The organism is Streptomyces formicae (assembly GCF_002556545.1).
Lineage (GTDB): Bacteria > Actinomycetota > Actinomycetes > Streptomycetales > Streptomycetaceae > Streptomyces > Streptomyces formicae_A.
Genome location: NZ_CP022685.1, coordinates 5,297,544 through 5,526,131, shown reverse-complemented (window position 1 = coordinate 5,526,131; position 228,588 = coordinate 5,297,544). Strand labels below are relative to the sequence as shown.

The following is a 228,588-nucleotide window of genomic DNA, read 5'->3' as shown; positions in this document are numbered from 1 at the left end:
CCGGGAGCAGACGCTTTGTCCCGTACTACGGCCGAGTACGAGCCGCCCGCAGAGCCGCCGACGGATCCGCCGCCGGGCGACGACCACGCCTTCTTCGGGCAGCCGCGCGGTCTGCTCACCCTCTCCGGCCTGGAGGTCTGGGAGCGGTTCTCGTTCCTCGGGATGCAGGCCATCCTCGTCCTCTACTTCGCCGACTCCGTGGCGAACGACGGCATGGGCATGGACGCGGGCACGGCCGCGTCGGTCTCCGCGGCGTACGGAACGCTGGTCTACCTGGTCTCCGTGGCGGGCGGCTGGCTCGCCGACCGCATCCTCGGCTCGTACCGCGCGGTCCTGTGGGGCGGCGTCCTCATCGCCTGCGGCCACTACTCGATGGCCGTGCCGACCCCGACGATGACGTGGGTGGGCCTCGGCCTGATCAGCGCGGGCACCGGACTGCTCAAGCCGAACGTCGCCTCGATGGTCGGCAAGCTCTACCGCACCGAGGACGAGCGCCGCGACGCCGGTTTCGCGCTCTACTACATGGCGATCAACGTCGGCGCCTTCGCGGGACCGCTGATCACCGGCTGGCTCGGTGACCACAAGGGCTGGCACTGGGGCTTCTCGGCGGCCGCGATCGGCATGACCTTCGGCCTCATCCAGTACGTCGCGGGGCGGCGCCACCTCGCGGGGCGCAAGGCGTCCGCCGAGTTCGCGCTGCCCCGGGACGCGATGCGGCGGGCGGTCCTGATGATCGTCGCGGGCCTTGTCGCCCTCGCGGCGGTCGCGGGTCTCCTCGCCGCCGTCGGCTGGCTGACCATGGACCGCTTCGTCGACCTGCTCACCCTCATCTCGGTGATCGCGCCGGTCGTCTACTTCGCGGTGATGTTCCGCAGCCCGCGCGTCACCGGCGAGGAGCGGCGCAGGCTGCGCCCCTACGTCGTGCTCTTCCTCGCCTCGGTCGTTTTCAACTTCATCCTCTTCCAGGCGTACTCGACGATGATGCTGCTCGCGTCGACCAACGCGGAGACGTCGATCCTCGGCTTCCACTTCCCCGCCAGCTGGTACGCCTCCGCGCTCGGCGCCTTCGAGGTCGCGCTCGCCCCCGTCGTCGCCACCCTGTGGGCGCGGATGGGCCCCCGCCAGCCGCACGCCTCCAACAAGATCGCGTTCGGCGTGGTCCTGGGCGGTCTCTCGTTCCTGCTGATGGTCCTTCCGACCTCGGGGCACAGCGGCGACACCTACAAGATGGCCGCCTGGTGGATCGTCGGCTCGTACCTGCTGCTGGGGCTCGGCGACGTCCTCCTGGAGACCTCGGGCATGTCGGCCACCACGAAGCTCGCCCCGAAGGCGTTCGCCAGCCAGACCATGGCGCTCTGGTTCCTGTCCCTCGCGCTCGCCAACGGCATCCAGGCACAGGTCGTGAAGCTCTACGGAGAGGTCTCCAACCCCGCGTACTTCGGCGTGAACGGCGGCATCGCGGTCCTCGCGGGCATCGCCGTCATCGCGCTCGCCCCCTGGCTGCGCCGCACCATGCACCCCGTCCACTGAGGACGTCCCGTCCACCGAGGTTCCTCCCATGTCGCACACACCGAAGATCCGGACCGACTTCCCGTACGAGACCACCCACGAGGACATCCGCGTACCCCTCCCCGACGGGACGAAGCTCTACGCACGCGTGTGGCGCCCCGTCACGGACGAGCCCGTCCCCGTGCTCCTGGAGTACCTCCCCTACCGGCTGAGCGACTGGACGGCGCCCCGCGACTGGCAGCGCCACCCCTGGTACGCGGGCCACGGCTACGCCTCCGTGCGCGTCGACGTCCGCGGCCACGGCAACAGCGAGGGCCTGCCCACCGACGAGTACTCGGCACAGGAGCTCGCGGACGGCGTCGAGGTGGTGAACTGGCTCGCCGCTCAGCCCTGGTCGAGCGGCAAGGTCGGCATGTTCGGCATCTCCTGGGGCGGCTTCAACTCCCTCCAGATCGCGGCCCTCGCGCCCGAGCCGCTCAAGGCGATCGTCACGGTCTGCTCGGCGGACGACCGCTATGACAACGACGTGCACTACATGGGCGGTTCCGTCCTCGCGGTGGACATGCACGCCTGGGCGGCGACGATGCTCGCCTTCGTGTCGCGCCCGCCGGACCCGCTGTGCGTCGGCGACGCCTGGCGCGAGATGTGGCTGACCCGCCTCGAAGCCGTCGAGCCCTTCATCCACACCTGGCTGGAGCACCAGACCCGCGACGACTACTGGCGGCACGGCAGCGTCTGCGAGGACTACGCGGCGATCGGTGCCGCGGTCCTCGCGGTCGGCGGCTGGCACGACCCCTACCGGGACACCGTCCTGCGTCTGGTCGAACACCTGCCCGGCGACGTACGCGGGCTCATCGGCCCCTGGTCGCACCAGTACCCGGACCGCGGCCTGCCGCCGGGGCCCGCGATCGGCTTCCTCCAGGAGACGCTGCGCTGGTGGGACCACCATCTCAAGGGCATCGACACCGGGGTGATGGCCGAGCCGAAGCTCCGCTCCTGGATCAGCGAATCGCACCCGCCCGCCACCGTCTACGAAGAGCTGCCCGGCGGCTGGACCGGCGAGCCCGCCTGGCCGTCGCCGAACGTCACCCCCCTCTCGTACGCCCTCCAGGGCAACCCCGTCGTCGTCGACTCCCCGCAGCACACCGGCCTCGACGCGGGCCGCTTCTTCCCCTTCGGCAACGACGCGGACCTGCCGCCCGACCAGCGGGACGAGGACGCGAAGTCGGCGTGCTTCGAGTTCGAGGTGCCCGCGCGGGTGCGCGTCCTCGGCCGTCCGAAGGTGACGCTGCGGCTGCGCATGGACGTCCCCCACGGGCAGGCGATCGCCCGCGTCTGCGACGTGGCACCGGACGGCTCCTCCACGCTGGTCACCCGCGGCGTGCTCAACCTCTCCGCGCGCCACGGCAGGGACCGCGCCGACGCCTGGCCCGTCGGCGCCACCGAGGACGTCACGTTCGAGCTCAACGGCATCGGCCACACGTTCCCGCCGGGACACCGCATCCGCCTCGCCGTCTCCTCCGCGTACTGGCCCTGGATCTGGCCGCGGGCGGACTCCGCGGGCTTCACGCTCGACCCGGTCGGCAGCTCGCTCGAACTCCCCGTGCGCGAGGGCGACCTGGACCCGGCGATCACCTTCGAGGCCCCTGAACAGTCGGAGCCGCTCGGCGTCGTCCACCCCGCCACCCTCGACGAGCAGCGCCCCGAGCGTCTGGTCGTACGCGATGTCGCCGAGGGCGAGTGGCGCCTGGAGGTCGACCCGCGCTACGGCGGCACGCGCGTGTACCCCGACGGCCTCGAATTCACCGAGGACGCCCTGGAGACGTACACGATCAACGAGTCCGACCCGCTGAGCGCCCGCACCCGCTCCGACTGGACGATCCGCCTGCACCGGCCCGAACTCGGCTGGGACGTGCGCGTCGAGACGCACTCGGAGATCACCTGTGACGCGGCGGACTTCCTCACCGCGAACGAGGTCGTGTGCAAGGACGGCGACGAGGTCGTCTTCCACCGGACCTGGGAGCGGCGGATCCCCAGGACGGCCGGCTAGGGGCCCTCCGCCGGGCAGTCCCTAGCCGCGTCCGAGCAGGCCCTCCAGGACGACGGCGATCCCGTCGTCCTCGTTCGACAGGGTCAACTCATCGGCGACGGCCTTGAGTTCGTGATGGGCGTTGGCCATGGCCACGCCGTGCGCCGCCCACACGAACATCGGGATGTCATTGGGCATGTCACCGAAGGCGAGCGTGTCGTCCGCCGTCAGGCCGAGCCGCTCGGCGGCGAGGGCGAGCCCGGTCGCCTTGGTCACCCCGCACGGCTGGAGCTCCACGGTGCCGGGGCCCGACATCGTCACCGTGGCGAGCGAGCCGACCGCGGCCCTGGCCACCGCGGCCAACTCGTCGTCCGCGAGCGTCGGATGGCGCAGCAGGACCTTGCTGATGGGCTCCTCCCACAGCACGCCGCGCCCCGGCACCCGCACCGCGGGGAGCGTGGGGTGCGGCATCTCGTACCCGGGTTCGATGAGCGTGAGCCCCTCGACCCCGTCCTGGTCCACGGCCGCGTACACCTGTCCGACCTCGGCCTCGATCTTCCCGAGCGCGGCCTCGGCGAGCTCGCGGTCGAGCGTCACCGACCACTCCATGCGGTCCGCGCGGGCGTCGTACAGCTGCGCGCCCTGACCGCAGACGGCGAGGCCGTCGTACCCCAGGTCGTCGAGGAGCGGCTTCACTCTCGGTGCGGGCCGCCCTGTCACCACCAGGTGCCGGGCCCCCGCGCCCGCCATCCGCGCGAGCGCTGTCCGCGACCGGTCCGAGACCGTGTCGTCGCCGCGCAGCAGCGTTCCGTCCAGGTCGGTGGCGATGAGGGCATATGCGATCCGAGCGGCCATGATCGAGAGAATACGGACCCTGAGCCCTGGCGTATGCGGCTTGACAGGGCTCATGTGAGGCCGGATGCGGCCGAGCAGCCCACGGTTCACCAGAAAGTGGAAGCTGGCATTCCGGAAAGTGTCCGCCCGGTCCGAAAAGCCCGATTCAGCCGTACGCCTGCGCCACGTGCCGCGCGAGCCGCGGCGACGCGAACTCCGTGCCGCACACGAACCGCATCACGGGCCCGTACGACGAGCCGCCCAGCATCCCGGTGAAGTACAGGCCCGGTATGGACGACGCGTACCCCGCGCCGAGCCTCGGGGTGCCGCGGCTGACCGCGAGACGGGCCCGCAGCCCGTGGCCGAGGAAGTCCATCGCCTCGATGTCGACGCGGTAGCCCGTCGCGGCCACCACGTGGTCCGCCGCGAGGTCCTCCACGCGGCCCGCGTGCGTCTCGACGGTCAGCACGGGCTGTCCGTCCCGCACCTGCGCGGCTCTGATGCGGCGCACCTCGCGGGTCTGGACCGTGCCGTCGTAGCGGTCGCGCAGCCACCAGGCGCCCAGCGGGCCCAGGATGCGCCGGACCAGGAAGTGCCGTGCCGACGGCGGCAGATGGCGGTAGGGGTCGGCGTGGTAGCTCAGCACGTACAGGGACCAGGCCCTGCCGAAGGGGGACTCCGGGCGGAACTTCGGCTGCCGCCACGGCGGTGCGCCGAACGCCACCGCGCCCTTGCCCCTGGCCACCACCCGCACCCGCGCGCCCGCCTCCGCGGCGAGCACGGCCGTCTCCAGGGCGGACTGCCCCGCGCCCACCACGATCAGGTCGCGCCCCGAGAAGCGGGACAGGTCGTGCAGCTGCGAGCTGTGCGAGACGGGGCCCGTGGGGGTGGGCCCGTCCGGCACGGCGGCGGCCAGCTCGCCCGGCATCCTGGCCAGGCCCGAGAGACCGGTGGCGACGACGACCGCGCGCGCCGTGAACTGCTCTCCGGAGTCCAGCTTCAGCTCGAAGCCCCCACCGCCGCGCCGGTCCACGGAGACGACCTTGACCCGCTCCAGATCGGGCACGAGCTTCTGCTGGAACCACTCCCCGTACGCGGCGAAGGTCTCGACCGGGATGATGTCCTCGTCGGTGACCAGGCGCCGTATGCCCGCCGCGTCGCAGTAGTCCACGAGGGTGTGCCCGCGCTGCGGCGCGTCGATGCTCGACGCCACCGGGGTCGACTTCAACAGCATCCCCTCGGGCATGCCCGCCCGCCAACTCACCATCGGCTCACCGAACACCCGCACCGGAATGCCGCGCGCCCGCAGATGGGCGGCGGTGGACAGGCCGTAGGGCCCGGCCCCGATGACTGCTACCGGTTGAATCACGAAGTCCCTCCCCAGGACGTCACTTCACGCGTGCGTGTGCTTCACGCGTGTGCCTACTTCGTGGTCGTGCTGCCCCGGCGGTTGGTCCGCCACAGCTGGTACAGATGCTTCGCCCCCGGCCGTACGAAGCGGGCGAGCATGGTGAAGAACGGCCGCATGTCGTCCGCGGCCAGCCAGGCGAGCTCCGTGCCGCTCGCGCGGGTGGGCGCGTGCGGCGTCGTGTATCCGCTGCGGCGGTACGCGAGCAGGGCGGGCAGGTCGATGTTCTCCACCACGTACCGATGACCGGCGCGCTGCTCCCCCTCCGGGACGGCGCGGCCCGTCAGGTCCAGGTGCATCGCACGGACGACGTCCACGCCCGACTCGCTCTCGAAGAGCCGGAACTGGGCGCCCATGCGCGGGTTGAAGTCGAGCAGCTTGTACTGACCGTCGCGCCGGTCGAAGCGCAGGTCCAGGTCGATGATGCCGGTGAAGCCGATCTGCTTGATGAAACGCGCGGCGAGGTCGGCGAGTTCCGGGTTGTCGACGACGTACGCGTTCGCCGTCATGCCCGCGTGCGGTGGCCAGGAGCGGACCTTGACGCCCGTGAACATCGCGCGCGGCATCGAGTCGGCGTCGAAGTACGCGTGCACGATCCAGTCCTCCGCCTGCTCGCGCGGCAGGTACTCCTGCAGTATCACGCCGGGCCGCTCGCCCCAGTCACGGGCCAGTTCGAGCAGGCCCTGCGGGGTCTCTATCCGCGTCGTGCCGTTCACCGCCGGGCTCTTGCGCCGGGTGAACGCCTCGCGATTCTTGGCCACCACGGGGAAGCTCGCCGTGGCGGCGAACTCCGCTATGTCCGACCGGCTTTCGGGGAACGAGGCGGCGGGCGACGTGATGCCGTGCTCCTCGCACAGCTCGTGCAGACCCTGCTTGCTCGCGAGGCGGCGGGGTAATTCCGCTTCCACCCTCGGGAAGAGGAATCCGCCGAATCCCGTGCCGGTGCCCGCCAGCTCGTCCTGGTGCTCGGCGATGAGGACGGCCGCCTCCTCGTCGGTGGGGATGAGGACGGTCGGCCTGCCTATCCTGCGCCCTATCCTGAGCAGCCCGTCGACCAGGCGGGCCGGCTCTTCCGTCCCGGTGGTCGGCCAGGGGAAGGCGCGGGTGAGATGACGGGAGACGGCGGCCGGCGTGTAGCGGTCCTCGGTGATCGCGTACATGGGCACGCCCAGGCGGCCGAGGGTGCGGATGGCGGCCACGCCGCCGTGGTGCAGCGGGTAGCCACCGAACTTGACGATCAATCCCGGAACGTTCCGGTCCGGTGTGAGTCGCGCGCTGTCGGACATCCTGGCCACGGGTCCCCCCACGTATGCCCCCTACCGACCCGGACCCACCCCGTCCGCGTCCCCCACCAAAGGACGCTAAGCCGGAATTGACCACTCCAGCAAGGCTTATTCGGACATTGCGAACTCTTTAGGCACTGCCGAAACAGGGGACTCCACACGTAACGTGTGGCACACACCTATGGAAAGCGAGGCAGGTACGCATGTCCGAGCAGACCCCGCTCGACCCGGCCGCCGACGACTCCCGCGGCCTCCCCGACGGTGACCCCTTCGGCCTGCCCGAGGGCGACCCCTTCGGCCCGCACAACCTCCCCTACGGAGTGTTCTCCCTGGCCGGGGAGGGCGACGCCCTGCGCAGGGTCGGGGTACGGCTCGGCTCGTACGTCCTGGACGCGGGCGCCGCGGCCGCCGCGCTCGGCTCCCCCTACGTCTCGCTGCTCGCGCGGCCGACGCTCAACCCGCTGCTCGCCGCGGGCCGCACGGCCTGGTCCGACGTCCGGCGCGCCCTGACGGCGTGGGTGACCGTCCCGGCCCACCGCGATGCCGTACGCCCCTTGCTGCACCCCCTCTCCGACGTGACGCTGCACCTCCCCTTCGAGGTCGCGGACTACGTCGACTTCTACGCCTCGGAGCACCACGCGACCCACCTGGGCCAGATCTTCCGGCCCGACGCGCCGACTCCGCTGACCCCCAACTGGAAGCACCTGCCCATCGGTTACCACGGCCGGTCGGGCACCGTCGTGGTCTCGGGGACGGAGGTGGTGCGCCCGACGGGCCAGCGCAAGGCACCCGCCGACAGCGCCCCCGTCTTCGGGCCCTCGGTGCGGCTCGACATCGAGGCGGAGGTCGGCTTCGTCGTCGGCGCCCCCTCCGCGCACGGCACCCCCGTACCGCTCGCGGACTTCCGGGAGCACGTCTTCGGCCTCTGCCTCCTCAACGACTGGTCGGCGCGCGACATCCAGGCCTGGGAGTACGTCCCGCTCGGCCCCTTCCTCGGCAAGTCCTTCGCCACCTCGGTGTCGGCGTGGATCACCCCCCTCGAGGCGCTGGACACGGCCCGGGTCTCGCCTCCGGAGCGCACCCACCAGCTGCTGCCCTACCTGGACGACTCCGCGGAGTCGGTGGCGGACGAGCCCGGCGGCTACGACCTGCGCATGACCGTGACCCTCAACGGCCAGGTGATCTCTGAGCCGCCGTTCTCCACCGTGTACTGGACGGCCGCCCAGCAGCTCGCGCACATGACGGTCAACGGCGCGTCCCTGCGCACCGGCGACCTGTACGGCTCGGGCACGGTCAGCGGCCCCTCGGCCGGTCAGTACGGCTCCCTGATCGAGATCACCTGGAACGGCCGCGACCCCCTCGAACTCCCGGACGGCAAGCGGACGTTCCTGGAGGACGGCGACGAGGTCACGCTCTCCGCGTGGGCACCGGGCCCGGACGGGACCAGGGTGGGCCTCGGCGAGGTGACGGGACGGATCACGGCGGCTCGGTGAGACAGCCCCGGGCGACAGCCGTCTGACGCCCGCTGGACAGCCCCCCCTGGGCAGCAGCCCCTTCTGGTCGGCACCGGTGTCCTCCGGTGCCGACCGGGAGCGCGTCGGGCCTACGCGTGGGCCTACCTGCCGGGCCTGCGCGTCGGGCCCGCGCTCACCAGTCCGGCTCCTCCTCCGCCCAGTCCGGCTCCACGTCATCGCTCAGCGGCGGCTCGGACGCGGCGGACGCGCCTTGTGCGGCCGACGCGGTGCCCACCGCGGCGGGCGCCCCGCCGAGGAACTCCGCGACGACCCCGACCACACCCTCTCCGTACGTCGCCCGCTTCTTCTCGCCCACGCCGCTGATGCCCGCCAGATCCGCGACCGCCGTGGGGCGCAGCGTGGCGATCTCGCGGAGTGTGGCGTCGTGGAAGATGACGTACGCCGGGACGCCCTGCTCCTTGGCCTGGGCGCCGCGCCAGGTGCGCAGCGCCTCGAAGAGCGGGACCGCCTCCTGGGGCAGCTCGGCGACCGCCGCCGCCGACTTCGCCTTGCGCTCGCCCTTGGACGCCCGCGCCGCCGGGGCCCGCTTCGGCTCCTTGCGCAGCCGCACCTCGCGCTCCCTGCCGAGGACGGAACCGCTCGTCTCGGTGAGCACCAGCGTGCCGTACTCCCCCTCGACCGCGAGCAGCCCCTGGGCCAGCAACTGCCGGACCACGCCCCGCCATTCGGCCTCCGCCAGCTCCTCGCCGATGCCGAAGACGGAGAGCTGGTCGTGGTCGAACTGGATGACCTTGGCGGTCCGCTTGCCGAGCAGGATGTCGATGATCTGGCCCGTGCCGAACTTCTGGCCGCGCTCGCGCTGCAGGCGCACGACGGCGGAGAGCACCTTCTGCGCCGCCACCGTGCCGTCCCAGGTCTCGGGCGGGGTGAGGCAGGTGTCGCAGTTGCCGCAGGAGCGCGCGCCCGCTTCCTGGCCGAAGTAGGTCAGGAGCTGGGCACGACGGCACTCGGCGGTCTCGCACAGCGCCAGCATCGAGTCCAGGTGCGAGGCGGCCCGCCGCCGGAACGCCTCGTCGCCCTCGCCGCCCTGGATCAGCTTCCGCTGCTGGACCACGTCCTGCAGGCCGTACGCCATCCAGGCCGTCGACGGCGCCCCGTCGCGGCCCGCGCGGCCCGTCTCCTGGTAGTACCCCTCGACGGACTTCGGCAGGTCGAGGTGGGCGACGAAGCGGACGTCCGGCTTGTCGATGCCCATGCCGAAGGCGATCGTGGCGCAGACGACGAGGCCCTCCTCCCGCAGGAAGCGGGACTGGTGCCGCGCACGCGTCCCGCCGTCCAGACCCGCGTGGTACGGGACGGCCTCGATGCCGTTCTTGCAGAGGAACTCGGCGGTCTTCTTGACCGAGTTCCGCGAGAGGCAGTAGACGATGCCCGCGTCGCCCGCGTGCTCCTCCTTCAGGAAGGACAGGAGCTGCTTCTTCGGCTCGGCCTTGGGCACGATGCGGTACTGGATGTTGGGCCGGTCGAAGCTCGCCACGAAGTGCTTGGCGTCGGGCATGCCGAGCCGCTCGGTGATCTCCCGGTGCGTGGCGTGCGTGGCCGTCGCCGTGAGCGCGATGCGGGGCACGTCGGGCCAGCGCTGGCCGAGCACGGAGAGCGCCAGGTAGTCCGGCCGGAAGTCGTGGCCCCACTGCGCGACGCAGTGCGCCTCGTCGATCGCGAAGACGGAGATCCTGCCCCGCGAGAGCAGGTCCAGGGTGGCGTCCAGGCGCAGCCGCTCCGGTGCCAGATACAGCACGTCGAGCTCGCCCGCGAGGAACTCCGCCTCCATCACGCGCCGCTCGTCGAAGTCCTGCGTGGAGTTGATGAACCCCGCCCGCACGCCGAGCGCCCGCAGCGCGTCCACCTGGTCCTGCATGAGCGCGATGAGCGGCGAGACCACGACTCCCGTGCCCGGTCTGACCAGGGCCGGGATCTGGTAGCAGAGGGACTTTCCGCCGCCCGTGGGCATCAGGACGACGGCGTCCCCGCCGCCCACCACGTGCTCGATGATCCCTTCCTGCTCGCCACGGAACGCGTCGTACCCGAAGACGCGATGGAGCGTCCGCAGCGCGTCGCTCTGCGTCACCGAACCCGCCACCGGGTCCGGTGCCGTCACCTCGCTCATGCCACTGATCCCATCCATCGCCCTGTCCCCCGCCGTACCGGTCGTCCCCGTCGCACGTCCTGCCTCGACCACTGCCCTCCACGATAGGGCTCCGCACCGACAGCCAGGAAAGTTATCCACAGGCTCGCCCCCACCACACGCCACCGCCCGGCACCCCAGTCGAACGGGGTGCCGGGCGGCGACGCACGGAAGAGCGGGGCTACCGGACGAAGACTCCCGCCTGACCCGCCAGATCCAGGAAGTACTGCGGGGCCACACCGAGCACCAGCGTCACCGCGACGCCCACGCCGATCGCCGTCATCGTCAGCGGCGAGGGCACCGCGACGGTGGGTCCCTCCGGCTTCGGCTCGCTGAAGAACATCAGCACGATCACGCGGATGTAGAAGAACGCGGCGATCGCCGACGACAGCACACCGACCACGACAAGCGCGCCCGCGCCGCCCTCCGCCGCCGCCTTGAACACCGCGAACTTCCCGGAGAACCCGGAGGTCAGCGGGATGCCCGCGAAGGCGAGGAGGAAGACCGCGAAGACCGCGGCGACCAGCGGGGACCTGCGACCGAGCCCCGCCCACTTGGACAGGTGCGTGGCCTCGCCGCCCGCGTCGCGCACCAGCGTGACGACGGCGAAGGCGCCGATGGTCACGAAGGAGTACGCGGCCAGGTAGAAGAGCACCGAGGAGACGCCCTCCGGAGTCGTCGCGATGACACCGGCGAGGATGAATCCCGCGTGCGCGATCGACGAGTACGCCAGGAGCCGCTTGATGTCGGTCTGGGTGATCGCGACGATCGCGCCGCCCAGCATCGTGATGATCGCGACGCCGTACATGACCGGGCGCCAGTCCCAGCGCAGTCCCGGCAGGACCACGTAGAGGAGCCGCAGGAGCGCGCCGAACGCGGCCACCTTCGTCGCCGCCGCCATGAAGCCGGTGACGGGCGTCGGGGCGCCCTGGTAGACGTCCGGCGTCCACATGTGGAACGGCACGGCGCCCACCTTGAAGAGCAGCCCCATCACGATCATCGCGGCGCCGATCAGGAGCAGCGCGTCGTTGCCCATGGTGTCGGCGAGCGCCGGGTCCACGGTCTTCACGTTGCCCTCGACGACGTTCGCGATCGTCGCGTACGACACCGAGCCCGCGTACCCGTACAGGAGCGCGATGCCGAAGAGCGTGAACGCCGAGGCGAAGGCGCCGAGCAGGAAGTACTTGACGGCGGCTTCCTGCGACATCAGGCGCTTGCGGCGGGCGAGCGCGCAGAGCAGGTAGAGCGGCAGGGAGAAGACTTCCAGCGCGATGAAGAGCGTCAGGAGGTCGTTGGCCGCGGGGAAGACGAGCATGCCGCCGACGGCGAAGAGTGCGAGGGGGAACACCTCGGTGGTGGTGAACCCGGCCTTCGTGGCGGCCTGTTCGCCCTCGCTGCCCGGCACGGCGCCCGCCTGCGCCACGAACGAGTCGACGCGGTTGCCGTGGGCCACCGGGTCGAGGCGCCGCTCGGCGAAGGTGAAGATCGCGACGATTCCGGCCAGCAGGATCGTGCCTTGCAGGAAGAGCGCGGGTCCGTCGACGGCGATCGCGCCCATCGCCGCGATGTGCGCCTTCGTCGTACCGAAGCCGCGGGCGGCGAGCCCGACGACCGCGGCGAAGGCGGCCGCGAGCGCGACCACGGACACGAACAGCTGAACGTAGTAACGGGACTTGCGCGGGACGAAGGCTTCGATGAGCACTCCGATGACGGCCGCGCCGATGACGATCAACACCGGCGACAGCTGCCCATACTCGATCTTAGGCGCGTCGATCTTGTCGATCGGTCCTGCCGCCGCCGTTGTCCACAGGCTGTGGACGGCTGATGCGCTCACTTGGCCGCCTCCACCTCGGGCTTGGGGTCCTTCTTCTGTACGTCGGACATCGTGTGCTTGACCGCCGGGTTCACCAGCTCGGTGAGCGGCTTCGGGTAGACCCCGAGGCCGATCAGGAGCGCGATCAGCGGGGCGACGACGACCAGTTCCCGCACCCGCAGGTCCGGCATGGCGGAGACCTCCGCCTTCACGGGGCCCGTCATCGTCCGCTGGTAGAGGACGAGGGTGTAGAGCGCGGCGAGCACGATGCCGACCGTCGCGATGATCCCGACCACCGGGTAGCGCGCGAACGCGCCGACCAGGACCAGGAATTCACTGACGAACGGCGCGAGCCCGGGAAGCGAGAGCGTCGCGAGGCCACCGATCAGGAAGGTGCCCGCGAGCACGGGCGCCACCTTCTGCACGCCTCCGTAGTCGGCGATGAGCCGCGAACCGCGCCGCGAGATCAGGAAGCCCGCCACCAGCATCAGGGCGGCCGTCGAGATGCCGTGGTTGACCATGTAGAGCGTCGCGCCGGACTGCCCCTGCGAGGTCATCGCGAAGATGCCGAGGACGATGAACCCGAAGTGCGAGATCGACGCGTACGCCACCAGGCGCTTGATGTCGCGCTGGCCGACCGCGAGCAGCGCTCCGTAGATGATGCTGATCAGGGCGAGGACGAGGATGACCGGCGTCGCCCACTTGCTCGCCTCGGGGAAGAGTCCGAGGCAGAAGCGCAGCATCGCGAACGTGCCGACCTTGTCGACGACCGCCGTGATCAGTACGGCGACCGGGGCGGTGGACTCCCCCATCGCGTTCGGCAGCCAGGTGTGCAGCGGCCACAGCGGCGCCTTCACCGCGAAGGCGAAGAAGAAGCCGAGGAAGAGCCACCGCTCGGTGTTGGTCGCCATGTCCAGCGTGCCGTTGGCGCGGGCCTCGGCGATCTCCTGGAGCGAGAAGTTCCCCGCCACCACGTAGAGCCCGATGACCGCGGCCAGCATGATCAGGCCGCCGACGAGGTTGTAGAGGAGGAACTTGACCGCCGCATACGAGCGTTGGGCCGCTGCCTTCTCGTCGCTGCCCGAGTGGGCGCGGTCCCCGAAGCCACCGATGAGGAAGTACATCGGGATGAGCATGGCTTCGAAGAAGATGTAGAAGAGGAAGACGTCGGTGGCCTCGAAGGAGATGATCACCATCGCCTCGACGGCCAGGATCAGGGCGAAGAAGCCCTGAGTCGGCCGCCACCGGGACGACTTCGTCTCCAGGGGGTCGGCGTCGTGCCAGCCCGCCAGGATGATGAAGGGCATCAGGAGCGCGGTGAGCGCGATGAGGGCGACACCGATGCCGTCGACCCCGAGCTCGTAGCGCACCCCGAAGTCCGCGATCCAGGAACGCGATTCGGTGAGCTGATAGCGGTCGCCGTTCGGGTCGAACCGCACGAGCACGGTCACGGCGAGCGCGAGCGTCGCGAGCGAGACGAGCAGCGCGAGCCACTTGGCGGCGCTCCGCCGGGCGGCCGGGACGGCCGCCGTGGCGATCGCGCCGACCGCGGGCAGGGCCGCCGTCGCTGTCAGGAGAGGAAAGGACATCGGTATCAGACCGCCCTCATCAGCAGGGTCGCGGCGATGAGTACCGCAGCGCCGCCGAACATCGAGACCGCGTAGGAGCGGGCGTAGCCGTTCTGCAGTTTGCGCAGCCGTCCGGAGAGGCCGCCGACCGAGGCCGCGGTGCCGTTGACGACTCCGTCGACCAGGGTGTGGTCGACGTAGACCAGGGACCGCGTGAGGTGCTCGCCGCCGCGCACCAGGACGACGTGGTTGAAGTCGTCCTGGAGGAGGTCGCGGCGGGCGGCCCTGGTGACGAAGGAGCCGCGCGGTGCGGTGACCGGGACGGGCCTGCGGCCGTACTGGACGTAGGCCAGGGCCACACCGATGACCAGGACCACCATGGTGGCGCCCGTGACCGTCGCGGCGCTCAGCGGCGAGTCCCCGTGGGAGTGCTGGGTGACCGGCTCCAGCCAGTGCATGAAGCGGTCTCCGATGGAGAAGAAGCCACCCGCGAAGACCGACCCGAAGGCGAGCACGATCATCGGGATCGTCATGGACTTCGGCGACTCGTGCGGGTGCGGCTCGTTGCCGGACCCCGCGGCGGAGCCGCTATCAGACGCTGTGGGCTGCCAGCGCTTCTCTCCGAAGAAGGTCATGATCATCACGCGCGTCATGTAGTACGCGGTGATGGCCGCGCCCAAAAGCGCCACCGAGCCGAGGATCCAGCCCTCCGTGCCGCCCTTGGCGAACGCCGCCTCGATGATCTTGTCCTTGGAGAAGAAGCCGGAGAGCCCCGGGAAGCCGATGATCGCGAGATAACCGAGCCCGAAGGTCACGAAGGTGACCGGCATGTACTTCCTGAGGCCGCCGTACTTCCTCATGTCGACCTCGTCGTTCATGCCGTGCATGACCGAACCGGCGCCGAGGAAGAGCCCGGCCTTGAAGAAGCCGTGCGTCACCAGGTGCATGATCGCGAAGACGTAGCCGATGGGGCCGAGGCCCGCGGCCAGGATCATGTAGCCGATCTGGGACATCGTCGACCCGGCGAGGGCCTTCTTGATGTCGTCCTTCGCGCAACCGACGATCGCACCGAACAGGAGCGTGACCGCGCCGACCACCGTGACGACGAGCTGCGCGTCGGGCGCCCCGTTGAAGATCGCGCCGGAACGGACGATCAAGTAGACGCCCGCGGTCACCATGGTGGCGGCGTGGATCAGGGCCGAGACCGGGGTCGGGCCCTCCATCGCGTCACCGAGCCAGGACTGCAGCGGCACCTGCGCGGACTTGCCGCACGCGGCGAGCAGCAGCATCAGGCCGATGGCCGTGAGCTTGCCCTCCGATGTGTCACCCGTGGACTCCAGGACGGGCCCGAAGGCGAACGTCCCGAAGGTGGTGAACATCAGCATGATGGCGATCGAGAGGCCCATGTCGCCGACCCGGTTGACCAGGAAGGCCTTCTTCGCGGCGGTGGCCGCGCTGGGCTTGTGCTGCCAGAAGCCGATCAGGAGGTACGAGGCGAGGCCGACGCCCTCCCATCCGACGTACAGGAGCAGGTAGTTGTCGGCGAGGACCAGGAGGAGCATCGCCGCGAGGAACAGGTTCAGGTAGCCGAAGAAGCGGCGGCGCCGCTCGTCGTGCTCCATGTACCCGACGGAGTAGATGTGGATCAGGGTGCCCACACCGGAGATCAGCAGGACGAACGTCATCGACAACTGGTCGAGCTGGAAGGCGACGTCCGCCTGGAACCCCTCCACGGGGATCCAGCTGAACAGGTGCTGCGACAGCGAGCGCTCCTCGGCGCCCTTGCCCAGCATGTCGGTGAACAGCACGACGGCGATGACGAAGGAGGCGGCCGCGAGCAGCGTGCCGAGCCAGTGGCCCACGCGGTCCAACGCCCGCCCGCCGCACAGCAGTACGGCCGCTCCGAGCAGAGGCGCCGCGACGAGCAGCGCAATCAGGTTCTCCACTTTTCAGCGACCCCTTACAGCTTCATCAGGCTGGCGTCGTCGACCGAGGCCGAGTGGCGGGAACGGAACAGCGACACGATGATCGCGAGCCCGACCACGACCTCCGCGGCGGCGACGACCATCGTGAAGAAGGCGATGATCTGGCCGTCGAGGTTGCCGTGCATGCGGGAGAACGTGACGAACGCGAGGTTGCAGGCATTGAGCATCAGCTCGATGCACATGAACACCACGATCGCGTTCCGCCTGATGAGCACGCCGGTCGCGCCGATCGCGAACAACAGGGCGGAGAGATAGAGGTAGTTGACCGGATTCACTTCGACGCCTCCTCGGTCCGCCCGATGTCGGTCTCCCGCAGGTCGGGCCGCTCGAGCCGGTCGGTGGAGCGCTGCTCGAGCGCCCGCAGGTCCTCGATCGCCTCACTCGACACGTCGCGGATCTGGCCGCGCTCACGCAGGGTCTTCATGACCGTGAGCTCGGAGGGGGTGCCGTCGGGGAGCAGGCCCGCGATGTCCACCGCGTTGTGCCGTGCGTAGACGCCGGGGGCGGGCAGCGGCGGCAGGTGCTTGCCCTCGCGCACGCGCTCCTCGGCCCGCTCGCGCTGGGTCTTGGCGCGCTCCGTGCGCTCGCGGTGGGTCATCACCATCGCGCCGACCGTGGCCGTGATGAGCAGGGCGCCGGTGATCTCGAAGGCGAAGACGTACTTCGTGAAGATGAGCCCCGCGAGGCCCTCCACGTTGCCGCCCGCGTTCGCCTTGCCGAGGCCGTTGAACTCCTTCACCGAGGCGTTCCCGATGCCCGCGAAGAGCAGCACCGCGAAGCCGAACCCGCACAGGGCGGCCAGCCAGCGCTGCCCCTTGATGGTCTCCTTCAGGGAGTCGGCGGCGGTGACGCCGACGAGCATGACCACGAAGAGGAACAGCATCATGATCGCGCCGGTGTAGACGACGATCTGGACGATGCCCAGGAAGTACGCCCCGTTGGCGAGGTAGAAGACGGCCAGGATGATCATGGTCCCGGCGAGGCAGAGCGCGCTGTGCACGGCCTTCTTCATGAGGATGGTGCACAGGGCGCCGATCACCGCGACCGTGCCGAGCACCCAGAACTGGAAGGCCTCGCCGGTGGAGGTGGAGTAGGCGGCGATCTGCGTCATCGGCCGATCACCTTCTCCGACGCCGGTTCGGAATCACCGAAGTCCGCGGCCGCCTCCTGGGGCGTCTCCCCCTTGGAGAGGGCGACTTGGGGGACCGTGCCCGGCGCCGCCTCGGTCACCAGACCCCGGTAGTAGTCCTGCTCGTCCATGCCGGGGAAGATCGAGTGCGGGCTCTCGACCATGCCCTCCTCCAGCCCGGCGAGCAGCTGCTCCTTGGTGTAGATGAGGTTCTCGCGGCTGCTGTCGGCCAGCTCGAACTCGTTCGTCATCGTCAGCGCGCGCGTGGGGCACGCCTCGATGCACAGTCCGCACAGGATGCAGCGGGCGTAGTTGATCTGGTAGACGCGGCCGTAGCGCTCACCGGGTGAGTAGCGCTCCTCCTCGGTGTTGTCCGCGCCCTCCACGTAGATGGCGTCCGCCGGACAGGCCCAGGCGCAGAGCTCACAGCCGACGCACTTCTCCAGGCCGTCCGGATGGCGGTTGAGCTGGTGCCGGCCGTGGAACCGGGGAGCGGTGGTCTTCTGCTGCTCCGGATACTGCTCGGTCAGCCGCTTCTTGAACATGGCCTTGAAGGTCACGCCGAAGCCCGCCACGGGGTTCTGGAACCCCTGCTTCGATTGATTCGACTGGTTCGGTTCAGCCGACTGCTGCGGCTGCGCCGGCAGCTTCGACTTGCCCGACCGGTCCGGCTGGTTCGACTGCTCAGCCATCGGACGCCTCCTTTCCGTCATTGCGGGTTCCGTCACTTTGAGTATCGGGGCCACCACTGACAATCAGCTCCCGCTCCTGGCGCGAGCGGCGGCGTGGCACGGGTGGCAGGCTCTGTCCCGGCAGCGGTGGCACGGGGAATCCGCCCGCCATCGGGTCGAAGGCGACCGGCTCCTCCTGCTCGACGAGCGCCGCCTCGCCCTTCTCGCGCTTGTCGCGGAAGATGTCGACGACCACGGAGAGCAACAGCAGTGCGATGACGCCGCCGCCCACATAGAGCGCGATCGAGGTGAAGTCGTAGTTCTCGTTCCGCATCGCCCTGACCGTGGCCACGAGCATCAGCCAGACCACCGAGATCGGGATCAGGACCTTCCAGCCGAGCTTCATCAACTGGTCGTAGCGGACGCGTGGCAGCGTGCCGCGCAGCCAGATGAAGAAGAACAGCAGCAACTGGACCTTGATGACGAACCAGAGCATCGGCCACCAGCCGTGGTTCGCACCCTCCCAGAAGGTGCTGACCGGGTACGGGGCCCGCCAGCCGCCCAGGAAGAGCGTGACCGAGACCGCCGAGACGGTGACCATGTTGACGTACTCGGCGAGCATGAACAGCGCGAACTTGATGGAGGAGTACTCGGTGTTGAAGCCACCGACGAGGTCGCCCTCGGACTCCGGCATGTCGAACGGCGCGCGGTTGGTCTCACCGATCATCGTCACGATGTAGATCAGGAACGAGACGGGCAGCAGCAGCACGTACCAGCGGTCGGCCTGCGCCTCCACGATCGCCGAGGTCGACATCGACCCGGAGTAGAGGAAGACGGAGGCGAAGGCCGCGCCCATCGCGATCTCGTAGGAGATCATCTGCGCGCAGGAGCGCAGACCGCCGAGCAGCGGATACGTGGATCCGGAACTCCAGCCCGCGAGCACGATGCCGTAGATGCCGACGGAGGCGACCGCGAGGATGTAGAGCATCGCGATCGGCAGGTCGGTGAGCTGCATCGTGGTGCGCTGGCCGAAGATCGAGATCTCGTTGCCCGCGGGACCGAAGGGGATCACGGCGATCGCCATGAAGGCCGGGATCGCGGCGACGACCGGCGCGAGGATGTAGACCACCTTGTCCGCGCGCTTGACGATCAGGTCTTCCTTCAGCATCAGCTTGATGCCGTCCGCGAGGGACTGCAGCATGCCCCAGGGGCCGTGCCGGTTGGGGCCGATGCGCAACTGCATCCAGGCGACGACCTTGCGCTCCCACACGATGGAGAAGAGCACCGTCACCATCAGGAACGCGAAGCAGAAGACCGCCTTGAGGGCGACCAGCCACCAGGGGTCACGGCCGAACATGGACAGGTCTTCCGCCGCAAGCGGCACCACGGTGTGCATCACGACGTCACCTCCGGGGCCTCAGAGGGCTCCGGCAGGACCGCCGGGCCGATGCGGACGAGGTCGCCGGGGTGCGCACCGGTGTCCGAAGTGACGCCTCCCCCGGCGGAGTTCAGCGGCAGCCAGACCACCCGGTCGGGCATCTCCGTGATCTGGAGCGGGAGTTCGCTCGTCCCTGCCGGGCCGCTGACGGCGAGCACGTCGCCGTCCTTGACGCCCGCCTCGGCGGCCGTGGCGGGCGACACGCGCGCGTGGGCGGCGTGCCGCGTCCCCGCGAGCGCTTCGTCGCCCTCCTGGAGGCGGCCCCGGTCGAGCAGCAGCCGGTGACCGGCGAGAACGGCCTCTCCGGAGGCGGGCCTCGGCGGCTGGGCGCCGGTCTCCAGGGGCTCCGTCGCGTGCGGGCCGTCCCAGGCGCCGAGCCGGTCCAGCTCGCGCCGGATGGTCAGCAGGTCCGGGAGGCCCAGGTGGACGTCACCGGCGTCGGCCAGCATGTGCAGGACGCGGGCGTCGGTGGGCGCCAGCCTGCGCGTCATCTGGTCCGGCTTGAGCGCGGCGTCGAACATCCGCGCCCGGCCCTCCCAGTTGAGGAACGTGCCGGGCTTCTCCGCGACCGCGGCCACGGGGAGCACCACGTCGGCGTGGTCGGTGACCTCGCTGGGCCGCAGCTCCAGGGAGACCAGGAAACCGACCTCGTGCAGCGCCTGACGCGCGCGCGTCGGGTCGGGCAGGTCGGCGACCTCGACGCCCGCCACCAGGAGGGCGCCTAGCTCACCGGTCGCGGCGGCCTCGACGATCTGGCCGGTGTCGCGGCCGTAGCGGTGCGGGAGTTCGGCGACGCCCCAGGCGGACGCGACCTCGTCCCGCGCGCGCGGGTCGGTGGCCGGACGCCCGCCGGGCAGCAGCGAGGGCAGCGCGCCCACCTCGATGGCGGCCCGCTCCCCCGCCCTGCGCGGGATCCACACCAGCTGAGCGCCGGTGGCGGAGGCGGCCCGCACGGCGGCGGTGAGCCCGCCGGGCACGGCCGCGAGCCGCTCGCCGACGACGATGACGGCTCCTTCGCCGCGCAGCGCCTCGGCGGCCTTGGCCCCGTCGTCCGCGAGGCTCACCCCGGCGGCGAGCGCGTCGAGCCACTCCGTCTCGGTGCCGGGCGCCGCGGGCAGCAGCGTGCCGCCCGCCTTCTCCAGGCCCCGGGTCGCGAACGTCGCGAGGGAGAAGGTGCGCTGGCCGTGCTTGCGCCAGGCCTTGCGCAGCCTCAGGAAGACGCCGGGCGCCTCCTCCTCCGCCTCGAATCCGACGAGCAGGACGGCGGGGGCCTTCTCCAGGGCGGCGTAGGTGACGCCAGCGCCGTCCAGGTCCCTGCCGCGCCCCGCCACCCGGGCCGCCAGGAAGTCGGCCTCCTCACTGCTGTGCACGCGCGCGCGGAAGTCGATGTCGTTCGTGTCGAGCGCCACGCGCGCGTACTTGCTGTACGCGTAGGCGTCCTCCACGGTGAGGCGGCCGCCGGTCAGGACACCGGCGCGGCCGCGCGCGGCGGCCAGCCCACGGGCGGCGACGTCCAGGGCCTCGGGCCAGCTCGCGGGCTCCAGTTCGCCCGTCGACGCGTTGCGCACCAGGGGGGTGGTGAGCCGGTCCGGCTTCTGCGCGTAACGGAAGCCGAAGCGCCCCTTGTCGCAGATCCACTCCTCGTTGACCTCGGGGTCGTCCTGCGCGAGACGCCGCATGACCTTGCCGCGCCGGTGGTCGGTGCGGGTCGCGCAGCCGCCGGAGCAGTGCTCGCACACCGAGGGCGACGAGACCAGGTCGAAGGGGCGCGAGCGGAAGCGATACGCCGCCGAGGTCAGCGCGCCGACCGGGCAGATCTGGATGGTGTTCCCGGAGAAGTACGACTCGAAGGGGTCGCCCTCGCCCGTGCCGACCTGCTGGAGCGCGCCGCGCTCGATCAGCTCGATCATCGGGTCGCCCGCGATCTGGTTCGAGAAGCGGGTGCAGCGCGCGCAGAGCACGCACCGCTCACGGTCGAGAAGCACCTGCGTGGAGATCGGCACCGGCTTCTCGTACGTCCGCTTCTTGCCTTCGAAGCGGGAGTCCGGGTCGCCGACCTGCATCGCCTGGTTCTGCAGCGGGCACTCGCCGCCCTTGTCGCAGACCGGGCAGTCCAGCGGGTGGTTGATGAGCAGCAGCTCCATCACACCGCGCTGCGACTTCTCCGCGACGGGCGAGGTCAGCTGCGACTTCACGACCATGCCGTCGGTGCACGTGATCGTGCAGGACGCCATCGGCTTGCGCTGGCCCTCGACCTCGACGATGCACTGGCGGCAGGCGCCCGCGGGGTCGAGGAGCGGGTGGTCGCAGAACCGGGGGATCTCGATGCCGAGCAGTTCGGCGGCCCGGATCACCAGGGTCCCCTTGGGGACGCTGATGTCGATGCCGTCGATGGTCAACGAGACGAGGTCCTCGGGCGGAACCGCCGCCTCACCGCCCCCGGAGGGAGCGCTATTAGTGGTCACTGTCATGCGTTCACCTCCGTGGTGCGGGCGGGCTTGTCGGCCCAGAGCGTCGACTTGGCCGGGTCGAAGGGGCAGCCCCTGCCGGTGATGTGCTGCTCGTACTCCTCGCGGAAGTACTTCAGCGAGGAGAAGATCGGCGAGGCGGCGCCGTCGCCGAGGGCGCAGAACGACTTGCCGTTGATGTTGTCGGCGATGTCGTTCAGCTTGTCGAGGTCGGCCATGACGCCCTTGCCCGCCTCGATGTCGCGGAGCAACTGCACCAGCCAGTACGTCCCTTCGCGGCAGGGCGTGCACTTGCCGCAGGACTCATGGGCGTAGAACTCGGTCCAGCGGGTCACGGCCCGCACGACGCACGTCGTCTCGTCGAAGCACTGCAGCGCCTTGGTGCCGAGCATCGATCCGGCGGCGCCCACGCCCTCGTAGTCGAGGGGTACGTCCAGGTGCTCGTCGGTGAACATCGGGGTCGAGGAGCCGCCGGGCGTCCAGAACTTGAGCCGGTGCCCGGCCCGCATGCCGCCGCTCATGTCGAGCAGCTGGCGCAGCGTGATGCCGAGCGGCGCCTCGTACTGCCCCGGGCTCGTGACGTGCCCGCTGAGCGAATAGAGCGTGAAGCCGGGCGACTTCTCGCTCCCCATCGACTTGAACCAGTCTTTTCCTCGGTTGAGGATCGCGGGAACGGATGCGATGGACTCGACGTTGTTCACGACAGTGGGGCATGCGTAAAGGCCCGCGACCGCAGGGAAAGGGGGACGCAGTCGCGGTTGGCCTCGACGGCCTTCGAGCGAGTCGAGCAGCGCGGTCTCCTCACCGCAGATGTACGCGCCCGCGCCCGCGTGCACGGTGAGTTCGAGGTCGAGTCCGCTGCCCAGGACGTTCTTGCCGAGGTAGCCCGCCGCATAGGCCTCGCGGACGGCCTCGTGCAGCCTGCGCAGCACGGGGACGACCTCGCCCCGCAGATAGATGAAGGCATGCGACGAACGGATCGCGTAGCACGCGATCACGATCCCCTCGATGAGGGAATGCGGGTTCGCGAAGAGGAGCGGGATGTCCTTGCAGGTCCCCGGCTCCGACTCGTCGGCGTTGACAACTAGATAGTGCGGCTTGCCATCGCCCTGCGGAATGAACTGCCACTTCATTCCGGTGGGGAAGCCCGCGCCGCCCCTGCCCCGCAGGCCCGAGTCCTTCACGTAGGCGATGAGGTCGTCCGGGTCCATGGCGAGGGCCTTGCGCAGCCCTTCGTACCCGTCGTGACGGCGGTAGGTCTCCAGCGTCCAGGACTTGTCCTCGTCCCAGAACGCCGAAAGGACCGGTGCGAGCAGCTTCTCGGGGCTGGTCTCGTTGTCGATCTCGGCTGCCAAGGTCATCACTCCCCCTCCTCGGCGGTCGGTCCGGCCGGGTGGGCCGGGTCGGATGCCGAGGTCTGCTGCGGTGCGTCGTGCGAGCTGAGGTGCTCGGCGGGCGCCTCGTCCGCGGGCCCGCCCGCGCGCGGGTGCACCACGCGGGGCTGCGGCAACTCGCCCTTGGCCAGGCGCAGTCCGATCAGCGAGGCGGGGCCCGCGCCGCCGCTCGCCTCGACGGCACCGGGCCGCTCGTCGGGGAAGCCCGCCAGGATCCGGGCGGTCTCCTTGTACGTGCAGATCGACGCGCCGCGCGTGGGCTCCACCGGCACGCCCGCGCGCAGGTCGTCGACGAGCCGCTTGGCGGAGTCGGGCGTCTGGTTGTCGAAGAACTCCCAGTTGACCATCACCACGGGGGCGAAGTCGCAGGCGGCGTTGCACTCGATGTGTTCGAGCGTGATCTTGCCGTCCTCGGTCGTCTCGTCGTTGCCGACGCCGAGGTGCTGCTTGAGCTCGTCGAAGATCGCGTCGCCGCCCATCACCGCGCACAACGTGTTGGTGCAGACGCCGACTTGGTAGTCGCCCGACGGCTTGCGCCGGTACATGGTGTAGAAGGTCGCGACCGCGGTGACCTCGGCCGTGGTCAGGCCGAGCGCCTCGGCGCAGAACCGCATGCCCGTGCGCGTGACGTGCCCCTCTTCGGACTGCACCAGGTGCAGCAGGGGAAGGAGGGCGGAGCGCGAGTCCGGGTAGCGGGCGATGACCTCCTTGGCGTCCGCGTCGAGCCTGGCGCGCACGTCGGCCGGGTAGTCGGGGGCGGGGAGTTGGGGCATGCCCAGGCTGACGCCCGCGCCCTGCTCGGAGGGGGTGGTGGTCACCGGTCGACGCCTCCCATCACGGGGTCGATGGACGCGACGGCGACGATGACGTCGGCGACCTGGCCGCCCTCGCACATCGCCGCCATGGCCTGAAGGTTGGTGAAGGACGGGTCGCGGAAGTGGACCCGGTAGGGGCGGGTGCCCCCGTCGGAGACGACGTGCACGCCGAGTTCGCCCTTGGGCGACTCGACCGCCGTGTACGCCTGCCCCGGCGGGACCCTGAAGCCCTCGGTCACCAGCTTGAAGTGGTGGATGAGGGCCTCCATGGAGGTGCCCATGATCTTCTTGATGTGGTCGAGCGAGTTGCCCAACCCGTCCGGGCCGAGCGCCAGTTGCGCGGGCCAGGCGATCTTCTTGTCCTCGACCATGACGGGACCGGGGGCGAGCCGGTCCAGGCACTGCTCGACGATCCGCAGCGACTGGCGCATCTCTTCCAGGCGGATCAGGAAGCGCCCGTAGGAGTCGCAGGTGTCGGCGGTCGGGACGTCGAAGTCGTAGGTCTCGTAGCCGCAGTAGGGGTCCGTCTTGCGCAGGTCGTGCGGGAGGCCCGCGGAGCGCAGGACGGGGCCCGTGGCGCCGAGCGCCATGCAGCCGGAGAGGTCCAGGTAGCCGACGTCCTGCATGCGGGCCTTGAAGATGGGGTTCCCGGTGGCGAGCTTGTCGTACTCCGGGAGGTTCTTCTTCATCTTCTTCACGAACTCGCGGACCTGGTCCACGGCGCCCGGGGGCAGGTCCTGGGCGAGTCCGCCGGGCCGGATGTACGCGTGGTTCATCCGCAGGCCGGTGATCAACTCGTAGATGTCGAGAATGAGTTCACGATCACGGAAGCCGTAGATCATGATCGTCGTCGCGCCGAGCTCCATGCCGCCGGTGGCGATGCACACCAGGTGCGAGGAGAGCCGGTTGAGCTCCATCAGGAGCACGCGGATGATCGAGGCACGGTCCGGGATCTGGTCCTCGATGCCGAGGAGCTTCTCGACACCGAGGCAGTACGCCGTCTCGTTGAAGAACGGCGTCAGGTAGTCCATGCGCGTGACGAACGTCGTGCCCTGCGTCCACGTGCGGTATTCGAGGTTCTTCTCGATGCCCGTGTGCAGATAGCCGATGCCGCAGCGGGCCTCGGTGACGGTCTCGCCGTCGATCTCCAGGATCAGCCGGAGCACACCGTGCGTGGAGGGGTGCTGGGGACCCATGTTGACGATGATGCGCTCGTCGTCGGTCTTGGCCGCCGACTGGACGACCTCGTCCCAGTCGCCGCCGGTGACCGTATATACGGTCCCCTCGGTCGTCTCGCGAGCGGAAGCGGGGGAAGTTCCCTGAGTGGCAGACATCAGCTGTACGACCTCCGCTGGTCCGGAGCCGGGATCTGGGCGCCCTTGTACTCGACGGGGATGCCGCCGAGGGGGTAGTCCTTGCGCTGCGGGAAGCCCTGCCAGTCGTCCGGCATCATGATCCGCGTCAACGCCGGGTGACCGTCGAAGATCAGGCCGAAGAAGTCGTACGTCTCGCGCTCGTGCCAGTCGTTGGTCGGATAGACCGTGACGAGGGAGGGGACGTGCGGGTCGGCGTCGGGGGCACTGACCTCGACGCGGATCAGTCGGCCGTGGGTGAGCGAGCGCAGGTGGTAGACGGCGTGCAGCTCGCGGCCCTTGTCGCCCTCGAAGTGCACGCCACTGACGCCGGTGCAGAGCTCGAAGCGCAGCGCCGGGTCGTCGCGCAGGGTCTGGGCGACGCGCAGGAGGTGCTCGCGCGCGATGTGGAAGGTGAGTTCGCCCCGGTCGACGACCGTCTTCTCGATCGCGTTCTCCGGGACGAGGCCCTGTTCCTCCAGGGCCCCCTCCAACTCGTCGGCGACCTCGTCGAACCAGCCGCCGTAGGGGCGCGAGGAGGCGCCGGGCAGCGTGATCGTGCGGACGAGTCCGCCGTAGCCGGAGGTGTCGCCGCCGCTGTCGGCGCCGAACATGCCCTTGCGTACGCCGATGACCCTGCCGGCCTCGTCGCGCGGCGCCGGGACGCCGTTGCCGTTCAGGTGCTCGTCGTGCGAGCCGTGCGCGTCGCTCACCGCAGCAGCCCCTTCATCTCGATGGTGGGGAGCGCCTTGAGGGCCGCCTCCTCCGCCTCACGGGCCGCTTCTTCCGCGTTCACGCCGAGCTTGGAGCCCTGGATCTTCTGGTGGAGCTTGAGAATCGCGTCCATCAGCATCTCGGGGCGCGGCGGACAACCGGGCAAATAGATGTCAACAGGGACAACATGGTCCACACCCTGCACAATCGCGTAATTGTTGAACATCCCACCCGATGAGGCGCAAACCCCCATGGAAATGACCCACTTGGGGTTGGGCATCTGGTCATAGACCTGCCGCAGCACGGGCGCCATCTTCTGGCTCACCCGTCCGGCCACGATCATCAGGTCCGCCTGGCGCGGCGAACCGCGGAAGACCTCCATGCCGAAGCGCGCCAGGTCGTAGCGCCCCGCGCCCGTCGTCATCATCTCGATGGCGCAGCACGCGAGACCGAACGTGGCGGGGAAGACGGATGACTTGCGCACCCAGCCCGCGGCCTGTTCGACGGTGGTCAGCAGAAATCCGCTCGGCAGTTTCTCTTCGAGTCCCATGCTCTTTGCCCCTCAGACCTTTAGTCCCATTCCAGGCCGCCGCGCCGCCATACGTACGCGTACGCGACGAAGACGGTGAGCACGAAGAGCAGCATCTCCACGAGCCCGAAAATCCCGAGGGCGTCGAAGGTGACGGCCCAGGGGTAAAGGAAGACGATCTCGATGTCGAAGACGATGAAGAGCATCGCCGTCAGGTAGTACTTGATGGGAAATCGCCCACCACCGGCCGGCGTCGGCGTCGGCTCGATGCCGCACTCGTACGCCTCGAGCTTGGCTCGGTTGTACCGCTTTGGACCGATAAGCGTGGCCATGACCACGGAGAAGATCGCAAAGCCTGCCCCGAGGGCTCCCAGCACGAGGATGGGCGCATAGGCGTTCACGCTCCTCGCTCCTCTCAGTCGGCACTGACTGTTGGCGGTTGCGTCGGACCGCGCCCCGAATCCCATCGAAGATCGCGCACATGTGAAGCAGGTCACAAGCCCAACTGCCCCGCATCTTATGCCCGGCGGTCTGTGATCTGCGACACGGGGTGCGACAACGGCTTTGTGATCTCCACCACCTGACGAAGGATCATGAAGTCGGATGAGCGGTGATCTTCGTACGCGAAGCGCCTGAGTGATCACTAGAGGTGACATCTTGGCGAGTTGCCCCTGGTCGAGAGCCTGCCGCTCTATCAAGACAGGTGACTCCGGCGCAAATTGGTGCTGGACGGCATCGCTTGATAGTGGAGCCGCGTTCACACTTTGGCGGGAGAGGTGTGGACGGATGTGGACGCGTGCACCGATTCACGAACGGTCGGGCGACGAGTGATCCAGGGGTGAGCGGGCACCCGAAAACTCCGGGAGATCTCAGGGAGGTCTCAGCCAGGTCTCAGGGAGACCCCCGAGAGGGTGCCCGTGTGACCTGTGCCACAGGGGCCCGTGCGGCGAATAAACCGGGCTTGGCCAACCGGCTCAACCGGTGGTAGACCAAGGGCAATTCGGACGTATCACAGAAAACCCATGATCACAGGCGTGATCGGCCGTGTCCGCATTGCCCGTTACGGCGTCAATAAGAAGCGACACGCCCGGGATTCGGCCGCGCCACGGGCAACTGTGGCGCAGGACACGTTTCTTGAAGGGAACCCTGAGTCCCTGATAGCGGTTGGTCTCATGTCCCACACCGCTCACATACCCAGCCACCGGAAGCCCCGTCGCAGCGCCACGAAGGTCGCCCTGCGCGCCGGAGTTGCCGGTGGCGTCCTCAGCACCCTGGCAGTGGCCGCGGCGGCCGGTACGGCGAACGCGGCCGAGCCGGTGACCGAGACCATCGAGATGCCCACGCTCACCGCCGATCTGTCCGCCCAGATCGCGCACTCCGCCGACGTCACCCAGCAGGCCGCCGACTCCTACGAGTCGCGCGCCGAGCAGGACGCCGCCGCCTCCAAGGCCGCCAAGCAGGCCAAGGAAGACCAGGCGCAGGCCGAGAAGAAGGCCGAGGCCAAGCGCAAGGCCGAGGCCGCCGCCAAGAAGAAGGCGGAGCAGGAGCGCGCCTCGCGCTCGGCCGAGCGCACCAACCTGACCACGCAGTCCGGCGGCGGCTCCTCCGCGAGCTCCTCCGACTCGGTCGCTCCCCCGGCCAGCGGCAGCGTCGGCTCGGTCATCAGCTTCCTCAAGTCGCAGCTCGGCGACGCCTACGTGATGGGTGCCTCGGGCCCCAACGCCTGGGACTGCTCCAGCCTCGTGCAGGCCGCGTTCAAGCAGGCGGGCGTGGACCTCCCGCGCGTCTCGCAGGACCAGTCGACGATGGGCACCGAGGTCGGCACCTCGAACCTCCAGGTCGGCGACATCCTGTACTGGGGCGGCAAGGGCTCCGCGTACCACGTCGGTGTGTACATCGGTAACGGCCAGTACCTGGACGCCGCCAACCCCAGCAAGGGCGTTGTCATCCAGGACCTGTCGGGTTACCCGGCCTCGGGCGCCGTGCGCGTCCTCTGACGGCCTCTTAGAGACACGACCGAGGGCCGGAACCCCCCTGGGGGGTTCCGGCCCTCGGCATGCCCTGAGACGGCCTCTCAGCCGCCCCGCGAGCGTTTCCCTCAGTCGTTCTTCGGCGAGAGCTCCGCCATCGCGGACCAACCGCTGCCCTCGATCTCGGTGTTCACGATCTGCGGCACCGAGGCGATGAGCTCGCCCATCGTCTCCAAACCGGCCTTGAAGTGGTCGGAGCCGACGTGCGCGGCGCCCGCGTCCCCGTCGGCGAACGCCTCCAGGAGCACGAACTGGTTCGGGTCCTCGACGGAGCGGGACCACTCGAAGAAGACGTTGCCCGGCTCGGCACGGGTGGCGGCGGTGAACGCGGCGGTCCGCTCGATCCAGCTGTCGCTGTGCTCGGGGCGGACGGTGAACTTGACGGCGATGAAAATCATGCGGCCAGCGTCCGCCCGCACCGCCGCGTCGGCAAGCGCGACGGGCCGCTATTCCGACGCTGCCGGAATGCCCCGCCGCGCGGCCCGCGTCAGGACGCCGGTCAACTCCCGCCGCCGCCCGCGGAACTCCGCGGTCGGCAGGGACACCGACAGGGCCCGGACCCCGTCGCCGAGCGGTACGGCCACACAGGTGTACGCCGGATCCGTCTCCCCCACCGACACCGCGACACCCGCCGCCCGCACCCGGCGCAGCTCGGCCTCGAACCGGTCGGGGCTCGTGATGGTGTGCTCGGTCAGCCTCGGCAGGCCGTGCTCGTCCAGATAGCGCCGCCTGGCCGCCCTGCCGAGCGAGGCGAGCAGCACCTTGCCGTGCGCGGTGGCGTGCGCGCCCTGGTCGACACCGACCTCGAACGGGTCGCCACCGTCGGCCAGTACGGCCGTGGTGCTGTCGACGACGGCGATCCGGCCGCCCCTGCGGGCGCTGAGGTAGGCGTGGGCACCGGCCGTCCTGCGTACGCCGAGCAGCAGCTTGCGGGTGCCCGCGTCGACCCCCGCGTGCCGCTGGAAGGAGCGGTACAGGGCGGGTACGCGCGGGCCGAGCGCGAAGCCGTCCGGGGTGCGCGCCACGTGCCCGCGCGCGGTGAGCGGGGCGAGCAGGTGGTACACGGTCGAGAGGGCGCAGCCCAGTTCACCGGCGAGCGCCTTGGCGCCGACCGGTTCGGGGGCCCGGGCCACCGCCTCCAGGAGGTCGAGCGCCCGGTCCACCGAAGCGGGGCCGCCGTGCTCCTGGGTCACGCCTTCGGAGCCACCTTGCTCAGCCCGTTGATGATCCGGTCCATCGCGTCGCCGCCCGTCGGGTCGGTCAGGTTGGCGAGCATCTTCAGCGTGAACTTCATCAGGACCGGGTGGGTCAGACCGCGCTGGGTCGCGATCTTCATGACCTTCGGGTTGCCGATGAGCTTCACGAAGGCGCGGCCCAGCGTGTAGTAGCCGCCGTAGACGTCCTTGAGGGTCTGCGGGTAGTTCAGGAGCGCCAGTTCGCGCTGGGCGGGGGTGGCACGCGCGTGTGCCTGCACGATGACGTCCGCCGCGATCTGGCCCGACTCCATGGCGTACGCGATGCCCTCGCCGTTGAACGGGTTCACCAGGCCGCCCGCGTCGCCGACCAGGAGCAGGCCCTTGGTGTAGTGCGGCTGGCGGTTGAAGGCCATCGGCAGGGCGGCGCCGCGGATCGGCATCGTCATGTTCTCCGGGGTGTAGCCCCAGTCCTCGGGCATCGAGGCGCACCACGCCTTGAGGACCTCGCGCCAGTCCAGCTCGCGGAAGGCCTTGGAGGAGTTGAGGATGCCGAGGCCCACGTTGGAGGTGCCGTCGCCCATGCCGAAGATCCAGCCGTAGCCGGGCAGCAGCCGGTCCTCGCCCGGTCCGCGCCGGTCCCACAGCTCCAGCCACGACTCCAGGTAGTCGTCGTCGTGGCGGGGCGAGGTGAAGTACGTCCGTACGGCGACGCCCATCGGGCGGTCCTCGCGCCTGTGCAGGCCCATGGCGAGGGAGATCCGCGAGGAGTTGCCGTCGGCGGCGACGACGAGCGGGGCGTGGAAGGTGACCGGAGTCTTCTCCTCGCCGAGCTTGGCGTGCACGCCGGTGACGCGGCCCGTGCGGTCGTCGATGATCGGCTCGCCCACGTTGCACCGCTCGTGCAGGCGGGCGCCCGCCTTCTGCGCCTGCCTGGCGAGCTGCTCGTCGAAGTCGTCGCGCTTGCGGACCAGGCCGTAGTCCGGGTAGGAGGCGAGATCCGGCCAATCCAGCTGGAGGCGCATGCCGCCGCCGATGATGCGCAGGCCCTTGTTCCTGAGCCAGCCCGCCTCTTCGGAGATGTCGATTCCCATGGACACGAGCTGCTTCGTGGCGCGGGGGGTGAGGCCGTCGCCGCAGACCTTCTCCCTCGGGAACGCGGTCTTCTCCAGGAGCAGGACGTCGAGCCCGGCCTTGGCCAGGTAGTACGCCGTCGTCGACCCTGCGGGCCCGGCGCCGACGACGATGACGTCCGCTGAGTGTTCGGAGAGGGGCTCGGTCACGGCGGGTTCTCCCCAAGGCTCGAAATCATTGTGCCGACGGGCACGGGATATGGGCAGTCTATGAGGCGGTACCGATCAGCCAGCCGAAGGGCCACACGTGAGCGACCAGACAGCGACCCTGCCCGCCGTGCACCTGCGGGTTCCCACCCATGAGGACGCCTTCGCCTGGCACCGGCTCTTCGACGACCCCGAGGTCATGGAGTTCTTCGGCGGCACGTCGGCCGAGCTCTCCATGTACGAGGAGCTGACCGCGCGCCAGCGCAGACACGACGCCGAACTGGGCTACTGCCTGTGGACGTTGCTCGACGCGGACGGCGAGCCGATCGGCTTCACCGGCGCCCAGCCCTGGCCCCGAGACTGGGGCCCCACCGGCGAGATCGAGATCGGCTGGCGCCTCGCCCGCCCGGCCTGGGGCAAGGGGTACGCGACCGCGGCGGCGGTGGCCACGGTCGAACGGCTGCGCGCCGTGGGCGTACCGAGCGTGGTGGCGATGATCCGTTCGGGGAACGAGCGCTCCATCGCGGTCACCCGGCGGCTCGGCATGGAGCTCGCCGAGACGTTCACCACCCCGTGGGCGCCCGGCGACCCGGAGCCCCGGCGCGTGGCCCACTGCTTCCGGCTCGCCCTGTAGCGGGTCTACCCTGCCGGTACCGCAGCGGGTCCGGTACCGCAGGGGGTGACGTCTGTGCGCAATCCGCCCGAGCCGCACGAGCTGCCCGAGGCGCGCGTGCCACGCCTGATCGGCCTGATGGCGGTGGACGCGCGCGAGGCCGCAGCGCGGCACGGCGTACGGCTCGCGGCGCCCGACCGGCCCGGCTTCCACGACGTCGTCGTCGAACACGTCGTGCGCCAGTACCCGCCGCCCGGTGCGGAGGTGCCGCGCGGCGCGGCGGTCACCGTCTGGTTCGACCTGGGCCCCGGCGAGGGCGAGGGCGGCGCGGGGGTGCGCGAGCCGCGCCGCCCGGGGCCGCCTGGCGGCGGCGAACTGCGCGGGGAGCTGGACGAGCCGGGGCCCGAGGTGACGGCCGCGCCGTGAGCGGGGCCGGGACCCGGCCGCCCCGGGCCCCGGCCCTCCGGCGGCTCAGTCGCTGATGAGCCGCCAGGTGTCCAGGGCCGTCCGATGCGTCTTCGCGCCCTCACCGGCAGGCAGGAAGTCCTCGCGCCAGGAGAACTGGATCGCGTACTCCGTGCCGTTCTCCGCGATGTAGCTCTGGTCGATGGCGTGGATCGTGCGGTCCGCCTCGTCGGTGTAGGTGTACTCCCAGATCGCGCCGGACCGCCCCTGGAAGGTGTTCCGCTCCAGTCGGACGCGCTGGTAGTCGGACTTGTCCGGGGCCGACTTGGTGTGCTTCTCGATGTTGAGGAAGTTCTCGTACGAGGTGTAGGGCGCGTCCGTGACGACGCCGACGAGGAACTCCTCGCGCCCGGTCGAACCTGCGTACGTGATCTGCCCGGGGCGCTGCGGGTCCACGGGCTCCCTGCGCCAGCCCGTCGGCGCCGCGAAGGAGAACCCTTCGGGGTCCGTCATGATCTCGGAGCCTTCCGGGACGTTCACCACACCGAGGTCCCCCGAGTCCGCGCTGGCGCTCGGCTCCGGGCTCTCCGTCGCCTCGGACGCCACCGGGCTCGGGTCCTGGGGCCCCGACCGGCTCGCCGACGCGCTGGCGCCCTTGGCCGCGCCGTCCGTCTTGTCGTCGCCGCCGCCGTCCTGCCAGAAGAGGATCCCGGCCGCCGCACCGCCACCGATGACGAGCGCCCCGGCGATCGTGGCCACCCAGATGCCCGCGCTGCCGCGGGGCTTGGGGGCGGGGGCGTACGGCGGGGTGACTTCCATGGTGGGCACGTACGAAGGGGCAGGGGAATGCGAAGGGGCGGGTGAGTGTGGAAGGGCGGGCGAGTGTGTGGGAGTCGGCACCGAGCCCGGCACGGCGGGCGCCCCCGGCACGGCAGGCGCCCCCGGCACGGGAGCTGTCATCGGCGCGCCCGCAACCCCCCGCTGCCCCACCATCTGCAACAGGAACGGCGCGAGGAACGTCGCCGCCCCGATCCACAGCAGCCCGAACAGCAGGACTTCGGGGATGCCGATCCCCGTCTCCACCGTGCCGTTGCCGCTGGCCCTGCCGAACTCCGAACCCCCGCCGCTGCCACCGACCCCGGACACCTCGACGCCGAACCCGCTGAAGGCGGCGAGCAGCAGGACGAGCCCGAAGAAGATGCCCGCGGCGAGGAACTGCTCGCCGCGGCGGCCCGCGAGGCGCCGGGCCGCGAGCACGCCGATGGTCAGCGCGCAGACGAGACCGAGCGCCAACGCGCCCACGACCGCCCAGTCGTTGGTGACGTCCCCCAGTTCGGAGAGGCCGAAGGAGCCGCTCTGCCGACTCCCGCCGTACGTCGAACTGGCGCCGCTCGCCGACGCCTCGGCCGACGCGCCCCAGCCGATGCCGAGCGCGGTGACCGCGAGGTTCGGCAGGAGCAGCAGCGCGACCAGGAGCGGCGAGACGTCCGCCTCGTCGAGGTCGGCGAGTTCGGCCAGGTCGTCGACCTGGGTGAGGCTGATGAAGGCGACGAGCGAGCAGAGCACGAGGACGACGACGAGGGCGCGCAGCGCGGTACCGGCGGCGCGGACGACGGCCTGTGCGCCGGGGCGTGCGGCCATCCGGTGGGCGAGGTCCTCGCGGTGCAACACCCCGCAGGAGACGGCGAGTCCGAGCAGCAGCGCGCCGAGCGCGGCGAGCACCGGGGACGACGAGACCTCGACGCCCTCGATCTCGGGCTGCGCGAAGAGCGCCAGCGCGAGCACGCCCGCGGTCACCAGGAGCGAGACGCGGACGGCGGCCTCGAACCCCGCCGTGCCGCCGTGCACACCGCCCGGCGCGGCGGCGGCACGCAGCCGGATCCGGTTGCGCAGGACGCGTACGCCGATGAGGAGCGCCACGATCCACAGCACGGTCACGGTCAGCGGGACGAAGTGCAGCGACGCGGTGCCCTGGAGCACCTGGTCAGAGGATTCCGAGCCGAGGTCGCTCGTACCGCCGAAGACCGGACGCCGCTCGTGGCCCGACAACTCGAAGCCGCCGCCGACGGATTGGAGCAGCAGCGCGAGGCTGACCCGCAGCCGGTCGACGAAGCCGACGACCACCTCGTCGTCCTGCCCGTACGAAGGACCGGCCAGCGCGACCGCCCCGACGAGCAGCAGCACGAGCGGCCAGAGTGCGGCCTGCACGGCACCGGCCCAGTCCCCGCGGAACGTACGACCGAAGAAGGCGCCGACGGGCGAGGGGGTGACGGGGCGCGGCAGGTACGCGGGCGGCGGAGGCGTCCCTGGCATCCCGGGAGCCTCAAGCACCCCGGGAGTCTCGGGCTCAGGGGTGCGTTCGCGGCCGCACTTCATGCAGAAGCGGGCCTCGTCAGGAGCGGGAGCCCCGCAGTGTGGGCAGTACGACGCCATCGGAACGCTCCGTCAGTCCAGGAGATCAGCAGATCACCGGCGAGAATGACCGACCCGTAAGCACCACATAAGGAAACGGCCGGGTCGCTACAACGGACACATCTTGCCCGGTGGCCGGTTCCCATGGGCGCGGGATCCCCAGTCTCAACTGGAGCGTTACGAAACCCCTTTGATCAGACCTCGATCAGGCCCTGATCAGACCTGCTTGAACCCCCGGTGCAGCGCCACCACGCCGCCGGTGAGGTTGCGCCACGCCACCTTCGCCCAGCCCGCGTCCTGGAGCAGCGCGGCCAGCGCGGGCTGGTCGGGCCAGCTGCGGATCGACTCGGCGAGATAGACGTACGCGTCCGGGTTCGAGGACACCGCGCGCGCGACCGGCGGCAGCGCCCGCATCAGGTACTCCTCGTAGACCGTCCGGAAGGGACCCCATGTCGCGTGCGAGAACTCGCAGATCACGACCCGGCCGCCCGGCTTCGTCACGCGGTACAGCTCGCGCAGCGCGGCGCCCGTGTCCTGGATGTTGCGCAGCCCGAAGGAGATGGTCACGGCGTCGAAGGTGTCGTCCTTGAACGGCAGCTTCGTCCCGTCGCCCGCGGTGAACGGCATCCAGGGGTGACGCTTCTTGCCGACCGCGAGCATGCCGAGCGAAAAGTCGCACGGCACGACGTACGCGCCCGCCTGCGCGAACGGCTGCGAGGAGGTGGCGGTGCCCGCGGCGAGGTCGAGGACCTTCTGCGCGGGGCGGGCGTCGACCGCCTTGGCGACCGCCTTGCGCCAGAGGCGGGCCTGGCCGAGGGAGAGCACGTCGTTGGTGAGGTCGTAGCGTTCCGCCACGTCGTCGAACATGGTGGCGACTTCGTGGGGCTGCTTTTCCAGGGAGGCGCGGGTCACTTGCCCATTGTGGCAGGCCCGGGTTCTTTCGCCTGCGGCGGGCGTTCCGCCATCGCGTGTGGCGTGTTCCGCCGCCGGCGGGTGCGGGTCGTGTCGTGGTTGCCCGCGCAGTTCCCCGCGCCCCTTACGGGGCAACCCCTTGCCGGGGCTCTCAGCGGGCGCGGTACACCAGGCGGCCCGCGATCACCGTTGCCACGCACGTTTCCGCGCCGCGTGCCACCAGCTCGGCCCTGTTCTGTACGTCGAAGATCGCGAACCTCGCCGGGGCGCCCTCCGCCAGGGGCGGGAGCAGGACCAGCGGGGTCGGTGACAGGGACGGGGGGCCCGGCAGGCGCGGTGGGCGCTGGCCCACCGCGAGGCCCGCTCTGCCCACGGCGTCCATCACGGGGCGGGCCCGCAGTTCGCCCGCGACCGCCACCGTGCCGTGCGCCAGCATCCGCTGCACGCCGCGACGGGCGCTGGCGCCCAGGCGGGACGGGTCGGCGCGGAAGATCGCCACCGCGCGCTCGCCGCCGATGGGGTCGGTGCCGAGCTCGTCGGCCTCCCGCGGGTCCGGGTGGTACGTGGCTTCCAGGAGCTCGGGGGCGTACGGATTGAGCAGCCCGGGCGTCAGGATGCCGGGCCAGCGCCGGACGCGGGCCGTGGGGTGCGCGGCGGCCAGCTCCTCGTGGGGGCCGACGGCGGCGATGCTCCCGCCGTCGGCCAGGACCGCCGTCTCCGGAGAGTGCTCGGCGACGTGAAGTGTCAGCAACGGGGCCTCAGTTGGTGGCGAGGAGCTTCAGCTCCGGGTGGGCCGTGCCGCCCTCGATCGCCGTGGAGGAGATGTGCGAGGCGACGCGGTCGTCGACGGGGTCGTTCGCCGGGTCGTCGTGCACGACGAGGTGCTCGTACGTCGTGGCGCGCTGGGCCGGGACGCGGTCCGCCGTGCGGATCATGTCGATCATGTCGCGCAGGTTGTTGCGGTGCTTGGCACCGGCCGAGGAGACCACGTTCTCCTCCAGCATCACCGAGCCGAGGTCGTCCGCTCCGTAGTGCAGCGTGAGCTGGCCCGCCTCCTTGCCGGTGGTCAGCCAGGAGCCCTGGATGTGCGCCACGTTGTCGAGGAAGATCCGGGCGATCGCGATCATGCGGATGTACTCGAAGATCGTCGCCTGCGTGCGGCCCTTGAGGTGGTTGTTCTCGGGCTGGTACGTGTACGGGATGAAGGCCCGGAAGCCGCCCGTCCGGTCCTGCACGTCGCGGATCATGCGCAGGTGCTCGATGCGCTCGGCGTTGGTCTCGCCGGTACCCATCAGCATGGTGGAGGTGGACTCCACGCCCAGGTTGTGCGAGATCTCCATGATCTCCAGCCAGCGCTCGCCGGACTCCTTGAGCGGGGCGATGGCCTTGCGCGGCCGCTCCGGGAGCAGCTCGGCGCCCGCGCCCGCGAAGGAGTCGAGGCCCGCGGCGTGGATCCGCTGGATCGCCTCCTCCACCGACACCTTGGAGATCCGGGCCATGTGCTCGACCTCGGACGCGCCGAGGGAGTGGATGACCAGCTGCGGGAAGTCCTTCTTGATCGCGGCGAAGTGCTTCTCGTAGTACTCCACGCCGTAGTCCGGGTGGTGGCCGCCCTGGAACATGACCTGGGTGCCGCCCAGCTCGACGGTCTCCGCGCAGCGGCGCAGGATGTCGTCGAGGTCGCGGCTCCAGCCCTTCTTGGTGTCCTTCGGAGCGGCGTAGAAGGCGCAGAACTTGCACGCCGTCACGCAGACGTTCGTGTAGTTGATGTTCCGCTCGATGATGTACGTCGCGATGTGCTCCGTACCGGCGTAGCGGCGGCGACGCACGGCGTCGGCGGCGGCACCGAGCGCGTGCAGCGGGGCGTCACGGTAGAGGACCAGCGCCTCTTCCGGGGTGATCCGCCCACCTGCGGCGGCACGGTCGAGGACGGACTGGAGGTCGGCCTTCTCGGTCACCGGGGCGTCCCTTTCGTAAGGGTTGTGGACGGACCAAGCCAGCGTACGCCAGCACGATCCGCCGCCCGACGTGGGCTCAGGCCGCGTACGACCCGATGAGCAGGCCCACGAACGCGCCGCCGAGCAGGAAGGGCCCGAAGGGGATCGCCGTCTTGCGTGAGGCGCGGCGGGCGACGACCAGCGCCCCGCCGTACAGCGCGGCCAGCAGGAACCCGGCGAAGGTGCCGAGCAGCAGCACGCCCCAGCCGTACCAGCCGAGCACCGCGCCCAGACAGAGCGCGAGCTTCACGTCGCCGAAGCCCATGCCGTTGGGGTTGATGAGGAAGAGCACGAAGTACGCGCCCGAGAGCGCGAGCGCCCCGTACAGCGCGCCCGTCCACGACCCCCCGTGCTCGGGCAGCAGCGCGGCGCCCCCGAGCAGCAGGGGCGCGGCGCCCGCGAACGGCAGCGTCAGGACGTCGGGGAGCCGGTGCACCGTGAAGTCGACGATGGTGAGCAGCACGCCGAGGGGCGCGAGCAGCAGCCAGACGCCGAGCTCGGGCCGCGCGCCCGTGGTCAGGGCGAGCGCGGCGCAGACGAGGGCGGTGGCGGGGGCGACGACAGCGGTGCGGGGGCCGTACCAGTCGCCCTTCGGGCACCGGGCGAGCCCCACCCACGAGGCGAGCGGCTGCCCGGTCGGCGTCTCGGCCCGCCACGCCTCCTCCGGCGGCACGGAGAGCCGGTAGGCGGCGCGCGGCACGAACATCCCGACGAGGGTGCCCCAGAGGGCGCCGCCGAGGGCGAGGATCAGCTCCAAGGGATTCCGTCTCCCGTCAGCTGACTGCCGTCAGACCAGTGCGCCACGTCGGCAGCAGCTCGTCCAGCAACGCCTCCGTCCGAGGCGGCAGCCCCCGCGCCCCGCTCCGGGCGACCAGGTCGGCCGCGACCTGCCGCAAGCGGGCCGGGTCCGCCAAGGCGTGCGTGGCACGGAGCAGCTCGTTCCAGAGCCGCTCATCGCCCGGCGCGGAGCCGAGCGCGGCGTTGAGCGCCTCGATCGCCTTCTCCGCGCGCCCCTTCTCCAGGTGGAACTCGGAGAGCGCGAGACCGATGTCGGCGACGAGCAGCGGCAGCTGCGCGTCGATGATCTCGTGCGTGAGCCAGGCGTACCGCCCCTGCGGCCGGTCGGCGAGCAGCGGCCCGCGCACCAGGACGAGCGCGTCGGTGAGCATCCGCCCGCGCACGGCACGGTTGTTGGCACCGCGCCCCTGCGTGCCCTCGTGGTAGAGCGAGCGCAGCACGTCCAGGTCGGAGACGACGGACTTGGCGAGCGTGAGCCTGCCGGTCTGATCGGCCCGCAGGCGGGGCGATCCGTCGGGCTCGGTGCCGAGCCACTCACGCAGCCGGTCCACGAGCGCGTCCCGCACGTCGTCGGTGACGCCGCGCGGCCACAGCGCGGAGGCGAGCACGCGCGGGTGCACGCCTTCGCGGTGCAGCAGCAGAAGCGCCAGGGCTTCGTGCATCAACGGGCTGCGCTCGCCGTCCGGCGTCTCCAGGCCGATGATCTCGTACGTACCGACGAGGCGGGCGTAGACCGCGGGCCGCCCCTGCTCGGTGACGTCGACGAGGAACGGCGGGGCCGCGGCGGGCGCGCCGCCGTCGGGGCCCGCGGGGCTGCCCGCGCTCTCCGGGTCGGCCTCGCTGAACAGGCGTACGACGGCGCGCTGCTGGGCCTCCGGCAGCGCCTGCGCCTCCAGTTCGAGCCCGAGCAGCGGGGCGAGCAGCTTGCCCGCGCGGGTGATCTCCATCTCCCAGGCGGCACCGGGCAGGTCGCCGGACTCGGTGCCGACCAGGTAGCCGATGCCGAGCCTGCCCGCGTCGGCGGCGAGCTCGGCGAGCTTGATCGCGTCGTCCGCGCTCGGCTCGGCGGCGAGCAGCACGAGGTGCGGGGCCCAACGGGTGTGCTGGGCCGGGCCCGTACGCCCGGTGAGCACCGAGTCGTGTCCCGCGGCGCCGAGCGCGCCGCGGCGCTGCCGGGTCTCGGCCTCCATGGTCTCGATGAGCGCTTCCACGTCTTCCAGGTGACGGAGACGGTTGGGCGCGAGCGGGGTGAGGTCCTGGCCGAAGCCGACGACGGTGATGGTCATCCGGTCCGACCAGCCGTTGGTGGCCAGCTCGGCGGCGACCGAGGCGAAGACGGCGGCGCGGTCGGCCTCGCTGCCGCTCAGCGAGACGATGCCGGGCACGGACTCCAGGTTGAGCAGGAGCCGCGAGTCGTCACGGGTACCGAGGCTGACGAGCCCCGGGTAGGGCGCAGCGGTGTCGACGTCCTCGTACTGCTCGGCGTCGGCGCGGGCCAGCATCCAGAACGTCTGGTCCTGCCCCAACTGCCAAGGAGCGGGCGGCCGTCCGGCGGGCTGCGCGAGCTGCAGGTGCAGATCGCCGTTGCTCAGCCACGCGGCGTAGACGGTCGGCAGGGGACGGTTCTCCTCGGCGAGCGCGGCGGCGAGGCCGCGCAGCGACAGGTCGAGCAGGCGTACGCCCTCGGGGTCGGCGCCCACGAGCAGCGCGTCCTGCACGTCGGCGGCGTCACCGGTCGGCGTCGGCGGCTGCATGCCGCGACGCCCGCCCGCGGCACCCATGGCGGACTGCCACAGGGCGTGCCGCCTGCGCCTGCCGAGCGCGAGGAGCAGACCCGCGGCGAGGAGGGGCGCGCCGAGGAGGGCCTCGGGAAGTCCGAAGGAGGAGGAGTCGTCGTCGGAGGCGCCGGTAGCAGCGGGCACCTGCTGCCGCGCCCCCTCGCCCTGCCCCTGTCCCTGTCCCTGTCCCTGCCCATCGCCCGCGGGCCGCTGCTCGGGCAGGGAGATGTGCGCGGTATCCCGATCGACGGACCCGCCGCCCCCCTGCTGCCCACTGCCGCCCTGCTCCGCGCCCTGCTCGCCGCCGCCCTGCTGGTGGCCGCTGTCCCCGGACTTGGAGTAGTCGGAGATCTGCTCCTGGACGTCCTTGGAGACCTCGGGCGCCTCGTCGGGCATCTCGACGATCTCGCCGCCGTGCGCGTCCGCGGGCATCTCCATGATCCAGCCGGGCCTGATGAGGCTCGCCTCGGAGAGACGCGAACCGTCGGGCTGCTCACGGTCCTTGTTGAGCTGGTAGATCTCCTTGTACCGGCGCCCGTCGCCCAGGTGCCGCTCCGCGACCTCCCACAGGGAGTCGTGGTGGCGCCCCTCAGGGGGCTGGATCCGGTAGTACTTCGTGTCCCCCGCCTTGGCACCGCTGCCACCGTCGGCGTGCGCGGCGGCCTGGTCGGCCTGCGCGGCGAGGGCGTCGGCGGCGCTCGCGGCCTGCTGTTGCTCCTGCCCGAAGAGCCCGGGCGTCTGGTGGGCGGACGCGGCGGACGCGGGCTTCTGGTTCCCCTCCAGGGACTGCCCGAACTGCGAGAGCCCCGGCGCGAAGCTGGCGGCCGTGGCACCCACGAGGAGCAGGGCGGCGACCAGTTGGCGCGCGAGCAGCTGACTGCCGCCCGCGCCCGGCACCCGGCCGGGAATGCCGACGCCGGAGAAGGCGGCCTTTATCTCCACGAGCACACAGGCGGTGAACTGCGCCCAGGCGAGCCAGACGACGACGGTCAGCACGTTGATGAACGTGCTGGCGGTGATCTCCTGCTGCAACCAGTCGAGCGAGGGCGCGCCCCCCGGCAGCGGCCACCCCACGAAGTACGCGAGCGCTCCGGGCACGCCGACGAGAAGCACGGTCAACGCGACGAAGGCGAAGAACGCCTTGACGAAGTCCCCGAAGGAACGACGGCGCCCCGGCAGGGGCTGTGGCGTCCTGTTCCGCGGAGACTGCGGATTCGACGGGCCGCCGCCCGTCGAACGTGAAGTGCTGCGCGCCATGGCGGGTTTCCTGAAGTCGTGATGGGTACGAGCCGTGACCGAAGGCCTGAGCCTCCTGAGGTACTACCGCGTTGATGTTACGGAAGCCCACTGACACCGGACAGGGAGACGCCGCAAGCGCCTGCCCGATTCCTCACCAGGCGTACCTTTGCGCCGACTTTCTCCGCCACTTCCAGAACCCGCTCGCCCCGAGGGAACTCGCCCAGCGACGCCCCCGGAAAGCCCCGCGTCACAGTTCCGGCACAATTCCCCCGCGCAACCTCACCACTTGCCTACCACCGGGCTCTCCCCACCCCACGCGATACAGTTTTCCGCGTATGCCGAGGTAGTCGTTGCGGGCGTTACGAGGGGGCAGCGGGCAGCATGGCACACAGGCCTACGGACTGGCACATACTCGACCTGGACAAGGATCCGACTCCCGGCGATCCGCACCGCATCCGCAAACTGGCCGGTGTCCTGCACGACTTCGCAGACGACGTGGCCGATGCCTTGCGCGACATCAAAGGTATTGCGACTGAGGACGAAATCCTCTCCTGGGCGGGCAAAACAGCGGACTCGTTCGCCGAGGAGTTCGAAGACGCTCCGAAGAAGCTCAAGAAACTCAAGAAGTCCTACGCCCTCGCCGGAGATGCGCTCTCCTCTTTCTGGCCCGACCTCGAGGATGCCCAGGAGAAGGCGGACAAGGCGCTCCGCGACGGCCGCAAGGCCCACGACGAACTCACCACGGCCCGGTCGGCCCTCGCCGGCGCGGACGACTGGGTCAGAGCGGCGTCTGCCAAGGCCGACTCCTACGACCCGGCAAAGAACAAAGGCAAGGACGTCCCCAAGCCCGACGAGGCCGACGTCCGCCGCGCCACCCGTGACGCCCAGCACGCCAAGTCCGGCCAGGCAGCAGCCCAACACGACGCCGAAAGCGCCCAGAACGCACTCGACGCCGCCAAGAAGCTCGCAGCCCAGGCCAAGGGCCTGCGCGAGGACGCTGCCGGCCGCACGGTCAAGAAGCTCCATGAGGCGTCCGACGCGGGCATCCCCAATCGCCACTGGTGGGAAGAGATCGGCGACTGGGTCTCCGACCACTGGGACGAGATCGTCACCATCTGCAAATGGGTCGTCACCGTCGTCGGCATCATCGTGATGATCGTCGGTGGTCCCCTCGGCTGGCTCGTCTTCGCCGCGGCGCTCGTCGTCCTCGGCGACACCTTAAGGAGGGTCCTCAACGGCGAAGCGGGCTGGGGAGACCTCGTCTGGGCCGCCCTGGACTGCATACCCGCGACAAAGGGCTTCACCAGCATGGCCAAGCTGGGGAAACTCTGGAAGGCGGGCGGCCTCAGAGGGCTCGGCGCAGGGGCGATGAAGGGAATCGGCGGCGGGCTGCTCAAGCGGTTCAGGTCGGGAGAGGGCCTGCGTGGCATCTACCGCCCCTTCAAGGGATCCAGCCGTCTGTTCGGCGGCACCATCCCGTACCGCGCCCTTTCCCCGAAGGCCCGTCAACTCGCACGAGACCTCACCAGGGGGCCGGTACGCATCTCACCGAACGAAGTAAGCATCACGCACATGGCGGATCTCCAGAAGTTCCACGGCGTCGAGCACGCGGTGGCGCAGAACCCGGCAGGAGAAATGCGCCTGTTCCAAGGGGACGAAGTGACCACGATCATTCCCAAGGAACTGAGAGACGAAGGCTACAAGTTCACGGTGCACACCCATCCCGAAGACCGCATACCCGGCCCACCCGACGACATGGAAGCAGCCCGGAACATCAGGAACAGCATGAACCGCGACCTGGACAACAAGAGGACGCCACACATGGAGGCGGTGATCAGCCGTGATGGAAACGTTCGGTTCTTCGACAACAACGGCGTACTCGATCTGCCCCAGGGGACCTATCCGCCGAACGGCCCGATCGGCGAACGCGGCGGAATCGTGCCCGTACCGGGCCTATGATTGATTGATCCGCCACCTCTGCCCCCGCAAGGAAAATCGATAGGCGAGCCAACATGCCAGACTTGAATGAATGCCAGATCTGCGGGCGCCCCGCCCCGCCCGTCCCTGGCCAGTGCGACGGAGTTGCCGGATATCGTCTGATCCGGGACCCCTGGGCTGCCGCTCCCGCCTTCCTCGACGGCTACTTGCACTTTTCCTGCCTGGCGGATTCCGAAAAGACACCTGATTTCCTTGCCGAATTCACAAGGATGCTGCAGGCAGGGCACGAGGAAGTCGAGAGTTTGAACGGGACCCCGCCGCCCCACACCAGGATGGGTCTCGGCATGACGGAGATCTTCTCCGGCGCCGAATGCAGCGTTTTCCAGAGCGGTATCGCCGACCATTGGATGGTGGTCAGCAGGACTGGGGCCTGGGTTCGGCTGCGCCTCGACGATCTCGCGGACATCTCGCGTGGTGTCGTCCCTCGCTCGCCCGCCGGCGCCTTCCCCTACCGCTTGCCCGCGGATCCGCACGGCAAGGTCGACGAGTACACCTTTACCGAACTGCTCGCCTTCATGGGGGTGGCCGACCGTTACCCTTCCCTGAACGACATGATGGACATCGAGTACGAATTCATCGACTACTACCCGCCGAAGCGTCTCCTCGAATACTCGGTCAGAGCCCCGCTGCACATCCCCGCCGAAGCCTCCGCTTTTCTCGCGCGGCACGCGGAGAGTTACACGCCGGTCAGCTTCGAGGAGGACGCATGACCTCGGCCGGGACCCGAGCCGATGGCATGGCTCTGTCCGTCCCCGACTCGTGGTGGGAATTCGACATCCGCCCGGAGGGCAGAGAGGCCACCATCCGCGCCCTCGTGGCCGACCGGGTGCGCGGCACACCGGAACTCGCGCCCTACCGAGCCGACTTGACCAGCATGCTCCGCAAGATGGCCAAGGAGGCCCACGACTCCGGCGCGGTCTATCTGGGCTGCATGGCCGAGAATCTCGAGGCCGTCCCGCTGACCGCGACCGTGACCGTGTCCGTGATCGGCGCCAAGGACAAGCAGGGCGCGACGCTCTCCACCGACCCGCGTGCCATCGCCGAGAGCCTGCGCACCCTCACGCCGCGGCGTGAGGGCGACTCCTGGCGCACGGTCACGACCGTCGAGCTCCCCGAAGCAGGCCTCGCCGCACGGACCGTCGGCGTCGAGGACGTCCCTGTCGCGCCGGGCGACAGCCGCACCCTGCGCATGGCGCTGACCCAGACCTACATCCCTGTACCGGGGACGAAGGACCAGGTCGTCCTCGTCGCGGGAGCCAGCCCGGTACTCGACCTGGCAGAGGCGTTCCACGACATCTTCGACGCCGTGACCAGCACCTTCCGCTTCGTCTGACACAGGACGTCTCCGTCGTCCGCCCCAACCGCCGAGGAAGAGGACACATGGGCAAAGGCAAGAGTGATCTCTCGCTCCCTCTCACCGACCTCGAGGGCTACGGCAGCCGGCTGCGCTCCCTCAAGACCCGCCTCAACCACACGCAGAAGCTGTTCGACTCCTACAAGGACGACATCGGCGACAGCAGCGTCAATGACGCGCTCGGCGATTTCGAGTCCAACTGGGAGGACGGCCGCGAGGACATCACGCAGCAGATCGACGCCCTCGCAGACATGTCCGACGCCGTCGTACGCGAATTCAAGAAGCTGGATGACGAGCTGGCCAAGAAGGTCCGCGAGGCAGTGAAGGTGAAGAAGGACGGAAAGGGCGGGGGCGGCGGAAAAGACGGGAAGGGCAGGCAAAGCAAGGACTCCGCGAAGTAGGGACGAAAGCCCCCCGCCCTCACATTCCGCTCACCCTCCGCGCCCTGCCCACGTGGCAGCCACTCGGCTCTGCCCAGCCTCACACATCACAGTTGCGGCACGGAATCGCTGCGTCGGCGTAGCACTTCCCGCTGTTCACTTCCGCCACCGGGCAACGCCACGGAATGCTTCTCTCAGCGCTCTGCTGCCACCCGAGCCCACTTGATAGCTTCGTTCTCTCCTGCACACCTGCACACGCCCGCGTGTATGCCGAAACTCTGGGGGACCGTGATCGTGGCCCGTCGCACCTTGCCCACCGCTGCCGCTCTCGTCATCGGAACGATGCTGCTCCTGACCGCCTGTGGTGGTGGGAGCGGCGACTCCAGCGACAAGATCGAGGGAGCGGGCGGGAGTTCGGACAAGCCGTCGGCGTCCGCGTCAGCGTCGGCGCCGACCGGCGCCGACCGCCCGGAAATCAAGCTCCCGAAGAACTTCGACCTGTCCTTCGACAACTGGACCAGCAGCGACCCCGACGAACAGGCCATCCTCAACGACGGCAAGGAGCATCTGCGGGCGGGATACTCCGCGATCATCGAGAATGACCCCGGCGCCAAGCCTCTCGCCTTCTACGACACCAAGGCGGGCCTTTCACAGGACCAACGGTGGGTCGAGACATACACCAGCAAGGACCTCACGGTCATCGGCAAGCTGCCGGTCTTCGCCCCCAAGGTGACTCTCCTGGGCGACAAGAAGATGAAGGCCTCGCTGAGCTACTGCACGGACGAGAGCAAGGCCTTCTCGAAGGACCGCAAGTCGGGCAAGACCGAAGGGAACCCCGCAGGCACTGCCCCGGAGGTGTTCTACACCGTCACGCTGTACAAGAGCGCCGACGGTGTCTGGCAGACCGTTTCCACCCACTCGAAGAGGGGCGGTTGCTCACGATGACGTCACGGCGCACTTGGGCGGCCCTGGCCGCCACTTCACTCGCCGCGATCACGTTCGCGTCCACTCCGGCTCGCGCGGTGGGCGGAGGGGGAACGGTCGGCGAAGTCGACGAACGCACACTGGCCTCCACCGCGCATTCGCAGATCCAGATCACCTACGAAACTGGCGGCAAGGGCAAGGGCAAGAAGGGCAACCTCGCGCCAATCGACCCCAACTGGAAGCCCCCGGCCTGCTGGTACGAACCGCTCTTCACGCCCGAGCAGCTCAAGGCCTTCGTGGAGAAGACGGACGGCGCGGGCATGGTCGGCATCCACCAGGGCTGGTACGGCCGGAGCCTGTGGGAGAACCACTACGCCAAGGGCAAGCAGGAGCCCAACCTCGACGAGGAGAACACCACAGCCGAGGGCTACGACAACTACAACATCGGCAAGAAGGGCTACTTCTGGCGCAGCGTGGCCCCCGACGACTCTGACCCGCGCTCCTCCGCGTGCGACAAGGTCATGTTCTGGCAGGACGCCGGGGACATCCCGAACGTCCCCAACACGCCTACCCCGAAGACCCTCGCCGAGTACGCCTACGACAAGGTCGAGATCCCCGAGACCGAGATCGAGTTGAAGCCCCAGAACAAGTCAACGGTCAATCTGCCCACTTGGGTCTGGCTCGACAAGGGCACCTTCAAAGACGTGAAGGTCCGCGCCGCGCTGCCCAAGACGGGCCTGTGGGCCGAAACCACCGCCAAGCCCAAGAGCCTCCACCTGGAGCCCGGCACGGACGACGCGGAGACGTTCCCCGCGTCAGGCGAGTGCGCGATCAACGACGACGGCAGCATCGGGACGCCCTACAAGAAGGGCAGCTCCAAGGAGGAGCCCCCGTGCGGCATCAAGTACCTGCGGGCGACGGATGGTGAGCCGTTCCAGCTCAAGGCGTCGGTCACCTGGGAGATCAGTTGGGAGGGCTCGGACGACGACGGCGTACACCCGCTGCCGAATGGCACCTTCGAGACCACCCAGGAGATGAACGTCCAGGAGGTCCAGTCCATCAACCGCTAGCGGAGATCTCGCTGTCAGGACGTAGCCACCGGCACCCCTGAGCCCGCGAGGGCAGCCGTGATGTCTTTGGCCTGAGGCGATCTGAGTTCGATGCCCGCTCCTGAGCTCAGGAGCAGATCGACGCTGGGGTGGAGCCAGGCGACGGTGGACGGCAGGAAGACGACGCCCGTGAGGTCGGCGAGTGGCACCTCAAGGGCACTGCCGTCCGTGCCGCGCAGCTGCAGGGTCCCGGACTGGACGGCCAGAGCGCCGGTGCGCGACGGTCCGTCGTCCCAGTCGGAGGGTGCGGCAGCGATGTTGTGCCGGGGGTGCTCCGGCTGTTCGTTGAGGCCGTAGCGCACGGGGTGGACAACGGTCCCAGCGGCGAACGACGGCAGAAGAGCGTTCGCTGCTTCGGCGAGCAGCGCGCGCTCGCGGCGCCGCCTGAGCTGAACCAACGGCGCTCCGAGCGCCAGGAAGGACACCGCCAGGAGTCCGAGAACGGTCAGTGCGGCGGCGTTCCTCGGACGGTCGACCACGAAGATGATTCCGATGACGACCGTCGGCGCGAGCGTGGCGAGGTAGAGCGGGGCCGCCGGGTGGATGCCGGATCGCGAAATCGGCGCCGTTCCCGCCAGTTGGTCACGGTGCCGGTGGCGCATGCGCGCGCGGGCTCGGACGACCCGCTCGCGTGCGGCCCAGCCGTAGCGTGCGGCGTACTTCTTGATCGGAGCCCAGGCGAACAGTCCCGCCACCACCGTGCCGGGCAACGCCGCGGCCGCCTGTGGGTCGGTCGCGGATGCGATGAGGATTCCCGCGAGAGTGACGACCAGGAGGAGAGCCACCCCCGCGTTGAAGAACCGTGCGTGAGGTGCCTGTGCGCCGTAGGCCGTGGGGAACAGCGAGTCGCGCCCTCGGTGCACCGCGGCCCACTCGCGCAACAGGTGCCAACGCCGAGTCGTCCTGGTGTGCAACTTACGCAGGACCAGCAGCGCCGGCACGGTGACGACCACGAGCAGGAAAGCGGACAGGACCACGGACGCGGCCACGTCCACACCGTCCCTCGTGTCGGAGGTGAGGGTGTTGGCCATCCCTGCCGGTACGAACATGACCGTGCAGGAGACCGCCAGCGCGCACAGGAGAAAGGCCCCCGCCCGTGCCCGCGATAGGTCCTCACGGACCAGCGTGTCGAGGGCCTGCTCCTGGGAGCGGAGAAGTTCGGAGCGATCGGGCCAGGACTCGGCCGCGCCGGGCGGGTCGGGAAGTGGTGCGGCGCGTAGGGGCGAGCGTCTCGCCGTGGGACGGTCGCCGGTGGTGTCGGTCATCTGCGCTCCTCTGTCGCCCTGTTGGTCACGTCAGCCGCTGTCCACAGTGACGAAGACCGAGTGTCCGGCCATGACGGCCACCAGGCCTGCCAGGTCCCTGACCTGACCGGGATCGAGGCACGTTCCCATCACCAGGAGCCCCTTGCCTCCGGCCGAAGGACAGCTCAGCACACCCGCCAGCCCCGCCGGATGGGGTGGCACACCGGCCTCCCGACTCACCGGTACCTCCACCGGAGACTGCGCCATGAACCCGATGCCGATTCCCATGTCCGTGGTGAAGCGCTCTACGTAGGCCATGCCGTCCAGGAACGCCTCGTCGAACACGCGGGACAGGAGCGCCCCGAGGTCGAGTTCGGGCGGTCCCGGCGGGACGGCTACGACGCCCGCGTAAACCTGCCAGAGCACCTTTCCGTCTGTGCTGGGCAAAGCGGCTGTGACCACTCCGTTCATCAACACGCCGTTGGCGAAGAGGTGGTCGTAGCGGAACATCAGGACGTCGATGAACTCCTCCCGGCGCTCGGCCGGGGTGTCCGGATAGCTGAGGCGAATGAGTTCGGCACAGCGCCCTCGGGTTGCTTCCCTGTCGTCCCCGTCGGCCATGAGATCGAACCAGTCCGACGGCACAGCCAGCTTGACGGACCCGGGTTCGATGGCGGGCGGCGTCGCCGCGCGGCCGCTCACCCGATCACCTTCGGCTGCTGCGTGGTCGGGCCGAAGTCCCATGCGGCGATCTTGCCCACTGTCTCCAGGGTGTCGCCGCCACCTTCGGCAGTCATGACGTTGCCTGTCCAGGTCATGAAGAATCCCGCAGTGCGTGAAGACATTTCGCTCTGGCTCATGGCATAGCCACGGGTACCGGCACCTACGGACCCTTCCATGGCCAAGTGGAAGAATCCGTGCGGCACTTCCTTGTCAGGGCCGATGAACTGGCGCGCCACACGTGTCGGCGCCCCCGACGACCGGACGGTGGCCAGCACGTCGTCGCCGATCTTGCTGCCCACCTTGGCCAGACCGAATCCGGCAGCGTCCATGATGACGTCCTTGGTCAGCGCGGCCTTGCCGAAGCTGCCCGTGGTACCGACTGCCGAGAGATAGTGCGCGGCGAGCGCCGTTCCCGACAGAAAGAGGGAAGCTGCCGCAAGGAACTGGAGACCCGGCACAAAGGCCATCAGCCCGGTGAGGGCACTGAGCAGACCGGCGATGTCCCCGATCAGGTCCAGCAGCGGCGCGAGTCTGCCCAGATACTCGATGGTCAAGTCGTGCAATGTGGCCAGGAAGTCACCGAAACCGTCAAGCCAGTCGCCGATCGTGCCTCCGAGGTTCTCCCAGAAACCGGGTTCGTTCGGAGCGATGCCGATGGCCTTCTTCAGGCGCCCGGCAGCGGATTTCCCTTCCTCCTCGTAAGTGCTGTGGAGGGTCCGCGCCCGCTTGCGCACCTCTTCGAGCGGATCGGTCGCATCAGATGTCTCGTCCTTGGCCTTGTCTACGGCACGCTGGACCTCCGCGGCTTCCCTCTCCAGGGCACGCGCCGCCTTCTGCTTGTCACGCATGTAGTCGGCCCAGCCCCGGGCCACGTCCTTGGCACCGTCGAAGGAGTCGAAGGCGTCGTCGATCCTCGGGCGGAAGTCCTCATCGAGCAGTTCGCGGAAGGCGATAGCGGCCTTCCCACGCCATTCGCCGTCATCGGCGCCCTTGAGGACACGCTTGACCTCTCCGAGCGCGCTAGCTGTCTCACGAATCGCGTCGGCCACTCTGTCGACCGCGTCGTGGTCCCCAGGGCACGGGACGAACCCGAGGGCGGGGAAGGTCTCGCCGGAAGGAGCACTCATTTCGGTTTCGCCGCCTTCGACAGTTCGGTGGCGAGATCCACGTCGAGCTTGTCGAAGGCCTTCTCGATCCTGTCCAGCGTCTTCGCCGCTCCCTTGGCGAACTTCTTCATCTGGCTGATCCCATATGCCCACTCGCCGCCGAACTCCTCCATTCGACGCTCGAGTTCTGCGGCTCCCATGGACTTCGCATCGATATCAGCCATGGCACGAATCGGCTTTCCAAGGAGATCCTCGACGCTGCGCAGATTGCGACGCACCCGGTCCAGCATGTCGCCGTCGATGTAGAGATCACTCACCTGCGGCTCTACCGCCTCTCGATGTCTCTCCGCCCAGCCGGTCAGCGGTTGACGGCCTGGACTTCCTGGACACTCACGTCCTGGCTGGTCTCGAAGGTGCCGTCCGGGAGATCGCCATGTGCGCCTCCCGTGCCCTTCCAGGAGATGTCCCAGTTGATGGATGCCTTCAGCTGGTACGGCTCACCGCTCGTGGACCTCAGGTAGTTGACGCCGCAGGACGGCTCCCCCTCCGAGGCCCCCTTGGTGTACGGCGTCCCGATGCTGCCGTCCGCATTGATCTCACAGTCTCCGGAGGCGGGATACGTCTGCGCGTCCTCCGTACCGGGCTCCAGGTGGAGTGCCACCGGCATGGCCCTGGTGACCGCCCACAGTCCTGTGCCCGGCAGATCGGCGCGGACCTGCACGTTTGTGAACGTCCCCTTGTCCAGCCACACCCAGGTGGGCAGGTTCACCGTCGACAGGTCCTGCGGCTTCAGCTCGATCTCCGTGTCCGGGACCTTGATCTTGCCGTACGCGAAGGCGGCGAGGATCTCAGGAGTCGGGGCGTTCTTGTCCTTGGGGATGGTGCCGGCGTCCTGCCAGAACATGACACGACCGCAGTCCCACGCCTTGGAGTCCTGGTACATGCCCTCGCGGACCGTACTGCGCCAGAACATGCCCTTCTTGCCGATGTTGTAGTTCTTGTAGCCGTCGGCGGTGGTGCCACCGGGGAAGTTCGGGTCGAAGTCGGTGTCCGACTTCCCCTTCTCGTAGTGGTCCACCCAGAGGCCGTTGCTCCACCACACATGGGCATTGACGAGCCCGCCCTCGCCGGTCGCGACGGCGGCCTTCAGCTGCTTCGGGGAGAAGACCGGCTCGTACCAGCATGCCGGGGGCTGCCAGTTGGGGTCCACGGGCGCAAGTTCACCCACCGACGCCTTCGTCGTCCGGCCTCGCGGGTAGGTGAGTCTGATCTTCGACTGGGAGACCGATGCCAACAGATCCCTGCCCGATGCATCGCCCCTCGGGCCAGGCTGTGGTTCGCTCTGCTGCCTGTCCTCGTCTTCGCCCCACGCGTGAGCCGTGGTCGGCATGACGGCCAGCAGAACGGCCGGGGCGGTCAGTAGACCCAACAGCAGGCGGCGGGGCCCCCTCCGCATCAGCAGGCGCCCCGTTCCGTTTGCGCGGTCGTCGTCTTCCACACGCCTCGCTTCGTCTTGTCGAGACGCGTCCGGTACTGAAGCCGTGGGCTGGTGCCCTTAGGGGTTCCCGTTTCCTTCCCGGTCTTCCGATCCTTGGTGTATCCCTTACTCTCATCGACGCAATAGAAGAGAACTCCGAAGCCCTCGTTGCTGATGTGCACCTGCGGATCGAAGGCCCGCCCTTTACCGATGAGCGTGTGGTCGTTGTCCACGAAGCCCTGGATCCACTTACGCGCTGCCTTCAGGGACGCAGCCGAGTTGTAGAACTCGACCGCATCGGAGTTCGGATCGGCCTCGATGATGGCCGCGTACTCGGCCCGTAGTTCTTCCTTGCCGTCATCTAGGATGGCCTGCAATTCGGGGTCACTGTTGGTCCAGCCCTCGAAGCTCACTTGGAACGACTTGGGCAGCTTGATATGCGGCCGATCAAATCCGCCCGCCGACGGGGACGGTGGTGCCGCCTTCTCGCTGTCGGCGTCAACACCAGCGATCTTGTCGCTGTCCTTGCTGTCCGCCGAGCCTCCGCAGGCAGTCAGTAACAGGGCTGTGGACATGGTGAGTACTGCTGCCGATACGAGCCGGGCAGGGCAGTTCACGAGGGCTCCTGGAGGGACCGGTTGGGTAGGGGTTCGCTCACGCGAACCGCACGCTATCCAGCGGGCCCCGGTGCAACCACGATGGTTCCGTCAATCCTCGCCGCGGAGGACGCGGTCCGTACTGGCCGGAGTGAGGCCGTTCCAGGCCGAACGCCACCCGCTCGTGCTCCGCGTGAATCGATGCCACGGCGCCGCGGACCAGGCAAGACGCGCAGGACCCGGCTTCCGGGTTCCTGAAGTCCGCGAGCCCTCGAAGTCAGCTGCGGCCGGGTGCAACTGCCCTTGGCATAGGCGGAGATACGTCATCAGTACGTGTGATGAGCCGACCCGGCAACCCGCCGCCCCGGCAACCCGACCTACCCCACCTCGTTCTCCGCCACAGCCCGCCCCTTGACCGTCACATCGCCCCCGTAGAACATCCCCGTGAACACCGGGCTGTAGGTCATCTGGACCTCGACCTCGACCTGCTGTGCGTTGGCCGTCACGCAGTACGTGTTGCCCACGTCCGCGCCGATGAGGCCCGCCTCCTCGACGAAGGCGCGGACGCGGGCGCCGCAGTTCTCGTAGTTGATGGGCGCGCCCTTGGCGCCCTCGTAGATGCCCTCGGTGTCGAGGTCCTGGGCCGCGTAGCGCGCGGCCTGTTCGGCGATGTCCGCGGCGCGTTCCCGTTTGGAGATGGAGAGGCCGCCGTCGATGACGAACGCGGAGAGCGTGAGGAAGACGATGGCGAAGATGATGACCGCGCCCGCGCCCGAGCCGCGGTCGTCCAGGCGCGTGCGGCGGGCGTCGAGCCAGGACCGTACGGATGGAGAGAGGGCGGGGGGAGGCGTCACGCCGACCTCCGGTAGGGGTCGAGCGGGGAGCTGAACTCCGCCTTCAGCGTGGTGGCGACGTCGAGGCCGAGCATGGCGAGGCCCTTCACCCGGCAGCTGACCTCGACCGTGAAGAAGGGGTCGACGTCGGGGTCGAAACCCGCGCTCTTCTGGGTGACGCTGACCGGCCCCGAGCAGACGTCCGCGAGATCGGCCTGCGCGGCCCTCTTCGCCTCGGCCATCGCCGTACCGTGCTCCTTCTGGATCGAGCCCGCGCGCGCGGCGTCCCGCGCCGCGCCGTCGATGGCCCCCCGGCCGTCGACGAGTTGACCGAAGGCCACCAGGACCAGGATGAAGAGGATCATCACCGGGGCCAGGAACACGACCTCGATGCTGGAGAGTCCCCGGTCGTCGCCGGCGAGTCCCCGGTCGTCGCGGATCCCGGCGGCGGCCGAACCGTCGCGCGGTGCCTGCCGCGTCACTCGCCCTCCTCCACGAACCGCTCCACAGGCCCCGCCGACTGCGCGTGCACCGTCATGTGGAAGCCGGGGAAGACCGAGGGCACCTTCGCCGTGATCTCCACCCCGACCGTGCCCTGTCCCTGCTCGATGGTCTTCACGGCGGGGTTGAGCACCAGCTTCGGGCCGAGCTGGCGGATGTAGGCGTCGGCCACGTCACGCGCCTCGCCCCGCCAGCCCCCGGCGTTCTCGTCCGCCGTGGCGCGGGCCTTGCGCGCGCCCGCCTGGGCCGCGGCCTGGGCGACGTGGTCCGCGAAGAAGTACAGCGCGAACTGCACCGTCGCGAAGATCATGAAGAACAGGACCGGGGTGAGCAGCACGAACTCGACCGCGGTCATGCCGGATTCGCCGCGGGTGGAGGCGGCCTCCACCCTGCGGCGTACGAATCCACGCAGCCTTCGCACCCGAACCCCGTCCCCCTTCACGATGCCGTCAGTGACCCAAGCAGCCGCGCGTCAGCAGGTGCTGCCCGCGTCCGCGCCCTCGATGCAGTCGCTGACCTTGTGCGCGCCCTTGTCGAGCGCCGCGTTGATCACCGCGGCGACCACGCCCACGATCGCGACCACGACGGCCGAGATAATGACCCACTCGACCGCGGAGGCCCCGCGGTCCAGCTCGCCGGAGCGGGCGCGCTGCACCCGGCCCTGCAGGAAAGTGATCATGAAGTCCAGGCCCGCGTTACCGGTGCTGAAGTTCCGTCCGTTCATGGTGAGTTGTCCTCTCAGGAGTGGTGGGGGGATGGGTGCCGGGCCCCGTTGTCGTCCGGCACCGCCGTCGTCGTTGGATCGCTGCCGCTAGACCTGGAACACGCGCATCGCCGCCGGGTAGATGAGGAAGACCAGGAATCCCGCACACAGCATCAGCTGTGCGACCAGCATCGACTGGGACTTCTCGCCCGCACTGCCCTCGATCTCGGCGAGTTCGCGGTGCCGCATCGTCTCGGCGCGGGAGGCCAGCGACTCGCGCACCTTCGCGCCGTCGTCCGCCACCAGCGCCAGGGACGCCGACAGGTCCTTGAGCTCTTCGACGCCCAGTTCCTCACCGAGCGAGCCGAGGGCCTGCCACTGGCTGACACCCGTGATCCGGGCGTCCGCCAGAGCGTTTCGAATGCGTTGCGTCGCCCATCCGTCGGAGACCTCCGCCGCCGCCATGAGCGCCTCGGGGAGGCCACGGCCGCCCGCGAGGCTCATCGACACCAGGTCCAGATAGGCGCCGATGACGCGGCGCAGATCGCGCCGCTTGTCTGCCGCGTCCCTGCGTACTTCCAGGTCGGGCAGGAAGAAGAAGAGCACGCCGAACATCAGCGCGAGCCACACCGGGATGATCGGGCTGCGGCCGAAGCCGAGCGTCCAGATCACCGCGAAGAGGAAGGGTCCGAAGAACACACCGGCCGCGGCGAGCAGCACCTTGGTCGCGAGGAACTTCTCCCAGCTGCGGTCGAGGACCGCGAGGTCCGCGCGGAGCGAGCGCTGCTCCCAGCCCTGCTGGAGGTAGAAGTCGGCGACCCGCATGCCGACCCGGGCCCGCATGCTCCCGATCCGGCCGGGCGCCTCGGTGTCCGAGGTGGCCCGGTGCGACTCGTAGGCCGCGCCGCGCGCCCGCATCGCGTCGATGCGGGCGACCGTCGCGACCGCGCTGCGCTTGGACGGCATCAGGGCGCGCACGAGGGCGAAGACGCCGAGACCGAGGACGGCACCGATCACTATCGGCATGGTCAGGCTCATCGACGTACCCCCTCAGGGTTCGAGTAGCCGGGAAGACCCTGCTGGGCGGGGGCCGCCGCCTGGTCGGGGCCGCGCGGGCGCACGAACTGCACGCCCGGCTCGTCCTTGACCAGGAAGCGGTCCGGCGTCTCCACCGTCGACAGCTTGCGCAGCCACCAGAAGCCGAGTGCGAACAGGGCGCAGACCAGGGCGAGTACGGCCTGTCCCACCGCCGTGCCGTACGGCTCGACGAAGTCCCTGTTGAAGATGGAGAGGCCGAGCACGAAGGCGACCGAGACCGCCACCACGATCTGCACCGAACGCCGTGTCGAGGCGCGCTGCGCCATGACGCGCTGGCGCATGTCGACCTCCTCGCGGGCCGACTTGGCGAGCGCGCCGAGCACGTGCCGCAGGCCGGGGCCGCGCAGCTTCGCGTTGAGGATCAGGGCCGCGACGATGATGTCCGCGGACGCGTCGTCGATCTCGTCGGCGAGCACCTGGAGCGCCTCGGGCAGCGGCGTACGCGCGCGAAGGCGGTCCACGAGCGCGTCCAGGTGCGGGCGCAGGACGGGGGCCGCGGCGCGCGCGGAGGCCGGGATGGCCTGTTCGAGGCCGACCGCGCCCGCGATGGTGTCGCGCAGGGACTCGGTCCAGGCGGCGAGCGCCTCGACGCGGCGCATCTGCGCGCGTTCCTCGGCGGCGCCGCCGAAGAGCTTGTCCCAGAAGAAGACGAGGATGCCCGCCGCGATCCCCGCGACGGCCCAGCGGGTCAGCAGCAGGACGACGAGTCCGACGCCGATCGCCGCCGAGCCGCGCCGGCCGATGAAGCTGATCAGTTCGCCTGCGCGCTGGCTCGCCTTCTGCTTCTCGTGCGCGGGCTTGACCGGCAGGCCGCGCACCGCGATCGCGAGGAGCGCGAGACCGCCGCCCGCGGCGACGCCGCAGCCCAGCGCGTACAGGACGGGCAGCGAGAAGACTCCGCCCATCGAGCCGAGTGAGTTCATGTCGTGCTCACCCCCATTGCCCGGCGGGCCGGTAGCCGAAGGCCGCGAGGTCGTCCATGCAGGCGATCGGCGCGTGCGCGACGACGCGGCCGTCGGGAGCCTCGGCGAAGACCTCGCTGGAGAGCACCCGCCCGTCGACGCCGTTGACCTCACGCACCGACGTCACCATGCGCTGGAGCTTGCCGCCGCTCTGGTAGTTGTTGCGCCGCTGGATGAACACGACGAAGTTCACGGCTCCCGCGACGAGCATCTGGCTGGCCTCGATGGGCAGCCGCTCGGACGCCTGCAACGCATACGTCGAGATGCGGTTGAAGACCTCGCTGGAGCTGTTGGCGTGGATCGTGGAGAGCGAGCCGTCGTTGCCCTGCGACATCGCGTTCAGCATCGTCACGATCTCGTCGCCGAGCACCTCACCGACGATGACGCGGGAGGGGTTCATGCGCAGCGAACGGCGCACCAGCTCCGCCATCGAGATCTCGCCCTGCCCCTCGGAGTTGGGCAGCCGCTCCTCGAACGCCACCACGTTGGGGTGCAGATCGGCGAAGGTGTCCAGACCCAGCTCCAGGGCGCGCTCGACGGTCACCAGGCGCTCGTGCGGCGGGATCTCGTTGGCGAGGGCGCGCAGGAGCGTCGTCTTTCCGGCGTTCGTCGCGCCCGCGATCATGATGTTCTTGCGGGCCCGTACGGCGCAGGCGAGGAAGTGCCCGACCTCCGGCGTCAGCGTCCCGTTCCCCACCAGGTCCGACATGAAGACCTTGCCCATGCGGGCACGTCGGATGGACAGGGCGGGGCGCCGCGTGACGTCCATGACGGCCGACAGACGCGAGCCGTCGGGCAGGCGCAGGTCGAGCTGCGGGTTGGCCGAGTCGAACGGGCGGGAGGAGAGACCGGAGTAGGCACCGAGGATCTGGATGAGCTCGACGAGCTCCTCGTCGGTCTCGGCGACCGGGTCGGCCTTGACCTCGCTGCCGTCGGCGTAGCCGACGAACACCTGGTCGTAGCCGTTGATGTCGATGTTCTCGACCTCTGGGTTGTCGAGCAGCGGCTGGAGTCTGCCGACGCCGAAGAGCGCGGCGTGCACGGCGGCCGCGTACTGCTCCTCGGTCTCCGCGTCGAGCGGGGTGCGCCCGGCGTTGATCTCCGTGCGCGCGTGCTCCTCGAGGATCTGCGCGATGACGGCGCGGGCGTAGTGCCGCTCGTCCTCGCCGGACATCGGGGTGACGCCGGAGACCTGGTCGAGGCGCCGCTGCTCGGCGATGCGGTCACCGGCGTCCTGCCGGAACCGCTTGACCAGCTGATGATCGACGGGTGCGCTCATCGGCCCGCCCCGGCGGTCGGGTTGGCCCAGGCCGCGCCGTACTGCTGGTACAGGTCGACGGTCACCTTGCGGGCGGACCGGATGAGCAGCGACTTGTCGAGCCTGCCGCGCCTGCGCCCGGCCAGCTGCTCGGCGCCCGCCGGGTCGTCGGCGAGGGTGCCGACGACGCGGGCGCCGGTCTGCGCGGCCACCAGCATGTCGTTGACCTGGTGGACGAGCTTGGCGGACGACGCGGGGTCGGCGATCAACAGCACGCCGATGAGCGGCTGCGCGAGCGTCGCGGCGCCGCGAGGACCGCCATGCAGCTTGGTGGCGAGGGCGGCGGCCCGGTCCCGGACGCGCGCGATGGCCTCGGGCTCGGTGCGCGAGACGAGCAGCACGAGCGCCGCCTGCGGGAAGAGCTCGACGGCCGGGGTGTCACCGCTGATCCGTCCGCAGTCCGCGATGACGTCTGCGGGTGCGTGCGGGGAGTCGGCGAGCTGCGAGAACGCGCGGCCCAGGGTGGGCCACAGGCCCGCGAGCCCGGCGGCCTGCTCGGCGATGCCGAGCCCGACGAGCACTTCGAGCCCGCCCGACAACGGCTGGGTGTGGTCCCAGAGTTGGTCGGGCACGAGCCCGCGGCGAGCGGTCGCGGCGATGCTCAGCATGCCGGTGTTGGGGTTGAGCGGGCCGCCGTGCGCGGCGGCACTGCGGTAGACCAGGTCGCCGCCCGCGGGGTCGGTCTCCGCGACGAGCACGCGGCGCGGCCAGACGGCGGCGAGCGCGACGGCGGCGGTGGTGACGCCGGGGGACCCCTTGTCCGCGGCGAGAGCGATGAGCGCCATGTCTCTTCTACTCGCCTCTAGTTGCTGTCATTGGTGACGCGGACGATGACGACCTTGCCGTCGGACGCGGAGCTGGCGAGCCCCGCGACCTCCTCCTGCGACACGAGGAGGGTGATGTTCAGGTTGCCCGTGCTCACGGTGGCGTCGCTCTTGGCCGCGACGGTGTTCACGCGGGCGGAGGTCACCAGGGGCTCACCGCCGGCGGCGCCGCTGCCGCTCGCCGAACCCTTCCCCGTGGAGGTGCCAGAGACGACCGGGTAGGCGGCGACGGTGTCACCGGCCTTCAGGTCGGACGGGTACTGGCCCTCCTTGAGCGAGAGCCCGACGGACGCCTTGCCCGCAGGCAGCCCCGAGCTCTTGGCGAACATCTCGCCGACGGCGATCGAACCGGCGGGGATGGCGCTCTTGGCCTTCAGCTTGGAGAGGGCGCCGCGCTGCTCCCACTTGACGAAGTTGAGGCCGGTGTCGTCGGAGACGAGCACGGACTTGATGTTCTTGTTCTCGACGGGCGACTCGCCCGCCGCGATGGGCGCGACGACCTTCACGACCTCGATGCGGTCACCGGCGCGCAGCACGAGCACGGTGGCGCCGAGGGCGCCGACGAGGATGAGGAGCACGGCCAGTGCGGCGAGTGCCGGTTTGCGCTCGCGAGGCGGCGCGGGAAGGCGCTCGCCGACACCTGGCTGAGCCGGCGCGGCAGAACGGTTGTTGCCCGCCCCCATACGCTCCTGGATCTTCACGCAACTGCTCCCCGCACGCCCAAGAAGATTCGGTCAATTTCCGTCATTTGTGACACTCGCGACTCTCTACGCTCCACCTCGGGCGGGCTATTCAGCCCCAGGCTCAGTGTCAAGTCATCGCACCGTATCAGCAGCACATAAGCCCCTCAAGGCGCGTTAAGGATCGTGAAGCGCGGGCCTCTCATCGTTATCCACGCGCAATCGGCGGCCTCTGGTTCCGATGCCATTCCTGGATCTCAGGGAGTGGGATCTGTGTGCGTACGCGAATAGATGCGCTTTGCGCAACGGGCGCCGAGGGACCCCCGGATGGCGACTTCCCTACGGTCGCGGACGGCCCGCAGGAGGTCCACGCCATGATCGGCCGACCCCAGAAGGGACGCGGGGAGAAGCGGGAACGGTTCCCACCTGCTTCCCGTCCGCCACGTCGCCCGTCGCACCGCCCGCGAAGGGACGCCGGCACCTCCCGGAGCACCGGCACCAAAAACCCGCCGGTCCTCCTCAGAACCCACGCAACTGGGGATTCGGCGTACGAGTACGGCGTCAGATCCTCGCGGTGCGCCCTCTGGTGTCCGGGGGACGAATGAACCCACCACCCCTTACCCCCCTCTCACATTCCGACGCGAGGGGCTCCACGAGAATTCGTTGAACCGTAGACCAAACCCCTTCCAGGGCACGGGACTTGCCGGGTCAATGGTTCGGACCTTTCGCGCACACAAATCAATGACCCGCAATCCCTCACGCACGAAAGAGAAACCCACCCCCCATGAAGACCCCCACGACAACCTCCACGAAGACCCTCACAAGAACCGCCGCCGGATTCGCCGCCTCCGCCGCCGCCCTGGCGATGGTCGCCACCTCCGCCCCCGCCGCGCACGCCATCATCGGCGGGACCGAAGTCTCCAACGACGCCTATCCGTTCATGGTCGCGCTGCTGGAGAAGGGGTCGGGCAGCGCGCTCGACCGGCAGTTCTGCGGCGGGAGCCTCGTCACGGCCGACACCGTGGTGACGGCCGCGCACTGCCTCGTCGACGACGCGGGCAAGCCGGTCAGGCCCACGTCCCTCCAGGTGGCCGTCGGCCGTACCGTGCTCTCCGCCAAGCAGGGGCAGATACGTGACATCGCCAAGGGCGGCGTGGTCGTGCACCCGCGCTACCTCAAGGGCAAGGAGGCGTACGACGTCGCCTTCCTCCAGCTGAAGAAGCCGGTCAAGGGCATCGCCCCGGTCGCGCTGCCCACGCAGGGCACCGACGCCCTGATCCGCCCGGGCCAGAAGGCCACTGTCGCGGGCTGGGGCAATACGGACACCGAGATGACGTACACGCCCGACCGGCTGCGCCAGGTCAAGGTCCCGATCATCTCGCACGCGGAATGCCGCACGAGCTACAAGGAGTACGACGCGAAGGTCAACTTCTGCGCGGGCGTGGAGGGCAAGGACTCCTGCCAGGGTGACAGCGGCGGCCCCATCTTCCGCAACGTCCCCGGGCGCAGGGCCCCGATCCTGATCGGCGTCGTCTCCTACGGCGACGGCTGCGGCTCGCAGGGTGCCCCCGGCGTCTACACGTCCCTCAGCTCGGCCAAGCTGTGGAAGACGCTGGACGAGTCCGCGTCGGGCAAGAAGGTGAAGCGGGCGATGCACCGCCGTTGAGGCGCCCGGTTGGCTGACCAGTGGGTCGACCGGTAGGTCGACCGGTGGGCCGGGGCGCCGAGCCGCGTTGCCCCGGCCCACCGCTTCCCCGCTCCCCTACTCCCCCGTCACTCGATTACTCCCCCGTCTCCCCATCGATCCGCTCCCTGAGGAAATCCGCGTGCCCGTTGTGCCGGGCGTACTCCTCGATCATGTGCGTGAGGATGTAGCGGAGCGAGTACCGCTCCTCGCGGAAGTGGACCGTGGTGTCGAGCGAGTCGGTGGCGTCCACCAGGGCGCGGGAGCGGGCGCACTGGGCGTGCCAGATGTCGAACGCCTCGTCGGCGTCGGCGTCCGTCACGTCGAAGTCGGCGTACTCGCCGGGGACGCGTGAGCGCCAATGGGCGCGCAGGTCCTCGCCGTTCAGGACGTTGCCGAACCAGCTTCGCTCCACCTCCGCGAGGTGTCTGACGAGTCCGAGGAGGGACATCTCCGAAGGTGGCACGGCCCGTTCGCGCAGTTGGTCGGCGGTGAGGCCCGCGCACTTCATCGCCAGGGTCTCGCGCTGGTACTGGAGGAACGCGACCAGGGAGGCGCGTTCGTCCGCACCGGAGTACGGGGGTTCGGCTCGGCGGTGGAGTGCGGTGCGTGTCTCGCGTGTCTCGCGTGTCTCGCGTGTCTCGTGTGTCTCGCGTATCTCGGCGCTTTCGGACATCGCGCCATCATGCCGAGGGGGCACGCGCGTACGCATCTGGAATATGGGGCGGCGGCGACGTCCGGCTCAGAAGAGGTCGTTGAGCCAGTTCGACACGGCGTCCTGTCCGGCCTGCCGGATCAGTTCGTCGACGGGGCCCGGCGGCTGGGCCGACGCGGCGTCCGACTCGGCGGGCGTCGGAACCGGTTGGCCGATCCAGACGGGCCGCCCCCGCGTGGTGGCCATGGCCACCACGAAGCGCAGATCACCGCAGACCAGGACGATGCCCCGGCCATCGGTCATGGACAGCCAGGCGTCCTCCGGCATCTGACCGACGAACGTACGGGCCACTTCCCGGTCCGGAGAGAGCAAATGGATCAGGTGCACCTGGGCGTTGTGCGGTGTGCGTTCCACGCTGCAGGGCCAGACCTGCCAGGGGGACGCGGTGAGCAACTCGCGTGCCTGGGTGACGGGTTGCTTGGCCTGTTTGCCGATCCAGTCGTCGACGGCGCACCACACGAGGAGCATCACGGGCGCGGGAAGGAAGGTCAGGGGGGCCGAGCCCGCGATACCGAAACACACGTAGCAGAACCCCAAGGCGAGGAACGCGAACCCCGGTACGGTGCGGCGCCGCGTCGCGCGATGCTCCTCCTTGGCCTGCCGCCGCCAGACTTCGAGGTAGCGGAACGTCGACGCCGTATCGACGGCCGTGCGGGGCAGCACCCGGTACCCGTACTCCCTGGCCAGCATGGTGCCCCCCCCCCTGACAACGGTGCCGTGCTGTCACTCCACCACCAGCGGAGTACGGGGACAAGTGGACCGGCACCGTGGGAGGTTGCCGCAGCATACGAACGCACGCACAGTAAAGTGCCGCGGACGCACGGTCCCGCCCCACCCGCCACAGGAACCACGTCAGGAGCTCTCATGAAGCGGACCCGCCTCGCCCAGGCCGCCGCCCCCGTCCTCGCCCTCCTCTGCGCGGCGGCCCTCAGCGGCTGCGGGGGCTCCGACTCCGGTTCCGGCTCCGATGGTGCCAAGGGCGGCGACAAGTCCGGGGCCTCCGGCGCTCCGGAGAAGACCGCCGACCCGGCCGCCGATCTCGACCGTGCCGTCCTCACCAAGGACGAGGTCAAGGGGTACCGGATCGACAAGCCCAGCCAGAAGTTCGTGTTCGCCAAGTCCCAGGGGGAGATCAAGCTCGACAAGGCGGCCTGCGCCCCGCTGGCGTACGCGATGAACCAGGTCCCCCTCGGCTCCCCGAAGGCCGACGTGACGCGCGTGGCCGCGGGTGCGAAGGGGCCGGGCACCTTCACCTACGTCACGCTCACCGCGTACGAGAAGGGCGCCGCGAAGACCGCTCTCGCCGGGCTCTCCAAGGTGGTCGGCGCCTGCGGCGGCGGCTTCACCGCCAAGGCGGGCAAGACCAGCAACCCGTACACCTCCGTCGCCGCCGAGACCGCCCCCACCCCCTCGGGCGCCGACGAGTCCGTCGCGTTCAAGGCCACGACGGAGTACCAGAACGTCACGCACACCCTGCGCACCCAGGCGGTCCGCCACGGCGACACCCTGGCGGTCTACTTCGCCGTGGACGGGGTGGCGTTCACCCAGTCCCGCGCGGGCAACGCGAAGATCGCCACGGCGGTCGTGGACGCGCAGAGCGCGAAGCTGGGCTAGCCAACGGGCCGGCTAACGGTCTTGGGCGCCCCCAGCGGGCACGCTGATCCACCCCGCGAACGCGTCGACGTCGTCCATCGCCCCCAGCACCCGCCGCGGGTCCGGCGCCGCGACGATCACCACCACATCGCACCCGGCCGCCTCGTGCCGCCAGGCGTACCGCACCCCTGCGACGATCGTGCGGTCGTCGTCCGTCTGCGTGTACCGCAGGGAGCGCAGGCCCGTGCCGAGCGCCTCGGTGGTGAAGTCCTCCACGATCGGCTTCTCCACGAGCGCCGCGTCGTCCGTGGTGACCAGGGCCCGCAGGGTCTCCTCGCGCTCGCCGTCCGCCTCGACCGAGGCGACGTACACGGGAAGCGGCATGACGCGCGGGTCGGGCAGGTGGAGGTAGACGTCGAAGCCGGGGTGGCTCGCGGGGAACCGCTCCGCGCAGGCCCGCAGCGTGGCGGCCAGGCCCTTGACGTCCTTGCGGGTCGGCTCCAGGTCGGTGTCGCCCCACCACGCGTCGGACATGTAGCGGCCCCACTCCTTGGGGCCCTTCCAGGGCGTGCCCGCCCAGGAGTTCGGGATCTGCATCCACAGGTCGGTGTCGTAGTCCACGTGCGGCCAGCTCATGCTCGGCTCCATCGGAAGGTGCTCATCATCGCGTCAAACAGTTCTACGAAGAGGTCGGCGAGCGCGTCGTCGGGCTCGGCCTCGCCGAGCGTGGAGAAGACGACGCCGAGCCAGCGGCCCGGATCGCCCGGCACGGGGACGACGTAGTCGACGCGGCGCGAGGCGAGTTCGCCGCCGCCCGGCGCGTCGGCGGCGACCGTGCGCTCCGTGCGGACCGCCCGGATGCCGTCGAGTTCCGCGGCGGTGGTCTCGCCGTCCCGGCCCGGTGCTTCCAGGAGGCGGCGCGAGACGGCCGAGGGGTCCACGGCGACCTCGTCGGGGAACTTCATCTCCGAGACCACGATCGAGGCGGCCACCGCGATGCCGTGCATCCGCTCCAGCGGCAGGTAGAGGTCGAGCGCCTCGGCCTTGCGGGCTTCCGCCACGGCGTCCTTCAGGCGGCGCTCCAACTCGCGCCGGTAGGGCCCGATCCGGTCGTGCGGCACGTCCGCGGGCAGCGTGGCGAAGGCGTCGTCGACGAGGGCGCGTATCGCCTCCTTTGTGCCCGACCGCATGGGTATGCGGACCCACTCGGGCGGCAGGATCAGCTGGTAGCCGCGGGGGGCGGTGGTGGTGCGGTCGGTCACGTCGGCCTTCGGCGAGATGCGGTCGGTCATGGCTTGCGCCCCTGCAGAGCACGGAACTTGGGCAGGCCCCACTGGGTGAGCGGCGCCGCGAGCGGGATCAGTACGTAGAAGATCGAACCGGTGACGAACCCGGTCAGGCCGTTCAGGAGGGCGTGGGCGAAGACCACGACCGGAATCCCGAAGTCGCGCCGCGGCGAGCGCTCGTACTTCAGGATCAGCCCGATCACGAAGGCCGTGGCGACGACGCCCGCGGGTCCGAGGACATGGCGCGCGACGAACGCCGTGACGTCCTGCGACGCGGCGGCCACGATCATGGCCGCGCAGTACAGGAGCGGAGGCACCAGCGAGATGACGCGGACCACGGCGACGTCCTTGCCGTAGGCGGCCTCCGCCTCCTGTGCCGCCCGCTCCTTCTCCTCGCGGCTCCGGTCGAGGGCAGCGAAGTAGCGCTCGCCGGGCTCACGTCGGCGGCCGTCGCCGCTCCCCCGGCTCACCAGGTGGACCCGACTTCGGCGGTGTACTCGTTCTTGTAGTTCTGGAACGGCTCGAAGTACGGCTTGTCGGTCCACGTGTCGCTGGATCCGAGGACCTTGCCGCCCAGGTCGATGCCCTGGCCCGCGGCGAAGACCTGCTGGTTGTGGCGCAGATAGCTCTCGGCGCCCTGGCTCGCCGTGTGGACCGCGTCGTTGCCCGCGTGGGCGGCCCGCGTCTTCATGATGTCCTTGTACGCCACGGCCGCGTCCTTGTCGCCGCCCGCCCTCAGGATGTCCGTCTTGCTGACCTTGGGCAGCGGCGCCTTGGTGGCCGCCTTCTCGGCGCCCGCGCCCGCCTTGGCGGCCAGCGCGTCGGCCTGCTCGATCGCCTCGCGGGCCGCCCGCTTCTGTGCCTTGGACGCGCCCTTGTTGGCGAGGGTGCGCCCGGCCTGCCCGTACACCTTGTTCATGCCGTTCTTCGCGGCGCTGGTGGCGGCCTTCTTGGCGCCCTGCCCCGCGGCGAGCCGGGTGGCCGCCTGGCCCGCCTTCAGGCCGGAGACGGCACCGCGCCCCAGGCCCATGGTGGCGAGCGCGAACACGTCGAGGGCGACGTCCGCCCAGGAGCCCTGTCCGGCGGCGGCCATCCCCACTCTCGCCACAAGGACCGCGATTCCCGCGGCGAGGACCACCCCGATCCCGATGCCGGAGATGAAGATCGCCGCGATGGCGAGGGCGGTGGCGACGTAGCTGGCGATCTCGATGACGACCTTCAGCCAGCCCGCGTTCTTGTCGATCCAGTCCTTGACGTTGTCCCACCAGCTGTCGGTGAGCGGGTCGTCGTCGATGGCGTTCTCGATCAACGTGGCGTAGTGGTCGGCGTCGTTGTCGTACTTCTCCTTGGCCTTCTTGAGGTCCTTCTTGGCCTGTTCCTCGTCGCTCTTGGCCAGCTCAAGGGCGTCTCCGGCGGCGGACTGGGCGCCGCGCAGCTCACCGGCCCAGCCCGAGAGGTGCTTCTTGACGCCCTCGTAGCGCTCCGCGGTCTGGTCGAGCTTCTTGCCGAGTTCGGCGGCCCCGTCGGTCAGCTTGTCCGAGTACTTGCCCTTCAGGCCCTCCTTCTTGGCGATCTTGTGCAGCTTCTCCGCCTGGTCGCGCAGCTTCTTCGCGACGTTCTTCATGTGCTCGACTTCGTCGTCGATGTCCTTGGGGGACCCGGGCACCGGGTCGCTGTCGGCGAGCGGATGCCAGTCCGTGGGGCGCGCCATGATGTTCCCTACTTCCCCTTCGCCCTGGCCTTCTCGCGCTTCGCCTTCTCGGCCGAATCCGCCAGGTCCTTGTCGGCCTTCTCGAACGTCTTCCTGGTCGTCTCGACCCAGCCGCCGATCTTGTCGATCTCCTCGACGAGGCCCTTGCGGTGCCGGTCCCAGTTGTCGACGAACGTCGACATCGCCTTGGCCATGCGCGGCGCCCCCACCACGGCCCTGAGCTCCTTCTTCCAGTCGTCGATGCCTTCGAACTCGCCCTTGATGCCGTGGAGTTGCCGCTCCGTCGCCTTGAGCAGCGTGATGTCGACCGACAGGTCCGGTGTGCCCACCCGAATTCCCCCTTCTCGCTTCGCTCTGCCTACTTCGCTTCGTGCTGTTCTTAGCCGGACGCGGGGCGGTCGAGCCGATATCGGCCGCACCCTTGATGGATCGTGTACGGAAGTGCTTGCAGGAGCGCCGCGAGAACCCCCATGAGCACGGTCGCCCGCGCGGCGCCGGGGTGGGCGTTCAGGAGCCGGACCCCGTAGACGACGGAGAGGCAGGAGCCGACGGCCATGACCGCCGTGGACGAGACGCCCACGAGCGTGCCGGGGAAGCGGGACACCGCCCGCGCCTCCTTCCCGTACGCGGGAAGCATGCGGAGCCCGAGCGCGGGCCCCTTGGGCCAGCCGCCACCTCGCCCCGTCAGCCCGCGTTCGCGCACCGGCAGGGCGAGGGCGCCCTGGAGCGCCGCCCATCCGTCGCCGCCGCCCGCGCCGCCGAACCACTGGAGCCAGGGCAGTACGGCTCTGACCTGACCGTCACGGCCGCGCAGTTCCACCCCGACGGGCGCACCGGACCGATCACGTACGAGAACCAGCGCGGTCACGGCGTGCGGCCCCCTGCGGGCCAGCCGGTACTCCTGCCCGGAGATGTCCTTGAGGACCAGGTCGTGGCGCTCGACGCGGATCTCGGTGTCGCGGCGGAACCTGACCGTGGCGCCCGCGTCCGGAGCCGGGCGCGGGGTGATCGTGACCGCCGCGCCGGCCGGGGCGGAGCGCCGCAGCCGCAGCCGGGTCCAGGCACGCAGCGCGATGCGGGCCGCCGGGGCGGTCAGGGCCGCGCCCGCCGACACCAGGACGAGCGGGGGCGCGGCGGCGTCGGAGAACAGGAGCACGGTGAAGGTGCCGAACCAGACGGCGGCGGCGACGCCGCGCGTCAGCCAGTACCAGGCGGGGAAGACGCTGCCCGGCGACAGGGGGACAGCGTGGCGGCGGGCCTCCCGGTCCCGGTCGACGAGCGGGTCGTCCGCGTCCCGCACGGTGTGCAGGGGGATGCGCGCGGCCGCCAGCAGCCCCGCCACGCCGGTACGGCTGAGGAGTTGCTCCCCTCGTACGGAGCGCTGCGGGAGCTGGTCGGCCTCGGGCAGCCAGTCGTCGAGGCGCAGCCGGGCGACCAACGTGCCTTTGCTGTCTTGCAGTTGGAGTTCGCCCCAGGCGCCGGGAATCGGCGACCCCATGCGCTCCGCCTCGGGCCCCGCCACGTCGACGAAGACGGCCCGGCTGATCCCCTCGCCCCCGACCGGCAGCCGCCGCGTACCGGAGCGGGTGCGCAGCACCAGCTCGCCGCCGTCGGCGTAGAGCCGAGCGCGGCGGCTCAGCTCGACGCCGGGGCCGGGCTGGGCGCGGGGTCTGAGGGCGGGTTCGGGCGGGGCGTCGGCGAGCGCTGCGTCGTCGACGTCTGCGGGCGCCACGGCAGCCGCGTCGGCGTGCGTCACGGCATCCGCTTCGGCGTGCGCCACGGCATCCGCGTGCGCCACGGCATCGGCCGTGTCGTCGCTCATACCGGCCCCCGCCCGTAGCTCTACTACACCTATGTAGAGCGAAGCTATCATCGCGAGCGCGAACGGCTCGGGCGGCGCGGTCCGTGCGACATCCGCCACACCCGCCGCATCCGTCTTGCCCGTGGCGGCACGCCCGTCGCGTCACGACACGATGACAGTCCGCCGAGATGGCATGACATATCCCGTCATCAAACCTGGCGGAACTGTCAACCCCCCGGCTAGCGTCACCCCGTTGGAGACACCCCTCGCCCCACCGGGAGCCGACTGTGAACCGCCGCACTACGCGCACCACCACGCGCACCATGCCCGTCACCGCCGCGCTCGCCGTGACCGGGGCCCTGCTCCTGACGGCCTGCGGCGGCTCGGACGGTGACGGGTCCAAGGACGGCGACAAGATCGCCGGGGCTGAGCAGGGCGCGGAGAAGCCGGAGAAGTCGGCGGATCCCTCGGCGTCGAACGACGAGAAGCCGGACGGCGTGGACCTCTCCCTGCCCGCGGACCTGAAGCTGGTCTTCGACTGGGACAAGCCCAAGGACAAGGACGAGGCCGCCGCCCTGGACGACGCGCGGCACTACGTCCAGTCCATCTACAAGGGCGTCGCCGAGCAGTCGGCGACGGACCCGGCCGTGGCCGCGTACGCGACCGACAAGGGCCTCAGCTACGCCCGCACCCAGATCAAGGGCCGGGTCGACGCCGGGCTCACCTCGACGGGCACCCGGCGCCACTACCAGGAGCAGACGCGCAAGGCGCCCAACGGCAACGCGGTCGAGGTGTCCTTCTGCGTGGACTCCAGCAAGTTCTTTTCGAAGGAAGTGAAGTCCGAGAAGATCCGCAAGGGGAACTCCTCGGGACCGGCTTCGTACGACCACTTCAAGATCGTGATGAACAAGTTTCCGGGGAAGGACGACCTGTGGCGCGCATCGCTCGTGTTCGTGACAGAGAAGGCCAAGCAGTGCGCGTGAGACCGCGGGTCACCACTGCCTGCCTCGCCCTGGCGATAGCCGCGGGCGCCCTCATGACGGGCGGGACCGCCCACGCCGACGAGGACTTCGGCAACGGCAAGGGCTCGGCGAAGACGGACGCGGGCAAGGACGGCGGCAACGGCATCTACGCCACCGCCCAGGTCAAGTACACCGGCGCCGTCAGCAAGCCCGGCAGCCCCGGGAACGTCACCTCCTCGGACGTCACCTGGGACCCGCCGCCCTGCTGGTACGCCCCGTACCTCGGCGCCAAGGACTTCAAGAAGAAGATGTCCGGCGACCTCAAGGAGGCCATGGGCAAGCCCGGCATGACCGGCCACGCGGGCGCCGCGCTCAACGAGACGCAGCGGCACTACGAGGACGACTACGGCTGGGCGGACACCCCTGGCTACAAGGACTACAACGTCGAGAAGGACGGCAAGGGGATGTTCTGGGCCGGGGTCGAGAACCCCGACGAGCCCGACTACCTCAAGCGGACCTCCTGCACCGACCTGCCGTTCTGGGTCGACAACGGCGAGAAGCCGCCGCCCCAGTACGAAGAGGCCATCACGCCGGAGATGCTCTCCAAACTCGCCTACCAGCGCATGCAGCTGCCCGACACGAAGGTGTCCCTCGCTCCCGACGGCACCACCAAGGTGAACCTGCCGACGTGGGCCTGGCTGGACAAGGCCGTCTTCGACGACGTCAAGGCCACGGCCACGGTCGACGTCCCCGGTTTCCACATCGAGGCGACGACGACCGCGACCCCCAAGTCCCTCACGCTCAAGCCGGGCACCGGCGACGCCACGCTGATCCCCGCGAGCGGCGAGTGCCCGATCGTCGACGGCAAGATCGGCGAGCCGTACGCCAAGGGCAAGTCCAAGGAGACACCGCCTTGCGGCATCGTCTACGGCCGCTCGTCCGGCGGCGAGACCTTCCCCCTGAAGGCGGCCCTCACCTGGGAGATCAGCTGGACGGGCACGGGCCAGAACGCGCCCCAGGGCATGCCTGACGGCACGATCGAGGTCACGCAGGACATCGCGGTCGAGGAAGTGCAGTCGGTCAACCGCTAGCAGGAGCTGGCCGGTTGGGCCGACGGTCGAGGTGCGCCCCGAGATCGACAGGTTCTCCACCGAAACTGTCGAAAGTAAGGGCGCACCCACCACTTTCGTCGCTAGTGGCCCTCCAGCCACCATGGATACGTTCGGCAGGGTTCAAGTCGAGGCGGGGGGCCGAGATATGGGTGACAGGCTCAGAGCGGATCTGGACCTCATCAAGGACTGCTCGGACGCGTTGTACGGCATCCACCGTGAGTTCAAGGAACACGGGGACCCCTCCGACGGCTACGAGAAGGCTCTCGGCAGCGAGAAGCTCCGCGACATCTTCGACGACTTCTCCGGCACGTGGAAGAAGACGCGCAAGAAGCTGATGAAGGACATCGAGAACCTCGCCAAGTACACGGCGGAAGCCGCCAAGACGTACGACGACGTGGACCATGCCCTCGCCGAAGCCCTCAGGGACGCGAAGAAGAGCGCCAAGAAGGGGAAGAAGTGAGCGCGCGGCCGGCCGACTGGACCCCTCTGTTCGACTCGGATCCGATCCCGGGCGACCCGCACGAAGTGGCCGCGCTCGGCAAGAAGTTACGCCGGATGGCCGACGAGATCGACCGGCAGGCCAAGAACATCAAGGCGCTCGCGTCCGTCGAGAACTGGGACAGCGAGGCCGGGCGCGCCTTCCACGAGACCGCGGGCGACACCTCCAAGCGCCTGCGGGACGCGTACGACCGCTATGACGAGGCCGCGGTCGCCATCGGCACCAAGGTGGACGAGGGCGGCGGCGAGTCCAAGGAGTACGCCAGCGAGCTGAACCGCGCGCAGCGCATGGCGGACAAGGCGCTGGCCGACTTCCGCGCCATGGAGCCCGAACACAAGGCCGCCCAGGCCGCGTTGGCGAAGACCGACGGCACCGTGCCGTCATCGGCCGAGGACAGCGTCGAGCGCTCCAAGCAGCGCAAGAAGCTCGACGACTCCACGAAGGTGATGGCCGGGTACCGGCAGAAGATCATGCAGGCGCAGGAGATCCGCGACGACGCGGCGAGCGCCGCGGCCAAGAAGATCAAGCGGATCATCCATCACGACGGGGTGCGTGACCCCGGCGGATTCATGAACTGGATCGCGGACCACGCCGACTGGTTCACCGCGGCGGCCACGGTCCTCGCGGTGGTGGCGCTGGTGGCGGCGGTCGTCCTGACGGGCGGTATCGCCGCGATCATCGTGGGCGTGGCCGCGGCGCTGAGCGCCACGGCGCTGACCGGGCGGCTGTACGACGTCTTCGCCAGGGGCGGGAAGTTCGACTGGGTGAAGATCACCGTCGACGTGCTCGGCATCGTCCCCGGCGTCGGCGCGCTCAAGGGCCTCGCGGTGGGCGCCAAGGGCCTCACCCGGCTCGGCGCCGCCAGGGAGGTCGCCTGGGGCATGTTCACCAACGGCATCGCGGTGAAGAGCATCAACAAGGGCGTGGGCCTCGCGTCGAAGCTGCTGAGCGGGAAGCTGGCGGCGAAGGTGCCGGGCCTGAGCAAGGTCGGTTCCAAGATCCCCGGCGCGGGCTTCCTGCCGGAGAACGTGACGCGCTTCATCAAGGGCGCCGCGCTGACCAACCTCGGCGTGCAGTCGGCGATCAAGCTGAACCGGGTGCTGCCCGACCAGAGCGACCAGGCACCCAAGCACGTCACCCCCGACCCCGGTCCGGGGCCGAGCCCGAAGCCGAGCCCGAGTACGCCACCGTCCACTCCGGACCGCCCGTCGCCCTCCCCGCGGCCGAGTCCGACGTCCGCGCCGTTCCACGGCGCGCTCGCACCCGCAGGGTAAGGAGGAGCCATGCCAGGCCCCACGTCGCGCCGTGACTTCCAGGCGCTCCAGAACGGTCAGTTCGTCGACGACGGCGGCCAGGTGCACGACTTGGTCCCCAGCTCCGTCATCGCCTCCGTCCCGGCCGCGAGGGAGGCCGCCGAGAGGTACGGACGTGAGGTGCGGTTCGACTTCCTCGACGACCGCGCCGTACTGCACATGCTCTACCGCCGCAGTGAGGACACCGGGAAGGCGGGCGTGCTCGGCTGTCTCTTCGCCCTGCCCGTGTTCATCTTCGGAGCGGGCGCCTGGCCGTTCTGGGACCTGGTCGCCGTCGACAAGCCGCGCTCGTTCCAGATCGCGTTCCTGGTCGGGGACGCCGTGATCGTCGTCGGTCTGCTCGTCGCGCTCTACCTGCTGCGACGGCGCAGCCTGCTCGACGAGACCAACCGCAACATGCGGTGCCGTGCGCGGCTCTACCGCAAGATCGTCGTCATCGCGCGCAACGGCGGGGCCGACGTCCCGTCGCTCTACCCGCACTACGGCATGTACATCACCTCGCGGAAGTTCTTCCCCGAAGCGCCCGAACACCCCGCACCGGCCCTCTCGGAAGGCAACGGCCTCACGTGACCGCCCCCACGGAACTGCCGGACCGCCTGGAATTCATCCCCACCGGGCCCGCGCCCGGCGTGAACACGGCCACGGTCCGCTCCGACACCATCCACGTCCGCTGGGTGATGCCGGAGATCTTCCACGACATCCCGCTGCACGAGGACGACGAGGACGAGGCGGTGCGGCTCCTGGAGGAGCTGGCCGAGAAGGCGCTGCCCGGGGCCGAGCCCGAGGACTGCCTCAAACTGGCGGTCGTCATCGCGCTCGGCATGGACGATCTCCTCGCCGACGGGGCCGAGTTCGCGGCCGTCTGCGTGGCGGCGATCGGCGAGGACCCGTGCAGCGCCACGGTCTTCGCCTCCCTCACCGACAGCCCCGAGACGCAGGACGGCGACACCATCGCGGCGATCGCCTCCGGCCTGCGCAGGCTGGGCGGCGCCGAGGTCGCCGAGATCCAGCTCCCGTGCGGTCCCGCCGTCTCCTGCATCGGCACCCGTGAGGACCGGATCAGCGGCCAACTGACGCAATCGGGAGCCGACTTGCCGGTCCCCACCTCGTACGTCCGCGTCTATCTCCCGCTGCCGAACATGACCACGGTCGTGATGGAGATGAGCACGCCCACACCGGTCGGCTGGGACACGTTCTCCACGATCTTCGGGAACGTGGTGAGCAGCATCCGCCTGTTCCACGCGGACGGCAGCCCGCTGATCATCGAGTCGGAGTGACCGGAGGGAAACGGGTGTGCGACCGCCGGAGAGTCATTACGGTGGCCCCATGCAGGAGGACCGGGAAGACGAGGCCAGGGACAAGGACCAGGACGAGGACCGCGAACCCGGGCCGTGGGAGTACCGCGCGCGGGAAGGGATCATCAGGAAGCTGATCCCCGGCGAGGTCATCGCCGCCGTGCCCGCGGCCCGGCGTGCCGCCGAAGCCGAGGGCCGCAGGGTGCGGTTCGACTTCCTCGACGACGAGGCGGTCCTGAAGATGCTGCGGTTGCGCGCGCTCGACGACGAACAGCTCACCCGTGCGGGGAAGCGCGCGGGCTATCCCGCGGCTTTCATCCTCTTCGGGGTCTTCGTCTACTGGGGCGCGTACGTCCAGTACTGGGAATCGGACCGGAACAAGACGCTCTTCTACGCGGGCGCGGGTGCGCTTGTCGCCGCGACGCTCCTGTTCTTCGTCGTCTCGCTGATCCGCCAGTGGGGAAATCGCCCGCGCCAAAAGGTGCGGGCCCGCGCCGCGGCGTACCGGAAGATCGTGCACATCGCCGCGGAGAACGGGGCCGACATTCCGGCCTTCTATCCGCATTACGGTCCTTATCCGTTCGCGGCGAATTTCCATCCGGAGGCGGACGAGCTCGAACTTCCGGGGCGGAGCAGATACTGAGGTCCGTCTGGCTTCCGTGTCCGACGCCTGACCCGTGAAATTGGCGCTGACCGTTACGTTCTTCACTGAACGATGCGGCGACGGTACGTCTAAATAAGGCGACTTGCGCCCTTTTCGCCGGTGGCGCGGCCGTCAATCCCGCAGATACCGTCGGTGCGATGCAGACACTTTCGCCCGACGGGGGCCGACCGTGAAACGCCGCACCATGCCCACCATCGCCGTGCTCGCCGCGACCACGGCCCTGGTCCTCACGGGCTGCAGCAGCAATTCCGACGCGAGCGACAAGATCGAGGGCGCGGGCGGGGACGCGAACGCGAGCCCGAAGAGCCCCGAGAAGTCGTCCACCGCACCGGCCGAGCTCCCCGACTTCGGCCTGCCCGCCGATGTGAAGGTCGAGATCGCGTCGGACACGACGGGGGACAAGGCGAAGGACCGGATCCTCAAGGAACAGGCCGAGTCGCTGATGGCCCGGCAGCGGATTTTCCTGGACCTCGACCCCAAGTCGCGCTATCTGACGCGCTATTACGCCGACGAGGCGCTCGCCTTCTACGTATCGGAGATCAAGAAGGCGAAGGCGGACAACCGCACCATCACCGGTCTCTACCGCTATTACGACCGGAAGGTCGAGACCCACACCGGCGACATCGCGGTCGTCAGCTACTGCGAGGACCGTTCCAAGGCGTACGCCAAGGACATCACGTCGGGCAAGACGCGCAAGACGGAGCCGAGCCCCTCGGACTTCATCAAGAACACGGCCACGCTCGCCAAGACCGGCAACGGCACCTGGGTCGTGCAGTCTTTCCGCGGCAAGACGTCGGCGAAGGAGTGCCAGTGAGCAGGTTGCGCAACCTCACCCGCACCGCGGCCGGTTCGGGCATAGCGGCTCTCCTCGTGCTCGGCTCCGTGACCCCGGCGATGGCGGGCGACGGCAGCGGCAGTTCCGGTGAACCGCCCGCCGGCAGCGGCGGCTCGTCAGGAGACGGCTCCATCGGGGCGCAGGTCCAGTTCAAGACCAACTTCAAGGGCGGCAAGGGCGCCAGCCCCATCGCCCGGAGCGAAGGCTCGTGGGACCCGCCCCTGTGCTGGACCCAGCCCAAGTTCACGGGGAAGCAGTACAAGGAGGACTCGAAGAAGACCGCGCCCATCGACCCGAGCTCCGGCAAGACCCTGCCGGGCTGGGACAAGGGCAAGGACTTCCACGAGAAGGACAAGGGCGCCTGGTGGTACCGGACGTACGACGTCGACCGGCTGAGGGCGGGGAACGCCACACCCGCTGAGATGGCCAAGTGCACGCCGATCAAGCCCGTTCAGTGGGTCGAGGAGGGAGACCCGCCCAAGGAGGCCATCTCGCCGCTCGTGCTCGCGGGCCTCGCCTACGCGCGGACCAAGCTCCCCGCGCCCCCGGTCACGCTCCGGCCCGCGGCCGACAACCAGATCGTGAACCTGGCCACGCACGTGAAGTTCGACGCGCCGATCGACCCGGTCTGGGTGACGGCCCACTTCGACCACCTCGGCGTCGACATCGCGGCGACCACCGTCGCGAAGCCCGTCGCCCTGCGCGTCGACGCGGGCACCGAGTTCGCCGACCCGCAGTCGTGCACGTACGACCTGACGAAGTCCAAGTCCGGCTACCAGCTGGACACGTCGAAGGACGCCTGCAACATCAAGTACCGGAAGTCGTCCGGCGACGGCGCCTACCCGCTCCAGGCGCGTGTCACCTGGAAGGTGACCTGGACCGACTCCGCGGACCCCGAAGGGCCCGCGCGGCAGCCGGCGCTCCCCGACGGCCTGTCCACGTTCGAGCAGGACGTCGCCGTCAAGGAGATCCAGTCCATCAACCGGTGAACCGGTGAACGGTCAACCGGTGAACCGGTGGGGCGACCGGGCCGGTGCGCGGGCACGCACCGGCCCGGAGTCACTCCACCCAGCCCAGCGAGCCCGCCATCGCCTCGCACAGCCGCTCCATCGGCCCCACCATCCCGGTGAGCGGCGCCGCGAAGGCGAGCATCAAGTAGCCGGTGCCGCCCGGCATGTGGACGTGGAAGTCCAGACTCGTGGGCCCCAGGACGCGCACGGCGGGGCCCGCGGGCAGGTCCACCACCGTGATCTCGCGCTGCGGACCGCCCTCCTCCGGCTGCCTGAGTTCGAGCAACTCCGCGTACGCCGCCGGATCCGCCGGAGTCCTGCCCAGCGGCACCAGTGAGACCAGGAGCGAGGCGGGCATGCCGCCGTCGTCCGAGGTCGTCAGGAGATAGAACTCCATGGCGCCGCGCGTGCGCCCCGTCTCCGCGGTGTTGCGCAGGGTCGACCAGACCTTGCGCGTGAGGTCCGCGGAGACGCCGCGTCCCGCCGCCTGCCGGTCCACGAAGGTCTTGAGCTGGCCGCGCCACCGGTCCTGGGTGAGATCGATGCGGAACCAGTCCCGGGGAACGAGCAGGCGGTAGTCCCTGGGGACCGCCGCCCGGGGCGGGGGCCCGGGCGGCGAGACCTCGGGCGGAGGCCCGGACGGCGAGGCCCCGGGCGGAGGCCCGGACGGCAAGGCCCCGGGCGGAGGCCCGGACGGCAAGGCCCCGGGCGGCGAGGAGGCGTCGGCCCCCGTCGGCATGTCCGTCACCCCGGCATCACCACCGTCGCGCCCTCGTCGTCGAAGAAGCGCACGCTCTTCACGATGCCCGCGAACATGGCGGAGAAGGTGTCCCATCCCTCGCTGGTCGGGGTGCCCATCTCCAGCACCACGGCCGTGCCGTTCTTCACCGGGATCTGCACCTGGATGAAGGACGTCGTGATGGGCTCCGCCTGTCCGGTCTGGGTCAGCGCGGCGTCCACCGTGGCCTGACGGCTGCCGACGCACGTCACCGCGGGGCCGCACGGCAGCATGACCTCGCTGACCTCGCCGATGTCCAGGTGCCGCATGGTCGTGGCGATGAAGCCCGCGGGGTTGCGCCCCGCGCGCTCGTCCAGGTCCGTCATGCTGACGTTGACCGTGGCGGTGCAGCGCACGCCCTCCACCTCGGTCGTGACGAACCCGGCGTACTGGACGCCCGCCTCGATGAAATCGTCGTAGTTCAGCGCGCACATGACAGCCCATTGCACGCGCACTTCCTCATCGGCGCCGGGCAGCGTGGTCTCGGCGAACGCGAGCAGCTGGCCCGCGAGGTCGTCCAGGTCCTCGGCCTCGAAGGGCAGCTCCAGGAAGCCCTCGGGCATGACCCAACGGACCTCTATGCCGTCGCCGCCCGCGAGGCTGCGGCTGTCCTCATCCACTTCGGTACGGTCAGTGGCCATCCGAACCTTCATTCTCAGGCAGCCAGCGCCGCGTTGAACGGCTTCGGCGAGGGACGGGGCGAGGGGGAGGGAGTAGGCCCGGGCGCCGGCTTCTTCGGCGGCGCCTGGTATCCGGTCTTCTCGCCGTTCTCACCGTGGAACATCCGGTTCAGGGCGCTGGCGAGGCCACCGCCCTTGATGGCGGCGGTGATCTTCTTGCCGTCGAGGAGCTCCTTGCGCGCCGTCCGGCCGAGGATCTTGTTGGCCGTCTTGACCGCGACGCCGTTCAGGAAGTTGTGCCCGACGCCGTCGAGCGCACGCAGCCCGTTGAAGCGCAGCGCCTTGAGCTTGGACAGCCCCTTGAGGCCCTTGACCAGCTTGAAGCCCTTCAGCGCACCGAGGCCGGGCAGCACACCGAGCAGGTCGGCACCCAGCTTCATGAAGTCGAGCTTCCCGCCGCGCGCGATCATGTCGTACGCGTGACCGGCGAGCGCGGCGGCACTGGTGAGCACGGCCAGCGTCGCGAAGATCGGCACGAGGAACTGCAGCGGCGGTACGAAAGCGCAGATCACCGCGAGTACGGACAGTACGGCGGATATGTTCGACAGCGCGTCCGCCCAGTCCGCGAGGAAGTTCATGAAGCCGCCGGGATCGCGCACATCGTCGTGGTGCACGACGTTCTTGATGTGTTTGGCGGCCTTGTCCCCCGCGTCGTCGTAGATGTCCCTGGCTTCCTTCACCAGTTTCCGCGACGCGCCGATCGCGAGCAGGGCCTCGGACTTCTTCTTGACCCAGCGGTCGTACTCGTCCTTGTCCTTCGCGGGAATGTTGTTCATGGGGTACTTGTCGGTGAACTTCTTCACCTCGCGCTCGGCGACGTCGTGGTCGCCCTTGGCCAGGTGATAGTCGCTCAGCGCCTTGTCGGCCTTCCGCTGCGCCCTGCGCATCTCCCCGGCAAACTCGTCCGAGCTCCCCTCGCGCACCTGCTCGCCGACGGCCTTGGCCGCCTCGTCGTAGCGCTCGAACGACTTCTTGAGCTTGTCCGCGGTGCCGCCCGCCATTTCGTGGAAGCCTTTGCCGGCCTCGCTGTCCCAGCCCTCCACCGAAGCGAGCGCCTTGATGACCCGGGACTGCTCATCGATCATGTCGGCCATCTTGCGCAACTTGCGCCCGAGTTCGGCCACTTCCTCCGGGTCGCCCGGCGTGGGATCGTCGTGCCACAGCGGTGGCCAGTCGCTGTCCGTCCTGCTCATTTCTTCCCCTTGCTCTGCGCCTTGGCTTCCCTGATCGCCTTGGCCAGCTCTTCGTCGATCTTGTCGTACGTCTTCGCGGCGGTCGAAGTGAACTCGGCCAGCTTCTCGAGCTCCTTCATGAGCTTCTTCCTGGTTTTCTTCCAGGTGTCCCCAAATTCCGAAAAGGCATCTTTGAGGCCGCCGTGCCCCACTGCGTTCCCGTACTCATCGGCAGGATTCCCGTTGCGTTCGAACTCGTCGTGGATCTTTCCCAGATCCCGCGAGCATTTCTTGATGGCGGCCAGATCCGCCTTGATGTGGTCCCCCACGGGGACCACCCCCCTTCTTGCTGATTCCGGCTAGGCACGTGCCGACGCCGGTCCCACCAACCGATTTCTTCTTCCCGGGTGTCGCCCGGCACCCGATACGCTCTCGATCGCAGCAAGTTTGTTCCGTGCCGACGAGGAGAGTCTTGACGTGACTTCCAGGGGCGACCAGCGCATGATTTCCGATCGTCTCGGCGTCCGGGCCGAGGCGGCGGGATGGTGCGAGATCGACAAGATCCCGGACCCTCCGGCCGAGGTGCTTCAGGCAGCCGGTAACCCACGGCTGCGCCCGGCGCGGATGCCCCCGCTGGGCATGCTCGGGACGGCGGTCGGTGCGCTGTTCATCCCGTTCGTCATGCTGTTGTCCCTACTGGACAGTGCCCGAGAGGCACTTGAGCGGTTGTTCGAGAGTAAGAAGGACGAGAAGCGGCGAGCGCGCGAGGACGAGAAGCGGCGCAAGGCCATCGTCGCCGAGCAGGGACTCGACCGCGTCTTCGACGGCAACTGGAGTGGCGCGGCGGGGCAGTTCCTGCTCCGCTGGTACGGCCACTCCTCTCACCATCAGCGTTTCGTCGTCGCGACCGAGGACGAGATCGTCCTGGCGGCGCCGCCCAAGCGCGTGTCGGTGGGACGCGACAAGCGCATGGAGGTCGTCGCCCGCCTGACCACCGGCCAGGCGATGCTCTTCGACCCGTTCCTCGGCGAGTTCAGGACCCAGTTGCTGCTGCTGAAGTTCCACGATGGGTCGTGGTTGCGGCTCACGACCGAGGAGTTCCGCAGTGAGCTCCACATGTACGTGCTCCGGCAGACGTCGCCCGGCAACTGACGTGGCAACCACGTCAGTTGACTCCTCCGCGAAGTGCACGGCGCCGCCGCACCGCCCCGGGCCCATGCGCCCACCGACGGCGAGTGGGGCGGCGGAGGCTGCCCCCGTCGCCCCACTCCTCGTCGGCGTGACGCCCGCCGTTACTTCTTGGCGGCCTTGCCGAGCTCGTCGTCGATCTGCTCGAACTTGTCCGCGGCGTTGGTGAGGTAGTCACCCATGCCGTCGAGACCGTCGATGGTGTCCTTCGCGCCCTTGACGAACTCGTCGAAGCTCTCGTCGAACGCCTTCGAGGCGCTCTTGGTCACGAAGCCGGACTCGACGAGGTTCGCGATGTACTTCCGCAGCCCGTCGAGCTTCTCCTTGAGCTTGTCCTTCTCCTTGACGACATGCTTCGCCGCATCCCGCATGTCCTGATATGTGACGTCAAGGTCCTTGGACATTGACCCTCCTCTTCAACTCGCCGCAGGGCCAACCCCCGTGGCTCCCGTCAGAGCGGATGATGTGATCGTCCGCTCCTGCGGCAGCAGCTTACGGGTGAGGCGGAGGTGAACACACCCCGGTTCGTAGCAGCTCTGCTATAACCGCGCTCACTCCCGCACACACGGACGCCCACACGAGCCGATAGCAACCGCAACCACGCAATTCGACACCGGGTCCCAGGCGGGCGAAGGCGACAGTAGCAACGAGTCATTGCACTCTTCGCGTCACGACTACGTTCCGCTGGAGGACCGAATGACCGTCACCTTCTCCCTCGACACGGACAGCGACGCCACCGTCTGGCCCGCCATGCCCGTCCGCGGGGAGGGACGGGGTGCCGCTCGCGACCGCAAGAAGTGGGCCCGCCGCACCTCGGAGCTGCTGTGGGCCCTGGTCGACGACGAACCCGTCGACAAGAAGCAGGTCAAGATGCTGGCCTACGAACTGGACTCCGTGGCGGAACAGCTCCCCCGGACCGTCCCCGTCCACCAGGTCTTCCTCTACGTCCCCGACCCGCGCCGGGAGTTCCTGACCTTCCTCGTACACGCGGGCCCGAGCGAGGGCGACGTCGACGCGACCCTGGACGAACTCGTCCAGAAGAACGAGCCGGGCGCCGCCCAGGACCCCGAGGTCATCGACTTCGACACCGACCGCCTGGGCCGAGGCAAACGCTCGATCCGCTACTTCGTCTCCACCAAGGCCGAGGCCATGTGCGTCTCGGTGAACTACGCCTGGCGCATCGAGTCACTGGGCATCGACGTGATCGTCCGCACCCTCGGCGAGGACATCGGCTGGATCACGGCGAACATCGACGAGTTCGACGAGTTCGCACGGAGCTTGTTCGTGAACCCGGACATCTGACGGCCCGCGCGAGGCGCCACGAGATCAATCGTGCGGGACTGCCGTTCTCGGCCCCGACCATCTAGCCCGGCGGGCGGGCAGTTGGTCGGAAGCGGAGTCAGAGAACGGTGTCTCACCTCCCCTGACCGTCGTTGTTCTCCGCGAGGGCTGGGACCGCGGCGTTGGAGGGGAGGCGCTCCGTGGGTGAGCGCACGAGGATCGATGATCTGGACGCGATCCGGGAGATGGGTGTCGGTCTGGGCAGGATCAAGGATGCCTTCGACGGGCTGGGGAAGCTGAAGGGGCAGTACGACGACGACTTCGGCGAGCACGATCTGGCGTGGCAGTTCGGGGACTTCGTACAGAACTGGGAGAGCCGCCGCGAGGAACTCGGCGACGAGATCGAGCAGTTGGCCGCGATCGCGAAGGCCGCGGCGAAGACGTACGAGAGCGTCGACGGGGAACTGGCCAGAGCGCTGCGTGAGTCCGACAGGAGGCACAAGCCCGGGAAGAGGAAGTCGTGACGGCCGGTACGCGGCCCCGGGACTGGCAGCCGCTCGCCGACCACGACCCCGTTCCCGGAGACCCCGACCGCCTGGAACAGCTGGGACGAAAGCTCCGCAGGACGGCCGACGAGCTCGACCGACAGGTACGACATCTCAAGGCCGCGGCCGAGCTGGATTCCTGGGACAGCGACGCAGGCAAGGAATTCCGCGAGAAGGCCAAGAAGTGCCGAGGTCGTCTGGAGGCCGCGCACAAGCGCTATGAAACGGTGGCCGACGCGATCGGCGACCGTGTCGTGGACCACGGGCCCGACTACGAGTCGAACGCGGCGGCCCGTCCAGGCGGCTATGCCACCGAACTCCACCGGGCCCAGCGGATCGCGGAGATCGCTCGGCAGGATGCTCAACAGGCGGAGGCCGATCGGAGTGCTGCCCGGAAAGGGCTGGACGCTCTGTCGGGGAAATCCGAGGAGGGTGACGGCAAGCGGCATGAGGCGAAGTTGGAGGACCAAGCTCAGGCCGCCGCGAAGTCGCTCGGCATGGCCAGGGACAAATTGCGGAAAGCGCAAGGCATCCGCGACGCCGCCGCGCGAAAGGCGCGCGATGCCATCGACGACGTCATCTCCGACGACGCTCTCAAGGACAGTTTCCGGGACGGCTTCGCGGACTTCGTGGAGTGGGCGGCAGGCTGGACCGAGGCCATCTCCAAGTGGGCCGGAATCGCGGCTCTGGCCGTCGGCTGGATCCCCGTCATCGGTCAGGGCCTCGCGGGGCTCCTCGGCGGCATCTCCATGGTGGCCACGCTGATCAACATCGCGTGCACCGCGGTCCAGGTCGCCATGGGCGACGAGTCCTGGACGGCGCTCGCCACGGCGGCGGTGGGGTTGCTGATGATGGGGGCGGGCAAGGCGATGTCCAAGGTGAGTGGGCGGTACGCCAAAGGGCTGCTCGAGCGGATGCGGCGTGCCAAGGGGGGTAAGCAGACGGCCCGGCAGGGAAAACGCAATCGCCAAAAGTTCAATCGCGAGGCGGCAGTCGTCCAAGGGCTCGAGGAGGGCGACATCGCAAGGTCGATCCGGGAGCCGGTCACCGAAATCTTCACGGCTTCCACTTGGAAGGATGCCTTCAAGGGAGGCTACCGTGAATCGGCTCAGGTATTGAGGGAGCGCGGGAACGGCAGCCTGATCAGAGGAGCGGGAAAGTCGCTTTCCCTGTCGGACGCCTCCGTGGCGTCGGACCTCAAGGAACTGAAGTACCTCGGCCAGGGCCTCGGGGACGGGTATGCGGTCAACGAACTGTCGCGCCGGGCGTCGGCGCTGAACATGGCCGGTAGTGGAATCACCGCCGGTGGTCTTTTCCTCGACGAGGTGAGCTGATGGAGCGAGAGCAGATGGAAGGGGTGGGGAGCTCGCCCACCCCTGAGGATGATTACCTCGTCGACTTCGATTTCGACGATGGTTGGCTCGGGCTGACGCTCCACGAGGGCACCCGGGCAGAGGCCAGAAAGATGGCTGCCGATCTTGTGGGGCAGTTCAATCCGTTGCGTCTCGGCAGCGGCGGAGCCTCGTTGCAGCAGGAACTGGAGCGCCGCGCCTTGGCAGGTTTCGAGTCCGGCTCGGTCCTGACGACGGCCGCCTACACGGAGGGGGGCGTGTTGCTCGCAGACTTCTCGGTCTTCGTGCACGGGGAGGATGATGTTCAGCGGCCGTCCCCCGAGGAATATCTGCCCGAGTTGTTGAAGTGGCCATACGCCGAGGTGAAGGGCGAACCGCGGATCTCCGACGTCCAACTTCCGATCGGCCGGGCCGTGCGCGTGCAGACGGTGCTGGCGGCGAAACGGCGCTTCGGTTGGGGTAAGAAGCTCAGTGAGTCCCTCCTGTACGGAGTCTGGCCGGACGGACAGGAGGAGATCGTGGTAGTCGAAGCGAGATGGCTCAACTTCGAACGTGCGGACGAGCTGACCGATCTCGTGGACCGCCTCATGCCCAGCATGCGTCTCCTCCCCGTACCCGACTCCTGCGGCGAGGGCTGAGATGCCCCTCCCCGCCGTATGGGACACCCCACCCACCGGCTACGCGATCCTCGTGCCCGACGGCTGGTTCCAGCTACACCTCGACCCCGATGAACGCGACCGCAGCATCGTCGCCCTCGCCGACCGGCAGTTCGCGGGGATCGACACTGCGCCCGTACTCAAGGAACGGCTGATTCGGGACCTGCGGAAGCAGGCGAAGGTGGCTCACCGGGAGGGTGGTGTTGAGCTGTACATCTCGCTGCTGACCGTCGAGGGCCTGCCGTTGGCCTCGTCACTGCTCGTGAGTCTGCTTCCAGACGGTTGGCCGGGCTGCCGCACGGCACACGACCTGGCTCACCGCCTTGCGGGCACGGGGCGCCCAGCAGAGGTACGAAAGCTGGACACTGCGGGCGATGCCGTACGGACGAGGAAGGATGACGTCTCCGATCCTGAAAGCCCGTTGGGAAGTACTCTCGCGACGACGACCGTGAGCTACCACGTACCGGTCCCCGCAGGCAGGCAATGGCTGACTCTTACCTTCTCCACCCCGATGGAGCGTCTGGTGCCGAAGATGGTGGAACTCTTCGACATCGTGGCCGGGACATTGCACTGGGAGTAGGCACCCCGCGTCAGGCCCCCAGTTCGTCGGCCCGCGGGCGTGGAGCCGGGGCCGAGAGCGGCGGCAAGGAGAGCGAGAGCCCGCGTGCGCAGAACAGCGAGACCCCGGGGAACGACCCGCCCAAGATGTCACTTCCACCGGACGTCAGCCTCGTCCTCGACAAGACGAACGTGACCGACCCCGATCAGGCGACAGCCATGGGGGCGTCACCAGGCAGGACGTGGACTACCCGGCGCACCCTTCCGTCGTCTCCTTCTGCACACTCCCCAACGGCGAATACGGCAACGACCAAGCCGTGAAGGTCGAGGAGATCCAGTCGATCAACCGGTGAGGCCCCCGGGGATCTGGCGTGAGGATCCGGCGTGGGGCTGCGCCCGGCCCGTTGCCCCCGGAAACGCCGGAGCGGATATCGTCTCAGCCACTGTTCAGTTACGGGGAGGACGATCGTGCGCCTGACTCTGACCGTCGTCGATCCATTCGGCGGCGGCACCGCCGACGTGGTCCTCGACGCGGATCCCGAGTCCACCGTGCAGGACATAGCGGTGGAGCTGGCCCGGCAGGTCGGTCACAGTGGGGCCCAGGTCATTCCGATCGGGCAGCACCAGGCGCCCGCCGCGGGCGCGCCGATGATCTATGTGGACGGGTACGCCGTCGATCCCTCGGCCACCGTCGTGACCTCGCCGCTGCGCGAGGGTGCCGTCGTGAGTCTGAACGATCCGGCCGGGTGTCTGCCCGGGGAGCCCTCCGGGCTGGTCGAGCTGCGGGTGGCGAGCGGGGCGGCCGCGGGGGCCGTGCACCGGCTCGGCATCGGGCGGTACGACATCGGGAGCGGGCCCGCCTCGTACATCCGTATCGATGACCCCGAGATGCCCGCCCGCGCCCTCACGTTGTCCGTTGCCACCGACGGCACCTGTCAGGCCACCCTGCACGGGAGCGGCAAGGACAAGGAGGGGGTGACCCTCGACGGGACGCCCTTCGGTGAGGAGAAGGAGGAGGCCGAGCCGCCCACGGAGGTCCCGCCCGAGGGAGAGTCCAAGAAGGACAGGAAGGCCCGGGAGAAGAGGGAGAAGCAGGAGCGCAAGGAGTGGAAGGAGCGGAAGGAGGCGCGGGCCAAGGCGCGGGCCGCCGGGCCGCGCTCCACCGTCACCTGGCCGCTGGGCGCTCAGATCGCCCTCGGGAACACCCTGCTCGAACTCGTCAGGTACACCCCGCCGAACGCCGCGCTCAAGTGGTCCGAGGACGGCGCCGGGCTCGACTACAACCGGCCGCCCCGGCTGCGCCCGCCCGAGCGGCAGACGACCTTCCGACTGCCCACCCCACCACGGGAGTTCGAGGCGCGGCCGCTGCCCTGGCTGATGGCGCTCTTCCCGCTCGTCGGTGCCGTCGTCGCCGCGATGATCTTCAATCGCTGGTACTACCTGATCATGGCGGGCCTGAGTCCCATCATGCTCTTCGGCAACTACTTCATGGACAAGAAGCACGGGCGCAAGTCCCATGCGAAGCAGGTCAAGGAGTACAAGGAGACCAAGGCGCGGATCGAGAAGGACGCGCAGGACGCGCTCGTCGCCGAGCGGCTCGACCGGCGTAACGCCGTGCCCGATCCCGCGACCGTGCTGGCGCTGAGCACCGGGCCCCGCACCCGGCTGTGGGAGCGGCGCCGCACCGACGCCGACCACCTGCTGCTGCGCTTCGGCACCGGGCAGTTGCCCTCCGAGGTCGTCCTCGACGACCCGGAGAAGGACGAGCACCGCCGCCAGGTGACGTGGAAGATCGAGGACGCGCCCGTCGCCCTGCCCCTGAAGGGCCTCGGTGTCATCGGCATCGCGGGGCCCGGCGACTCGGCGACCGCGCTCGGCCGCTGGGCCGTCGCGCAGACCGCGACGCTGCACAGCCCGATGGACGTCCAGTTCTACGTCCTGACCGAGAACACCTCCCAGGAGTCCTGGGACTGGGTGCGCTGGCTGCCGCACGCCAGGCCGTCCGGCGGCCAGGACATCAACGTCCTGATCGGCACGGACGCCGAGACCGTCGGCGCCCGCATCGGCGAGCTGACCCAGGTCCTGGACGCGCGCCTGAAGATCCTGGAGGAGAACAAGAGCCAGGGCGCCAACTTCAGCGAACCGGACATCGTCGTCGTCTGGGACGGCTCGCGACGGCTGCGTTCGCTGCCCGGCGTCGTACGGCTGCTGCGCGAGGGCCCCGCCGTCCGCATGTACGCGCTCTGCCTCGACACCGAAGAACGGTTCCTGCCCGGCGAGTGCCAGGCGTTCGTGGTCGCCGAGCCCAAGCCCCGCGAGTACGGGAACGCCTCCGCGGCGGCCGCCCCCCAGCTGCCCGCGCAGCCCCAGCAGGCCCCCGGCGGCTTCCCCTCCTTCCAGGCCTGGCACACCACCGCGCCCGACACCCGGCAGACCAGCGCCCCGACCGAACTGCGGCTGCGCGTCGAGATGACGGGCGCCGAGCGGCTGAAGGACGTCCGCCCCGACTTCGTGACCCCTGCCTGGTGCCTGCGCCTGGCCCGCGCCGTCTCCCCGCTGCGCGACATCAGCGGGGAGACCGAGGATTCCGCTCTTCCGGGGTCCAGCAGGCTCCTCGACGTACTGCAGTTGGAGCCGCCGACTCCCGGTGCCATCACCGCGCGCTGGCAGGCCGGTGGGCAGTCGACCATGGCCGTCATCGGTGAGTCCTACGACGGCCCCTTCGGCCTCGACATGCGCAAGGACGGGCCGCACGGCCTGATCGCCGGTACCACCGGTTCCGGTAAGTCGGAGCTCCTCCAGACGATCGTGGCCGCGCTCGCCGTCGCCAATACGCCTGAGAACATGACGTTCGTCCTCGTCGACTACAAGGGCGGCTCCGCGTTCAAGGACTGTGTGAAGCTGCCGCACACCGTCGGCATGGTCACCGACCTCGACGCGCACCTCGTGGAGCGGGCCCTGGAGTCCCTGGGCGCCGAGTTGAAGCGGCGCGAGCACATCCTCGCCGACGCCGACGCCAAGGACATCGAGGACTATCAGGACCTGGTGCGGCGCGATCCCTCCCACGCGCCCGTGCCCCGACTCCTCATCGTCATCGACGAGTTCGCCTCCATGGTGCGCGACCTGCCCGACTTCGTGACGGGACTCGTGAACATCGCCCAGCGTGGCCGTTCGCTCGGCATCCACCTGCTCCTCGCGACCCAGCGGCCCTCCGGTGTCGTCTCCCCCGAGATCCGCGCCAACACCAACCTCCGCATCGCGCTGCGCGTCACCGACGGCGGCGAGTCCACCGACGTCATCGACGCCCCCGACGCGGGACACATCTCCAAGAACACCCCCGGTCGCGCGTACGTCAGGCTCGGCCACGCCTCCCTCGTGCCCTTCCAGTCGGGACGCGTCGGTGGCCGCCGCCCCGGCGCCGCCGACCCGACGGTGCTCGCGCCCTGGGTCGACGCCCTGGACTGGACCTCGCTCGGCCGTGCCGCGGCGACCAAGCCGAAGGCGGAGGCCCGCGAGGAGGAGGAGATCACCGACCTGAAGGTCCTGGTCGACACGATCATCGAGGCCAACCGGACCCTCGGCATCCCCGCCCAGCACAGCCCGTGGCTGCCCGCGCTCGGCGAGATGCTGCTGCTCGACGAGATCCCGGTGCCCGCGCCCCGCACGGCCCCCGGCGCGCTCGCGCCCGCCGCGTTCGGCGTCGAGGACCTGCCCGCCGACCAGGCACGCCGCCCGGTCGTCGTGGACTTCGCGCACTTCGGCCACCTGATGATCGGCGGCGCCCCGCGCTCGGGCCGCTCCCAGGTGCTCCGTACGATCGCGGGCTCCCTGGCCCGCACCCACTCGTGCGCCGACGTCCACCTGTACGGCATCGACTGCGGCAACGGCGCGCTCAACGCCCTGACCCGGCTTCCGCACTGCGGCGCCGTCGTCAGCCGCAACCAGACCGAGCGCGTGGTGCGCCTCATCAACCGCCTCAAGGGCGAACTCACGCGGCGCCAGGACCTTCTCGCGGACAAGGGGTACGCGGACATCGGCGAGCAGCGGGCCGACGTCGCCGAGGACGAGCGCCTGCCGCACATCGTCATCCTGCTCGACCGCTGGGAGGGCTGGCTGCCCACGCTCGGCGAGATCGACCACGGCTCGCTGACCGACGAGGTCTCCACGATGATGCGCGAGGGCGCGAGCGTCGGCATCCACCTGGTGATGACGGGTGACCGTCAGCTCCTGGTGGGCCGCATCTCCTCGCTCACCGAGGACAAGTACGGCCTGCGCCTCGCGGACCGCTCCGACTTCTCGATGCTCGGCATCCCCGCCCGCAAGGTCCCCGAGGAGATCGCGCCAGGACGCGCCTTCAAGAACGAGAGCGGCACCGAGACGCAGTTCGCGCTCCTCTCCGAGGATGTCACGGGACAGGGCCAGGCCGCCGCGCTCAGCGCGATCGGCGAGGCGGCGACCGCCCGTGACGCCGAAGTGCCGCGCGGCAGGCGGCCGTTCCGCGTCGACACGCTGCCGAGCCGGATCACCTTCGACGAGGCGTGGGAGCTGCGCGACCCGGAGGCCTCGCGCTCCAAGCTGTGGGCCCTGGTCGGCATCGGCGGCGACGAGGTCATGGGCCACGGCCCCGACCTCGCCGAGGGCGTGCCCGCGTTCGTCATCGCGGGCCCGGCCAAGTCGGGCCGCTCCACGGTCCTGTTGAACATGGCCCGCTCCTTCCACGCCCAGGGCGTACGCATGGTGATCGCGGCACCGCGCCAGTCGCCGCTGCGCCAACTGGAGGGCACCGAAGGCGTGTTGAAGGTGTTCACCGAGGACGACATCGACGAGGACGAGTTCGAGGAGCTCATCGACGAGGCCGACGCGTCGCCGGAGAACCCGGTCGTCGTCCTGATCGACGACGCCGAGATCCTGGAGGACGCCGACGCCGCGAGCCAGTTCAAGCGGATCATCCAGCGCGGCGCCGACCTGGGCCTCGCCCTGGTGCTCGCCGGTGACGAGGAGGACGTCTGCAGCGGCTTCTCGGGCTGGCAGGTGGACGCGAAGAAGGGCCGCCGGGGCATCCTCCTTTCCCCCCAGGACAGTTCGAGCGGCGACCTCATCGGCCTACGCATCTCGCGCAGCATGGTCGGCGGACCGGTCGCACCCGGCAAGGGCATGCTGCACCTGGGAACGGGCGAACTGGCCACGCTGACGACCCCGTTGTAGGGGCGGCGGCTCGTGGGGGATCGGCGAAGAAGGCCCGGCGGCGCGCGGCCTGACCCGTCGCCCGCCCCGTCGCTCACCCCACCGGGGAGAGCCGCGCCTTCGGGTCGCCCGCCGCCGGGTCGTCGGAGGTGTATACGAGGGCCTTGCCGTCGGGGCGCAGATAGACGGTGTGTTCCGTCTGCGCGCACTGGCCGCCGTTCCCCTCGGCGCCCTTGCCCTTGGCCACGAGCTGCCGCGCCGTGGCCGACTTCAGGGTGAGTACGTCGGTGCAGGTGTTGCCGATCGGATCGCGCTGGACGACCGTGCCGATCCGGGCACCCGGTTTCGCCTGCTTCACGGTGACCGTGAACGTGCCGAGCGGGACCGAGCCGCCGTTGGCGTCGGCCTTGCCGCGCCAGGTGCCGAGGTAGGCGTCGGGGACCCGGCCGGTGGCGCTCGGCGCGCCGGTCGCCGCCGGGGGCTGGGCCGACCCCGCGTCCTTCGACGAGTCGTCGTCCTTCGGCAGCAGCCCGAAGACGAACACCGACCCGACGGTGACGGCGGCCAGCGCCCCCGCGACGGCGAGCGCGACGGTACAACTCACCTTGCGACCGCGCCCGTTCGCCCCCTCGGGCACGGAGGTCGCGGCCACGGAGACGGAGAGCTTGCCGGGCGGGCGGGCGTCGGTGGGGTGCGCGTCCCTCCGCTGGGACGGCTCGGCGGACGAAGGAGCGTACGGAGGGGCGTACGGAGGGACGTCCGAGGGAGCCCGCGCCGGGTCGTACGAGGGCTCGTACGACGGGTCCGCCGGGCCGAACACCCCGTCCACCGACGGCGAGTTGAACGCCACGGGCCCCGAGGGCGCGTCCACCGGGGCCGCCCCGCCCCCCGCCCCCGTATCCATGTCCAGGATCCGCACCGCACTCCGGCTCACCCGCTCCACCACGGGCCCCGGCAGCCAGCCCGCGGCCACCAGCGGGGCCGCGCCCTCGGGGGCGAGCCGCGCCGCGACCTCCGACGGAGCGGGCCTGACGTCCGGTTCCTTGGCGAGGCAGGCGGCGGCGATCTCCCGCACGTCGCCGGTCAGGGCGCCCAGTTCGGGCTGCTCGTGCACGACCTTGTAGAGCAGCGCGGCCGACGAGTCGCCGGGGAAAGGTGACTCCCCCGTCGCCGCGTAGACAAGGACCGCGCCCAGCGAGAAGACGTCCGCCGCCCCGGTGACGCCCTTGCCGAGGATCTGCTCGGGCGACATGTAGCCGGGCGAGCCGATGGAGACGCCCGTGGAGGTCAGCGAGGCCGTGCCGTCCGTGGCCCGCGCGATGCCGAAGTCGATCAGGCGCGGCCCGTCGAGGGTGAGCAGCACGTTCGACGGCTTCACGTCGCGGTGGACCAGGCCGAGCCCGTGGACGTGCGTCAGCGCCTCGGCGAGGCCCGCGCCCAGGACGCGTACGGAGTGGTCGGGCAGCGGCGCCCCGTCCCGCACCGCCTCGGTGAGCGAGGGGCCCGCCGCGTACCCGGTGGCGACCCAGGGCACGGACGCGTCCGGGTCGGCGTCGAGGACGGGGGCCGTCCAGTCGCCGCCCACCCGCCGCGCCGCGTCCACCTCGCGGCGGAAGCGGGCGCGGAACTCCTCGTCGAGCGCGAAGTGGGGATGGACGACCTTGACCGCGACGGTGCGGCCGCCCGCGCTGCGCCCCAGATAGACCCGGCCCATCCCGCCCGAACCGAGTCGGCCGAGCAGCCGGTAGGGCCCGATCACGGTGGGTTCGTCGGCTTCGAGCGGTCGCATGACGTTGGCCTCCCCCAGGCACGCCGCCGGACACCTCGCGCGCCTTACCACTGCGGATCAGCGTAGTGCGGGCCCGGGCAATGAAAGGGGAAAGGAAGGGGCGCACCGGACCACCGAGGGAACGCGGGGACGCGCATTTACCTCTACAGGGGAGTAAATGCCCACATCATCACCTGCTCCGTCCCCGCCCCGAGGTCCCCATGAACCGCCGCCGCACGAACCGCCGCCGCCCCTCCCCCACCGCTCTCGCCGCGACCGCCGCGGCCCTGACCTCGGCGCTGCTCCTGTCGGCCTGCTCCTCCGACGAGGGCGCCCCCGTCACCTTCGACAGCCCGGCCTCGTCGTCCGACACCGCGCGCCAGGCGAAGGGCCCCGCGGCCGACAAGACGCGGCTGCCCACCGGGCCCCGGTCGCACTTCACGACCGAGAACACCCTGGAGGACGGCACGAAGATCGGGGTGACGACACTCAAGGGGAAGAAGTCCGGATTCACCGGCAAGGTATGGGTCTGGGCACCGAAGCAGTACTTCGACCCGAAGTACGCCCACAGCGGCTTCCCCGTTCTGATAGCCCTGCCCGGCGGCCCCGGCTACCCGAACAATTACTGGATGGGGACCGACCTCAAGCTGGAGAGCTCCATCGCCACGTGGTCGAAGCAAGGCAAGAGCCTGCCGTTCATCGTGGTGATGCCGGTACTCAATCCGGACGCAAAGAACTATTACGACGGCAGCGATATTCCGGGCCAGCCGAAAATGGGCACCTGGATGACGGACGACGTCCCCGATTTCGTCAAGGCCAATTTCCGTACCTTCAAGTCGCGGGACGGCTGGGCCTTCATGGGTTCCTCCTCCGGCGGCTTCGTCGGCCTGAAGTCGGTCCTGCAGCGCCCGGAGAAGTTCCGGGCCGTCATCGCGAGCGGCCCCGACACCGTCCCCGACTCCCCGCTCTGGGCCGGGCACGAGAAGGAGCGCCAGGCCAACAACCCGGAGAAGCTGGCCAGGCACCTCATCGACCGCAAGGGCCCCGAGGTCGACATCGCCTTCCAGATCGGCACCAAGGAGTCCGGGCAGGCGAACCTGCGCTCCTTCATGAAGGCGTACGGGAAGGGCCCCGTGAAGACGCGCCTCAACGTCATCCAGGGCGGCGGCCACAACGCGCGCAGCTACGTCCCCGCCATGGCCGACGGACCCATCCAGTGGATCAGCGAGCACATGCAGGGGCCGATCCCGAGCTCCTGAGCCCGATCGCCCGCGCCCGCTAGCTGCCCAGCCCGCTACCGGCCGAGCAGCTCCACCCGCACGTCCGCCGGGAAGCCCGTCGTGGGACCGACCCGGCGGGCGAACTCGGTGACGCCCTCCAGCTGCTCGCCGCCGAAGCGGAAGTCGAGCGTCGTGAAGTACCGCTCCAGGACACCGGCGTCGAAGGACTCCCAGCGCGCGGCCTGCTCGGCCACCTTGCCGACCTCCTCCAGGGAGAGGTCACGGGAGGACAGGAACGCCTTGTGCACCGCGCTCACCACCTCGGGCTCGCGCCGCGCGTAGTCGCGCCGGGCCGCCCAGACGGCGAAGACGAACGGCAGGCCCGTCCACTCCTTCCACATCGCGCCCAGGTCGTGGACGTCCAGGCCGAGCCTGGGGGCGTCGATCAGGTTCGCGCGCAGCGCCGCGTCACCGATGAGCACGGCGGCGTCCGCCTCCCGCATCATCAGGCCGAGGTCGGGCGGGCACGTGTAGTAGTCCGGGCGCACCCCGTGCCGCTCGGCGAGCAGGAGCTGGGCGAGGCGTACGGACGTACGAGAGGTCGAGCCGAGCGCGACCCGGGCGCCGTCCAGCTGGTCCAGCGGCACCTGCGAGACGATCACGCAGGACATCACGGGGCCGTCGCAGCCGACCGCGAGGTCGGGGAAGGCGACCAGGTCGTCGGCGTTCTTGAGGAACTCGACCAGCGTGACGGGGGCGATGTCGAGCTCGCCCCGCACCAGCTGCTCGCTGAGCTTCTCCGGGGTGTCCTTCGTCAGCTCGAAGTCGAGGAGCGTCCCGGTCCGCGCGAGGCCCCAGTACAGGGGCAGGCAGTTCAGGAACTGGATGTGGCCGACGCGCGGCCGAGGGGTGCGACGGGGACTGGGCAGCTGTTCGGCGCCTGCCCCCGCGAGGTCGTCCAGGGGAGAATTGTCCACATCGGCGAGGCTAGCCCCCACGCGGTACGGTGCGGGCGCCGGGCCCCTCGTGGGGCCTTCCGGGGCCGCTGTGCCAACCCTGCCGTGAGCGCTGTGTCAACCCTGCTGGGAGCCACATCAAACCTCCGGGTGACGTGATCTTGCCCCCTATTGCATTCGGCTGTCTGCGTGCTAAGCTCGCCGCAAGTTGCAGTTTGGTTTCCCTTGCAGTACAGAGCCTGCGGAGCATGTGACCCCGCGGGCTCTCGTCGTTTTCAGACTTATGCAGTTGTTTAAACAATCGCTGGTTCTGGAGCAGGGCAACCCTTTGGCCCAAGGAGGGCTTATGGCTACCGGAACCGTGAAGTGGTTCAACGCTGAAAAGGGCTTTGGCTTCATTGCCCAGGAAGGCGGCGGCCCGGACGTCTTCGTCCACTACTCCGCGATCAACGCGAACGGCTTCCGCTCCCTTGAGGAGAACCAGGCCGTTTCCTTCGACGTGACGCAGGGTCCGAAGGGCCCGCAGGCGGAGAACGTCACCCCGATGTAATCGGACGCTCCACGAAAGTGGAGCGTGTGATTCCTCCGGTGACTTGATCCGGACATGGATGCAGTACCCAAGGAGCCCTGCTCCTCCGCGTGAGCGGGGGAAGCGGGGCTCCTGCCTTTTTCTGGCCCCTGGGCCTTGGGCGCTGGCCCCTCTGGGCCTTGGGCGCTGGCCCCTCTGGGCCGGAGCCCTGGGGCTCAGGTGGGTAGGGCCGCTCTTGCGCGGGCCGCGTTCGCCGGGTCCCAGCCCTCGCCGGGGACCGAGGCCAGGAGGAGTTCCGTGTACGGGTCCTCGGGGGCGCTCAGGACCGCGTCCGTGGGGCCCTGCTCCACCACCCTGCCCCTGCGCATCACCAGGACCTCGTCCGTGACGTGCCGCACCACGGCCAGGTCGTGGCTGACGAAGACCAGGGCCACGCCCGTCTCCCCGCGGATCTCGTCGAGCAGCTTCAGGATCTGGGCCTGGATCGATACGTCCAGGGCGGCGACGGCCTCGTCCAGGACGAGTACCCGGGGGTCCACGGCCAGCGATCTCGCGATGGCGAGGCGCTGGCGTTGGCCGCCGGAGAGTTCCCTCGGGCGGGCGCCCGCCTCTCTGGTGCCCAGGCCCACCTGGTCGAGGAGGGCTTCGGCCCGGCTTTCGTCCTTGGCGTGCAGGCGCAGGGCCGTCCGTACGCACTGGCTGGCCGTGAGCCTCGGGTCCAGGGAGATGTAGGGGTCCTGGAAGACCATCTGGATCTCCCGGGCTCGGGCGAGACGGGCGGCCTTTCCTCTGGGCGTACGGGGTTCGCGTGGCGTGCCGTCGATGCTGATCGTGCCTCTGTCCGGGCGGACCAGGCCCACGAGCATTCTTGCCACGGTGGTCTTGCCCGAGCCTGATTCGCCGACGATTCCCAGGGAGCCGGCTCGGGGGACGGTGAAGGTCACCGCCTGCGCCGCGGTGTGGCGCTCCCCTCCGGGGAGGGGGTACGTCTTGGTGAGGTTCTCTGCCTTCAGCAGGTGCGTTGTCATGAGTGGCTTGCCTCCGTCGTAGCGGTGCTCGGCGACGGGGGTTGTGCCCACCCGTTCCGCCGGGCGGAACGCCTGCCCACAACGGGAGCGACGGCGCACTCGACCGTGCCGCCCTCGTGCAACTGTGTGCGGGCCGGGGTCCACGTCTCGCAGTTCTCCTCCGCCTCCCCGCACCTCGTCACGAACGGGCAGCCCGTGAACGTGTCCGAGAGGGATGGGGGGCGGCCCGGGATCGGGTGGAGGGGGTGGGTGGTACCCAGGGTCGGGGAGCAGGAGAGGAGGCCGCGGGTGTAGGGGTGGGCCGGGGTCGTGAACAGGGCCCGGGCCGAGCGTTCTTCGACCACTCGGCCCGCGTACATCACGTACACGCGGTCGCAGTACGCCGCCGCCAGGTGCAGGTCGTGGGTGATCAGGAGCAGGCCGAGGTCGCGGTCGGCGCGCAGGGTGCGCAGGAGGGCGAGGATCTCCGCCTGGGTCGTCACGTCCAGGGCGCTGGTCGCCTCGTCGGCGAGGAGCAAGCGGGGTTCGGCGGCCAGGGCGCCCGCGATGACGACGCGTTGCAGCATGCCGCCGGAGAGTTCGTGGGGGCGCTGGCGCAGGCGGCGTTCGGGGGACGAGAGGCCCACCGCTGCCAGGAGTTCGGCCGCGCGGGCCCGCGTCGCGCCGCGTTCGGTCAGGAAGTCGCCGATGCGGCGCACCGGGTTGAGGGCGGCGCGCGGGTCCTGGTGGACCATGGCGACGGGGCCCGCCCGGTGGGCACGGAGTCCTTCTCCGGTGAGGCTGAGGACGTCGGTGTCCTCGAAGCGGACCGCGCCGGTCGCCGTCGCGCCTGCGGGCAGCAGACCGATCGCGGCCTTCGCCGTGGTCGACTTGCCCGAGCCGGACTCGCCGACCAGGCCGACGACTTCGCCGGGGGCGACGTGGAGCGAGACCGAGTCGAGGACGGGGCGCGCGGCGCCGGGGACGCGGACGGTGAGGTCTTGGATGTCGAGCAGCGTCATGGCTTTTCACTGCCTCCCTAGCCGGTCGGCGGCCCAGACCCCGACCACGTTGAAGGACACGACGACGAGCGCGATGGCCGTGCCGGGCACCATCGCGGGCAGCAGGGCGCCCTGGACGACGGCGGCCTGGCCCTCCTGCACCATCAAGCCCCAGTCGGATGACGGGGGTTGGGCGCCGAAGCCGAGGTAGGAGAGCGTCGCGAGGGACATCAGGGCCTCGCCGAAGAGGACGACCAGGTAGCCGAGTACGGCGCGGGCCAGGTTCGGTACGACGTGGGCGGCGCAGATGCGGGCGCCGCCCATGCCGAGGACCCGGTAGGCGTCGACGTAGGGCTTGCGCGCCTCCGAAAGGGCCAGGGAGCGCGTGTACTTGGCGATGGTCGGGGTGAAGGCGAGGCCGAGCGCGAGGACGGACGTCGTCATGCCCGCGCCGAAGACGGCGATGATCAGGACGGTGAAGAGGAGGCCGGGGAAGGCGTACATCACGTCCGTGAGGCGGGAGACGAGGGCGTCGACCCAGCCGCCGCGCCAGGCGGCGAGCACGCCGAGCGTGACGCCGAGCGCGGCGGCGACCGCGAGCAGCAGGACCGGTGCGATCAGGCTGGTGCGGGCCCCGTACAGGGCGCGCGAGAGGAGGTCCTGCCCGGAGGAGTCGGTGCCGAGGAGGTGGTCGCCGCCCGTGCCGACCAGGGATGCGGACAGGTCGATGGCGTCAAGGGCGTAGGGCGCGAGGAGGGGTGCGAAGACCGCGGCGATGACCACGAGGGCGAGGAAGGTCCCGGCGACGATGACGCCGAGAGGGCGTCGGTGGCGTACGGCCACAGGGGCGAGCGCGACGGCGGGCGCGGTCATGACGTGGCTCCCTTCACGCGGGGGTCGAGGAGCGGATGGACGACGTCCACGAGCGTGGTCACCACGATGTAGCCGGTGACCATGAGGAGCAGGACGGCCTGGGCGACGGGGAAGTCGTGGGTGTTGATGGCGCCGACGAGCAGCGAGCCGATGCCGCTGATGCCGAAGGCGGTCTCGACGACGACGGTGCCCGCGAGCATGCCCGCGGTGACCAGGCCGCACATGGTGACGATCGGGCCGAGGGCGTTGCGCAGCACGTGGCGGCGGATGATGTCGCGCTCGGGGACGCCGGAGGCGCGGGCCGCCTCCACGTGGTCGGAGGCCGCCGCGTCGGCCATGGCCTGGCGGGTGACGCGGCTGATGATCGCGAGGGCGCCGAGCGCCAACGACAGGGCGGGCAGGGTCAGATGGTGCAGGGTGCCGGTGAATCCCTCGCCGCTGCCGGTGACGGGGAACCAGCCGAGCTGGACGCCGAAGAGCGAGACGAGCGCGATGGCGGCGACGAAGGACGGCACGGACGCGGCGAGGGTCGTGCCGCCGACCACCGCCGAGTCGACCCAGGTGGAGCGCTTGACGGCGGCCAGGACGCCCGCGCCGACGCCGAGGACGACGAACAGGACCGTGGCGTACGCGACGAGTTGGAGCGTGGTGGGGAAGCGGGCCGCGACCAGGTCGGACACCTGGTCGCTGTACTTGAAGGAGCGGCCCAGGTCGAAGTGGACGCAGTCCCACAGCCACCGTCCGTACTGGACGACGAGGGGTTCGTCGAGGTGGTACTGGGCGCGGACGGTGGCGAGCCGCTCGGGGGTCAGCTTGTCGCGGCCGCCCGCGAGGAACACCGCGGGGTCGCCGGGCGCCGCGTAGACGGCGGCGAAGATGACGAACGACGCGGCGAAGAGCGTGGCGAGCAGGCCGAGCAGGCGGCGGGACACCCGGGAGACGAGTGACATCACGTGGCTCACCTAGCCCTTCTTCAGGCCGAGTCGGGCGGCCCACGGGTAGTAGAGGTAGGACTGGGACGCGGGCGGGCCCGTCATGCGGTCGTCGATGACGAGGGCGGAGGGCACCTGGGCGAGCGGGATCCAGACGGCCGCGTCGGAGAAGCGGCGCTGCACGTCGAGGGTGAGATCGGCCCGGCGCTTGTCGTCGAGGGTGCCGAGCGCCCGGTGGACGAGCTTGTCGTACGCCTTGTCCTTAAAGCCGACCCAGTTGTTGGAGGAGTCGGAAAGGCCGTTGTCGTAGAAGCCCATGGGGTCGGCCTTGGAGATGTACCAGTCGCCGACCAGGACGTCGATGTCGGCGCGGGCGCCCGGGTCGCTGTAGAACTCCTCGAACTGGGCGGTGGGGACGGTCTTGATCTGCCCCTTGAGGCCGATGCGCTGGAGGGCGGCGCGGACCGCGTTGGCGACGACGGTGCGGCCCTGGCTGCTGTCGGTGCCGATGACGACGGGGTCGGTGGGGGCGCCCGCGGACTTCACCAGGCGCTTGGCCTCGGCGAGGTCGTCGGCGGTGGGCGAGGCGGGCGCCACGTCGTCCAACTCGCGCTGTGCGGCGGCGAATCGCTGCTTCTCGTAGCCCCAGGCGCCGGATCCGACGGGGGTGGCCCAGGGCTGGACGAGCCCGCCGAAGCCGGACCTCGCGATGCCGGTGCGGTCGATGGCGAGGGAGAGGGCGCGGCGGATCTGCGGGTCCTTGAGGCCGCCGCGGGCGGTCGGGATGAGGACGAGGGAGGCCGTGGAGGGGCCGTAGTACTGGTCGATGCCCTTGGCGCCGCGCAACGCGGAGGCGGTGTTGGGCGATTCCGCGTAGGCACCGTCGGCCGCGCCGGTCTTGAGCGCGTTGACCAGGGCGCTGTCGGACGCCCAGCGGAAGGTCACGCGGTCGGTGAGCGGCTTGGTTCCCCAGTACGTGTCGTACGCCTCGATGGTGAGGGAGTCGCCGGACTTCCAGCTCCCCAGGGTGTACGGCCCCGAGCAGGCGTCGTCCTGCCCCGGTGTGCCGAACTCCTTTCCAGCCGCGACGACTTGCTCCTTGTTCCAGACGATGCCCGCGTCGCCCGCAAGCGCCTTGGTGAACAGGGCGTCGGGGGCCTTGAAGCGGATGGTGATCTCGCGGGCGCCGGTCTTCTTCATGGAGCGGACGTTGCCGAACTCGTCGGCCTGTTCCATGTCGGGGTCGGCGTGCCGCTCCAGGCTCCACAGCACGTCGTCGGCGGTGAGCTCGGAGCCGTCGTGGAAGGTGACGCCGTCGCGCACGGTCAGGACGAGGGTCCTGTCGTCGGGCGTGCGGGCCTTCCCGGCAAGGAAGGGCTTGACCGTCATGTCGGGCTTGAGCTGGTAGAGCCGCTCGCAGACGTTGGTGAGGACGACGCGTCCCGCGCTGGAGCCCTGGGTGTCCAGGTCGAGCGAGTCGGGCTCGTCCTCCAGGAGCCAGTTGGCCTTGTCCTGGTGCCCCTTGGCGGCCGGGGTCTCGGCGGTCAGCTTCAGCTTCGCGGCGTCGGCGGGGGCGCCGCCGGTGGCGGCCGTGTCGGCGCCGCTGCACGAGGCGGTGGCGAGCAGGGCGGTGGCGGCGAGGCCCGCGGCGACCGCGTGCCGGCCGCGCTGGGACGTTCTCATGAGGGGTCTCCGTACGGTCCTTCGTAGAGGTTCCAGGGCAGGTGCTGGTAGTCGCGGTCGCACGGGGTGCCCGCGGTGACGTGGTAGTCGCCGCTGGTCAGGTCCACACAGGAGGAGACGAGCGTGGCCCAGTGCCGGACGGGTTCCTGGCGCGGGTCCGGGTGGGTGCAGAGCGACTCGGGGAGGCCGAGGTGGTCGGACATGGCCTGCTTGACGATCTTGCGGGACTCGTCGGGTCCGGTGGCGTCGCGCAGGGCCCGCAGCCCTTGTTCGGCGCGCGGGACGCGGACGAGGGAGTCGGACGACAGGGGGCGGTAGCCGTCGGCGAGGGCGGCGGGGATGCCCGCCTGGTAGTGGTTGCCGTGGACGAGGAGGCCGTCGGTCGGATACATCCAGCCGTGCCCCGCGGGCGTCGTCTCCAGGTCGATGGCGAAGCCCTCGCGGCAGGTGAGCAGGGCGTTGCTGGCGATGTGGGCGCGGGTGCGGCAGAGCACGTCGAGCGCGTCGGTGATGGTGGGCTGGTCCAGGACGCTGCGGCGTACGACGGTCTGCGGCAGGCCCACCGCGTCGCTGAAGCGGCCGCCGAGGCCGTTGGCGTTGAGCGCGATCCCGGCGGAGTTGGCGCCCTGGCGGCCGATCTGCCCGGCCTCGACCTGCATGATCAGGGTGGGCTTCGGGGGCTGCACGATCCGCAGCATGACGACGGTGTCGGCGACCCCGGCGCGCCAGTCCCAGTTCTGTCCCGCCCAGACGTGGCCGTCGCCGCTGGCCTCGCCGTAGGCGGCGAAGGAGGTGCAGCCCTCGGCGGGTTCCTCGTCCGCGGCCATGTCGGCGAAGGACTTGTCGTAGATGACCTCGCCGCGGGCGTTGAGCGCGAGGACGTCGAGGAGGGTCACCCCGGCCCCCTCGGCTATGCCCCGCATCTCGTCGACGAGGTCGGGAGCGTAGGCGCGGACGGGTTCCAGCCAGCGGGCGGCCCGCGTGGTGACGCGGTCCCAGGTCAGCCCCGCGGAGTGGCCGAACGCCTCCTCGTAGTAGCCGAGCGCGGAGTGGATCAGGGGGCGGACGGCCTCGCCGTACTGACGGCCGCGTTCGGTGGGGCCACCGGAGATCTCGATCACGGGGAGCGTGCGGGGTGCCATGGTTCTCCTAGCGACGGAGAGCCTGTAACGTCAATTACGAGAAACTCTCCTCTTGGAATGCGTTGCCCAGGAGAGTAACCGTCATCACACGAGAGTCAACAGCCGTAATGGAAATTTCAGAGAGCTCAGCGGGTGTGGACCGGCTGCGTGCGGCCGTGCGCGACCAGTGGGAGGCGCTCTCCGCCTCCGAGCGCGCGGTCGCCCAGTACCTGGCGAGCGCGCCGCCCGAGTCGCTGCTCTTCGCCAGCGCGCAGGAGCTCGGTGCGGCGAGCGGCACGAGCAACGCGACGGTCGTGCGCGCGCTCCAGCGCCTCGGCTATGCCGGACTCCCCGCCCTCAAGCGGGAGTTGGCGTCGGACTTCACCTCGGCGGTGGCGCCCGAGGTGCGCCTCAAGCAGCGCATCGCCCATGTCGGCAGGGACCTCGGCGACATCTGGGGCGACGTCTTCGACGAGGCGCAGGAGCGCATCGAGCACGCGCGGCGCCTCACGCCTGACGACGCGCTGCGGGACGCGGTGGGCGTGCTCGCGGAGGCCGCCGAGATCCACTGCTACGGGGTCGCGGCGTCCGAACTCGCCGCCCGGCACATGGCGCTGGCGCTGGGCAGGATCGGGCGACGCGCCCGGTACGTGGGCGCGACCGGGTTCGCGCTCGCCGACCATCTGCTCGGCATCCGGCAGGGTGACGCGGTGGTGGTCTTCCAGCCCGGGCGGGCGCTGGCGGAGATCTCCGTGCTGGTCGACCGGGCGCGGGCGGTGGGGGCGAGGGTTGTCCTGATGACGGACGAGCTGGCCGAGCTGTACGGGGGCCGGGTCGACGCGGTCCTCACCGCGCCGCATACGCCGACGGGGATCACTGCGGAGGCGCTGACGGCGTTGGTCGTCGCCGATGCGGTGTTGCTGGCGCTGACCACGCTGGATGAGGGGCGCGCCGTTGATACGTCGCATCAACTTACGGCTTTGCGCGAGCAGTTGCTGGCCTCTAGGCCCCGGAAGCCTTGATCCGGCCTCGTCGCCGTCCGCGGGCCGGCGGGGGCTGATCGCGCAGTTCCCCGCGCCCCTGACGCCCTGAACGGCTGCTCGCCGCTGCCCGCGCGCCTCAAAGATTGCGCAGTTCCCCGCGCCCCTAAAGCCCCCCCCCGGGCGCGGCGATTAAGGGGCGCGGGGAACTGGGCGTGGGGCTCGCGCGCTTCCAGGGGCGCAGGGGCGGCGCGGACCTCTTAGGGGCGCGGGGAACTGCGCGATCTTTAGGCCGGGACGGAGGGCTCGCGCGCTTCCAGAGGCGCAGGGGCGGCGCGGACCGCTCAGGGGCGCGGGGAACTGCGCGATCTTTAGGCCGGGACGGAGGGCTCGCGCGCTTCCAGGGACGTAGGGGCGGCGCGGGCAGCGCCCACCCACCCGCAGACGAACCTCCGCCCCCCAGCAAAGCCTCACACGTGTTGCATGACCAGGACGAACGTCGTCCCCGCCTCCAGCGCCTCATAGGCATGCGGCACATCCCCCCGGTAGGACATGTAGTCACCCGCCGCCAACTCCACCGCCTCCCCCCGCGGCCCCGCGAGCAACCGCCCCGTACTGATGATGACGTGCTCCACCGACCCGGGAATGTGAGGCTCGGACTCGCGGGCGGGGCCGGGCTCCAGCGCCCCGTGGTAGATGTCACGGCGCACCCCCGTCGGCCCCCCGGAGAGCAGCGTGCCCACGTACGAGGAGTTCTCGGCGCGCATCGAGGGCCCCTCACCCGCGCGGATCACCGTGACCGCGGGGGCCGGTGACTCCACGAGGACGCTGAAGGGGACGCCGAGCGCCACCGCGAGGGCCCAGAGCGTCTCGATGCCGGGGTTGCCGGTGGCCGCCTCCAGCTGGGACAGCGTGGACTTGGCGATGCCCGCCCGTTTGGCCAGCTCGGAGAGGGAGATGCCTGCCCTGGCCCGCTCGCGGCGCAGCGCGGCAGCGACCCACTCGCGGGGCATGCGGGACCCGTCGGTCGTCACGTCGTTCGCTCCTGTTTCTCCCCGTGCGTTCGCTGTAGGGGACCGATCGTTCGGCTTGACGAACACGCCCCGCTCCACCCATCCTACGACGCATGCGTTCGTCACACCGAACAGATGACCCGACACGACGAACGAACGGGGGTGAGTATCAAGGCGAGGGCGAGGGCGAGGGCGAGGAATCGTGCTCCGGTCTCGTTCACGTCTCCCACCTGCCCCCCGGCGTCCTGCGCGACATCGCGCTCGTCTGGCTCGCCGACGCCGTCGTCGGCGTCCCCTTCGGCGCCATCGCCGTCGCGGGCGGGCTTCCCGTCTGGGTCCCCGTCCTCATGTCGCTGCTCGTGTACGCGGGCTCCGCCCAGTTCAGCGCCGTCGGCATCCTCACCGCGGGCGGCGGCCCGGTGGCCGCCGCGGCGACAGGGCTGCTCCTCAACTCCCGTACGGCCGCGTTCAGTCTGGCCCTCGCCGACGACCTGGGCCGCTCCTGGACCGCGCGGCTCATCGGCGCGCACCTCATCACGGACGAGACGGCCGCGTTCGTGCTCGCCCAAAGCGGCGCCAGGCAGCGCAGGGCCGCCTTCTGGATATCCGGCATCGGCCTGTTCGCGGCGTGGAACCTCAGCGTGCTCGCGGGCGCGCTCGCCGGATCCGCGCTCGGCGACACGGACCGGTTCGGGCTCGACGCGGCGTTCCCCGCCGTGCTGCTCGCCCTGGTGCTTCCCGCGCTGCGCGCCGACAGCGCGGCGCGACGGGCGTCGGCGGCCGGTGCGGTGATCGCCGTCGTGGCGGCGCCGCTGCTGCCCGCGGGCGTTCCCGTGCTGCTCGCCCTGCTCGGTCTGCTCGCGGCGCGCCGCGACCCCCGACGCCCCCGTACCGCCACCTCCGGGAGTGCCTCGTGAACGCCACGCTCGCCTGCGTCCTCGCCCTCGCCGCGGGCACCTACGTCTTCCGCCTGGCCGGTCCCGTGCTGCACGGACGGGTCGAACTGCCCGCCCGCATGCAGGAGTTGCTGACCGTGGGCGCCACCGTCCTGCTCGTCGCGCTGCTCGCCACGGGCGCGTTCACCGAGGGGCAGGGGTTCGCCGGGTGGGCCAGGCCCGCCGGTGTGCTCGTCGGCGGGGTCCTCGCCTGGCGCAGGGCGCCGTTCGCGGTGGTCGTGGTGGGCGCGGCCGCGGCTACGGCGCTGCTGCGTCTGGCCGGGGTCCAGTAGCCGGGGCCGAGGCCGCGCCCCGCTCCCCGTACAAGCCCTCCACCACCTCCGCGTACCGCTCCGTCACCGCCTTCCTGCGCACCTTCAGGCTCGGTGTGAGCAGGCCGCCCTCCACCGTGAAGTCCTCGTCCAGTACGGCGAATCCGCGGATGCGGGCGGGGCGCGAGACGGCGGCGTTGGCGGTGTCCACGGCCTCCTGGACCAGGGCGCGCACCCGAGGGTCGCGGGACGGCGGACCGTCCCCGAGCCGCACGCCGGTCCGCGCGGCCCACCCGGCGACCTCCTCCGCGTCCAGCGTGATCAGCGCCACCGGATAGGGCCTGCGGTCCCCCACCATCACCGCGCGCGACACGAACCGCGAGTTCTGCAGGGCGAGTTCGCTCAGCGAAGGCGTGAGGTTCTTGCCCGCGGAGGTGATGATGAGGTCCTTCTTGCGCCCCGTGATGGTGAGGAAGCCGTCCGCGTCGAGTTCCCCCAGGTCACCCGTGTGCAGCCAGCCTTCGGCGTCGACGGCGTCGCGCGTCGCCGCCTCGTTGTGGTGGTAGCCGGGGAAGACCATGGCGCCCCTGGCGAGCACCTCCCCGTCGTCCGCGATCCGCAGCTCGACGCCGTCGAGGGGGCGGCCGACCGTCCCGTACCGCACCGCGCCCGGGTGGTTGAGGGTGAGCGCCCCGGCCGACTCCGTCATGCCGTACCCCTCGTAGACCGCGATGCCGCAGGCCCGCAGGAAGTCGACGGTGTCCGGGGCGATGGGCGCGCCACCGGTCAGCGCCCACCGGACGCGGCCGCCGAGCGCCTGCCTGACCAGGGCGTAGAGCGCCTTGTCGGCGGCCTCGTGGGCGTCCCTGAGCTCGGGCGGCAGGACGCCGTCGGCGGCCAGCACCCCGATGCGCACGGCCTCGTCGAACCGCTCGCGGCCGCCCTCCTCGGCCTCGGCGAGGGACAGCACGACGGACCGCACCTTCTCGAAGAGCCGTGGCACGGACGGCAGATGGGTGGGGCGCGCCTCGGCCAGCTCCGCGACGACGTTCTCGACGCGCCCGCCGTAGAACGTGAGCGCCCCGCCGTCGATGAGCGTGGTGAACTCGATGAGCTGGGCCAGGAGATGGGCCAGCGGCAGATAGAGGTACGTCGAGTCGCCGGGCCCCCCGTCGATCAGCGGCAGCGTGGCGCCCTGCACGGCGAGCAGGTTCCCGTGGGTGAGCAGGCACCCCTTGGGCAGGCCCGTGGTGCCCGAGGTGTAGATGATGGTGGCCAGGTCACCGGGGCGCCGCGCCGTGGCCCGCTCCAACAAGTCTTCCTCGGAGGCGAGTTCATCCGGCTCCTCGCCCATCAGGACCAGGTGCCGCAGCCCCGGCAGCCGGCCCCGCAGCTGCTCCACCTTCGCCGCCTGCGCGGCGTCCTCGCAGATCACCACCGTCGCGCCGGAGTCGGACAGGACCCAGGCGACCTCCTCGTCGCCCGCCGTCGGATAGACCGGGACGACGACCGCGCCCGCCGCCAGGACGCCGAAGTGCGTGCGGGTCCACTCCGGTCGGGTCTCGGCGAGGATCGCCACGCGGTCGTCGGGCCGCACGCCGAGCGCGATCAGGGCGCGGCCCACCCGGCGTACGGCGTCCCGCAGCCCGTCGTACGAGAGCTCGGACCACGCCGTGTCCTTCCCCGCCCCCTCTCCCGGCCCCTCGCGGCGGAAGCGCAGGGCGGGCAGCGCTCCGTGCCGGGCGGCCGCCCATTCGGCCAACAGGGCGAGGGTGGCGGGCAGTTCGGCCGGTGCCGGTGGGTCCTTCCGCGTCTGCTGCATGCGTACGACGCTAGGGAGCGGGTCCGGCCGCCGGGATGACGGGAAACGTCAGCACCACTGACCGGCGCGCTCAGCGACGCGGTGTGTCGGGCCGCCCTTCCCGGCGCTAACGTCGTGACATGGCCAGGCGGACGATCACCGTGCACCACGTACGGGCCGTGCTGCGCGGCGCCGAGCGGCGCGGCGTGGACACCGTGCCGCTGCTGCGGGGCGCGGAGATCCCACCGCTGCTCCTCGGCGACGACAGGGCCCGGGTCACCGCGCCCCAGTTCACCCGCCTGTTCCGGGAGTTGTACCGCGCGACCCAGGACGAGTTCCTCGGCCTCGGATCGGCCGCGAGCAGACCGGGGACGTTCGCGATGATGTGCAGGGCCTCGCTCGGCTGCCGCGACCTGGACGCCGCCGTACGCCGGGGCGTCGCCTTCTACGGCCTGTTCCCCGGCGGCCCCGACCTCGTCCTGGAACGCCGCGCCGACGACGCCGTCTTCGGCGTCCGCAACGACCTCGAACAGGACTACTTCCTCGCCGAGTGCCTCGTCATCATCTGGCACCGGCTGTGCAGCTGGCTGATCGGCCGTCGCATCCCGCTGCGCTGGGCCGAGTTCGGGCATCCGCCGCCCCCGCACAAGGACGAGTACGAGCTGCTCTTCGGCTGCCCCGTGCGGTTCGGCGCCGCGCGGACAGGGGCCGGGTTCGACCCGCGCTGGCTGGCCGCGCCGCTGGTCAGGGACGAGGCGGCGCTCGACGAGATGCTGCGCCGCGCGCCCTTCGAACTGCTCACCCGGCACGAGTACGGCACGACGGTCGCCGAGCAGGTGGGCCGGGTGCTCGCCCGCGCCCTGCGCACCTCGCCCCGGCTGCCCTCGCTCGGCGAGATCGCCGCGCGGCTCGCCGTGAGCCCGGCGACGCTGCGCCGCAGGCTCGCCCAGGAGGCCACGTCGTACCAGCGGTTGAAGGACGCGGTGCGGCGCGACGCGGCCATCGCGGGCCTGGTGGAGGGCGGTGAGCCGATCGCCGTGCTCGCGGCGCGGCTCGGGTTCTCCGAGGACACCGCCTTCCACCGGGCGTTCCGTCGCTGGACGGGCACGACCCCGGGCGCCTACCGGACGGAACGCCCCCTTCGCCCGGCGCCCGGCGCTGCGTCCCCTGCCTACGAGCCCTCACCCGGAGGGGAGTCCGGCAGCGAGTCCGGACGCGAGTCCGGCGGCGGCGCGTCCGGCAGCGGCGGGATGCCGTCAGCCGGTGGCGGCACGTCCTCCTGATCCCGCTCGCCCGCCTCGGCCCCGGCCCCCGCCGCGTCCTCGATCACCCTGCCGTTGACGACAGCGGCCGCACCGCCGAGCGTGGCCGCCGCGCCGTTCACCGCCGACTCGCCCTCCAGTTTGCCGAGCCGCCTGCTGACCCTGCCGAGCGCGATCAGGACGGTGATCAGCGAGGCGGACGCCCCCTCGATGCGCCGCGTGTACCGCACGGCGTCCTCGTACGAGGCGTGCGCCTGCGCCAGGAGGTCCTGCGCCTCGTAGGCGTCGCCGATGTCCTTGAGGACGGAGGCGTACCAGCCGGGGTCGGCCTCGCCGTCGATCAGTTCGAGCACCTCGCGGTAGGCCGCGATGCCGTCCTGGTAGGCGCCCTCCACGCCGAGGTTGCCCAACTCCTCGTAGGTGAGGCCGATGTTGTGCAGGACCGCTGCCCGCCGCTCCCCCTCCTCGATCTTGGGGACCTCGGCGAGGAGTTGCTCAAGGACGTCCCGCGCCTCGGTCGGTTCGCCCATCGAGACCAGGGTGTTGGCCAGCGCGGTCATGGTGGTGGCGAGGTCGCTCGGGTTGTCGGCGCGCAGCTTGTACGAGACGGCCTGCCGGAAGTACTCGACGGCCTCCTTGAGGTCGCGGGCGTCGCGGTAGGTGTCCGCGATGTCGTGCAGGATGACGCCGTAGACACCCGGCGACTCCTCGGGATGGGTCAGGTCGCGGGCCTCGTGGAAGCAGGCGAGTGCCTGCTCGAACCTCGCGGGGCGCGGTGGGCTTGTCTCTTCCGGCATGGGAGTTCTCCGTTCGGCGTCGGGTGTCGGTGGCCTGTGGTGATCTCGCCGCGCTGTGCCGTCGCGGGCCATCGCCCGGCCCTCGCGCAGGTGCTGGCGTCCCCGGGTGATCAGCACGGACGCCAGGTTCGTGGCACCGGTCGCCGTCTGGCTGTGGTGCGGTCCGAAAAGACGGAGCAGGTCGTCGAGGAGCTGCCGGTAGGCGAGGACGGAGCCCGGCAGATCGCCCGCCTGCTCCCAGTCGTACGCCAGGCTGCCGCGGGCCGCGAGCGACTCGATGTGGTCGGGTCCGAGCACCCGGTGCATGTCGACGAGGAGTTGCTCGAAGAGGACGAGCGCGCCTGCGGAGTCGCCCGACTCCCCCGTCCAGTAGGCGAGTTCGCCCCGGTTGCCGAGCGTCTCCGTGTGGTCGGGCCCGAGCACCCGTTCCCGGTCGGCGAGCAGTTCCTCGTACGCGGCGACGGCCCCCGCCGCGTCGCCCGCCTGCCCCCGGTAGCGGGCGAGGTTGTGGCGGGCCCTGAACGGCTCGGGGTGGTCGCGGCCGAGGACGCGCTCGCGGTCGGCGACGAGCTGTTCGAGGGCGGCGACGGCCCCCGCCGTGTCGCCCGCCTCGCCCCACCACAGCGCGAGGAAGCCGCGCGCGCTCAGCGTCTCGGGCCGGTCGTCGCCCACCTCCCGCTGGAGGTCGACGAGCAGTTGCTCGAAGCCCATCAGGGCACCGGAGACGTCCCCGATCAGGCCGCGCGCGTGGGCCACTTCGTGGCGGGCCCGCAGGGTGTCGATGTCGTCGGGCCCGCAGACCCGCTCGTAGTCGTCGAGCAGGGCGAGGAGCGCCGCGAGCGACTCGCCCGGGTGCCCGGTGAGCGCCCAGAGGTCGGCCAGGTGGAGCCGGGCCTCCAGGGTGTCGCGGTGGTCGGGCCCGAGGCGCCGGGCGGCCTGCTCGGCGAGGTCCTCGAAGTAGTCCCTGGCGTCGCTGTAACGGCCCGCGTCCGACAGGCTGCTCCCGGCGTCGAAGAGCACCTTGCTCGCCCCCTCGCCCCACAGCGCGGGCTCGGCGACGCGGCGCAGGGCATCGGTGTTGGCGCGCAGCGCGCCGCTCAGCGCGGTGTCGCGCTCGACCTCGGGCCAGGCGTACGAGAGCGCGGTGGCTGCCGTCCTTGCCGCCTCGTCGACGCGGTCGCGCGTCAGGGACTCGCGGATGCTGCGCTGGACGAGCTGGTGGACGCGGACGGCCTGGTGGGGCACGGCCGGGGTGTAGTCGATGAGGTGCATGCGGTGCAGGGCGCGCAGCGCCTCGACGGCATCCTCCTCATCCACGACTCCCTCGCCACCAGCACCTTCACCGCCGCCCCTCGCCCCCACCACGCCTTCACCAACCGCGCCCTGGCCAACCGCACCCCCGCCGACAGCCCCCTCGGCGCCCGCACCCGCACCCGCACCACCCTCATCCCAACCGCCCCCGCCCAAGCCCCTGTCTCCCCGCTCCCGCCGCACGGCGAGATAAGCGCGGGCCACGTCCCCGGTGAGCACAGCCCCCGGGATACCGCTCGGGTCGAGCAGCGCGATGAGTTCGAACATCGGCGACGCGAGACCGCGTGGCCGCATGCGGTCGGCCCGGTCCAGGGAGAGGGACCAGGCCGCGGCGACGCTGACGCTCTGGGTGTCGGGGAGCATGCCGCGTTCGGGTACGAGACGGGCCAGGCTCCGGGTGCGGCTGGAGAGCAGCGCGCGGTACTCGGCGCAGCTCAGCTCGGTCTCCAGGAGGTAGGCGGCGGCCTGCGAGAGGGCGAGCGGCAGATCGCCGAGGTCGCCCGCGAGCCGGGCGACGCAGTCGTCGTGGTCGGCGGTACGGGCGCCGGGCCCGCGGCGGGCACCGGAGAGCACCTGGGTGAGGTAGCCGACGGACTCGTCCCTGGCGAACAGGCCGACGTCGATGCAGCGGTGCCCGTGCCCGGTCAGCACCGCGTCCCTGCGCCGCGTGGTGACCAGCGTCCTGCCGTGCGGCCCCGCGGGCGGCCACAGGCCGATGTGCGGCACGGCGGGGTCGGCGAGCAGGTCGACGGGGTCGGCCAGATCGTCGAGCACCACCATCCAGCCGGGCCCCCGCTCCCCGTCGGAACCGGTCCCGCGCGGCTGCAACCAGGCCAGGAACTGGGCGGCGGCCTGCTCGGAGTCGGCGTGCACGATGCCGAGGAGCTCCTCGGCGGCCTGCGCGTACGCGTCGACGACGGCCTTGCGCTTGACCGCGGTGATCCAGAGCAGCACGTCGATCTCGCGGTCGCGCAGCAGGTCACGGGCGTAGCGGGCGGCGAGCTGGGTCTTGCCGACGCCACCGGTGCCCGCGAGCACCTGGCCGAGCACGGCGGTGCCGCCTCCTGCCATCTCCCGGGCGAGCCGTCTGCCCGCGCCGCGGTCCTGGAAACAGTGCGCCTCCTGGGGCAGCACTCCGACGATGTGCGGGCTGCGCCGCGTGAGCGGCCTCGGGCCCGCCGGTCCGCTCAGCCCTCGGTCGGATCCGGCGACGAAGGGCGGTCGAGGCCCAGGTTCCCGTACATCTTGTCGATGTTGATCGCGTTGCCGTAGGTCACCAGGTGCTCGGCGGCCTGCGCGCCGGGCCCCGACGCGGAGACCTGCACGACGTGCGGCGCCCGCTCGGCGATGGCCCGCCGCAACTCATCCACCAGAGACTGCAGTTCGTCGCCGAGCTCCTGGCGGACCGTGCCGTCCAGGTCGTCGAGGACGATCTCGAAGCGGGTGCGCCAGGAGATCCGTTCGTCGTCCCGCAGCCGCCTGCCGAGTTCGCCGTCGGCGGCCGAGAGCGCGGTGCCCGTCCGGTCGAGCCTGGCGAGCTCCGCCCGCTCGCGCGCCGCGTCGCCGCGGCCGAACCAGCGGGCCACCGCGTCCCGCACGGCTGTCCAGGCGTCCGTTCCCGCGGCCTGCACGACGGCCGATGCTCCCGCGGCCGCCAGCGCTGTCATGGCGTCGTCGAGCACCGCCACCACCCCCACTCGTTCCAGAGCCCGCGGCTCCCCCTCTGTGAACGTAGCGCCGTGCCGCCCGCCTGGATACCTGCGTGCCGGGGTCAACGAAGGTGAGCGTCCCGGTCAGCCCGTTACTTACTCATGAGTCACTACGTTCTTCGACGGAACAGCAGAGCCTCGAAGGAACAGCCAAGGCACAGCAGACAGTTGGGAGAGCCGCATGCACACCCGCACCGGCCGCAGAGCCCTGGCCGTGGCCGCCGCGCTCGGCCTTTCGGTCATCGCCCCGCTCACCTCGGCCCACGCCGAACCGGGCACGGGCGCGTCGGCGGTCGCCGGGGACGCCCTGTCCCCCGGCGACCTCGTGAACTCCGAGCCGAGCAGCTTCCACCCCCTGCCGGGACAGCCGACGAACACCGACGCGTGGAAGATCGACTACCGGTCGACCACGGCGAAGGGCGAGCCGAACACCGTCTCCGGCACGGTCATCGTGCCGAGGGACGGCAGGAAGGGGCCGCGCCCGCTCATCACGTACGCCGTGGGGACCGTCGGCGTGGCCGACCGCTGCGCGCCCAGCGCGGGCTTCCCCAAGGGCACCGCTCTGGAAGCCAACCTCATCCAGCAACTCACCCTGCGCGGCTGGGCGGTGGCCGTCACCGACTACGAAGGGCTCGGCACGCCGGGCGACCACACCTACACGGTGGGCCGCGCCGAGGGCCAGGCCATGCTGGACGCGGCCCGCGCCGCGATCCGGCTGCCCGAGGCCGGACTCGGCGAGGACTCCCCGGTCGGCATCATGGGCTACTCGCAGGGCGGCCAGGCCGCGTCGTGGGCGGCCGAGCTGCACGACTCCTACGCGCCCGACCTCGACGTCAAGGGCACGGCGACCGGCGGCGTCCCCGGTGACCTGGAGAAGGTCGCCGCCTTCAACGACGGTTCGTACGGCTCGGGCCTGATCTTCATGGCGGCCATCGGCCAGAACGCGGCCTTCCCCGAGCTGAAGCTGGAGTCGTACCTGAACCCGGCGGGCAAGGCGCTCGTCGGCGCCCTGAAGAACAGCTGCGTGGCGGACGGCGCGGTGCTCGGCTCGTTCAAGACGATCGCGTCGATGACGACGAAGAACCCCCTCGAACAGCCCGACTGGCAACAGCGCCTGCGGGAGTCCAGGGTCGGCACGCACAAGCCGGACGCGCCGGTCTACCTCTACCACGCGCTCGCCGACGAGCTCATTCCGTACGGGGTGGGCAAGCGGGTCCGTGCGGACTGGTGCGGGGAGGGGGCGAACGTGGAGTGGCACACGGTGCCGGTCGGCGAGCACGTGAGCGGGGTGATCACGCAGTCGCCCTTCGCCGCGCAGTGGCTCGCGGAGCGGTTTGCCGGTCGGCCGGTGCGGGGTAACTGCTGAGCTCGGGCTTCGGGTGCGGGGGCGTGGGGGCTGGTCGCGCAGCTCCCCGCGCCCCTGTCGGGGGCGCCCCCTGGCGGGGCGCCCCGGCATTCCCTACTTCGCGTACCAGGCCGTGACCTTCCTGCTCTTGGCGTGCCACGTCAGTGAGCCGCCCTGGAACCACTGGCGCACGTCGCCCGCCGCGTTGAGCCGCTTCTCGCCGGACCTCGGGTAGCCGAGCCTGCCGCGCTCCCAGCCGCCCTTCTGCCACGCGGTGCGGAACGCGCCCCACACCGGGTGCATGCCGGTCTTCGGCGAGTAGTAGAGCGATCCGCCCTGGAAGTGCTGGAACCCGCCGCCCTTCGGCAGCGCGCGGCGGTCGCCCGTCGGGCACTTCAACCGGCCCTTGGCGCCGCCCAGTTGGGTCCACTTCTTGAGGAAGCCACCGGTGGGCGGCTTGGCGCAGCCCGCCGTGAAGCGGGCGACGAGCCGGTGCCCCGCGTTCATCGCGAGCGACATGTCGCGGCTCTTGTTCGCGTGCGGCGTGCCGTCGAGGGTCCATCCCGCGAAGGCGTACCCGGCCGCCGGGTAGGCCCGCACGACGACGCGCGTCCCCGTCTTGTAGGGGCCCCAGACGAAGGCGCGGGTGGTGCCGCCGCGCGCCGGGGACGCGGCGAGGGTCAGGGTGTGCCGGGGGCGCGGCGCGGCGGGCACGCGGTAGTCGCCGACCAGCCGGGTGGTCTTCTTGAGCACCCGCGCCTGGTCGTTGTCCTTGTCGCCGAGCGGCTGTCCGCCGTAGCGGTTGGTGCGGTTGGCGTACTGGTTGACCTGGTCGCACCACTTCTTGCCCGCCGCGCAGTTCCATTCGTACGCCATCACCGTGGAGTACTTCTGGTCGGGCGTGATCCAGCCGGTGTTGTACGGGTAGGTCGTACTCGGCGTGCCCCGGCCGTACTTGTCGTGGGCGAGCGTCCAACGGTCGTGGTCCAGGCCGAGGTTGTGGCCCATCTCGTGGCTGACGCCGTCGGTGAAGACGGCTTCGAGGCCCTCGACGGCGAAGGCCTGCTCGGCGGTGCCGGGCCCGGGGTCGTCGGGGCGGTTGGCCATGCCGCTGCCGCCGTTGTCGGCGAGGATCATGACGGTGTCGGCGGCGTACCGCTCGCGCAGGGCGGCCGCCTCCGCGCCGACGTGGCGATCCGTGGGGTTCGAGAGCAGGTCGAGCATGGCGCCCGCGTCGGACTCGGCCCGTGCGTTCTTGAAGCCGGTGACCTCCTGGGCGTGCACGACGTCGACGCTCGCCCGGACCCCGCTGTCGGACAGGGCGCGGTTCATCCGGGTCTCGATGGTGGACGCCGTCGCCCGCAGGCTCCGGAACGAGCGGTGACCGCGCGCCTTCGCGGCCTCCTTGGGCGTGAACAGGAGCAGGACGTCGACGACGGCGGGCCGCGACCGCTCGCTCCTGTCGCGCCCGCGCGGCGGCGCCGGGGGCGCGTCGGCCTCCTGGGAGTCCACCGCGTCGTCCTCGGTGTCCCTGGGCAGCTTCGACAGGTCCCACTCCTCGAAGACGGCGGTGCTCGGCCTGCCCTCGGCGGGATGCACGGCGTACGCGCCCCGGGCCCCGAGATCGGCGAATCCTTCGAGCACGATGGGCTTGCCGCTGTCGTCCCCGGCACAGGCGTTGCTGACCTCGACGTCCACCTGGTTGTCCGGGTGCCCGACCTCGTGCCCCGACCAGGAGATGGTGCCCTGGCCGTCGTCCATCGAGTGGTCCTCGACGACCTGGGCCGTCACGTCGTACGGGAAGAAGGTGAGCGTCGGCCGGGGCGGCGGGCCCGCCTCGGGGCGGTCGCAGAGGTAGGAGAAGTGCTCGCGGCGCAGCTCGACGGTGGCGGTGCGGATCACCCAGGGATCGGATCCGGGCACGGGCTCACGCGGACTCGCGGCGGCCACGGGGGCGGCCAGGCCCACGGTGACCAACAGCGCGGTCAGAGCGGACCGGACGGCGCGTGGCGCGTGTCTGGGGCGGGACATCGGGAGGGACCTCCTCGGGGTCCGGATGCGACGGCGTACCGGAACCACATGGGAGGGCCGGAGGCGCGGGGCGGTCGCGGCTCGCGGGGGCGGCGGGCGGATTCACCTGGCTGCCGGGTGGCGCGGGGCGCCGGGGGGGGCCGGGGTGCCGGGGTACCGAGGGCTCGACGGGCACCGGGGGGCCGGTCGGCGCGGCGGGCGCCGAGGGGCCGGTCGGCGCGGCGGGCGCCGAGGTGGGTGTCACGCCGCGCGCAGCGGCAGGCACCAGGGCAGGTCCCACGCCACACGCAGCGACAGGCACCACGCCCTGCACCCCGACGAACGTCCCTCGCGCCGAAAAGGACTGGGCGGGTCCGCCCTGTCCCTCATAGGATCTTGAGGTTCGCAGGACTTGGAGACCGGGGGGAACTACTCGTCATGCTCATAGCGCCGACCGCACTGTCTCTGGCCATGCTGGCCCTGTTCGTCCTGGCGATGAAGGCGTCCGACGCGATGCCGCAGCGCCGCGCGGCGGACCCGGCGGCGGAACCGGAGGGACCCGGAAGGGGAGTCACCCGATGACCGCACCGCCGACCGCGGCGTCCGCCCCGCTCACGCCACCGCCCGGCGACCCTTCCCTCGCGGACCCCGCGCCGGGGCCCGACTTCGTGACGCCGGTGGACAACGTCTTCGTACGCGCGCACATGGGCGTGCCCGAGATCGACGCGAGCACCTGGACCCTGTCGGTGGAGGGCCTGGTCGAGCGCCCGTTCCGCATCGGCATCGCCGACGTGCTCGCGCTGCCCGCCGAGCAGCTCACGGCGGTGCACGAGTGCTTCGGCAGCCCGTTCCGCCCCGAGACGCCGACGCGTGCCGTGACGAACATCGAGTGGACGGGCCTGCCGCTCGCCACGCTCCTGGCCCGCGCGGTGCCGCTCGCCTCCGCCCGGCACGTGCGCTTCGAGGGCGCGGACACCGGCTCGTTCCAGGGCGACGACAACGTCTCGTACGTGAAGGACCTGCCCCTGGCCACCGCGCGCCGCGACGTGTTCCTGGCCCACGGCATGAACGGCGAGCCGCTGCGACCCCGGCACGGCTACCCGTTGCGGGCCGTCGTGCCGAGGATGTTCGGCACCAACTCGGTGAAGTGGCTGACCCGGATCGTCCTCACGGACACCCGCCCCGAGCACACCTTCACCACGCGGTTCTACACGCGCGTCCTGCCGGGCCACGACACCCCGCAGCCGGTGCGCGAGGTCGACGTGAGCAGCAAGCTGCTCTCCCCCGCGCCCGGCGCCGAACTCGGCCCGGGCACCCAGGTGTTCAGGGGACGGGCGTGGAGCAGCACGGAGGTCGTCTCGGTCGAGGTCTCCGTCGACGAAGGACCGTGGGAACGGGCCCACCTCGACGTCCTCGGCGCCGAACCGACCTGGCAGGGCTTCCACCTGATGCGCGCCCTGCCACCGGGACCGCACACGGTCCGCTCGCGGGCGAGGGACCGCGCGGGCCGGGTGCAGCCCCCGCCGGGATCGCGCAACTCGGTGCACGAGGTGGCGTTCACGGTCACGGACTGAGCGCCGACCCGGCGGCTTACGGCCCGTCAGAAGGGCTTGGTCGGCAGGTACTTGCCGTCGAGCGTGATGACCGCGCGCTCGCCGCCCTCGGGGTCGGCGACCTTCTTCACGTCCAGCTTGAAGTTGATGGCGCTGATGATGCCGTCGCCGAACTCCTCGTGGACCAGGGCCTTCAGGGTGGTGCCGTAGACCTGGAGCATCTCGTAGAAGCGGTAGATCGTCGGGTCGGTGGGGACGGCGCCGCCGAGGGAACCGCGCGTCGGGATGGTCCGCAGCAGCATCGCCGCGTCCGCGTCCAGGCCGAGCAGCTCGGCGACGGCGTCGGCCGCGTGGTCGGGCAGGGCGTGCTGGCCGAGCACGGCGGCGGTGACGAAGGCGACGGAGAGGCCACCGGTCACGTCGGCGATCTGCTGCCAGGACAGGTCCTTGCGGGTCTTGGCGTCGACGGCGGCGACGGCGAGGGCCTGACGGGCGGTGGGGTCGAACTGGGCGTGCGGCATGGGGGTGTTCCCTTTCGTGTTCATGGACGTGCGGGGCCTATGAGTGAACAGGCGTACTGGCGAGGCGACGTGGGAAGCCGACGTGCTCCACCGAACCGGTGGCGATGTCGAAGACCCAGCCGCGCAGCGTGAGCGTCCGCGCCTCAAGGGCGCGGGCCACCGAGGGATGGGTGGCCAGATGGGCCAGCTGGGCGCCGACGTTGGCGCGCACCAGGGCGGCCACGTCACGCGTGGGCACCGCGCCCACGTGCCGCAGCCAGTCGGCGACGGCGGGCAGCGCGCCCAGGTCGTGCTCCTCGGCGAGCGCGGTCATCGCGCCGCAGCCCGAGTGCCCGCAGACCACGATGTCCTCGACGCCGAGGACCGCGACGGCGTACTCGACGCTCGCGGCGACCCCGTCCGCGCCGGGGGCGTACGGAGGCACGAGGTTCCCCGCCGTACGGATGACGAACAGCTCGCCCGGCTCGCGCTGGGTGATCAGCTCGGGCACGACGCGGGCGTCGGAGCAGCTGATGAACAGCGTGCCGGGCCGGTGCGTGGTCGCGAGGCGGGCGAACAGATCCGCCTTGCCGGGGAAGACGTCGCGCTGGAATCGGGCGACGCCCTCGCCGAGGTCGTGCGTGGTCACGTGGTCACTCCCTTCGGTGGCGGCCGGTCCCACCGGGATTCCGCTGCGGGATCGGCCTGAGATCCACCATGCATGACCTGCACCTATAGCGTCCAAGACGTACTACAGATGACTCCTATCGACCACATCTATAGTTACTGCATGGCCCCGGAACTCCGTCATCTGCGCTACCTGCTCGCCGTCGCCGAACACGCCAGCTTCACGTACGCCGCCGAGGAGCTGCGCGTCTCGCAGCCGACCCTGTCGCAGCAGATCAAGCAGCTCGAAAGGACCGTCGGCGCGCAGTTGCTCGACCGCACGGGCCGCGCCGTCCGGCTCACCGACGCGGGCAGCGCCTACGCCCACTACGCCCGCCGCGCGCTCCAGGACCTGGCCGCCGCCGAGCGCGCCCTCGGCGAGGTGGCCGACCTCTCGCGCGGCACGCTGCGCCTGGCGACGACCCCGACGTTCACCGCCTACCTGGTCGGCCCGCTCGCCGCCCGGCTGCACGAACGGCACCCGGGGATCGCCCTGAACGTCAGGGAGAGGTCCCAGGACGACATCGAGAGCGGCCTGCTCGCCGACGAACTCGACCTGGGCATCGCCTTCGACGGACCACGGCCGCACCGGGCGGGCGTCACCGGCACGGACCTGTTCACCGAGACGCTCGGCCTGGTCGTCGGCGACGCCCACCCGCACGCGGGCCGCGCCCGCCCGCTACCCGTCCGCGAACTCGCCGACTGCCCGCTCGCGCTGCTCAGCCCCGGCTTCGCCACCCGCGACCACATCGACGCGCACTTCGCCAGGCACCGCGTCCAGCCGCGCATCGCCGTCCAGGCGGACTCGATCAGCGCGCTGACGGAGATCGTCCGGCGCACCCCGCTGGCCACGGTCCTGCCCGACGCGCTGACCCGCGACCACCCGCACCTGCACCCCGTGCCGCTCTCCCCCGCGCTGCCCGCCCGCACGGTCACGCTGCTGCGCAGGGAGAACGCCTACGAGACGGCGGCGGCCCGCGCGTTCACCGAACTGGCCAGGGGCTGGGCCCACGACCTGGCGCGCTGACCGTCTCGTACCAACCGGTGGAGGGCGCACCCTCGGACGGGTCGAACGACTGGTGCAGCCCGATCAGCGCCACGACGAGGCGCGGGTCCCATTCCGCCGCCCGCACCTTGTACTCGTCGGCGATCCCGCGGAAGACGAGGTGCGCCCTGCGCGATCCGTCGCGCCAGACGACCCTGCGGGGCTTGCCGAACCCGTCGTCGCCCTCGCCCAGGAGCGAGAGGACCGCCCACACCAGGCTGACCGGCAGGCCGAGCGGCCACCACACCGCCCACCACAGCAGACGGCCCCGGTAGCCGCGGACGGCGGGACCCGCGACGGGCTCCACGGTCCACCGCGACCGGCCGAACCGGGACGGCCTGCCGGCCCTGAACGTGATCCGGCCGATCGGCGCGCCCTGGTCGTCGTCGACGCGGTAGACGGCGGGGCGTCCGCTGCCGCGCGGGCCGAGCGGCTGCTCGGTGCTCACGCGGGCCAGCGTTCCCCCCGGAGGGGTTCCGGGTGGGGTCCCCGGAGGGGTTCCGGGCGGTGTTCCCGGAGGGGTTCCCGGATGCGTGCCGGGAGGCGTCCCCTGCCCGTCCGCCGCGATGTGAAAGGCGCGCAAGGACCGCCCCTGGTCCCGCGCGGGCGCGTCACCGTCACGGCACAGCCGCACCACGAACTCCGCGCCCTGCCCACCACCGCCACCGCCACCGCCACCGCGGCCGCTACCGCCGCCGCTGCCGCCCATCACGACCGGTGGAAAACTCGCGTACCGCACTCTGTAGGTGACCGTCCCCCGTGCCATGTGCCCCACCCCTGTCGTCACTGTGCTGCCAAGTCGCCACTCTCGCACGGATGTCCACTCCCGTACCGAGGGACCTTCCCGGCTCAGCCGCGCGGCAGCAGCCACGCGGCGAGGGCCGTGGTGACGCACAGGAGGAGCCCGACGACCAGGAGTCCCAGGTGCATGCCCGCGAGCGAGAAGCCGGAGCCGCCGCCCGCGAGGAGCGCGCCGAACAGGGCGACGGACATCGCACCGCCGGTCTGGCGAAGGGAGTTGAGCAGACCCGATGCCGTGCCCGCGCGTTCGCCGGGCACGCTGTCCATGAGCTGCGCGGTCAGCGCCGGGACCGCGAAGGCACCGCCGAGTCCGGTCGGTACGAGCAGCAACAGGACCTGCCAGAGCGGCGTTTCGGCACCGAGCGGCAGCAGGGCGAACATCGCGAGCGCGAGCACGGCCTGCCCCACGACGATCACCGGGCGCCGCCCGAACCGCTCGGCGACGCGCGGCGACATCAGGTTGGTGGCGGTGATGAGCACGGCGAGCGGCACGAACATCAGGCCCGCCTCGACGCCGGACATGCCGCGCAACTGCTGGTAGTAGAGGCCGAGGAGGAAGGTCACGCCGTAGAACCCGGCGTTCACGGCGAAGCCGACCGCGAGTGCCACGGCCACCGGCCGCTCGCGCAGCATCTCCAGCGGCACCATGGGCGCGCGGTGCCGCTTCTCGGCGGCGTGGAAGGCGAATCCGGCGCCGACGGCGACGGCGAAGGCGGCGAGCACCGGCGCGCTCGTCCACCCGAGGTGCCCGCCCTCGATGACCGCGAACGCGAGCCCCGCCAGGGTGAGTACGGCGGTCACCTGACCCACCAGGTCCAGCGGCGCGGGCCTGCGGGGCGAGACGGCGGTGCGGGTCAGAAGGGCCAGGATCAGCGCGCCCACCGGCAGGTTGAGCAGGAACACGGCACGCCACCCGGCGGTCTCGGTGAGGGCGCCGCCGAGCACGGGCCCGACCGCGACGGCCACCGACCCGCCCACCGTCCACAGGGCGATGGCGCGGGCCCTGCGGCGCGGGTCGTCGTACGCCTGCCGGATCAGCGCGAGCGAGGCGGGCATCACGACGGCGGCGGCCCCGCCCTGCGCGACGCGGGCGGCGATCAGCGAACCGATGCCCGGCGCGAGGGCGCAGGCCAGCGAGGCGGCGGTGAAGAGCCCCACGCCCCACGCGTAAGCCCGCCGCGCCCCCGCCCGGTCGGCGAGCGCCCCCGCGGAGAGCATCAGCGCCGCGAACATCAACGTGTACGCGTCCACGACCCACTGCAACCCGGCCATGCCGCCGTGCAGGGAGTCACGGATGTCGGGCAGCGCGATGTTCACCGCGGTGACGTCGATGGTGATGACGGTGAAGCCGAGGAGGGCGGCGATGAGGGCGACGGGGGACGAGGAGGAACGGGAACGACGCCCCAGCACACGGGGCGGATCAAGAACGACGGACATGGTGCTCCTACAGGCGGGGCTCGACGCGGAGAAACGGGCGGACGGGAAAGGCCCCTACAGGCGGGGCCCGGCGCGGAGATACGGGTGGGCGGGCGGGAAGGGCCCCTACAAGCAGGGTTCGACGCGGAGAAACGGGCGGGCGGGCGGGAAAGGCCCCTACAAACAGGGCTCGGCGCAGAGATACGGGCGGGCGGGAAAGGCCCCTACAGGCGGGACCCGGCGCGGAGATACGGATGGGTGGGCGGGCCCCGTCGCGGAGCGACGAAGAAGAACAACAACAAGCCACGTGCGGGCGGCACCGAACACCAAGACCGCGGCCCGGCAACTCGTACCCCCTGGGCCAAGACACCCGAGCCGCCCGCAACAGGACCAACTCTCCGCCCAAGCCCCACGCAGTGGCAGGCCGCGCTTCACCCGGCCCCCACGTTCCAGGCCCTGACACAGCCCCCCACACCCCACACGCACCAGGAACGCACCAGCGACAATGGACAGATGACCGAAAGCACAAGGAGCGCGCCACCCCCGGTGGCGACCACCGGCACGGAACTGGGCAGATACCTCCGCGCCCGGCGCGCCCGCGTCACCCCCGCCGAAGCGGGCCTGCCCGCAGGCACGGGCCTGCGCCGCACCCCGGGCCTGCGCCGCGAGGAGCTCGCGACGCTCGCCGGGGTGAGCGTCGACTACTACACGCGCCTGGAGCGCGGCCGGGAGACGAACCCGTCGGCCGCCGTCATCGACGCGCTGGCCCGCGCCCTGCGCCTGACGGGCGACGCCCACGACCGCCTGCACGACCTCGCCGAGCTGGCCTCGGGCCGCCTCACGGAACCGCACCCCACGAGCGACCAGACGGTCCGCGCGTCCACCCTGAGGATGCTGGAGGCGCTGAGCCCGCTGCCCGCGTACGTGGTGAGCAGGCACAGCTACATGCTGGCCGCCAACGCCCCCGGCAGGGCCCTGATGCCCGGCCTGTGGGACTGGCCCCCCGAGCAGCGCAACGTCACCCGCTACGTCTTCCTGCACCCGGTGGGCCGGGAGCTCTACCAGCCGTGGGAGGAGACCGTCGCGCAGTCCGTGGCCCATCTGCGCGCGGTCGGCGGCACCGACCCCGACTCGCCGCAGCTGACCTCGCTCGTCGGCGAACTCCTGCTCAAGTCACCGGACTTCGCCCGGCTGTGGGAGCGGTACGACGTGCGCGAGCGCGGCGGCGGCAGCAAGACCTTCGCCCACCCGAAGGTCGGCCCGATGACCCTGACGTACGAGGTGATGCAGCTGGCCAGGACGGGCGGCCAGCGCCTGGTGGCCTACCAGGCGCCGGAAGGCACGCCCGACGAGGCGGCGATGCTGCGCCTGACCCCGGCGCCGGACCCCTCCCCCAAGGAGTAGCCCACCCGCGCCCTCACTCCGCCGCGACCTCACTCCGCCGCGCACGTCCCGGCCGTCGGCTTCTCCCCGTACAGCAGGAACCCGTCGACCTTGTCCCGCACGCACGTGGAGCCCAGGTAACCGGTGTGTCCGTCCCCCTTGTTGTCCAGGACGACGGCCTGCGAACCGAGGCGCTCTGCGGTCTCCTCCGTCCACCGGTAGGGGGTGGCCGGGTCGCCGCGCGTGCCGACGAGCAGCATCTTCGGCGTCTTCACGTCCCGTACGTCCGCACGGATGTAGTCGGTGCCCGCAGGCCGCCCGAAGCAGAGCAGCACCGGCATCAGCATCGACTTGCCGAAGACCGGCGACGCCTCCTCGAACTCCTTCCGGAGCGTGCCGACCTCCTTCTCGATACGGGCGGCGTCGGGCCGGTCGGGGTCGTCGGCGCAGTTCACGGCCATCAGCGCGGCGGTCATGTTGTCGGCGGGCACGTCCTCGGCACGCCAGGACATGCCGACGGGCCCGTTGCCGAGACCGCCGCTCATCCGGATCAGCGCGCGCGGGTCCCCGTCCGCGAGCAGCCCGCCGAGCGCCTGCGAGAGCGCGGGCCACGCCTGCCTGCTGTAGAGCGCCTGGCTGAGCACGCCGACGACGTCCTGCCCGGTGAACTCCCCGCCGTCCGCGGCCTGGAGGGGCATCTCGTCCATGTCCCTGATGAGCTGGACCATGCCCTGCCGGGCCGCCCGCGCGTCCGTGCCGAACACACAGCCCGCGTTGCCCGTGCACCAGGCGAGGAAGTTGTCCAGGGCGGTCTGCCTGCCCTCGGCGGTGGCCAGGGACTGCTCGGCGACCGGCTCGGTCAGCGTGTCCACGCCGTCGAGCACCATCCGCCCGACCTTCTTGGGGAACTGTGCCGCGTAGACCGCGCCGAGCCGCGTCCCGTACGAGAAGCCGAGGTAGTTGAGCTTCTTGTCGCCGAGCGCCTGGCGCATGACGTCCATGTCGCGGGAGACGTTGACCGTCCCGATGTGGCCCAGCACGGGCCCCGACTTGGCCGCGCACTCCGCGGCGACCTCGCGCAACTGGGCGAGCAGGGCGGCCGGGTCGTCGGAGCCCTTCTCACCGGCGCCCGGCTCCTCCGTGGCGTCCGCGGCGTCGCCGCAGCTGACGGGCGCGCTCTCGCCGACCCCGCGCGGATCGAAGGAGACCACGTCGTACCCCTTGCTGAGGTACCCGAACTCCTTCTGCGACCCTGCCAGCGCGGAGACGCCGGGGCCGCCGGGACCGCCGAAGTTCAGGAGCAGGGAGCCGCGCGGCTTGCCGCTCGCGCTCGACCGCATCTTGATCATCGCGAGATCGACGGTGCCCTTCGTCGGCTGCCCGTAGTCGAGCGGCACGGTCACCTTCCCGCACCGGACGTCCTTGGCGTGGCCCGTGGCCTCCGCGACGTCCCCGGTCGCGCCCTCGCAGGCGGACCACTTGATCTTCTGCGTGTAGTAGCGCGACAGATCGGGCCGCCCGCCGTCCGCGTCGGCCGAGGCGGCCGGGAAGGCTCCCGGCGCGCCCGCTCCCACGACGATCAGCACGGTGACGCCGGCGAGTGCACAGGCTCCGCGCACGGCAACCTCCCAGGGTGTGCCCCTCGCTCACCCTAAGCGCCGGGCACGGGCCCCGCCCGTTCAGCGGCGGTCACCTTACGCACACGCCGATCACCCTCCGCGACGATCCCGCTCTCAGTTCCGCTCTCAGTCCCGCTCCAGGATCGCCGTGACGCCCTGCCCGCCCGCCGCGCAGACGGAGATGAGACCGCGCCCCGGCCGCCCCCGCTCCGCGAGCAGCCGGGCGAGCGTCGCGACGATCCGCGCCCCGGTGGCCGCGAAGGGATGCCCGGTGGCGAGCGAGGACCCGGCGACGTTGAGCCGCTCCCTTGGCACGGTGCCGATGCCCCGCTTCTCCCACGCGGCCAGCGTCGCGAGGACCTGTGAGGCGAACGCCTCGTGGACCTCCACGAAGTCGAAGTCGCCGAGCCCGAGCCCGGCCCGCTCCAGCATCCTGGGCACCGCGCGGGCGGGCGCCATCAGGAGCCCGTCGTCGCCGCCCGCGACATCGCCGCGCACGAAGTCCACGGCGGCCGTCTCGCACGCGGTGAGATACGCGAGCGGTTCGGCGCCGCGCCGCGCGGCCCACTCCTCGCCGGCGAGCAGCACCACGGCCGCCCCGTCGGTCAGCGGCGTCGAATTGCCCGCCGTCATCGTCGGGTTGGGCCCGTCGAGGCCGAACACCGGCTTGAGCCTGGCGAGTTGCTCCACCGAGGACCCCGGCCGCAGGTTCTGGTCCCTGGCAAGCCCGCGGAACGGTACGACGAGGTCCTGGAAGAACCCCCGCTCGTACGCGGCAGCGAGCCGCTGGTGACTCGCGGCCGCCAGCTCGTCCTGCGCCGCGCGCCCGATGCCCCACGCGCGCGCGGTCACGGCGGCGTGCTCGCCCATCGAGAGCCCGGTGCGCGGCTCGGCGTTGCGCGGGACGTCCGGCACGACGTGCCGGGGCCGCACCCGCCCCAGCGCGCGCAGCCGCCCGCCCGGCGAGGTGGCCCGCCGGGCGGCGAGCAGGACCTTGCGCAGGTCGTCGTTGAGCCCGAGCGGCGCGTCGCTCGCGGTGTCGGCGCCACCCGCGATGCCGGACTCCACCTGCCCCAGCATGATCTTGTTGGCGACGGCGATGACGGCTTGCAGCCCGGTCCCGCAGGCCTGCTGGATGTCGTACGCGGGCGTCCTGGCATCGAGCGTCGACCCGAGGACGACCTCCCTCGCCAGGTTGAAGTCCCTGCTGTGCTTGAGCACCGCCCCGGCAACCAACTCCCCCACGGATCCCTCCCCTTGCAGGGAGTGGCGTGCCGCGAGACCGTCGACGGCCGCGGTGAGCATGTCCTGGTTGGACGCGGTCGCGTACGGCCCGTCGGAGCGCGCGAACGGGATGCGGCAGCCGCCGACCACGGCCACGCGTCGTACGGAAGGAAGGCTCATGTCTCGACCAGCTCCTGACCCTTGAGTAACCTTACTCGGAAGTAAATTTAGGACTCAGCTGGGAGTTGGACAATGGCCGACCGCTATCTGCACTTCACCGGCACCGCGCCCGGCCGCTTCCTCACCCGCCGCCTCGGCCTGCCCCGGCCGGTCGCACTGCGCCGCTGGTCGCCCGAACACCCGCGCCTGGACGGCGATGTGCTGCTCCTGACCACGGGCGGCTCCCGCCACACCGACGCCCTCGTGGAACTCCTCACCTCCCAGGGCCTGCCGCCCGCCACCGCGTCCTCCCGGCCCGCGGCGGTCGTCCTCGACGCGACGGGAGCGTCCTGCGTCGCCGACCTCACCGAGGTGCACACCGCGCTCCACCCCGTGGTCCGCTCGGTCGCCGACAACGGCCGCGTCGTCGTCATCGGCTCCCCGCCCGACCCCGCCGACCACCACCAGGCAGCCGCCCAACAGGCACTCGAAGGCTTCGTACGCTCCCTCGGCAAGGAACTGGGCCGCGGCCGCACCGCCAACCTCGTCCGCGTCCCCGGCCCGACCGGCTCCGCGTCCTCCACCCTCCGCTTCCTCCTCTCCCCCAAGTCCGCGTACGTCACGGGCCAGGTCATCGAGACCGGCCCCGAGGCGGCGGTGCGCGACCCCGACGACTGGGAGCGCCCCCTCGCCGGGCGTACGGCACTGGTCACGGGCGCCGCACGCGGCATCGGCGAAGCGGTGGCGGACGTCCTGGTCCGCGACGGCGCGCGCGTGGTCCTCCTCGACGTGCCCGCGGCCCAACAGGACCTGATCCGCGTGGCCGACCGCCTTGGCGGCACGGCGCTCCCCCTGGACATCACGGCGGACGACGCGGGCGAACGCATCGTCGCCGCGCTGCCCACCGACGGGGGCCTCGACGTCCTCGTCCACAACGCGGGCATCACCCGCGACCGCACCCTGGCGAACATGCCGCGCGACCGCTGGAACGCGGTGCTCGACGTGAACCTCGGCGCCGTCCTCTCCACCACGGACACGCTCCTGCGGACCGGGGTGCTGCGACCCGGCGGCCGGATCGTCGCCACCTCCTCGATCGCGGGGATCGCCGGGAACGCGGGCCAGACCAACTACGCGGCCAGCAAGGCCGGGATCATCGGCCTGACCCGTTCCCTCGCGCCCCGGGCGCTGGCGGAGCACGGCGTCACGGTGAACGCGGTGGCGCCCGGCTTCATCGAGACGAAGATGACGGCGGCGGTCCCTCTCCTGATCCGCGAGGCGGGTCGCCGCATGAACTCCCTGTCCCAGGGCGGGCTTCCCACGGACGTGGCGGAGGTGACGGCGTGGCTGGCTACGGGGGGTGTGAACGCGCAGGTGATCCGCACGTGTGGCCAGAGCCTCTTGGGCGCGTAGCGCGGGGCCCACGGGGTGGGTCGGGGCGTTGTCCCTGCCGGGTGGGTGGGGGAGGTGGTGGTATCTCCCCCACGTCCTGTGCGGTGTCACACCGGGGTTTCGCGCAGTTCCCCGCCGGGTGGGTGGGGGAGGTGGTGGTATCTCCCCCACGTCCTGTGCGGTGTCACACCGGGGTTTCGCGCAGTTCCCCGCGCCCCTTGAGGGGCGCTGCCGTTCGCGTTCGGCTGCGGGAGCGGCCACCGCCCGTCTGTGGGGCGGGGCCGCGGCCCGGTGGGGGCCGGGAACCCCCGCCGGGGGGCGGTCGCGAGCGCGCGCGAGGGGACGTGGGGGTATGTGCGCACGGAGCACATAAGTGAACGAGGCAAGGAAGCAAGTCCGTTGGCGGTCATCTGGGACGGCGAGTACGCACATACCCCCGCGGCCCCGCCCCACAACCGAACCCAAGGCGCAAGACCCGCACCCACCCGAGCCCCGCGACCCCACCCCCGGAAAGGACCCCCATGCCCCTCCTCCGCGCCGTACTGGCCTCCCCCTTCAAGCGCCCCCACCCCGACGCCCAGCCCCCCACCACCCACCTCCGCGAAGTCGCCCACGTCAAGCCCCCACACCTCGCCGCCTACGAACGCGTCTGCGGATTCGCCACCGGCCGCGGTCGCGACGACCTCCGCACCCTGCCGCCCACCTACCCGCACGTCCTCGCCTTCCCCCTGGCCATGCGCCTGATGTCCGCCAGGGACTTCCCGCTCCCGCTCCTCGGCCTCGTGCACACGTCCATCGACATCACCCAGCACCATGCCGTACACCCCACCGAGGCGCTCGAACTGGACGTACACGTCGCACAGTTGGCCCCGCACAGGCGCGGCACGGAAGCCACCCTCGCCACCGAGGCACGCACCACGGACGGCACCCTCCGCTGGGAGTCGCGCAGCACGTTCCTGGCCCGCCACAAGACGTCGGCCGGCTCCGGGCGACCGCGAGACGGGGCGACACCCGCCGGACCCGGCACCGACTGGCACCTCGCGTCCGACCTGGGCCGCCGCTACGCCTCCGTCAGCGGCGACCGGAACCCCATCCACCTGCACCCGCTGACCGCCCGCCCCTTCGGCTTCCCGCGCGCCATCGCCCACGGCATGTGGACCGCCGCCAGGTGCCTCGCGGCGCACGAGCCGACGCGGAACGCGGATCCCGAGTCGCCGCTGCACGTCCACGTCGAGTTCAAGGCCCCCGTCCCCCTCCCCTCCACCGTGACCTACACGGCCCGCGGCCCCGCCTTCGAGCTCCGCGCCACCGCCACCGGCAGGACTCACCTCACGGGGTCCAGCGCCGTCCTTCCATGAGGTCGCCGAGCCCCGCCCAGGCGAAGTTCATGAGGGTCGCCGCGGCCTCCTTCGCGGAGACGGTCGCGTCCGTGTTGGCCCAGTCGGCCAGCGACTCCGCCGCCCCGACCAGCGCCTGCGCGAGCCCGGCCACCTCGCGGTCGGGCAGCGCGGGGTTCCGGTGCGCCTCCCGCGCCGCCTCGGCGATCAGCAGCGTCACGAACGCGAGGATCTCCTCCCGCATCCCCGCGACCTCGGCGGCGAACGGCTCCCCGTGCGTACGCGCCTGGGCGTGCAGCACCGCCCACCCGTCGGGCCGCTCCGCGGTGTGCTCGAAGAACGCCGTGAGCCCGGACCAGAGTTGCCGGTCGGCGGGCTCCGCCGCCGACACCCCGTCACGCACCGCGGCGACGAGCGCGGCGGCCTCCCGCCGGATGCAGGCGGTGAAGAGCTCTTCCTTGGAGTTCAGGTAGAGGTAGACCAACGGCTTGGAGACTCCGGCGAGTTCGGCTATCTCGTCCATGGATGCGGCCCGGTACCCCCGCTGCCCGAAGATCCGCACCGCGGCGTCCATCATCTGCTGCTCACGCACGGCACGCGGCATCCGCTTCTGCCGCTGCTTCTCGACCACGTCAGTCCCCGTCTTCCCGCGCGACCCCGTCCGAGGTCAGCGTACGGTCAACGGAGGTCAGGACACGATTGACGGAGCCCCGCTCCGGAATGGTTCCGGGGCGGGGCTCCAGGGGTCGAAAGGAGACCCGGGGACTCAGGCGGCCGCAGCCACCGCACGCGACGAGGGCGACTCGTCGAAGTCGTCCAGCGGGGACGCCGACGCGCTCTCGTACGCCGTGTGGTCGAGGATCTTCTCGCGGGCCGCGACGATCACCGGGACCAGCGCCTGCCCGGCCACGTTGGTGGCGGTGCGCATCATGTCGAGGACCGGGTCGATGGCGAGCAGGAGGCCCACGCCTTCCATCGGCAGGCCGAGCGTCGACAGGGTCAGCGTCAGCATGACCGTGGCGCCGGTGAGACCGGCGGTGGCGGCGGAGCCGACGACCGAGACGAACGCGATGAGCAGGTACTCCTTGATGCCCAGGTTCACGTCGAAGATCTGCGCGACGAAGATCGCGGCGATCGACGGGTAGATCGCGGCGCAGCCGTCCATCTTCGTCGTGGCGCCGAAGGGCACCGCGAAGGACGTGTACTCCTTCGGCACGCCGAGGCGCTCGGTGACCTTCTGGGTGATCGGCATGGTGCCGACCGAGGAGCGCGAGACGAAGGCCAGCTGGATCGCGGGCCAGGCGCCCTTGAAGAACTGGAGCGGGTTGACCTTGGCGACGAACGCGAGCAGCAGCGGGTAGACGCCGAACATCACCAGGGCGCAGCCGATGTAGATGTCCGCGGTGAACGTCGCGTACTTGCTGATGAGGTTCCAGCCGTAGTCCGCGATGGCGAAGCCGATGAGGCCGATGGTGCCGATCGGGGAGAGCTTGATGACCCACCACAGGGCCTTCTGGAGGAGGGCGAGGACGGACTCGCTCAGCTCCAGGATCGGCTGGGCCTTGTCACCGATCTTCAGTACGGCGATGCCGGCGACGGCGGCCATGAAGACGATCTGCAGGACGTTGAGCTCGGTGAAGGGCGTGATGACGTCCGTCGGGATGATCCCGGTCAGGAAGTCGATCCAGGAGCCCGCGTGGTCGGGGGCCTTGCCGTCCTTCGGGGTGAGGCCGGTGCCGGAGCCCGGGTTGGTGATCAGACCGATGGTGAGGCCGATGGCCACCGCGATCAGCGACGTGATCATGAACCAGAGCAGGGTGCGGGTGGCCAGGCGCGCGGCGTTGTTGACCTTCCGCAGGTTGGTGATCGACACCAGGATCGCGAAGAAGACGAGCGGGGCGACCGCCAGCTTCAGGAGCCCGATGAAGGTGTCGCCGACCTTGGAGAGGGTGGTGACGAGCCAGTCGACGTCCTGGTCACGGGCGATCCAGCCGAGCAGGACACCCAGGACGAGGCCGCCGAGGATCTGCGCCCAGAAGGGGATCTTGAGGAACTTGGGTATCCGGAAGCCGGACTCGGGCTTCTCGGTGTCGCCTGCCTTGTCGGCGGGCGTCGCGGAATTCGCGGACACGGACACACTCCGGTGAGGAAAGTCAGGGGGTTGGGGACGTACGGGAGCGGCGACCGCGAAGGGTCAGCGGCGTCGCTGCAGCGGGGATCACGATCAGACGTGACAGGCCGCGGACATGCAGCGGCAGAGGTCGACATGCAGGCGCGCCACGAGCGGGACGCTCATGGCGTTGCGGTGCGCTGCTGCTGTCTTCATGTCGAACACGTTAACACTTGTACTTTGAGAACATCAAAGGTCTTGTTTGAGGTAAGCGGAGCGACGGGCCCCGCTTGATCCGTTTCCCGGCGGCCCCAACTGCCCCGCGACGCACGGAACCCCGGCCCCGGAGCGATGCGCTCCAGGACCGGGGTCCCGAGAAGTGTGTGACGAAGCTTACGAGCTTCGAGGCGGACGGCTTCGAGGCGTACGAGCCTGGTGTCGTCAGCCCTGCGTCCGCGCGCGGGCGACGTCGTCAGCCTCGTCCTCCTGGGTGCGGTTCGCCTCCAGGTTGGCCTTGGTGCGGTCCACGCGCGCGACGACCGTGGCCGACGCGCGGTCCCGCTCCTTGCGCAGCGCCACGAAGCTGATGGGCGCGGAGATGATCAGCGAGAGCAGCAGCACCCACAGCATGTTCGAGTCGCCGAGCCCACGCGGCAGGATCTCGGAGTAGACGAGGCCCCAGACGACCAAGAAGCAACCCACGAAGATCCCGAGGCGCATCAGCGTGTAGCGGAGCATGTCAATCCACTCTTCCGTTCCGAAATGGGCCCGAGCTGGACGAGCCTCTCCAGTGAAGCATGGGAGGGCCCGCGTCCGGCAAGGGGGTGCCCCGTCCTACGGCAACGGCAGCAGCATCGTGATGTCGTCGCGGTCGTCGCCGGGAGCCACCCGGATCGCGCCGGGCACCCGCCCGACCTCCTTGTATCCGCAGGAGGCGTAGAAGCGGTCGACGCCGGTGCCGCCGCGGCAGGTGAGCCGGATCGCCTCGACGCCGTCGAGGGAGCGGGCCGCGTCCGCGACGGCGGCCATCAGGTCGCGCCCGTACCCCTTGCCCTGGTGGCGCGGGTGCACCATCACGACGTACAGCCAGATCCAGTGCTTCATCAGGCGGTGCTGGTTGTACGCGAGGAAGGCGGTCGCGGCGACGGCGCCCTCCTCGTCGTACCCCACGAGCAGCCGGGTGCGGCCCTCGCTCAGCTCGGCCAGGCGCTTGATCCACTCCGGGCGTATCTCGTCGACAGTCACGGGCGGGACGAAGCCGACGGCCCCGCCCGCGTTGGACACGTCGGCCCAGAGCGCGAGGACGCCGTCGCGCAGCGCCGGGTCGACCTCCGGGTCCAGCTGAAATGTAAGTGCCATGCGGTGAAGTTAACTATTACTAGCGCGGTGCCTCAACCGCATTCCGCATCCCGGACGGAGAACGCGACGAGCCCCGGCCGTGCGGGCCGGGGCTCGGGTGAGGAACGGAGGCGGGTCAGACCCGCATCGCCTGCGGCGTCTCCCGCAGCGTCAGGTCGGGACCCTCGTACTCGCGGATCGCCTCGTAGCGCGTGTTCCGCTCGATCGGGCGGAAGCCCGCCTCGCGGATCAGGTCGAGCAGGTCCTCGCGGGTCAGCTTGTTCGGCGTACCGAAGTTGTCCGCGTCGTGCGTGATCTTGTACTCGACGACCGAGCCGTCCATGTCGTCCGCGCCGTGCTGGAGCGCGAGCTGCGTGGTCTGCAGGCCGTGCATCACCCAGAAGACCTTGACGTGCGGGACGTTGTCGAAGAGGAGGCGGGAGACCGCGAAGGTCTTGAGGGCCTCCGCGCCGGACGCCATCGTGGTGCGCGCCTGGAGCTTGTTGCGGACCTTGCCGTCCTGCATGTCCACGAAGTCGTGCTGGTAGCGCAGCGGGATGAAGACCTGGAACCCGCCGGTCTCGTCCTGGAGTTCACGCAGCCGCAGGACGTGGTCGACCCGGTGCCTGGGCTCCTCGATGTGGCCGTACAGCATCGTGCACGGGGTCTTGAGGCCCTTCTCGTGCGCGAGCCGGTGGATGCGCGACCAGTCCTCCCAGTGGGTGCGGTGGTCGACGATGTGCTGGCGCACTTCCCAGTCGAAGATCTCCGCACCGCCGCCGGTCAGCGATTCGAGGCCCGCCTCGATGAGCTCGTCCAGGATGCCGGAGGCCGACATGCCGGAGATCGTCTCGAAGTGGTGGATCTCGGTGGCCGTGAACGCCTTCAACGACACGTTCGGGAGCGCCTTCTTGAGCTCGCTCAGCGAACGCGGGTAGTAGCGCCACGGCAGGTTGGGGTGCAGGCCGTTGACGATGTGCAGCTCGGTGAGGTTCTCGCCCTCCATCGCCTTGGCGAGGCGGACGGCCTCCTCGATGCGCATCGTGTACGCGTCCTTCTCGCCCGGCTTGCGCTGGAACGAGCAGTACGCGCAGGACGCGGTGCACACGTTCGTCATGTTGAGGTGACGGTTGACGTTGAAGTGCACGACGTCGCCGTTCTTGCGCGTGCGCACCTCGTGGGCGAGGCCGCCGAGCCAGGCCAGGTCGTCCGACTCGTAGAGCGCGATGCCGTCCTCACGGGACAGCCGCTCGCCGTCGCGGACCTTCTGCTCAAGATCGCGCTTGAGACCTGCGTCCATGCCTTCGCCCTTACCTCTCACCGCGACCTGCGCGCCCTGCCACAAACTCCGCCAACCGTACTCCCCCGCCCACCGGGCGGGCGGTGCGGCCTACACCTCTTCGGGAAGCTCCCCGACGCGGTTCTCCCACTTGGTCGAGAGCACGATCGTGGTGCGCGTGCGGGAGACCCCCCGGGTGCCGCTGAGTCTGCGGATCGTCTTCTCCAGGCCGTCCACGTCGCTGGCCCTGACCTTGAGCATGTACGAGTCGTCGCCCGCGATGAACCAGCAGTCCTCGATCTCGTGCAGGTCCTTCAGGCGCCGCGCCACGTCCTCGTGGTCGGCGGCGTCGGAGAGCGAGATGCCGATGAGGGCGATGACACCGAGACCGAGCGACGCGGAGTCGACGGTCGCGCGGTAGCCGGTGATGACACCGGCCGCTTCGAGGCGGTTGATCCGGTCCGTGACGCTGGGCCCTGAGAGGCCCACGAGCCGCCCGAGTTCGGCGTACGAGGCCCTGCCGTTCTCCCGCAGGGCCTGGATGAGCTGCCTGTCCACGGCGTCCATAGGTGCGATGCCTTTCATTATTCAGCGATACCGCGAGTCTATGTGTAGAATCTAAGGCGTAACAGGGTTTGCGCCCTGTGAATCTTTCTCAGTTTCAGCCGATCAACGACGATCCTTCAGGAGCGTGTCACCGTGTACTCGATCGAGATGGCCTACGCCCGCATGCGCGAGCTTCAGGACCTGGCCAACCGCTCGCGTGCCCACCAGCCCACCGCGCACAAGGCCGGCGCCCTCAGGAAGCGCGCCGCCAAGAAGCGCTAGTCCCCCCGGGAGCCCGAGCCGCCTCCGGATCCGGAGCCGAGCTCGCCCTCCCATCGGCGGTACAGGCCGTGCGGCACCCCTGCCGCGTCGAGCACCCGCCCGGCGACGAAGTCCACCAGATCCTGGATGTGCGTCGCCCCCGCGTAGAACGCCGGAGAGGCGGGCAGCACGATCGCGCCCGCCTCGTCCAGGCTCACCAAGTGCTTCAGCGTCTGCCCGTTCAGCGGTGTCTCGCGTACGCAGACCACCAGGCGTCGGCCTTCCTTCAGCGTCACGCTCGCCGACCGCTGCAGCAGGTCCTTCGAGAGTCCGAGCGCCACCCCGGCCACACACGCCGTGGACGCCGGAACGATCAGCATCCCCTTCGTCGCGTACGACCCCGACGAGGGCCCGGCCGCCAGATCACCGGCCGCCCAGTACCGCACGTCCGAGACGTCCGCGTCGAAGGTGTCCGGCTTCCCGTCCGCGCCCCGCGCCAGCCACTCCCGCAGGTCGTCGCGCCAGTGCGCGTCCCTGAAGGAGATCCCCGTCTCGTCGAGCAGGGTCAGCCGCGAGGCCCGGGACACGACCAGATCCACGCTCTCCCCGGCCGCGAGCAGCGCACGCAGCATGGAAGCGGCATACGGGGTCCCTGAGGCGCCGGACACCCCTACGATCCAAGGCTTACGCCGCGTATCTCCTGCGTTCACGCTGTGCAGCCTAGACCGTGAGCCCGCGGACGAGCAGATCGAGCAGCGCGCAGACGAACAGCGCGATGCCGATGAAGCCGTTGACTTGGAAGAACGCCCGGTTCAGCCGGGACAGGTCGGTCGGCTTCACGATCGAGTGCTCGTACACGAAGGCACCCGCGACGATCGCGAGCCCGAACCAGAAGAACCCGCCCGCGTCGCTGGCCGCCGCGTACCAGACGAGCAGCGCCGTGGTCACCAGGTGGCAGGCGCGGGCGCCCCAGATGGAGGCAGGGATGCCGAACCGCGCGGGCACCGACATCACGCCGACCTCGCGGTCCGTCTCCACGTCCTGGCAGGCGTAGATCAGGTCGAAGCCGCCGATCCACACGCCGACCGCGAGCCCGAGGATCACCGCCTGGCCCGACCACTCGCCGGTGATCGCGATCCACGCGCCGACCGGGCCCATCGCCTGCGCGATGCCGAGGATCGCCTGCGGGAAGTTCGTGAACCGCTTGCCGTACGGATAGACCACCATCGGGACCACCGCGACCGGCGCGAGCGCCAGGCAGAGCGGGTTGAGCAGCGCGGCCGAGCCCAGGAAGATCACGAGCGCGATGAGCGCGCCCGTCCACGCGGACTTCACGGACACCGCGCCGGTGACGAGCTCGCGGTGCGCGGTCCTCGGGTTGCGGGCGTCGATCTCGCGGTCGATGATCCGGTTCGCCGCCATGGCGAACGTGCGCAGGCCCACCATGCAGACGGTGACCAGGAGCAGCCGTCCCCAGTGGATGTTCTCGTCCAGCTGGAACATGGCGGTGAGCGCGGCGATGTAGGCGAAGGGCAGCGCGAAGACCGAGTGCTCGATCATGACGAGGCGCAGGAAGGCTTTGGTGCGCCCCGGCTGCGGGATCGCTGCGGAGGCTGAGCTCACAGTCCGTATTCCTTCCAGCGGCGGTCGACCGTCGCCGCCGTCTCCGGGTCGGACTCGACCATGTTCGGCCAGCCCCCGTCCCGTACGTAGCCCTCTTCGGGCAGCTTCTTCGTCGCGTCGATGCCCGCCTTGCCGCCCCAGAACTGCTGGTAGGAGGCGTGGTCGAGGTGGTCGACCGGGCCTTCCACGACGGTCAGGTCACGGGCGTAGTCGGTGTTGCCGAGCGCGCGCCAGGACACCTCGTGCAGGTTGTGCACGTCGCAGTCCTTGTCCACCACGATGATCAGCTTCGTCAGGGACATCATGTGCGCGCCCCAGATGGCGTGCATCACCTTCTGCGCGTGCTTCGGGTACTTCTTGTCGATCGAGACGATCGCGCAGTTGTGGAAGCCGCCCGACTCCGGCAGGTGGTAGTCGACGATGTCCGGGACGATCACCTTGAGCAGGGGCAGGAAGAAGCGCTCGGTGGCGCGGCCGAGGGGGCCGTCCTCCGTCGGCGGGCGGCCGACCACGATCGACTGGAGCAGCGGACGCCGCCGCATCGTCACGCAGTCGATCTTCAGCGCGGGGAACGGTTCCTGCGGCGTGTAGAAGCCCGTGTGGTCGCCGAAGGGGCCCTCGGGGAGCATCTCGCCGGGCTCGAGCCAGCCCTCGATGACGACCTCGGCGTGCGCGGGGACCTGGAGCGGGACCGTCTTGCAGTCGACCATCTCGACGCGCTTGCCCTGGATGAACCCGGCCAGCATGTACTCGTCCATGTCGCCGGGCAGCGGCGCCGTCGAGGCGTACGTCACGGCGGGCGGGCAGCCGAAGGCGATCGCGACGGGGAGCTTCTCGCCCCTGCGCGCTGCCACCTGGTAGTGGTTGCGGCTGTCCTTGTGGATCTGCCAGTGCATGCCGATGGTGCGCTTGTCGTGGCGCTGGAGGCGGTACAGGCCGAGGTTGCGCACCCCGGTGTCCGGGTCCTTGGTGTGGGTCAGGCCCAGGTTGAAGAAGGAGCCGCCGTCCTCGGGCCAGGTGAAGAGCGCGGGCAGCCGCTCCAGGTCCACGTCGTCGCCGGTGAGGACGACCTCCTGGACGGGCGCGCTGTCGGACTTCACCTTCTTCGGCGGTACGTGCGTCATCGCGCCGAGCTTCCCGAACGCCTCGCGCACCCCGACGAAGCCGTGCGGCAGCTCCGGCTTGAGCAGGCCGCCGATCTTCTCGCTGATCTCGCCGTACGACTTCAGGCCGAGCGCCTTGAGCAGGCGCCGGTCCGTGCCGTACACGTTCATCGCGAGGGGCATCGCCGAGCCGCGCACGTTCTCGAAGAGGAGCGCGGGGCCACCGGCCTTCTGGACGCGGTCGGTGATCTCGCCGACCTCCAGGTACGGGTCGACCTCGGCCTTGATGCGCTTGAGATCGCCCTCGCGCTCCAGTGCACGGAGCAGGGAGCGAAGATCGTCATAAGCCATGCGCTCCAGTATCCGGCACCGGCTACCCTGGCCCCGTCACCGGGGGCTCGCACCGCCCCCAGCCACCACCGCTTGGGGGATCGCACCACCATGCTCAGGTATCTGCCGTTCCTGCTGGTCCTGGCGGTGTGGATCTATGCCTTCATCGACGTCCTGAACACCCCGGAGAAGGAAGTCAGGCACTTCCCCAAGGTGGTGTGGGTCATCCTCGTCCTGCTCTTCGGCGAGGTGCTGCTCGGCCCGATCGCCTGGTTCGTCACCGGCAAGAAGCGGCGGGGGCCCGGCGCGGGCGGCGCCGGAAGGGGCCGCACCCAGTGGGTGGCGCCCGACGACAACCCGGAGTTCCTGAAGTCCCTCAGGGACGACAAGCCCGAGACCCCCGACGACGAGCAGAAGAAGCGGGACAAGGGCAGCGACAGCTGATGGAGCTGCGGCTGCTCGTGACCTTCGAGAAGGTCGCCACCGTCCTCAGCTTCACCCGTGCCGCCGCCGAGCTGAAGTACGCCCAGTCCAGCGTGACCAGCCAGGTCCGCGCCCTGGAGACGTCGCTGGGCACCGAGCTCTTCGACCGGCTCGGCAGCCGGATCCGGCTCACCGAGGCGGGCGAGCGGCTGCTCCCCTACGCCCGGCAGATCATCGAGCTCACCGAGGAGGCGCGGGCCGCGGTCGTCGGCGCCGAGGAACCCTCCGGCGCCGTCGCGGTCGCCACCATGGAGTCGCTGACCTCCTACCGCCTTCCGCCGCTCCTGGAACTCTTCCACCACCGCTATCCCGGCGTACGGCTCTCGCTGCGTACGACCATCGGTGATGCCACCAAGGAGGCGCTGCGGCAGGGCACCTACGACGTGGGTTTCCTCATGGAGCGCGAGCGCGTCCACCCGGGCCTGGAGACCGAGGTGCTGGCCGAGGAGCCGCTCGCCCTGGTCGCCGCGCCCGCGCACCCGCTGGCCGCCCGCTCCGCCGTGACGACGGCCGAGCTGACCGAGGTCTCGCTGCTCGCGACCGAGCCGGGCTGCGCCTACCGCGACCTGTTCGAGCAGGAGCTCGTCTCCCTCGCCCCGCACGGGGTCTCCTTCATGGAGTTCGGCACGATCGAGGCGACGAAGCAGGGTGCGTCCGGTGGGCTCGGCGTGGCGCTCCTGCCCGCCGTGACGGTCGGGCGCGAGCTGGCCGGAGGCACCCTCGTGCGGCTGCCGTGGGAACCGCCGTTCACCCTGTGGACACAGCTCGCCTGGCGCTCGGGGAAGCGTCTTCCCGCGCAGGTGCGGCTGTTCGTGGAGCAGGCCGTGCGGCTCGTGCGGGAGCAAGCGTCACCTTGAGGCTGGCGAGCACGATCAGCGGGACGCCGAGCGCCTGGACGAGTCCGATGTGGTGGCCGTAGACCGCCCAGTCGGCGACCATCGCGACGGCCGGGTAGGTGAAGGCGAGCACCGCGATCTTGGCGGTGGGCAGCTTCGCGTACGCCGCGTACATCAGGACGTACATCAGGCCGGTGTGGATCACGCCGAGTCCCGCGAGCCAGGCCCATCCGGTGCCGGTGCCGCTCATCGCGCCGAAGTCGGCGAAGGGGAGCAACAGCGGTATGCCCACGAGGACTTGGACCAGGGCGATGAGGTGGGGGCGGACTCCGGTGACGCGCTTGGTGACGAGCGTGGAGAGCGCGTAGAGCAGCGCGGCGAGCAGGGCGAGGCCGATGCCCGCGAGCGATCCCGCGTCGCCGGGGCGCACCCCGGAGACGAGCAGGAGGCCCGCGAACGCGGCGGCCAGCCAGCCCAGTTGGAAGCGGGAGAGGCGTTCGCGCAGGACGAGGGCGCTGAGCAGCACGAGGAAGAACGGCTGCGTGTGGTAGACGACGGTGGCCAGGGAGATCGAGGTGGCCTCGTACGCCGTGAAGAGGAACACCCAGTTGAAGACGATGAACACACCGCCGAGCGCGGCGAGTCCGAGCTTCTTGAGGGTGAGTCCGTGGTCGCGGAAGTAGCCCCGGGCGAACGCGTACGCGCCGAGGGCGAGGGCGCCGAACAGGACGCGGAAGAAGACGACGTTGAAGGCGCTCGCGCCGGATTCGACGACGAAGATCCCGAGGGTGCCCGAGAGCATCATGGCGGCGGTGAGCTGGGCCGTGCCCCGGTTCTCCAGGGCGTTCCTTGTGGTCATGCCAGGAACGTACGAGGGGGCGTGTGTGCTGGTCCACGCGCTGGTGGGGCGTTCTGCCGATGGGGCGATCGGCCCTGTCGATGAGGGCTGGCAGGGGGCCTGTGTGGGCACCATGTCAGGCATGAGCAGCGCATCCCGCATTCCCACGGTCGACCTGCGGCCCTGGCTCTCCGGCGATCCCGAGGCCCGCGCGCGGACGGCGCGCGTGGTGGACGGGGCCCTGCGCAGCGCGGGGTTCCTCCTGGTGACCGGGCACGGGGTCGACCCGGCCCTGCGCGCCACGATCCGGGAGTCGGCCCGTGGGTTCTTCCGTCTGCCCGACGAGGTGAAGCGGGCGTACGCGGTGCGGGTGGGCGGGCGCGGGTGGCTCGGGCCCGGGGCGGAGGCCAACAGCTATGCGGAGGGCACGGCGGCGCCGCCCGACCTGAAGGAGTCGCTGTCCTTCGCCGCGGACGAGCCGACGGGTGACCCGGTGGTGGACGCGGAGTGGTTCGCGCCGAACGCGTGGCCCTCGCAGACGCCGGGGCTGCGGGGTCCCGTGGAGGCGTACCTGCGGCAGATGCGGTCGCTCTCCGACCTCCTGCTCGAACTCCTCGGTGTCGCGCTGGGCGAGGGCGAGGACTTCTTCACCCGGCATACGGGACACCCCACGTGGGGCTTCAACATCAACTGGTACCCGGGCACCGAGGTCGTCGGGGTGCCGGAGCCGGGGCAGTTCCGCATCGGTGCGCACACCGACTTCGGCACGGTGACGGTCCTCGACCGGCAGGCGGGCCGGGGTGGGTTGCAGGTGTTCACGGAGGAGGGCGGCTGGGAGGACGCCCCGTTCGACCCGGACGCGTTCACGGTCAACATCGGGGACCTGATGGCGCGTTGGACCGACGGGCGGTGGCAGTCGGGCCGCCATCGGGTGCTGCCCCCACCGGCTGAGCTGCCCGCCGAGGAGCTGATGTCGCTGGTGTACTTCTACGAGTGCGATCCGGGCACGGACGTCCGGGGAGTCGACTCGCACGTGTACTTGCGGGGGCAGTTGGACGCGATCGCGGTGACGGAGGACGGGGAGTAGGGGCGGCCCGCGGCGCGGCTCAGTCGCCGCGCAGCACCAGCGTCAGGAGCCCAGGAAAGCGGGCGTCGAACTCCGCGCGGCGCAGGCGGTTCACGCGGCGGGGGCCCTCGTCGCGCTGCTCCACGAGACCCGCGGCGCGCAACGCCGTGAAGTGGTGGCTCAGCGCCGCCTTGCCGACGGAGACGTCGAAGCTGCCGCAGGACCTCGTCCAGTCGTCGGACGACGCCAACTCCCTTACCAGGTACAGGCGTACGGGGTCGGCGAGCGCGGCGAGGGCCGTCTGGACGGAGACCTCGTCGGGGTGCGTGTGCACCGGTGCCGCGCGGTGACTGGCCATGCTCCGTGCCTCCGTCTTGCCGAGTGTTCGATGAAAACCATACACTCCCGAGTGTTCGATTTTCGTTGAACAGCCAAGGGGAGAGGTGGCACAGCCATGCGCGCAGTGCGGTTCGAGCAGACCGGTGGACCCGAGGTCCTCCACGTCGTGGACACGGCCGTCCCCGACCCCGGCCCCGGCCAGGTCACCGTCGACGTCGCCTACACGGGCGTCAACTTCGCCGACCTCAAGGCCCGCGCCGAGGGCTACCGCGTGCCCGCCCTGCCGTACGTACCGGGCCTGGAGGTCTCCGGCCGCGTCCGCGCCGTCGGCACGGGCGTCGAGGGGCTCGCCCCCGGCCAGGAGGTCGCCGCGCTCACCGCGGGCGGCGCCTACGCGGAGGTGGCCCTCGCGAGCGCGGACACCGTCTTCGCGCTCCCCGAAGGCGTCACCCCGCGCACGGCGGCCACCCTGCCCACCGTGCTGCCGACCGCCCACGCCCTGGTCCACGAGGTGGGCCGCCTCCGGGCCGGCGAGACCGTGCTCGTACAGGGCGCGGCGGGCGGTGTCGGCACCGTCGTCGGGCAGTTGGCGAAGGCGGCGGGCGCCAGGGTGTTCGGCGTCGTGTCGAGCGCGGCCAAGGCCGAGTACGCCCTCAAGTACGGCTACGACGAGGTCTTCGTGGGCGACGCCTTCGCCGAGGACGCCCGCCGCGCCACCGGCGGCCGGGGCGTCGACCTCGTGCTCGACCCGGTCGGCGGCGACACGTTCCGCGCCGGACTCGCCGCGCTCGCCGTCTTCGGCCGCCTGGTCTCCTTCGGCAACGCGAGCGCCGCCGAGCCGTGGCGGGTGGGCCAGCCCGAGCTCTACCCGGGGGCCACCACGGTCTCCGGGTTCTCGATCCTCACCCTGGCGCAGACCGCCCCCCGGGAGCTGCGCGCGCTCGCCGAGCGCGCCTTCCGCACGGTCGCCGACGGCACGGTGGCCCTGCCGGTCACCGCCGAGTTCCCGCTCGCGGCGGCCGCGGAGGCGCACCGCCTGATGGGCGGCCGTACGACGACGGGCAAGCTGCTGCTGCGGGTCAGCCCTTAGCGCCCTCGTACCCGTCCCGCAGCTCCCGCCAGCGGTCCAGGCTCCACGTCGACCAGTCCTTGGGACGGCCGTCCAGCGCGTCCACCAGGAACTCGAAGTGGTGGTGCCACCCGGCAAGGCAGTCGAGGCGCAGCGCGTCGTCGCCGTCGAAGTCGTTGGTGAAGCGCAGCGTGGTGGCCGAGGCACCCGCCGGTTCCAGGTGGAAACGGCACCGGCCGTGCAGGTCGATCGTGTACTCGGCGACCACGTCCGGGTCCCAGGCCGTGACGTGCCCGGAGTGCGTCGCGTCCGCCTCGCCGTTGAGCCAGCGCAACGTGACCGCGCCGCCCAGGCGCGGTTCGAGCACGTCGGCGGCGGCCAGCCAGCCGGGAAGTCCCCCGGGGGTGGCCACCGCCGCCCAGACCTTTTCCACAGGGTGGGGAAGGTGCAGCGTGAAGCGCAGGTGCTGGGCGGGGCCCTGGCTCCGGCTCGTGCCTTGTCCGATCGTCGCGGTCATGGCACAAGCCTCGCCCGGTACGCCCCGTTCCGCACGCCTTGCGCGCGGTTCGGGGGAAGCGGCCCCGGGTCTTGTCAGACCCCGGCGTACGAGTGCTTGCCGGTGACGAAGATGTTCACGCCGTAGTAGTTGAACAGCCAGCAGCCGAAGGCGATCAGCGCCAGGTAGGCGGCCTTGCGGCCCTTCCAGCCCGCCGTCGCGCGAGCGTGCAGGTAGCAGGCGAAGGCGACCCAGGTGATGAAGGACCAGACCTCCTTGGGGTCCCAGCCCCAGTAGCGGCCCCAGGCGTCGCCCGCCCAGATCGCGCCCGCGATGATCGTGAACGTCCACAGCGGGAAGACCGCGGCGTTCACGCGGTACGAGAACTTGTCGAGCGAGGCCGCCGAGGGGAGGCGCTCCATGACGGACGTGGCGAACTTGCCCGGCTGACCGCCCCGCATCAGCTTCGACTCGTAGCTGTCCCGGAAGAGGTAGAGCAGCGTCGCGACGAAGCCGACGTAGAAGACCGCGCCGCAGAAGATCGCGGTGGAGACGTGGATCCACAGCCAGTACGAGTGCAGGGCCGGGACCAGCTGGTCGCTGGAGGTGTACAGGACGGTGACCGCGAGACCGAGGTCGAGCAGGACCGTGGTGACCAGCGGGAGGCCGAGCCAGGCGATGTTCTTCTTCAGGGCCATCAGCACCAGGTACACGGCCACCGCGACCGTGGAGAAGGTGATGCTGAACTCGTACATGTTGCCCCACGGCGCCCGCTGCACCGACAGGGCGCGGGTGAGCACACCGCCGAACTCGAGCAGGAACGCGAGCACGGTGAGGGACACCGCGATGCGGCCGTAGAGGTCGCCCTTCTCGTCGCCCGCCGCGGCGCCGGGACCGTCCGGCACGTCACGGGATCCGCTGACGGACCGGGTGACGACCTGCGGCCGCTCCAGGGTGGCGGTGCCGCCCTTGGCCTGGACGGCGACGGCGGGCGCGGTGGCGGCGGCCGTCTTGCCCGGGGTGAGCGCGGCGGCGGTGCGGGCGACCTTGCTGCGGCTGCCGAAGAGCCACTCCGCCATGTGCGCGAAGAAGGCCAGGAGGTAGACGGCCATCGCGGAGTAGATCAGCACGTTGCTGATGTGCGCGAGGTTCTCGTTGGGTTCGGCGGCCAGGGTGGTGGCGAGATTCACTTCTCAGCCCCTTCGGCAGGAACAACATCGGGGTCGGAGTCGGAGGCCGAAGAGGCTTCCGGGTCGGTGTCCGCAGCGGACTCGGGCGCGCTCGGCGCCTTCTCGTGCAGCAGGGCGGCGAGGTCGGACAGTTCCTCGGGCACCTTGGCGGACTCGCTGCGGCCGAGGCCCGCCATCTCCACCACGGTCACGCCGTCGGCGCCCCGCACCGCTCGCACCCAGACGCGGCGGCGCTGGATGAACAGGGAGCCGGCGAGGCCCGCGATGGCGGCGATCGCGGCGCCGAGGGCCCAGCCGGAGCCGGGCTGCTGCGAGATCTGGAAGGTCGCCCACTCCTTCATGCCCTTCTCGAAGGTGATCGAGCCCGCGCCGTTCGGCAGCTTCATGGTCTCGCCGGGCAGCAGCCGCTTCTTGAACAGCTCGCCCTTGGAGTCCTTGAACTTGGTCATCTTCCGGGTGTCCAGCTGGTACACGTTCTGCGGGACGCCGGAGTCGACGCCCAGGCTGCCGTGGTACGCGGAGAGCGCGAGCACCGGGAAGTCGGGGGCCGGGAACTGGGAGAACATCTGGCCCTTGCCCTCGCCCGCGAAGGTCGGGACGAAGAAGGCGTTGAAGCCGAGCTGTTCCTTCTTGCCGCTCTTGTTCTTGTAGCCGTCGAGGACCTTGATGGCGCCGGTCGCGGTGCCGTTCTGGTCGATGGGGAGCAGCGGCACGGAGGCCGTGTAGACGACCTTGCCCTTGGGATCGCGGACCGTGACGGTGGGGGCGTAGCCGTGGCCGATGAGGTAGACCTTCGAGCCGTCGACCTCGAGGGGCTTGTTGACCTCGATGGCCTTCTTCTTCTCCGGACCGTCGGCGCCCTCGGTGTAGGTGACGTTGGCCCGGTAGGTGCGGGGCGTGCCGCGGTTGGGGCCCGACTTCTGGTACGTGCCCTCGAAGTCGTCGAGCTTGAAGCTGAAGGGCGCCAGTTCGCCGGAGTCGAAGAGGCTGCCGGACTTGAAGTCGTCGTACTGCGAGAGCGTGTTGGCGAAGCCGTCGCCCTCCATGATCAGCTTGCCGCCCTCGGACTTGAAGAGCTGCCCGGCGGCGAAGGCGATCAGCATCACGATCAGCGCGACGTGGAAGAGCAGGTTGCCCGCCTCGCGCAGATAGCCCTTCTCGGCGGCGACCGAGGTGCCCGAGCCCGAGGTGTCCGAGCCCGCGGTGTGCGCGCGGAAGCGGCGCTCCTTGAGGAGCGCGAGCGCGGTGGCGTGCACCTGCTCGGGCTCGGCGTCGGTGCGCCACGTCACGTACGCGGGAAGGCGCGTCAGCTTCTTGGGCGCGCCCGGCGGGCGGCCGCGCAGCTGGCCGACGAACTGCCAGGTGCGGGGCACGATGCAGCCGATGAGGGAGACGAACAGCAGGATGTAGATCGCCGAGAACCACACCGAGCTGTAGACGTCGAAGAGCTGCAGCTTGTCGTAGATCGGACCGAGCGTGGTGTGCCGGTCCATGAAGTCCTGGACCTTGAGCTCGTCGACGTTGCTCTGCGGGATCAGCGAGCCCGGGATCGCGCCGAGCGAGAGCAGCAGGAGCAGGATCAGCGCGACCCGCATCGAGGTGAGCTGCCGCCAGAACCAGCGCAGCCAGCCGATGACGCCGAGCGAGGGAAGGTTCGGCGCGTCCTCCTTGGGCGCGGTGGACAGCTGTGCGCCCGCCGCGCCGAGGTCGTTCTGCTCGCTCTGCTCTTCGGGGACTTCGGTCTTGCTCATGGATCAGATCCCCACCGTGTAGCCGTTGGACCAGACCTGCATCTGCTGGATCATGCTGTCCCACACTCCGGTGACGAGCAGCAGGCCGGTCGCGATCATCATGATGCCGCCGATACGCATCACCCATGTGTAGTGCCGCTTGATCCACCCGAAGGCGCCGAGCGCCTTGCGGAAGGCGACGGCGGCGAGGATGAACGGGATGCCGAGCCCCAGGGAGTAGGCGACCCCCAGGATGGCACCGCGCTGCGGGTTGGCCCCGTCGGCGGCGAGGGCGAGGACGGAGGCGAGCGTCGGGCCGATGCACGGCGTCCAGCCGACGGCGAAGAGCGCGCCCACTATCGGGGCGCCCGCGAGCCCGATCGCGGGCCGCTTGTGGAAGCGGAACTCGCGCTGGGTGAGCCAGGGCATGAGCCCCATGAAGAAGATGCCGAGCACGATCATCACCACGCCGAGCACGGTGTTGATGGTGTCCTGGTGCTCCTTCAGGGTGCGCCCGATGGCTCCGAAGAAGACGGTCGCCGAGACGAAGACGACGGTGAACCCGGCCACGAAGAGACCGGCTCCCGCGGCCATCCTGCCGCGCTTGGCCTCCGCCAGGTCCTGGCCGCCGACCCCGGTGACGTACGAGAGATAGCCGGGTACGAGCGGCAGGACGCACGGCGAGAAGAAGGAGACGAGCCCGCCGAGCACCGCGACCGGCACGGCGAGGAGCAGCGCTCCGCTCATGACGGTCTGGTTCGGGCCCGTGATGGCCGCGAGGGTGGACATCACTTCTCCGCGAGCACGGGGTCGATCATCTTGCGCAGCTTCTCTTCGTTCAGTGGCTGCTGCGAGCGGGCCGCGATCTTGCCGTCCCGGTCGACGACGAGCGTCGAGGGGATGAAGTTGGGGTTCATCGAGCCCTGCGGGAAGCGAAGGAGCAGCTTGCCCGTCGAGTCGTGCAGGCTCGGGTAGGTGATCTTGTGCGCCTTCTCGAACTGGATCGCCGGGCCGCGCTCGGGGTCACGGGTGTTGATGCCGACGAACTCGACGCCCTTGTCCTTGGTGTCGGCGGCGACCTTCACGAAGTTCGGCGCCTCGGCCCGGCACGGCGCGCACCAGGATCCCCAGACGTTGATGACGAGGATCTTGCCCTTGTACGCCTTGGAGAGGTCGAGGTGCTTGCCCTCGAGCGTCTCGCCGTCGAGTTCGGGCAGCGGCTTGCGGTCCGCCTTCTTGGCGGTGGCGATGCCGTCGGATCCGGCCACGAAGTTGGTGTTGCCCGAACCGCCCGAGGTGCCCCCCGAGCCGCAGGCCGTGAGGACCAGGGCTCCGACCGCGGCCCCTGCGGCGAACAGGGCCAGACGCCCGCGGCGGCCGCCGGGGCGGCGGCTGCGGCTGCGGTTCGCGGTCTTGGGGGCGCGGCAGGCGGCACTCATGTGAAAAGTTTCGCATGCCCGTTTCGGGGATCTTCCGCACCCCCCGGGGTTGCGGAAGATCCCATTTCAGGCGGCCTTTCCGAGGCCCTTCCAGCCACCCGCGGGGGCCTGGCCGACGTCGAGGCCCTGGAGCTCGCGGAGCACCTTGGGGTCCTGCACGTCCAGCCAGTCCACGAACTGCTTGAAGGAGACCAGGCGGACGTCCTTCTTGCCCGCGATGTGCTTCAGGGCCTCCTCGACGGCGTCCATGTAGATGCCGCCGTTCCATTCCTCGAAGTGGTTGCCGATGAAGAACGGCGCCCTGTTGGACTCGTAGGCCCGCTTGAATCCGGCGATGTAGGCCTCGGTGGCCTGCTTGCGCCAGCCCGGGTAGTTGTGGGCCGGTGCCTTCGTGGAGTTCTGCGACTGGTTGGCCAGGATGTTGTAGTCCATCGAGAGGACCTCGAAGGAGTGCCCGGGGAAGGGCACGGCCTGCAGCGGCAGGTCCCAGATGCCCATCTTCTTCTCGGGCCAGCGCTGGCGGCCGCCGGGCGAGGACGCGTCGTAGCGCCAGCCGAGCTTCTTGGCGGTCGGCAGCAGGTTGTTCTGGCCGAGCAGACAGGGCGTGCGACCGCCGACGAGTTCCTTCTCGTAGTCGAAGGGCAGCGACGGCAGATCGGTCCAGCCGGTGTTCGTACGCCACTTCTTCACAAAGGACTTGGCCTGGTCGATCTCGTCCTGCCACTGCGCGGACGTCCAGTTGGCGACAGAGCCCGTTCCCGCGCAGAAGTGCCCGTTGAAGTGCGTGCCGATTTCATGGCCTTCGAGCCATGCCTGCCGGACGTACTTCAGGGTGTCCTTGATGTGACCGTCGGTGAGATATCCGATGTCGGAGGCGCCGACCGCGTTGTTCGGCGGGCGGTACATGCGCTTCTTCGATTCGGGAAGCAGATAAAGCCCCGAGAGGAAGAACGTCATACGCGCGTCGTGTTCCTCTGCGAGCTTCAAAAAGCGCGGGAACAGACCGTTGCCGACCTCGCCGGCACCGTCCCAGGAGAAGATCACGAACTGAGGGGGCGTCTCGCCCGGCTGGAGCGGCACGGGCTTGCCGGGCTGGTTGGGCTGCTTTCCGGTATAGGCGGTCGAGCCGTCACCGATCGGCTTCGCGGGGTGCTTTTCCGCACCCGGCTGCCCGTCCTTGGCCTTTCCCGAACCGCCGGAGTTGCTTCCGCTTCCGCAGCCCGCAAGTCCGAGCGCGGCCACCGCACCGGCGCCGAGCCCCATCATTCCCCTGCGGCTGATGTCGCGCATTCCATCCCCATTCGTCGCGCCCTGGGTCCGTGCCTGCTGTATCTGCCATGCAAGACGGACAACCACTTAGAGGGCGCGACGAACACGGGGGTTCCGACAAGTCGCACATATTTATGGGGCTTTTGCCCGGAAGGGACATACAGTCGCGACGCGATTACTCGACGTCGATCACTGAGGGAATTTCAGGCCCCGAAGGACTTCCCCTTGCCCTTCACCGGCTTGGCACCGGCGAGAAGATGCGCGGGCACCAGATCCCGCGCGGGCTCCGTGTAACCCACCGAAACGATCTTGTCGCCGCGATAGGTGAACGTCGTCAGCGAAGCGAGCGTGCACTGCCGCTTGCGCGGGTCGTGCCACAGGCGCCGCTTCTCCACGAAGCTCCGCACGATCCAGATCGGCAACTGGTGGCTGACGCACACCGCCTCGTGCCCGCGCGCCGCGTCCTTGGCCGCGTCCAGGGCGCCCATCATCCGCACGACCTGCTCGATGTACGGCTCGCCCCAGGAGGGCTTGAAGGGATTGACGAGGTGCTTCCAGTTGTCGGGGTTCTTCAGCGCCCCGTCCCCCACCCCGAAGGTCTTGCCCTCGAAGACGTTGCCCGCCTCGATGAGCCGCCCGTCCGTCGCCAGGTCGATGCCGTGCACCTTGGCGATCGGCGTGGCCGTCTCCTGGGCGCGGTCGAGCGGCGAGGCCACCACGTGCGTGATGTCGCGCTGGGCGAGGTGCTCGGCGACCCGGTCGGCCATCCGCCTGCCCAGCTCGGACAGGTGGTAGTCGGGCAGGCGCCCGTAGAGGATGCCCTCGGGGTTGTGCACCTCGCCGTGGCGCATCAGGTGGACGACGGTCAGCTCGTCGCCCGCTGCCGTGCCGGTCATGCGGTGACCTCCGTAGCTTCCGCGGCCGCGCGCGCGGCACCCGGCAGGGCGGCGGCGATCCGCTCGATCGCCCGCTCGTCGAGGGCGGTGGACACGAACCAGGACTCGAAGGACGAGGGCGGCAGGTAGACGCCCTGCGACAGCATCGAGTGGAAGAAGGCGGTGAAGCGGAACGACTCCTGCGCCTTCGCGTCGTCGTAATTCCGCACGTCACGGTCGGTGAAGAAGACGGAGAACATGTTGGAGGCGTTCTGCACGCGGTGCGCGACGCCCTCCTTGCTCAGCGCGTCGGACACCAGGCCGCGCACCCGCGCGGACACGGCGTCGACCTTCTCGTACGCGGCGTCGTCGAGCAGCCGCAGCTGGGCGAGGCCCGCGGCCGTCGCGACCGGGTTACCGGAGAGCGTGCCCGCCTGGTAGACCGGGCCCGCGGGGGCCAGGTGCGCCATGACGTCGGCGCGGCCGCCGAAGGCCGCGGCCGGGAAGCCGCCGCCCATGACCTTGCCGAAGGTCAGCAGGTCGGGCGTGACGCCGTCGACGCCGAACCAGCCCGCCTTCGACGTACGGAAGCCGGTCATCACCTCGTCGGAGATGTAGAGCGCGCCGTTCTCCCTGCACAGGTCGGCGAGCCCCTGGTTGAAGCCCTCGCGCGGCGGTACGACGCCCATGTTGCCCGGCGACGCCTCGGTGATCACACACGCGACCTGACCGGCGTTCGCGGCGAACGCGGCCCGCACGGCCTCCAGGTCGTTGTACGGCACCACGATGGTGTCGCCCGCCTGGGCGCCGGTCACACCGGGGGTGTCGGGCAGGCCGAGCGTGGCCACGCCCGAACCGGCGGCGGCGAGCAGGGCGTCGACGTGGCCGTGGTAGCACCCGGCGAACTTGAGGACCTTGGCCCGGCCGGTGAAACCGCGCGCCAGGCGGATGGCCGACATGGTCGCCTCGGTGCCGCTGGAGACGAGCCGCACCTGCTCGACGGGGGCGACACGGGCCACGATCTCCTCGGCGAGGGCGACCTCGCCCTCGCCGGGCGTACCGAAGGAGGTGCCGCGCGCGACGGCCTCCTGCACGGCGGCGGTCACCTCGGGGTGCGCGTGGCCGAGGATCATCGGACCCCACGAACACACGAGGTCGACGTACTCGCGGCCGTCGGCGTCCGTGAGGTACGGACCGGTACCGGACACCATGAAACGGGGCGTACCACCCACAGCGCGGAACGCGCGCACGGGAGAGTTCACACCGCCGGGCGTCACGGCCGCCGCACGGTCGAAAAGAGTCTGCGAAACTGGGGCGCTATACGGGAAGCTCACACGAGCCATGGTGTCAGAGGGTTCGGAGATCCTGCGGACAGGTGTTTCACCCCACGTTTTAGCGGGTGACCGTGGGGGAGGTCACTGACACGATGATCGGGTTGCGTGGCCGGGGCCGCGGGGCCTAGAAAAGACAGGGCCGTGCCGCCCTGGCAAAGCAGTCGGGTGGAGATATGCATCGCGGTGGCGGACTGGGCGAGGGGACCGACGGCCTGGGCCCCCGGCGTGCCCGGCGTGGCAAGCACCGGCGCGACGCGGAACCGGCGCAGGCGCCCGAACAGGCACGCAGCGGGTCCGGCAGGACCGAGCGGGACCGGGCGAGCAGCAGGAGTGGCGGGGTGGGGGTGACCTACAAGTACTTCGGTGCCCCGGACGGCGCGACCGCCGCCCGCGTGCCCATCTCCATGCGCCCCGAGGAGCTCGGCGGTGACGAGCTCGGCATGGGCGGCATGTTCACGAAGATCAAGCCGGAGACGATGGCCGCGATGGTCCTGACCGGCATCGAGGGCATACCCCTGCACAGAGTTCCCCCGCTGGAGCTGGTCGTCCTGCACCCCGACTACGCCGTCGTGAAGCTCCCCATGACCGTCGTCGACCCGCTGCGCGGGATCGGCGAGGAGTCGGTGGGCGCGGCGGCGTTCATCTGGTCCACGGTCCCCGACAGGGGCGGCCCGCGCGACGCGTTCAACGTCTACCAACTCCTGCACGAGTGGCAGGACTTCAGCCATCGCCTGCATGACGCGGGCCACCAGGCGTACTGCCTGGTGTGGCCCTGAGGACCCCTGCCGCTCCGCTCCCCCCCTGCTCCCCCTACTCCCCCCGCAGCGCGGCCAGTTGCTCCTCGAAGGGCACGACGGTTCCGAACCCGCCCGACGCGGTCTTGCGCGCCGGGCCGGCAGGGGCTGCCGCGGGGCTCGCGAGCCGGGCCAGTTCGGCCCCCGCCCGCTCGATCCGTTCCGCGAGCCCCTGCGCTCCCCAGTCCTCCGAGGCCGCGTACACCCCGGTGGGTACGACGACGGCCCGCAGATAGGCGAAGAGCGGGCGCAGCGCGTGGTCCAGGACGAGGGAGTGCCTCGCCGTGCCGCCGGTCGCCGCGATCAGGACCGGAGTCCCCACGAGCGCGTCCTTGTCGAAGCCGCTCACGGCGTCGAAGAAGGACTTGAAGAGACCGCTGTAGGAGGCGGAGAAGACCGGCGTCACGGCGATCAGCCCGTCGGCGCCCGACACCGCCTCGACCGCGCGGCTCAGGGCGGGGCCCGGGAATCCGGTGGTGAGGCTCTGGGCGATCTCCACGGCGAGGTCGCGCAGTTCGACGAACTCCACGTCCGCGTCGGCCTGCCGCCCCACCGCCGCCGCGAGGCGGTCGGCGAGCAGCCGGGTCGACGAGGGCACGCTCAGCCCCGCGGATACGACGACGAGCTTCATGCGGTGACTCCTTCCTTGGCCCCGGCCACGCGGAGGGCGTGCGTGGGCGCCTCCGGCACGTCGGCCGGACGGTTCTTGGCGAACTCCTCGCGCAGCACGGGGACGACCTCCTCGCCGAGGATGTCGAGCTGTTCGAGGACGGTCTTCAGCGGCAGCCCCGCGTGGTCCATCAGGAACAGCTGGCGCTGGTAGTCCCCCACGCTGTCGCGGAAGGACAGGGTCCGCTCGATCACCTGCTGCGGGGAGCCCACGGTCAGCGGGGTCTGCTCGGTGAAGTCCTCCAGCGAGGGGCCGTGCCCGTAGACCGGCGCGTTGTCGAAGTACGGCCGGAACTCCCGCACCGCGTCCTGGGAGTTCTTCCGCATGAAGACCTGTCCGCCGAGCCCGACGATCGCCTGCTCCGGAGTGCCGTGCCCGTAGTGCGCGTAACGCTGCCGGTAGAGGTCGACCATCTTCTTGGTGTGCTCGGCGGGCCAGAAGATGTTGTTGTGGAAGAAGCCGTCTCCGTAGTAGGCGGCCTGCTCCGCGATCTCCGGGGACCTGATCGACCCGTGCCAGACGAACGGCGCGACGCCGTCGAGGGGACGGGGGGTCGAGGTGAAGGACTGCAACGGCGTACGGAACTTCCCCTCCCAGGTCACCACGTCCTCGTCCCAGAGCCTGCGCAGCAGCGCGTAGTTCTCGACGGCGAGGTTGATGCCCTGGCGGATGTCCTTGCCGAACCACGGATAGACCGGGCCCGTGTTGCCGCGCCCCATCATCAGGTCCACCCGCCCGTCCGCGAGGTGCTGGAGCATCGCGAAGTCCTCGGCGATCTTCACCGGGTCGTTGGTGGTGATGAGCGTGGTGGAGGTGGACAGGACCAGCTTCTCGGTGCGGGCGGCGATGTAGCCGAGCATCGTGGTCGGGGACGAGGGCACGAAGGGCGGGTTGTGGTGCTCGCCGGTCGCGAAGACGTCGAGACCTACCTCCTCGGCCTTGAGCGCGATGGCGACCATCGCCTTGATCCGCTCGCGCTCGGTCGGGGTGCGGCCGGTGGTCGGGTCGGCGGTCACGTCGCCGACGCTGAAGATCCCGAACTGCATGGCTGGCTCACTCTCCGCAGGTTGTTGACCGTTCAACTATACCTACGGAACGGGGTGGGTCGCTCTCGTATTCCCCGGCCAGCGGTCCCCGCCTACTGGCCGCCCCCGGCCACCCAGTACGGATCACGCCCCGTGGCCGCCAACAGCCGCTCCACACCGGAAGCCCCCTCCCGCACCGCCACCGGCTCCCCGAAGACGCCCATCTTCCTGGCCATCGGCGCCATCCCCTCGACGGCCTCCGTCAGCCGCAGGACCACCCGCTCGTCCACCGCCACCGGCTCCTGCCCCGTGGCGCGGGCCAGGTCCCAGGCGTGCACGGTCAGGTCGAGCAGCGCCATGCAGCCGACGGTCCCTGCGGGCATGTCCATCGCGCCCGTGGTGCCCTGGTCCGCACCCGGCTCGCCCCAGGCGTCGACGAGCCGCCCGGTCTCGACGGCGAACCGCTCGCGCCAGCCGCCCTCCCCCACGTAGTCGGGCGTGGCCGAGAAGTCGGAGTCGCGCTTGGCCGCCAGCTCCTGGAACTGCACGACCACCTGGAGGAGGTGATTGACCAGGGCGCGTACGTCGTAGTCGGCACAAGGAGTGGGGTCGCCGAGACGGTCGTCGGGAATCGCGCGTACGACCGGAACGGCTCTCGTCGCGGCGAGAGCGAGCAGCTCACTGACCTTCGCTGTGGTGTCCATACCCGCACGCTACGGAGACGGCCCCCGCCCCGGCTTGAAGAAACGCGACACCGCGCACAGCGCACAGCGCCCCCGCCGGGACGGCAGGGCCTTTCCGGCCTACGATCCCGTCATGCGCACGCCCGGGACCCCACGCCGCGACACCCGGGGCATCGTGGACGCCGCCGGGCTCCTCGCCCGGGTACGGTTCCGCCGCCACGCACCCGCCGAGGCGCTGCGCCCCTACCTGGAGCACTACTGGCTGATCGACTGGGACCTCACCGAGCCCTACGCCTCCCACGTCGTCCCGCACCCGTCCGTGAACGTCGTCTTCCAGTCGTCCGAACCCCACCCCACCGCCGAGGTGGCGGGCATCCAGCCGGGCCTCTTCACCAAGAAGCTGGCGGGGCGGGGACGCGTCTGCGGGGTGCAGTTCCGTCCTGGCGGCTTCCGCCCCTTCGCGCCGCACCTGGAGGTGGCGTCGCTGACGGGCCACCGGCTGCCGCTGCCCGACGTCTTCCCCCACCTCGCCGACCCGGCCGCCGACGACACGGCGCGGCGGATCATCGCCCCCGACGACGAGCACGCGCGCGTGGCGGCACTGGACGCGTTCCTGACGGCGCTCGGCCCCGCACCCGACCCGAGGGCCGACCTCGCGATGCGCCTCGTCGACCGCGTCCGCGAGGACCGCTCGGTGCGCCGCGTCTCCGTGCTCGCGCGTACGGAAGGTCTGTCGGTCCGGTCGTTGCAGCGGCTGTTCTCCGCGTACGTAGGGGTCGGGCCGAAGTGGATCATCCTGCACTACCGGATCCACCAGGCCCTGGAGCAGGCCGAGTCGACGCCCCACGCCGCCATCGACTGGCCGGACATCGCCGCGTCACTTGGCTACGCCGACCAGGCCCACCTCGTACGGGACTTCACGGCGACGGTGGGAGTGCCGCCGACCGCGTACGCCCCGCACTGAACTCGCCCCTCCCCTTGCCCGGGGCCCGTTGTCAGACCCTGCCCCTACCGTGCGTCCATGGACTCCTCACAGCAGCCCGCCGTAGAGCTCAAGCCCTGGTCGGACGAGGACGGCCTCGAGCTGCTCCTCGCCCTCAACACCCCCGAGCTGACCGAGCACCTGGGCGGCCCCGAGACCCCCGAGAAGGTGGTCGACCGGCACCGGCGCTACCTCCGGCTCGACGGCCGGGGCCAGATGTTCCGCATCACCCTGGGCGGCGAGGTCGCGGGCTCCATCGGGTACTGGGAGACGACCTGGCAGGGCGAGGAGGTCTGGGAGACGGGCTGGGGCGTCCTGCCCGCGTTCCAGGGCAGGGGCCTGGCGGCGAGGGCGGCGCGGCTCGTCGCCGCCGAGGCGGGGGCGGCGGGGCGCCACGCCTTCCTCCACGCGTTTCCCGTGACGGGGCACGGGGCGTCCAACGCGGTGTGCCGTAAGGCGGGGTTCACGTTGGTCGGCGAGGCGGTGATCGAGTATCCGAAGGGGGACTGGCACCCCTGCAATGACTGGCGTCTCGCCGTGGCGGGGTGACTGGCCCGCCGCTTCGCGCCGGATGCCTTTCCCACCCACCCACCCGTTGATCCGCACCGGATCGCGCATTGGGGCTCGGTTGTGGGGCGGGGCCGCGCCGGTATGTCCGTCCTCGCCGTCCCAGATGGCCGCCACACTCCGGGCACCTCGGGGCGTGGCCACATGTGCTCCGGGCGGACATACCGCCACGTCCCCTCACGCTGAGACGCGGCTGCGGATCGGTGGGGGTGGGGGTAGGAAAGACCACCCCCGCCCCACAGCCGAACCCAAGGCGCAAGACCCGCACCGACCCCAGACCTCAGAAGTAGTAGACGTCCCCCGTATCGAGAGCCAGCACCGCGTGCCGGTTGTTTCGGGGGTTGTGGTCCACGGCCCCGCCGGACCACGCCGTATCGATCCGCACCCCGACCTCCCCCGGCGCCCCCGCCACCCGCACCACGACCTCGACAACCCGACCCACGCTCCCCGCGTCCAACGCCCCCGTACGGCACAGCACCGAACTGACCCCCGCCCGCAGACACCCCTCCGGCAGCCGCGTCGCCTCTACGACGGGCTTCGACCAGCGCAGGCGGACCGTGGCGTCCGCGAGGTCCGACGGGCCGTGGTTCTGCGGGGTGAAGCGGACGCGTACCGAGCCCGCGTGCAGGGACACCTCGCCGTGGAAGGCGAGATCGGCCTCGGGAACGGCCATCCCGAGAGCGGCCGCGGCACTCAGCCCAAGACTCAGCACACCCCACACAGCAAGCGACCTCCACCCACCTACCGGGAACTTTGCCCCGATACATGCCACATCTCGGCCACGAGATATCCCCATGCCACCCTGTTGACCATGCTCACCACCCGCTCCATCGCCCTCTTCCTCCTCGCCGCGCTCTTCGAGATCGGCGGCGCCTGGCTCGTCTGGCAGGGCGTACGGGAGCACCGGGGGTGGGCCTGGATCGGGGCGGGCGTCATCGCGCTCGGCGTGTACGGGTTCGTGGCCACGCTCCAGCCGGACGCCGAGTTCGGCCGCATCCTCGCCGCGTACGGCGGCGTCTTCGTCGCCGGATCGCTCGCCTGGGGCATGGTCGCGGACGGCTACCGGCCCGACCGGTGGGACGTCGTGGGAGCGCTGGTCTGCCTCGCGGGCGTCGCCGTGATCATGTACGCGCCGCGAGGCCGCTGAAACCGCCCGCCTATCCTGGCGGGTGGACCGATCTCACCAGTACGGATACCGCACCGGATCCGCCTGCCCGAGGAGCGCACCATGACCGCCGTCGCCGCCACCCGCATCGCGATCGTCACCGGCGCGAGCAGCGGTATCGGTGCCGCCACCGCGCGCGGCCTGGCCGCCGCCGGGTACCGCGTGGTCCTCACCGCGCGCCGCAAGGACCGCATCGAGGCCCTCGCCGCAGAGCTCACCGACGCCGGGCACGACGCGATGGCGTACGCGCTCGACGTGACGGACCGCGAGGCCGTCGACACCTTCGCGACGGCCTTCAAGAAGATCGCCGTCCTGGTGAACAACGCGGGCGGCGCGCTCGGCGCGGACTCCATCGCCACCGGCGACCCTGCGGACTGGCGCCAGATGTACGAGACGAACGTCATCGGCACCCTGAACGTCACCCAGGCCCTGCTGCCCGCGCTCACCGCGAGCGGCGACGGCACGGTGGTGGTCCTGTCGTCCACGGCGGGGCACGGCACGTACGAGGGGGGCGGCGGCTACGTGGCCGCCAAGCACGCCGAGCACGTGCTCGCCGAGACCCTCCGTCTGGAGATCGTCGGCACGCCGGTCCGCGTCATCGAGATCGCGCCCGGCATGGTCAAGACGGACGGCTTCGCGCTGACCCGCTTCGGCGGCGACGCCGACAAGGCGGCCAAGGTCTACGCGGGCGTCGCCGAGCCGCTCACCGCCGACGACGTGGCGGACACGATCACCTGGGCGGTCACGCGCCCGCCGCACGTCAACATCGACCTCCTGGTGGTCCGCCCCCGCGCCCAGGCGTCCAACACCAAGGTCCACAGGGAACTGTGACGATGCCCCTCCCCGGCGACGACCCCGGCACCCCCGCCTACTCCGCCGACGCCACCGACCCCCTCCACCGCCTCACCCACGAACACGAGACCCGCCGCCTCGCCGAGGAGAAGAAGAACGAGCGGATGGTGTGGTGGTACCTCGCGTACTTCCTCTTCGGCATCCACATCGTCGCGTTCGTGATGATCTACGCGGTCAAGCACGCGAAGTAGACGTCCCGCCTTGGGCGTTCACGGACGCGAGTCACCCACACCGGTGAACGCGTCCTATCGCCATGCCCGTTGATGTTCGGCCTGCCTAGGCTCGGTGGCGACGACATCACATGAGACGGCCCCCGGCCGGGCGGCATCCCGGGCCGAGGGCCTGACCACGGCAGGAAGGCGTAACTTCCGCATGGCTGAACACGAGCCTAACGCCGACATGGCGAGATTCATGGACCTCGAAGTCCCCGAGTACGCTTACATGTTCGGGTTCTTGCAGGCCGATGGGCATCTATCGCAGCAGTCGCGGGACAGAGGGCGACTGACCGTCGAGATCAGCGCGAGGGACGTCCACATCCTGCGCGAGTTCCAGCGGCTGACCCCGTACAACAGCTCCATCAGTGAGCGGACCCGCTCGACGAACTTCGCCGAGACCCACACATCGGCCATCTGGTCCCTGTGCGCCCTCGAAGCCCGGACCAAGCTGAACGAACTCGGCCTGCCCTACGGCCGTAAATCCAAGAAGATCACGCCTCCACGCGTCGAGTTCTCCCGGCGGGACTACCTCCGGGGCGTCATCGACGCGGACGGCTCCGTCGGATACACCGCGCAGGGGTTCCCGTTCATCTCCCTGACCACGGCCAGCACGGCCGTCGGGGTCTACCTCTGCCGGTACACGCGGATGCTCACCGGAGCAGAGCGCCTGATCAAGCGGAACGCACGAGACGACATCTACAACATCGTCTACACGAAGGAACCGGCCATGCGACTGGCCGAAGATCTCTACTATCCGGGCTGCCTTGCCCTGGAGCGCAAGCAGGCCGCCGCCTCGGCGTTGGCCGCCTGGATCCGTCCTGATGACATGAGGGCCGCGCCCCCTCGCCGCCGCTGGAAGGAATGGGAAGACCGGATCCTACTGGAACACGGCAAACCCGCGTCCGCCGCCGCGGCCCTGGGGCGGACACCCCAGAGCTGCAACCTCCGCCTCTGGCGGCTGCGCAGCGGCCTGGTCCCGCTGCCTTCGGCAGAAGGGTGAGGCACTGACCGGTGGGCCCGAGCCGACGACGGCTCGGGCCCACCGTCATTTCACCCCTTCACACAGATGACCTGCTTCAGCTTCGCCACGACCTCCACGAGGTCGCGCTGGTGCTCCATCACCTGCTCGATCGGCTTGTAGGCGGCCGGGATCTCGTCCACGACTCCGGAGTCCTTGCGGCACTCGACGCCCCGCGTCTGCTCCTCCAGGTCCTTCGTCGAGAAGCGACGCTTGGCCGCGCCACGGCTCATGCGCCGACCGGCGCCATGGGAAGCCGAGTTGAACGCCTTCTCGTTGCCCAGGCCCTTCACGATGTACGTCGCCGTGCCCATCGAGCCGGGGATGATCCCAAGATCCCCCGTACCGGCCCGGATGGCACCCTTCCGAGTCACCAGCAGGTCCATGCCTTCGTACCGCTCCTCCGCCACGTAGTTGTGGTGGCAGCTGATCTCCGGCTCGAAGGTCACCTTCGCCTTCTTGAACTCCTTGCGGACCACGTCCTTGAGGAGCGCCATCATGATCGAGCGGTTGTACTTCGCGTACTCCTGCGCCCAGTAGAGGTCGTTCCGGTACGCAGCCATCTGCGGGGTCTCCGACACGAAGACCGCGAGGTCACGGTCGACGAGCCCTTGGTTGTGCGCCAGCTTCTGCGCGACCCCGATGTGGTACTCGGCGAGTTCCTTGCCGATGTTGCGAGACCCGGAGTGGAGCGTCAGCCACATCGCACCCTCGGAATCAAACGAGACCTCTAGATGGTGATTTCCGCTTCCGAGCGTTCCCATCTGCTTCATGGCCCGCCCATGACGGAACTTGACCGCCTCAGCAACCCCCTCGAACCGCCCCCAAAACTCCCCCCACCCCGCCGTAGCCATCCCATGGAAGCCCCCCGGCCCCACGGGCTCCTCATGCATCCCCCGCCCCACTGGAATCGCCGCCTCGATCTTCGAGCGCAGCCTCGACAGGTCACCCGGAAGGTCATTGGCGGTCAGCGACGTCTTGACGGCGCTCATCCCGCAGCCGATGTCCACCCCAACTGCCGCCGGACACACGGCACCCCGCATCGCGATCACCGAGCCGACCGTCGCGCCCTTGCCGAAGTGGACGTCCGGCATGACGGCCAAGCCCTTGATCCACGGCAGTGTCGCGACGTTCTGGAGCTGGCGCATCGCCGCGTCCTCGACCGACGTCGGGTCGGTCCACATCCGGATCGGCACCTTCGCGCCGGGAACCTCTACGTACGACATATCGTCCTCATTACCCCGTAATCAACTACAAGCCTTGAAGCGCAAATACCGGAGCCAAGGTCAACGAAAGGGGTAACGGACCGGCATCCACGGCAGCGCGTGCGATAGACATTGTGTCCACCGGTCGCCCAGCGGCGGCAACCGAATATCCAGGCGAAACCAGGCGAGAGGAGCCATCACGGTGCAGCGGAAGGCCAAGGCCTGTGTACCCGGTGTGGCCGCGCTCCTCGCGGCGCTGCTCGCCGGGTGCAGCAGCGGCGACGGGGTCGGCGACGGCGCGGACGACTCCAAGCCCGGCGACACCGGCAGCTCCACCGCTCCCGCGCAGCCCGGCAAGTACCGCACGCTCCCCGAGCCCTGCGGCGAGGTCGACACCGGCACGCTCGACTCGATGCTGCCCGGCATCAAGGAGATGGCGCAGGAGGAGCAGCGCGAGAAGGCGTACGAGGGCACGCCGACGGTGACGTACGACACCGACCGGCGCGTGGGCTGCAACTGGAAGGTCGAGTCCTCGGGCGCCTCGCACCACCTCCTCGTCGACTTCGAGCGCGTCGTCTCGTACGACGGAGCCGTCAGCGACGACGAGCGCGCGGCCGCCCTCTACGCGAGGAAGCTCAAGGAGGCCGGTATCCCCGAGCCCTCCTCCACCACCGAGTCCGAGGAGTCCACGGGCGAGCCCAGCGAGGGTTCCTCCGCCAGTTCCGACAGCTCCGAGGCGGGCGACAAGCCCCAGGGGGCCAACGCCGACGACCCCGTCCCCTCCGGTAAGTCCAGCAAGGACGGTAAGGGCAAAAAGGGGAAAGAAGGCGAAGAGGGCAAAGAGGGGGGAAACGGCGTCGATGGTGTGAGTGACGGCGCCTCCTCCCCCACCACCCCGCCCCCCGGCCTCGAACCCCGCACCCTCGACGACCTCGGCGACGAGGCCTTCATCGACGACGCCTTCACCACCGCCACATCGGCCACCCGGCACCGCACCGTCACTGTGGTGTTCCGCACGTCGAACGTCATCGTGACCATCGAGTACGACGAGCAGCCCGGCCGTCGCACGGACGTCCCCGACAGCAAGGAAATGCAGGACAAGACGCGGGAACTGGCCGACGGCCTCTCGGGGAAGTTCGACGAGTAGCGGTCGCGAAGAGCGGGGGCGGCGGGGGCCCGGGTCCGGTGAAGCGGAGCCGCCCGCCGTCCCGTACGCGTACCGTGGCCCCTCGGACCCGACGACGTCACGAGACGAACTGGACGTCACGAGACGAACTGAGTGAAGGAACCATGCACCGACCTGCACAGCGACAGCGACAGCTCCGCAGCCGCCTTCTCGTCTGCGCGGCCGCCGTACCGGTGATCCTCGTCGCCTCCGGCTGCTCCTCCGACTCCGACTCCGGCTCCGACGGGGCCAAGAAGGACTCGGGCTCGAAGGCGTCGGCCTCGGCCAAGGCCGACGGCGGCGAGAAGACCGCCGAGGTGGAGAAGGCCGCGTACAGCAAGCTCCCCGAGCCCTGCGACGTCCTGTCGAAGAAGACGCTCGGCGAGCTCGTCCCGAAGGCGAAGGACAAGTCGGGCAAGGCGGGCACGTCGAGCGACACCGCCACCCGTGGCAGCTGCTCGTGGGACAGCCTCGACAACAACGGCGTGGACGGCTCGCAGTTCCGCTGGCTGCGCGTCTCGACGCTGCGCTTCGACTCGGACGCCTCGCTCGGCAGCGGCGCCAAGCGCGCCCAGGACAACTTCGCCAAGCAGGTCGCGGACGCCCAGGGGACCAAGGACGCCAAGGGTCTCAAGGCGGAGCCCGTGCAGGGCGTCGGCGACCAGGCGACGCTGGTGAAGTACGACCTGAAGAAGGACAAGGACACCTTCAAGCAGCAGACGTTCGTGACGCGCGTGGAGAACGCGGTGATCACCGTCGACTACAACGGCGCGGGCCTGGCGGGCGACAAGTCCCCGGACGCGGGCGAGCTCGGCAAGGCCGCGCAGAAGGCCGCGAAGGAGGCCGCCGACGCGGTCGTCGCCGCCAACAAGGACGGCGGCAAGCCCGCCGGTTCGGGCGACAAGCCGAAGGACGACGGCAAGAAGGCCGACGGCGAGAAGAGCGACGACAAGAAGAGCGACGACAAGGCGTCGGACAGCTCAAAGGCCGACAGCTCGAAGGCCGACAGCTCGAAGGCGGACGACGACAAGAGCAAGGCGAGCGACAAGGACAAGTCCTAGGACTCGCACGCGCGTTGATGTCGCGGTGGCCCGGCCCGGGTGGGCCGGGCCACTCGCGTTCCCGACGGGCTACGCGGAGCGGCCCGCCATCGACTCCCAGAGCCGCACGGTCGCCTCGTCCAGCTGGTCGAACCGCTGGGTGATCCGCTTGAGCACCGCGGGCGACGACGTCGCCTCGTAGCGCAGCGCGAGTACGCCCATGGCCTCCCAGTGCCGCACGGTGGCGTCGTGCAGGGCGAGGGTCTCCTCGGAGGCGCCCGCGGCGTGCAGCGAGCGGGCGAGGAGCTTGAGGCTGGGCACCGCGTAGAGGACCGACGCGTGGTGGAAGAGCCTGCGGGCGCCGTGCGTGGCGCGCTCGGGCGGTCCCGCGAAGCACTCCTCGCACAGGGCCTGGTAGCGGCGGATCGCCTCGCGGAAGCGGGGCTCGGCGAAGAAGCGCTCGGCCTGGCGGGTGAGGACGCCGCCGAGGTCCCGGTCCTCCGACGCCCCCGTGCCGGTGGCCAGGTCGTCGGAGACCGCGTAGAAGAAGCCCATCGCGTCGTGGGCCTCGCTCCTGATCCGGTCCGAGGCGGCGCCCACGAGGTCGTCGAGGGTGACCAGGGCCCGGCAGCCGAACGGCTTGAGGTCGACGACGAGGCTGTCGTGGACGTTGACGTGGCCGTGGTCGTCCGCGATCCCGTCGACGACCACGGCGTGCAGGTAGGGCGCGTTGTCGCGGTACACGTCGGCGTAGTTGAGGTGGGCGGTGTTGACCCACACGATGACCGCCCGGTGCCGTTCAAGGAGCGCGGCGAGCTGAGCGCCGGGTGCCTCGAAGTCGATGGGCTCCTTGTGCACCGTGAAGGCGGAGCGGGTCATGCCGAGGGCACCGGCCTCCTCCACCGGGAAGATGTACTCGGGGTAGCCCGACTCGTCCAGGCCCGCCTGGAAGAGGTAGCCGTCGCCGCGTTCGAAGACGGCCTGTTCCTCGACGGGGCGGCCCGCGATGCCCGCGAGGATCGAGTAGCTGCCGGTGAGGCAGTTGACGGCGGTGTCGTCGTACCGCTCGACGATGTGGCTGTCCATCGGCGTCAGCCCCGCAGTTCGAGCGTGCAGCACTTCACGCTGCCGCCGGCCTTGAGGAGTTCGGTCAGGTCCACGCCGATCGGCTCGAAGCCGCGCTCGGAGAGCTTGCTCGCGAGGGCCGTGGCCGCCTTGGGGAGCAGCACGTGGCGGCCGTCGGAGAGCATGTTGAGGCCGAACACGGCCGCGTCCTCGTCGGTGGCGAGGATCGCGTCGGGGAACATCTCGCGCAGGACGGCCTGGCTGCCCTCGGAGAACGCCTGGGGGTAGTACGCCACTTCGTCGTCGGAGAGGACCGAGAGCGCGGTGTCCAGGTGGTAGTACGAGGGGTTCACCAGGCGGAGGCTGGTGACGGGGAGTCCGAAGAACTCCTGGGCCTCGAAGTGCGAGCGCGGGTCGGTGCGGAAGCCGGTGCCCGCGAGCAGTCGGCGGCCGACGACCAGGTAGTCGCCCTCGCCCTCGTTGATGTGCTCGGGCCAGTAGAGCTCGTCGAAGCCCTGGCTCCGGAACCACTCCAGGTAGGCGGGGCCCTCGGCGGTGCGCTCGACGTGGCGGAAGCGGGCGCCGAAGACCTTGCCGTCGACGACGGTCGCGCCGTTGGCGGCGAAGACCATGTCGGGCAGGCCCGGTATCGGCTCGATGTCGAGGACGGTGTGGCCGAGCTCCTTGTAGAGGTCGCGGAGCCCTTCCCACTGGCGCAGCGCGAGTCCGCCGTCCACCGGCTTGGTGGGGTGCATCCAGGGGTTGATGGAGTAGGTGACGTCGAAGTGGCGCGGCGAGCACATCAGGAACCGGCGCGGGGTCGCCGTGCGGGTCCTGGGCTGTGCGGTGGACTGGTTCGCAGTCATGCGTGCTGTTCTCCTGGGTGAGTGGTGCGGGTGACCGTGGCGGCGATGAGGTGGTCGTGCTGGTCTGTCGGGTCGTGGAAGGTGACGCCGGGCAGCGAAGCGGCGTCGGTGAGGTCGAGTTCGCGCAGTCGGCCGAGGCTGCTGAGGCCCACTTTCACCAGGGCTTCCTTCCGTACCCACAGGCGCAGGAAGGCCCGTACGGGGTCGGGATCGGCGTGGACGGCGGCGAGTTCGGCGGGGGCGAGGACGCGGTGGGCGATCCGCGCGTCGAACACGGCGGCGGTGGCGTCCTCGACGTCCACGCCGACGGGGTCGGTGCTCGCGGCCGCGGCGACGGCGCCGGTGGTGTGGGAGAGGCTGACGTGGATGCCGGGGTGGTCGGGCAGGTAGGGCCTGCCGTGGTCGTCGCGGCCGCAGTCCTCGCAGTGCTGGGCGAGGACGAGGGTGTCCGGGGGCGTGCCGGTGAGCGGAGCCGCGCAGAGGCGGACGAGGACGTGTGCGGCGAGGTAGTCCCGGCGGCGGGGTCCTGCGGGGAGGCGGGCCGCTCGTTCCCTTTCGTACGGGGCGAGGTGGGCCTGTTCGACGAAAGGCAGGATGTCCGCGGTGCGGCGGACCATGACGAGCGGGGCGCCGGGCGCCGGCCGCTCCTCTCCCCCTCGTTCCTCTCGCATCGGTGCCTCAGTGGCCCATGCCGAGGCCGCCGTCGACCCGCAGCACCGTGCCGGTGACGTAGCCCGCGTCCTCGCCGGTGAGGTAGCCGACGGCGGAGGCGATCTCGTCGGAGGTGGCCATGCGGCGCATGGGGACGGTCGACAGCAGGTTCTCGCGCTGGGCATCGGGCATGGCCGCGACCATGTCGGTGTCGGTGTAGCCGGGGGCGACGACGTTGACGGTGATGCCGTGGCCCGCCACTTCGAGCGCCAACGACCGTGCGAGGCCGATGAGTCCGGCTTTGGAGGCGGCGTAGTTGGTCTGTCCGACGGCGCCGGAGAGCGCCACGGTGGAGGACATCAGGACGATGCGGCCCCACTTGGCGCGCATCATGCCGCGCAGGACCGGCCTGATGCCGTGGAAGGCGCCGACCAGGTTGGTCTGCAACGGCGCGGTGAAGTCGTCGGCGGACATGGCGGCGAGGGGCCTGTCACGGGTGATGCCCGCGTTGAAGACGAGCACTTCGACCGGGCCGAGTTCTTCCTTGACCCGGGTGCAGGCGGCGTTCACCGCGTCGGCGTCGGTGACGTCGCAGTGCACGCCGAAGAGCTGCTCGGGCGGCTCGCCCGTGCGGTGGCTGACCGCGACCCGGTCGCCGCGCGCGGCCAGGTGCCGTGCGACGGCGAGGCCGATGCCGCGGTTGCCACCGAGGACCAGGGCGGTACGGGGCATGGGAGTTCCTTCTCGGTTCGGTGGGTGGTGAGGGTGTCTCAGCGAGCGGCGACGGCGTCGAGCGCCTTGCCGAGCAGATCGCCGATCTCGCGGGCGGGGCGGGCCTTCATCATGTCCAGGTGGACGCAGTCGACGCGGTGCTCCACGAGGCGTCCTTCGACGTGCGGCTCCCACGGTTCGCAGACGGATTCCGGTCGGCCCGGTTCGTTCGCGGCCGTGAAGTAGAGCACGTCGCCCCGGTACGGCTCGGGGCGGTACTGCGCGCGCAGCCGTATCAGGTTCTCGACGACCGACATCAACCGTTCGGTGTCGGGGACGACTTGGCGGATGTCGGCGGTCTCGGCCTCGATGAGCGCGCGCATCTCGTCGGGCGCCAGGTCCTCGTCGGTTCCGACGAGGACGGTGTCGAGCATGGCGAGGAGTTCGACGTCGTGGCCTTCGGCCTGGAGGCGGGCGGCGAGGGAGTGGGCGACGAGTCCGCCGAAGGACCAGCCGAGCAGCCGGTAGGGCCCGGCGGGCTGGACGGTGCGCAGCTGTCGTACGTAGTCGTCGAGCAACTCGTCGTAGCTGGCGGGGAGTTCCTCGTCGCGGCCGATGCCGCGCGCCTGGAGTGCGTAGACGGGCTGGTCCTGGTCGAGCCTGCGGGTCAGGGCCGCGTAGCTCCAGCTGAGTCCGAATCCGGGGTGGAAGCAGAACAGCGGGGGCTTGTCGCCCCGGGTGCGGAGCGGCAGGAGGACCGCGAAGTCGTCGGATTTGGTGGGCGCCTGCGCGGTGTCGTCGGGGCGCAGCCGCCTGGCGAGTCCTTCGACGGTGGGCGTCTCGAACAGGTCGCGCACGGTGAGTTCGGCGCGCAGTTCGGTGCTGACGCGGCCGACGAGGCGCATCGCGAGCAGCGAGTGTCCGCCGAGGTCGAAGAAGCTGTCGGTGGCCGACACCCGGTCGAGACCGAGCGCGTCGGCGAAGAGCGCGGCGACGGCGATCTCGTCGGGGGTGTGGGGCGCGCGGCCTTCGGAGGTGCCGAAGCCGGGGTCGGGGAGCCGGGCGCGGTCGAGCTTTCCGGCGGGCGACAGGGGCAGTTCGTCCAGGAGGACGACGGCGGCGGGGACCATGTACTCGGGCAGCAGCCGGGCGGACGCGGCGCGCAGTCGTGCCGGGTCGGGTGTGGTGCCGGGCGCGGCGGTGACGTAGGCGACGAGGCGGTGTTCGCCGTGCCGGTCCTCGTGCGGGACGACGACGGCCTGGGCCACGTCGTGCTGTTCGGCGATGACGGCTTCGATCTCGCTGGGTTCGACGCGGAAGCCGCGCAGTTTGACCTGGTCGTCGGAGCGTCCTACGTAGCGCAGTTGTCCGTCGGGGCGGCGCAGGACGATGTCCCCGGAGCGGTACATGCGCGCGGTCCCCGGCCCGTCCGCGGTGGACGGATCGGCGAACGGGTCTGGTACGAAGCGGGATTCGGTGAGGTCGGGGCGGTGCAGATAGCCCTGGGTGACGCCCGCGCCCGCGATGTAGAGCTCGCCGGGTACGCCGACGGGCACGGGTCGCATCCGGTCGTCGAGGACGTACAGGCGGGTGTTGCGCAGCGGGCCGCCGATGGGCGGGGCGTCCTCCTCGGCCCGGCCGTCGCCCTTCCCGCCCGTGGCGGAGGCGCTGGCGTACACGGTGGTCTCGGTCGGTCCGTAGGCGTTGACGAGGCGGGCCCCGGGCACGGCGGCCCGCAGGCGCGCGGCGACCGGCGCGGTCAGTGCCTCGCCCGCGAGGACGAGGTGGTCGGCGCGCAGGTCGGGGGCGCCGTCGGCGATGAGCCGTGCGAGGACGGAGGGGACGCCGCTGACGAGGGTGCCGTGCCAGCCGCCGCGTTCGCCGATCTCCAGGAGGTCGCGGACGATCTCGATGCTGCCGCCGTTGAGCAGCGGTCCGAGGATCTCGAAGACGGAGACGTCGAAGTTGAGGGAGGTCGCGGCGAGCACCCGGGCGAGCCCGTCGCCGAAGGCGTCGGCGGCCCAGGCGGCGAGGTTGGCGACGTTGCGGTGGGTGACGGGGACGCCCTTGGGGCGGCCTGTGGAGCCTGAGGTGTAGATGACGTACGCGGTCTGGTCGGCGGTCACCGGGCACGCGAACGCGGCGTCGGCATCGTCGGCGTCCAGCGCGGCGGCCACCGCCGGGTCGTCGAGCAGGAGTTGGGGTGGAGTGCCGGGGCCCGTGGGCAGTCCTCCGGCCGCGCCGGACTCGGTGAGCACCAGGGCGGGCGCGGCGTCGGCCAGCATGTGGGCGAGCCGCTGCGCGGGGTAGACCGGGTCGAGCGGTACGTAGGCGGCGCCCGTCCTGAGCACGGCGAGCAGGGCGACGACGGTGTCGGCGGAGCGGTGCAGCGAGAGCCCGACGAAGGTGCCGGGGCCTGCGCCGCGCTCGGCGAGCAGCCGGGCCAGACGTGCGGAACGCCGGTCGAGTTCCCGGTAGTTGAGACTCTCGGCGCCGCAGACGACGGCGGTCGCGTCCCCGTGCAGCGCGGCCTGGCGCGCGAAGAGGCTCGGGACGGTGTCGTCGGTGAGCGGCGCGGCGGTGTCGTTCCATTCGTGCAGGACCTGTCGGCGTTCCGCCGCGTCCATCAGGTCGATGTCGGCGAGGGGAGCGCGCGGGTCGTCGGCGGCCGCGCTGAGCAGGTTGGCGAGGTGCCGTGCGAGGGCCCGGACCGTGTCCTGGCCGAAGCGTCCGGTGTCGTACTCGACGTAGACGCGTACGTCGTCCCCCGTCTCGACGAAGGTCAGCATCAGCTCGAAGGCGGCGGTCGCGTTGGCGACGGGCAGCGGTTCGACGCGCAGCGCGGTGCCCGGCGCGGCGGCGGGCTCGGTGCGCATGTGGTTGAGGCCGAGCTGGAACACGGGCTGGCGGCCCGCCGAGCGGGGCGGGTTGAGGGTGTGGACGAGTTCGTGGAAGGCCACGCCCTGGTGGCGCAGGGCCTGGAAGGTGCGGCCCTGGACGGTGTGCAGGAGGGTCAGGAAGTCCTGGTCGTCGGCGCATCCGGCGCGCAGCGGCATGGTGTTGACGGTGAGCGCGACGAGCCCTTCGGAGCCCGGTGCGAGTCGAGTGGAGAGGGGCACGCCGAGCACGATGTCGCTCTCGCCGGTGTAGCGGCCCAGGAGGGCGAAGGCTCCGGCGGCGAGCACGGAGAAGAGGCTGGTGCGCTGCTCGTCGGCGAGTGCGCGCAGCCGGGCGACGGCGGGGCGCGGCAGGTCGTGGCGGTGGGTGGCGGCCTGTCGCCGTGTGGTGCCGCCGAGGTCGGCCATGGGCAGGTCGAGGGTGGCGGGTGCCCCTTCGAGGGTGGTGCGCCAGTGGTCGAGGGCGCGGGCCCTGCGGCGTTCGGAGCCGCCGGAGAGCGCGGCGGTGACGTGGTCGGTGTAGCTGAGGGCGGGGGGCCCGAGCGGGTCGGGGCGTCCTTCGGCGGCCGCCTCGTACAGCGTGGTGAATTCGCGTGCGAGGACGTCCATGGAGTGTCCGTCGGCGACGCTGTGGTGCACGACGAGCAGGAGGACGTGGCGGTCGTGGCCGAGCCGGAGCAGGGTGACGCGCAGCAGCGGTGCCCGGTCGAGGCGGAAGGGCCGGTCCTGGGCGCTGGTGAAGTGCTGGGCGAGGACGGCGTCGAGGGTGTCGGGGTCGACCGCGGTGAGGTCGGCCTCTTCGACGGTGACGGTCACGTCGGCGCTGATGGTCTGGACGGCGCCGTCCGCACCTGTGGCGATGCTGACCCGCAACGCCTCGTGGCGCGCGGTCAGTTGGCGCAGCGCGGCGTCGAGGGCGGTCCGGTCGAGCGGCCCGGTGAGCCGGAGGGCGAGGGCCAGGTTGTGGGTGCCGGGTCGGCCGTGCGCCGTCTCGGCGAACAACACGCTCTCCTGGGCGGGGAGCAGGGGGAGGTTCCTGACCTCGTGGTTCATGAGGAGTCCCGGTTCATGAGATGTCCCGTCGGCGTGGGGCGGGCGGCGCGCGGGTCCTGGCGGCGCGGGGGCGGGCCGTGCCCCGGGGAGCACGGCCCGCGATCGGGCTAGGCGGTGGCGAGGGCCGGGGTGTTCGGGTCCGTGGCGAGGAGCGCGACGGCGCGGGCCGCGAAGTCCTCGAGGGTCTCGTCGGTCGTCTCGGCGGAGACGTACATCGGCTCCTCGATGTCGGGCGCCAGGTGGTAGCCCGCCGTGCGCAGCCCGGCGTACATCGTGGTGTACGGCGACTGTGCCTGCGCGGCGACGTCGGCCTTGACGCGGACGGGAGCAGCCTGCGGGACGAAGATGAACGCGAAGATGCTGCCGGTCCTGGTGAAGGTGAAGTCGAGTCCCTTCTCGGCGCGGTGGCGTTCCACGGCGGCTTCCAGGAGGGCGCCCTTGCGCTCCAGTTCCTCGTAGAAGCCGGGCTGCGCGAGCGCGTCGAGGGTGGCGAGGCCCGCGGCCATGGTCAGCGGGTTGCCGGAGAGGGTGCCGCCCTGGAGGACGCGCTCCTCGTCGAGCAGGCGCATGATGTCGCGGCGGCCGCCGAACGCGCCGACGGGCGTGCCACCGCCGATGATCTTGCCGAAGGCGGTGAGGTCGGGGCTGACGCCGAGCAGGTTGCTCGCGGGGCCGTAGGTGAGCCGGAAGCCGGTGATGACCTCGTCGAAGATGAGCACCGCGCCCTCGCGGTCGCAGATGCGCCGCAGGTCGGCGAGGAAGCCTTCCTCGGGCATGACGAGGGACATGTTGCAGGCGATGGGCTCGACGACGACGGCCGCGATCTCGCCGGGGCTCTCGGCGAAGGCCCGCTCGACGCTCTCGGCGTCGTTGTACTCGGCGAAGACGTTGGAGCGCATGGCGGCCGGGTCGAGTCCGGAGTCGCGCATCCGCGCCTCGTCCTTGTTCTGGACCAGGTCGAAGTGGCCGTGGTAGCCGCCGTTGAAGCGCAGCACGCGGGTGCGGCCCGTGTAGGCGCGGGCCAGGCGCAGGGTGGACATGACGGCCTCGGTGCCGCTGCACACGAAGCGCAGCTGCTCCAGGTGGTCGGCGGTCGCCGTGATGCGCTCGGCGAGCTCGATCTCCTGCGTGCAGTACGTCCCGAACAGCGTGCCGTTGGCGGCCTGCTGGGCGATGGCGGTGCTGACGGCCTCGGGGGCGTGGCCGAGGATCAGCGGCCCGAACCCGTACATGAAGTCGATGTAGCGGGTGCCGTCGACGTCGTGGAGGTACTGGCCGTGCGCCTCGGCGACGACCAGCGGGTCGGTGCCCACGTTGCGGCAGGCGCGCAGCGGCGAGCTCGCGCCGACGGGGATGGTGTGCTGGGCGCGCTTGATTTCCGGCCTCATGAGGTCTTTTCCGTTTCGGTGTCGATCGTGCAGTCGGTCATCAGGACGTCCAGCAGGGCTTCGGCCTCTTCGCGGGTGTCGCGGGCGAAGTAGGCGGTCAGGACCGTCTCGAAGTTGAGCGGCGGTGCGAGCACGAACTGGCCGTCGGTGCGGTGCAGGTGCACGGTGGTGACGTCGTTCTTGTGGCACACCTCGACCGCGCGCGCGGTGTTCTTGAGGAAGCCGCTGCGCTCGATGGGCGCGTCGTACTCCAGGGCCACCTTGTGGTGCGTCGGCTCGGGTGCGAGGGGCTCCCTGCCCAGCTGGTGGAGCAGGCCGTACGCGTCGAGGCCGGTGCAGATGCGCAGTTGCTGGTAGGTGGTGGTGCCGCCGCCGCAGAGCCGGGGCGCGAGTTCGAGGACGCGCAGGCCGCCCTGTCCGTCGAAGCGGAACTCGGCGTGGAAGGGCGAGTTGTCCAGGCCGACGCCGGGGATGACGCTCTCCAGGAGCGCGGTGAAGTCGCGGCCCTTGTCGGCGTCGAACGGCTCGGTCAGGTAGGCCACTTCGTGGAAGAGGGGCCCGACGAGCGGCGGCAGCTTGCGGTGGATCTGGAGGGGGATGATCCGCCCCTCGCTGACGAAGCCGTCGATGGCGTACTCGTTGCCGTCGAGGTACTCCTCGGCGAGCATCCGGGACTGGCCAGCGCCCTCGCGCAGGACGGTGCAGACGCGCTTGGTCTGGAGGAACGCCTTGGGGAACTCGGCGGGCGTCTCGGCCTTGACCACGCCCGCGCTGTAGAAGCCGTTGGACGGCTTGACCACGACGGGGAAGGTGAGGGCGTCGGTGACGGCGGCGAGCGCCGCGGGGGCCTTCGCCGAGGGGTCGAGCTCGATGTGGCGGGTGATGTGGTCGCGGACCGAGGGATGCGCCTTGAAGCGGGTCTTGTCGGCGAGGCACAGCAGGGTGTCGATGTCGCGGGTCGGCATGCCCAGCTCGCCGCGCACCAGCTCCAGTTGGATCTGGTAGCTGTCGTGGAAGGAGATGACGTCGTCGAGTCCTTCGAGGTCCACGGCGTCCCGCGCGGCGTCGAGGACGGTCGTCCGCCAGTTCTCCCGGTCGTCGGCGGCGAGCTGCGGCGGGTCGAAGAACCGCACGGTGAAGCCGCGGCCGTGTGCGTAGTCGAGGTAGTCGCGGCAGTCTTCCTCGCGGCCGAGGAGCAGTACGTTCACGGAAGGGGCCACACTCTCTGTCTGGCTGTCTGATGGTTCGTTCGTGCGGACCGCCGGACCTGCGGGTCAGGCGGTCTGCTGGACCTTTTCGGTGGTGTGGAGCCGGTTCTCCTGGTTGCTGACGGCCCGCTTGATGCGCCACAGGCAGACCGCGGCCATCACCGCCTCGAAGGCGGAGAAGATCACCCACATGACCGGGAGCATGTCCGGGTCGTCGCGGTTGAGCAGCACGAACGCGATGATCGTGGGGACGCACAGGCACCACATGAGGACGATCCGCGCCACGAATCCGAAGCGCGCGAGACCGAGGCACTCCAGGACGGCGGAGCCGACCATCGAGAACATGAAGGCCAGGGAGTACGTCCACAGGACGCGCGAGGCGTCCACGGCGTGCGAGGTCACGGCGGAGTCGGCGCCGTCGAGCCCGAAGGGGCTGAGCAGCAGGGTCGGGGTGGCGATCTGGAAGACGGCGACCACGCCCACGTAGACGCCCGAGATGGTCAGGGTGACCCGCATGATGTGCGGGATGTTGCGGTGCAGTCCCGCGCCGACGGCCTTGCCGCACAGGATGTTGCAGCCCATGCCGAGGCCGATCAGGGGGATGACGGCCGCGTAGTTCAGGGACAGCGCGACGTTGTTGGCGGCGAGCGCCACCGAGCCGAGCACCCCGGCGAGCCAGACGAACGCGGTCTGGCCGAGCTCCTCCAGGCTGAGCGAGCCGCCGGCGGGCGCTCCGCGCCGCAGCCGCAGCCACAGCACGTCGACGATCTGCCGCCCGCCCTTGCGCCAGAGCCTGCCGAATCCCGCGGCGTAGCCCTTGGGCAGGAACACGACGTACCCGACGAACATGACGGAGACGGCGCTGAGCGTGCCGAGCGCGGAGCCCCGCGTGCCGAGCTCAGGAAGCCCGAAGCGGCCGAAGACCAGGCCGACGGTCATGACGACGCCGACGATCTGTCCCGCGATGCCGACGGCCATCGGCACCCGGGTGCGGCCCATGCCGTTGAAGTACGAGGAGAGCGCCATGTTGAGCGTCATGACGCTGCCGTACAGCGTGGACAGGCCGAGGAACTGCGCTTCGAGTTCCTGGATGTGCTCGGGCTGGCCGCTGAGCGTGGGCACCCACATCAGGAGCGGGGTGGAGAGCAGGAGCAGGACGGACAGGAGCACGCCGACGACGAAGCCGTTGGCGCCCTCGTCCATGGCGTCCCGCGCGTCGCCCCTGCCGTGCGCCTGCGCCACGTAGGAGCGGGTGATGCCGACCGCCCCCGTGGTGACCATGACCACCGTGGTGGCGGTGAAGACGGCGGGTCCCGACGCCTTGAGCGCGTCCTCCGAGTAGCGGGCCAGGCAGATCCGGTCGACCAGCATCAGGATCAGGTTGCCGACCATGCCGAACATCAAGGGCACGGAGACCCGGACGACCTCGCGCACCGTGGCGAGGTCGAGCAGCCGGGCCCGCTGGGTCACGGAGTCACCCCGGACTCGACGAGCAGGTCGTGGACGCTCTTGAGCAGGGCGTCGCGGCTCGACAGGTCGAAGGGCAGGACGTCGCCGACGTCGAGCATCACGTCGAGCCGCTCCTCGATGCCGACCAGGAACCGCATCTGGTCGAGGGAGCTGACGACGATCTTCGAAGGCTCCGCGTCGGCGGGGACGTCCCGCGCGGCCGCGAGCTGTTCGAGCAGGGCGTCGACGGTGTTCTTCAGGTCTTCCATGACTTCATCCCCCGGTGGGTCGTGTCGCGGGACCGGTGGACCGGTCCTTGGTGCTGCCGAGCAGTCCGTACGACAGCAGGGCGTAGGTGAGGCGGTCCAGGCCGATCCCGGCGCAGCAGGTGGCGTCGGTGCCGAGCTCGCGCAGGCCGAACGAGTCGGCGAACACCTCGCCGTGCGCGTTGACGCTGGCCACGGAGAGTTCGCCGTCGCCGAGCGGCACCCGCACCTCGAACTTGCTCTTGTTGAGCAGCTGGGCCTCGCGGGTCATGGTCGGCGCGTCCCCGAAGAAGGCGTCGGAGGCGCTGACGATGCGGTGCGGGACGCCGAGTTCGGCGAAGAACGCGGTGAACGCCTTCAGCATCCGCTCGAAGTCGAGCGCGATGTCCTCGGCGCTGCCGAGTCCGACGAGTTCGAACATCCTGAACTCGCCGAGCCGGGTGGCGCTGTGGTTGCGCGACTCGTGCCGGAAGACCGGTCCGTCGATCGCGAACACGCCCGTGCCGTAGCGGCTCTTGAGCTCCGCCGCGTTCTCGTACACGTGGTAGCAGGTGACGGGCGTGAGGACGGTGTCGGCAGGGGCGTAGAACGAGTCGAGCGCCCCGGCCTGGTTCGGCCGCAGTTGGGAGACGGTGACGCCGTCCCAGTAGTGGTCGCGGATGCGGGCGACGGCGTTCACCAGGTTCGGGAACTTCTGGTAGTAGCCCGCCCGTACGAGGACGTCCCGGGAGATCTGCGCCGAGCCGGCCAGGAGCGGTGCTCCGAACGGTTCGGCGAGGCGCTCCCTGCACAGCGCCCGCACGTGGTCCATGGCCGCGGTCCACTCGGGCCCGTGCAGGTAGGCGCCCCTGGCGACGGCGATCCGGTCGTCGTCGGGCAGGGCGCAGGCGAGGCCGGGGTTCCCCGCCTGCTCGGTGATGACCGTGGCCGCCACCGCGCGGTGTCCGCGCAGGAAGTGCCGGACCATCTCCCCCAGTTCGGCCTCGGTCGGTCCGGCGGGGACGCCGACCTCGACGCCCTTGTCCAGGAGTTCCACGGTGACGCCGTCGTAGTGGAACCCGAGGGCCTTGCGCAGTTCGTCGGCGGTCCCGGCGTCCACCGGGCGCTCGTGGCGGTATCGCACGCCGTTCACCTCGTGCCCCTTCTCAGATGCGGTGACGCATCGGGACCCAGTCGGCGAGCAGGATGGCCCGCTCGCCCGGCTCCGGGGCGCTGCCCTTGCGGATGGGACCGACGTAGTGGCTGACGAGGTCGTCGGTGATGGCGTACGCCTCCAGCGGGCGCTCCATCTGGAACTCGGTGAGCCGGTCGGCGGGCGGCACGTCCTCGGGCTGCTTGCCGCGGTAGTCGGGGGTGGCGATGAGGTTGGCGCCGCCCTCGGCGTTGTGGCGGTAGATCATGTGGGCGAACACGTAGGGCTCGCCGTCCTGGTGCAGCTCGTTCGGCGAGGACACGGCCTCGTAGCCGTCCTCGGCGATGTGCAGCTTGATCAGGTGGACCCCTACGTAGAGGGGCCAGACCGAGTCGTCCTCGTTCCAGTGCGTCTGGGAGAAGTCGAACTGGATCATGTCGAGGAGGAGCTTGTTGTTGCACACCTCCTCGCTGATGGCGGGGAGGTTGCGGGTGACGTTCACATACTCGGGATTGTTGTCGCCCTGGTAGTAGCCATTCATGCCGTCCCGCGCCTGGCTTTCCGTGGCGGGCATCCAGAAGAATTCCTTGGACCACGGCAGGAATACACCGCGCGCATAGCGGCGGTAGCGTCCTGAGCCGCTTGCGTAAGGGTCTTCGGGGAGATCGTCGTAAGCGGCCCTGAGCGCCTTGTAGTCGGCGTCTTCCTCGCCTATTCCGAAATGGGAAGCAAGATCCCAGCGGTCGTATCCTTGGCGGGCGAGAGTAGAGATGTTTTCGGGCACAGCAAAAATCCCCCGTGAATCGATGAAAGCTTCGATGCGGCAGACAGTAGCCGGGCGAACACAGCATCTCAACGTGATGCAGATCACCAGACCCGCTCGTCATTAGCGCTGATGACAGGACATGCGAGCCCCTTATGTCCGGTATGCGGTCCTTTTCTCGCGGCACTGCCCGTAAATCACGGGGATAGCGCCCGGAGTTCACGGCTCGGACCACCGGGGGGCAGTGCCCCTTTACGCCCCCGGGCGACCTCGCCCGAAGGTGATTGAAGATTGATCAATCTATGCGTGCGGACCCGGGGAAGTTTTGACCCTGGGTTTCGTTGACAGGCGGACAACCCCGTGATTACATCCGTGACCGACAAGCAGTCTGGAAACATGGGGGAATAATGTCGAGCATTGTCATCGACGAGCGCATTTCCGAAGTTCTCAAGGAGATCGCCGAACTGCCGGAATCCTTTGAAATCGCGGCCGAGCAGGATCTCAAGGCCGATCTGAACATCGACTCCCTCAAGTTGATCGACATCGTCGTTCAGGTGGAGGCCGTCCTGGACATCGAACTCGGCGACGAGTTCTCCCGTGATCTGGTCACGGTCGGAGATCTCCAGCGCCAGGTGAGCGAGCACGTCGGAGCCTGACGGTTCCGCACGTCGGAGTCTGAGGTTCCGTGCCATCGGAACCGGAGGTTCCGCGCGCCCGCCCACCCGATTCCAGCGCCACGGAGAATGCGTTGTTTGAGTTCACCCTGGGCCCGGTCGCGCTGTGCGCGCCCGGCCCCGCGGCCGGCCAGGACGAACACGAGGGCCTGCCCCCCGATCTGCACGAGGTCATCGGCACCGCCGGAGACAAGTTCCGCGACGCGTTCACGCGCATCTGCCTCTACCTCGTCCTCGGCGGTGGCGGCGAGGCACCCTCGGAGCCGGAGCGCACGGACGAGGCCCCCGCCCGCACCGACGACACCATCGTGATCGGCACCGAGTACGGCAACACCGCGGCCCTCGCGGGCCTCCAGCGCGCCGCGGCCGAGAAGGGGCGGCTGCTGTCCGCCCAGTACTTCCCCAACGCCACGTCCAGTTCGGCGTCGGCGTTCGTCAACATCCGCACCGGGGCGACCGGCCGCAGCATGACGATCAACGCGGGGACGCTCACCCCGGTCGTGGCCCTCTGGCAGGCCCTCTCGACGCTGCACCAGGAGCGCTCCGACGTCGGCCGCCTCCTGATCGGCGACGTCTACGCGCCGGAGGCCGTCGCCGACGCGGCACTCGACGCGCCCGACGCCACCTGCCGCGACGGCGTCACCCACGCCTTCGTACGCAAGGGCGCGGACCTCACCGCGGAGTTCGCCTTCGGCGCGGCCGACGAGCCCCACGAGGGCGCGCTGCGCACGGTCCGCAGGATCGGCGCCACGGACACCGACGGCGCCACCGCCACCGACACGTCCCCCCTCGCCTTCGAGGAGCGCAACAGCGCCTTCGCCACCCGCGCCTTCCTGGACCTGGTCCACTCCCTGGCGCCCGCGGAGCGCGCGGTCCTCGAATGCCACGCCCCCGACGGCAGGCACGCCACCGTGACGGTGACCCGGCAGCAAGCGAACAGCACGAGCGGGAGGTCCCTGTGAACCGGGGAACAGCAGGCGCGGCGAGCGCATCGGGCGCACCGAGGGTCTTCATCACCGGGCTCGGCGTCATCTCGCCCGCGGGCGCGGGCGTCGAGCCCTTCTGGAACGACCTGTGCGCGGGCCGCAGCCGCTTCGAGGAACTGCCCCCGCTCTACGCGGGGATGAAGCCCGGCATCCTCGGCGGCCGGGTGCCCCAGGACGCCCGCGAGACCGCGCTCGCGCACGTGGACGCGGTCACCAGGGAGCAGCCGAGGGCCGCTTCCCTGTTCGCCGAGTTCGCCGCGCTCGAAGCGCTGCGGGACGCCGGTCTCACCCCCGGCGACGCCGCGCTGCGCTCCGCCGTCGTCTGCGTCGGCAGCAGTGACGGCCAGGCCGAGGCGCTGGAGGACGTGGTCGCGGGGCGCCGCGACATCACCGGCACCGGCGGCTTCTCCAGCTACTCGATCGCCCAGGGCGTGGCCCGCACCGTCGGCGCGTCGGGCCCGGCGTACCTGCTGCAGAGCACCTGCGCGTCGGCGAACGTCGCGCTGTCCTGCGCGCTGGAGATGCTCCGCGCGGGCATCGCGGACACCGCCGTGGTCGGGGGCTGCGACCCGTACTCGGAGAAGAACATCATCGGGTTCAACACCCTCCAGGCGATCGGCCCCAAGCCCTGCAAGCCCTTCACCAAGGGGCGGCGCTTCGTCACGCCGTCGGAGGGCTCGGGCATGTTCGTGCTCCAGACCGAGCGGGCCCTGCGCCCGGACGCGACTCCGTACGCCGAGGTGCTCGCCACCGCCATCAGCAACGACGCGAGCCACCCGACCGCCCCCGACCGCGAGGGCGTCGCCGCCTGTCACCGGCGCTCGCTGGAGGAGGCCGGGCTCAAGGCGGACGACATCGACGTGATCTTCGCGCACGGCACGGGCAGCCGCGCCAACGACACCATCGAGGGCGGCATCTTCGCGGAGCAGTACCCGCGGGCCGCGGTCACCGCGATCAAGAGCACCATCGGGCACCTGATGGGCGCGGCGGGCGCGGCCGGAGTCGTGGCGGCCTGCCTGGCCCTTCGCCACCGCCAGGTGCCGCCGACCGCGGTCGACCCCGACGACGTCGAGCTGGACATCAACCTGGTCACCGGGGGGCCGCTCGCCGTGCCCGACCTGCGGCACGTCCAGAACAACGCGTTCGGGTTCGGCGGCAACAACGCGATCAGCATCTTCCGGAGCGCCTCATGACGGTCGACCCGTCCCGCGCGGAAGAGCCTCCCCCTTCCTCCCTCACGGGCGAGAAGTCGGTGCTGCGCCTCACCTTCGAAGGGCCGCTCGCCGTCCTCACCATGGACAGCGCGCCGATGAACCTGTTCGACGAGGCGATGTGGGCGGCGTGGGCGGACGCGGTCGAGTGGCTGACCGCCCATCCGCCCCGCGCGCTGCTCGTCCGCGCCGAGGGCCGGGTGGTCAGCGCGGGCGTGGACGTACGCGTCTTCGCCGACCTCGACCCGGCCGAAGCGGAGTCCTTCTGGCGTACACACCTGGGCATCACGCAGGCGCTGGAGGCCCTGCCCTGCCCCACGGTGTTCGCCGCGCACTCGCTCACCCTCACCGCCGCCTTCGAACTGGCCCTGGCCTGCGACCTGGTGGTGGCGACGGCACAGGCCCGGTTCGGCCTGGTCGAGCGGAAGATCGCGTTCACCCCGTCGATGGGCGGCACCCAGCGCCTCGCCCTGCGCGCGGGCCCCTCCCGGGCCCGTGAGCTCGTCATGACGGGCGACCTCTACCGAGGCTCCGTGCTCGCCGAGTGGGGCGTGGTCAACGCCCTGTTGCCGCAGGCGTCGTTCGACACCGACGCCCGCGCGTACGCGATGCGCCTGGCCACGGGCCCGACCCGCGCCCACCGGGCCACCAAGGAGATCGTGCGCACCTGCCTCGCCGAGGGCGTCGCGGCGGCGGACGAAGCCCTGCCGCGCATCGCGGCCGAGGTCACGGCGACCAGCGACCACCGACGGGCCGTCACGGCGTTCCTGACGGACGGTCCGGAGCACGAAACCGCGTACGAAGGCCGCTGAAAAACACCTGAGGAGCACCCGCAAGGCCCCCCTCCGCACAGGGCCCGCGCCCTCCCTCCCGTACGCATGTGCCAGGCTGTCGCTCGCAACAAGCCGACACAGGCCGTACAGGGAGGGGTTCGCGGGTGGCCGCGATGCAGCTGACACGGACGCACCGGATACTCATCGGGGTGGTCGTCGCCGGTGCCGTCGTCATCGCCGGGATCGGCTTCGCGGGGTCGTACGCGGCCGTGCGCGAACTCGCCGAGAAGAAGGGCTTCGGCGGCTTCTCGGTGGTCTTCCCGATCGGCATCGACGCGGGCATCTGCGTCCTGCTCGCCCTCGACCTCCTGCTCACCTGGATCCGCATCCCCTTCCCGCTCCTGCGCCAGACGGCGTGGCTGCTGACGGCGGCGACGATCGCGTTCAACGGCGCGGCGGCCTGGCCCGACCCGCTGGGCGTGGGCATGCACGCGGTCATCCCGGTGCTCTTCGTGGTGGCGGTCGAGGCGGCGCGGCACGCGGTGGGCCGGATCGCGGACATCACGGCCGACAAGCACATGGAGGGCGTGCGCCTCACGCGCTGGCTGCTCTCCCCCGTTCCCACGTTCAAGCTGTGGCGCAGGATGAAGCTGTGGGAACTGCGCTCCTACGAGCAGGTCATCAAGCTCGAACAGGACCGCCTGGTCTACCAGGCCCGCCTCCAGGCCCGCTTCGGCCGCTCCTGGCGCCGCAAGGCCCCGGTCGAGTCGCTGATGCCACTGCGCCTGGCCCGCTTCGGCGTCCCCCTCGCGGAGACCGCCCCCGCGGGCCTCGCCGCGGCGGGCATCGAACCGGTCCTGCTCCCGCCCGCCCCCAAGGCGGTGGAGCCGACCCCCCAGCCCCAGCTGACCCCGGCCCCCACGCCCCCGGCCCCGAACCCGCCCAGCCCCAGCCCCAGCCCCAAGCCGAGGCCCAGCCGCCCGAGACGCTCCCGGTGGCCCAGCACGCGAGCCCGTGGTTCGCGGCGCACAACGCCTCGTACGAGCCCGTGGTCCCGTACGACGAGTGGTACGCCGAACAGGAACGCCTCCAGCAGGGACAGCCCACGCAGCAGGAGCAGCCCGCGCGACAGGAACAGCCCGCGCAACACGAGGAGCCCGCGCAGGAGTTCCCGGTCCCGACCGGCGCGGGCGGCACCCGCCCCCTCGGCGACGGCTCTCCGCACCCCCAGCCCGAGCCCGAGCCCATCACCGAGACCGAGCCCCCGGCCGCCCCCACGGACGACGAGCTCTACGAGGTGTTCCGCTACTCGATAGGGGGCGAGGGCATGCCCACCCCGGGCGCGTTCGCGGCCAACGTCGAGGCGACCTACGGCCTGCGCCTCCAGTCCAAAGCCCTGAACAGCTACATGGACCAGTTCACGGCCCGCCTGAACAACGAACTGATGGAAGACCACATCGCGTAACCTCGCAGGCAGGCGCGGGGCGGTTAGGGGCGCGGGGAACTGCGCAATCTTTCAGGGGCGCGAGGAACGGCGCGACCAGCCCCCACCGGCCCGCAGGTGCACTCACCCCCTACCGGCCCAAGACTTCCGCTTCTTCGAAATCTCCGCGTAGACCGCCACCGCGACACCCGCCACGAACAGCACGACGTACAGCGGCGTAGGCACGTCCCACCACTTGTGCAGCATCCCCCAGGGCCCGTCCCCGAAGACGCGCCCCGCGACCCCGAGCCCGCCCTGGACCCCGACAACCCACCCGATGATGGCGACGATTTCCTTCATACGCCAAGCATCACCGGGGGCAGGACGTAGTACGTCCTGCCCCCGGTGGATTCACAGCTAGTCCAAAAGGTGCAGCTACGCGCCGAGCAGCTTGCGAACCCGCTCCGCGCCCACGGCGAGCAGCAGCGTGGGCAGCCGGGGCCCGGTCTCCCGGGTGACGAGGAGCCGGTAGAGCAGCGCGAAGAACGTCCGCTGCGCCACCTTGATCTCCGGCGGCAGCTCCTTCGCCGTCGCGTCGGCGGAGAACCCGGCCCGCACCTTCGGCACCCCGTACACGAGGTGCGTCAGGCCGTCCAGGGACCAGTGCGAGTCGAGCCCGTCGAGGAGCAGCCGAATCGACTCGCGCCCCTCCTCGTCCAGAGACGAGAGCAGCTCCGCGTCCGGCTCGCTCCGCACGATCGTCCGCGCGTCGGCCGGCACCTGCGTGGTGATCCAGTTCTCCGCGCGGTCCAGCCTCGGCCGGACCTCGTCGAGCGACCCGATCGGCGCCGAAGGATCGAGCTCGCGCAGGATTCGCAGGGTCTGGTCCTCCGCCCCGGCGGTGACGTCGGCGACGGACGCCAGCGTCCGGTACGGCAGCGGCCGGGGCGTACGCGGCAGCTCGCCCGCCGCCGTCCGCACGGCCCGCGAGTGCGCCGCCGCGTCGGCGGGAAGCACGGAGCCGTCCGCGACCTTGGACTCCAGCTTGTCCCACTCGTCGTAGAGCCGCTGGATCTCCTGGTCGAAGGCGATCTTGAAGGACTGGTTGGGCTTGCGGCGCGCGTACAGCCAGCGCAGCAGCGGCGCCTCCATGATCTTCAGCGCGTCGCCGGGCGTCGGCACGCCGCCCTTGCTGGACGACATCTTCGCCATGCCGCTGATGCCCACGAAGGCGTACATGGGCCCGATCGGCTGCACGCCGTCGAAGATCTGCCGGACGATCTGCCCGCCGACGACGAAGGAGGACCCGGGGGACGAGTGGTCGACGCCGCTCGGCTCGAAGATCACGCCCTCGTACGCCCAGCGCATCGGCCAGTCGACCTTCCAGACCAGCTTGCCGCGGTTGAACTCGCTCAGCCGGACCGTCTCGCCGAAGCCACAGCCCTCGGCCGCGCAGGTGTAGACGAGCTCGGTGGTCTCGTCGTCGTACGAGACGACGACGGTCAGGTCCTTCTCGCACCGCCCGCAGTAGGGCTTGTACGGGAAGTACCCGCCGGTGCCGCCGCTGCCGTCGTCCTCGCCCGCGGCGCCCGACCCCTCGGCGGCCTCCAGCTCGGCCTCGTCGACGGGCTTCTGCGACTTCTTGCCACCGGCCGCCGCACCCGGCTTCTGCTTGGTCCGGTACTGGTCGAGGATCGCGTCGATGTCGCCCCGGTGCTTCATCGCGTGCAGGACCTGCTCGCGGTAGACCCCGGAGGTGTACTGCGCGGTCTGGCTGATCCCGTCGTACTCCACGCCGAGCTCGTCGAGCGCCTCGGTCATGGCGGCCTTGAAGTGCTCGGCCCAGTTCGCGTACGCGGAGCCCGCCGGGGCCGGGACCGAGGTCAGCGGCTTGCCGATGTGCTCGGCCCAGGACTCGTCGACGCCGGGGACACCGGCCGGGACCTTGCGGTAGCGGTCGTAGTCGTCCCAGGAGATCAGGTGCCTGACCTCGTGGCCGCGGCGGCGGATCTCGTCGGCGACCAGGTGCGGGGTCATGACCTCGCGCAGGTTGCCCAGGTGGATCGGGCCGGACGGGGAGAGTCCGGAGGCGACGACCACAGGTTTGCCCGGGGCACGACGCTCCGACTCGGCGATGACCTCGTCCGCGTAGCGGGAGACCCAGTCGGTGGTATCAGTGCTCTGAGCTGCCACGATCGGCACGTCCTCTTGTTTCCTCGGGATTCTCGGAAGCTGGCGTCAGCCATTGTCCCAGACGGAAGGAGCCGGTCCGGGGTTGCTCCAGGTCGCTCTTATCCAGGAGAAACGGCGTCCACGCTCATGGGACACTTGATGCTCACCTAGCCGCACCCCATTTTCGAGTCCTCACGAGATTCGAGTCCTTACGAGAACGGAAGCTCATGGCCCCGGTCACGTCCCTCACCGCCTCCGTCCACCAGCGCCTCGCGGACGCCCTCTCGGCTGCCCTGCCGGAGGCCGCTCCCGCGGACCCGCTGCTGCGACGTAGCGACCGGGCGGACTTCCAGGCCAACGGCATCCTGGCCCTCGCGAAGAAGGCCAAGGCGAACCCGAGGGAGCTCGCGACCCAGGTCGTCGAGAAGATCACTCACGGCGACCTGCTCGCCGACGTCGAGGTGTCGGGCCCCGGCTTCCTGAACGTGAGGGTCACCGACAAGGCGATCATCGAGACCCTCGCGGCCCGCGCCGCCGACGGCGACCGGCTCGGCGTCCCGCTCAACCCCGACGCGGGCACGACGGTGATCGACTACGCCCAGCCGAACGTGGCGAAGGAGATGCACGTCGGCCACCTGCGCTCGGCGGTCATCGGCGACGCCCTGCGCGCCATGCTGGACTTCACCGGCGAGAAGACGATCGGCCGCCACCACATCGGCGACTGGGGCACGCAGTTCGGCATGCTCATCCAGTACCTGATCGAGAACCCCGACCAGCTGGCCCCGGCCGCCGATGTCGACGGCGAGCAGGCCATGTCGAACCTGAACCGCGTCTACAAGGCGTCGCGCGCGGTCTTCGACGCGGACGAGGCGTTCAAGGAGCGGGCCCGCAAGCGGGTCGTCGCCCTCCAGTCCGGCGACAAGGAGACCCTCGACCTGTGGCAGCGGTTCGTGGACGAGTCGAAGGTCTACTTCTACTCGGTCTTCGAGAAGCTGGACATGGAGGTCCGCGACGACGAGATCGTCGGTGAGTCCGCGTACAACGACCTGATGCCGGAGACGGCCCGCCTCCTTGAGGAATCGGGCGTGGCCGTCCGCTCCGAGGGCGCGCTCGTCGTCTTCTTCGACGAGATCCGGGGCAAGGACGACCAGCCGGTCCCGCTGATCGTGCAGAAGGCGGACGGCGGCTTCGGCTACGCGGCGTCCGACCTCTCGGCGATCCGCAACCGCGTCCTGGACCTGAACGCCACGACGCTCCTCTACGTGGTGGACGTGCGCCAGTCCCTCCACTTCAAGATGGTCTTCGAGGCGGCCCGCCGGATGGGCTGGCTGAACGACGACGTCACCGCGCACAACATGGGCTACGGCACGGTGCTCGGCGCCGACGGCAAGCCCTTCAAGACGCGCGCGGGCGAGACGGTACGCCTGGAAGACCTCTTGGACGAGGCGGTCGACCGCGCGACGACAGTCGTCCGCGAGAAGGCCGAAAAGATCGGCCTCTCGGAAGACGAGATCACCGAGAACGGCCGCTACGTGGGCATCGGCGCGGTGAAGTACGCGGACCTCTCCACCTCGGCGAACCGCGACTACAAGTTCGACCTGGACCAGATGGTCTCGCTCAACGGCGACACGTCGGTCTACCTCCAGTACGCCTACGCCCGCATCAAGTCGATCCTCCGCAAGGCGGAAGCGGCGTCCCCCGCCGCCCACCCGGAGCTGGAACTGGCCCCCGCGGAGCGCGCGTTGGGCCTCCACCTGGACGCCTTCGGCGAACAGCTGGCAGACGCGACAGCGGAATACGCCCCCCACAAGCTGGCGGCGTACCTCTACCAACTGGCCTCGCTCTACACGACGTTCTACGACCAGTGCCCGGTCCTCAAGGCGGACACCACCGCCCAGACCGAGAACCGCCTGTTCCTCTGCGCCCTAACGGCCAACACCCTCCACAAGGGCATGTCCCTCCTGGGCATCAGGACCCCCGAGCGCCTGTAACTCCCCCCTTCCCCCGCGCCCCCTCCCGAGGGGTCTTTAGGGGCGCGGGGAACTGCGCAGTCTTTCAGGGGCGCGGGGAACGGCGCAGGTAGTTAGGGGCGCGGGGAACGGCGCAGGTAGTTAGGGGCGCGGGGAACTGCGCAATCTTGAAGCCGCACCCTGAGACGGCCGAGGGGAACCGGAGGGTCTAGGGGCGCGGGGAACGGCGCAAATCCTTAAGCCCCGCCCCCAACCTCCGCAACCCTTCCCCAATCTCATCCACAGCCTGCGTCACAAAGCACAACCGCAACGTGCCAACATCAGGCGCCCCCGCAAAGAACGGCGCCCCCGGCACATAAGCCACGTCATGCGCAATGACAGACGGCAACAACGCCCCCGCATCCCACCCGGAGGGCAACGTCACCCAGACGAACATGCCCCCCTCGGGCCGCCCCCACCGCGCCCCCGAGGGCAACACCTCCCCCAGCCCCGCAAGCATCGCGTCCCGCCGCTCCCGGTACACCCCACCCACCCGGGCAACATGCGCATCAAGATCACAGTCGGCCAAGTACCGAGCCGCGGCAAGCTGATTGACCGTAGGCGTATGCAGATCCGCCGCCTGCTTGGCGACGACACAAGCCCGCACCAGCGCCGCAGGCCCCCGCAACCACCCCAGCCGCAACCCCGGCGCCATCACCTTGGAAAAGCTCCCGAGCAACACCGTCCGGTCCTCGGCCCCGGGATACGTGGCGACCCACGGCACCCGCTCCCCCTCGAACCGCAGTTCCCCATAAGGATCGTCCTCGACGATCCACAGCCCGCGCCGCCCGGCAATCCGAGCAATCGCCGCCCGCCGCTCCGCAGGCAACGTGCGCCCCGTCGGATTCTGAAAAGTGGGCACGGTGTAGAGCAACTTCGGCCGATGCCGCACGACGAGCGCATCAAGAGCATCCGGATCGATGCCCGCCCCGTCGCAAGGCACGGGCACCACACGCGCCCCCGCAAACGCGAAGGCTTGCAGAGCGGCCAAATAACAGGGGTCCTCAACAAGAACCGTGTCACCGGGCTCGACCAACGCCGTGGCAAGCAACGAAAGTCCCTGCTGGGACCCGGTGGTGACAAGCAGGTCATCCGCCACCGTCGCCAGCCCCCGCACCGCGAACCGCTCGGCGAGCGCCGCGCGCAGCGACGGCTCCCCCTCGGTCGTCGAGTACTGCAAGGCCCGCTCGGGCGTCTCCGCGAGGACCGCGCGGAAGGCCGCGGCTATCCCGTCGGCGTCGAAGAGTTCGGGCGCGGGCAGGCCGCCCGCGAAGTTGATGACCTCGGGCCGCGCGGTGACCGCGAGGATGTCGCGTACGGGCGAGCCGCCCACGTCACGGGCACGGGAGGCCAACTCGGGGACGGGCGCGTCGGCAACGGTCATCTGCGGCTCCTTGGCTCTGCTGGTTCCCGGCAGCGTAAGGAACCGCATGCCGCCTACACACGCCATTCCGGGATACGGACTAGGCGGGCGGGTCGGGCACGTCGTCGTTGTCGCGGTTCGTCCGCGTCCACTTCTTGCTGTTGAGCGAGAAGGCGTAGACGGGACGGTTCTTGTCACCGCTCGTGGCGAACGGCTTGCCCTTGTCGTCGATGCGGATCGTGCCGCTGCGGCCCCCGCTCGACCAGGTCAGCTCCAAGTACCAGCGTACGTAACGGTTGTTGACGGACGCGTTGACGTAGAACGCCTCCGCGTCGTTCGCGCTCACCTTGTAGGGGAAGGTGTCGTTCTCGTCCTCCGGCTTCAGCCGGGGCGCCGCCGAGTCCAGGTCGGTGGTGAAGGAGTGCTTGGGCACTCCGCTCCCACAACCGACGCCGAGGTACGCCGTCTTGAAGGTGTTCCACGCAAGGGGCGCGCCGGAACCGGCGACGCGGACGTTCAGCGACTCCAGGACGACGGCCTCCTTGCCCTTGCCCTGCACGGTGACCCGCACGGTCTGGTCCCGGGCGGCTACGGCGCCGTTCGCGGACGCCCAGGCGGGGGCGTCCTGTTCCCCGGGGGGCGGGGAGAGTTCGGTCGGGGACTTGTCGACGAGGTAGGGGGCGGGGCAGCCGCCCGGCCACTGGTGGGGCTGGGTGGAGACGCTCACCGGCACGCCGTCCTGGCCGGTACCGGCACCGCCCTTGCCGCCGTCCCCGCTGCCCGGGGCGCCGCCGTTCTTGTCCTCGCCCGCCTTGCCCTCGCTCTCCGGGCCCTCGGACCCCTTCGCACCCTTGCCCGCCTTGTCCTTGTCGTCCTTGTCGGACGACTTCCCCGGCGGCTCCTTCGAGGGGGAGACGGACTCGGCGCCGGAAGGACCCTTCCCCCACTCCCCGTCCTCCGCGGTCGGGGAGTTGACGGACGCGCGGTCGCGCTTGCCGCCGTCGGACGCGGCCTGCACGGCGACGGCGGTGGCGCCGAGCGCGAAGACGACACCGGCGGCGACGAGCACGCGTGCCCTGGGCAACCTTCTGCCCACGCGCGTACCGGCGTCGGCCGGGGCCCTGCCGATAACGATGTCGGGCGCGTCGTCAGGCCCGCCGGAGCCGCGGGAGCGGCCGGAGTCGCCGGAACCCTCGACTTGGGAGTCCGGACCTACGGATCCGGAGCCACCAGCACCAGCAGCGACAGCACCAGCGGCATCAACATCAGCACCAGCACCAGCACCAGCACCAGCACCAGCACCAGCACCAGAAGCCTCTGAGACCTCAGCGGCCGCACCCGCCGGGCCAGCCGTCCCCTCCCTGCGATCGCCCCGCGTCGCGTCCGCCAGGATCCACCGCCGGTGGACCTCGACCATCTCCTCGCGCGAGGCCCCGCACACCCGGGCGAGCCGCTCCAGCGGAGCGAACTCCGTGGGCACGGCCGACCCCTTCACATACCGGTGCAGCGTCGACGTCGACACATGCAACCGCTTGGCCAGAGCCCCGTAGCTGAGCCCGGACCGCTCCTTCAGCTCCCGCAGCAACTCCGCGAGATCGCCCGCCCCCACGCTCTCTCCCATCCCGTTCGACCGTTCCAAGGAACGGAGTTTTCGCAGCTCACAGCCGTACGAACATCCCAGCGCCGCCAACCCCCCGTACCACGCTGGCCGCTGGGACAGAACACCGCACAAGCTCTGAGCCATACAAGCACGCCGTGTCCGGGCCCTTCCCGGCGCGGCTCACGTCTGCCGCATCACATGGAAAGAGACCAGCCATGCGACTCTCCACCAAGGCCACCGCAGCGGCCGCCGCCATCGCCGCCACCCTCTCCCTCGCCGCGATCGGCACCGCGTCGACCGCGTCGGCCGCGCCCTCGGCCGCCAAGGCGGCGCCGGTCACCTGCACCGCCGCGAACACCAAGGTCACCGTCCAGCAGGTCGACCGTCCCATCAACCACCTGCTCCTGAAGGCCAAGAACACGGGCACGAAGACCTGCTTCGCGTACGGCGCCCCGTTCCTCCGCTTCGACCAGGCGCAGTCCGCCACGCCGTGGGTGGAGGACAGCAAGCCCCAGGCGGTCGTCACGCTTGAGCCCGGCCAGACCGCGTACGCGGGAATCGGCACCTCTTCGCCGGAGGGTTCGGAGGGCTACCAGGCCCACAGCCTGGGCGTCCACTTCTCCAACCGGAACATGGACGGCAGCGTGGGCAACCCGGCCTCGGCCAAGCTCCCCGCGGGCGGCGTCTACGTCGACAGCTCGGCCTACGTCACGTACTGGCAGACGTCGGCGGCGGACGCCCTCCAGTGGTGACAGGGCCCGCGCCTTCGGCGTCGCAACGTAGGGATGGATGAGGTCCACGTCCAGGTGGGACGCCACCGAGGTGCGAGTTGGTTGCAGGTGGGACGGAATGGCGCCGACACCCGTGGAAGTACGGGTGGGTTTGTTGATTCACCGGGCGGCGGTGACGCTCTGTATCCATCATGGAACAGCGTGCGCACCCGTGACAGAAATTTGTACGGGTGCGCACGGGTGAAATGATCTCCGCATACGGGGAGTTGAGCGCCATGCCACCGAGGAACCGCCGCCGGAAGAACGCCTCCGCCATGAAGATGCTGGGCGCGCAGGTCGCCGCGCTGCGCCGGGCGGCGGGCCTGACCCAGCGCGAACTCTCCCAGCGGCTCCTCGTGGACGAGGAGACGGTCGCCTCGATCGAGCAGGGCCGCCGTCCGCTGAAGGCGGATCTCGGGGCGGCGCTGGACGAGATCCTGGACGCGAAGGGTGTGTTGACGGCCGCGCTGGAGAACATGCCGGAGGTCGATCTGTTTCCTCGGTGGGCCGAGGAGTACATGGATCTGGAGCGTGAGGCGATCGCGCTGTCCTGGTACGACAACCAGGTGCTGCCGGGTCTGCTCCAGACGGAGGCGTACGCCTACGCGGTCTTCAGCAACGACGTCCCAACCCCCGCAGAGGACGAGCTTGGTCATCGGGTCGCGGCACGCATGGAGCGCCAAGAGATTCTGCATCGCAAGAACCCGCCAAGGACGAGCTTTGTCATCTCCGAGGCACCGCTGATGGACCGGCTGGGCGGAGACGAAGTACGCGAAGAGCAGCTACGCCGACTACGCGGTTGGGCGGATCTGCCTGGGACCACTCTCCAGGTCATGCCACTTGGGCGCGCACATCACGCCGGGCTGGTGGGCCCATTCATCCTCATCGAGACCCCCGATCACCAGCACCTCGCCTACACCGATGTACCCCACGGCAGCCAAATGATCGCTGACCCAGATGCGGTGGCCCACTTGGAGCACAGGTATGCGATGCTGCGGTCACAGGCCCTCAACCCCCAAGAGACGAAGGACCTGTTGAACCGTCTGCTAGGAGAGCAATGAGCAGCGCACTCACGTGGTTCAAGGCGAGTTACAGCAACGATCAGGGCGGCGCCTGCCTCGAAGCCGCCTACGACTGGCACAAGTCGACCTACAGCAGCGACCAAGGCGGCCAGTGCCTAGAGATCGCCGCCCACCCCGCCGCCATCCACATCCGCGACTCCAAGAACCCCACGGGCCCCACCCTCACCGTCACCCCGGACACGTGGACCCGCTTCCTGAACCAGACCTACTGACCCGCGCTGCCGACCGGGCCGACCTCGACCGGGGACGCCAGCGTCGAGGCGCCCGGCCAGTCCAGCGTGACCGACTCCGTCTCGTGCGGCGGGGTCACGACGAGACCGGTCACGTGGATCCCGGAGCCACCCGCGTCGTGCGCCGGGTAGGTGATGCCGAAGGCGACCGAATCGCCGTCCTTGAGGACCCTCGGGGCGGACGCCCGGCCCGTACGCCTGGCTGACAGATCGCCCTCGCCCGTCGTCAGGTCGACGCCCGCGTACCCGGAGATCGCGCAGTCCAGGCCGCTGCCGTTCGTCAGCGTCACGGCGACGGAGCTGTCGCGGTCGCCCTCCACGGTGCTGTCCGAAGCCGAGATCTCAAGCCCGTCCGTACGGCACTTGTCGACCCCCACGACCGAGCCGCCGCTGCCCGCCGAGGGGTCGACGGCGATCGTGGACGTGGACACCCGTACGCCCATGCCGTCGCCGTTGCACGCGGTGAGCGTGAGCGCGGAGACGAGGGAGAGACCGGCGACCACCGAGCGGGTCGTGGTGCGGGTGAACTTCACTGGGAGCCCCCGGGAACAAGGAACGTGTGGCACGGCCATGAGCGAAACAGCCCCGGCCCCAGCGACACAAGGAATCCCCGCCGATCTGGCACGCTGGAACGATTTTACCCACGTGACCTGGGCAAACGCCCTCCGCTGGAACGCCTCCTTGGGACGTCCTCACACACACCTCACGGTAAGTACCCACAAAAAAGTCGGTACTTGTCGCCCTTCGCGCCGCCGGGAAGGATCGAAGGCGTCCCCACCGGAAACCACCTCCGACAGGAGCTCCCCAGCCATGCCCACCCAGTCCCCCGTCACCGTCCTCGGCCTCGGCCTCATGGGCTCCGCCCTCGCCGCCGCGCTGCTCAAGGCGGGCCACGCCACCACCGTGTGGAACCGCACCGCCGCCAAGACGGGACCGCTCGCCGCCCAGGGCGCGACCCCGGCCGTCACGGCGAAGGACGCCATCGAAGCCGCGCCCCTCGTCATCGTCTGCCTCACCACCAACGACAACGTCCGCGCCCTGCTCGAACCCGAGGCCACCGCCCTCAAGGGCCGCACGGTCGTGAACCTCACCAACGGCTCCCCGGCCCAGGCGAGGGAGCTCGCGGACTGGGCGGCGGCGCACGGCATCACCTACATCGACGGCGGCATCATGGCCGTACCGCAGATGATCGCGACGCCCGGCGCGTACATCCTCTACAGCGGCAGGGACGAGGCGGCCTTCGCGACGCACCGCGAGACCCTCTCCGCACTCGCCGACACCAAGTGGGTCGGCACCGACCCGGGCCTCGCGGCGCTCTACGACCTGTCCCTGCTCACCGGCATGTACGGCATGGTGATGGGCGTCTCCCAGGCGTACGCGCTGATCGGCAGCGAGGGCATCCCGGCCCGCGAGTTCGCCCCGCTGCTCACCGACTTCATCGTCGCGATGACGCACGGCCTGGTGCCGGGCGGCGCCGAGGCGCTGGACTCGGGCCGGCACCTCACGGACGTCTCGAACCTCGCCATGAACCGCCAGGCGTTCGCCAACTTCACCAGCGCGTTCAACGAACAGGGCCTGCGCACCGACCTGTTCGACCCGCTCCAGGACCTCCTGGACCGGGCGGTCGAGCAGGGCCACGGCGCCGACGGCCTGTCCCGCCTGGCCCTGCTACTCAAGAAGGACTGAGCGATCACCGCCCCCTCAGGGGACGAGCACGACCTTCCCCGTGGTCTCGCGCCGCTCCATCGCGGCATGCGCGTCGGCCGCCCGCGCCAGCGGGAACGCCTGCCAGGCGGCCACCAACTCCCCCTTGGCGGCGGCCTCCAGGGCGGCCCGCTCGCGCTCGGGGGCACGCTCGGGGCTGCCGATCAGCTCCAGCAAGGCATTCACGTACGACGTGCCGTGCTCGGCGAGTTCCTCGGGCGTCGGCTCGAAGGGCTCCTGCGAGGCCCACCCGATGGCCACGAACCGCCCGCCCTCGCCGAGCAACTCATAGGCACCGGCCGCCTTCTGACCGCCCACGCCATCGAGCACGACGCTGACGGGCCGCTCCGCGCCGAGCCGCTCACGGACGGCGTCCGCCCACCCGGCCTCGTTGTAGTCGACGACGACATCGGCGCCCAGGGCCCGTACGTCAGCGGTCTTGGCGTCCCCGCCCGCCGCGCCGACAACGGTGGCACCGAGCGCGTGGGCGTACTGCACGACGAGCCGCCCGACCCCACCGGCGGCGGAGGTCACCAACACCACGTCGTCGGGCTTGAGTTGAGCGGAATCGAGCAGCCCCATGGTGGTCGCCCCGGTCATCACCATGGTCACCGCGTCCTCGGGCCTGAGTCCGACGGGCAGCACATGCAGCCCTTCGACGTCGGCGACGGACAGCTCGGCGTACCCACCGGGCGTCGTACGCGAGGCCACCACGGACCGCCCCAGCCACTCGGGATCGACGCCCGGCCCCACGGCGTCCACGGTCCCTGCGACCTCACCACCGAGGACGGCGGGCAACTCGGGCAGCGGCGGCGCCATGTCGGAGGCATCGCCCCGACGCATCACGGTCTCGACGAAGTGAACTCCCGCGGCCCGCACGGCGATCCGCACCTGCCCGACCCCGGCGACGGGATCGGGCAGGGTCTCGTACCGCAGGTTCTCGGCGGACCCGAACTCGTGCAGAACAACAGCGCGCATGGTGTGCTCCCCAAAACGTCAGAACGTCGATGCACACCACCCTCTGACCTAAAGCGGACTTGAGGTCAAGAGGAGCGCCCCGTAAGGGGCGCGGGGAACTGCGCGAGCAACCAGCACGGCGCTAAAGCCGACGAGCGACCTCAGTGGCCCAGTACGTAAGAATCATGTTCGCGCCCGCCCGCTTGATCCCCGTCAGGGATTCCATGATCGCCGCATCCCTGTCAATCCAGCCCCGCTGAGCCGCCGCCTCGATCATGGAGTACTCCCCACTGATCTGGTACGCGGCAACCGGCACCTCCACCGCGTCGGCGACCTTCGCCAGGATGTCGAGGTAGGGCCCCGCGGGCTTGACCATGACCATGTCCGCGCCCTCCTCCAGGTCGAGCGCAAGCTCCCGCAGGGACTCACGGCTGTTGGCCGCGTCCTGCTGGTACGTCTTGCGGTCACCCTTGAGCGACGAGCCGACCGCCTCGCGGAACGGGCCGAAGAAGGCGGAGGAGTACTTCACGGCGTACGCGAGGATCGACACGTCCTCGTGGCCGACCTGGTCCAACGCGTCGCGGATGACGCCGATCTGACCGTCCATCATGCCGCTGGGACCCACCACGTGGGCGCCCGCGTCGGCCTGGACCTGGGCCATCTCTGCGTACCGCTCAAGGGTCGCGTCGTTGTCGACGCGGCCCTTGTCGTCGAGCACACCGCAGTGCCCGTGGTCGGTGGTCTCGTCCAGGCACAGGTCGGACATGACGATGAGGTCGTCACCGACCTCGGCCCGCACGTCGCGGAGCGCGACCTGGAGGATGCCGTCCGGGTCGGTGCCGGGCGTGCCGAGGGCGTCCTTCTTGGACTCCTCGGGGACGCCGAAGAGCATGATCCCGGAGACCCCGGCCTCCATCGCCTCGACGGCGGCCTTCTTCAGGGAGTCGCGGGTGTGCTGGAAGACCCCGGGCATCGCGCCGATCTCCACCGGCGAGCTGATGCCCTCGCGCACGAACGCGGGCAGGATCAGATCGGCCGGATGCAGCCGCGTCTCGGCGACCATGCGCCGCATGGCGGGGGTGGTCCGCAGCCGACGCGGCCGCGCTCCGGGGAAGGATCCGTACTTAGTCACTGACGTCACCTGGATTCGTGGTGCTGCTGTTGTGGGGCGGGCCGCAGGCCCGCCCCACCGAACCTACGGCGCGGTGCGTCGCCGACGCGAACCGGGCCGACGCTCACTGGGCCGGGTGACAGGGTCCCCCGCCTCCAGCGACGCGGCTCTCCGCCGAGATCCGAACTCGGCCAACGCCTCGGCCAGCTTGTGGACCGACGGCTCGGGAGCCATCACGTCCACCCGGAGCCCGTGCTCCTCCGCGGTCTTGGCCGTCGCCGGGCCGATACACGCGATCACGGTCACGTTGTGCGGCTTGCCCGCGATGCCGACGAGGTTCCGCACGGTCGACGAGGAGGTGAAGAGCACGGCGTCGAAGCCACCGCCCTTGATCGCCTCGCGCGTCTCGGCCGGCGGCGGCGAAGCGCGCACGGTCCGGTAGGCGGTGACGTCGTCGACCTCCCAGCCGAGGTCGATCAGGCCCGCGACCAGAGTCTCCGTGGCGATGTCGGCCCGCGGCAGGAAGACGCGGTCGATCGGGTCGAAGACCGGGTCGTACGGCGGCCAGTCCTCAAGGAGACCGGCGGCGGACTGCTCACCGCTGGGCACCAGGTCCGGCTTGACGCCGAAGGCGATCAGCGCGGCGGCGGTCTGCTCGCCGACGGCCGCGACCTTGATCCCGGCGAAGGCCCGCGCGTCGAGCCCGTACTCCTCGAACTTCTCGCGCACCGCCTTGACCGCGTTGACGCTGGTGAAGGCGATCCACTCGTAGCGACCCGTGACGAGGCCCTTGACCGCGCGCTCCATCTGCTGGGGCGTGCGCGGCGGTTCGACCGCGATGGTCGGCACCTCGTGCGGCACCGCGCCGTACGAACGCAGCTGGTCGGAGAGCGAGGCCGCCTGCTCCTTCGTGCGCGGCACCAGCACCCGCCACCCGAAGAGCGGCTTCGACTCGAACCACGACAGCTGGTCGCGCTGGGCGGCGGCCGAGCGTTCGCCGACCACGACTATGACGGGCTGCCCGCCGTCCGGCGACGGCAGCACCTTGGCCTGCTTGAGGACCTGCGCGATGGTGCCGAGCGTCGCGGTCCAGGTGCGCTGGCGCGTCGTCGTACCGGCCACCGTCACGGTCATCGGGGTGTCGGGCTTGCGGCCCGCGGACACCAGCTCACCGGCGGCCGACGCCACCGAGTCGAGCGACGTGGAGACGACGACAGTGCCGTCCGAGACACCCACCTCGTTCCAGCAACGGTCCGACGCCGTACGGGCGTCGACGAAGCGCACGTCCGTGCCCTCCGCGTCGCGCAGCGGCACACCCGCGTAGGCGGGCACGCCGACGGCGGCCGCGATGCCGGGCACCACCTCGAAGGAGATGCCCTCGGCGGCGCAGGCGAGCATCTCGCCCGCCGCGTAGGTGTCGAGGCCCGGATCGCCGCTGACCGCGCGCACGACCCGCCTGCCGCCCCTCGCTGCCTCCATGACAAGATTGGCGGCGGCTCGGGCAGAGGGCGTGTCAACGGCCGCTGACGCCTCGTCAGCAACCGTCGGCCGGGGTGTGTCCACACCTCCCCTGGCGTGCGGGCGGACGACGTCGAGCACATCGGGCTCGGCGATCAGCACATCCGCTCGGGCCAGCGCCTCGACGGCGCGCAGGGTCAGCAGTCCCGGATCTCCGGGTCCGGCACCCAGGAAGGTGACGTGCCCGTGTGCGGGAGTGCCGGGAAGGTTCGAGGTGGGGCTCAAAGTGCTCGCTCCCCCATCAGACCGGCCGCGCCCTTGGCGAGCATCTCGGCCGCGAGTTCGCGGCCCAGCGCCATGGCTTGGGTCTCCGTCTCGGGCACGGGACCGGTGGTGGACAGCTGCACCAGCGTCGAGCCGTCGGTCGTACCGACGACGCCGCGCAGGCGCATTTCCTTGACAATCTGCCCGTCGGCCAGCAAGTCGGCCAGCGCGCCCACGGGGGCGCTGCAACCGGCTTCCAGGGCGGCGAGCAGGGACCGCTCGGCGGTCACGGCGGCCCGGGTGTACGGGTCGTCGAGCTCGGCGAGCGCGGCGGCGAGTGACGCGTTGTGCGCGGCACATTCGATCGCCAGTGCCCCCTGGCCGGGGGCGGGCAGAACAGTGTCGACCGACAGGAAGTCGGTCACCTCGTCGAGCTTGCCGACGCGGCTGAGTCCGGCTGCGGCGAGCACGACGGCGTCGAGCTCTCCCTTGTGCACGTATCCGATGCGGGTGTCGATGTTCCCTCGGATCGGCACGGTCTCGATGGTCATGCCGTGGCTGCGCGCGTAGGCGTTCAGCTGCGCCATGCGGCGCGGCGACCCCGTGCCCACGCGGGCGCCGTTCGGCAGCTCGGGGAAGGTCATGCCGTCGCGCGCGACCATGATGTCGCGCGGGTCCTCGCGCACCGGCACGGCGGCGAGGGTCAGCTCGTCGGGCTGCGCGGTGGGCAGGTCCTTGAGCGAGTGCACGGCGAAGTCGACCTCGTCGCGGGCGAGCGCCTCGCGCAGGGCGGCGACGAACACACCGGTGCCGCCGATCTGCGCCAGGTGCTCGCGGGAGGTGTCGCCGTACGTGGTGATCTCCACGAGCTCGACGGTCCTGCCCGTCAACTGCTGTACGGCCTCGGCCACTTGGCCGGACTGGGCCATGGCCAGCTTGCTGCGCCTGGTCCCGAGCCTGAGGGCCCTCTCGGTCATGCCCGGCCTCGATTCGGGTCGTCGTTCTCGTTGTTCGTGTGGTCGGCGCGGCTGACCGCGGCGACCGTCTGCGGGTCGAGGTCGAACAGCGTGCGCAGCGCGTCCGCGTACCCGGCGCCGCCCGGCTCACTGGCCAGCTGCTTGACCCGCACCGTCGGCGCGTGCAGCAGCTTGTCGACGACGCGGCGCACGGTCTGCGTGATCTCCGCGCGTTGCTTGTCCTCAAGTCCCGGCAGGCGCCCTTCGAGGCGCGCCATCTCACCGGCCACCACGTCGGCGGCCATGGTGCGCAGGGCGACCACGGTCGGCGTGATGTGCGCGGCCCGCTGCGCGGCACCGAACGCGGCGACCTCGTCGGAGACGATGCCCCGCACCATCTCCACGTCGTCGGCCATCGGGGCGTCCGCGGACGCCTCGGCGAGCGACTCGATGTCGACCAGGCGCACCCCGTCGACGCGGTGCACGGCGGCGTCGATGTCCCGCGGCATGGCGAGGTCGAGCAGCGCGAGCACAGCGGTACGGGCGGGCCCCGCCGACGGCGACGGCGAGGGACGGCGCAGCTCGGGCACCCGGCCCGACGCGCTCGCGGCCGTCACCAGGGCGGCGATGGCCCCGGCCTCCGCCTGCGGTCCGCTCTCACGCCGCTCGGCGGGCGCGTTGTCCACCCAGGCGGCGTGCTGTTCCAGGGTCGCGGCGTCCATGCCCGCGACGGCGTCCTCACCGGCGACGGAGAAACCGCCGGGCGCGGAGAGGTCGAAGGGGCAGTCCTCGTCGCCCGCGACGACCGGTCGTACGGCCTTCTCCGCGGGGCTTTCGACCCGGCTGCCCGCGGTGGGCGTGCGTCCGGCGACGGCCGCCGTGATGGCCTCCGCGGTCAGCACGAGACCGGTCGCGCCGGTACAGGAGACGGCCACGTCGGCACGTGTCAGTTCGTCCGCGACGGAGTCCATGGGGACGGCACGCGCGCTCACGCCGGTGCCGCCGGGCCCGCTCAGGATCTCGGCGAGCCGCTCGGCGCGCTCCAACGTGCGGTTGGCGACGACGACTTCCTCGACCCCGGCGCGCGCGAGCGTCGCCGCGGCCAGCGAGGACATGGAGCCCGCGCCGATCACCAGGACGCGCTTGCCCTTGGCCCAGGTCTCCACCGGCTCGCGCACGGCGAGCTGTTCGAGTCCGAAGGTGACGAGCGACTGCCCGGCCCGGTCGATGCCGGTCTCCGAGTGCGCCCGCTTGCCGACGCGCAGGGCCTGCTGGAAGAGGTCGTTGAGGAGCTTGCCCGCGGTGTGCAGCTCCTGCGAGCGCGCCAGGGCGTCCTTGATCTGCCCGAGGATCTGCCCCTCGCCGACGACCATCGAGTCGAGTCCGCAGGCCACCGAGAAGAGGTGGTGGACCGCCCGGTCCTCGTAGTGGACGTACAGATAAGGGGTGAGCTCTTCGAGGCTGACGCCGCTGTGCCGCGCGAGCAGCGTGGACAGCTCGGCGACGCCCGCGTGGAACTTGTCCACGTCGGCGTAGAGCTCGATGCGGTTGCACGTGGCGAGCACCGCGGCCTCGGCGGCGGGCTCGGCGGCGAGCGTGTCCTGCAACAGCTTGGCCTGCGCGTCCACGTCGAGCGCGGCCCGCTCGAGGACGCTGACCGGTGCGCTGCGGTGACTCAGCCCCACGACCAGGAGACTCATGCCGGCATCACGGCGGGGACGTCCCCGTCGGGTCCCTTGCGCTGCTGCTTGGCGGCGGCGGGCGGCAGCACGCCGTCGGCGGCCGCCGCTTCCTCACCGGCCTTGCGCTGCTCGTGGAAGGCGAGGATCTGGAGCTCGATGGAGAGGTCGACCTTGCGCACGTCGACGCCGTCCGGGACGGACAGGACGGTCGGCGCGAAGTTCAGGATGGAGGTCACACCGGCGGCCACCAGCCGCTCGCAGACCTGCTGGGCGGCACCGGCCGGGGTCGCGATGACGCCGATGGAGACGCCGTTGTCCTCGATGATCTTTTCGAGCTCGTCGGTGTGCTGCACAGAGATCCCCGCGACGGGCTTTCCGGCCATTGCCGGATCGGCGTCGATCAGGGCCGCGACGCGGAAACCACGCGAGGCGAAGCCGCCGTAATTGGCGAGCGCGGCGCCGAGGTTACCGATACCGACGATCACAACCGGCCAGTCCTGGGTCAGACCCAGTTCACGGGAGATCTGGTACACGAGATACTCGACGTCGTAGCCCACGCCTCGCGTCCCGTACGAACCGAGGTACGAGAAGTCCTTGCGCAGCTTCGCGGAGTTGACCCCCGCGGCGGCCGCGAGCTCCTCGGAGGAGACCGTGGGTACCGAGCGCTCCGACAGAGCGGTGAGGGCTCGGAGGTACAGCGGAAGCCTGGCGACGGTGGCCTCGGGAATCCCTCGGCTGCGGGTCGCCGGTCGGTGAGTTCGGCCAGTTGCCACGGTGCTCCTGCGGGTAGAGCGGGGCTGCAGGCGGTCACTCGTCCCCAGACCGCCCCGTCGAATGCAGGCTATGTCTTTGTGAACGCGTGCACAAAGATGGTGTCCGATTTGCCCGGCCAACGTGACCGGGGTCACGCGCCCCCGGCGCGCGATCGTGGAACCGGCGCGCGGGCGGCGTCGTCGCTCACTTGATGGGGGCAAAACCGCACACACTCCTCACGATCATCGCCCCCGAGACCAAAACCGCCCCAAAGCGTAGACGACTTCGCGGGCTCTTTGGACTGCTCGGTCAGTATGTGCGGCCGCAACGAGATCGACTACGCGGTCAGCTCGCGCCGCAGGCGGTCTTCGTCCACGCGCCAGAACGTGTGCTGCTCCCCGTCCACGAGGACCACGGGGATCTGCTCCCAGTAGGCACGGTGCAGTTCGGCGTCCTCGGTGATGTCCTTCTTCTCCCAGGAAGAGCCCACCTCCGCGCAGACCTTCTCGATCACCGACTGTGCGTCATCGCACAGATGGCAGCCGGGCTTCCCGATGAGGGTGACGAGCCGCTCCCGCGGCTCCTTCTTCTCCGTACGCTTCCCCGCACTCTTCTCCGTGCTCTTCTCCGTGCTCTTCTCCGTACGACCGCCGCTGCGGCGAAAAATCGGGCTCATGCCCCCATTCTCGCCCCCTCGACGCGCCCGACGGGCGTCGCGCGCGAGGTCCGTTTAACGGCCGGGTCGCGGAGAGTTCACAGGCCCGAATCCTCCCGACTCCGGAACCACCGAACAAACTGGCTATGCTCACGACATGGCCGCTCTCGGATGGCTCACCCCCCGTAGGCGCTCCGCCACGGCGCGAAGCGTGTTGGCAGGCGAGGCCTCGGCTGAGGCAGCACGCAAGTCCTCCCAGGAGCAGGAGGAACTCGACGAGCTCGCCGCGGCCGCCGCGCCCGATGAACCCGAGGAGCCCGCGGAACCGGAATTCCCGGTCGCGGGCGACACCAAGGCCGCCGCCTTCTTCGACCTCGACAACACCGTGATGCAGGGCGCCGCGATCTTCCACTTCGGCCGCGGCCTGTACAAGCGGAAGTTCTTCGAGCGCCAGGAGCTGTTCCGATTCGCCTGGCAGCAGGCGTGGTTCAGGCTCGCGGGCGTCGAGGACCCCGAGCACATGCAGGACGCCCGCGACAGCGCCCTGTCCATCGTCAAGGGCCATCGCGTCGCCGAGCTGATGTCCATCGGCGAGGAGATCTACGACGAGTACATGGCCGAGCGCATCTGGCCGGGCACCCGCGCCCTCGCCCAGGCCCACCTCGACGCGGGCCAGAAGGTCTGGCTGGTCACCGCCGCCCCGGTGGAGATCGCCACGGTCATCGCCCGCCGCCTCGGCCTGACCGGCGCGCTCGGCACCGTCGCGGAGTCCATCGGCGGCGTCTACACCGGCAAGCTCGTCGGCGAACCCCTGCACGGCCCCGCCAAGGCGGAGGCGGTCCGCGCCCTGTCCGCCGCCGAGGGCCTGGACCTGGCCCGCTGCGCCGCGTACAGCGACTCGCACAACGACATCCCGATGCTCTCGCTGGTCGGGCACCCCTACGCGATCAACCCCGACGCCAAGCTGCGCAAGCACGCCCGCGAGCGGGACTGGCGGCTGCGCGACTACCGCACGGGCCGCAAGGCCGCGAAGGTCGGCATCCCGGCCGCCGCGGGCGTCGGCGCCCTCGCGGGCGGCGCGGCCGCCGCGATCGCGCTGCACCGCCGCCGCCACTGAACGCCATGAACCGCCGCCACTGAACGTGGCCGGGCGCACCCGGAAGTCGCCGGTCGGCGCGCATTCCCTCGGTCCTACCCCGCCCCGTCTCCCGCCAGTCCCGTTGGTTGAACTCGGCCACAAGACGCCCTGCGCGGTGACGGAATGTGAACTAATCCGATCAACAAACGCTCACTCTCTGGTACTTGATCAGACTCCGATCCGTAACAGAAGCGACGTAATCGGTGATTTGAGCAACTGGGTGTAGCGCTGCCTGTACGAAGCGTTATTCTCCTCAGACGCATAACGGACCCGCCACATCGCTACGACGGGTGAACGGTCCCGCACTGCACGTGATGGAAGCTCTGCCTCTGGGAGTCCCGTGTACCCACACGTCGGGGTTGACGCCTCGGGCCTGGCTACGCTGCGCGCAACGGTCATCGACCGCTTGCGCGGCTTCGTCCCCACCGCGTACGCCGTCCCCGCCGTCCCCGCCTTTGCCGTCCCCGCCGTCCCCGCCCTCGCCGTCCCCGCACCCGCCGGGCCGTGCTATGCCCTGGCGGACGGCGGTGCGGCAGTCAGCAGACGGGCCCGTTCCGGCGCCTCTGCCACCGCCTCAACACCCACCCCCCGCCGCCCCGCGGCGGACAGCGACAGCGCCCGCATGATGGACCTCGTCGAACGCGCCCAGGCCGGCGAGTCCGACGCCTTCGGTCGTCTCTACGACCAGTACAGCGACACGGTCTACCGCTACATCTACTACCGCGTGGGCGGCAAGGCGACCGCCGAGGATCTCACCAGCGAGACCTTTCTGCGCGCACTCCGCCGCATCGGCACCTTCACCTGGCAGGGCCGCGACTTCGGCGCCTGGCTGGTCACGATCGCCCGCAACCTGGTCGCCGACCACTTCAAATCGAGCCGCTTCCGCCTCGAAGTGACCACCGGCGAGATGCTCGACGCCAACGAGGTCGAGCGCAGCCCCGAGGACTCCGTCCTGGAGTCCCTCTCGAACGCGGCCCTCCTCGAAGCCGTGCGCCGCCTCAACCCCCAGCAGCAGGAGTGCGTCACCCTGCGCTTCCTCCAGGGCCTCTCCGTCGCGGAGACCGCCCGGGTCATGGGCAAGAACGAGGGCGCGATCAAGACCCTCCAGTACCGCGCGGTGCGCACCCTGGCCCGCCTCCTCCCGGACGACGCGCGCTAGCGCTCCGTAATCCCCAACTCACCATCCGTGGCGGCCAGATGGCCGCCACGGCACTTCCTCGATTCTTCGCGGTCCGATCATCTTTCGTCCGTAACCCAAGTGCCGAGACGCTCGTTGTGCGGGATGCAGGCTCCCTGTGGTCGCTCTCTGGCTACCTCTGCTCACTCGATCGTGTGCATGTGGTCAGGAGAAGCAACCCTCAGGACCCCCTGGGGAGTCGACCGTCATGACGAGAGGAGGTGCCGCCAGTGATCGCGAACGTATCGGCCCACCGGCGGGCGAACGCCTTCGCCCAGGCCCTGGAGGAGCAGTCCGACCAGGACCCGGCGGCCGAGCAGTCCGAAGAATCCACCACAGACCCCGGGCCACCTGAACCAGCCGCGCACGGCCGCATGCTGGCCGTGGCCGACGCCCTCGACGAGCTGCCCAAGCCGCAGCTCGACCCCGAGGTCAAGGTGGTCCAACGCGCACAGCTCGTGGCCGCGATGGAGGCCATGTTCCTGGAGGGTGCCACCCCCGCGGTTCCCGAACAGCGCTCCCGCAAGGGAGCCCACCGAGCCTCACTGCGCAAGCTGCGGCCACGATCCCGCCTGTCCAAGGGCATCGCGGCGGGCGGCCTCACCGTCGGCGTCGCGGCAGGAGCGTTCAGCGGCGTGGCGGCCGCCAGCTCCGACGCCCTCCCCGGCGACACGCTGTACGGCCTCAAGCGCGGCATGGAAGACCTCAAGCTGGGCATGGCCGACGGCGACTCCGACCGAGGCCAGATCTACCTCGACCAGGCGTCGACCCGGCTGAACGAGGCCCGCAGACTCATGGAGCGAGGCCGCGCGGGCGCCCTCGACCACGAGTCCCTCAGCGAGGTCAGGCGCGCCCTCTCCGGCATGAGGTACGACGCCACCGAGGGCCACCGCCTGCTCCACGAGGCGTACCAACGCGACGGCTCGCTCGGCCCGATCCAGGCACTCTCCTCGTTCTCGCAGTCGCACCGCGAGAGCTGGAGCGACCTCCAGGGCCGCCTGCCGGTCCAGCTGGGCGACGTGGGCGCCGAGGTCAACTCCGTCTTCGACGCCATAGACCAAGAGGTCGACCCGCTGCGCAGCCTGCTGCCCAGGCCCCCTGAGAAGGGCGGCACGACCGGCCGGGCGCCCCAGCGGTCCGGGGCTGCCGAAGGCCACGAGCGGCACCCCTCCAAGGGCGCCGAGGGCACCGGCAGGCACCGCGGCGGCGCGGAGCACGACAGCAAGCCGAGGCCCGCCGAGTCGAAGTCGAAGAGCCAGAACGAGGGCCTGCTCGGCGGCGCGGGCGGCCTGCTCGACCCGCCGTCCGAGAAGAAGTCCACCCCGGCCCCCTCCGACGGCGGGAGCAATCCGGGCAAGGACAGCTCCACGACCAAACCGGACGTCACGCTGCCCCCTGTCCTGCCCGGCCTCCTGCCGGAGCTGGGCATCGACAGCGAGGACGTGAAGTAGCGCTCAGCAGGTCAGTACGTCGATGGGGCGCTCTCCCCCGTGGGAGAGCGCCCCATCGACGTGTGCGTCGCTAGAAGAACACCGAACGCCGCTGCACGAGCAGCTTGTACAGCGAGTGCTGGATCTGCTCGCGGACCTGATCGGTCAGGTTGAACATCAGCATCGGGTCCTCCGCCGCCTCCGGCGGATAGCCGTCCGTCGGGATCGGCTCACCGAACTGGATCGTCCACTTCGTCGGCAGCGGCACCGCGCCCAGCGGGCCGAGCCACGGGAACGTGGGCGTGATCGGGAAGTACGGGAACCCGAGCACCCGCGCGAGGGTCTTCGCGTTGCCGATCATCGGGTAGATCTCCTCCGCCCCGACGATCGAGCACGGCACGATCGGCGACCCCGTGCGCAGCGCCGTCGAGACGAAGCCGCCACGACCGAACCGCTGCAACTTGTACCGCTCGCTGAACGGCTTCCCGATGCCCTTGAAGCCCTCCGGCATCACGCCGACCAGCTCGCCCCGCTCCAGGAGCCGCTCCGCGTCCTCCGCGCAGGCCAGGGTGTGCCCGGCCTTGCGGGCCAGCTCGTTGACCACGGGCAGCATGAAGACGAGATCGGCGGCGAGCAGCCGCAGGTGGCGGCCATGCGGATGGTTGTCGTGCACGGCGACCTGCATCATCAGGCCGTCGAGCGGCAGCGTCCCCGAGTGGTTGGCGACGATCAGCGCCCCGCCGTCGGCGGGGATGTTCTCGATGCCCTTCACCTCGACCCGGAAGTACTTCTCGTAGAAGGGCCTGAGCAGGGACATCAGGACCTGGTCGGTGAGCTCCTCGTCGTAGCCGAAGTCATCGACCTCGTACTCCCCGGTGAGCCGCCTGCGCAGGAAGGAGAGCCCGCCCGCGATCCGCCGGTCCCACCCGCCGCCGCGCTGCCCGGGTACGGCCCCGCCCGGCTCCCGCGCCCGCTCCGTGCCCGCCTGCCCGTCGTGCTGCCCGTCCTGTTGCCCGGGCAGCGCCTTGACCTCGCTCACGGCCGCGGGATCGCCCGCGCGCCGGGGCGCGGACCTGCGGCGCGCGGAGCGCTGCGCACCCCCGCGCGAACGGTCGTCGTCGAACGGAATGACCTTGGCGTCCGCCATCGTTGACGCTCTCCTCAGTTGGCGCTCTGGTGGCCGCCCGCGAGGGGCAGCGCGGCGATCCGGTCGACTGCCCCCGCGAGGGCACTGGGCGGCAGGAGCCCCGGGCCCCTGCTGCGTACGAAGTCCGCGAAGGTCTCCGCGGTCGTGTACTTCGGCCTGAACCCCAGTGTCTCGCGCATCTGCCGGGTGGCCACGACCCTGCCGTGGGTGAGCAGCCTGATCTGCTCCGGCGAGAAGTCCGTCATGCTCAGCGTGCGCAGCGCGGAGCCGACCCAGGTGACGGCGGGCAGGAACAGCGGCACGGTGGGGCGGCCGAGCCGCCGCGCGCACTGCGAGAGCAGCAGCTGACCGTCGCCCGCGATGTTGAACGTACCGCTGTTGAGCGTGGCACGCCGCGGTTCGTGCGAGGCGAGGCGCAGCACCTCGATCACGTCGTCCTCGTGGACGAACTGCAGGCGCGGGTCGTAGCCGAACACGGTCGGCAGGAGCGGCAGCGAGAAGTACTCGGCGAGCGGGGACTCCGCGGCCGGCCCGAGGATGTTCGCGAGCCGCAGCACGCACACCGCGACGTCGGGGCGGCGCCGGGCGAAGCCGCGCACATAGCCCTCGACCTCGACGGCGTCCTTGGCGAAGCCGCCGCTCGGCAGGGACTTGGGGGGCGTGGTCTCCGTGAAGACGGCGGGGTCGCGCGGCGCGGAGCCGTACACGCTGGTGCTCGACTTCACCACGAGCCGCTTCACGGTCGGCGACTTCTGGCACGCGCCGAGCAGCTGCATGGTGCCGATGACGTTGGTCTCCTTGACCGCGCCCCGGCCGCCCCTGCCTATCGCGGTGGCCGTCACGTCCATGTGCACGACCGTGTCCACGGCGTACTCGGCGAGCACCTTGGCGATCGCGGGCTGCCTGATGTCGGCCTGGACGAAGTCGGCGCCGCCCAGATGGTGCTCGGGCGGAACCGCGTCGACGGCGATCACCCGGTCGACCTCGGGATCACGCTGGACGCGCCGGACGAACCGTCCGCCCAGCTGCCGGGCCACTCCGGTCACGAGCACGACCTTGCCCAAGATCAGCGCCTGCCTTTCCCCAACCCTCGCCACGCACCGTCGGCGGTGTCCCGGCCCACGTGTGTCCCGGCCCACGCTAGCGGGTGGATGTTGCGCTGTGATGACTGTGCGCTGCGGGAAGTGACGACGGACACAGGGGAACGTACGGACCAATCGCCGGAAAACAGCGAAGCCCTCCCGCCTGACGACGGGAGGGCTTCGAACACGCTGTTACAGCGGCCGCTTACTTCTTGTTGCGACGCTGAACACGAGTGCGCTTCAGCAGCTTGCGGTGCTTCTTCTTGGCCATCCGCTTGCGCCGCTTCTTGATAACAGAGCCCACGACTACCCTCGCTCACTTCTCTTCACTAAGTGCGGGGCAGCAGACTGGGCCCACACGACCTACGTCGGCCAAGCCTACCTGTCCCCGCGTGAGGGACGTAATCGAGGTCCGATGCGCACTGCGGCGAGGGGCCCGGAGGCCCCTGCGCTCAACCTGCCTCGACCCCCACATACGACTCGCGGAGGTACTCGTGAACCGCCTGCTCCGGGACCCGGAAGGACCTTCCGACCCGGATGGCGGGCAGATGACCGCTGTGCACCAGCCGGTACACGGTCATCTTGGACACTCGCATCACCGCGGCGACTTCCGCCACGGTCAGAAACTGAACCTCGTTCAGCGGCCTCTGGTCTGCAGCCATGACACCCCACCTGAACCTTCCGCACATGACGGGCACCGGCTTCCCCTTCCGGTGACTCTTCGTCTCTGCGCGCTCACTCCCCAGACTAGGGGCGGATGATGCGAGTGGGGAAGAGGAGTAGCGATCGGCCGCCTACTGTGACAGACACGCTCGATTGAGTACATAGCGAGTAAGCGGTCGGTAGTAATCAGACCGCACAGCGTCATCAAGCGGAACGACGACGGACACCTGCCCCTCGGCCTCTCCGACGAACAGCGCGGGATCGTCCGTATCCGCCAGACCGATCGCCTCAAACCCCAGCTGACCTGCTCCGCAGACCCATCCGTGGTCCCCGACGACCAGCTCGGGAAGCGGTCCGCCGGCCTCCGCCGCGGCGTCCAGGACCGCCCGAACCGGGAGCGGTGAGTGGGTGTGTGCGCCGGTCTCACTCCCGGTGGGACGTGCGCCGGGTTCGCGCACCAGCGCGACTCCTTGTACGTAGTCAAGGTTGTACGTGCGTAGGCCAAACCGGGTCGTTATGTCGACACTGTTGCCCTGCGCCGGGGTGAGGACGGTGCATCCCGCCGCCGACAGCGCGTCCGCCAACGCGGCGTAGAACCCGAGGAGTCGATGCGGATGACCGGTCCCGAAGAGCACGGGAAGCCGCCTCCGCGCCGCGTCCGCGAGCCGCTCGGCGAAGGCGTCGAGCGCCGTCAACGTCCGCTCCGGATCGATGACATCGGCTCCCGTGGTGCACCGGGGATCCGCCGAGACCCCGCACTTGTCGGACATCAGCCGCAGCAGATCACCGGGCCCCCAACTCCACTCGGGGTCGAGCCCGAGAAGTATCCGCGGATCCCGCGCCGCGAAGAGCCGATAGCTCCGCAGGCTCTCTTCCCGCGAGGTGGCCACGGGCCCGGCCAACCGAGCCGCCAACAGATGCGCGCGCAGCGCTCCGGTGCTCAACACCCACCCGATGCTGGTACATCAGGCCCCCACCAACCCGAAAAACCCCGAAAAACCCCCACAGTTGGGCTAACACAGCCACAATGCTCTCAGCCCCTCCGGCGTTTGAGGAGCGGGGTCTGGGGCGGAGCCCCAGGATCGCCGACCGCCCCACTACGCCAAAAGCCCCCGCAAGGGAAACACCGCACGCCGAGCAGCAAGCACAGCCTGGTCAAGCCGGTCGGCGGGGTCATACCCCGACTCCCACCCCTTCCAGCCCACAGGCCACCGCCCATCCGTCATCCGCCGCGGCCCCGCCTCCCGCGTCCGCGCGTACACCTCCTGCCGCCAGCTCTCGGGAACCAGAGCCGTGGGCTCGACAGGACGCCCCGCGGCGATGCCGACCAGATGCGCCCAGGACCGAGGCACCACGTCCACCACGGCGTACCCCCCGCCCCCGAGCGCCACCCACCGCCCCTCCGCGTACTCGTGGGCCAGCTCGTGACAGGCGACCTGCACGGCCCGCTGCGCGTCGAGCGATACGGCGAGGTGGGCGAGCGGATCCTCGAAGTGCGTGTCGGCCCCGTGCTGCGTCACCAGGACCTGCGGCCGGAACTCCGCGAGCAGCTCGGGCACCACGGCGTGGAACGCCCGCACCCAGCCCGCGTCCCCGGTCCCCGCGGGCAGCGCGACATTGACCGCCGACCCCTCCGCGACGGCCTCCGCCCCCGTCTCCTCGGGCCACCCGGTCTGCGGGAAGAGCGTCCGGGGATGCTCGTGCAGGGAGACGGTCAGCACCCGGGGGTCCTCCCAGAACGCCGCCTGCACCCCGTCCCCGTGATGCACGTCCACATCCACGTACGCCACACGCTCCGCGCCCAGTTCGAGCAGCCTGGCGACGGCCAGCGCGGCGTCGTTGTAGATGCAGAAGCCCGACGCGGCCCCGGGCATGGCGTGGTGCAGCCCGCCCGCGAAGTTCACCGCGTGCAGGGCCTCCCCGCGCCACACCGCCTCGGCCGCCCCCACCGACTGCCCGGCGATCAGCGCGGAGACCTCGTGCATGCCGGCGAAGGCCGGGTCGTCCTCGGTACCGAGGCCGTACTCCCCGCGCGCGGACGCGGGATCGGCGGACGCGGCCTTCACCGCCGCCACGTAGTCCTCGCGGTGCACGAGCCGCAGCGTCGAATCACCGGCACGCTTGGCCGCGACCACGTCCAGCTCCTGGTCGAGCCCGAGGGCACCGACGAGACTTCGGGTCAGCGCGAGTCTCACCGGGTCCATGGGGTGACCCGGGCCGAAGTCATAGCCCGTTACTGCTTCGTCCCACATCAGCTGTGCGCGGCCGCTCATGCCCGTCACCGTATCGGTCCGCTTCCGGGGCGAAGGAGCGGGCGTACAACAAGGTCACGAGCACCAACACCATGGGAACGAGCATCGCCCCCCGGTAGCTCCACGCGTCCCCGAGCCCGCCCACCAGCGGTGAACCGATCAGGAAACCCACGTAGTTGAAGACGTTCAGCCGCGCGACGGCCGAGTCCGAAGCCCCCGGGAAGAGCCGCCCCGCCGCCGCGAAGGTCTGCGGCACGATCACACAGAGCCCGAGCCCGAGGACCGTGAACCCCGCGATCCCCACCCACGCCCCGGGCGCCACCGCCACGACCGCGAACCCGAGCGCGGCCACCACGGACCCCGCCCGCACCACCGCCACGGCCCCGAACCGCCGCACCCCCAGGTCCCCGAGCCCGCGCCCCACCAGCGTCATGACCATGTAGACGTTGTACGGAACGGTCGAGAGCTCCTCGGAGCTCCCCAGGACGTCCTGCAAGTACTTCGCACTCCAGTTGGAGACCGTCGAGTCCCCGATGTACGCGAAGCTCATGACGAGGCACAGCGGAAGCAGCAGCTTGAAGACGACGGGGCCGCCCTTGCCCGCGCCCGCCTCGGCGTCGTCCCCCTCGTCCCGCGCCCCGGCATCGACGTACCACCGGCTGCCCACCAGCGCCGCGGGCAGCAGCACCACGACGACCGGCAGATAGGAGACGAAGAGCGACAGGTCCCAGTGCGCCCCCGCCCACGCGAGCGAGGCCCCCGCGATCCCGCCCAGGCTGTACGCGGCGTGGAAACCGAGCATGATGCTCCGCCCGTAGGCCCGCTGGAGACTCACCCCGAGCATGTTCATGGACGCATCAAGAGCCCCCACCGAAAGCCCGAACGCCCCCAGCGCCACGGCCACGTGCCACATGGCGTCCCCGGCACCGACCCCCAGCAGGGCAAGCAGCACGAGGGGCTGCGACCACCTCAGGACCGCGCTGGGCGGCACCCGCTTCACCAGCTGCTCGGTGCACACGCTCGCGACGCCCGCCAGGATCGGGACCGCGGCCAGGAAGACGGGCAGCAGCCCGTCGGATATCCCGTACCGGTCCTGGATCGCCGGAATCCGCGTCACCAGCAGGGCGAAGGTCACTCCCTGCACCAGGAAGCCGAACGCGAGCGAGGCCCTGCCGCGCCGCAGCACATCTGTCATGGCTGCGTAGCGTAGGGCCCCGGGCTACCCGTGGGTAGGTGGATCACTCAACCAATTTCGGCGGCCTTGAGGTCCGCCTCGACCATCTCCTCCATGGGTCCGACGGCCAGCCGCCCACTGACCACGATGGTCAGCGTGATCGTCACCGCGGCGATCACCCCGCCCATCGCCACCATGGTGTCCACGGGCAGCGTGTACGCCCCCAGGATCCGCGCCACGGCCTCCCCGAAGAGCCCCACGCCCCACACCACGGAGAACGTCCGCTCCAGCCGCGCGAACCGCCCGCGCCGCGCGCTCAGCCGCTCCCAGGACGCGATCCGCGCCGCGTTCCCCTTGGTCACCCACGGCTTGAGCCCCGCGGTCATCAGCGGCCGCCCCGCGAACACCGACGCGAGCACGGCGAGCCCGATCGTCCCCGTGATCCCGCTGTCCTTGGCCAGCATGAGCCGCGGATCACCGGCGACGAGACTCAGCAGCAGCCCCACGACGTTGGCGGTCAGGATCAGCGCGGCGAGCCCGTTGACCCGCCGCTCCTTGACGAGCCCCCACACCGTCCGCACGCCCGGCACGACACTGCTCCAGGCGAGCGCCGCCATGGTGCCCATCCCGAAGCCCTTGCTGAGCAGGTAGTACGAGGCGGTGGGCACGATCGCGTCCAGCACGAGCGGCTTCAGTGACTCGATCCGCGCCTTGCGTGCTTCCGCGCCCTCGGTGGCCGGGACGGAGGCGGGGGCGTTGGCGGCCGTGATGACCGTGGCAGGGGCCTCGGTGGTGAGCTGGCTCATGATCGCGTTCCTCCGTCGTAGCTGTGTGCGTTCCGTTCGTTCGCGACTTCCTTCGCGACACACACAGCTTCGCCTTCAGGCCCTGTCCCCCAACAGAAACGATCGTCCGGAGCTGGCGGTGACAAATGTCAGCCAGGCCCCGCACGCCATGTCACACCCACGTCATTCACACAGGTCGACAGGGGTGCTCAGGCAAGGAGACCGATCAACTCCCGTAGGTCTCCGAAGAGTTCGGTGGCCCCCTCCAGCCGCTCGGCGGGCGTCATGGCGGTGAACCCGTAGACATCCATCCCTGCGGCCAGGGCGGCCCGCACCCCGAGCGGACTGTCCTCCACGACCACGCACTTCCCGGGCGCCACGCCCATGCGCTCGGCCGCGTGCAGGAAGAGATCCGGCGCGGGCTTCCCCCGCCCCACGTCCTGCGAGCTGAAGACCCGCCCCTCGTCGAAGTACTTGTCGAGCCCGGTCTTCCGATGCCCGACCCGGATCCGCTCATGACTCCCGGAGGACGCCAAGCAGTAGGCCACCCCGTCGGCGCCGAGCTCCTCGAGAACCTGCAGGGCCCCGTCCACGGGCTTCAGCTCGCGCTCGAAGGCGGCGAACACCCGCCCGTGAAAGACCTCGTCGAAGTCCGCGGGCAGCCGCTCCCCGCTCCGCTCCAGAATCAGATCGTGTACGCGATGCACGGCAGCGCCCATGTAGTCGCGCAAGGAGTCCTCGTACGACGTGGGGTGCCCGAGCTCGGTCAGATAGCCGGCCAGGATCGTGTTGGAGAGCGGCTCACTGTCCACGAGGACGCCGTCATTGTCGAAGATGACCAGGTCGTATCGCATTACCCGACCCTAATTGGTCCGGAACGCAGAAAACCCCCGCACCAGATGGTGCGGGGGTTTCCCTTAAAAATAGTTCGGCGGCGTCCTACTCTCCCACAGGGTCCCCCCTGCAGTACCATCGGCGCTGTGAGGCTTAGCTTCCGGGTTCGGAATGTAACCGGGCGTTTCCCTCACGCTATGACCACCGAAACACTATGAAACTGTCAACCGGAGCCGTGGCACATGGCTACGACGGTTGTTCGTGGTTTCAGAACCAACACAGTGGACGCGAGCAACTGAGGACAAGCCCTCGGCCTATTAGTACCAGTCACCTCCACCCGTTACCGGGCTTCCAGATCTGGCCTATCAACCCAGTCGTCTACTGGGAGCCTTAACCCCTCAAAGGGGGTGGGAATACTCATCTCGAAGCAGGCTTCCCGCTTAGATGCTTTCAGCGGTTATCCTTTCCGAACGTAGCCAACCAGCCATGCCCTTGGCAGGACAACTGGCACACCAGAGGTTCGTCCGTCCCGGTCCTCTCGTACTAGGGACAGCCCTTCTCAATATTCCTACGCGCACAGAGGATAGGGACCGAACTGTCTCACGACGTTCTAAACCCAGCTCGCGTACCGCTTTAATGGGCGAACAGCCCAACCCTTGGGACCGACTCCAGCCCCAGGATGCGACGAGCCGACATCGAGGTGCCAAACCATCCCGTCGATATGGACTCTTGGGGAAGATCAGCCTGTTATCCCCGGGGTACCTTTTATCCGTTGAGCGACGGCGCTTCCACAAGCCACCGCCGGATCACTAGTCCCGACTTTCGTCCCTGCTCGACCCGTCGGTCTCACAGTCAAGCTCCCTTGTGCACTTACACTCAACACCTGATTACCAACCAGGCTGAGGGAACCTTTGGGCGCCTCCGTTACTCTTTGGGAGGCAACCGCCCCAGTTAAACTACCCATCAGACACTGTCCCTGATCCGGATCACGGACCGAGGTTAGACATCCAGCACGACCAGAGTGGTATTTCAACGTTGACTCCACGAACACTGGCGTGCCCGCTTCACAGTCTCCCACCTATCCTACACAAGCCGAACCGAACACCAATATCAAACTGTAGTAAAGGTCCCGGGGTCTTTCCGTCCTTCTGCGCGAAACGAGCATCTTTACTCGTAGTGCAATTTCACCGGGCCTATGGTTGAGACAGTCGAGAAGTCGTTACGCCATTCGTGCAGGTCGGAACTTACCCGACAAGGAATTTCGCTACCTTAGGATGGTTATAGTTACCACCGCCGTTTACTGGCGCTTAAGTTCTCAGCTTCGCACGCCCGAAAGCGCACTAACCGGTCCCCTTAACGTTCCAGCACCGGGCAGGCGTCAGTCCGTATACATCGCCTTACGGCTTCGCACGGACCTGTGTTTTTAGTAAACAGTCGCTTCTCGCTGGTCTCTGCGGCCACCCCCAGCTCAGAGTGCAAGACTCATCACCGGTGATGGCCCCCCTTCTCCCGAAGTTACGGGGGCATTTTGCCGAGTTCCTTAACCATAGTTCACCCGAACGCCTCGGTATTCTCTACCTGACCACCTGAGTCGGTTTAGGGTACGGGCCGCCATGAAACTCGCTAGAGGCTTTTCTCGACAGCATAGGATCATCCACTTCACCACAATCGGCTCGGCATCAGGTCTCAGACTATGTGCAAGGCGGATTTGCCTACCTTGCGTCCTACACCCTTACCCCGGGACAACCATCGCCCGGGCTGGACTACCTTCCTGCGTCACCCCATCACTCACCTACTACAAGTCTGGTCCGTCGGCTCCACCACTTCCCTCAACTCCGAAGAGATCGGGACGGCTTCACGGACTTAGCATCGCCTGATTCGATGTTTGACGCTTCACAGCGGGTACCGGAATATCAACCGGTTATCCATCGACTACGCCTGTCGGCCTCGCCTTAGGTCCCGACTTACCCTGGGCAGATCAGCTTGACCCAGGAACCCTTAGTCAATCGGCGCACACGTTTCTCACGTATGTATCGCTACTCATGCCTGCATTCTCACTCGTGAACCGTCCACCACTGCCTTCCGGCGCGGCTTCACCCGGCACACGACGCTCCCCTACCCATCACGATCCCCGTTGGGGGTATATATCGCAATGACACGACTTCGGCGGTACGCTTGAGCCCCGCTACATTGTCGGCGCGGAATCACTAGACCAGTGAGCTATTACGCACTCTTTCAAGGGTGGCTGCTTCTAAGCCAACCTCCTGGTTGTCTGTGCGACTCCACATCCTTTCCCACTTAGCGTACGCTTAGGGGCCTTAGTCGATGCTCTGGGCTGTTTCCCTCTCGACCATGGAGCTTATCCCCCACAGTCTCACTGCCGCGCTCTCACTTACCGGCATTCGGAGTTTGGCTAAGGTCAGTAACCCGGTAGGGCCCATCGCCTATCCAGTGCTCTACCTCCGGCAAGAAACACACGACGCTGCACCTAAATGCATTTCGGGGAGAACCAGCTATCACGGAGTTTGATTGGCCTTTCACCCCTAACCACAGGTCATCCCCCAGGTTTTCAACCCTGGTGGGTTCGGTCCTCCACGACCTCTTACAGCCGCTTCAACCTGCCCATGGCTAGATCACTCCGCTTCGGGTCTTGAGCGCGCTACTAAATCGCCCTATTCGGACTCGCTTTCGCTACGGCTTCCCCACACGGGTTAACCTCGCAACACACCGCAAACTCGCAGGCTCATTCTTCAAAAGGCACGCAGTCACGAGACACCAAGCAAGCTTGATGTCCGACGCTCCCACGGCTTGTAGGCACACGGTTTCAGGTACTATTTCACTCCGCTCCCGCGGTACTTTTCACCATTCCCTCACGGTACTATCCGCTATCGGTCACCAGGGAATATTTAGGCTTAACGGGTGGTCCCGCCAGATTCACACGGGATTTCTCGGGCCCCGTGCTACTTGGGTGTCTCTCAAACGAGCCGCTGATGTTTCGACTACGGGGGTCTTACCCTCTACGCCGGACCTTTCGCATGTCCTTCGTCTACATCAACGGTTTCTGACTCGCCTCACAGCCGGCAGACTGTGAAAGAGAGATCCCACAACCCCGCATGCGCAACCCCTGCCGGGTCTCACACGCATACGGTTTGGCCTCATCCGGTTTCGCTCGCCACTACTCCCGGAATCACGGTTGTTTTCTCTTCCTGCGGGTACTGAGATGTTTCACTTCCCCGCGTTCCCTCCACACTGCCTATGTGTTCAGCAGCGGGTGACAGCCCATGACGACTGCCGGGTTTCCCCATTCGGAAACCCCCGGATCAAAGCCTGGTTGACGACTCCCCGGGGACTATCGTGGCCTCCCACGTCCTTCATCGGTTCCTGGTGCCAAGGCATCCACCGTGCGCCCTTAAAAACTTGGCCACAGATGCTCGCGTCCACTGTGCAGTTCTCAAACAACGACCAACCACCCATCACCCCGAACCAGTAGATCCGAGTGCACTGGGGTCGGCACTGAAGGCAGCCGAAACCGGCCGTACCTTCAGATACCCAACAGCGTGCCCGACCCGATCCCCTGACTTTCACGTTCCACGCCGAAGCAGTACTAGTGAAGCCAAGTCATCGTGCCGAGTAGTCAACGTTCCACCCATGAGCAACCAGCATCGAACATTCGCCGATGTACTGGCCTCTGACCGAGCGAACTCGGTAAGAAGTGCTCCTTAGAAAGGAGGTGATCCAGCCGCACCTTCCGGTACGGCTACCTTGTTACGACTTCGTCCCAATCGCCAGTCCCACCTTCGACAGCTCCCTCCCACAAGGGGTTGGGCCACCGGCTTCGGGTGTTACCGACTTTCGTGACGTGACGGGCGGTGTGTACAAGGCCCGGGAACGTATTCACCGCAGCAATGCTGATCTGCGATTACTAGCAACTCCGACTTCATGGGGTCGAGTTGCAGACCCCAATCCGAACTGAGACAGGCTTTTTGAGATTCGCTCCGCCTCGCGGCTTCGCAGCTCATTGTACCTGCCATTGTAGCACGTGTGCAGCCCAAGACATAAGGGGCATGATGACTTGACGTCGTCCCCACCTTCCTCCGAGTTGACCCCGGCAGTCTCCTGTGAGTCCCCATCACCCCGAAGGGCATGCTGGCAACACAGAACAAGGGTTGCGCTCGTTGCGGGACTTAACCCAACATCTCACGACACGAGCTGACGACAGCCATGCACCACCTGTATACCGACCACAAGGGGGGCACCATCTCTGATGCTTTCCGGTATATGTCAAGCCTTGGTAAGGTTCTTCGCGTTGCGTCGAATTAAGCCACATGCTCCGCTGCTTGTGCGGGCCCCCGTCAATTCCTTTGAGTTTTAGCCTTGCGGCCGTACTCCCCAGGCGGGGAACTTAATGCGTTAGCTGCGGCACCGACGACGTGGAATGTCGCCAACACCTAGTTCCCACCGTTTACGGCGTGGACTACCAGGGTATCTAATCCTGTTCGCTCCCCACGCTTTCGCTCCTCAGCGTCAGTAATGGCCCAGAGATCCGCCTTCGCCACCGGTGTTCCTCCTGATATCTGCGCATTTCACCGCTACACCAGGAATTCCGATCTCCCCTACCACACTCTAGCCTGCCCGTATCGACTGCAGACCCGGGGTTAAGCCCCGGGCTTTCACAACCGACGTGACAAGCCGCCTACGAGCTCTTTACGCCCAATAATTCCGGACAACGCTTGCGCCCTACGTATTACCGCGGCTGCTGGCACGTAGTTAGCCGGCGCTTCTTCTGCAGGTACCGTCACTTTCGCTTCTTCCCTGCTGAAAGAGGTTTACAACCCGAAGGCCGTCATCCCTCACGCGGCGTCGCTGCATCAGGCTTTCGCCCATTGTGCAATATTCCCCACTGCTGCCTCCCGTAGGAGTCTGGGCCGTGTCTCAGTCCCAGTGTGGCCGGTCGCCCTCTCAGGCCGGCTACCCGTCGTCGCCTTGGTGAGCTTCTACCTCACCAACAAGCTGATAGGCCGCGGGCTCATCCTTCACCGCCGGAGCTTTCAACCCTCTCCCATGCGAGAGACGGTATTATCCGGTATTAGACCCCGTTTCCAGGGCTTGTCCCAGAGTGAAGGGCAGATTGCCCACGTGTTACTCACCCGTTCGCCACTAATCCACCCCGAAGGGCTTCATCGTTCGACTTGCATGTGTTAAGCACGCCGCCAGCGTTCGTCCTGAGCCAGGATCAAACTCTCCGTGAATGTGTACCGGTAATCCGGTGCGACACCACGAGAGCGGAACCAAGGAGAGGAATAATCCCCTTGGTTCACAGCGTCCTCGCTGTGCTGCCTGCACGAGCCTCAAGGGCCGTACAGGACTTTTTCAAAGGAACCTCAACTCACCGAAGTGAGTCGGGGTATCAACATATCTGGCGTTGACTTTTGGCACGCTGTTGAGTTCTCAAGGAACGGACGCTTCCTTTGTACTCACCCTCTCGGGCTTTCCTCCGGGCGCTTCCCTTCGATGTTTCTTTTTGTTCTTCGTTCTTGCGTTTCCGACTCTATCAGACTCTTTCGTGTCCGACTTCCTCGGTGCCTTTCCGGTTCCCGCTCCAGCCTTTCGGCTTTCGCGTTTCCCTTTCCGGCGGTTCCGACTCTATCAGATCCTTTCGGGCCCGATTCCCAGTCGAAGTGGGGTTGTCTTCCCGGCTGTTGGGCCGTTCCGACGAGTGAGACTTTAGCGGAATCCTGGCTCCCGACCTAATCGGGGGCGCCCTCTCGAACGCGGATTCCTCATTTCGCAAATACGCATGAAAACAATCCGAAGACGGGTCCCGTGAGGGAACACGACATCGATCGCTTGAATGGTTCTTGCGGAATGGCCGCCCGGGGACCGACCAAGTGGTCGACGCTCACGTCGGGCAACTCGGAGAACACTACGTACCGGCCCAGGGCGTGTCAACTCCAGGACGGAGGGGCCTCTGGAGGACTACTCTGGGCCGCATGACAACGCATGCGTGCACCCAACTGTGGTGGGCCGCCTGACGGCGGCCGGACCTACGCATGCACTCAACGGCCGCCGCTTCGGCGGCCGTTCTCGTTTCTCCCCCTGGAGGAGCCGAAGCCCGGTCGTCGGGCAGGCGGTCCTGACCAGGAGGCGGAGAGATGAAGAGGATCTTCAGCGGGATCAAGCCCACGGGGCACCTGACCCTGGGGAACTATCTGGGAGCCGTCCGGCGGTGGGCTGAGATCGATCAGCACCAGGCCGACGCCCTGTTCAGCGTGGTCGACCTGCACGCGCTGACCGTGGAGCACGATCCGGGCCGGGTGCGCAGGCTCAGTCGGCAGGCGGCGACGCTGCTGCTCGCGTCGGGGATCGATCCCGGCCTCGCCACCGTGTTCGTACAGAGCCACGTGGACGAGCACGCCCGGCTCTCGTACCTGCTGGAGTGCGTGGCCACGGACGGCGAGATGCGCCGGATGATCCAGTACAAGGAGAAGTCGGCGCGGGAGCGGGACCGCGGCGGGAGCGTGCGGCTGTCCCTGCTCACCTATCCCGTCCTGATGGCGGCGGACATCCTGGCGTACGGCGCGGACGAGGTGCCGGTCGGGGACGACCAGACCCAGCACGTCGAGCTCACGCGGGATCTCGCGGTGCGGTTCAACCAGCGGTACGGACAGACGTTCGTCGTGCCGCGGGCCACGGCGCCCGAGGTCGCGGCGCGGGTCATGGACCTCCAGGACCCGGCGTCGAAGATGGGCAAGTCCCACGAGGCCGGTGCCGGGATCGTCTATCTCCTCGACGAGCCCGACGTGGTGCGCAAGAAGATCCTGCGCGCCGTCACGGACAGCGGCACCGAGGTCGCCTACGACCGGGAGGCCAAGCCGGGGGTCACGAACCTGCTGGAGATCCTGGCCGCTTGTGAAGGTGGGAACCCAGAAGCCTTGAGCGGTGTATACGAGTCGTACGGCGCACTGAAAAAGGACACCGCCGAGGCCGTGGTGGAGCTGCTCAGGCCCGTGCAGGAGAGGCACAAGGAGCTGATGGCTGATTCCGCGTATGTAGAGGAGGTGTTGCGGCAGGGGGCCGAGCGGGCCAGAGAGATGTCCCGGCCGACGGTGGACCGGGCCTATCGGGCGATCGGGCTGCTGCCGCCGGTGAACGAGGCCCGGTAGGCGCGAGGGCTGGTGGCGAGGCGCGCTGCGAAGTGCTGGCGCATCGTGACCTCGCTGCCGAAGCCCGCGCGGCGGGCCACCTCCGGCATGGGCAGGTCGGTGCGTTCGAGGAGTTTCTGCGCGGCCGCGATGCGCTGGTCCAGGAGCCAGCGCAGCGGGGTCGTGCCGGTGGCCGCCGTGAAGTGGCGGGCGAAGGAGCGCGCCGACATGCCCGCGCGGGTGGCGAGGTCGGCGACGGTGAGCGGTTCGTGGAGGTGACGGAGGGCGTATTCGCGTACGGAGGCGAGGGCATCGGCGTCGCGGTCGGCGCGCGGGGTGGGGTGCTCGATGAACTGGGCCTGAGTGCCAGTGCGGAAGGGGGCGGTGACCATCGAGCGGGCGACGGTCGCGGCGGCTTCCGAGCCGTGTGCGGTGCGGACCAGGTGCAGGCAGAGGTCGATGCCGGCGGCGGTGCCCGCCGCGGTCCAGATGTTGTCGTCCTCGATGAAGAGGGCGTCGGGTTCGAGGGAGACAAGGGGGTGGTGCGCGCGGAACAGGTCGACGAGGCCCCAGTGGGTGATCGCGCGGCGGCCGTCCAGGAGTCCGGCCTGGGCCAGGGCGAAGGCGCCGCCGCAGAGTGCCGCGATGGTGGTGCCGCGTGCGTGGGCCCTGCGCAGGGCGTCCAGTACGGGTGCCGGTGCTGACGTCAGATGGTCGTCCAGGCCGGGGACGACGATCAGGTCCGTGCCGGTCAGCCGGTTCAGCCAGGTGAGGCCGCGGTCGGGGGTGAGGGTGAGGCCGCCCCTGATCGGTACGGGCGTGGGGTCGGCGGCGACGCGGCGGAGGTCGAAGGCGGGCACGCCACGGTCCGTGCGGTCGGTGCCCCAGACCTCCGTGATGACGGAGACGTCGAAGGCGCGGATGCCGGGGAAGGCGAGGAGCGCGATGCGTTGCGGCACGGTGGCAGTAAACCATCGATCGCTGGCTTTCCGACCTCTGGGGCGGGGGGCGCGGGGGCGGCAGCATCGTGGTCATGGAGATCGCAGAGAACGCAGCGCTGGTCGTGGTGGACGTACAGAAGGGATTCGATGAGGAGGAGTTCTGGGGACCGAGGAACAACCCCGGGGCCGATGACAACATCGCCTCGCTGATCGATGTCTGGCAGGCGACGGGGCGGCCGGTCGTGTTCGTCCGTCACGACTCGTCGAAGCCGGTGTCGCCGCTGCGGCCCGGATACGTGGGCAACGACTTCAAGGAGTACGTCGAGCAGCGGCGCGGGAAGGGGGCCGGGCCCGAGCTGCTCGTGACCAAGGCCGTGAACTCGGCCTTCTACGGGACGCCGGACCTGGACGCGTGGTTCAAGGCGGCGGGGGTCACGCAGTTCGTGGTGACCGGGATCCAGACCAACATGTGCGTGGAGACGACGGCTCGGATGGGAGGGAATCTGGGGTACGAGGTGCTGGTTCCGCTGGACGCCACGCACACGTTCGATCTGGTGGGGCCGTTCGGCTGGCGTCTCGACGCGGAGGAGTTGGCGCGAGCCACGGCGGTCTCGCTCCATGGCGGTCGCTTCGCCTCGGTCGTCTCCACGGAGGAGGTCCTGGCCGCGGCGCGGTGAGGGGCGTCGTCGTGGCGGGCCGGGGCCGGTCCGCTGCGGCGTACCGGCCCCGTCAGGTCATGCGTTGTTGCCGGAGGCCAGTTCCCTGCCGCGGTCGCGGGCCGCTTCGAGGGCGGCGATGAGGGCGGCGCGCACGCCGTGGTTCTCGAGTTCGCGGATGGCGTTGATCGTCGTGCCCGCGGGAGAGGTGACGTTCTCGCGGAGCTTGACCGGGTGTTCGCCGCTGTCGCGGAGCATGACGGAGGCGCCGACGGCGGCCTGGACGATCAGGTCGTGGGCCTTGTCGCGCGGGAGGCCGAGGAGGATGCCCGCGTCGGTCATGGCCTCGACCAGGAAGTAGAAGTAGGCGGGGCCCGAGCCGGACAGGGCGGTGCAGGCGTCCTGCTGGGTCTCGGGGACCCGCAGCGTCTTGCCGACGGCGCCGAAGATGTCCTCCGCGAGCGTCAGTGCGTCGCCGGTGGCGTGGCTGCCCGCGGAGATGACGGACATGCCTTCGTCGACGAGGACGGGGGTGTTGGGCATGACGCGGACGACCGGGGTCTTCTCGGCCAGGCGCTCTTCGATGAAGGCGGTGGTGATGCCCGCGGCGGCGCTGATGACGAGGCGGTCGGCGGTGACGTGCGGGGCGAGTTCGTCGAGGAGCTTGGCCATGTCCTGCGGCTTGCAGGCGAGGATCAGGGTGTCGGCGCGCTTGGCGGCGTCGGCGTTGCTGACGGGGGTGACGCCGTAGCGGGTGCGGAGTTCGTCGGCGCGTTCCTGGCGGCGGGTGGTGACCAGGAGGTCGGCGGGGGCCCAGCCGCCGCGGATCATGCCGCTGAGCAGGGCTTCGCCGATCTTGCCGGTGCCGAGGACTGCGACTTTCTGGCTCGTGGTGCGGCTCATGAGCGGGGGCCTCCGAGGTTGCGTCGTCCGGTGGCCATCCTCGCATTGGGCCGGTGGCGGGGGTGGGGGCGTCCGGCAGGCGGACGGGCCAGGGCCCCGGTCAGGGCCGGTCAGGCGGTGCGGCGGCGGAGGGTGGCGGCGCCCAGGCCGAGGACCAGGACGGCGCAGGCGGCGACGATGACGGCGTCGCGGACGAAGTCGCCGGTGACGTCGGGGTGGTGGAGGACTTCGTTCATGCCGTCGACGGCGTACGACATGGGGAGGACGTTGGAGATCCATTCCAGGACCGGCTGCATGCTGGAGCGCGGGGCGAACAGGCCGCAGAGCAGCAGCTGGGGGAAGATCACCGCCGGCATGAACTGGACCGCCTGGAACTCGGAGGCGGCGAAGGCCGAGACGAAGAGGCCGAGCGCGGTGCCGAGCAGGGCGTCGAGCAGGGCGACCAGGAGCAGCAGCCAGGCCGATCCGGTGACGTCGAGGCCGAGGGTCCACAGGGCGAGGCCGGTGGCGAGCGCCGACTGGACGATCGCGAGGGCGCCGAAGGCGAGGGCGTATCCGGCGATGAGGTCGCCCTTGGCGAGCGGCATGGCGAGGAGGCGTTCGAGGGTGCCCGAGGTGCGTTCGCGCAGGGTGGCGATGGAGGTGACCAGGAACATCGTGATGAGCGGGAAGATGCCGAGCAGCGAGGCGCCGATCGAGTCGAAGGTCGCGGGGCTGCCGTCGAAGACGTAGCGCAGGAGCAGCAGCATCACGCACGGGACCAGGATCATCAGGGCGATGGAGCGCGGGTCGTGGCGGAGCTGGCGCAGCACGCGGGCGGCGGTGGCGAAGGTGCGGTAGGCGTTCATCGGGGGCTCCGGGGCTTCGTCTTCAGTGCTGGCTGTGGCGGGTGTCGGCCTGGTCCACGAGGTGGAGGAAGGCGGCCTCGACCGTCTCGGCGCGGGTGCGGGCGCGGAGTGCGTCGGGGGTGTCGTCGGCGAGGATCTCGCCCTCGCGCATGAGGAGGAGGCGGTGGCAGCGCTCCGCCTCGTCCATGACGTGGGAGGAGACGAGGAGGGTGGCGCCCCGGTCGGCGGCGATGGCGTGGAAGAGGTTCCACAGGTCACGTCGGAGGACGGGGTCGAGGCCGACGGTCGGTTCGTCGAGGACGAGGAGTTCGGGGGCGCCGATGAGGGCCACGGCGAGGGAGACGCGGCTGCGCTGGCCGCCGGAGAGGTTGCCCGCGAGGGAGTCGGCGTGCGAGGTGAGGTCGACGTCGTCGATGGCGCGGGTGACGTGTTCGTGGCGGCGTCCGGCGGCGCTCCTGCCCGGGTCGAGGACGGCGGCGAAGTAGTCGAGGTTCTGGCGGACGGTGAGGTCGTCGTAGACGGACGGGTGCTGGGTGACGTAGCCGATGCGGGAGCGCAGGGCGGGGGCGCCCGCCGGGTGGCCGAGGACGTCGAGGCGTCCGGTGACCTTGGCCTGGGTGCCGACGACCGAGCGCATGAGGGTGGACTTTCCGCAGCCGGAGGGGCCGAGGAGGCCGGTGATCTGGCCGCGCGGGACGGTGAAGTCGAGGCCGCGCAGGACGGTGCGGGGGCCTCGGACGACGGTCACGTTCCCGGCGAGGACGGCGGGGGTCGGGGGTGCGTCCTGCGCGGCCTCCGGACCGTGTGGAGCGTGCGGGGCGGCCGGACTCTTGTTATTCATCATGTGATGAATAATCCTCCGCGCACCTCGGCCCGTCAAGGCGCCGTGCTCGCGGTGACCGCTGTGCCGATCGTGGCGACGGATCTGTAGGCCGGGTGTAATCAGGAAGCGGAGCCGGTACCGGTACCGGGCGCCGCGTCCGATGAGGGCCGGATCGCGACCAGCAGGTCCACGACGTAACGCTCCTCGACGACCGCGTCCGGAAAGACCTTGAGGAGCTCGGCGCGCTCCTCGGCGAGGAAGGCGGCCGTGCGCTCCGCGCCCATGACCAGGAACGCCGAGTGCGTGCCGATGTTGGCGAGGTGGGTGTCGAGGGGGACGCGGCGGCTCCAGCGCACCTGGTCGCGGCGGAAGTCCAGCGCGGTGGTCAGGGCGCCGACGCTGTGCCTGGTGCGCTCGGCGGTGCGCCCCGCGCCGTCGTCCATGCCGAGGTGGCGCGCGATGCGGGCGCTCTGCTCGGTGAGCCAGGGCGTATCCGGGTCCGTGGTGTTCCACCACAGGGCGAGGGCGCCGCCGGGCCGCAGCACGCGCAGGGCCTCGGGGACGGAGCGTTCCTGATCGGTCCAGTGCCAGGCCTGGGCGTACGTGATCAGGTCGGCGATGCCGTCCGCGAGCGGCAGCGCGTTGCCGTCGCCGCGTACGACGGGGACGTGCGCCAGCGTGCGGCGGAACTGTTCCGCCATGCCGTCTCCGGGCTCGACCGCGACGACGTCCGCGCCGCGCTCGACGAGCAGGGCGGTGGCGATACCGGTACCCGCGCCGACGTCCACGACGCGCGCCCCCGCGAGGCGCCGCCCCATCAGGCGTTCGACGGAGTCGAGGAGGGCGGGCGGGTAGGAGGGGCGGTTCGCCGCGTACTGGGCGGCGGCCGCGTTGAAGGAGTGGGCGCGGGGGGAGGGGGCGGACGTCATGGGGGCATCCTCACGCCGATGGGGACGGCTGATCCAGCCCTCGGCCCCGGCGCCCCGGGCGAGCGCGGGCTCAGCCTCCGCGCTTCTTGCGTGAGGGGTTGCCCGTCCGGCGCGACGTGCGCTTCTCGTACTGGACGCGGGCCGTCTCGTATTCCTTGCGGTGGAGCTCCTCGCCCGGTGCCTCCTTCAGGGAACGGAAGAAGTAGGCGAGCAGGCCGCCGATGAAGCCGATCGTCATCAGGCCGCGCATCGAGGCGACCGACGCCGGGTCGTGGCGGCGTGTGTACCCCTCCCAGGTGCGGCGGAAGGCGAGCGCGCTGCAGATCGCGAACATGACGACGACCAGCAGGTTCACGAACGTGCCCACGTCCGCGATGGCCAGGCCCTCGTAGGCGAAGCGGAGCACGAAGCAGCCCGCGGCCGCGAGCAGCAGCGAGCCGACGGCGGCGCCGACGCGGCGGGCGCCGTAGCCGTTGTCGTGGTCGAGCCACGTCGTACCGAAGAAGCGGATCGGTTCGGGCCGCGGACCAGGGGTGGTTCCGGAGGTTTCTTCGCTCACCGTTTGATTATCGCCCGCCGGGGGCCCCGCTCGGCGGAGGGCGGCGGCGGGCGGCGGAGGGGGCCGCGGGGAGGACCGGGAGGAGGACCGGGAGGAGGCGAAGCGTAGTGGGGGGGTGGGCTCGCCCTATTCGTCCCCCGCCTTGCGGGAGCACACGGCGGGGCCGCTAGTTTGGGCGGCGTAAGCGGCGTGAGTCGTAGCGCGAGAACAGACCCGAGAACACGGGGGAGGTTGGTGCGAGTGTCGCTCCGTGGAGGAGACCCTGAGGAGATCGGCGGCTATCCGCTGGAGGCCCGGCTCGGGTCGGGCGGCATGGGCACGGTCTTCCTCGCGCGTACGGCGTCGGGGCGGCCCGTCGCGATCAAGCTGATCCACCAGCAGTTCGCGGACGACGAGGAGTTCCGGATCCGCTTCCGGCAGGAGGTCGCGGCGGCCCGCCGGGTCAGCGGCGCCTTCACCGCCGCCGTGATCGACGCCGACCCCGAGGCCGAGCACCCGTGGATGGCCACCACCTTCATCGAGGGCGACACGCTCGCCCAGCGCATCGCGAAGCGCGGCCCGATCGGCGGCTCCGAGCTGCGCACGCTGGCCATAGGTCTGACCGAGGCGCTGCGGGACATCCACCGCGCCGGGGTCGTGCACCGCGACCTCAAGCCGTCCAACGTGGTGCTGTCCCCCGAGGGCCCGCGCGTCATCGACTTCGGCATCTCGCGCGCGGCGGACCAGCAGACGCTGACGATGACGGGGCGGGTGATAGGCACGCCGCCCTTCATGTCACCGGAGCAGTTGCAGGCCCCGCGCGGGGTCGGGCCGCGCTCCGACGTCTTCTCGCTGGGCACGCTGCTGGTGTACGCGGCGACGGGGCAGGGCCCCTTCGACGCGGACAGCCCCTATATGACGGCGTATCAAGTGGTGCACGAGGCCCCGTCGTTGGGCTCGGTGCCCGGCGCGCTGCGATCGGTGGTCGAGCCGTGCCTCGCCAAGGACCCCGAGCACCGCCCCTCGGCCGACGAACTCCTCGTGGGACTGCGGGACCTGCCCGCCGACCTCGGCGGTCCCGCCGGGGCCGGGGGCGGCTGCCCCACCCGCGAGACGGACACCCAGCACCACCTGTCGGCGACCGACGACACCCCGTCCCCCGGCCCTTCGCGGCCGCCCGCGGCCGCGGCCGAGAACCCCCCGCACACCAGCCCCCCGACCGGCACCCTCATCGGCCGTCACCTGCGCCGCCGCTGGCGCCCTGTGCTCGCCGCCGCGGTCGCCGTGGCCGCGATCGCGGGCGGGGCCACGCTCCTGCGCACCGGCTCGTCCGACGAGCCGGGCGACGCGGGCGGCCGGGGCGGCAACGTCGCGGCGACCGGCTCGGCCGCGCTGCCGCACCGGTTCGCGCCGTGGAAGAAGACGGTGCTCGGCGGCCGCGCCGACATCCCCGACGAGCTGCGCTGTCTGACCCGCGGCGACGCGGTGTTCTGCGGGGGCGGCGGCGTCGTCGCGGCCCGCCTGCGCGCCTCCGACGGCTCCCGCGTGTGGACCGAGAAGAGCCCGGGCGTGCCGGTCCAGGGCATGCACCTGGTGGGCGCCACCGACGACACGGTGCTCGGCTACCGCATCGCGGCCGAGGGCTCGGGTGATCCGGCCACCGAGGTGGTCGCCCTCGACGCGGACAAGGGCAAGGAGCTGTGGTCGGTGCCGTCGGGCGCCCAGTCCACGGCCGTGACCGGGCGTACGCAGGACGCCGTGGTCGTCGACTCGAAGGTCATGACGGTCGACGCGTCGAACACCCGTCTGGAGGCCAGGAGCGCGCGCAGCGGCTCGGTCGCCTGGCGGCAGCCGTTCCCCGCGGGCACGCAGTGCTCCCCCGTCCCCTCCGGCGCCCGCCTCTACCTGATGTGCGCGCCGACCGCCGAGGTGGCCGCGAGCGAAATCCGCCACTCCACGCTGCACGTCGTCGACCTCGACTCCGGGACGCTCGGCAAGGCCATCGCCCTCAAGGGCCCCGCCCAGCCCGTCGGCACCAGCGGCGACAGCCTCGTACTCGTGCACAGGGACGAGCAGCGCCTCGCGTCCCTCGGTTACGACGGGGTGATGCGGGTCGACAAGGACTCGCAGCACGTCACGTACTCCCGGCTGCCGAAGACGTACGGGGGCACGCCGGGACTGGTGGGCGACACCGTGCTCGTGAGCGGGCAGACCGGGCTCGTCACCGCCTTCGACCCGGCGACGGGCCACAAGAGGTGGGCCAGGCAGTCCGGCGTCGAGGGCCTTTCGGGGCCGGTGGGCGGCAACGGCGACGGGGCCCTCTACTTCAGCTCGGCCAGCGGCCGGGTCGCCGCGCTCTCGGCGCGCACGGGCGCGCCCCTGTGGACGACGAACCCGCGGGCCGACGGCATGACGGGCGAGATGAACGCCAGTTCCCGGGTGACGGTCGCGGGGCGCATGGTGGTCGTGACGGCCGACGACAACACGGTGTTCGCCTTCGACGCGACGAAGCCGCCGAAGTCCGGCTGAACTCCCGGACTCCGACGGCTGACAGCTGACAGCTGACAGCTGACAGCTACGAAACCGCCACGACGATCAGCAGCGCGGCGCCACGTACCCGTTGCTCCCCGTGCGGACGTACGTGTCCGAGACGTAGCGGCCGCTGCCGATGCGGTCCCAGATCTTCGACGTGCCGGTCGGGCCCGTGACCGTCTCGCCCGCCTTCTGGCACTGGATGGTGACGCGGCTGCCCGCGCGCAGGCGGCCGACCTTGCCGTACGACGTGCCGGGTCCCGAGCGGACGTTGACGTCCGCGACGACCGGGTAGCTGCCGGCGGCCACGGCCACGGCCTCGGCCTCGGCCTCGGCGCTTGCTTCTGGCGCTATGACGTTCTCGCTCACAGTGCTCTCCCCCGTAACGGGCGACGCGGGCCGCCCTCGGCATGCTCCTCACACCAAGGACGCGCCCGCGCCCCGAAAGGTTTCCGGGAGGGCTCAGCCCAGCTTCGAGACGTCCCTGACCGCGCCCTTGTCGGCGCTCGTCGCCATCGCCGCGTACGCGCGCAGGGCCGCGGAGACCTTGCGCTCGCGCGGCTTGGGCGCGTACACACCGCCCAGGGCCTCGCGGCGGGCGGTCAGCTCCGCCTCGGGGACGAGGAGTTCGATCGAGCGCTGCGGGATGTCGATGCGGATGCGGTCGCCGTCCTGGACGAGCGCGATCGTGCCGCCGGACGCCGCCTCGGGCGACGCGTGGCCGATCGAGAGGCCCGACGTACCGCCGGAGAAGCGGCCGTCGGTGACCAGGGCGCAGGTCTTGCCGAGGCCCCGGCCCTTGAGGAAGGAGGTCGGGTAGAGCATCTCCTGCATGCCGGGGCCGCCCTTGGGGCCCTCGTAGCGGATGACGACCACGTCGCCGTGCTTGACGACCTTGTTGAGGATCTTCTCGACGGCCTCTTCCTGCGAGTCGCAGACGACCGCGGGACCTTCGAACGTCCAGATCGACTCGTCGACGCCCGCGGTCTTCACCACGCAGCCGTCCACCGCGATGTTGCCCTTGAGGACGCCGAGGCCGCCGTCCTTGGAGTAGGCGTGGGCGACGTCGCGGATGCAGCCGTTCGCGGCGTCCGTGTCGAGGGTGTCCCAGCGCTCGGACTGCGAGAACGCCTCGGCGGAGCGCTGACAGCCGGGCGCCGCGTGCCACAGCTCGACGGCCTCGGCGGAGGTGGCGCCGGAGCGGATGTCCCAGGCGTCGAGCCACTCCTTGATGGAGGGCGAGTGGACGGTGTGCACGTCCTCGTTGAGCAGCCCGCCCCGGTACAGCTCGCCGAGCAGCGCGGGGATGCCGCCCGCGCGGTGCACGTCCTCCATGTAGTACGTCGTGGTGGGCGCGGCGTTCGGGGCGACCTTGGCCAGGCACGGGACGCGGCGCGAGACGGCGTCGATGTCGGTCAGGTCGTAGTCGACCTCGGCCTCGCGGGCGGCGGCGAGCAGGTGCAGGATCGTGTTGGTGGAGCCGCCCATGGCGATGTCGAGGGCCATGGCGTTCTCGAACGCGGCGTGGGTGGCGATGCTGCGCGGCAGGACGGAGGCATCGTCGCCGTCGTAGTAGCGCTTGGTGATGTCGACGACCGTCTGCCCCGCGCGCTCGTACAGCTCCTTGCGGGCGGTGTGCGTGGCGAGGACCGAGCCGTTGCCCGGCAGGGAGAGGCCGATGGCCTCGGTCAGGCAGTTCATCGAGTTGGCGGTGAACATGCCGGAACAGGAGCCGCAGGTCGGACAGGCGTTCTCCTCGATACGGAGGATGTCCTCGTCCGAGACGTTCTCGTCGACCGCGTCGCTGATCGCGTTGACCAGGTCGAGCTTGCGGACCGTGCCGTCGACGAGGGTCGCCTTGCCCGCCTCCATCGGACCGCCGGAGACGAAGACCGTCGGGATGTTGAGGCGGAGCGCCGCCATCAGCATGCCGGGCGTGATCTTGTCGCAGTTGGAGATGCAGATCAGGGCGTCCGCGCAGTGCGCCTCGACCATGTACTCGACCGAGTCGGCGATCAGGTCGCGGGACGGCAGGGAGTACAGCATGCCGCCGTGACCCATCGCGATGCCGTCGTCCACCGCGATGGTGTTGAACTCGCGCGGGATGCCACCGGCCTCGCGGATCGCGTCGGAGACGATGCGGCCGACGGGCTGCAGGTGGGTGTGGCCCGGCACGAACTCCGTGAAGGAGTTGGCGACGGCGATGATGGGCTTCCGTCCGATGTCCGCGCCGGGTACACCGGAGGCGCGCATCAGGGCGCGGGCGCCCGCCATGTTGCGGCCGTGGGTGACGGTTCGGGACCTCAGCTCGGGCATCGTCGCTCGCTCCTTCAGGGGCCCCGGCGGGACCTTCGAGGCAGGTATGACTTGATGCCGAGCGTACGCCGCCGCTCCACGATCTGGACAGGCCGTCCGGATGGCGGGACGGCCGTCTCGGTGAGCGACCGCCGGATCCGTGGGCCTCAGGGTCCGGTCAGATGCCCCTAGGGCCCGGTCAGATGCCCCTGCACCACCGGAGCCACCCGCGCCACGATCTGCTCCACGCTCGCCGAGGCCAGCGGCTCGACCTTGATCACGTACCGCAGCATGGCGATGCCCACCAGCTGCGCGGCCGCGAGCTCGGCCCGCAGCTCGGCGTCCGGCAGGTCGAGGCGGCGGGCGACGCGGCTCAGGAGCTGGGTGGCGACCAGGCGCCGGAAGACGGCGGCCGCGGTGTCGTTGTTCACGGCGGAGCGCACGACGGCGAGCAGCGGGGCGCGCGTCGCCGGGTTCTCCCAGATGCCGAAGACGAAGCGGGTGAGCCGCTCGCCGACGTCGTCGAGCGGGCCCTCCTCGATCGCGGCGGGCGCTTCGAGCGCGGGTGCGAAGGTGGCCGTGACGGCCGCCTCGAAGACCTGTTCCTTCGTACCGAAGTAGTGGTGGACGAGCGCCGGGTCCACCCCGGCGGCCTTGGCGATGGCGCGCACGGACGTCTTCTCGTACCCGTGCGCGGAGAATTCGCCGCGCGCCGCTTCCAGGATCCGGTCGCGGGTCGCGGGCCCGGCCTCGGACTGCGTACGGGAGGGCCGCCCCCTGCCACGGGTGGCGCTCACGAGCGGGGCACCCGCACCGCCGATGCCAGGTGCAGCCTGGTGAAGGCGAGCGCCTCGGCGAGATCGGCCTCGCGTTCGGCGCTGGACATCGCGCGCCGCGTGTTGACCTCGATGACGACGTGCCCGTCGAAGTTGGTCGTGGCCAGGCGCTCCAGGAGCTCGGCGCACGGCTGCGTGCCGCGCCCCGGCACCAGGTGCTCGTCCTTGGCGGAGCCCTTGCCGTCGGCGAGGTGGACGTGGCCGAGCCGGTCGCCCATGCGGTCGATCATGTCCATCGCGTCCGTGCGGGCCGTCGCGGTGTGCGAGAGGTCGACGGTGAAGTGCCGGTAGTCGTCCTTGGTGACGTCCCAGTCCGGGGCGTACGCGAGCATCTCGCGGTCGCGGTAGCGCCACGGGTACATGTTCTCGACGGCGAAGCGCACGTCGGTCTCGTCCGCCATCCGCCAGATGCCCTCGACGAAGTCGCGCGCGTACTGCCGCTGCCAGCGGAAGGGCGGGTGGACGACCACCGTCGACGCGTCGAGCTTCTCGGCGGCGGCCTTCGCGCGCTGGAGCTTCACCCAGGGGTCCGTGGACCACACGCGCTGGGTGATCAGCAGACACGGCGCGTGGACGGCCAGGATCGGGATGCGGTGGTAGTCGCTCAGGCGGCGCAGCGCCTCGATGTCCTGGCTGACCGGGTCGGTCCAGACCATGACCTCGACGCCGTCGTAGCCCAGGCGTGCCGCTATCTCGAAGGCCGTCGCCGTCGACTCCGGATAGACCGAGGCCGTCGACAGGGCGACCTTCGCATCCGGGATGCGCACCACTGGTTCTGCCACGAGGGACAGCGTACGGGCCACGGATCGGCGCGGGGGAGGTGGCCTCACGCCACCCCCTCCCACCGGCCCGGCGCGTGGCCCGGCACGTGGTGCGTCACGAGGCCGGAAGGTGGTCCAGCCTGCGCAGGATCACGCCCTCGCGCAGCGCCCACGGGCAGATCTCCAGGGTCTCCACGCCGAAGAGGTCCATGGCGCCCTCCGCGACGAGCGCCCCGGCGAGCAGCTGCCCGGCCCGGCCCTCGGAGACGCCGGGCAGCACCGCCCGCTCCTGCTCGGTCATCGCGGCGAGCTGCGGCACCCAGTCCTCCAGGGACTTCCGCTTCAGCTCCCGCTGTACGTAGAGGCCCTCCGCCGAGCGGGCCGCCCCGGCGAGCCGGGCGAGCTGCTTGAACGTCTTCGACGTGGCCACCACGTGGTCGGGGTTGCCGAACCGGGTGAACTCCCCCACGGTGCGCGCGATCTGGGCGCGCGCGTGCCGCCTCAGCGCCCGCACGTCGGAGGGGTCGGGCGGGTCCTGCCGCAACCAGGCCGCGGTGAGGCGGCCCGCGCCGAGCGGCAGGCTGACCGCGGCGTCGGGCTCCTCGTCGATGCCGTACGCGATCTCCAGGGAGCCGCCGCCGATGTCGAGGACGAGCAGCTTGCCCGCGGACCAGCCGAACCAGCGCCGGACGGCCAGGAAGGTCAGCTTGGCCTCCTCCTCGCCGGACAGGACCTTCAGGTCGACGCCGGTCTCGTCCCTGACCCTGGCGAGCACCTCGTCCGCGTTGCTGGCCTCGCGCACCGCGGAGGTGGCGAACGGAAGGACTTCCTCCACGCCCTTGTCCTCGGCGGCCTCCACCGCGTCGCGCACGGTGGCGACGAGCCGGTCGACGCCGTCGGGGCCGATC

General features: G+C 70.2%; 214 protein-coding genes, 3 rRNA genes and 3 pseudogenes (1 of these 220 cut by a window edge). 74 read left to right on the top strand and 146 right to left on the bottom strand.

From position 1 onward, the window contains the following. Positions 1-15 precede the first annotated feature (15 nt). Together KY5_RS24010 and KY5_RS24005 are read left to right on the top strand one after the other, a co-directional pair. Entirely contained in the window at positions 16-1,530 is a 1,515-nt protein-coding gene (locus KY5_RS24010; protein WP_098244189.1) for a peptide MFS transporter, read from the top strand. A 28-nt stretch (positions 1,531-1,558) separates the two neighbouring features. Continuing rightward, positions 1,559-3,559, top strand: a complete 2,001-nt coding sequence (locus tag KY5_RS24005) for a CocE/NonD family hydrolase (RefSeq protein WP_098244188.1) — start codon at positions 1,559-1,561, stop codon at positions 3,557-3,559. Between the two features lie 21 nt (positions 3,560-3,580). Here the strand turns inward: KY5_RS24005 and KY5_RS24000 are convergent, their stop codons facing one another. The 3 genes from KY5_RS24000 to KY5_RS23990 all read right to left on the bottom strand — a co-directional run bounded on the left by KY5_RS24000 (position 3,581) and on the right by KY5_RS23990 (position 7,066). Then, positions 3,581-4,393, bottom strand: a complete 813-nt coding sequence (locus KY5_RS24000; protein ID WP_098244187.1) for an HAD family hydrolase — start codon at positions 4,391-4,393, stop codon at positions 3,581-3,583. Positions 4,394-4,538: 145 nt separating this feature from the next. Further along, entirely contained in the window at positions 4,539-5,741 is a 1,203-nt protein-coding gene (locus tag KY5_RS23995) for an FAD-dependent oxidoreductase (protein WP_098244186.1), read from the bottom strand. Positions 5,742-5,794: 53 nt separating this feature from the next. Then, positions 5,795-7,066 carry an ATP-grasp domain-containing protein gene (locus tag KY5_RS23990; protein WP_098244185.1) on the bottom strand — a complete coding sequence of 424 codons (1,272 nt, stop codon included), beginning with the start codon at positions 7,064-7,066 and terminating at the stop codon, positions 5,795-5,797. Positions 7,067-7,266: 200 nt separating this feature from the next. Between KY5_RS23990 and fahA the strand changes: the two genes are divergently transcribed. Beyond that, a complete protein-coding gene (gene fahA, locus KY5_RS23985) occupies positions 7,267-8,556 on the top strand; it encodes a fumarylacetoacetase (protein ID WP_098244184.1) in 1,290 nt (429 codons plus the stop codon). A gap of 154 nt (positions 8,557-8,710) precedes the next feature. Here the strand turns inward: fahA and recQ are convergent, their stop codons facing one another. From recQ to KY5_RS23910, 15 genes are all read right to left on the bottom strand, one after another. Next, positions 8,711-10,705 carry a DNA helicase RecQ gene (gene recQ, locus KY5_RS23980; protein ID WP_098244183.1) on the bottom strand — a complete coding sequence of 665 codons (1,995 nt, stop codon included), beginning with the start codon at positions 10,703-10,705 and terminating at the stop codon, positions 8,711-8,713. Between the two features lie 199 nt (positions 10,706-10,904). Then, on the bottom strand, positions 10,905-12,557 hold the full coding sequence (gene nuoN, locus KY5_RS23975) for an NADH-quinone oxidoreductase subunit NuoN (RefSeq protein WP_098244182.1): 1,653 nt from the start codon (positions 12,555-12,557) through the stop codon (positions 10,905-10,907). Beyond that, complete coding sequence (locus KY5_RS23970; RefSeq protein WP_098244181.1) at positions 12,554-14,125, bottom strand: NADH-quinone oxidoreductase subunit M; 1,572 nt, start codon at positions 14,123-14,125, stop codon at positions 12,554-12,556. The genes nuoN and KY5_RS23970 overlap by 4 nt, the downstream gene beginning before the upstream one ends. Positions 14,126-14,130: 5 nt before the next feature. After that, entirely contained in the window at positions 14,131-16,050 is a 1,920-nt protein-coding gene (gene nuoL / locus KY5_RS23965; protein WP_098244180.1) for an NADH-quinone oxidoreductase subunit L, read from the bottom strand. A 14-nt stretch (positions 16,051-16,064) separates the two neighbouring features. Continuing rightward, positions 16,065-16,364: an NADH-quinone oxidoreductase subunit NuoK gene (gene nuoK, locus KY5_RS23960; RefSeq protein ID WP_055543692.1), complete on the bottom strand. Its 300-nt coding sequence runs from the start codon at positions 16,362-16,364 to the stop codon at positions 16,065-16,067. Then, complete coding sequence (locus tag KY5_RS23955; RefSeq protein WP_098244179.1) at positions 16,361-17,200, bottom strand: NADH-quinone oxidoreductase subunit J; 840 nt, start codon at positions 17,198-17,200, stop codon at positions 16,361-16,363. The genes nuoK and KY5_RS23955 overlap by 4 nt, the downstream gene beginning before the upstream one ends. Next, positions 17,197-17,910 (bottom strand): NADH-quinone oxidoreductase subunit NuoI, encoded by a 714-nt coding sequence (nuoI, locus tag KY5_RS23950; RefSeq protein ID WP_234362840.1) that lies wholly within the window; start codon positions 17,908-17,910, stop codon positions 17,197-17,199. Before nuoI ends, KY5_RS23955 begins: the two co-directional genes overlap by 4 nt. Further along, on the bottom strand, positions 17,903-19,285 hold the full coding sequence (nuoH, locus tag KY5_RS23945; RefSeq protein WP_199843616.1) for an NADH-quinone oxidoreductase subunit NuoH: 1,383 nt from the start codon (positions 19,283-19,285) through the stop codon (positions 17,903-17,905). Before nuoH ends, nuoI begins: the two co-directional genes overlap by 8 nt. Then, on the bottom strand, positions 19,285-21,798 hold the full coding sequence (locus tag KY5_RS23940) for an NADH-quinone oxidoreductase subunit G (protein WP_098244178.1): 2,514 nt from the start codon (positions 21,796-21,798) through the stop codon (positions 19,285-19,287). Before KY5_RS23940 ends, nuoH begins: the two co-directional genes overlap by 1 nt. Then, the gene (nuoF, locus tag KY5_RS23935) at positions 21,795-23,156 is read right to left on the bottom strand and encodes an NADH-quinone oxidoreductase subunit NuoF (RefSeq protein ID WP_098244177.1); all 1,362 of its coding nucleotides are present in this window, start codon (positions 23,154-23,156) and stop codon (positions 21,795-21,797) included. Before nuoF ends, KY5_RS23940 begins: the two co-directional genes overlap by 4 nt. Further along, the gene (gene nuoE, locus KY5_RS23930; RefSeq protein WP_098244176.1) at positions 23,156-24,007 is read right to left on the bottom strand and encodes an NADH-quinone oxidoreductase subunit NuoE; all 852 of its coding nucleotides are present in this window, start codon (positions 24,005-24,007) and stop codon (positions 23,156-23,158) included. Before nuoE ends, nuoF begins: the two co-directional genes overlap by 1 nt. Continuing rightward, positions 24,004-25,338: an NADH-quinone oxidoreductase subunit D gene (locus KY5_RS23925; protein ID WP_098244175.1), complete on the bottom strand. Its 1,335-nt coding sequence runs from the start codon at positions 25,336-25,338 to the stop codon at positions 24,004-24,006. Before KY5_RS23925 ends, nuoE begins: the two co-directional genes overlap by 4 nt. Next, the gene (locus KY5_RS23920) at positions 25,338-26,069 is read right to left on the bottom strand and encodes an NADH-quinone oxidoreductase subunit C (RefSeq protein ID WP_098244174.1); all 732 of its coding nucleotides are present in this window, start codon (positions 26,067-26,069) and stop codon (positions 25,338-25,340) included. Before KY5_RS23920 ends, KY5_RS23925 begins: the two co-directional genes overlap by 1 nt. After that, positions 26,066-26,620 (bottom strand): NuoB/complex I 20 kDa subunit family protein, encoded by a 555-nt coding sequence (locus tag KY5_RS23915; protein WP_031035164.1) that lies wholly within the window; start codon positions 26,618-26,620, stop codon positions 26,066-26,068. The genes KY5_RS23920 and KY5_RS23915 overlap by 4 nt, the downstream gene beginning before the upstream one ends. Before the next feature lie 20 nt (positions 26,621-26,640). Continuing rightward, entirely contained in the window at positions 26,641-27,000 is a 360-nt protein-coding gene (locus tag KY5_RS23910) for an NADH-quinone oxidoreductase subunit A (protein ID WP_003992243.1), read from the bottom strand. Between the two features lie 771 nt (positions 27,001-27,771). Between KY5_RS23910 and KY5_RS23905 the strand changes: the two genes are divergently transcribed. After that, entirely contained in the window at positions 27,772-28,596 is an 825-nt protein-coding gene (locus KY5_RS23905) for a C40 family peptidase (protein WP_234362839.1), read from the top strand. A 101-nt stretch (positions 28,597-28,697) separates the two neighbouring features. Here the strand turns inward: KY5_RS23905 and KY5_RS23900 are convergent, their stop codons facing one another. The 3 genes from KY5_RS23900 to KY5_RS23890 are packed head-to-tail and all read right to left on the bottom strand — an operon-like array spanning position 28,698 to position 31,105. Further along, the gene (locus KY5_RS23900; protein WP_098244172.1) at positions 28,698-29,027 is read right to left on the bottom strand and encodes a putative quinol monooxygenase; all 330 of its coding nucleotides are present in this window, start codon (positions 29,025-29,027) and stop codon (positions 28,698-28,700) included. 48 nt (positions 29,028-29,075) lie between these two features. Next, positions 29,076-29,822, bottom strand: coding sequence for an IclR family transcriptional regulator (locus tag KY5_RS23895; protein WP_098244171.1), 747 nt, complete (start codon positions 29,820-29,822; stop codon positions 29,076-29,078). After that, positions 29,819-31,105 carry a geranylgeranyl reductase family protein gene (locus tag KY5_RS23890; RefSeq protein WP_098244170.1) on the bottom strand — a complete coding sequence of 429 codons (1,287 nt, stop codon included), beginning with the start codon at positions 31,103-31,105 and terminating at the stop codon, positions 29,819-29,821. The genes KY5_RS23895 and KY5_RS23890 overlap by 4 nt, the downstream gene beginning before the upstream one ends. A gap of 97 nt (positions 31,106-31,202) precedes the next feature. Here KY5_RS23890 and KY5_RS23885 point away from each other — a divergent pair, with 97 nt between their 5' ends. Beyond that, on the top strand, positions 31,203-31,736 hold the full coding sequence (locus KY5_RS23885; RefSeq protein ID WP_098244169.1) for a GNAT family N-acetyltransferase: 534 nt from the start codon (positions 31,203-31,205) through the stop codon (positions 31,734-31,736). 45 nt (positions 31,737-31,781) lie between these two features. After that, complete coding sequence (locus KY5_RS23880; RefSeq protein WP_098244168.1) at positions 31,782-32,141, top strand: PASTA domain-containing protein; 360 nt, start codon at positions 31,782-31,784, stop codon at positions 32,139-32,141. Between the two features lie 45 nt (positions 32,142-32,186). On the opposite strand, the gene KY5_RS23875 is transcribed toward KY5_RS23880, so the two are convergent. From KY5_RS23875 to KY5_RS23850, 7 genes and pseudogenes are all read right to left on the bottom strand, one after another. After that, positions 32,187-34,433, bottom strand: a complete 2,247-nt coding sequence (locus KY5_RS23875; RefSeq protein WP_234363286.1) for a hypothetical protein — start codon at positions 34,431-34,433, stop codon at positions 32,187-32,189. 51 nt (positions 34,434-34,484) lie between these two features. After that, positions 34,485-34,553 (bottom strand): annotated as a pseudogene (locus KY5_RS42960) (zinc-ribbon domain-containing protein); the annotation flags it as partial. A gap of 195 nt (positions 34,554-34,748) precedes the next feature. Further along, complete coding sequence (locus KY5_RS23870) at positions 34,749-35,444, bottom strand: demethylmenaquinone methyltransferase (RefSeq protein ID WP_098244166.1); 696 nt, start codon at positions 35,442-35,444, stop codon at positions 34,749-34,751. A gap of 151 nt (positions 35,445-35,595) precedes the next feature. Beyond that, entirely contained in the window at positions 35,596-36,195 is a 600-nt protein-coding gene (locus KY5_RS23865; protein WP_098244165.1) for an imidazolonepropionase-like domain-containing protein, read from the bottom strand. A 7-nt stretch (positions 36,196-36,202) separates the two neighbouring features. Continuing rightward, positions 36,203-37,402: a cyclic dehypoxanthinyl futalosine synthase gene (gene mqnC, locus KY5_RS23860; protein ID WP_098244164.1), complete on the bottom strand. Its 1,200-nt coding sequence runs from the start codon at positions 37,400-37,402 to the stop codon at positions 36,203-36,205. A gap of 76 nt (positions 37,403-37,478) precedes the next feature. Further along, positions 37,479-38,147, bottom strand: a complete 669-nt coding sequence (locus tag KY5_RS23855; protein WP_098247444.1) for a prepilin peptidase — start codon at positions 38,145-38,147, stop codon at positions 37,479-37,481. Positions 38,148-38,214: 67 nt separating this feature from the next. After that, positions 38,215-41,274: a bacterial transcriptional activator domain-containing protein gene (locus KY5_RS23850; RefSeq protein ID WP_098244163.1), complete on the bottom strand. Its 3,060-nt coding sequence runs from the start codon at positions 41,272-41,274 to the stop codon at positions 38,215-38,217. A gap of 363 nt (positions 41,275-41,637) precedes the next feature. On the opposite strand from KY5_RS23850, the gene KY5_RS23845 reads away from it, so the two are divergent. The 6 genes from KY5_RS23845 (at position 41,638) to KY5_RS23820 (ending at position 46,982) form a co-directional block, all read left to right on the top strand. Further along, the gene (locus KY5_RS23845) at positions 41,638-43,215 is read left to right on the top strand and encodes a putative T7SS-secreted protein (RefSeq protein WP_098244162.1); all 1,578 of its coding nucleotides are present in this window, start codon (positions 41,638-41,640) and stop codon (positions 43,213-43,215) included. Positions 43,216-43,538: 323 nt separating this feature from the next. Continuing rightward, positions 43,539-43,964, top strand: coding sequence for a hypothetical protein (locus KY5_RS42635; RefSeq protein WP_234362838.1), 426 nt, complete (start codon positions 43,539-43,541; stop codon positions 43,962-43,964). After that, positions 43,961-44,587 carry a hypothetical protein gene (locus tag KY5_RS23835; RefSeq protein ID WP_199843202.1) on the top strand — a complete coding sequence of 209 codons (627 nt, stop codon included), beginning with the start codon at positions 43,961-43,963 and terminating at the stop codon, positions 44,585-44,587. Before KY5_RS42635 ends, KY5_RS23835 begins: the two co-directional genes overlap by 4 nt. A 47-nt stretch (positions 44,588-44,634) precedes the next feature. Continuing rightward, positions 44,635-45,009, top strand: a complete 375-nt coding sequence (locus KY5_RS23830) for a hypothetical protein (protein WP_098244160.1) — start codon at positions 44,635-44,637, stop codon at positions 45,007-45,009. A 273-nt stretch (positions 45,010-45,282) separates the two neighbouring features. Further along, complete coding sequence (locus KY5_RS23825) at positions 45,283-45,933, top strand: hypothetical protein (protein WP_098247442.1); 651 nt, start codon at positions 45,283-45,285, stop codon at positions 45,931-45,933. Further along, positions 45,930-46,982, top strand: coding sequence for a hypothetical protein (locus tag KY5_RS23820; protein ID WP_234362837.1), 1,053 nt, complete (start codon positions 45,930-45,932; stop codon positions 46,980-46,982). The genes KY5_RS23825 and KY5_RS23820 overlap by 4 nt, the downstream gene beginning before the upstream one ends. 14 nt (positions 46,983-46,996) lie before the next feature. Here KY5_RS23820 and KY5_RS23815 read toward each other — a convergent pair whose 3' ends face one another. The 15 genes from KY5_RS23815 to KY5_RS23745 form a co-directional block, all read right to left on the bottom strand. Next, on the bottom strand, positions 46,997-48,286 hold the full coding sequence (locus KY5_RS23815; protein ID WP_098244159.1) for a hypothetical protein: 1,290 nt from the start codon (positions 48,284-48,286) through the stop codon (positions 46,997-46,999). 30 nt (positions 48,287-48,316) lie between these two features. Beyond that, entirely contained in the window at positions 48,317-48,967 is a 651-nt protein-coding gene (locus tag KY5_RS23810; RefSeq protein ID WP_234362836.1) for a hypothetical protein, read from the bottom strand. Continuing rightward, positions 48,964-50,037 carry a hypothetical protein gene (locus KY5_RS23805; RefSeq protein WP_234362835.1) on the bottom strand — a complete coding sequence of 358 codons (1,074 nt, stop codon included), beginning with the start codon at positions 50,035-50,037 and terminating at the stop codon, positions 48,964-48,966. Before KY5_RS23805 ends, KY5_RS23810 begins: the two co-directional genes overlap by 4 nt. A gap of 74 nt (positions 50,038-50,111) precedes the next feature. Further along, the gene (locus tag KY5_RS23800; protein ID WP_098244157.1) at positions 50,112-50,411 is read right to left on the bottom strand and encodes a hypothetical protein; all 300 of its coding nucleotides are present in this window, start codon (positions 50,409-50,411) and stop codon (positions 50,112-50,114) included. Positions 50,412-50,452: 41 nt separating this feature from the next. Beyond that, positions 50,453-51,304 carry a hypothetical protein gene (locus KY5_RS23795; protein ID WP_324963972.1) on the bottom strand — a complete coding sequence of 284 codons (852 nt, stop codon included), beginning with the start codon at positions 51,302-51,304 and terminating at the stop codon, positions 50,453-50,455. A gap of 245 nt (positions 51,305-51,549) precedes the next feature. Beyond that, positions 51,550-52,146 (bottom strand): hypothetical protein, encoded by a 597-nt coding sequence (locus KY5_RS23790; protein ID WP_234362833.1) that lies wholly within the window; start codon positions 52,144-52,146, stop codon positions 51,550-51,552. A 398-nt stretch (positions 52,147-52,544) separates the two neighbouring features. After that, positions 52,545-53,021 carry a TadE/TadG family type IV pilus assembly protein gene (locus KY5_RS23785; RefSeq protein ID WP_098244154.1) on the bottom strand — a complete coding sequence of 159 codons (477 nt, stop codon included), beginning with the start codon at positions 53,019-53,021 and terminating at the stop codon, positions 52,545-52,547. After that, entirely contained in the window at positions 53,018-53,440 is a 423-nt protein-coding gene (locus KY5_RS23780) for a TadE/TadG family type IV pilus assembly protein (RefSeq protein ID WP_098247439.1), read from the bottom strand. Before KY5_RS23780 ends, KY5_RS23785 begins: the two co-directional genes overlap by 4 nt. A gap of 38 nt (positions 53,441-53,478) precedes the next feature. Next, the gene (locus KY5_RS23775) at positions 53,479-53,856 is read right to left on the bottom strand and encodes a TadE family protein (protein WP_098247438.1); all 378 of its coding nucleotides are present in this window, start codon (positions 53,854-53,856) and stop codon (positions 53,479-53,481) included. A 117-nt stretch (positions 53,857-53,973) separates the two neighbouring features. Beyond that, positions 53,974-54,225, bottom strand: a complete 252-nt coding sequence (locus tag KY5_RS23770) for a hypothetical protein (RefSeq protein WP_055547562.1) — start codon at positions 54,223-54,225, stop codon at positions 53,974-53,976. A gap of 87 nt (positions 54,226-54,312) precedes the next feature. Beyond that, positions 54,313-55,242: a type II secretion system F family protein gene (locus KY5_RS23765; RefSeq protein ID WP_199843200.1), complete on the bottom strand. Its 930-nt coding sequence runs from the start codon at positions 55,240-55,242 to the stop codon at positions 54,313-54,315. After that, on the bottom strand, positions 55,239-56,225 hold the full coding sequence (locus KY5_RS23760; RefSeq protein WP_098244153.1) for a type II secretion system F family protein: 987 nt from the start codon (positions 56,223-56,225) through the stop codon (positions 55,239-55,241). The genes KY5_RS23765 and KY5_RS23760 overlap by 4 nt, the downstream gene beginning before the upstream one ends. Positions 56,226-56,232: 7 nt before the next feature. Further along, entirely contained in the window at positions 56,233-57,543 is a 1,311-nt protein-coding gene (locus KY5_RS23755) for a CpaF family protein (RefSeq protein ID WP_098244152.1), read from the bottom strand. Beyond that, positions 57,540-58,367, bottom strand: a complete 828-nt coding sequence (locus tag KY5_RS23750) for a hypothetical protein (protein ID WP_098244151.1) — start codon at positions 58,365-58,367, stop codon at positions 57,540-57,542. The genes KY5_RS23755 and KY5_RS23750 overlap by 4 nt, the downstream gene beginning before the upstream one ends. A 17-nt stretch (positions 58,368-58,384) precedes the next feature. Further along, positions 58,385-59,107 carry a hypothetical protein gene (locus KY5_RS23745; protein WP_098244150.1) on the bottom strand — a complete coding sequence of 241 codons (723 nt, stop codon included), beginning with the start codon at positions 59,105-59,107 and terminating at the stop codon, positions 58,385-58,387. Between the two features lie 763 nt (positions 59,108-59,870). On the opposite strand from KY5_RS23745, the gene KY5_RS23740 reads away from it, so the two are divergent. Continuing rightward, the gene (locus KY5_RS23740; RefSeq protein ID WP_098244149.1) at positions 59,871-60,752 is read left to right on the top strand and encodes a S1 family peptidase; all 882 of its coding nucleotides are present in this window, start codon (positions 59,871-59,873) and stop codon (positions 60,750-60,752) included. 115 nt (positions 60,753-60,867) lie between these two features. Here the strand turns inward: KY5_RS23740 and KY5_RS23735 are convergent, their stop codons facing one another. Continuing rightward, complete coding sequence (locus tag KY5_RS23735; protein ID WP_098244148.1) at positions 60,868-61,446, bottom strand: DinB family protein; 579 nt, start codon at positions 61,444-61,446, stop codon at positions 60,868-60,870. A 66-nt stretch (positions 61,447-61,512) separates the two neighbouring features. Next, the gene (locus tag KY5_RS23730) at positions 61,513-62,175 is read right to left on the bottom strand and encodes a hypothetical protein (RefSeq protein ID WP_098244147.1); all 663 of its coding nucleotides are present in this window, start codon (positions 62,173-62,175) and stop codon (positions 61,513-61,515) included. A gap of 174 nt (positions 62,176-62,349) precedes the next feature. On the opposite strand from KY5_RS23730, the gene KY5_RS23725 reads away from it, so the two are divergent. Beyond that, entirely contained in the window at positions 62,350-63,099 is a 750-nt protein-coding gene (locus tag KY5_RS23725; protein WP_098244146.1) for a hypothetical protein, read from the top strand. 12 nt (positions 63,100-63,111) lie between these two features. Here KY5_RS23725 and KY5_RS23720 read toward each other — a convergent pair whose 3' ends face one another. The 6 genes from KY5_RS23720 to KY5_RS23695 are packed head-to-tail and all read right to left on the bottom strand — an operon-like array spanning position 63,112 to position 67,897. Beyond that, the gene (locus KY5_RS23720; protein WP_159072593.1) at positions 63,112-63,714 is read right to left on the bottom strand and encodes a hypothetical protein; all 603 of its coding nucleotides are present in this window, start codon (positions 63,712-63,714) and stop codon (positions 63,112-63,114) included. Further along, positions 63,711-64,370, bottom strand: a complete 660-nt coding sequence (locus KY5_RS23715; RefSeq protein WP_098244144.1) for a hypothetical protein — start codon at positions 64,368-64,370, stop codon at positions 63,711-63,713. Before KY5_RS23715 ends, KY5_RS23720 begins: the two co-directional genes overlap by 4 nt. Then, a complete protein-coding gene (locus tag KY5_RS23710; RefSeq protein ID WP_098244143.1) occupies positions 64,367-64,834 on the bottom strand; it encodes a hypothetical protein in 468 nt (155 codons plus the stop codon). Before KY5_RS23710 ends, KY5_RS23715 begins: the two co-directional genes overlap by 4 nt. Next, positions 64,831-66,075 (bottom strand): hypothetical protein, encoded by a 1,245-nt coding sequence (locus KY5_RS23705; protein ID WP_098244142.1) that lies wholly within the window; start codon positions 66,073-66,075, stop codon positions 64,831-64,833. The genes KY5_RS23710 and KY5_RS23705 overlap by 4 nt, the downstream gene beginning before the upstream one ends. A gap of 8 nt (positions 66,076-66,083) precedes the next feature. Further along, a complete protein-coding gene (locus KY5_RS23700; protein ID WP_098244141.1) occupies positions 66,084-66,404 on the bottom strand; it encodes a hypothetical protein in 321 nt (106 codons plus the stop codon). A gap of 50 nt (positions 66,405-66,454) precedes the next feature. Further along, positions 66,455-67,897, bottom strand: a complete 1,443-nt coding sequence (locus tag KY5_RS23695; RefSeq protein ID WP_234362832.1) for a hypothetical protein — start codon at positions 67,895-67,897, stop codon at positions 66,455-66,457. A 266-nt stretch (positions 67,898-68,163) separates the two neighbouring features. On the opposite strand from KY5_RS23695, the gene KY5_RS23690 reads away from it, so the two are divergent. The 9 genes from KY5_RS23690 (at position 68,164) to KY5_RS23650 (ending at position 75,545) form a co-directional block, all read left to right on the top strand. Then, a complete protein-coding gene (locus KY5_RS23690; RefSeq protein ID WP_324963954.1) occupies positions 68,164-68,859 on the top strand; it encodes a hypothetical protein in 696 nt (231 codons plus the stop codon). 53 nt (positions 68,860-68,912) lie between these two features. Then, positions 68,913-69,929, top strand: coding sequence for a hypothetical protein (locus KY5_RS23685; RefSeq protein WP_418952876.1), 1,017 nt, complete (start codon positions 68,913-68,915; stop codon positions 69,927-69,929). A 166-nt stretch (positions 69,930-70,095) separates the two neighbouring features. Next, positions 70,096-70,410 (top strand): hypothetical protein, encoded by a 315-nt coding sequence (locus tag KY5_RS23680; RefSeq protein WP_055555968.1) that lies wholly within the window; start codon positions 70,096-70,098, stop codon positions 70,408-70,410. Then, the gene (locus KY5_RS23675) at positions 70,407-71,723 is read left to right on the top strand and encodes a putative T7SS-secreted protein (RefSeq protein WP_098244139.1); all 1,317 of its coding nucleotides are present in this window, start codon (positions 70,407-70,409) and stop codon (positions 71,721-71,723) included. Before KY5_RS23680 ends, KY5_RS23675 begins: the two co-directional genes overlap by 4 nt. 9 nt (positions 71,724-71,732) lie before the next feature. Beyond that, on the top strand, positions 71,733-72,332 hold the full coding sequence (locus KY5_RS23670; protein ID WP_098244138.1) for a hypothetical protein: 600 nt from the start codon (positions 71,733-71,735) through the stop codon (positions 72,330-72,332). Then, positions 72,329-73,039 carry a hypothetical protein gene (locus KY5_RS23665; protein WP_098244137.1) on the top strand — a complete coding sequence of 237 codons (711 nt, stop codon included), beginning with the start codon at positions 72,329-72,331 and terminating at the stop codon, positions 73,037-73,039. Before KY5_RS23670 ends, KY5_RS23665 begins: the two co-directional genes overlap by 4 nt. A 49-nt stretch (positions 73,040-73,088) precedes the next feature. After that, entirely contained in the window at positions 73,089-73,700 is a 612-nt protein-coding gene (locus tag KY5_RS23660; RefSeq protein ID WP_098244136.1) for a hypothetical protein, read from the top strand. A 190-nt stretch (positions 73,701-73,890) separates the two neighbouring features. Further along, positions 73,891-74,535, top strand: coding sequence for a hypothetical protein (locus KY5_RS23655; protein WP_159072592.1), 645 nt, complete (start codon positions 73,891-73,893; stop codon positions 74,533-74,535). Beyond that, the gene (locus KY5_RS23650) at positions 74,532-75,545 is read left to right on the top strand and encodes a hypothetical protein (protein ID WP_098244134.1); all 1,014 of its coding nucleotides are present in this window, start codon (positions 74,532-74,534) and stop codon (positions 75,543-75,545) included. Before KY5_RS23655 ends, KY5_RS23650 begins: the two co-directional genes overlap by 4 nt. 70 nt (positions 75,546-75,615) lie before the next feature. On the opposite strand, the gene KY5_RS23645 is transcribed toward KY5_RS23650, so the two are convergent. The 4 genes from KY5_RS23645 to KY5_RS23630 are packed head-to-tail and all read right to left on the bottom strand — an operon-like array spanning position 75,616 to position 78,525. Further along, on the bottom strand, positions 75,616-76,305 hold the full coding sequence (locus KY5_RS23645; RefSeq protein ID WP_234362830.1) for a hypothetical protein: 690 nt from the start codon (positions 76,303-76,305) through the stop codon (positions 75,616-75,618). 5 nt (positions 76,306-76,310) lie between these two features. Beyond that, positions 76,311-76,985, bottom strand: coding sequence for a hypothetical protein (locus KY5_RS23640; protein ID WP_098244133.1), 675 nt, complete (start codon positions 76,983-76,985; stop codon positions 76,311-76,313). Between the two features lie 14 nt (positions 76,986-76,999). Beyond that, the gene (locus KY5_RS23635) at positions 77,000-78,217 is read right to left on the bottom strand and encodes a putative T7SS-secreted protein (protein WP_098244132.1); all 1,218 of its coding nucleotides are present in this window, start codon (positions 78,215-78,217) and stop codon (positions 77,000-77,002) included. Beyond that, positions 78,214-78,525, bottom strand: a complete 312-nt coding sequence (locus KY5_RS23630; protein ID WP_098247433.1) for a WXG100 family type VII secretion target — start codon at positions 78,523-78,525, stop codon at positions 78,214-78,216. The genes KY5_RS23635 and KY5_RS23630 overlap by 4 nt, the downstream gene beginning before the upstream one ends. A 172-nt stretch (positions 78,526-78,697) precedes the next feature. Here KY5_RS23630 and KY5_RS23625 point away from each other — a divergent pair, with 172 nt between their 5' ends. Further along, positions 78,698-79,348 carry a hypothetical protein gene (locus tag KY5_RS23625; protein WP_199843198.1) on the top strand — a complete coding sequence of 217 codons (651 nt, stop codon included), beginning with the start codon at positions 78,698-78,700 and terminating at the stop codon, positions 79,346-79,348. Between the two features lie 140 nt (positions 79,349-79,488). On the opposite strand, the gene KY5_RS23620 is transcribed toward KY5_RS23625, so the two are convergent. Further along, positions 79,489-79,788, bottom strand: coding sequence for a WXG100 family type VII secretion target (locus tag KY5_RS23620; protein ID WP_063806169.1), 300 nt, complete (start codon positions 79,786-79,788; stop codon positions 79,489-79,491). Between the two features lie 292 nt (positions 79,789-80,080). Between KY5_RS23620 and KY5_RS23615 the strand changes: the two genes are divergently transcribed. The 6 genes from KY5_RS23615 (at position 80,081) to KY5_RS23590 (ending at position 88,981) form a co-directional block, all read left to right on the top strand. Next, on the top strand, positions 80,081-80,686 hold the full coding sequence (locus tag KY5_RS23615; protein ID WP_098244130.1) for a hypothetical protein: 606 nt from the start codon (positions 80,081-80,083) through the stop codon (positions 80,684-80,686). Positions 80,687-80,865: 179 nt separating this feature from the next. Next, a complete protein-coding gene (locus tag KY5_RS23610; RefSeq protein WP_098244129.1) occupies positions 80,866-81,189 on the top strand; it encodes a hypothetical protein in 324 nt (107 codons plus the stop codon). Continuing rightward, on the top strand, positions 81,186-82,544 hold the full coding sequence (locus KY5_RS23605; protein WP_098244128.1) for a hypothetical protein: 1,359 nt from the start codon (positions 81,186-81,188) through the stop codon (positions 82,542-82,544). The genes KY5_RS23610 and KY5_RS23605 overlap by 4 nt, the downstream gene beginning before the upstream one ends. Next, positions 82,544-83,200: a hypothetical protein gene (locus tag KY5_RS23600; protein ID WP_098244127.1), complete on the top strand. Its 657-nt coding sequence runs from the start codon at positions 82,544-82,546 to the stop codon at positions 83,198-83,200. Before KY5_RS23605 ends, KY5_RS23600 begins: the two co-directional genes overlap by 1 nt. Before the next feature lies 1 nt (position 83,201). Then, complete coding sequence (locus tag KY5_RS23595) at positions 83,202-83,798, top strand: hypothetical protein (RefSeq protein ID WP_098244126.1); 597 nt, start codon at positions 83,202-83,204, stop codon at positions 83,796-83,798. A 446-nt stretch (positions 83,799-84,244) separates the two neighbouring features. Beyond that, positions 84,245-88,981 (top strand): FtsK/SpoIIIE domain-containing protein, encoded by a 4,737-nt coding sequence (locus KY5_RS23590; protein ID WP_098244125.1) that lies wholly within the window; start codon positions 84,245-84,247, stop codon positions 88,979-88,981. A gap of 73 nt (positions 88,982-89,054) precedes the next feature. Here KY5_RS23590 and KY5_RS23585 read toward each other — a convergent pair whose 3' ends face one another. After that, complete coding sequence (locus KY5_RS23585) at positions 89,055-90,749, bottom strand: serine/threonine-protein kinase (RefSeq protein ID WP_098244124.1); 1,695 nt, start codon at positions 90,747-90,749, stop codon at positions 89,055-89,057. Positions 90,750-90,949: 200 nt separating this feature from the next. Between KY5_RS23585 and KY5_RS23580 the strand changes: the two genes are divergently transcribed. After that, positions 90,950-91,987, top strand: coding sequence for an alpha/beta hydrolase (locus tag KY5_RS23580; protein WP_098244123.1), 1,038 nt, complete (start codon positions 90,950-90,952; stop codon positions 91,985-91,987). A 35-nt stretch (positions 91,988-92,022) separates the two neighbouring features. Here the strand turns inward: KY5_RS23580 and KY5_RS23575 are convergent, their stop codons facing one another. Next, a complete protein-coding gene (locus tag KY5_RS23575; protein WP_098247432.1) occupies positions 92,023-92,877 on the bottom strand; it encodes a menaquinone biosynthetic enzyme MqnA/MqnD family protein in 855 nt (284 codons plus the stop codon). Between the two features lie 373 nt (positions 92,878-93,250). Between KY5_RS23575 and KY5_RS23570 the strand changes: the two genes are divergently transcribed. Beyond that, on the top strand, positions 93,251-93,454 hold the full coding sequence (locus KY5_RS23570) for a cold-shock protein (protein WP_006138897.1): 204 nt from the start codon (positions 93,251-93,253) through the stop codon (positions 93,452-93,454). A gap of 194 nt (positions 93,455-93,648) precedes the next feature. On the opposite strand, the gene KY5_RS23565 is transcribed toward KY5_RS23570, so the two are convergent. The 6 genes from KY5_RS23565 to KY5_RS23540 are packed head-to-tail and all read right to left on the bottom strand — an operon-like array spanning position 93,649 to position 100,071. Further along, entirely contained in the window at positions 93,649-94,461 is an 813-nt protein-coding gene (locus tag KY5_RS23565) for an ABC transporter ATP-binding protein (protein WP_098244122.1), read from the bottom strand. Next, positions 94,458-95,462: an ABC transporter ATP-binding protein gene (locus KY5_RS23560; protein WP_098244121.1), complete on the bottom strand. Its 1,005-nt coding sequence runs from the start codon at positions 95,460-95,462 to the stop codon at positions 94,458-94,460. Before KY5_RS23560 ends, KY5_RS23565 begins: the two co-directional genes overlap by 4 nt. 6 nt (positions 95,463-95,468) lie before the next feature. After that, a complete protein-coding gene (locus KY5_RS23555) occupies positions 95,469-96,314 on the bottom strand; it encodes an ABC transporter permease (RefSeq protein ID WP_098244120.1) in 846 nt (281 codons plus the stop codon). Then, positions 96,311-97,264, bottom strand: a complete 954-nt coding sequence (locus KY5_RS23550; protein ID WP_098247431.1) for an ABC transporter permease — start codon at positions 97,262-97,264, stop codon at positions 96,311-96,313. The genes KY5_RS23555 and KY5_RS23550 overlap by 4 nt, the downstream gene beginning before the upstream one ends. Before the next feature lie 12 nt (positions 97,265-97,276). Beyond that, the gene (locus KY5_RS23545; protein WP_098244119.1) at positions 97,277-98,929 is read right to left on the bottom strand and encodes an ABC transporter substrate-binding protein; all 1,653 of its coding nucleotides are present in this window, start codon (positions 98,927-98,929) and stop codon (positions 97,277-97,279) included. Then, positions 98,926-100,071: a C45 family autoproteolytic acyltransferase/hydolase gene (locus tag KY5_RS23540; RefSeq protein WP_098244118.1), complete on the bottom strand. Its 1,146-nt coding sequence runs from the start codon at positions 100,069-100,071 to the stop codon at positions 98,926-98,928. Before KY5_RS23540 ends, KY5_RS23545 begins: the two co-directional genes overlap by 4 nt. Before the next feature lie 107 nt (positions 100,072-100,178). Between KY5_RS23540 and KY5_RS23535 the strand changes: the two genes are divergently transcribed. Further along, complete coding sequence (locus KY5_RS23535; protein ID WP_098244117.1) at positions 100,179-101,072, top strand: MurR/RpiR family transcriptional regulator; 894 nt, start codon at positions 100,179-100,181, stop codon at positions 101,070-101,072. A gap of 428 nt (positions 101,073-101,500) precedes the next feature. On the opposite strand, the gene KY5_RS23530 is transcribed toward KY5_RS23535, so the two are convergent. Beyond that, complete coding sequence (locus tag KY5_RS23530; RefSeq protein ID WP_098247430.1) at positions 101,501-102,043, bottom strand: helix-turn-helix domain-containing protein; 543 nt, start codon at positions 102,041-102,043, stop codon at positions 101,501-101,503. A gap of 113 nt (positions 102,044-102,156) precedes the next feature. On the opposite strand from KY5_RS23530, the gene KY5_RS23525 reads away from it, so the two are divergent. Then, the gene (locus KY5_RS23525) at positions 102,157-102,960 is read left to right on the top strand and encodes an AzlC family ABC transporter permease (protein WP_098244116.1); all 804 of its coding nucleotides are present in this window, start codon (positions 102,157-102,159) and stop codon (positions 102,958-102,960) included. Next, entirely contained in the window at positions 102,957-103,271 is a 315-nt protein-coding gene (locus KY5_RS23520; RefSeq protein ID WP_098244115.1) for an AzlD domain-containing protein, read from the top strand. Before KY5_RS23525 ends, KY5_RS23520 begins: the two co-directional genes overlap by 4 nt. On the opposite strand, the gene KY5_RS23515 is transcribed toward KY5_RS23520, so the two are convergent. Continuing rightward, on the bottom strand, positions 103,237-105,072 hold the full coding sequence (locus tag KY5_RS23515; protein ID WP_098244114.1) for an AMP-dependent synthetase/ligase: 1,836 nt from the start codon (positions 105,070-105,072) through the stop codon (positions 103,237-103,239). The genes KY5_RS23520 and KY5_RS23515 overlap by 35 nt on opposite strands. Positions 105,073-105,191: 119 nt before the next feature. Here KY5_RS23515 and KY5_RS23510 point away from each other — a divergent pair, with 119 nt between their 5' ends. After that, on the top strand, positions 105,192-106,334 hold the full coding sequence (locus KY5_RS23510; RefSeq protein WP_098244113.1) for an AraC family transcriptional regulator: 1,143 nt from the start codon (positions 105,192-105,194) through the stop codon (positions 106,332-106,334). Here the strand turns inward: KY5_RS23510 and KY5_RS23505 are convergent. Beyond that, positions 106,223-109,555, bottom strand: a complete 3,333-nt coding sequence (locus KY5_RS23505) for a tetratricopeptide repeat protein (RefSeq protein ID WP_098244112.1) — start codon at positions 109,553-109,555, stop codon at positions 106,223-106,225. The two genes, KY5_RS23510 and KY5_RS23505, sit on opposite strands and share 112 nt — an antisense overlap. A gap of 53 nt (positions 109,556-109,608) precedes the next feature. After that, positions 109,609-110,109 carry a hypothetical protein gene (locus KY5_RS23500; RefSeq protein ID WP_199843196.1) on the bottom strand — a complete coding sequence of 167 codons (501 nt, stop codon included), beginning with the start codon at positions 110,107-110,109 and terminating at the stop codon, positions 109,609-109,611. A gap of 202 nt (positions 110,110-110,311) precedes the next feature. On the opposite strand from KY5_RS23500, the gene KY5_RS23495 reads away from it, so the two are divergent. After that, complete coding sequence (locus KY5_RS23495; RefSeq protein ID WP_098244111.1) at positions 110,312-111,496, top strand: lipase family protein; 1,185 nt, start codon at positions 110,312-110,314, stop codon at positions 111,494-111,496. A 93-nt stretch (positions 111,497-111,589) separates the two neighbouring features. On the opposite strand, the gene KY5_RS23490 is transcribed toward KY5_RS23495, so the two are convergent. Further along, positions 111,590-113,506 carry an InlB B-repeat-containing protein gene (locus tag KY5_RS23490; RefSeq protein ID WP_098244110.1) on the bottom strand — a complete coding sequence of 639 codons (1,917 nt, stop codon included), beginning with the start codon at positions 113,504-113,506 and terminating at the stop codon, positions 111,590-111,592. A 417-nt stretch (positions 113,507-113,923) separates the two neighbouring features. On the opposite strand from KY5_RS23490, the gene KY5_RS41880 reads away from it, so the two are divergent. Then, positions 113,924-114,067: a hypothetical protein gene (locus tag KY5_RS41880; protein WP_159072590.1), complete on the top strand. Its 144-nt coding sequence runs from the start codon at positions 113,924-113,926 to the stop codon at positions 114,065-114,067. Then, complete coding sequence (locus KY5_RS23485) at positions 114,064-115,059, top strand: molybdopterin-dependent oxidoreductase (RefSeq protein ID WP_098244109.1); 996 nt, start codon at positions 114,064-114,066, stop codon at positions 115,057-115,059. The genes KY5_RS41880 and KY5_RS23485 overlap by 4 nt, the downstream gene beginning before the upstream one ends. Positions 115,060-115,085: 26 nt before the next feature. Here KY5_RS23485 and cynS read toward each other — a convergent pair whose 3' ends face one another. Beyond that, complete coding sequence (gene cynS / locus KY5_RS23480; RefSeq protein WP_098244108.1) at positions 115,086-115,559, bottom strand: cyanase; 474 nt, start codon at positions 115,557-115,559, stop codon at positions 115,086-115,088. 37 nt (positions 115,560-115,596) lie between these two features. Continuing rightward, entirely contained in the window at positions 115,597-116,187 is a 591-nt protein-coding gene (locus KY5_RS23475; protein WP_098244107.1) for a carbonic anhydrase, read from the bottom strand. Positions 116,188-116,328: 141 nt separating this feature from the next. Here KY5_RS23475 and cynR point away from each other — a divergent pair, with 141 nt between their 5' ends. After that, a complete protein-coding gene (gene cynR, locus KY5_RS23470; protein WP_098244106.1) occupies positions 116,329-117,231 on the top strand; it encodes a transcriptional regulator CynR in 903 nt (300 codons plus the stop codon). Here cynR and KY5_RS23465 read toward each other — a convergent pair. Together KY5_RS23465 and KY5_RS23460 are read right to left on the bottom strand one after the other, a co-directional pair. Next, complete coding sequence (locus tag KY5_RS23465) at positions 117,188-117,697, bottom strand: hypothetical protein (protein ID WP_098244105.1); 510 nt, start codon at positions 117,695-117,697, stop codon at positions 117,188-117,190. The genes cynR and KY5_RS23465 overlap by 44 nt on opposite strands. Positions 117,698-118,098: 401 nt before the next feature. Beyond that, positions 118,099-119,487, bottom strand: a complete 1,389-nt coding sequence (locus tag KY5_RS23460; protein ID WP_098244104.1) for an MFS transporter — start codon at positions 119,485-119,487, stop codon at positions 118,099-118,101. Between the two features lie 492 nt (positions 119,488-119,979). Between KY5_RS23460 and KY5_RS23455 the strand changes: the two genes are divergently transcribed. Continuing rightward, on the top strand, positions 119,980-120,870 hold the full coding sequence (locus KY5_RS23455) for a helix-turn-helix transcriptional regulator (RefSeq protein WP_098244103.1): 891 nt from the start codon (positions 119,980-119,982) through the stop codon (positions 120,868-120,870). Between the two features lie 29 nt (positions 120,871-120,899). Here the strand turns inward: KY5_RS23455 and KY5_RS23450 are convergent, their stop codons facing one another. Both KY5_RS23450 and KY5_RS23445 read right to left on the bottom strand, forming a co-directional pair. Next, the gene (locus KY5_RS23450) at positions 120,900-122,468 is read right to left on the bottom strand and encodes an alpha/beta hydrolase (protein ID WP_098244102.1); all 1,569 of its coding nucleotides are present in this window, start codon (positions 122,466-122,468) and stop codon (positions 120,900-120,902) included. Positions 122,469-122,594: 126 nt separating this feature from the next. Beyond that, the gene (locus KY5_RS23445) at positions 122,595-123,872 is read right to left on the bottom strand and encodes an acetyl-CoA C-acetyltransferase (protein WP_098244101.1); all 1,278 of its coding nucleotides are present in this window, start codon (positions 123,870-123,872) and stop codon (positions 122,595-122,597) included. 72 nt (positions 123,873-123,944) lie between these two features. On the opposite strand from KY5_RS23445, the gene KY5_RS23440 reads away from it, so the two are divergent. Both KY5_RS23440 and KY5_RS23435 read left to right on the top strand, forming a co-directional pair. After that, positions 123,945-125,261, top strand: a complete 1,317-nt coding sequence (locus KY5_RS23440) for a 3-oxoacyl-ACP reductase (protein ID WP_098244100.1) — start codon at positions 123,945-123,947, stop codon at positions 125,259-125,261. 500 nt (positions 125,262-125,761) lie between these two features. Then, positions 125,762-126,598, top strand: coding sequence for a MaoC family dehydratase (locus KY5_RS23435; protein WP_098244099.1), 837 nt, complete (start codon positions 125,762-125,764; stop codon positions 126,596-126,598). Here KY5_RS23435 and KY5_RS23430 read toward each other — a convergent pair. The 6 genes from KY5_RS23430 to KY5_RS23405 form a co-directional block, all read right to left on the bottom strand. Next, positions 126,570-127,181 (bottom strand): TetR/AcrR family transcriptional regulator, encoded by a 612-nt coding sequence (locus KY5_RS23430; RefSeq protein WP_098247429.1) that lies wholly within the window; start codon positions 127,179-127,181, stop codon positions 126,570-126,572. The genes KY5_RS23435 and KY5_RS23430 overlap by 29 nt on opposite strands. A gap of 162 nt (positions 127,182-127,343) precedes the next feature. Continuing rightward, positions 127,344-128,708 (bottom strand): dicarboxylate/amino acid:cation symporter, encoded by a 1,365-nt coding sequence (locus tag KY5_RS23425; protein ID WP_098244098.1) that lies wholly within the window; start codon positions 128,706-128,708, stop codon positions 127,344-127,346. A 420-nt stretch (positions 128,709-129,128) separates the two neighbouring features. Beyond that, positions 129,129-129,425 carry a DUF4229 domain-containing protein gene (locus KY5_RS23420; RefSeq protein WP_098244097.1) on the bottom strand — a complete coding sequence of 99 codons (297 nt, stop codon included), beginning with the start codon at positions 129,423-129,425 and terminating at the stop codon, positions 129,129-129,131. 96 nt (positions 129,426-129,521) lie between these two features. Next, the gene (locus KY5_RS23415; RefSeq protein ID WP_098244096.1) at positions 129,522-130,046 is read right to left on the bottom strand and encodes a GNAT family N-acetyltransferase; all 525 of its coding nucleotides are present in this window, start codon (positions 130,044-130,046) and stop codon (positions 129,522-129,524) included. 115 nt (positions 130,047-130,161) lie between these two features. Next, entirely contained in the window at positions 130,162-131,325 is a 1,164-nt protein-coding gene (gene mqnE / locus KY5_RS23410; RefSeq protein WP_098244095.1) for an aminofutalosine synthase MqnE, read from the bottom strand. A 90-nt stretch (positions 131,326-131,415) separates the two neighbouring features. Then, on the bottom strand, positions 131,416-131,871 hold the full coding sequence (locus tag KY5_RS23405; protein ID WP_055549590.1) for an Lrp/AsnC family transcriptional regulator: 456 nt from the start codon (positions 131,869-131,871) through the stop codon (positions 131,416-131,418). A gap of 132 nt (positions 131,872-132,003) precedes the next feature. Between KY5_RS23405 and KY5_RS42955 the strand changes: the two genes are divergently transcribed. Beyond that, on the top strand, positions 132,004-132,132 hold the full coding sequence (locus tag KY5_RS42955) for a hypothetical protein (RefSeq protein WP_267894330.1): 129 nt from the start codon (positions 132,004-132,006) through the stop codon (positions 132,130-132,132). On the opposite strand, the gene KY5_RS23400 is transcribed toward KY5_RS42955, so the two are convergent. The 3 genes from KY5_RS23400 to KY5_RS23390 are packed head-to-tail and all read right to left on the bottom strand — an operon-like array spanning position 132,129 to position 135,188. Further along, a complete protein-coding gene (locus tag KY5_RS23400; protein WP_098244094.1) occupies positions 132,129-132,821 on the bottom strand; it encodes a UbiX family flavin prenyltransferase in 693 nt (230 codons plus the stop codon). The two genes, KY5_RS42955 and KY5_RS23400, sit on opposite strands and share 4 nt — an antisense overlap. Positions 132,822-132,831: 10 nt before the next feature. Beyond that, positions 132,832-133,734 carry a menaquinone biosynthesis prenyltransferase MqnP gene (gene mqnP, locus KY5_RS23395; RefSeq protein ID WP_098244093.1) on the bottom strand — a complete coding sequence of 301 codons (903 nt, stop codon included), beginning with the start codon at positions 133,732-133,734 and terminating at the stop codon, positions 132,832-132,834. Continuing rightward, positions 133,731-135,188, bottom strand: coding sequence for a menaquinone biosynthesis decarboxylase (locus tag KY5_RS23390; protein ID WP_098244092.1), 1,458 nt, complete (start codon positions 135,186-135,188; stop codon positions 133,731-133,733). Before KY5_RS23390 ends, mqnP begins: the two co-directional genes overlap by 4 nt. Before the next feature lie 90 nt (positions 135,189-135,278). Here KY5_RS23390 and KY5_RS23385 point away from each other — a divergent pair, with 90 nt between their 5' ends. Together KY5_RS23385 and KY5_RS23380 are read left to right on the top strand one after the other, a co-directional pair. Continuing rightward, positions 135,279-135,611: a PLD nuclease N-terminal domain-containing protein gene (locus KY5_RS23385; RefSeq protein ID WP_098244091.1), complete on the top strand. Its 333-nt coding sequence runs from the start codon at positions 135,279-135,281 to the stop codon at positions 135,609-135,611. Beyond that, positions 135,611-136,507 (top strand): LysR family transcriptional regulator, encoded by an 897-nt coding sequence (locus tag KY5_RS23380; protein ID WP_098244090.1) that lies wholly within the window; start codon positions 135,611-135,613, stop codon positions 136,505-136,507. Before KY5_RS23385 ends, KY5_RS23380 begins: the two co-directional genes overlap by 1 nt. Here the strand turns inward: KY5_RS23380 and KY5_RS23375 are convergent. Continuing rightward, positions 136,398-137,345 carry a DMT family transporter gene (locus KY5_RS23375; protein ID WP_098244089.1) on the bottom strand — a complete coding sequence of 316 codons (948 nt, stop codon included), beginning with the start codon at positions 137,343-137,345 and terminating at the stop codon, positions 136,398-136,400. The genes KY5_RS23380 and KY5_RS23375 overlap by 110 nt on opposite strands. A 121-nt stretch (positions 137,346-137,466) precedes the next feature. Here KY5_RS23375 and KY5_RS23370 point away from each other — a divergent pair, with 121 nt between their 5' ends. Further along, positions 137,467-138,411 (top strand): isopenicillin N synthase family dioxygenase, encoded by a 945-nt coding sequence (locus KY5_RS23370; protein WP_098247428.1) that lies wholly within the window; start codon positions 137,467-137,469, stop codon positions 138,409-138,411. Positions 138,412-138,430: 19 nt separating this feature from the next. Here the strand turns inward: KY5_RS23370 and KY5_RS23365 are convergent, their stop codons facing one another. Further along, entirely contained in the window at positions 138,431-138,748 is a 318-nt protein-coding gene (locus KY5_RS23365) for an ArsR/SmtB family transcription factor (RefSeq protein WP_098244088.1), read from the bottom strand. A 96-nt stretch (positions 138,749-138,844) separates the two neighbouring features. Here KY5_RS23365 and KY5_RS23360 point away from each other — a divergent pair, with 96 nt between their 5' ends. Then, the gene (locus KY5_RS23360) at positions 138,845-139,819 is read left to right on the top strand and encodes a quinone oxidoreductase family protein (protein WP_098244087.1); all 975 of its coding nucleotides are present in this window, start codon (positions 138,845-138,847) and stop codon (positions 139,817-139,819) included. Here the strand turns inward: KY5_RS23360 and KY5_RS23355 are convergent. The 8 genes from KY5_RS23355 to hemL all read right to left on the bottom strand — a co-directional run bounded on the left by KY5_RS23355 (position 139,809) and on the right by hemL (position 148,140). Then, positions 139,809-140,315, bottom strand: coding sequence for an SRPBCC domain-containing protein (locus KY5_RS23355; protein ID WP_098244086.1), 507 nt, complete (start codon positions 140,313-140,315; stop codon positions 139,809-139,811). The two genes, KY5_RS23360 and KY5_RS23355, sit on opposite strands and share 11 nt — an antisense overlap. A 74-nt stretch (positions 140,316-140,389) precedes the next feature. Next, a complete protein-coding gene (gene ccsB, locus KY5_RS23350) occupies positions 140,390-141,484 on the bottom strand; it encodes a c-type cytochrome biogenesis protein CcsB (protein WP_098244085.1) in 1,095 nt (364 codons plus the stop codon). Next, a complete protein-coding gene (resB, locus tag KY5_RS23345; RefSeq protein ID WP_098244084.1) occupies positions 141,481-143,235 on the bottom strand; it encodes a cytochrome c biogenesis protein ResB in 1,755 nt (584 codons plus the stop codon). Before resB ends, ccsB begins: the two co-directional genes overlap by 4 nt. A gap of 3 nt (positions 143,236-143,238) precedes the next feature. After that, the gene (locus KY5_RS23340; RefSeq protein ID WP_098244083.1) at positions 143,239-144,003 is read right to left on the bottom strand and encodes a cytochrome c biogenesis CcdA family protein; all 765 of its coding nucleotides are present in this window, start codon (positions 144,001-144,003) and stop codon (positions 143,239-143,241) included. After that, on the bottom strand, positions 144,003-144,653 hold the full coding sequence (locus KY5_RS23335) for a TlpA family protein disulfide reductase (RefSeq protein ID WP_098244082.1): 651 nt from the start codon (positions 144,651-144,653) through the stop codon (positions 144,003-144,005). Before KY5_RS23335 ends, KY5_RS23340 begins: the two co-directional genes overlap by 1 nt. A 66-nt stretch (positions 144,654-144,719) precedes the next feature. After that, positions 144,720-145,943 (bottom strand): hypothetical protein, encoded by a 1,224-nt coding sequence (locus tag KY5_RS23330; protein ID WP_098244081.1) that lies wholly within the window; start codon positions 145,941-145,943, stop codon positions 144,720-144,722. A gap of 182 nt (positions 145,944-146,125) precedes the next feature. Then, a complete protein-coding gene (locus KY5_RS23325) occupies positions 146,126-146,818 on the bottom strand; it encodes a histidine phosphatase family protein (protein ID WP_098244080.1) in 693 nt (230 codons plus the stop codon). Next, complete coding sequence (hemL, locus tag KY5_RS23320) at positions 146,815-148,140, bottom strand: glutamate-1-semialdehyde 2,1-aminomutase (RefSeq protein ID WP_098244079.1); 1,326 nt, start codon at positions 148,138-148,140, stop codon at positions 146,815-146,817. Before hemL ends, KY5_RS23325 begins: the two co-directional genes overlap by 4 nt. A 164-nt stretch (positions 148,141-148,304) precedes the next feature. Between hemL and KY5_RS23315 the strand changes: the two genes are divergently transcribed. Further along, positions 148,305-148,907, top strand: coding sequence for a hypothetical protein (locus KY5_RS23315; RefSeq protein ID WP_098244078.1), 603 nt, complete (start codon positions 148,305-148,307; stop codon positions 148,905-148,907). Between the two features lie 34 nt (positions 148,908-148,941). On the opposite strand, the gene KY5_RS23310 is transcribed toward KY5_RS23315, so the two are convergent. From KY5_RS23310 to KY5_RS23300, 3 genes are all read right to left on the bottom strand, one after another. Further along, positions 148,942-149,556, bottom strand: a complete 615-nt coding sequence (locus tag KY5_RS23310; RefSeq protein ID WP_098244077.1) for a CE1759 family FMN reductase — start codon at positions 149,554-149,556, stop codon at positions 148,942-148,944. After that, positions 149,553-150,641, bottom strand: a complete 1,089-nt coding sequence (locus KY5_RS23305; RefSeq protein WP_098244076.1) for an LLM class flavin-dependent oxidoreductase — start codon at positions 150,639-150,641, stop codon at positions 149,553-149,555. The genes KY5_RS23310 and KY5_RS23305 overlap by 4 nt, the downstream gene beginning before the upstream one ends. 92 nt (positions 150,642-150,733) lie before the next feature. Then, positions 150,734-151,324 carry a TIGR03086 family metal-binding protein gene (locus KY5_RS23300; RefSeq protein ID WP_098244075.1) on the bottom strand — a complete coding sequence of 197 codons (591 nt, stop codon included), beginning with the start codon at positions 151,322-151,324 and terminating at the stop codon, positions 150,734-150,736. 112 nt (positions 151,325-151,436) lie between these two features. On the opposite strand from KY5_RS23300, the gene KY5_RS23295 reads away from it, so the two are divergent. Both KY5_RS23295 and KY5_RS23290 read left to right on the top strand, forming a co-directional pair. Then, positions 151,437-152,267, top strand: a complete 831-nt coding sequence (locus tag KY5_RS23295; RefSeq protein ID WP_098247427.1) for a helix-turn-helix transcriptional regulator — start codon at positions 151,437-151,439, stop codon at positions 152,265-152,267. Positions 152,268-152,324: 57 nt separating this feature from the next. After that, positions 152,325-152,834, top strand: a complete 510-nt coding sequence (locus tag KY5_RS23290; protein ID WP_098244074.1) for a GNAT family N-acetyltransferase — start codon at positions 152,325-152,327, stop codon at positions 152,832-152,834. Positions 152,835-153,132: 298 nt separating this feature from the next. Here KY5_RS23290 and KY5_RS23285 read toward each other — a convergent pair whose 3' ends face one another. After that, positions 153,133-153,525 (bottom strand): hypothetical protein, encoded by a 393-nt coding sequence (locus KY5_RS23285; RefSeq protein WP_098247426.1) that lies wholly within the window; start codon positions 153,523-153,525, stop codon positions 153,133-153,135. Between the two features lie 138 nt (positions 153,526-153,663). Here KY5_RS23285 and KY5_RS23280 point away from each other — a divergent pair, with 138 nt between their 5' ends. From KY5_RS23280 to KY5_RS23265, 4 genes are all read left to right on the top strand, one after another. Beyond that, positions 153,664-153,999: a YnfA family protein gene (locus tag KY5_RS23280; protein WP_098244073.1), complete on the top strand. Its 336-nt coding sequence runs from the start codon at positions 153,664-153,666 to the stop codon at positions 153,997-153,999. Between the two features lie 81 nt (positions 154,000-154,080). After that, positions 154,081-154,848, top strand: a complete 768-nt coding sequence (locus KY5_RS23275; RefSeq protein ID WP_098244072.1) for an SDR family NAD(P)-dependent oxidoreductase — start codon at positions 154,081-154,083, stop codon at positions 154,846-154,848. Positions 154,849-154,850: 2 nt separating this feature from the next. Further along, entirely contained in the window at positions 154,851-155,060 is a 210-nt protein-coding gene (locus tag KY5_RS23270; protein WP_098244071.1) for a hypothetical protein, read from the top strand. Positions 155,061-155,241: 181 nt separating this feature from the next. Then, positions 155,242-156,084 (top strand): hypothetical protein, encoded by an 843-nt coding sequence (locus KY5_RS23265; RefSeq protein WP_098244070.1) that lies wholly within the window; start codon positions 155,242-155,244, stop codon positions 156,082-156,084. Between the two features lie 50 nt (positions 156,085-156,134). Here the strand turns inward: KY5_RS23265 and KY5_RS23260 are convergent, their stop codons facing one another. Continuing rightward, complete coding sequence (locus tag KY5_RS23260; protein ID WP_098244069.1) at positions 156,135-157,328, bottom strand: RtcB family protein; 1,194 nt, start codon at positions 157,326-157,328, stop codon at positions 156,135-156,137. 181 nt (positions 157,329-157,509) lie between these two features. Here KY5_RS23260 and KY5_RS23255 point away from each other — a divergent pair, with 181 nt between their 5' ends. Both KY5_RS23255 and KY5_RS23250 read left to right on the top strand, forming a co-directional pair. Continuing rightward, positions 157,510-158,454, top strand: coding sequence for a hypothetical protein (locus KY5_RS23255; RefSeq protein WP_098244068.1), 945 nt, complete (start codon positions 157,510-157,512; stop codon positions 158,452-158,454). Between the two features lie 143 nt (positions 158,455-158,597). Continuing rightward, positions 158,598-159,533 carry a DUF3558 domain-containing protein gene (locus tag KY5_RS23250; protein WP_098244067.1) on the top strand — a complete coding sequence of 312 codons (936 nt, stop codon included), beginning with the start codon at positions 158,598-158,600 and terminating at the stop codon, positions 159,531-159,533. 69 nt (positions 159,534-159,602) lie between these two features. Here KY5_RS23250 and KY5_RS23245 read toward each other — a convergent pair whose 3' ends face one another. From KY5_RS23245 to KY5_RS23195, 11 genes are all read right to left on the bottom strand, one after another. Beyond that, entirely contained in the window at positions 159,603-160,598 is a 996-nt protein-coding gene (locus KY5_RS23245; RefSeq protein WP_098244066.1) for a hypothetical protein, read from the bottom strand. Positions 160,599-160,603: 5 nt separating this feature from the next. Continuing rightward, the gene (gene ddaH / locus KY5_RS23240) at positions 160,604-161,443 is read right to left on the bottom strand and encodes a dimethylargininase (RefSeq protein WP_098244065.1); all 840 of its coding nucleotides are present in this window, start codon (positions 161,441-161,443) and stop codon (positions 160,604-160,606) included. Then, on the bottom strand, positions 161,440-162,114 hold the full coding sequence (locus tag KY5_RS23235) for a 4'-phosphopantetheinyl transferase family protein (protein WP_098244064.1): 675 nt from the start codon (positions 162,112-162,114) through the stop codon (positions 161,440-161,442). The genes ddaH and KY5_RS23235 overlap by 4 nt, the downstream gene beginning before the upstream one ends. Positions 162,115-162,121: 7 nt before the next feature. Continuing rightward, positions 162,122-162,826, bottom strand: a complete 705-nt coding sequence (gene fabG / locus KY5_RS23230) for a 3-oxoacyl-ACP reductase FabG (RefSeq protein WP_098244063.1) — start codon at positions 162,824-162,826, stop codon at positions 162,122-162,124. A 38-nt stretch (positions 162,827-162,864) separates the two neighbouring features. Continuing rightward, entirely contained in the window at positions 162,865-166,755 is a 3,891-nt protein-coding gene (locus KY5_RS23225; RefSeq protein ID WP_098244062.1) for a non-ribosomal peptide synthetase, read from the bottom strand. Positions 166,756-166,862: 107 nt separating this feature from the next. Further along, positions 166,863-168,143 (bottom strand): aspartate aminotransferase family protein, encoded by a 1,281-nt coding sequence (locus tag KY5_RS23220; protein WP_098244061.1) that lies wholly within the window; start codon positions 168,141-168,143, stop codon positions 166,863-166,865. Next, positions 168,140-169,351, bottom strand: coding sequence for an ATP-grasp domain-containing protein (locus KY5_RS23215; RefSeq protein WP_159072589.1), 1,212 nt, complete (start codon positions 169,349-169,351; stop codon positions 168,140-168,142). Before KY5_RS23215 ends, KY5_RS23220 begins: the two co-directional genes overlap by 4 nt. A gap of 66 nt (positions 169,352-169,417) precedes the next feature. Continuing rightward, positions 169,418-170,821 (bottom strand): MATE family efflux transporter, encoded by a 1,404-nt coding sequence (locus KY5_RS23210; RefSeq protein WP_199843194.1) that lies wholly within the window; start codon positions 170,819-170,821, stop codon positions 169,418-169,420. Then, entirely contained in the window at positions 170,818-171,069 is a 252-nt protein-coding gene (locus tag KY5_RS23205; RefSeq protein ID WP_098244059.1) for a hypothetical protein, read from the bottom strand. Before KY5_RS23205 ends, KY5_RS23210 begins: the two co-directional genes overlap by 4 nt. Positions 171,070-171,073: 4 nt before the next feature. Further along, positions 171,074-172,198, bottom strand: coding sequence for a hypothetical protein (locus KY5_RS23200; protein WP_098244058.1), 1,125 nt, complete (start codon positions 172,196-172,198; stop codon positions 171,074-171,076). A gap of 13 nt (positions 172,199-172,211) precedes the next feature. Continuing rightward, positions 172,212-172,982: a 2OG-Fe dioxygenase family protein gene (locus KY5_RS23195; RefSeq protein WP_098244057.1), complete on the bottom strand. Its 771-nt coding sequence runs from the start codon at positions 172,980-172,982 to the stop codon at positions 172,212-172,214. A 386-nt stretch (positions 172,983-173,368) separates the two neighbouring features. Between KY5_RS23195 and KY5_RS23190 the strand changes: the two genes are divergently transcribed. The 6 genes and pseudogenes from KY5_RS23190 (at position 173,369) to KY5_RS43250 (ending at position 178,070) form a co-directional block, all read left to right on the top strand. Then, on the top strand, positions 173,369-173,617 hold the full coding sequence (locus KY5_RS23190; protein WP_098244056.1) for an acyl carrier protein: 249 nt from the start codon (positions 173,369-173,371) through the stop codon (positions 173,615-173,617). 92 nt (positions 173,618-173,709) lie between these two features. Then, complete coding sequence (locus tag KY5_RS23185; protein ID WP_098244055.1) at positions 173,710-174,597, top strand: hypothetical protein; 888 nt, start codon at positions 173,710-173,712, stop codon at positions 174,595-174,597. Next, complete coding sequence (locus KY5_RS23180; RefSeq protein WP_159072588.1) at positions 174,594-175,814, top strand: beta-ketoacyl synthase N-terminal-like domain-containing protein; 1,221 nt, start codon at positions 174,594-174,596, stop codon at positions 175,812-175,814. The genes KY5_RS23185 and KY5_RS23180 overlap by 4 nt, the downstream gene beginning before the upstream one ends. Continuing rightward, complete coding sequence (locus KY5_RS23175; protein ID WP_098244053.1) at positions 175,811-176,644, top strand: enoyl-CoA hydratase/isomerase family protein; 834 nt, start codon at positions 175,811-175,813, stop codon at positions 176,642-176,644. Before KY5_RS23180 ends, KY5_RS23175 begins: the two co-directional genes overlap by 4 nt. A 125-nt stretch (positions 176,645-176,769) precedes the next feature. Further along, positions 176,770-177,481 (top strand): annotated as a pseudogene (locus KY5_RS43255) (DUF2637 domain-containing protein); the annotation flags it as partial. Positions 177,482-177,932: 451 nt separating this feature from the next. Beyond that, positions 177,933-178,070 carry a hypothetical protein gene (locus KY5_RS43250; protein ID WP_418952811.1) on the top strand — a complete coding sequence of 46 codons (138 nt, stop codon included), beginning with the start codon at positions 177,933-177,935 and terminating at the stop codon, positions 178,068-178,070. A gap of 102 nt (positions 178,071-178,172) precedes the next feature. Here KY5_RS43250 and KY5_RS23165 read toward each other — a convergent pair whose 3' ends face one another. Both KY5_RS23165 and lysS read right to left on the bottom strand, forming a co-directional pair. Then, a complete protein-coding gene (locus KY5_RS23165) occupies positions 178,173-178,388 on the bottom strand; it encodes a hypothetical protein (RefSeq protein WP_098244052.1) in 216 nt (71 codons plus the stop codon). A 75-nt stretch (positions 178,389-178,463) separates the two neighbouring features. Next, positions 178,464-180,230, bottom strand: a complete 1,767-nt coding sequence (lysS, locus tag KY5_RS23160) for a lysine--tRNA ligase (protein WP_199843192.1) — start codon at positions 180,228-180,230, stop codon at positions 178,464-178,466. 197 nt (positions 180,231-180,427) lie between these two features. Between lysS and argS the strand changes: the two genes are divergently transcribed. After that, positions 180,428-182,191 carry an arginine--tRNA ligase gene (gene argS, locus KY5_RS23155; protein ID WP_098244051.1) on the top strand — a complete coding sequence of 588 codons (1,764 nt, stop codon included), beginning with the start codon at positions 180,428-180,430 and terminating at the stop codon, positions 182,189-182,191. A 187-nt stretch (positions 182,192-182,378) separates the two neighbouring features. Here argS and KY5_RS23150 read toward each other — a convergent pair whose 3' ends face one another. The 3 genes and pseudogenes from KY5_RS23150 to KY5_RS42625 form a co-directional block, all read right to left on the bottom strand. Continuing rightward, entirely contained in the window at positions 182,379-183,593 is a 1,215-nt protein-coding gene (locus KY5_RS23150; RefSeq protein ID WP_098244050.1) for a PLP-dependent aminotransferase family protein, read from the bottom strand. 79 nt (positions 183,594-183,672) lie between these two features. After that, the gene (locus KY5_RS42630) at positions 183,673-184,656 is read right to left on the bottom strand and encodes a hypothetical protein (RefSeq protein WP_234363285.1); all 984 of its coding nucleotides are present in this window, start codon (positions 184,654-184,656) and stop codon (positions 183,673-183,675) included. Between the two features lie 387 nt (positions 184,657-185,043). After that, a pseudogene (locus tag KY5_RS42625) lies at positions 185,044-185,193 on the bottom strand (helix-turn-helix domain-containing protein); the annotation flags it as partial. A 194-nt stretch (positions 185,194-185,387) separates the two neighbouring features. Here KY5_RS42625 and KY5_RS23140 point away from each other — a divergent pair. The 3 genes from KY5_RS23140 to KY5_RS23130 all read left to right on the top strand — a co-directional run bounded on the left by KY5_RS23140 (position 185,388) and on the right by KY5_RS23130 (position 187,236). Then, positions 185,388-185,924: a DUF4232 domain-containing protein gene (locus tag KY5_RS23140; RefSeq protein ID WP_098244048.1), complete on the top strand. Its 537-nt coding sequence runs from the start codon at positions 185,388-185,390 to the stop codon at positions 185,922-185,924. 293 nt (positions 185,925-186,217) lie between these two features. Next, positions 186,218-187,003 carry a helix-turn-helix transcriptional regulator gene (locus KY5_RS23135; protein ID WP_324963842.1) on the top strand — a complete coding sequence of 262 codons (786 nt, stop codon included), beginning with the start codon at positions 186,218-186,220 and terminating at the stop codon, positions 187,001-187,003. Continuing rightward, positions 187,000-187,236 carry a DUF397 domain-containing protein gene (locus tag KY5_RS23130; RefSeq protein WP_098244047.1) on the top strand — a complete coding sequence of 79 codons (237 nt, stop codon included), beginning with the start codon at positions 187,000-187,002 and terminating at the stop codon, positions 187,234-187,236. The genes KY5_RS23135 and KY5_RS23130 overlap by 4 nt, the downstream gene beginning before the upstream one ends. On the opposite strand, the gene KY5_RS23125 is transcribed toward KY5_RS23130, so the two are convergent. Further along, on the bottom strand, positions 187,230-187,787 hold the full coding sequence (locus tag KY5_RS23125; RefSeq protein WP_234362828.1) for a DUF4232 domain-containing protein: 558 nt from the start codon (positions 187,785-187,787) through the stop codon (positions 187,230-187,232). The genes KY5_RS23130 and KY5_RS23125 overlap by 7 nt on opposite strands. A gap of 277 nt (positions 187,788-188,064) precedes the next feature. On the opposite strand from KY5_RS23125, the gene KY5_RS23120 reads away from it, so the two are divergent. Then, positions 188,065-188,940, top strand: coding sequence for an NAD(P)-dependent oxidoreductase (locus tag KY5_RS23120; protein WP_098244045.1), 876 nt, complete (start codon positions 188,065-188,067; stop codon positions 188,938-188,940). A gap of 15 nt (positions 188,941-188,955) precedes the next feature. On the opposite strand, the gene KY5_RS23115 is transcribed toward KY5_RS23120, so the two are convergent. The 7 genes from KY5_RS23115 to KY5_RS23085 form a co-directional block, all read right to left on the bottom strand. Next, positions 188,956-189,936 (bottom strand): zinc-binding dehydrogenase, encoded by a 981-nt coding sequence (locus KY5_RS23115; protein WP_098244044.1) that lies wholly within the window; start codon positions 189,934-189,936, stop codon positions 188,956-188,958. A gap of 121 nt (positions 189,937-190,057) precedes the next feature. Then, positions 190,058-191,047 carry a porphobilinogen synthase gene (gene hemB / locus KY5_RS23110; protein ID WP_098244043.1) on the bottom strand — a complete coding sequence of 330 codons (990 nt, stop codon included), beginning with the start codon at positions 191,045-191,047 and terminating at the stop codon, positions 190,058-190,060. Between the two features lie 63 nt (positions 191,048-191,110). Then, a complete protein-coding gene (locus KY5_RS23105; RefSeq protein WP_098244042.1) occupies positions 191,111-192,769 on the bottom strand; it encodes a uroporphyrinogen-III synthase in 1,659 nt (552 codons plus the stop codon). Next, positions 192,766-193,725, bottom strand: a complete 960-nt coding sequence (gene hemC, locus KY5_RS23100) for a hydroxymethylbilane synthase (protein WP_098244041.1) — start codon at positions 193,723-193,725, stop codon at positions 192,766-192,768. Before hemC ends, KY5_RS23105 begins: the two co-directional genes overlap by 4 nt. Beyond that, the gene (locus KY5_RS23095; protein ID WP_098244040.1) at positions 193,722-195,404 is read right to left on the bottom strand and encodes a glutamyl-tRNA reductase; all 1,683 of its coding nucleotides are present in this window, start codon (positions 195,402-195,404) and stop codon (positions 193,722-193,724) included. Before KY5_RS23095 ends, hemC begins: the two co-directional genes overlap by 4 nt. Then, complete coding sequence (locus tag KY5_RS23090; RefSeq protein WP_098244039.1) at positions 195,401-196,159, bottom strand: redox-sensing transcriptional repressor Rex; 759 nt, start codon at positions 196,157-196,159, stop codon at positions 195,401-195,403. Before KY5_RS23090 ends, KY5_RS23095 begins: the two co-directional genes overlap by 4 nt. Positions 196,160-196,476: 317 nt before the next feature. Continuing rightward, positions 196,477-196,815: a glutaredoxin family protein gene (locus KY5_RS23085; RefSeq protein WP_098244038.1), complete on the bottom strand. Its 339-nt coding sequence runs from the start codon at positions 196,813-196,815 to the stop codon at positions 196,477-196,479. A gap of 136 nt (positions 196,816-196,951) precedes the next feature. On the opposite strand from KY5_RS23085, the gene KY5_RS23080 reads away from it, so the two are divergent. The 3 genes from KY5_RS23080 to KY5_RS23070 all read left to right on the top strand — a co-directional run bounded on the left by KY5_RS23080 (position 196,952) and on the right by KY5_RS23070 (position 200,560). Continuing rightward, positions 196,952-197,911, top strand: a complete 960-nt coding sequence (locus tag KY5_RS23080) for an HAD family hydrolase (protein ID WP_098244037.1) — start codon at positions 196,952-196,954, stop codon at positions 197,909-197,911. 361 nt (positions 197,912-198,272) lie between these two features. Then, entirely contained in the window at positions 198,273-199,091 is an 819-nt protein-coding gene (locus KY5_RS23075) for an ECF subfamily RNA polymerase sigma factor, BldN family (protein ID WP_098244036.1), read from the top strand. Between the two features lie 248 nt (positions 199,092-199,339). Next, on the top strand, positions 199,340-200,560 hold the full coding sequence (locus tag KY5_RS23070; RefSeq protein ID WP_098244035.1) for a DUF5667 domain-containing protein: 1,221 nt from the start codon (positions 199,340-199,342) through the stop codon (positions 200,558-200,560). A 70-nt stretch (positions 200,561-200,630) separates the two neighbouring features. Here the strand turns inward: KY5_RS23070 and KY5_RS23065 are convergent, their stop codons facing one another. The 12 genes from KY5_RS23065 to KY5_RS23010 form a co-directional block, all read right to left on the bottom strand. Next, positions 200,631-201,686 carry a lysophospholipid acyltransferase family protein gene (locus KY5_RS23065; protein ID WP_098244034.1) on the bottom strand — a complete coding sequence of 352 codons (1,056 nt, stop codon included), beginning with the start codon at positions 201,684-201,686 and terminating at the stop codon, positions 200,631-200,633. 14 nt (positions 201,687-201,700) lie between these two features. Beyond that, positions 201,701-202,750 (bottom strand): NAD-dependent epimerase/dehydratase family protein, encoded by a 1,050-nt coding sequence (locus KY5_RS23060; RefSeq protein ID WP_098244033.1) that lies wholly within the window; start codon positions 202,748-202,750, stop codon positions 201,701-201,703. Between the two features lie 223 nt (positions 202,751-202,973). After that, positions 202,974-203,072: a 30S ribosomal protein bS22 gene (locus KY5_RS23055; protein ID WP_003948845.1), complete on the bottom strand. Its 99-nt coding sequence runs from the start codon at positions 203,070-203,072 to the stop codon at positions 202,974-202,976. Between the two features lie 148 nt (positions 203,073-203,220). Then, positions 203,221-203,430, bottom strand: a complete 210-nt coding sequence (locus KY5_RS23050; protein WP_159072587.1) for a helix-turn-helix domain-containing protein — start codon at positions 203,428-203,430, stop codon at positions 203,221-203,223. Between the two features lie 132 nt (positions 203,431-203,562). Further along, positions 203,563-204,378, bottom strand: coding sequence for a phosphatase (locus KY5_RS23045; protein WP_098244031.1), 816 nt, complete (start codon positions 204,376-204,378; stop codon positions 203,563-203,565). 150 nt (positions 204,379-204,528) lie between these two features. Further along, the gene (locus KY5_RS23040; RefSeq protein WP_098247422.1) at positions 204,529-205,704 is read right to left on the bottom strand and encodes an acetoin utilization protein AcuC; all 1,176 of its coding nucleotides are present in this window, start codon (positions 205,702-205,704) and stop codon (positions 204,529-204,531) included. After that, the gene (locus KY5_RS23035; RefSeq protein ID WP_098244030.1) at positions 205,655-206,878 is read right to left on the bottom strand and encodes an MFS transporter; all 1,224 of its coding nucleotides are present in this window, start codon (positions 206,876-206,878) and stop codon (positions 205,655-205,657) included. The genes KY5_RS23040 and KY5_RS23035 overlap by 50 nt, the downstream gene beginning before the upstream one ends. A gap of 47 nt (positions 206,879-206,925) precedes the next feature. Then, a complete protein-coding gene (locus KY5_RS23030) occupies positions 206,926-207,663 on the bottom strand; it encodes a VC0807 family protein (RefSeq protein WP_234362827.1) in 738 nt (245 codons plus the stop codon). A gap of 188 nt (positions 207,664-207,851) precedes the next feature. Next, on the bottom strand, positions 207,852-208,496 hold the full coding sequence (locus tag KY5_RS23025) for an HAD family hydrolase (protein ID WP_098244029.1): 645 nt from the start codon (positions 208,494-208,496) through the stop codon (positions 207,852-207,854). A 72-nt stretch (positions 208,497-208,568) separates the two neighbouring features. Next, positions 208,569-208,685, bottom strand: a 5S ribosomal RNA gene (rrf, locus tag KY5_RS23020). A gap of 88 nt (positions 208,686-208,773) precedes the next feature. Continuing rightward, a 23S ribosomal RNA gene (locus tag KY5_RS23015) occupies positions 208,774-211,899 on the bottom strand. Between the two features lie 300 nt (positions 211,900-212,199). Beyond that, positions 212,200-213,725: ribosomal RNA gene (locus tag KY5_RS23010) — 16S ribosomal RNA — on the bottom strand. The 16S, 23S and 5S rRNA genes sit together here, the layout of an rRNA operon. Positions 213,726-214,628: 903 nt before the next feature. Between KY5_RS23010 and trpS the strand changes: the two genes are divergently transcribed. Next, positions 214,629-215,639 (top strand): tryptophan--tRNA ligase, encoded by a 1,011-nt coding sequence (gene trpS / locus KY5_RS23000; protein ID WP_098244028.1) that lies wholly within the window; start codon positions 214,629-214,631, stop codon positions 215,637-215,639. On the opposite strand, the gene KY5_RS22995 is transcribed toward trpS, so the two are convergent. Further along, complete coding sequence (locus KY5_RS22995) at positions 215,594-216,577, bottom strand: GlxA family transcriptional regulator (RefSeq protein WP_098244027.1); 984 nt, start codon at positions 216,575-216,577, stop codon at positions 215,594-215,596. The two genes, trpS and KY5_RS22995, sit on opposite strands and share 46 nt — an antisense overlap. Positions 216,578-216,651: 74 nt before the next feature. Between KY5_RS22995 and KY5_RS22990 the strand changes: the two genes are divergently transcribed. Next, on the top strand, positions 216,652-217,236 hold the full coding sequence (locus KY5_RS22990) for a cysteine hydrolase family protein (protein ID WP_098244026.1): 585 nt from the start codon (positions 216,652-216,654) through the stop codon (positions 217,234-217,236). Between the two features lie 57 nt (positions 217,237-217,293). On the opposite strand, the gene proC is transcribed toward KY5_RS22990, so the two are convergent. From proC to KY5_RS22965, 5 genes are all read right to left on the bottom strand, one after another. After that, positions 217,294-218,118, bottom strand: coding sequence for a pyrroline-5-carboxylate reductase (gene proC, locus KY5_RS22985; protein ID WP_098244025.1), 825 nt, complete (start codon positions 218,116-218,118; stop codon positions 217,294-217,296). 110 nt (positions 218,119-218,228) lie between these two features. Then, positions 218,229-218,966: an ABC transporter permease gene (locus tag KY5_RS22980; RefSeq protein ID WP_098244024.1), complete on the bottom strand. Its 738-nt coding sequence runs from the start codon at positions 218,964-218,966 to the stop codon at positions 218,229-218,231. Between the two features lie 22 nt (positions 218,967-218,988). Next, positions 218,989-219,810, bottom strand: coding sequence for an ABC transporter ATP-binding protein (locus KY5_RS22975; protein ID WP_418952810.1), 822 nt, complete (start codon positions 219,808-219,810; stop codon positions 218,989-218,991). Positions 219,811-219,908: 98 nt separating this feature from the next. Beyond that, the gene (locus KY5_RS22970; RefSeq protein WP_098244023.1) at positions 219,909-220,718 is read right to left on the bottom strand and encodes a class I SAM-dependent methyltransferase; all 810 of its coding nucleotides are present in this window, start codon (positions 220,716-220,718) and stop codon (positions 219,909-219,911) included. Between the two features lie 70 nt (positions 220,719-220,788). After that, entirely contained in the window at positions 220,789-221,277 is a 489-nt protein-coding gene (locus KY5_RS22965) for a hypothetical protein (protein ID WP_098244022.1), read from the bottom strand. A 240-nt stretch (positions 221,278-221,517) separates the two neighbouring features. On the opposite strand from KY5_RS22965, the gene KY5_RS22960 reads away from it, so the two are divergent. Continuing rightward, complete coding sequence (locus KY5_RS22960) at positions 221,518-223,785, top strand: protein kinase domain-containing protein (protein WP_098244021.1); 2,268 nt, start codon at positions 221,518-221,520, stop codon at positions 223,783-223,785. 66 nt (positions 223,786-223,851) lie between these two features. Here the strand turns inward: KY5_RS22960 and KY5_RS22955 are convergent, their stop codons facing one another. The 5 genes from KY5_RS22955 to KY5_RS22935 form a co-directional block, all read right to left on the bottom strand. Beyond that, entirely contained in the window at positions 223,852-224,157 is a 306-nt protein-coding gene (locus tag KY5_RS22955) for an SH3 domain-containing protein (RefSeq protein ID WP_418952809.1), read from the bottom strand. Positions 224,158-224,250: 93 nt separating this feature from the next. Further along, positions 224,251-226,104 carry a dihydroxy-acid dehydratase gene (gene ilvD, locus KY5_RS22950; RefSeq protein WP_098244020.1) on the bottom strand — a complete coding sequence of 618 codons (1,854 nt, stop codon included), beginning with the start codon at positions 226,102-226,104 and terminating at the stop codon, positions 224,251-224,253. A gap of 167 nt (positions 226,105-226,271) precedes the next feature. Next, entirely contained in the window at positions 226,272-226,880 is a 609-nt protein-coding gene (locus KY5_RS22945; RefSeq protein WP_234362826.1) for a TetR/AcrR family transcriptional regulator, read from the bottom strand. Beyond that, positions 226,877-227,701: a sugar phosphate isomerase/epimerase family protein gene (locus KY5_RS22940; RefSeq protein WP_098247417.1), complete on the bottom strand. Its 825-nt coding sequence runs from the start codon at positions 227,699-227,701 to the stop codon at positions 226,877-226,879. The genes KY5_RS22945 and KY5_RS22940 overlap by 4 nt, the downstream gene beginning before the upstream one ends. A gap of 94 nt (positions 227,702-227,795) precedes the next feature. Next, positions 227,796-228,588 carry the 3' portion of a Ppx/GppA phosphatase family protein gene (locus KY5_RS22935; protein ID WP_098244019.1) on the bottom strand. Its footprint extends 140 nt past the window's final position, so 793 of the gene's 933 nt are visible here — the last part of the coding sequence; its start codon lies beyond the right edge, outside the window; the stop codon is at positions 227,796-227,798.

Coding starts and splice junctions, on each gene's coding strand:
- KY5_RS24005 (WP_098244188.1), top strand. CDS start 1,559: ATGTCGCACACACCGAAGATCCGGACCGACTTCCCGTACGAGACCACC.
- KY5_RS24000 (WP_098244187.1), bottom strand. CDS start 4,393: ATGGCCGCTCGGATCGCATATGCCCTCATCGCCACCGACCTGGACGGA.
- KY5_RS23990 (WP_098244185.1), bottom strand. CDS start 7,066: ATGTCCGACAGCGCGCGACTCACACCGGACCGGAACGTTCCGGGATTG.
- fahA (WP_098244184.1), top strand. CDS start 7,267: ATGTCCGAGCAGACCCCGCTCGACCCGGCCGCCGACGACTCCCGCGGC.
- recQ (WP_098244183.1), bottom strand. CDS start 10,705: ATGAGCGAGGTGACGGCACCGGACCCGGTGGCGGGTTCGGTGACGCAG.
- KY5_RS23970 (WP_098244181.1), bottom strand. CDS start 14,125: ATGTCCTTTCCTCTCCTGACAGCGACGGCGGCCCTGCCCGCGGTCGGC.
- KY5_RS23955 (WP_098244179.1), bottom strand. CDS start 17,200: ATGACGCAGATCGCCGCCTACTCCACCTCCACCGGCGAGGCCTTCCAG.
- nuoI (WP_234362840.1), bottom strand. CDS start 17,910: ATGGCTGAGCAGTCGAACCAGCCGGACCGGTCGGGCAAGTCGAAGCTG.
- nuoH (WP_199843616.1), bottom strand. CDS start 19,285: ATGCACACCGTGGTGCCGCTTGCGGCGGAAGACCTGTCCATGTTCGGC.
- KY5_RS23940 (WP_098244178.1), bottom strand. CDS start 21,798: ATGACAGTGACCACTAATAGCGCTCCCTCCGGGGGCGGTGAGGCGGCG.
- nuoF (WP_098244177.1), bottom strand. CDS start 23,156: ATGACCTTGGCAGCCGAGATCGACAACGAGACCAGCCCCGAGAAGCTG.
- KY5_RS23925 (WP_098244175.1), bottom strand. CDS start 25,338: ATGTCTGCCACTCAGGGAACTTCCCCCGCTTCCGCTCGCGAGACGACC.
- KY5_RS23915 (WP_031035164.1), bottom strand. CDS start 26,620: ATGGGACTCGAAGAGAAACTGCCGAGCGGATTTCTGCTGACCACCGTC.
- KY5_RS23905 (WP_234362839.1), top strand. CDS start 27,772: ATGTCCCACACCGCTCACATACCCAGCCACCGGAAGCCCCGTCGCAGC.
- KY5_RS23900 (WP_098244172.1), bottom strand. CDS start 29,027: ATGATTTTCATCGCCGTCAAGTTCACCGTCCGCCCCGAGCACAGCGAC.
- KY5_RS23875 (WP_234363286.1), bottom strand. CDS start 34,433: ATGCCAGGGACGCCTCCGCCGCCCGCGTACCTGCCGCGCCCCGTCACC.
- KY5_RS23855 (WP_098247444.1), bottom strand. CDS start 38,147: ATGTTCGTGCCGCGCGCCGCCTACCGGCTCTCCGTGCCGCCGGAGGAG.
- KY5_RS23850 (WP_098244163.1), bottom strand. CDS start 41,274: ATGGCGCGCAGCACTTCACGTTCGACGGGCGGCGGCCCGTCGAATCCG.
- KY5_RS23845 (WP_098244162.1), top strand. CDS start 41,638: ATGGCACACAGGCCTACGGACTGGCACATACTCGACCTGGACAAGGAT.
- KY5_RS42635 (WP_234362838.1), top strand. CDS start 43,539: ATGACGGAGATCTTCTCCGGCGCCGAATGCAGCGTTTTCCAGAGCGGT.
- KY5_RS23835 (WP_199843202.1), top strand. CDS start 43,961: ATGACCTCGGCCGGGACCCGAGCCGATGGCATGGCTCTGTCCGTCCCC.
- KY5_RS23830 (WP_098244160.1), top strand. CDS start 44,635: ATGGGCAAAGGCAAGAGTGATCTCTCGCTCCCTCTCACCGACCTCGAG.
- KY5_RS23820 (WP_234362837.1), top strand. CDS start 45,930: ATGACGTCACGGCGCACTTGGGCGGCCCTGGCCGCCACTTCACTCGCC.
- KY5_RS23815 (WP_098244159.1), bottom strand. CDS start 48,286: ATGACCGACACCACCGGCGACCGTCCCACGGCGAGACGCTCGCCCCTA.
- KY5_RS23790 (WP_234362833.1), bottom strand. CDS start 52,146: ATGTCCACAGCCCTGTTACTGACTGCCTGCGGAGGCTCGGCGGACAGC.
- KY5_RS23775 (WP_098247438.1), bottom strand. CDS start 53,856: ATGACCGCGGTCGAGTTCGTGCTGCTCACCCCGGTCCTGTTCTTCATG.
- KY5_RS23770 (WP_055547562.1), bottom strand. CDS start 54,225: ATGAACGGACGGAACTTCAGCACCGGTAACGCGGGCCTGGACTTCATG.
- KY5_RS23765 (WP_199843200.1), bottom strand. CDS start 55,242: ATGAGCCTGACCATGCCGATAGTGATCGGTGCCGTCCTCGGTCTCGGC.
- KY5_RS23760 (WP_098244153.1), bottom strand. CDS start 56,225: ATGAACTCACTCGGCTCGATGGGCGGAGTCTTCTCGCTGCCCGTCCTG.
- KY5_RS23755 (WP_098244152.1), bottom strand. CDS start 57,543: ATGAGCGCACCCGTCGATCATCAGCTGGTCAAGCGGTTCCGGCAGGAC.
- KY5_RS23750 (WP_098244151.1), bottom strand. CDS start 58,367: ATGGCGCTCATCGCTCTCGCCGCGGACAAGGGGTCCCCCGGCGTCACC.
- KY5_RS23740 (WP_098244149.1), top strand. CDS start 59,871: ATGAAGACCCCCACGACAACCTCCACGAAGACCCTCACAAGAACCGCC.
- KY5_RS23735 (WP_098244148.1), bottom strand. CDS start 61,446: ATGTCCGAAAGCGCCGAGATACGCGAGACACACGAGACACGCGAGACA.
- KY5_RS23730 (WP_098244147.1), bottom strand. CDS start 62,175: ATGCTGGCCAGGGAGTACGGGTACCGGGTGCTGCCCCGCACGGCCGTC.
- KY5_RS23725 (WP_098244146.1), top strand. CDS start 62,350: ATGAAGCGGACCCGCCTCGCCCAGGCCGCCGCCCCCGTCCTCGCCCTC.
- KY5_RS23720 (WP_159072593.1), bottom strand. CDS start 63,714: ATGAGCTGGCCGCACGTGGACTACGACACCGACCTGTGGATGCAGATC.
- KY5_RS23715 (WP_098244144.1), bottom strand. CDS start 64,370: ATGACCGACCGCATCTCGCCGAAGGCCGACGTGACCGACCGCACCACC.
- KY5_RS23705 (WP_098244142.1), bottom strand. CDS start 66,075: ATGGCGCGCCCCACGGACTGGCATCCGCTCGCCGACAGCGACCCGGTG.
- KY5_RS23695 (WP_234362832.1), bottom strand. CDS start 67,897: ATGAGCGACGACACGGCCGATGCCGTGGCGCACGCGGATGCCGTGGCG.
- KY5_RS23685 (WP_418952876.1), top strand. CDS start 68,913: ATGACGGGCGGGACCGCCCACGCCGACGAGGACTTCGGCAACGGCAAG.
- KY5_RS23680 (WP_055555968.1), top strand. CDS start 70,096: ATGGGTGACAGGCTCAGAGCGGATCTGGACCTCATCAAGGACTGCTCG.
- KY5_RS23670 (WP_098244138.1), top strand. CDS start 71,733: ATGCCAGGCCCCACGTCGCGCCGTGACTTCCAGGCGCTCCAGAACGGT.
- KY5_RS23660 (WP_098244136.1), top strand. CDS start 73,089: ATGCAGGAGGACCGGGAAGACGAGGCCAGGGACAAGGACCAGGACGAG.
- KY5_RS23645 (WP_234362830.1), bottom strand. CDS start 76,305: ATGCCGACGGGGGCCGACGCCTCCTCGCCGCCCGGGGCCTTGCCGTCC.
- KY5_RS23640 (WP_098244133.1), bottom strand. CDS start 76,985: ATGGCCACTGACCGTACCGAAGTGGATGAGGACAGCCGCAGCCTCGCG.
- KY5_RS23635 (WP_098244132.1), bottom strand. CDS start 78,217: ATGAGCAGGACGGACAGCGACTGGCCACCGCTGTGGCACGACGATCCC.
- KY5_RS23625 (WP_199843198.1), top strand. CDS start 78,698: ATGATTTCCGATCGTCTCGGCGTCCGGGCCGAGGCGGCGGGATGGTGC.
- KY5_RS23620 (WP_063806169.1), bottom strand. CDS start 79,788: ATGTCCAAGGACCTTGACGTCACATATCAGGACATGCGGGATGCGGCG.
- KY5_RS23615 (WP_098244130.1), top strand. CDS start 80,081: ATGACCGTCACCTTCTCCCTCGACACGGACAGCGACGCCACCGTCTGG.
- KY5_RS23600 (WP_098244127.1), top strand. CDS start 82,544: ATGGAGCGAGAGCAGATGGAAGGGGTGGGGAGCTCGCCCACCCCTGAG.
- KY5_RS23595 (WP_098244126.1), top strand. CDS start 83,202: ATGCCCCTCCCCGCCGTATGGGACACCCCACCCACCGGCTACGCGATC.
- KY5_RS23585 (WP_098244124.1), bottom strand. CDS start 90,749: ATGCGACCGCTCGAAGCCGACGAACCCACCGTGATCGGGCCCTACCGG.
- KY5_RS23580 (WP_098244123.1), top strand. CDS start 90,950: ATGAACCGCCGCCGCACGAACCGCCGCCGCCCCTCCCCCACCGCTCTC.
- KY5_RS23570 (WP_006138897.1), top strand. CDS start 93,251: ATGGCTACCGGAACCGTGAAGTGGTTCAACGCTGAAAAGGGCTTTGGC.
- KY5_RS23565 (WP_098244122.1), bottom strand. CDS start 94,461: ATGACAACGCACCTGCTGAAGGCAGAGAACCTCACCAAGACGTACCCC.
- KY5_RS23560 (WP_098244121.1), bottom strand. CDS start 95,462: ATGACGCTGCTCGACATCCAAGACCTCACCGTCCGCGTCCCCGGCGCC.
- KY5_RS23555 (WP_098244120.1), bottom strand. CDS start 96,314: ATGACCGCGCCCGCCGTCGCGCTCGCCCCTGTGGCCGTACGCCACCGA.
- KY5_RS23550 (WP_098247431.1), bottom strand. CDS start 97,264: ATGTCACTCGTCTCCCGGGTGTCCCGCCGCCTGCTCGGCCTGCTCGCC.
- KY5_RS23545 (WP_098244119.1), bottom strand. CDS start 98,929: ATGAGAACGTCCCAGCGCGGCCGGCACGCGGTCGCCGCGGGCCTCGCC.
- KY5_RS23540 (WP_098244118.1), bottom strand. CDS start 100,071: ATGGCACCCCGCACGCTCCCCGTGATCGAGATCTCCGGTGGCCCCACC.
- KY5_RS23535 (WP_098244117.1), top strand. CDS start 100,179: ATGGAAATTTCAGAGAGCTCAGCGGGTGTGGACCGGCTGCGTGCGGCC.
- KY5_RS23530 (WP_098247430.1), bottom strand. CDS start 102,043: ATGCCCCGCGAGTGGGTCGCTGCCGCGCTGCGCCGCGAGCGGGCCAGG.
- KY5_RS23525 (WP_098244116.1), top strand. CDS start 102,157: ATGCGTTCGTCACACCGAACAGATGACCCGACACGACGAACGAACGGG.
- KY5_RS23515 (WP_098244114.1), bottom strand. CDS start 105,072: ATGCAGCAGACGCGGAAGGACCCACCGGCACCGGCCGAACTGCCCGCC.
- KY5_RS23510 (WP_098244113.1), top strand. CDS start 105,192: ATGGCCAGGCGGACGATCACCGTGCACCACGTACGGGCCGTGCTGCGC.
- KY5_RS23495 (WP_098244111.1), top strand. CDS start 110,312: ATGCACACCCGCACCGGCCGCAGAGCCCTGGCCGTGGCCGCCGCGCTC.
- KY5_RS23490 (WP_098244110.1), bottom strand. CDS start 113,506: ATGTCCCGCCCCAGACACGCGCCACGCGCCGTCCGGTCCGCTCTGACC.
- KY5_RS41880 (WP_159072590.1), top strand. CDS start 113,924: ATGCTCATAGCGCCGACCGCACTGTCTCTGGCCATGCTGGCCCTGTTC.
- KY5_RS23485 (WP_098244109.1), top strand. CDS start 114,064: ATGACCGCACCGCCGACCGCGGCGTCCGCCCCGCTCACGCCACCGCCC.
- cynS (WP_098244108.1), bottom strand. CDS start 115,559: ATGCCGCACGCCCAGTTCGACCCCACCGCCCGTCAGGCCCTCGCCGTC.
- cynR (WP_098244106.1), top strand. CDS start 116,329: ATGGCCCCGGAACTCCGTCATCTGCGCTACCTGCTCGCCGTCGCCGAA.
- KY5_RS23460 (WP_098244104.1), bottom strand. CDS start 119,487: ATGTCCGTCGTTCTTGATCCGCCCCGTGTGCTGGGGCGTCGTTCCCGT.
- KY5_RS23455 (WP_098244103.1), top strand. CDS start 119,980: ATGACCGAAAGCACAAGGAGCGCGCCACCCCCGGTGGCGACCACCGGC.
- KY5_RS23445 (WP_098244101.1), bottom strand. CDS start 123,872: ATGAGCCTTCCTTCCGTACGACGCGTGGCCGTGGTCGGCGGCTGCCGC.
- KY5_RS23440 (WP_098244100.1), top strand. CDS start 123,945: ATGGCCGACCGCTATCTGCACTTCACCGGCACCGCGCCCGGCCGCTTC.
- KY5_RS23435 (WP_098244099.1), top strand. CDS start 125,762: ATGCCCCTCCTCCGCGCCGTACTGGCCTCCCCCTTCAAGCGCCCCCAC.
- KY5_RS23430 (WP_098247429.1), bottom strand. CDS start 127,181: ATGCCGCGTGCCGTGCGTGAGCAGCAGATGATGGACGCCGCGGTGCGG.
- KY5_RS23420 (WP_098244097.1), bottom strand. CDS start 129,425: ATGCTCCGCTACACGCTGATGCGCCTCGGGATCTTCGTGGGTTGCTTC.
- KY5_RS23415 (WP_098244096.1), bottom strand. CDS start 130,046: ATGGCACTTACATTTCAGCTGGACCCGGAGGTCGACCCGGCGCTGCGC.
- mqnE (WP_098244095.1), bottom strand. CDS start 131,325: ATGGACGCAGGTCTCAAGCGCGATCTTGAGCAGAAGGTCCGCGACGGC.
- KY5_RS23405 (WP_055549590.1), bottom strand. CDS start 131,871: ATGGACGCCGTGGACAGGCAGCTCATCCAGGCCCTGCGGGAGAACGGC.
- KY5_RS23390 (WP_098244092.1), bottom strand. CDS start 135,188: ATGGCTTATGACGATCTTCGCTCCCTGCTCCGTGCACTGGAGCGCGAG.
- KY5_RS23385 (WP_098244091.1), top strand. CDS start 135,279: ATGCTCAGGTATCTGCCGTTCCTGCTGGTCCTGGCGGTGTGGATCTAT.
- KY5_RS23380 (WP_098244090.1), top strand. CDS start 135,611: ATGGAGCTGCGGCTGCTCGTGACCTTCGAGAAGGTCGCCACCGTCCTC.
- KY5_RS23375 (WP_098244089.1), bottom strand. CDS start 137,345: ATGACCACAAGGAACGCCCTGGAGAACCGGGGCACGGCCCAGCTCACC.
- KY5_RS23370 (WP_098247428.1), top strand. CDS start 137,467: ATGAGCAGCGCATCCCGCATTCCCACGGTCGACCTGCGGCCCTGGCTC.
- KY5_RS23365 (WP_098244088.1), bottom strand. CDS start 138,748: ATGGCCAGTCACCGCGCGGCACCGGTGCACACGCACCCCGACGAGGTC.
- KY5_RS23360 (WP_098244087.1), top strand. CDS start 138,845: ATGCGCGCAGTGCGGTTCGAGCAGACCGGTGGACCCGAGGTCCTCCAC.
- KY5_RS23355 (WP_098244086.1), bottom strand. CDS start 140,315: ATGACCGCGACGATCGGACAAGGCACGAGCCGGAGCCAGGGCCCCGCC.
- resB (WP_098244084.1), bottom strand. CDS start 143,235: ATGAGCAAGACCGAAGTCCCCGAAGAGCAGAGCGAGCAGAACGACCTC.
- KY5_RS23340 (WP_098244083.1), bottom strand. CDS start 144,003: ATGTCCACCCTCGCGGCCATCACGGGCCCGAACCAGACCGTCATGAGC.
- KY5_RS23335 (WP_098244082.1), bottom strand. CDS start 144,653: ATGAGTGCCGCCTGCCGCGCCCCCAAGACCGCGAACCGCAGCCGCAGC.
- KY5_RS23330 (WP_098244081.1), bottom strand. CDS start 145,943: ATGCGCGACATCAGCCGCAGGGGAATGATGGGGCTCGGCGCCGGTGCG.
- KY5_RS23325 (WP_098244080.1), bottom strand. CDS start 146,818: ATGACCGGCACGGCAGCGGGCGACGAGCTGACCGTCGTCCACCTGATG.
- hemL (WP_098244079.1), bottom strand. CDS start 148,140: ATGGCTCGTGTGAGCTTCCCGTATAGCGCCCCAGTTTCGCAGACTCTT.
- KY5_RS23315 (WP_098244078.1), top strand. CDS start 148,305: ATGCATCGCGGTGGCGGACTGGGCGAGGGGACCGACGGCCTGGGCCCC.
- KY5_RS23310 (WP_098244077.1), bottom strand. CDS start 149,556: ATGAAGCTCGTCGTCGTATCCGCGGGGCTGAGCGTGCCCTCGTCGACC.
- KY5_RS23305 (WP_098244076.1), bottom strand. CDS start 150,641: ATGCAGTTCGGGATCTTCAGCGTCGGCGACGTGACCGCCGACCCGACC.
- KY5_RS23300 (WP_098244075.1), bottom strand. CDS start 151,324: ATGGACACCACAGCGAAGGTCAGTGAGCTGCTCGCTCTCGCCGCGACG.
- KY5_RS23295 (WP_098247427.1), top strand. CDS start 151,437: ATGCGCACGCCCGGGACCCCACGCCGCGACACCCGGGGCATCGTGGAC.
- KY5_RS23290 (WP_098244074.1), top strand. CDS start 152,325: ATGGACTCCTCACAGCAGCCCGCCGTAGAGCTCAAGCCCTGGTCGGAC.
- KY5_RS23285 (WP_098247426.1), bottom strand. CDS start 153,525: ATGGCCGTTCCCGAGGCCGATCTCGCCTTCCACGGCGAGGTGTCCCTG.
- KY5_RS23280 (WP_098244073.1), top strand. CDS start 153,664: ATGCTCACCACCCGCTCCATCGCCCTCTTCCTCCTCGCCGCGCTCTTC.
- KY5_RS23275 (WP_098244072.1), top strand. CDS start 154,081: ATGACCGCCGTCGCCGCCACCCGCATCGCGATCGTCACCGGCGCGAGC.
- KY5_RS23270 (WP_098244071.1), top strand. CDS start 154,851: ATGCCCCTCCCCGGCGACGACCCCGGCACCCCCGCCTACTCCGCCGAC.
- KY5_RS23265 (WP_098244070.1), top strand. CDS start 155,242: ATGGCTGAACACGAGCCTAACGCCGACATGGCGAGATTCATGGACCTC.
- KY5_RS23260 (WP_098244069.1), bottom strand. CDS start 157,328: ATGTCGTACGTAGAGGTTCCCGGCGCGAAGGTGCCGATCCGGATGTGG.
- KY5_RS23250 (WP_098244067.1), top strand. CDS start 158,598: ATGCACCGACCTGCACAGCGACAGCGACAGCTCCGCAGCCGCCTTCTC.
- KY5_RS23245 (WP_098244066.1), bottom strand. CDS start 160,598: ATGGACAGCCACATCGTCGAGCGGTACGACGACACCGCCGTCAACTGC.
- ddaH (WP_098244065.1), bottom strand. CDS start 161,443: ATGACTGCGAACCAGTCCACCGCACAGCCCAGGACCCGCACGGCGACC.
- KY5_RS23235 (WP_098244064.1), bottom strand. CDS start 162,114: ATGCGAGAGGAACGAGGGGGAGAGGAGCGGCCGGCGCCCGGCGCCCCG.
- fabG (WP_098244063.1), bottom strand. CDS start 162,826: ATGCCCCGTACCGCCCTGGTCCTCGGTGGCAACCGCGGCATCGGCCTC.
- KY5_RS23225 (WP_098244062.1), bottom strand. CDS start 166,755: ATGAACCACGAGGTCAGGAACCTCCCCCTGCTCCCCGCCCAGGAGAGC.
- KY5_RS23220 (WP_098244061.1), bottom strand. CDS start 168,143: ATGAGGCCGGAAATCAAGCGCGCCCAGCACACCATCCCCGTCGGCGCG.
- KY5_RS23205 (WP_098244059.1), bottom strand. CDS start 171,069: ATGGAAGACCTGAAGAACACCGTCGACGCCCTGCTCGAACAGCTCGCG.
- KY5_RS23190 (WP_098244056.1), top strand. CDS start 173,369: ATGTCGAGCATTGTCATCGACGAGCGCATTTCCGAAGTTCTCAAGGAG.
- KY5_RS23175 (WP_098244053.1), top strand. CDS start 175,811: ATGACGGTCGACCCGTCCCGCGCGGAAGAGCCTCCCCCTTCCTCCCTC.
- KY5_RS43250 (WP_418952811.1), top strand. CDS start 177,933: ATGCCCACCCCGGGCGCGTTCGCGGCCAACGTCGAGGCGACCTACGGC.
- KY5_RS23165 (WP_098244052.1), bottom strand. CDS start 178,388: ATGAAGGAAATCGTCGCCATCATCGGGTGGGTTGTCGGGGTCCAGGGC.
- argS (WP_098244051.1), top strand. CDS start 180,428: ATGGCCCCGGTCACGTCCCTCACCGCCTCCGTCCACCAGCGCCTCGCG.
- KY5_RS23150 (WP_098244050.1), bottom strand. CDS start 183,593: ATGACCGTTGCCGACGCGCCCGTCCCCGAGTTGGCCTCCCGTGCCCGT.
- KY5_RS23140 (WP_098244048.1), top strand. CDS start 185,388: ATGCGACTCTCCACCAAGGCCACCGCAGCGGCCGCCGCCATCGCCGCC.
- KY5_RS23135 (WP_324963842.1), top strand. CDS start 186,218: ATGAAGATGCTGGGCGCGCAGGTCGCCGCGCTGCGCCGGGCGGCGGGC.
- KY5_RS23130 (WP_098244047.1), top strand. CDS start 187,000: ATGAGCAGCGCACTCACGTGGTTCAAGGCGAGTTACAGCAACGATCAG.
- KY5_RS23120 (WP_098244045.1), top strand. CDS start 188,065: ATGCCCACCCAGTCCCCCGTCACCGTCCTCGGCCTCGGCCTCATGGGC.
- KY5_RS23115 (WP_098244044.1), bottom strand. CDS start 189,936: ATGCGCGCTGTTGTTCTGCACGAGTTCGGGTCCGCCGAGAACCTGCGG.
- hemC (WP_098244041.1), bottom strand. CDS start 193,725: ATGACCGAGAGGGCCCTCAGGCTCGGGACCAGGCGCAGCAAGCTGGCC.
- KY5_RS23095 (WP_098244040.1), bottom strand. CDS start 195,404: ATGAGTCTCCTGGTCGTGGGGCTGAGTCACCGCAGCGCACCGGTCAGC.
- KY5_RS23085 (WP_098244038.1), bottom strand. CDS start 196,815: ATGAGCCCGATTTTTCGCCGCAGCGGCGGTCGTACGGAGAAGAGCACG.
- KY5_RS23080 (WP_098244037.1), top strand. CDS start 196,952: ATGGCCGCTCTCGGATGGCTCACCCCCCGTAGGCGCTCCGCCACGGCG.
- KY5_RS23065 (WP_098244034.1), bottom strand. CDS start 201,686: ATGGCGGACGCCAAGGTCATTCCGTTCGACGACGACCGTTCGCGCGGG.
- KY5_RS23050 (WP_159072587.1), bottom strand. CDS start 203,430: ATGGCTGCAGACCAGAGGCCGCTGAACGAGGTTCAGTTTCTGACCGTG.
- KY5_RS23040 (WP_098247422.1), bottom strand. CDS start 205,704: ATGAGCGGCCGCGCACAGCTGATGTGGGACGAAGCAGTAACGGGCTAT.
- KY5_RS23035 (WP_098244030.1), bottom strand. CDS start 206,878: ATGACAGATGTGCTGCGGCGCGGCAGGGCCTCGCTCGCGTTCGGCTTC.
- KY5_RS23030 (WP_234362827.1), bottom strand. CDS start 207,663: ATGAGCCAGCTCACCACCGAGGCCCCTGCCACGGTCATCACGGCCGCC.
- KY5_RS23025 (WP_098244029.1), bottom strand. CDS start 208,496: ATGCGATACGACCTGGTCATCTTCGACAATGACGGCGTCCTCGTGGAC.
- trpS (WP_098244028.1), top strand. CDS start 214,629: ATGAAGAGGATCTTCAGCGGGATCAAGCCCACGGGGCACCTGACCCTG.
- KY5_RS22990 (WP_098244026.1), top strand. CDS start 216,652: ATGGAGATCGCAGAGAACGCAGCGCTGGTCGTGGTGGACGTACAGAAG.
- proC (WP_098244025.1), bottom strand. CDS start 218,118: ATGAGCCGCACCACGAGCCAGAAAGTCGCAGTCCTCGGCACCGGCAAG.
- KY5_RS22980 (WP_098244024.1), bottom strand. CDS start 218,966: ATGAACGCCTACCGCACCTTCGCCACCGCCGCCCGCGTGCTGCGCCAG.
- KY5_RS22975 (WP_418952810.1), bottom strand. CDS start 219,810: ATGATGAATAACAAGAGTCCGGCCGCCCCGCACGCTCCACACGGTCCG.
- KY5_RS22970 (WP_098244023.1), bottom strand. CDS start 220,718: ATGACGTCCGCCCCCTCCCCCCGCGCCCACTCCTTCAACGCGGCCGCC.
- ilvD (WP_098244020.1), bottom strand. CDS start 226,104: ATGCCCGAGCTGAGGTCCCGAACCGTCACCCACGGCCGCAACATGGCG.